This is a genomic window from Pirellulales bacterium, from assembly GCA_019694435.1.
Classification (GTDB): domain Bacteria; phylum Planctomycetota; class Planctomycetia; order Pirellulales; family JAEUIK01; genus JAIBBZ01.
The window spans coordinates 57672-288357 of sequence record JAIBBZ010000002.1 but is presented as its reverse complement, the minus strand read 5'-3'; the positions used below and the strand labels follow the sequence as shown (position 1 = coordinate 288357).

Annotated in this window: 198 protein-coding genes and 6 tRNA genes (2 of these 204 only partly in view); 127 read left to right on the top strand and 77 right to left on the bottom strand. The window is 65.4% G+C overall.

Features of this window, described 5'->3' with window-relative positions; translation table 11 throughout:
* Window positions 1-187: the 3' end of a SpoVG family protein gene (locus K1X74_03395; GenBank protein MBX7165371.1), read on the top strand. 458 nt of this gene lie to the left of the window's left edge; the window shows 187 of its 645 coding nt (coding positions 459-645); the start codon falls outside the window, past its left edge; its stop codon occupies window positions 185-187.
* Here K1X74_03395 and K1X74_03390 read toward each other — a convergent pair.
* The 4 genes from K1X74_03390 to K1X74_03375 all read right to left on the bottom strand — a co-directional run bounded on the left by K1X74_03390 (window position 184) and on the right by K1X74_03375 (window position 6579).
* The gene (locus K1X74_03390) at window positions 184-1842 is read right to left on the bottom strand and encodes an FAD-dependent oxidoreductase (protein MBX7165370.1); all 1659 of its coding nucleotides are present in this window, start codon (window positions 1840-1842) and stop codon (window positions 184-186) included. The two genes, K1X74_03395 and K1X74_03390, sit on opposite strands and share 4 nt — an antisense overlap.
* A gap of 81 nt (window positions 1843-1923) precedes the next feature.
* Window positions 1924-2697: a phosphoribosylformylglycinamidine synthase I gene (gene purQ / locus K1X74_03385; GenBank protein ID MBX7165369.1), complete on the bottom strand. Its 774-nt coding sequence runs from the start codon at window positions 2695-2697 to the stop codon at window positions 1924-1926.
* A gap of 73 nt (window positions 2698-2770) precedes the next feature.
* A complete protein-coding gene (gene purL, locus K1X74_03380; GenBank protein ID MBX7165368.1) occupies window positions 2771-5737 on the bottom strand; it encodes a phosphoribosylformylglycinamidine synthase subunit PurL in 2967 nt (988 codons plus the stop codon).
* Complete coding sequence (locus tag K1X74_03375) at window positions 5734-6579, bottom strand: prephenate dehydrogenase/arogenate dehydrogenase family protein (protein MBX7165367.1); 846 nt, start codon at window positions 6577-6579, stop codon at window positions 5734-5736. The genes purL and K1X74_03375 overlap by 4 nt, the downstream gene beginning before the upstream one ends.
* 218 nt (window positions 6580-6797) lie before the next feature.
* Here K1X74_03375 and K1X74_03370 point away from each other — a divergent pair, with 218 nt between their 5' ends.
* A complete protein-coding gene (locus K1X74_03370) occupies window positions 6798-7838 on the top strand; it encodes a type II secretion system F family protein (protein MBX7165366.1) in 1041 nt (346 codons plus the stop codon).
* Between the two features lie 46 nt (window positions 7839-7884).
* Here the strand turns inward: K1X74_03370 and K1X74_03365 are convergent, their stop codons facing one another.
* Entirely contained in the window at window positions 7885-10062 is a 2178-nt protein-coding gene (locus K1X74_03365; protein MBX7165365.1) for a hypothetical protein, read from the bottom strand.
* Between the two features lie 265 nt (window positions 10063-10327).
* On the opposite strand from K1X74_03365, the gene K1X74_03360 reads away from it, so the two are divergent.
* A tRNA-Cys gene (locus K1X74_03360) sits at window positions 10328-10398 on the top strand.
* 98 nt (window positions 10399-10496) lie between these two features.
* Here K1X74_03360 and K1X74_03355 read toward each other — a convergent pair.
* Window positions 10497-11588: an alpha/beta hydrolase gene (locus K1X74_03355; GenBank protein MBX7165364.1), complete on the bottom strand. Its 1092-nt coding sequence runs from the start codon at window positions 11586-11588 to the stop codon at window positions 10497-10499.
* 1152 nt (window positions 11589-12740) lie between these two features.
* Here K1X74_03355 and K1X74_03350 point away from each other — a divergent pair.
* The 3 genes from K1X74_03350 to K1X74_03340 all read left to right on the top strand — a co-directional run bounded on the left by K1X74_03350 (window position 12741) and on the right by K1X74_03340 (window position 16119).
* Entirely contained in the window at window positions 12741-14102 is a 1362-nt protein-coding gene (locus tag K1X74_03350; GenBank protein MBX7165363.1) for an aspartate aminotransferase family protein, read from the top strand.
* Window positions 14103-14253: 151 nt separating this feature from the next.
* Window positions 14254-15075: a DUF4349 domain-containing protein gene (locus K1X74_03345; GenBank protein ID MBX7165362.1), complete on the top strand. Its 822-nt coding sequence runs from the start codon at window positions 14254-14256 to the stop codon at window positions 15073-15075.
* 69 nt (window positions 15076-15144) lie between these two features.
* Window positions 15145-16119 carry a transglutaminase-like domain-containing protein gene (locus K1X74_03340; protein MBX7165361.1) on the top strand — a complete coding sequence of 325 codons (975 nt, stop codon included), beginning with the start codon at window positions 15145-15147 and terminating at the stop codon, window positions 16117-16119.
* Between the two features lie 104 nt (window positions 16120-16223).
* Here the strand turns inward: K1X74_03340 and groL are convergent, their stop codons facing one another.
* The 4 genes from groL to K1X74_03320 form a co-directional block, all read right to left on the bottom strand.
* Window positions 16224-17849, bottom strand: a complete 1626-nt coding sequence (gene groL / locus K1X74_03335; protein ID MBX7165360.1) for a chaperonin GroEL — start codon at window positions 17847-17849, stop codon at window positions 16224-16226.
* Between the two features lie 139 nt (window positions 17850-17988).
* Entirely contained in the window at window positions 17989-18321 is a 333-nt protein-coding gene (gene groES / locus K1X74_03330) for a co-chaperone GroES (GenBank protein MBX7165359.1), read from the bottom strand.
* Between the two features lie 291 nt (window positions 18322-18612).
* Window positions 18613-20601 (bottom strand): YjhG/YagF family D-xylonate dehydratase, encoded by a 1989-nt coding sequence (locus tag K1X74_03325; GenBank protein ID MBX7165358.1) that lies wholly within the window; start codon window positions 20599-20601, stop codon window positions 18613-18615.
* A 68-nt stretch (window positions 20602-20669) separates the two neighbouring features.
* Window positions 20670-21320, bottom strand: a complete 651-nt coding sequence (locus tag K1X74_03320) for a VTT domain-containing protein (GenBank protein MBX7165357.1) — start codon at window positions 21318-21320, stop codon at window positions 20670-20672.
* Between the two features lie 246 nt (window positions 21321-21566).
* On the opposite strand from K1X74_03320, the gene K1X74_03315 reads away from it, so the two are divergent.
* From K1X74_03315 to K1X74_03290, 6 genes are all read left to right on the top strand, one after another.
* Entirely contained in the window at window positions 21567-22208 is a 642-nt protein-coding gene (locus K1X74_03315; protein MBX7165356.1) for a pentapeptide repeat-containing protein, read from the top strand.
* 34 nt (window positions 22209-22242) lie between these two features.
* The gene (locus tag K1X74_03310) at window positions 22243-25131 is read left to right on the top strand and encodes a response regulator (protein MBX7165355.1); all 2889 of its coding nucleotides are present in this window, start codon (window positions 22243-22245) and stop codon (window positions 25129-25131) included.
* A 149-nt stretch (window positions 25132-25280) separates the two neighbouring features.
* A complete protein-coding gene (locus tag K1X74_03305) occupies window positions 25281-26189 on the top strand; it encodes a response regulator (GenBank protein ID MBX7165354.1) in 909 nt (302 codons plus the stop codon).
* 47 nt (window positions 26190-26236) lie between these two features.
* Window positions 26237-26776, top strand: coding sequence for an HIT domain-containing protein (locus K1X74_03300; protein MBX7165353.1), 540 nt, complete (start codon window positions 26237-26239; stop codon window positions 26774-26776).
* 35 nt (window positions 26777-26811) lie between these two features.
* Complete coding sequence (locus K1X74_03295; GenBank protein ID MBX7165352.1) at window positions 26812-27912, top strand: deoxyguanosinetriphosphate triphosphohydrolase; 1101 nt, start codon at window positions 26812-26814, stop codon at window positions 27910-27912.
* A 111-nt stretch (window positions 27913-28023) separates the two neighbouring features.
* A complete protein-coding gene (locus K1X74_03290; protein MBX7165351.1) occupies window positions 28024-29046 on the top strand; it encodes a PIN domain-containing protein in 1023 nt (340 codons plus the stop codon).
* A gap of 27 nt (window positions 29047-29073) precedes the next feature.
* Here the strand turns inward: K1X74_03290 and argS are convergent, their stop codons facing one another.
* Window positions 29074-31041 carry an arginine--tRNA ligase gene (argS, locus tag K1X74_03285; GenBank protein ID MBX7165350.1) on the bottom strand — a complete coding sequence of 656 codons (1968 nt, stop codon included), beginning with the start codon at window positions 31039-31041 and terminating at the stop codon, window positions 29074-29076.
* Between the two features lie 187 nt (window positions 31042-31228).
* On the opposite strand from argS, the gene K1X74_03280 reads away from it, so the two are divergent.
* Window positions 31229-32389, top strand: coding sequence for a Re/Si-specific NAD(P)(+) transhydrogenase subunit alpha (locus tag K1X74_03280; GenBank protein MBX7165349.1), 1161 nt, complete (start codon window positions 31229-31231; stop codon window positions 32387-32389).
* A 67-nt stretch (window positions 32390-32456) separates the two neighbouring features.
* Here K1X74_03280 and K1X74_03275 read toward each other — a convergent pair whose 3' ends face one another.
* Window positions 32457-33854: an NAD(P)(+) transhydrogenase (Re/Si-specific) subunit beta gene (locus K1X74_03275; protein MBX7165348.1), complete on the bottom strand. Its 1398-nt coding sequence runs from the start codon at window positions 33852-33854 to the stop codon at window positions 32457-32459.
* Between the two features lie 74 nt (window positions 33855-33928).
* Window positions 33929-34231, bottom strand: a complete 303-nt coding sequence (locus K1X74_03270; protein ID MBX7165347.1) for an NAD(P) transhydrogenase subunit alpha — start codon at window positions 34229-34231, stop codon at window positions 33929-33931.
* Window positions 34232-34470: 239 nt separating this feature from the next.
* Between K1X74_03270 and K1X74_03265 the strand changes: the two genes are divergently transcribed.
* Entirely contained in the window at window positions 34471-35283 is an 813-nt protein-coding gene (locus tag K1X74_03265) for an SDR family NAD(P)-dependent oxidoreductase (GenBank protein ID MBX7165346.1), read from the top strand.
* A 34-nt stretch (window positions 35284-35317) separates the two neighbouring features.
* On the opposite strand, the gene K1X74_03260 is transcribed toward K1X74_03265, so the two are convergent.
* A complete protein-coding gene (locus K1X74_03260; GenBank protein MBX7165345.1) occupies window positions 35318-36703 on the bottom strand; it encodes a PhoPQ-activated pathogenicity-related family protein in 1386 nt (461 codons plus the stop codon).
* A 310-nt stretch (window positions 36704-37013) separates the two neighbouring features.
* Here K1X74_03260 and K1X74_03255 point away from each other — a divergent pair, with 310 nt between their 5' ends.
* Window positions 37014-38000 (top strand): PEP-CTERM sorting domain-containing protein, encoded by a 987-nt coding sequence (locus tag K1X74_03255; GenBank protein MBX7165344.1) that lies wholly within the window; start codon window positions 37014-37016, stop codon window positions 37998-38000.
* Window positions 38001-38034: 34 nt separating this feature from the next.
* Here K1X74_03255 and K1X74_03250 read toward each other — a convergent pair whose 3' ends face one another.
* From K1X74_03250 to K1X74_03235, 4 genes are all read right to left on the bottom strand, one after another.
* Complete coding sequence (locus K1X74_03250) at window positions 38035-39774, bottom strand: S26 family signal peptidase (GenBank protein ID MBX7165343.1); 1740 nt, start codon at window positions 39772-39774, stop codon at window positions 38035-38037.
* A gap of 53 nt (window positions 39775-39827) precedes the next feature.
* Complete coding sequence (gene lepB / locus K1X74_03245; protein MBX7165342.1) at window positions 39828-41237, bottom strand: signal peptidase I; 1410 nt, start codon at window positions 41235-41237, stop codon at window positions 39828-39830.
* 30 nt (window positions 41238-41267) lie between these two features.
* The gene (lepA, locus tag K1X74_03240) at window positions 41268-43070 is read right to left on the bottom strand and encodes a translation elongation factor 4 (GenBank protein MBX7165341.1); all 1803 of its coding nucleotides are present in this window, start codon (window positions 43068-43070) and stop codon (window positions 41268-41270) included.
* Window positions 43071-43151: 81 nt separating this feature from the next.
* On the bottom strand, window positions 43152-44189 hold the full coding sequence (locus tag K1X74_03235; protein ID MBX7165340.1) for an ROK family protein: 1038 nt from the start codon (window positions 44187-44189) through the stop codon (window positions 43152-43154).
* A 408-nt stretch (window positions 44190-44597) separates the two neighbouring features.
* Here K1X74_03235 and K1X74_03230 point away from each other — a divergent pair, with 408 nt between their 5' ends.
* On the top strand, window positions 44598-46385 hold the full coding sequence (locus K1X74_03230) for a redoxin domain-containing protein (protein MBX7165339.1): 1788 nt from the start codon (window positions 44598-44600) through the stop codon (window positions 46383-46385).
* On the opposite strand, the gene K1X74_03225 is transcribed toward K1X74_03230, so the two are convergent.
* On the bottom strand, window positions 46382-47119 hold the full coding sequence (locus K1X74_03225; GenBank protein ID MBX7165338.1) for a hypothetical protein: 738 nt from the start codon (window positions 47117-47119) through the stop codon (window positions 46382-46384). The two genes, K1X74_03230 and K1X74_03225, sit on opposite strands and share 4 nt — an antisense overlap.
* Window positions 47097-47459: a PadR family transcriptional regulator gene (locus tag K1X74_03220; GenBank protein ID MBX7165337.1), complete on the bottom strand. Its 363-nt coding sequence runs from the start codon at window positions 47457-47459 to the stop codon at window positions 47097-47099. The genes K1X74_03225 and K1X74_03220 overlap by 23 nt, the downstream gene beginning before the upstream one ends.
* 189 nt (window positions 47460-47648) lie before the next feature.
* On the opposite strand from K1X74_03220, the gene K1X74_03215 reads away from it, so the two are divergent.
* The 3 genes from K1X74_03215 to K1X74_03205 all read left to right on the top strand — a co-directional run bounded on the left by K1X74_03215 (window position 47649) and on the right by K1X74_03205 (window position 49602).
* Window positions 47649-48371, top strand: coding sequence for a DUF502 domain-containing protein (locus K1X74_03215; GenBank protein ID MBX7165336.1), 723 nt, complete (start codon window positions 47649-47651; stop codon window positions 48369-48371).
* Between the two features lie 59 nt (window positions 48372-48430).
* The gene (locus K1X74_03210; protein ID MBX7165335.1) at window positions 48431-49153 is read left to right on the top strand and encodes an SDR family oxidoreductase; all 723 of its coding nucleotides are present in this window, start codon (window positions 48431-48433) and stop codon (window positions 49151-49153) included.
* 71 nt (window positions 49154-49224) lie between these two features.
* On the top strand, window positions 49225-49602 hold the full coding sequence (locus K1X74_03205) for a J domain-containing protein (GenBank protein ID MBX7165334.1): 378 nt from the start codon (window positions 49225-49227) through the stop codon (window positions 49600-49602).
* A gap of 8 nt (window positions 49603-49610) precedes the next feature.
* Here K1X74_03205 and K1X74_03200 read toward each other — a convergent pair whose 3' ends face one another.
* From K1X74_03200 to K1X74_03185, 4 genes are all read right to left on the bottom strand, one after another.
* Complete coding sequence (locus tag K1X74_03200) at window positions 49611-49862, bottom strand: hypothetical protein (protein ID MBX7165333.1); 252 nt, start codon at window positions 49860-49862, stop codon at window positions 49611-49613.
* Window positions 49863-49913: 51 nt separating this feature from the next.
* Complete coding sequence (locus tag K1X74_03195) at window positions 49914-50798, bottom strand: hypothetical protein (GenBank protein MBX7165332.1); 885 nt, start codon at window positions 50796-50798, stop codon at window positions 49914-49916.
* An 85-nt stretch (window positions 50799-50883) separates the two neighbouring features.
* Window positions 50884-52053, bottom strand: coding sequence for a hypothetical protein (locus tag K1X74_03190; GenBank protein ID MBX7165331.1), 1170 nt, complete (start codon window positions 52051-52053; stop codon window positions 50884-50886).
* A gap of 46 nt (window positions 52054-52099) precedes the next feature.
* The gene (locus K1X74_03185) at window positions 52100-53395 is read right to left on the bottom strand and encodes a right-handed parallel beta-helix repeat-containing protein (GenBank protein MBX7165330.1); all 1296 of its coding nucleotides are present in this window, start codon (window positions 53393-53395) and stop codon (window positions 52100-52102) included.
* Between the two features lie 373 nt (window positions 53396-53768).
* On the opposite strand from K1X74_03185, the gene K1X74_03180 reads away from it, so the two are divergent.
* A complete protein-coding gene (locus K1X74_03180) occupies window positions 53769-54191 on the top strand; it encodes a GNAT family acetyltransferase (protein MBX7165329.1) in 423 nt (140 codons plus the stop codon).
* A 52-nt stretch (window positions 54192-54243) separates the two neighbouring features.
* On the opposite strand, the gene K1X74_03175 is transcribed toward K1X74_03180, so the two are convergent.
* From K1X74_03175 to K1X74_03160, 4 genes are read right to left on the bottom strand one after another with little or no spacing between them, the layout of a single operon-like run.
* The gene (locus K1X74_03175; GenBank protein MBX7165328.1) at window positions 54244-55203 is read right to left on the bottom strand and encodes a hypothetical protein; all 960 of its coding nucleotides are present in this window, start codon (window positions 55201-55203) and stop codon (window positions 54244-54246) included.
* The gene (locus K1X74_03170; protein ID MBX7165327.1) at window positions 55200-55715 is read right to left on the bottom strand and encodes a biopolymer transporter ExbD; all 516 of its coding nucleotides are present in this window, start codon (window positions 55713-55715) and stop codon (window positions 55200-55202) included. The genes K1X74_03175 and K1X74_03170 overlap by 4 nt, the downstream gene beginning before the upstream one ends.
* A 4-nt stretch (window positions 55716-55719) precedes the next feature.
* A complete protein-coding gene (locus K1X74_03165; protein MBX7165326.1) occupies window positions 55720-56172 on the bottom strand; it encodes a biopolymer transporter ExbD in 453 nt (150 codons plus the stop codon).
* Window positions 56173-56224: 52 nt separating this feature from the next.
* Window positions 56225-57055 carry a MotA/TolQ/ExbB proton channel family protein gene (locus tag K1X74_03160; GenBank protein ID MBX7165325.1) on the bottom strand — a complete coding sequence of 277 codons (831 nt, stop codon included), beginning with the start codon at window positions 57053-57055 and terminating at the stop codon, window positions 56225-56227.
* Between the two features lie 601 nt (window positions 57056-57656).
* On the opposite strand from K1X74_03160, the gene K1X74_03155 reads away from it, so the two are divergent.
* On the top strand, window positions 57657-58748 hold the full coding sequence (locus K1X74_03155; GenBank protein ID MBX7165324.1) for a DUF1080 domain-containing protein: 1092 nt from the start codon (window positions 57657-57659) through the stop codon (window positions 58746-58748).
* A 302-nt stretch (window positions 58749-59050) separates the two neighbouring features.
* A complete protein-coding gene (locus K1X74_03150) occupies window positions 59051-59455 on the top strand; it encodes a hypothetical protein (protein MBX7165323.1) in 405 nt (134 codons plus the stop codon).
* Between the two features lie 153 nt (window positions 59456-59608).
* On the opposite strand, the gene K1X74_03145 is transcribed toward K1X74_03150, so the two are convergent.
* Window positions 59609-60238 carry a hypothetical protein gene (locus tag K1X74_03145; protein MBX7165322.1) on the bottom strand — a complete coding sequence of 210 codons (630 nt, stop codon included), beginning with the start codon at window positions 60236-60238 and terminating at the stop codon, window positions 59609-59611.
* Between the two features lie 242 nt (window positions 60239-60480).
* Here K1X74_03145 and K1X74_03140 point away from each other — a divergent pair, with 242 nt between their 5' ends.
* The gene (locus K1X74_03140; protein MBX7165321.1) at window positions 60481-60684 is read left to right on the top strand and encodes a hypothetical protein; all 204 of its coding nucleotides are present in this window, start codon (window positions 60481-60483) and stop codon (window positions 60682-60684) included.
* 84 nt (window positions 60685-60768) lie between these two features.
* Here the strand turns inward: K1X74_03140 and K1X74_03135 are convergent, their stop codons facing one another.
* The 5 genes from K1X74_03135 to K1X74_03115 form a co-directional block, all read right to left on the bottom strand.
* A complete protein-coding gene (locus K1X74_03135; protein MBX7165320.1) occupies window positions 60769-62061 on the bottom strand; it encodes a beta-ketoacyl-[acyl-carrier-protein] synthase family protein in 1293 nt (430 codons plus the stop codon).
* 46 nt (window positions 62062-62107) lie between these two features.
* Window positions 62108-62641 carry a beta-hydroxyacyl-ACP dehydratase gene (locus tag K1X74_03130; GenBank protein ID MBX7165319.1) on the bottom strand — a complete coding sequence of 178 codons (534 nt, stop codon included), beginning with the start codon at window positions 62639-62641 and terminating at the stop codon, window positions 62108-62110.
* A gap of 73 nt (window positions 62642-62714) precedes the next feature.
* A complete protein-coding gene (locus tag K1X74_03125) occupies window positions 62715-63098 on the bottom strand; it encodes an acyl carrier protein (protein ID MBX7165318.1) in 384 nt (127 codons plus the stop codon).
* Between the two features lie 182 nt (window positions 63099-63280).
* The gene (fabG, locus tag K1X74_03120; GenBank protein MBX7165317.1) at window positions 63281-64042 is read right to left on the bottom strand and encodes a 3-oxoacyl-ACP reductase FabG; all 762 of its coding nucleotides are present in this window, start codon (window positions 64040-64042) and stop codon (window positions 63281-63283) included.
* 37 nt (window positions 64043-64079) lie between these two features.
* A complete protein-coding gene (locus tag K1X74_03115; GenBank protein ID MBX7165316.1) occupies window positions 64080-64568 on the bottom strand; it encodes a beta-hydroxyacyl-ACP dehydratase in 489 nt (162 codons plus the stop codon).
* 536 nt (window positions 64569-65104) lie between these two features.
* Here K1X74_03115 and K1X74_03110 point away from each other — a divergent pair.
* The 3 genes from K1X74_03110 (at window position 65105) to K1X74_03100 (ending at window position 66590) form a co-directional block, all read left to right on the top strand.
* Window positions 65105-65566, top strand: coding sequence for an Hsp20/alpha crystallin family protein (locus K1X74_03110; protein MBX7165315.1), 462 nt, complete (start codon window positions 65105-65107; stop codon window positions 65564-65566).
* Window positions 65567-65732: 166 nt separating this feature from the next.
* A complete protein-coding gene (locus K1X74_03105) occupies window positions 65733-66026 on the top strand; it encodes an Hsp20/alpha crystallin family protein (GenBank protein MBX7165314.1) in 294 nt (97 codons plus the stop codon).
* 93 nt (window positions 66027-66119) lie between these two features.
* A complete protein-coding gene (locus K1X74_03100; GenBank protein ID MBX7165313.1) occupies window positions 66120-66590 on the top strand; it encodes an Hsp20/alpha crystallin family protein in 471 nt (156 codons plus the stop codon).
* Between the two features lie 178 nt (window positions 66591-66768).
* Here K1X74_03100 and K1X74_03095 read toward each other — a convergent pair whose 3' ends face one another.
* From K1X74_03095 to K1X74_03040, 12 genes are all read right to left on the bottom strand, one after another.
* The gene (locus K1X74_03095) at window positions 66769-68184 is read right to left on the bottom strand and encodes a hemolysin family protein (protein MBX7165312.1); all 1416 of its coding nucleotides are present in this window, start codon (window positions 68182-68184) and stop codon (window positions 66769-66771) included.
* A gap of 81 nt (window positions 68185-68265) precedes the next feature.
* Window positions 68266-69450, bottom strand: a complete 1185-nt coding sequence (locus K1X74_03090) for an FAD-dependent monooxygenase (protein ID MBX7165311.1) — start codon at window positions 69448-69450, stop codon at window positions 68266-68268.
* 13 nt (window positions 69451-69463) lie between these two features.
* Window positions 69464-71308: a GTPase domain-containing protein gene (locus tag K1X74_03085; GenBank protein ID MBX7165310.1), complete on the bottom strand. Its 1845-nt coding sequence runs from the start codon at window positions 71306-71308 to the stop codon at window positions 69464-69466.
* Window positions 71309-71402: 94 nt separating this feature from the next.
* Window positions 71403-72908 (bottom strand): mercuric reductase, encoded by a 1506-nt coding sequence (locus K1X74_03080; protein MBX7165309.1) that lies wholly within the window; start codon window positions 72906-72908, stop codon window positions 71403-71405.
* 126 nt (window positions 72909-73034) lie between these two features.
* Window positions 73035-75218: a hypothetical protein gene (locus K1X74_03075; GenBank protein MBX7165308.1), complete on the bottom strand. Its 2184-nt coding sequence runs from the start codon at window positions 75216-75218 to the stop codon at window positions 73035-73037.
* A gap of 197 nt (window positions 75219-75415) precedes the next feature.
* Entirely contained in the window at window positions 75416-76576 is a 1161-nt protein-coding gene (locus K1X74_03070; GenBank protein ID MBX7165307.1) for a 50S ribosome-binding GTPase, read from the bottom strand.
* A gap of 4 nt (window positions 76577-76580) precedes the next feature.
* Window positions 76581-77390, bottom strand: a complete 810-nt coding sequence (locus K1X74_03065; GenBank protein ID MBX7165306.1) for a type III pantothenate kinase — start codon at window positions 77388-77390, stop codon at window positions 76581-76583.
* Window positions 77387-78478 carry a GTPase ObgE gene (obgE, locus tag K1X74_03060; GenBank protein ID MBX7165305.1) on the bottom strand — a complete coding sequence of 364 codons (1092 nt, stop codon included), beginning with the start codon at window positions 78476-78478 and terminating at the stop codon, window positions 77387-77389. The genes K1X74_03065 and obgE overlap by 4 nt, the downstream gene beginning before the upstream one ends.
* Window positions 78479-78635: 157 nt before the next feature.
* Window positions 78636-78893, bottom strand: coding sequence for a 50S ribosomal protein L27 (gene rpmA / locus K1X74_03055; GenBank protein ID MBX7165304.1), 258 nt, complete (start codon window positions 78891-78893; stop codon window positions 78636-78638).
* 112 nt (window positions 78894-79005) lie between these two features.
* Window positions 79006-79812, bottom strand: a complete 807-nt coding sequence (locus K1X74_03050) for a hypothetical protein (GenBank protein MBX7165303.1) — start codon at window positions 79810-79812, stop codon at window positions 79006-79008.
* Window positions 79813-79991: 179 nt separating this feature from the next.
* The gene (locus tag K1X74_03045; protein ID MBX7165302.1) at window positions 79992-80756 is read right to left on the bottom strand and encodes a DUF3891 family protein; all 765 of its coding nucleotides are present in this window, start codon (window positions 80754-80756) and stop codon (window positions 79992-79994) included.
* A gap of 53 nt (window positions 80757-80809) precedes the next feature.
* Window positions 80810-82186: a hypothetical protein gene (locus K1X74_03040; GenBank protein ID MBX7165301.1), complete on the bottom strand. Its 1377-nt coding sequence runs from the start codon at window positions 82184-82186 to the stop codon at window positions 80810-80812.
* 516 nt (window positions 82187-82702) lie between these two features.
* Between K1X74_03040 and K1X74_03035 the strand changes: the two genes are divergently transcribed.
* From K1X74_03035 to K1X74_02785, 51 genes are all read left to right on the top strand, one after another.
* Window positions 82703-84376, top strand: coding sequence for a sigma-70 family RNA polymerase sigma factor (locus K1X74_03035; protein ID MBX7165300.1), 1674 nt, complete (start codon window positions 82703-82705; stop codon window positions 84374-84376).
* Between the two features lie 299 nt (window positions 84377-84675).
* Window positions 84676-84748, top strand: a tRNA-Thr gene (locus tag K1X74_03030).
* A gap of 118 nt (window positions 84749-84866) precedes the next feature.
* Window positions 84867-84948: transfer RNA gene (locus tag K1X74_03025), tRNA-Tyr, on the top strand.
* A gap of 500 nt (window positions 84949-85448) precedes the next feature.
* Window positions 85449-85519: transfer RNA gene (locus tag K1X74_03020), tRNA-Gly, on the top strand.
* A 183-nt stretch (window positions 85520-85702) separates the two neighbouring features.
* Window positions 85703-85775: transfer RNA gene (locus tag K1X74_03015), tRNA-Thr, on the top strand.
* A 142-nt stretch (window positions 85776-85917) separates the two neighbouring features.
* Complete coding sequence (tuf, locus tag K1X74_03010) at window positions 85918-87117, top strand: elongation factor Tu (GenBank protein ID MBX7165299.1); 1200 nt, start codon at window positions 85918-85920, stop codon at window positions 87115-87117.
* Between the two features lie 237 nt (window positions 87118-87354).
* Window positions 87355-87430 (top strand) — tRNA-Trp (locus K1X74_03005).
* A gap of 363 nt (window positions 87431-87793) precedes the next feature.
* Window positions 87794-88231, top strand: a complete 438-nt coding sequence (gene secE / locus K1X74_03000; protein ID MBX7165298.1) for a preprotein translocase subunit SecE — start codon at window positions 87794-87796, stop codon at window positions 88229-88231.
* A 349-nt stretch (window positions 88232-88580) separates the two neighbouring features.
* Entirely contained in the window at window positions 88581-89132 is a 552-nt protein-coding gene (gene nusG / locus K1X74_02995; GenBank protein MBX7165297.1) for a transcription termination/antitermination protein NusG, read from the top strand.
* An 89-nt stretch (window positions 89133-89221) separates the two neighbouring features.
* Window positions 89222-89647, top strand: coding sequence for a 50S ribosomal protein L11 (gene rplK, locus K1X74_02990; GenBank protein ID MBX7165296.1), 426 nt, complete (start codon window positions 89222-89224; stop codon window positions 89645-89647).
* Window positions 89648-89711: 64 nt separating this feature from the next.
* Window positions 89712-90392 (top strand): 50S ribosomal protein L1, encoded by a 681-nt coding sequence (gene rplA, locus K1X74_02985; GenBank protein MBX7165295.1) that lies wholly within the window; start codon window positions 89712-89714, stop codon window positions 90390-90392.
* 55 nt (window positions 90393-90447) lie between these two features.
* On the top strand, window positions 90448-91020 hold the full coding sequence (gene rplJ, locus K1X74_02980) for a 50S ribosomal protein L10 (protein MBX7165294.1): 573 nt from the start codon (window positions 90448-90450) through the stop codon (window positions 91018-91020).
* Between the two features lie 187 nt (window positions 91021-91207).
* On the top strand, window positions 91208-91627 hold the full coding sequence (rplL, locus tag K1X74_02975) for a 50S ribosomal protein L7/L12 (protein ID MBX7165293.1): 420 nt from the start codon (window positions 91208-91210) through the stop codon (window positions 91625-91627).
* A 645-nt stretch (window positions 91628-92272) separates the two neighbouring features.
* Complete coding sequence (gene rpoB / locus K1X74_02970) at window positions 92273-95992, top strand: DNA-directed RNA polymerase subunit beta (protein MBX7165292.1); 3720 nt, start codon at window positions 92273-92275, stop codon at window positions 95990-95992.
* Window positions 95993-96086: 94 nt separating this feature from the next.
* A complete protein-coding gene (gene rpoC, locus K1X74_02965; protein MBX7165291.1) occupies window positions 96087-100460 on the top strand; it encodes a DNA-directed RNA polymerase subunit beta' in 4374 nt (1457 codons plus the stop codon).
* 286 nt (window positions 100461-100746) lie between these two features.
* Window positions 100747-101115: a 30S ribosomal protein S12 gene (rpsL, locus tag K1X74_02960; protein ID MBX7165290.1), complete on the top strand. Its 369-nt coding sequence runs from the start codon at window positions 100747-100749 to the stop codon at window positions 101113-101115.
* Window positions 101116-101241: 126 nt separating this feature from the next.
* Window positions 101242-101712, top strand: a complete 471-nt coding sequence (gene rpsG / locus K1X74_02955) for a 30S ribosomal protein S7 (protein ID MBX7165289.1) — start codon at window positions 101242-101244, stop codon at window positions 101710-101712.
* Window positions 101713-101905: 193 nt separating this feature from the next.
* A complete protein-coding gene (fusA, locus tag K1X74_02950) occupies window positions 101906-103981 on the top strand; it encodes an elongation factor G (protein ID MBX7165288.1) in 2076 nt (691 codons plus the stop codon).
* Between the two features lie 101 nt (window positions 103982-104082).
* A complete protein-coding gene (locus tag K1X74_02945) occupies window positions 104083-105924 on the top strand; it encodes a hypothetical protein (protein MBX7165287.1) in 1842 nt (613 codons plus the stop codon).
* 56 nt (window positions 105925-105980) lie between these two features.
* The gene (locus K1X74_02940; GenBank protein MBX7165286.1) at window positions 105981-108323 is read left to right on the top strand and encodes a tetratricopeptide repeat protein; all 2343 of its coding nucleotides are present in this window, start codon (window positions 105981-105983) and stop codon (window positions 108321-108323) included.
* Between the two features lie 246 nt (window positions 108324-108569).
* Complete coding sequence (gene rpsJ, locus K1X74_02935; GenBank protein ID MBX7165285.1) at window positions 108570-108899, top strand: 30S ribosomal protein S10; 330 nt, start codon at window positions 108570-108572, stop codon at window positions 108897-108899.
* A gap of 204 nt (window positions 108900-109103) precedes the next feature.
* The gene (gene rplC / locus K1X74_02930; protein ID MBX7165284.1) at window positions 109104-109790 is read left to right on the top strand and encodes a 50S ribosomal protein L3; all 687 of its coding nucleotides are present in this window, start codon (window positions 109104-109106) and stop codon (window positions 109788-109790) included.
* Window positions 109791-109870: 80 nt separating this feature from the next.
* Window positions 109871-110581, top strand: a complete 711-nt coding sequence (rplD, locus tag K1X74_02925; protein ID MBX7165283.1) for a 50S ribosomal protein L4 — start codon at window positions 109871-109873, stop codon at window positions 110579-110581.
* A gap of 48 nt (window positions 110582-110629) precedes the next feature.
* Window positions 110630-110914 (top strand): 50S ribosomal protein L23, encoded by a 285-nt coding sequence (rplW, locus tag K1X74_02920; GenBank protein ID MBX7165282.1) that lies wholly within the window; start codon window positions 110630-110632, stop codon window positions 110912-110914.
* Between the two features lie 35 nt (window positions 110915-110949).
* On the top strand, window positions 110950-111810 hold the full coding sequence (gene rplB, locus K1X74_02915; GenBank protein ID MBX7165281.1) for a 50S ribosomal protein L2: 861 nt from the start codon (window positions 110950-110952) through the stop codon (window positions 111808-111810).
* Window positions 111811-111886: 76 nt separating this feature from the next.
* Window positions 111887-112159 carry a 30S ribosomal protein S19 gene (gene rpsS / locus K1X74_02910; protein MBX7165280.1) on the top strand — a complete coding sequence of 91 codons (273 nt, stop codon included), beginning with the start codon at window positions 111887-111889 and terminating at the stop codon, window positions 112157-112159.
* A 27-nt stretch (window positions 112160-112186) separates the two neighbouring features.
* Entirely contained in the window at window positions 112187-112573 is a 387-nt protein-coding gene (gene rplV, locus K1X74_02905) for a 50S ribosomal protein L22 (GenBank protein MBX7165279.1), read from the top strand.
* A gap of 109 nt (window positions 112574-112682) precedes the next feature.
* A complete protein-coding gene (gene rpsC / locus K1X74_02900) occupies window positions 112683-113387 on the top strand; it encodes a 30S ribosomal protein S3 (protein MBX7165278.1) in 705 nt (234 codons plus the stop codon).
* A complete protein-coding gene (gene rplP / locus K1X74_02895; protein ID MBX7165277.1) occupies window positions 113326-113742 on the top strand; it encodes a 50S ribosomal protein L16 in 417 nt (138 codons plus the stop codon). Before rpsC ends, rplP begins: the two co-directional genes overlap by 62 nt.
* A gap of 86 nt (window positions 113743-113828) precedes the next feature.
* On the top strand, window positions 113829-114044 hold the full coding sequence (gene rpmC / locus K1X74_02890) for a 50S ribosomal protein L29 (protein MBX7165276.1): 216 nt from the start codon (window positions 113829-113831) through the stop codon (window positions 114042-114044).
* 87 nt (window positions 114045-114131) lie between these two features.
* On the top strand, window positions 114132-114437 hold the full coding sequence (gene rpsQ / locus K1X74_02885) for a 30S ribosomal protein S17 (GenBank protein MBX7165275.1): 306 nt from the start codon (window positions 114132-114134) through the stop codon (window positions 114435-114437).
* A gap of 114 nt (window positions 114438-114551) precedes the next feature.
* The gene (rplN, locus tag K1X74_02880; GenBank protein MBX7165274.1) at window positions 114552-114920 is read left to right on the top strand and encodes a 50S ribosomal protein L14; all 369 of its coding nucleotides are present in this window, start codon (window positions 114552-114554) and stop codon (window positions 114918-114920) included.
* A complete protein-coding gene (rplX, locus tag K1X74_02875; GenBank protein MBX7165273.1) occupies window positions 114920-115270 on the top strand; it encodes a 50S ribosomal protein L24 in 351 nt (116 codons plus the stop codon). The genes rplN and rplX overlap by 1 nt, the downstream gene beginning before the upstream one ends.
* A 104-nt stretch (window positions 115271-115374) precedes the next feature.
* A complete protein-coding gene (gene rplE, locus K1X74_02870) occupies window positions 115375-116001 on the top strand; it encodes a 50S ribosomal protein L5 (protein MBX7165272.1) in 627 nt (208 codons plus the stop codon).
* A 131-nt stretch (window positions 116002-116132) separates the two neighbouring features.
* On the top strand, window positions 116133-116318 hold the full coding sequence (locus tag K1X74_02865) for a type Z 30S ribosomal protein S14 (GenBank protein ID MBX7165271.1): 186 nt from the start codon (window positions 116133-116135) through the stop codon (window positions 116316-116318).
* A gap of 51 nt (window positions 116319-116369) precedes the next feature.
* On the top strand, window positions 116370-116765 hold the full coding sequence (rpsH, locus tag K1X74_02860; GenBank protein MBX7165270.1) for a 30S ribosomal protein S8: 396 nt from the start codon (window positions 116370-116372) through the stop codon (window positions 116763-116765).
* A 90-nt stretch (window positions 116766-116855) separates the two neighbouring features.
* Window positions 116856-117401 carry a 50S ribosomal protein L6 gene (gene rplF / locus K1X74_02855; GenBank protein ID MBX7165269.1) on the top strand — a complete coding sequence of 182 codons (546 nt, stop codon included), beginning with the start codon at window positions 116856-116858 and terminating at the stop codon, window positions 117399-117401.
* Between the two features lie 155 nt (window positions 117402-117556).
* Window positions 117557-117922 (top strand): 50S ribosomal protein L18, encoded by a 366-nt coding sequence (rplR, locus tag K1X74_02850; GenBank protein MBX7165268.1) that lies wholly within the window; start codon window positions 117557-117559, stop codon window positions 117920-117922.
* Window positions 117891-118433: a 30S ribosomal protein S5 gene (gene rpsE, locus K1X74_02845; GenBank protein ID MBX7165267.1), complete on the top strand. Its 543-nt coding sequence runs from the start codon at window positions 117891-117893 to the stop codon at window positions 118431-118433. The genes rplR and rpsE overlap by 32 nt, the downstream gene beginning before the upstream one ends.
* A complete protein-coding gene (gene rplO / locus K1X74_02840) occupies window positions 118430-118936 on the top strand; it encodes a 50S ribosomal protein L15 (GenBank protein ID MBX7165266.1) in 507 nt (168 codons plus the stop codon). The genes rpsE and rplO overlap by 4 nt, the downstream gene beginning before the upstream one ends.
* 216 nt (window positions 118937-119152) lie before the next feature.
* Window positions 119153-120511 carry a preprotein translocase subunit SecY gene (gene secY, locus K1X74_02835; protein ID MBX7165265.1) on the top strand — a complete coding sequence of 453 codons (1359 nt, stop codon included), beginning with the start codon at window positions 119153-119155 and terminating at the stop codon, window positions 120509-120511.
* Window positions 120512-120589: 78 nt separating this feature from the next.
* Window positions 120590-121192, top strand: coding sequence for an adenylate kinase (locus K1X74_02830; protein MBX7165264.1), 603 nt, complete (start codon window positions 120590-120592; stop codon window positions 121190-121192).
* Window positions 121193-121222: 30 nt separating this feature from the next.
* Window positions 121223-122014 (top strand): type I methionyl aminopeptidase, encoded by a 792-nt coding sequence (gene map / locus K1X74_02825; protein MBX7165263.1) that lies wholly within the window; start codon window positions 121223-121225, stop codon window positions 122012-122014.
* A gap of 215 nt (window positions 122015-122229) precedes the next feature.
* On the top strand, window positions 122230-122343 hold the full coding sequence (rpmJ, locus tag K1X74_02820; GenBank protein ID MBX7165262.1) for a 50S ribosomal protein L36: 114 nt from the start codon (window positions 122230-122232) through the stop codon (window positions 122341-122343).
* A gap of 310 nt (window positions 122344-122653) precedes the next feature.
* A complete protein-coding gene (gene rpsM, locus K1X74_02815) occupies window positions 122654-123037 on the top strand; it encodes a 30S ribosomal protein S13 (GenBank protein MBX7165261.1) in 384 nt (127 codons plus the stop codon).
* A 125-nt stretch (window positions 123038-123162) separates the two neighbouring features.
* Window positions 123163-123543: a 30S ribosomal protein S11 gene (gene rpsK, locus K1X74_02810; GenBank protein ID MBX7165260.1), complete on the top strand. Its 381-nt coding sequence runs from the start codon at window positions 123163-123165 to the stop codon at window positions 123541-123543.
* An 88-nt stretch (window positions 123544-123631) separates the two neighbouring features.
* Window positions 123632-124258 (top strand): 30S ribosomal protein S4, encoded by a 627-nt coding sequence (gene rpsD, locus K1X74_02805; GenBank protein ID MBX7165259.1) that lies wholly within the window; start codon window positions 123632-123634, stop codon window positions 124256-124258.
* 108 nt (window positions 124259-124366) lie between these two features.
* A complete protein-coding gene (locus K1X74_02800) occupies window positions 124367-125359 on the top strand; it encodes a DNA-directed RNA polymerase subunit alpha (GenBank protein ID MBX7165258.1) in 993 nt (330 codons plus the stop codon).
* 71 nt (window positions 125360-125430) lie between these two features.
* Window positions 125431-126009: a 50S ribosomal protein L17 gene (locus K1X74_02795; GenBank protein MBX7165257.1), complete on the top strand. Its 579-nt coding sequence runs from the start codon at window positions 125431-125433 to the stop codon at window positions 126007-126009.
* A 92-nt stretch (window positions 126010-126101) separates the two neighbouring features.
* Entirely contained in the window at window positions 126102-126755 is a 654-nt protein-coding gene (locus tag K1X74_02790; GenBank protein ID MBX7165256.1) for a hypothetical protein, read from the top strand.
* Window positions 126756-126926: 171 nt separating this feature from the next.
* The gene (locus K1X74_02785; protein MBX7165255.1) at window positions 126927-127907 is read left to right on the top strand and encodes a hypothetical protein; all 981 of its coding nucleotides are present in this window, start codon (window positions 126927-126929) and stop codon (window positions 127905-127907) included.
* A gap of 31 nt (window positions 127908-127938) precedes the next feature.
* Here the strand turns inward: K1X74_02785 and K1X74_02780 are convergent, their stop codons facing one another.
* The 4 genes from K1X74_02780 to K1X74_02765 all read right to left on the bottom strand — a co-directional run bounded on the left by K1X74_02780 (window position 127939) and on the right by K1X74_02765 (window position 133867).
* The gene (locus K1X74_02780) at window positions 127939-128832 is read right to left on the bottom strand and encodes a TIM barrel protein (GenBank protein MBX7165254.1); all 894 of its coding nucleotides are present in this window, start codon (window positions 128830-128832) and stop codon (window positions 127939-127941) included.
* Window positions 128833-128905: 73 nt separating this feature from the next.
* Window positions 128906-130912, bottom strand: coding sequence for a S1 RNA-binding domain-containing protein (locus tag K1X74_02775; GenBank protein ID MBX7165253.1), 2007 nt, complete (start codon window positions 130910-130912; stop codon window positions 128906-128908).
* 415 nt (window positions 130913-131327) lie between these two features.
* The gene (locus K1X74_02770) at window positions 131328-132215 is read right to left on the bottom strand and encodes a serine/threonine protein kinase (GenBank protein ID MBX7165252.1); all 888 of its coding nucleotides are present in this window, start codon (window positions 132213-132215) and stop codon (window positions 131328-131330) included.
* Window positions 132216-132367: 152 nt separating this feature from the next.
* Complete coding sequence (locus tag K1X74_02765) at window positions 132368-133867, bottom strand: PQQ-like beta-propeller repeat protein (protein ID MBX7165251.1); 1500 nt, start codon at window positions 133865-133867, stop codon at window positions 132368-132370.
* A gap of 203 nt (window positions 133868-134070) precedes the next feature.
* Here K1X74_02765 and K1X74_02760 point away from each other — a divergent pair, with 203 nt between their 5' ends.
* From K1X74_02760 to pckA, 3 genes are all read left to right on the top strand, one after another.
* Complete coding sequence (locus K1X74_02760; GenBank protein MBX7165250.1) at window positions 134071-136299, top strand: penicillin acylase family protein; 2229 nt, start codon at window positions 134071-134073, stop codon at window positions 136297-136299.
* Window positions 136300-136339: 40 nt separating this feature from the next.
* A complete protein-coding gene (locus tag K1X74_02755; GenBank protein MBX7165249.1) occupies window positions 136340-137149 on the top strand; it encodes an enoyl-CoA hydratase/isomerase family protein in 810 nt (269 codons plus the stop codon).
* A 152-nt stretch (window positions 137150-137301) separates the two neighbouring features.
* Complete coding sequence (gene pckA, locus K1X74_02750) at window positions 137302-138897, top strand: phosphoenolpyruvate carboxykinase (ATP) (protein ID MBX7165248.1); 1596 nt, start codon at window positions 137302-137304, stop codon at window positions 138895-138897.
* Window positions 138898-138996: 99 nt separating this feature from the next.
* Here pckA and K1X74_02745 read toward each other — a convergent pair whose 3' ends face one another.
* From K1X74_02745 to K1X74_02735, 3 genes are all read right to left on the bottom strand, one after another.
* Window positions 138997-140538, bottom strand: coding sequence for a hypothetical protein (locus tag K1X74_02745; GenBank protein MBX7165247.1), 1542 nt, complete (start codon window positions 140536-140538; stop codon window positions 138997-138999).
* A 53-nt stretch (window positions 140539-140591) separates the two neighbouring features.
* On the bottom strand, window positions 140592-142439 hold the full coding sequence (locus K1X74_02740; GenBank protein ID MBX7165246.1) for an acyl-CoA dehydrogenase: 1848 nt from the start codon (window positions 142437-142439) through the stop codon (window positions 140592-140594).
* A 155-nt stretch (window positions 142440-142594) separates the two neighbouring features.
* A complete protein-coding gene (locus K1X74_02735; GenBank protein ID MBX7165245.1) occupies window positions 142595-142933 on the bottom strand; it encodes a P-II family nitrogen regulator in 339 nt (112 codons plus the stop codon).
* 770 nt (window positions 142934-143703) lie between these two features.
* On the opposite strand from K1X74_02735, the gene K1X74_02730 reads away from it, so the two are divergent.
* The 3 genes from K1X74_02730 to lepB (K1X74_02720) all read left to right on the top strand — a co-directional run bounded on the left by K1X74_02730 (window position 143704) and on the right by lepB (K1X74_02720) (window position 145733).
* Window positions 143704-144780, top strand: coding sequence for a radical SAM protein (locus K1X74_02730; protein ID MBX7165244.1), 1077 nt, complete (start codon window positions 143704-143706; stop codon window positions 144778-144780).
* Window positions 144781-144804: 24 nt separating this feature from the next.
* Complete coding sequence (locus K1X74_02725; protein ID MBX7165243.1) at window positions 144805-145149, top strand: hypothetical protein; 345 nt, start codon at window positions 144805-144807, stop codon at window positions 145147-145149.
* A gap of 95 nt (window positions 145150-145244) precedes the next feature.
* Window positions 145245-145733 carry a signal peptidase I gene (lepB, locus tag K1X74_02720; protein ID MBX7165242.1) on the top strand — a complete coding sequence of 163 codons (489 nt, stop codon included), beginning with the start codon at window positions 145245-145247 and terminating at the stop codon, window positions 145731-145733.
* A 54-nt stretch (window positions 145734-145787) separates the two neighbouring features.
* Here the strand turns inward: lepB (K1X74_02720) and K1X74_02715 are convergent, their stop codons facing one another.
* Both K1X74_02715 and K1X74_02710 read right to left on the bottom strand, forming a co-directional pair.
* Window positions 145788-146813: an iron-containing alcohol dehydrogenase gene (locus K1X74_02715; protein ID MBX7165241.1), complete on the bottom strand. Its 1026-nt coding sequence runs from the start codon at window positions 146811-146813 to the stop codon at window positions 145788-145790.
* 36 nt (window positions 146814-146849) lie between these two features.
* Window positions 146850-148349 carry an APC family permease gene (locus tag K1X74_02710; protein ID MBX7165240.1) on the bottom strand — a complete coding sequence of 500 codons (1500 nt, stop codon included), beginning with the start codon at window positions 148347-148349 and terminating at the stop codon, window positions 146850-146852.
* A 94-nt stretch (window positions 148350-148443) separates the two neighbouring features.
* On the opposite strand from K1X74_02710, the gene K1X74_02705 reads away from it, so the two are divergent.
* Entirely contained in the window at window positions 148444-149253 is an 810-nt protein-coding gene (locus K1X74_02705) for a hypothetical protein (GenBank protein ID MBX7165239.1), read from the top strand.
* Window positions 149254-149476: 223 nt separating this feature from the next.
* Window positions 149477-150895, top strand: coding sequence for a sialate O-acetylesterase (locus tag K1X74_02700; protein MBX7165238.1), 1419 nt, complete (start codon window positions 149477-149479; stop codon window positions 150893-150895).
* A 59-nt stretch (window positions 150896-150954) separates the two neighbouring features.
* Here K1X74_02700 and K1X74_02695 read toward each other — a convergent pair whose 3' ends face one another.
* Entirely contained in the window at window positions 150955-152379 is a 1425-nt protein-coding gene (locus tag K1X74_02695) for a DUF1501 domain-containing protein (GenBank protein MBX7165237.1), read from the bottom strand.
* Between the two features lie 113 nt (window positions 152380-152492).
* On the opposite strand from K1X74_02695, the gene K1X74_02690 reads away from it, so the two are divergent.
* Window positions 152493-153872 carry an MFS transporter gene (locus K1X74_02690; protein ID MBX7165236.1) on the top strand — a complete coding sequence of 460 codons (1380 nt, stop codon included), beginning with the start codon at window positions 152493-152495 and terminating at the stop codon, window positions 153870-153872.
* Window positions 153873-153971: 99 nt separating this feature from the next.
* The gene (locus K1X74_02685; GenBank protein MBX7165235.1) at window positions 153972-154301 is read left to right on the top strand and encodes a metalloregulator ArsR/SmtB family transcription factor; all 330 of its coding nucleotides are present in this window, start codon (window positions 153972-153974) and stop codon (window positions 154299-154301) included.
* A gap of 21 nt (window positions 154302-154322) precedes the next feature.
* Here the strand turns inward: K1X74_02685 and K1X74_02680 are convergent, their stop codons facing one another.
* On the bottom strand, window positions 154323-155504 hold the full coding sequence (locus K1X74_02680) for an aldose 1-epimerase family protein (GenBank protein ID MBX7165234.1): 1182 nt from the start codon (window positions 155502-155504) through the stop codon (window positions 154323-154325).
* 182 nt (window positions 155505-155686) lie between these two features.
* Here K1X74_02680 and K1X74_02675 point away from each other — a divergent pair, with 182 nt between their 5' ends.
* The 6 genes from K1X74_02675 to scpB all read left to right on the top strand — a co-directional run bounded on the left by K1X74_02675 (window position 155687) and on the right by scpB (window position 161829).
* Window positions 155687-156940 carry a hypothetical protein gene (locus K1X74_02675; protein MBX7165233.1) on the top strand — a complete coding sequence of 418 codons (1254 nt, stop codon included), beginning with the start codon at window positions 155687-155689 and terminating at the stop codon, window positions 156938-156940.
* A gap of 66 nt (window positions 156941-157006) precedes the next feature.
* On the top strand, window positions 157007-157939 hold the full coding sequence (locus K1X74_02670) for a sugar phosphate isomerase/epimerase (GenBank protein ID MBX7165232.1): 933 nt from the start codon (window positions 157007-157009) through the stop codon (window positions 157937-157939).
* Window positions 157940-158044: 105 nt separating this feature from the next.
* Window positions 158045-159187 carry a Gfo/Idh/MocA family oxidoreductase gene (locus K1X74_02665; GenBank protein MBX7165231.1) on the top strand — a complete coding sequence of 381 codons (1143 nt, stop codon included), beginning with the start codon at window positions 158045-158047 and terminating at the stop codon, window positions 159185-159187.
* Between the two features lie 7 nt (window positions 159188-159194).
* Complete coding sequence (locus K1X74_02660) at window positions 159195-159881, top strand: hypothetical protein (GenBank protein ID MBX7165230.1); 687 nt, start codon at window positions 159195-159197, stop codon at window positions 159879-159881.
* A gap of 18 nt (window positions 159882-159899) precedes the next feature.
* Window positions 159900-160748 (top strand): sugar phosphate isomerase/epimerase, encoded by an 849-nt coding sequence (locus K1X74_02655; GenBank protein MBX7165229.1) that lies wholly within the window; start codon window positions 159900-159902, stop codon window positions 160746-160748.
* A gap of 55 nt (window positions 160749-160803) precedes the next feature.
* Window positions 160804-161829 carry an SMC-Scp complex subunit ScpB gene (gene scpB, locus K1X74_02650; protein ID MBX7165228.1) on the top strand — a complete coding sequence of 342 codons (1026 nt, stop codon included), beginning with the start codon at window positions 160804-160806 and terminating at the stop codon, window positions 161827-161829.
* Between the two features lie 21 nt (window positions 161830-161850).
* On the opposite strand, the gene K1X74_02645 is transcribed toward scpB, so the two are convergent.
* Window positions 161851-163032, bottom strand: coding sequence for an aminotransferase class V-fold PLP-dependent enzyme (locus K1X74_02645; GenBank protein ID MBX7165227.1), 1182 nt, complete (start codon window positions 163030-163032; stop codon window positions 161851-161853).
* Between the two features lie 303 nt (window positions 163033-163335).
* Between K1X74_02645 and K1X74_02640 the strand changes: the two genes are divergently transcribed.
* From K1X74_02640 to K1X74_02620, 5 genes are all read left to right on the top strand, one after another.
* Complete coding sequence (locus K1X74_02640; GenBank protein MBX7165226.1) at window positions 163336-164364, top strand: hypothetical protein; 1029 nt, start codon at window positions 163336-163338, stop codon at window positions 164362-164364.
* A 192-nt stretch (window positions 164365-164556) separates the two neighbouring features.
* Complete coding sequence (gene rpe / locus K1X74_02635) at window positions 164557-165252, top strand: ribulose-phosphate 3-epimerase (protein ID MBX7165225.1); 696 nt, start codon at window positions 164557-164559, stop codon at window positions 165250-165252.
* A 17-nt stretch (window positions 165253-165269) separates the two neighbouring features.
* On the top strand, window positions 165270-165842 hold the full coding sequence (locus tag K1X74_02630; GenBank protein ID MBX7165224.1) for a histidine phosphatase family protein: 573 nt from the start codon (window positions 165270-165272) through the stop codon (window positions 165840-165842).
* A gap of 34 nt (window positions 165843-165876) precedes the next feature.
* Entirely contained in the window at window positions 165877-166734 is an 858-nt protein-coding gene (gene accD / locus K1X74_02625; protein ID MBX7165223.1) for an acetyl-CoA carboxylase, carboxyltransferase subunit beta, read from the top strand.
* A gap of 36 nt (window positions 166735-166770) precedes the next feature.
* Window positions 166771-167856, top strand: coding sequence for a hypothetical protein (locus K1X74_02620; protein MBX7165222.1), 1086 nt, complete (start codon window positions 166771-166773; stop codon window positions 167854-167856).
* Between the two features lie 27 nt (window positions 167857-167883).
* Here the strand turns inward: K1X74_02620 and K1X74_02615 are convergent, their stop codons facing one another.
* On the bottom strand, window positions 167884-168954 hold the full coding sequence (locus K1X74_02615) for a WD40 repeat domain-containing protein (protein ID MBX7165221.1): 1071 nt from the start codon (window positions 168952-168954) through the stop codon (window positions 167884-167886).
* Window positions 168955-169143: 189 nt separating this feature from the next.
* Between K1X74_02615 and K1X74_02610 the strand changes: the two genes are divergently transcribed.
* The gene (locus K1X74_02610) at window positions 169144-169548 is read left to right on the top strand and encodes a hypothetical protein (protein MBX7165220.1); all 405 of its coding nucleotides are present in this window, start codon (window positions 169144-169146) and stop codon (window positions 169546-169548) included.
* Here the strand turns inward: K1X74_02610 and K1X74_02605 are convergent.
* Window positions 169545-170102, bottom strand: a complete 558-nt coding sequence (locus K1X74_02605; GenBank protein MBX7165219.1) for a flavodoxin family protein — start codon at window positions 170100-170102, stop codon at window positions 169545-169547. The two genes, K1X74_02610 and K1X74_02605, sit on opposite strands and share 4 nt — an antisense overlap.
* Before the next feature lie 365 nt (window positions 170103-170467).
* On the bottom strand, window positions 170468-171511 hold the full coding sequence (locus K1X74_02600) for a hypothetical protein (protein ID MBX7165218.1): 1044 nt from the start codon (window positions 171509-171511) through the stop codon (window positions 170468-170470).
* A 283-nt stretch (window positions 171512-171794) separates the two neighbouring features.
* Between K1X74_02600 and K1X74_02595 the strand changes: the two genes are divergently transcribed.
* The 3 genes from K1X74_02595 (at window position 171795) to K1X74_02585 (ending at window position 175507) form a co-directional block, all read left to right on the top strand.
* Entirely contained in the window at window positions 171795-172793 is a 999-nt protein-coding gene (locus tag K1X74_02595; protein MBX7165217.1) for a PEP-CTERM sorting domain-containing protein, read from the top strand.
* A gap of 313 nt (window positions 172794-173106) precedes the next feature.
* The gene (locus K1X74_02590) at window positions 173107-174132 is read left to right on the top strand and encodes a hypothetical protein (GenBank protein ID MBX7165216.1); all 1026 of its coding nucleotides are present in this window, start codon (window positions 173107-173109) and stop codon (window positions 174130-174132) included.
* Window positions 174133-174280: 148 nt separating this feature from the next.
* Window positions 174281-175507 (top strand): Gfo/Idh/MocA family oxidoreductase, encoded by a 1227-nt coding sequence (locus K1X74_02585; protein MBX7165215.1) that lies wholly within the window; start codon window positions 174281-174283, stop codon window positions 175505-175507.
* Between the two features lie 29 nt (window positions 175508-175536).
* Here the strand turns inward: K1X74_02585 and K1X74_02580 are convergent, their stop codons facing one another.
* From K1X74_02580 to K1X74_02570, 3 genes are all read right to left on the bottom strand, one after another.
* Window positions 175537-176265 carry a class I SAM-dependent methyltransferase gene (locus tag K1X74_02580; protein MBX7165214.1) on the bottom strand — a complete coding sequence of 243 codons (729 nt, stop codon included), beginning with the start codon at window positions 176263-176265 and terminating at the stop codon, window positions 175537-175539.
* Between the two features lie 20 nt (window positions 176266-176285).
* Window positions 176286-177569, bottom strand: a complete 1284-nt coding sequence (locus tag K1X74_02575; protein MBX7165213.1) for a BtaA family protein — start codon at window positions 177567-177569, stop codon at window positions 176286-176288.
* A gap of 101 nt (window positions 177570-177670) precedes the next feature.
* Window positions 177671-178414, bottom strand: coding sequence for a UDP-2,3-diacylglucosamine diphosphatase (locus K1X74_02570; protein ID MBX7165212.1), 744 nt, complete (start codon window positions 178412-178414; stop codon window positions 177671-177673).
* A gap of 171 nt (window positions 178415-178585) precedes the next feature.
* Between K1X74_02570 and K1X74_02565 the strand changes: the two genes are divergently transcribed.
* Together K1X74_02565 and K1X74_02560 are read left to right on the top strand one after the other, a co-directional pair.
* Window positions 178586-179938: a flavin monoamine oxidase family protein gene (locus K1X74_02565; GenBank protein ID MBX7165211.1), complete on the top strand. Its 1353-nt coding sequence runs from the start codon at window positions 178586-178588 to the stop codon at window positions 179936-179938.
* A gap of 32 nt (window positions 179939-179970) precedes the next feature.
* Entirely contained in the window at window positions 179971-180690 is a 720-nt protein-coding gene (locus K1X74_02560; GenBank protein MBX7165210.1) for a DUF1003 domain-containing protein, read from the top strand.
* 61 nt (window positions 180691-180751) lie between these two features.
* Here the strand turns inward: K1X74_02560 and K1X74_02555 are convergent, their stop codons facing one another.
* On the bottom strand, window positions 180752-181798 hold the full coding sequence (locus K1X74_02555) for a phosphotransferase (protein MBX7165209.1): 1047 nt from the start codon (window positions 181796-181798) through the stop codon (window positions 180752-180754).
* Window positions 181799-181979: 181 nt separating this feature from the next.
* On the opposite strand from K1X74_02555, the gene crtI (K1X74_02550) reads away from it, so the two are divergent.
* The 7 genes from crtI (K1X74_02550) (at window position 181980) to K1X74_02520 (ending at window position 190314) form a co-directional block, all read left to right on the top strand.
* Window positions 181980-183572 (top strand): phytoene desaturase, encoded by a 1593-nt coding sequence (gene crtI, locus K1X74_02550; GenBank protein ID MBX7165208.1) that lies wholly within the window; start codon window positions 181980-181982, stop codon window positions 183570-183572.
* 3 nt (window positions 183573-183575) lie between these two features.
* Window positions 183576-185144, top strand: coding sequence for a phytoene desaturase (crtI, locus tag K1X74_02545; protein ID MBX7165207.1), 1569 nt, complete (start codon window positions 183576-183578; stop codon window positions 185142-185144).
* Window positions 185141-185980, top strand: a complete 840-nt coding sequence (locus tag K1X74_02540) for a lysophospholipid acyltransferase family protein (protein ID MBX7165206.1) — start codon at window positions 185141-185143, stop codon at window positions 185978-185980. The genes crtI (K1X74_02545) and K1X74_02540 overlap by 4 nt, the downstream gene beginning before the upstream one ends.
* A 30-nt stretch (window positions 185981-186010) precedes the next feature.
* Window positions 186011-187231: a glycosyltransferase gene (locus K1X74_02535; protein MBX7165205.1), complete on the top strand. Its 1221-nt coding sequence runs from the start codon at window positions 186011-186013 to the stop codon at window positions 187229-187231.
* Between the two features lie 121 nt (window positions 187232-187352).
* Window positions 187353-188282 carry a TIGR01777 family oxidoreductase gene (locus K1X74_02530; GenBank protein MBX7165204.1) on the top strand — a complete coding sequence of 310 codons (930 nt, stop codon included), beginning with the start codon at window positions 187353-187355 and terminating at the stop codon, window positions 188280-188282.
* Between the two features lie 39 nt (window positions 188283-188321).
* The gene (locus tag K1X74_02525) at window positions 188322-188864 is read left to right on the top strand and encodes an SRPBCC family protein (GenBank protein ID MBX7165203.1); all 543 of its coding nucleotides are present in this window, start codon (window positions 188322-188324) and stop codon (window positions 188862-188864) included.
* A gap of 10 nt (window positions 188865-188874) precedes the next feature.
* Window positions 188875-190314, top strand: a complete 1440-nt coding sequence (locus K1X74_02520; GenBank protein MBX7165202.1) for an alpha/beta fold hydrolase — start codon at window positions 188875-188877, stop codon at window positions 190312-190314.
* 31 nt (window positions 190315-190345) lie between these two features.
* On the opposite strand, the gene K1X74_02515 is transcribed toward K1X74_02520, so the two are convergent.
* On the bottom strand, window positions 190346-190909 hold the full coding sequence (locus K1X74_02515; GenBank protein ID MBX7165201.1) for a hypothetical protein: 564 nt from the start codon (window positions 190907-190909) through the stop codon (window positions 190346-190348).
* 145 nt (window positions 190910-191054) lie between these two features.
* Here K1X74_02515 and K1X74_02510 point away from each other — a divergent pair, with 145 nt between their 5' ends.
* Complete coding sequence (locus K1X74_02510; protein ID MBX7165200.1) at window positions 191055-194021, top strand: FAD-binding protein; 2967 nt, start codon at window positions 191055-191057, stop codon at window positions 194019-194021.
* On the opposite strand, the gene K1X74_02505 is transcribed toward K1X74_02510, so the two are convergent.
* From K1X74_02505 to K1X74_02495, 3 genes are all read right to left on the bottom strand, one after another.
* Window positions 194018-195229, bottom strand: coding sequence for a hypothetical protein (locus K1X74_02505; GenBank protein ID MBX7165199.1), 1212 nt, complete (start codon window positions 195227-195229; stop codon window positions 194018-194020). The genes K1X74_02510 and K1X74_02505 overlap by 4 nt on opposite strands.
* 182 nt (window positions 195230-195411) lie before the next feature.
* Complete coding sequence (rpiB, locus tag K1X74_02500; protein MBX7165198.1) at window positions 195412-195861, bottom strand: ribose 5-phosphate isomerase B; 450 nt, start codon at window positions 195859-195861, stop codon at window positions 195412-195414.
* Window positions 195862-195901: 40 nt separating this feature from the next.
* The gene (locus K1X74_02495) at window positions 195902-197020 is read right to left on the bottom strand and encodes a threonylcarbamoyl-AMP synthase (protein MBX7165197.1); all 1119 of its coding nucleotides are present in this window, start codon (window positions 197018-197020) and stop codon (window positions 195902-195904) included.
* Between the two features lie 304 nt (window positions 197021-197324).
* On the opposite strand from K1X74_02495, the gene K1X74_02490 reads away from it, so the two are divergent.
* The 7 genes from K1X74_02490 to K1X74_02460 all read left to right on the top strand — a co-directional run bounded on the left by K1X74_02490 (window position 197325) and on the right by K1X74_02460 (window position 207473).
* Entirely contained in the window at window positions 197325-198263 is a 939-nt protein-coding gene (locus K1X74_02490) for an SMP-30/gluconolactonase/LRE family protein (GenBank protein MBX7165196.1), read from the top strand.
* Window positions 198264-198301: 38 nt separating this feature from the next.
* Entirely contained in the window at window positions 198302-201340 is a 3039-nt protein-coding gene (locus K1X74_02485; protein ID MBX7165195.1) for a VWA domain-containing protein, read from the top strand.
* Window positions 201341-201385: 45 nt separating this feature from the next.
* Window positions 201386-202402 (top strand): MoxR family ATPase, encoded by a 1017-nt coding sequence (locus tag K1X74_02480; GenBank protein ID MBX7165194.1) that lies wholly within the window; start codon window positions 201386-201388, stop codon window positions 202400-202402.
* Window positions 202402-203301 (top strand): DUF58 domain-containing protein, encoded by a 900-nt coding sequence (locus K1X74_02475; GenBank protein MBX7165193.1) that lies wholly within the window; start codon window positions 202402-202404, stop codon window positions 203299-203301. Before K1X74_02480 ends, K1X74_02475 begins: the two co-directional genes overlap by 1 nt.
* The gene (locus K1X74_02470) at window positions 203302-205263 is read left to right on the top strand and encodes a BatA and WFA domain-containing protein (protein ID MBX7165192.1); all 1962 of its coding nucleotides are present in this window, start codon (window positions 203302-203304) and stop codon (window positions 205261-205263) included. It begins immediately after the preceding gene.
* A 54-nt stretch (window positions 205264-205317) separates the two neighbouring features.
* Window positions 205318-206073 (top strand): class I SAM-dependent methyltransferase, encoded by a 756-nt coding sequence (locus K1X74_02465; GenBank protein MBX7165191.1) that lies wholly within the window; start codon window positions 205318-205320, stop codon window positions 206071-206073.
* Window positions 206074-206234: 161 nt separating this feature from the next.
* A complete protein-coding gene (locus K1X74_02460; protein MBX7165190.1) occupies window positions 206235-207473 on the top strand; it encodes a metallophosphoesterase in 1239 nt (412 codons plus the stop codon).
* A gap of 100 nt (window positions 207474-207573) precedes the next feature.
* On the opposite strand, the gene fusA (K1X74_02455) is transcribed toward K1X74_02460, so the two are convergent.
* Window positions 207574-209661, bottom strand: coding sequence for an elongation factor G (fusA, locus tag K1X74_02455; protein MBX7165189.1), 2088 nt, complete (start codon window positions 209659-209661; stop codon window positions 207574-207576).
* Window positions 209662-210223: 562 nt separating this feature from the next.
* Here fusA (K1X74_02455) and K1X74_02450 point away from each other — a divergent pair.
* On the top strand, window positions 210224-211024 hold the full coding sequence (locus K1X74_02450; GenBank protein ID MBX7165188.1) for a CAAX prenyl protease-related protein: 801 nt from the start codon (window positions 210224-210226) through the stop codon (window positions 211022-211024).
* Between the two features lie 31 nt (window positions 211025-211055).
* Here the strand turns inward: K1X74_02450 and K1X74_02445 are convergent, their stop codons facing one another.
* The 3 genes from K1X74_02445 to K1X74_02435 all read right to left on the bottom strand — a co-directional run bounded on the left by K1X74_02445 (window position 211056) and on the right by K1X74_02435 (window position 214268).
* Window positions 211056-212174: a tetratricopeptide repeat protein gene (locus tag K1X74_02445; protein ID MBX7165187.1), complete on the bottom strand. Its 1119-nt coding sequence runs from the start codon at window positions 212172-212174 to the stop codon at window positions 211056-211058.
* A gap of 99 nt (window positions 212175-212273) precedes the next feature.
* Entirely contained in the window at window positions 212274-213704 is a 1431-nt protein-coding gene (locus K1X74_02440; protein MBX7165186.1) for a class II fumarate hydratase, read from the bottom strand.
* Window positions 213705-213818: 114 nt separating this feature from the next.
* Window positions 213819-214268, bottom strand: a complete 450-nt coding sequence (locus tag K1X74_02435; GenBank protein MBX7165185.1) for a DUF393 domain-containing protein — start codon at window positions 214266-214268, stop codon at window positions 213819-213821.
* A 215-nt stretch (window positions 214269-214483) separates the two neighbouring features.
* On the opposite strand from K1X74_02435, the gene K1X74_02430 reads away from it, so the two are divergent.
* Together K1X74_02430 and K1X74_02425 are read left to right on the top strand one after the other, a co-directional pair.
* A complete protein-coding gene (locus K1X74_02430; protein MBX7165184.1) occupies window positions 214484-216112 on the top strand; it encodes a hypothetical protein in 1629 nt (542 codons plus the stop codon).
* Window positions 216096-217418 (top strand): hypothetical protein, encoded by a 1323-nt coding sequence (locus K1X74_02425; protein ID MBX7165183.1) that lies wholly within the window; start codon window positions 216096-216098, stop codon window positions 217416-217418. The genes K1X74_02430 and K1X74_02425 overlap by 17 nt, the downstream gene beginning before the upstream one ends.
* Before the next feature lie 25 nt (window positions 217419-217443).
* Here K1X74_02425 and K1X74_02420 read toward each other — a convergent pair whose 3' ends face one another.
* A complete protein-coding gene (locus K1X74_02420; GenBank protein ID MBX7165182.1) occupies window positions 217444-217704 on the bottom strand; it encodes a hypothetical protein in 261 nt (86 codons plus the stop codon).
* Between the two features lie 216 nt (window positions 217705-217920).
* Between K1X74_02420 and K1X74_02415 the strand changes: the two genes are divergently transcribed.
* From K1X74_02415 to K1X74_02405, 3 genes are all read left to right on the top strand, one after another.
* Window positions 217921-219036, top strand: coding sequence for a retropepsin-like domain-containing protein (locus tag K1X74_02415; protein MBX7165181.1), 1116 nt, complete (start codon window positions 217921-217923; stop codon window positions 219034-219036).
* Window positions 219037-219408: 372 nt separating this feature from the next.
* A complete protein-coding gene (locus K1X74_02410) occupies window positions 219409-221025 on the top strand; it encodes a response regulator (GenBank protein MBX7165180.1) in 1617 nt (538 codons plus the stop codon).
* A 95-nt stretch (window positions 221026-221120) separates the two neighbouring features.
* Window positions 221121-222359, top strand: a complete 1239-nt coding sequence (locus tag K1X74_02405; protein MBX7165179.1) for a metallophosphoesterase — start codon at window positions 221121-221123, stop codon at window positions 222357-222359.
* A gap of 35 nt (window positions 222360-222394) precedes the next feature.
* Here K1X74_02405 and K1X74_02400 read toward each other — a convergent pair whose 3' ends face one another.
* The gene (locus tag K1X74_02400; GenBank protein MBX7165178.1) at window positions 222395-224623 is read right to left on the bottom strand and encodes a penicillin acylase family protein; all 2229 of its coding nucleotides are present in this window, start codon (window positions 224621-224623) and stop codon (window positions 222395-222397) included.
* Window positions 224624-224849: 226 nt separating this feature from the next.
* Here K1X74_02400 and K1X74_02395 point away from each other — a divergent pair, with 226 nt between their 5' ends.
* On the top strand, window positions 224850-228197 hold the full coding sequence (locus K1X74_02395; protein MBX7165177.1) for a mechanosensitive ion channel: 3348 nt from the start codon (window positions 224850-224852) through the stop codon (window positions 228195-228197).
* Window positions 228198-228376: 179 nt separating this feature from the next.
* On the top strand, window positions 228377-228943 hold the full coding sequence (locus K1X74_02390; protein ID MBX7165176.1) for a YqgE/AlgH family protein: 567 nt from the start codon (window positions 228377-228379) through the stop codon (window positions 228941-228943).
* A gap of 127 nt (window positions 228944-229070) precedes the next feature.
* Here the strand turns inward: K1X74_02390 and K1X74_02385 are convergent, their stop codons facing one another.
* Both K1X74_02385 and K1X74_02380 read right to left on the bottom strand, forming a co-directional pair.
* Window positions 229071-230432 (bottom strand): DUF1501 domain-containing protein, encoded by a 1362-nt coding sequence (locus K1X74_02385; GenBank protein ID MBX7165175.1) that lies wholly within the window; start codon window positions 230430-230432, stop codon window positions 229071-229073.
* Between the two features lie 232 nt (window positions 230433-230664).
* Window positions 230665-230686, bottom strand: the 3' portion of a protein-coding gene (locus K1X74_02380) for a hypothetical protein (protein ID MBX7165174.1). The gene runs 689 nt beyond the window's last position; 22 of the gene's 711 nt are visible here — the last part of the coding sequence; its start codon lies off the right edge, out of view; the stop codon is at window positions 230665-230667.

Sequence of the window (230686 nt, the reverse complement as noted above, 5' to 3'; positions counted from 1 at the left end):
CGCGCCCGAGACGTCGTCGCCGCACTTCCGCCCGCAGCGCCAACGCGACGCGCAGGCGTCCAAGCCGTCCCGCGCGACGAACGAATCGCACCCAGCCGGCCCCCATCATCCGCCGCGTTATGCCGAGCCGGCGCCCCCGGCCCTACCGCGGCAGGACGACACCTCGTTCGGCGCGGGAATCTTTTAGGACTTCGCGGCCGCAACGGGCTGGTGCAACAGCCACGTCTTGTAGCCGCCGGTCAGGTTGACGACGTCGAAGCCGTGCTGCAGGAGCATGCGCGTGGCCAAATAGCCGCGTAGCCCTACCTGGCAATAGACCACGATCGGCACGTGCCTTGGCAATTCATTCAGCCGGTCGCGCAGCACGTCGACCGGCACGTTCTCGGCGCCGGGCAAATGGCCGGCGGCAAACTCGGCCGGCGTGCGAACGTCGATCAGTTGCCTGCCGCTGGCCTGTTCATCCCCCAGCGAGCGCACATCGACAATCGGATGATCGCCGCGCAGCACGCCCGCGGCGACAAAACCGGCCATGTTCACCGGGTCCTTGGCCGAACCGAACTGCGGGGCGTAGGCCAGCTCCAGCTCTTCGAGATCGTAGACGGTCATCCGCGCTTGAATCGCCACGGCCAGCACGTCGATGCGCTTGTCGACGCCTGCGCCGCCGACCGCCTGCGCGCCCAGCACGCGGCCGTCTTGCGGATCGAACAACAGCTTCAGGGTCATGGCCTCGGCGCCGGGATAGTAGCCGGCATGATGGCTGGGATGCACATAGATCGCCCGGTAGCTGCGGCCCAGTCGATTGAGCGCCTTTTCGCCGGCGCCGGTCATCGCCGCCACGCGGTCGAAGACCTTGACGATCGCCGTACCTTGGGTACCTCGATAGCGCACTTCGCGGCCGAAGATGTGATCGGCCGCCAGACGTCCTTGCCGGTTTGCCGGACCGGCCAAAGGCACCTGCGTGGGCTCGCCGGTCACAAAATCGACGGTCTCGACACAATCGCCGACGGCATAAATATCGGGATCGGCCGTTTGCATCTGGGCATTGACCCGAACGCCCCCGCGCGGGCCGACCGGTAAGCTCGCCTCGACGGCCAAACGGTTCTCCGGCTTTACGCCGACGCCCAGGACGACCAATTGCGCGACAAGTTCCGTACCGGACTTGAGCTGCACGCGCAGCTCATCGCCGCTGGACGAAAAGCCCGCCGCACTCTCGCCCAGCAGCAGCTTCACGCCATGCTGGGCCAGTTCCGCCACGATCGGCGTGGTCATTTCGCGGTCCAGTGGCGGCAGCACCTGGTCCTGCAGCTCGACCAGCGTCGTGGTGACGCCGCGGCGCACAAAATTCTCGACCAGTTCCAGTCCGATGAATCCCGCGCCGACGACCACCGCGTGTCGAACGCCGTCGCCCAGTCGGGCCACGATGCGGTCGACGTCGTCGAGGTTTCGCAGGCTGTAGATTCCCGGCAGATCGACACCCGGCAGCGGCGGCCGAATGGGCGCCGCCCCCGGCGCCAGGATCAACTTGTCATAGGCCTCGACGTATTCCCGTCCCGAGCTCAACTCGCGGACGAGCACCTGTTTCTCGGCACGGTCAATCCGCTCGACGCTGGTCCGCGTGCGAACGTCGATCTTGAACCGCTCGTGCAGCCGCTCGGGCGAAGTGATGATCAGCTTCGCGCGGTCGGCGATCTCGCCGCCGACGTAGTAGGGCAACCCACAATTGGCAAACGAGACGTCCGGTCCGCGCTCGAATACGACGATCTCGGCGTCTTCGGAGAGCCGCCTTGCCCGGGCTGCGGCCGAGGCGCCGCCCGCCACGCCACCGACAATGACCAGTTTCATCGACACCGGCCTTTCCTCGAGACTCGCAGGGACTACCCCGAGACGATGCTGCCACCATCGGCCGAGCCGCGGCCGGCATTGCTAGGCAAAGTAGCGCACGGCGTTGCGAAAGACGGCCAGGCCGTCTCCTTCGCGGCGGGACGGCTCGCGCGTCCAGCGCGGGTGCTGCGTCGGATCGACGTGCCGCTCGGGATGGGGCATGAGCCCACAGACGCGGCCCGATTCGTCGCAAATGCCCGCCACGTCGGCCATGGCGCCGTTGGGATTGTCGGGATACGCGGGCGACGTCGCGCCCGTCTGCGATCGGTACCGCAGCGCGAGTTGTCCCGCCGCCTCGAGCCGCGCGAGCGTCTGTTCGTCGTGGAACACGAAGCGCCCTTCGGCATGGGCGACGGGCAGGTACATCGACTCGATGCCTTGGAAAAAGACGCACCGGCTGCCGTGCGTAGCCAACTGCACCCAGCGGTCTTCGAATTTGCCCGACCGGTTCAGCGTCAAGGTGGCCTGCGGCGCGCCGTTGCGTTCGGGCAGCAGCAGGCTGGTGCGCATCAGCACCTGAAACCCGTTGCAGATGCCGAGGATGAGCTTGCCGGCATCGCGAAATTCGCCGAGCACGCCGTCGAGATGATGACGCAACTGGTTGCCCAGGATACGGCCCGCCGCGAGGTCGTCGCCGTAGCTGAATCCGCCCGGCAGGCACAGCACCTGGAAATCGGCCAGCAGCCGCGGTTCGGCCAGCAGTTGGTTGATATGCCTGCGCTCGGTCCGTGCGCCGGCAAGTTCGAACGCGAACGCGCTTTCGACGTCGCAGTTCGTGCCGGGAGCTCGCAACACAAGCACGCGCGGAACAGCCATCCCCACGATTTCCTTGTTTGAAATTCTCAGGAGCGCTCGCGTGGCGAGCCCCCTGCAAATACCTGTTGAGCTTTCACCATCGCAACGGCGCCTGCCAGGCCGCTTTCAGCTCGGCCAGGTCAGCGCGAATCCAGACTTCGCCGTCGGCGAGATTGCCGGCGGGCACACCACGAATCTCCAGCACCGGTTCGGCCGTCACTTCGCCGACCCGGGCGCAGGGCACCCCGGCCAGCAGCCGTTCGAACTCACCGCAGGACGCCTCGGGCACCTCGCACAAGAACCGCGTGTTCGATTCGGCGAACGCCAGCACGGCGTCGCTCGCCCCGCGCGTGGCGAGCGCGTCTTCGGGGCGAAGATCGTGCGGGACCTCGCCGAGCCGCAGCGTCAGCCCGCAGCCGCCGGCAAACGCCATCTCGGCCGCGGCCACGGCGAGCCCGCCTTCGCTCAGGTCGTGACAGGCGCGTACCAGCCCCGAGGCGATCGCCCGGTGCAGCGCCGCAAACGTCTGCCGTGCCCGCGCGGCATCGAGCTGCGGAACCTGGCCGCCTGGAGCCTGGAGCACGAGCCCCAAATGCGATCCGCCGAGCTCGTCGCGCGTGAGGCCGACCAGATAGACACGATTGCCCGGTGTCTTGAGGTCCATCGTCACGGCCTGCGCGGCGTCGTCGAGCTGTCCCAGGGCACTGATCAATAACGACGGCGGAATGGCGATCGAGCGGCGCTGGCCGGAAGCGTCGGTGTAGCGGAACTCGTTGTTCAGGCTGTCCTTGCCGCTGATAAACGGCGTGCCCAGCTCGAGCGCCACGTCGTGGCAAGCCAGCGCCGCGCGCACCAGCGATCCCAGCGTGGCGGGCTGCTCGGTATCGCCCCAGCAGAAGTTGTCGAGGATGGCGATTCGCGCCGGGTCAGCGCCGACGGCGACGCAATTGCGCACGGCCTCGTCGATCGCGCTGGCTGCCATGGCATACGGATCGTAGTCGCCGTAGCGCGGATTCATCCCACAACTGATCGCCAGCGCCCGCCGCGACGCAAGCACGGGCCGGACGACGGCCGCATCGCTGGGCCCGTCGTTGGTCACCCCGACCAGCGGCTTGACGACGCTGCCGCCTTGCACCTCGTGATCGTATTGCCGGATCACCCATTCCTTGCTGCAGACGTTGAGCGCGGAGAGAATCTTCCGCAACCAGTCGGCCGGCTGTCCCGCCGAATCCGACGGCAGCTCGCAAGGCCGCGCCGGGGGCAGTGCATAGGTCGCCTCGCGGACTACGGGCGGCCGGCCGCCGTGCAGGAATTCCATCGACAAATCGGCCACCAATTGCGCGTGGTACAGCAGCCGCAGCCGCCCCGTGGGCACAAAGCGGCCGATCGCCGTCGCCTCGACTCCTTCGCTCGCGCACAGGCTTTCCAGCTCCGGCCAGCTCGCCTCGGGCACGGCCAGCACCATGCGTTCCTGCGCCTCGGAAATCCAGATTTCCGTATAGGACAAGCCGTCGTACTTGAGCGGCACCCGATCCAGCCAGACCTCGGCCCCGATGTCTTCGCCCATCTCGCCGACGGCGCTCGAAAAGCCGCCTGCGCCGCAATCGGTAATCGCGTGATAGAGCCCGCGGTCGCGGGCCGCGAGCACGACGTCGAGCAGCATTTTTTCGGTGATGGCGTTGCCGATTTGCACGGCCCCGCCGGAAAGCTGCTCGCTTTCCTGGGTCAACTCTGCCGAGCTGAACGTGGCGCCGTGAATGCCGTCGCGCCCGGTACGTCCGCCGATCGCCACGACCAGGTCGCCCGGCAGCGGCTGCTTGGTCGACTTGTCGCGCGGCAGCAGCCCCACGTTGCCGCAGTAGACCAGCGGGTTGCCCAGATAGCGCTCGTCGAAGTAAATCGCGCCGTTGACCGTGGGGATGCCCATGCGGTTGCCGTAGTCGCGCACGCCGGCGACAACGCCTTTAAACACGCGCTTCGGATGCAGCACGCCCGGCGGCAAGGCGGCCGCGGGCAGCTCCGGCGGCGCGAAGCAAAAAACGTCGGTGTTACACACCGGCTTCGCGCCCAGCCCGGTGCCGAGCGGATCGCGGATCACGCCGCCCAGGCCCGTGTTCGCCCCGCCATAGGGTTCGAGCGCCGAGGGGTGATTGTGCGTTTCGACCTTGAACACGACGTTGTACTGGTCGTCGAAGCGGATCACGCCGGCGTTGTCCTTGAACACGCTCACGCACCAGTCGTCGGCGCCGGCCCGGGCCCGCAATTGCTGCGTGGCGGCAAAGATCGTCTCGCGCAGCATGTTGTCGAACGTGCGTTCGCCGCGCTCGTCGCGATAGCGCACCCGCCCGGCCAGCGTCTTGTGGCTGCAGTGCTCGCTCCAGGTCTGGGCCAGCGTCTCCAGTTCGGCATCGCTCGGATCGCGACCGAGCTGGCGAAAGTGCTCCTGGATGGTGCGCATCTCGGCCAACGAGAGGTAGAGCTGGCCTTCGCGGCTCAGCTTCACCAGTGCCGCGTCGTCGAGGCCGGCCAGCGGCACCTCGATCCGCTCGAAGCGGTAGGACGACCCCAGCGCCAGGCGATCGAAGGGCAGGGGGCCGACAATCACCTGCTCGATCGCCTCGTTGGCCAGCACCTTCGTGCACAGCAGTTGCAGCCGTTCGACCGGCAGCGGGCCGAGCCAGTATTTGCGCAGCGTCCGCACGGCGTCGGCCTGCAGGCCGAAATCGGCGATCGCCCCTTGCGCGCTTTGCGCCACGGGATCCATCACGCCCGGCTTGGGCAAGACGTGCACTAGCAATTCCAATCCGGCACGGCTTTGGGCCAAGTGCGGCTCGCCGACGCGGGTCAGTTCGGTGCGCTCGACGATCGGGTCGGCAAGTAACTGCGCCGCCAGCATCTCGACCTGCTCTGCCGGCAGGTCGCCCTGAATCAAGTAACCACGCGCGACGACCACGCGCAGCTCGCTGGCGATGCCAAGTTCGGCCGCCTCGGCAGCCACGCGCGCAGCCGCGGCGTCGACTTCGTGCTCAGCCGGAAAAATGTCGACTTCCCAGAGCATCAATTCTCCACGGCATCGCGGCGCTGCTTACCGACGTTCAACAGCCGGACCAGTGCCCGGCGGTCGCCTTGGTCGATGGCCGCGCGCAACTGACCGGCCATCGCGTCGTAAGCGGCAATCGCTTGCAACACAGGCTCGCGGTTCGAAAGGAAAATCTGCGTCCACAATTCCGGATCGCCGGCGGCGATCCGCGTCGTATCGAGAAACCCGCTCGCGGCCAGCGCGAGATGTTCCTTGGGGGTCGCCGCGGCTAGCGCCGAGGCAACGAAATGCGGCAAGTGGCTCGTCGCCGCTACGGCACGGTCGTGTGCTTCGGGTGTCATCGTGACCACCTTCGCGCCCAGTGCCGTCCAGAAGCCCTTGAGTCTTGTCACGTCGCCGGGGGGCGTCTGCGGCGCCGGCGTGATCACCACCGTGCGGCGGCAGAACAAGTCGGCCCGGGCCTCGGCCGCTCCGCGTTTTTCGCTTCCGGCCAGGGGATGGCTGCCGACAAATCGTACGCCCCGGGGCAATGCCCCGCCCAGTTCTGCGACAATCTGGGCCTTGGTGCTGCCGGCATCGGTAATGAGCGCCGCGTCGGGACAAGCCGCAGCGCACGCGCGTACCTGCTCGGCGATCCGTTCGACCGGCGTGCAGACGACGATCAACTCGGCCTCGGCCACGCCGCGCGCCAAGTCGGTGGTTCCAGCGTCGATCGTACCGGCGCGTTTGGCGACGCGTAGACTGCCGGTGCTGCGGCCGATGCCCACCACGCGCCGGGCCATGCTGCGCTCGCGCACGGCCAGCCCGATCGACCCGCCGATCAGGCCGACGCCCACGATGGCCACGGTATCCCAGCGTTTCATAAGCGGCCGAACCGAGCGAACCGACGCGGCAGGGGGTATGCAATCGACCGCGAGGCGCATCCGGTTCGCGACATGCAGCAGCGGGGGCCGACCGAAAGACGCGGATTGTACCCGATTTCGGCCGCCGCAGACCAGCGGCCACGCCGCCCGGGGATTCCCCCGCAAGGGGCGATATAATCGAGGCGGAACACGAGGCAACCAGAATTGGGACAGACGCCATGTTGCTGGCCGCTCGGATGAACCTACGCGAGTTGGCCGGCTTTACCCGGCGCATGGCCACCGCGCTCGACGCCGGGCTCGATGTACGCCGCGTTTGGGCTCGCGAGGTCGAGGCCCGCTGGCCACGTTCGCTCCGCGAGCCGCTCGAGTCGGTGCGCCGCGCCATGGCCTCGGGCAGCTCGCTGCACGACGCCATCGACGCCACGGGCGAGGTCTTTCCGCCGTTGTTCCGCGAGCTCATCACGGTAGGCGAACAGACCGGGCATCTGCCCGAGGTATTTCGCCGCCTGGCTGTGCACTACGAGAATCAGTTGCGATTGCGGCGCGTCTTCTGGGCCGCCATCACCTGGCCGCTGCTGCAACTCGTCTCGGCCGTGTGCATCGTGGGGTTCGTCATCTGGGTGCTCGGCTGGATCGCACAATCGCGCGGCACCGAGGCGGTCGATATCTTCGGCCTGGGCCTGACCGGCGAACGCGGCGCGATGATCTGGTTCCTCTCGGTCGGGGCGATTGCCGTGGGCGGCTTCGTCGCCTGGCGATTCGCTGCCCGCAACCGCGCGGTGCAAGGCGTCGCCGAGGCGGTGGCGATGCAGGTTCCCGGCCTGGGGCGCGCCCTCGACACCTTGGCCCTCGCGCGCCTGGCGTGGACGCTCGAGCTGACCACCAACACGGGCATGCCGCTGACGCAGGCCGTGACGATGAGCCTACGGGCCACGCGGCTGGCGCGCTACGTCGGTCTGACCGATGAGGTGGCCGCCGACATTCGCGCCGGCCACGAGCTGAGCGCGTCGCTAGGGCAAACGCGGCGGTTTCCCCGCGAGTTTCTCGAATCGCTCGAGGTGGGCGAACGCTCGGGCCGGGTGCCCGAGTCGATGGCCGCGCTGGCCAAGCAATACGAAGAGCGTGCCGGCCTGGCGATCGCCGCGCTCACGACGATTGCCGGGTTTGCCGTCTGGGCCCTCGTGGCGGGCCTGATTATCGTGCTGATCTTCCGGATGTTCTTCTTCTATCTCGACGCGCTCAACAGCGCCATGGGATAGCGTTCTACCCCCGCTGTGCTGAGACGGGCGCCAGAAGACGGCGGCCCTATTGCACCAACCGCACCTGCGGGTTCTTGATGATGTCTTCGAAGATCTCGGTCAGGCGCTGTTCATATTCGGCCGGGTTGCCGCTGCCGCGCGGGCCCTGGCCGGCTTCGTTGGCCGTCATCCCCAGCCGCGCCAGGCGATCCATGAAGTTGTAATCGGTCCCGAGCCCGAGCCCGACGGGGAACAGGCGCCAGTGCCGGTTCTGGATGTCCATCGCCTGCATCAGACAGGCGTCGTACCAATAGGCGCCGTTGGCGTAGTAATCCGCGCTCGGAAAGTTGGCCTGGAACTGCGAAATCGTCGAGGCCGACGAGCTGTAGAGATTCGGTACGCCGTCGGTCAGCAGCACGAGGACCTTGTTGGCCATTTTGCGGCCCGCCCCGCCCTGGTTCGATGGCAGCAGATGCTGCTTGGCGACGATCATCCCCGACTCGGTGGCCGTCGAGGCCCCCTTGTCGCTGACGGCCTGCATCCGAGTCACCGCCTGCATGGCCGTGTGGTAATCGCCGGTCAGTTGCTGCAGCACGACGGGCCCGCCGCCGGACAGCGTGTCGTAGGTCACGACCGACACCCAATCGCGCTGCCCGACGTCGGGAATCGAGCCGTTCTGCTGATCGACGACGTGCATCGCCGCGATGATGGCCCGCCGCGACGCATGGGTGGGCTGCTCGCGCGGTGGAAAATTGAAACTGCCGCCCGCGGTGCTTTCCGAATGGAACGGGCAAAGCGAGCTTTGCGTCGATAGCGGCGTGCGCTGTCCGGCCACGACAATCTCGTCGCGTCCGTGGTCGAGCATGAATTGCACGTAAGTGCGGTAGCCGACCTTCATGCGCCAGCCACTCGCGCCGGCCGCGCTGGGAAACGTGGCTTGGTTCGGATTGTTGAACCCCGTGATGCGATCCGGGTCGAGGTTCGGCGGGATCGTCCCGCGGTTCACCGGCGGCGTGCCAGGCGAAGTGGCGCCGGTCAGCGCCAGGGGAATCAACCATTGCATCGCGTCCCCAGGCATCATCGCGACCTGCAAGTCGCGACGCGACGCCGGCCCGATGCGCGACGCGCCCCAGAAGGTCGCGTCGTCGAGACGTACCACGGCGCGGTCTGGCGAGCGCGGCCACAGCATGCCGCTCGGCGGCGGAGGTGGTGGAGGCGGCGAACTCGGCGGCGCGGAAGGCGCCGGCGGTGCGGGAGATGGCGTCGGTGCGGGCGGACTCGGCGGCGCGGGAGGTGCCGGCGGGGGCGGAGGAGTGATGCTCACCGTCCGCATGATGTAGTCGATGTACTTCTCCCAGTACGCGTAGTTGCCCGAATTCGGCGCCGGCTGGGCATTCGGCATCAACACCGCGATCTGGTTGTCGATGATCCAGCGGTAGGCCTTTTGCTTGCGCGCACTCTCCGTGTCGCCCGCTTGAACCCGATATGCGACGGGCACGCCGCTGCCGCTCAAGGGGCCGTCGTCGCGGGTCATCTCCGCGTACGCCCATTGATTCTGCGGCACTCCTAACGGTTGACCGATGTGCTCGATCGCCCCCGGAAACGCGCCGAAGCCAAAGTCCTCGTAAATCGCCTGCACCAGATCGTTGCCGATCGTCGGGTAACCCTGACCGGCAAAGGTCGAGTTGATCGCGGTCGTCGCCCAGCACGGCTCCGTGTCGTCGTTCATCGAGCCCGACAAGTCGACCACGAAGCAGATATCGCGCGGGTTGGCCATCGCCACGGCCTGCGCGCGCATCTCGAAGTCCTGATGACCGAAGATGCGGGCAAAGAACAGCGGGCACTTGCCGTCGGGGCTCGTGGCATCGCGGCGACAGGTGACGCGAATTGCGTTGCCCACCTCGGCCGAGGCGGCGAACGCGCGCGTCGTCGTGTCCCAGGTGCCGAACTCCACGTCGGTGTCTTGCAAGTTGACCGGCAAATCGGCGGCCATGTGCAGCTCGGCGAACTCACGGGCCGTCGCCACGGCATGATCCGGATCGCTCCCCATCACGCCGGCGGCGGCCATGGCAGCGCTGTCGGCGGCGTTTTGCAGCTGGCTCCGCACTAGGACGATGAAGCCCACGTCGAGCGCCAAAGCCACCAGGCCCAACAGAAACACCAGCGAAAAGGCGACCAGCACCAGCACGGCCGCGCGGCGTTCGCCCAGGCGCTTCGGCCGCGGTAGTGAACGACAAGTTTCCACGGTGGATTACTCCCCGAGCCAATGGCGGCGGGAACGTACGACGAGCGGTTCGCCCGCGTCGAAAGCCCCAGCGCGCAAAATCCCCCACCTGGAACCTGGGTCGAGCACCAGGGTCCGTCAAACTCGAGACAGCAAGAAGCGGGGTGGAAATTCGCGGGCCGTTCGCCAGATGCTGGCACGAATCGATTCAAGCCTTAAATCCGTGCCGGCCGATATCCAACTCTGTCGCCCGGCCTGTGCCACACGCGACAAGCACGACACCTCAGAGGCTGGAGCCAGACGGCCAGGCAACCGGCTGCAACCCGGTCAAAGTGGGTTCGACTCCCACCGGCCTCTCTTTCTCGACGCGCGGAGTATTTCGCGACAGACGTTGATCCTCACGCTACCGCGAAGCGGCGCCCCGGTTGCGCCGCTTCTGCTGTTTCTATCCGCGGCTAGCGTGCCGGCGAGGCAAAGATCGCCTCGGTCCGGATCGTCGCCCAGATCTCGTCAGCGGCCAGGTATTCGGCGAAGCGATGACGCCGGCCCACGAACGGTTCGACGTCGAGTTGCTCGACGCGCCCGGCAAACTTGGCTTGGACGCTGCCCGGAAGACCCGTATAGCCTAAGGCGGGCGGTCCCCCCCGACCCCAGAGCAAGGGATACCACTTCAGGGCCACGTCGTTGGGGTTGTACATCACCACAGCGTGCTCGACGGCCCACAGCGCCATTCCATAGGCGCCGCCCGGCGCAATCCAGCCGCAATCCAGCGCGCCGGCCATGAGCACCGCCCGCCGCGCGGGCGCCGGCGCGGTGGGTGCCCGAGACTCCACCTGGGCCAGGTGGTGCAGGCACGTGACGATTACACGGGCCCCGTAGCTGTGGCCCAACAGGCAAACCGGCACTTCGCCGGGAATCTGGCCGACGAACTGTGCGACGACACAGCCTTCGGCCTCGCCGCGGTTGGCCTTTTCGCGAACGTCGCGGCGCAACGCGCCATAGATCCGTTCGCTCGGCCACGACCAGATCACGAACCGCAGCGGACGGCCATTGCCCAGTTCGCGCACCAGCCGCACGAACATCGCCTGGCCCACGATCAAGGCGTCCTGCTCGTCGTAGCGATTGCCGTGGATAAACACAACCGTTGGCACTCCCGGTTGATCGGTCGACCGAAACTGTTCCAGGCCCACTGGAATCCAATGGCCGTGACCGTCGCCGACGAAGTAATGCAGTGGCTGCGCGCCGGCGCTCGAACAACTCGCCCGGGTGTTCACCAGCCAGAGCGTGGCGCGGCAACCTGGCGGCGGCACCAGCTCTGGCGCGGCAAATGTCGGCGGATCGAGCTCGGCGTCAGGAAAGTCGGCCTCGCGCGCCAGGTCAGGCAGGGCGGCCAGTCGCGCCGGCGCGGCCATCGGGCTTGGCGCCCGTTGCTCGCCGATCGCAAGCGGCGCCACGCCCGCGCTCCAGACCAATAGCGCAGCCGCCCCCGCGCGCAGCATCCGGCGCCAATCGCCGAGGCGATTTAGATCGATGGTCCGGGTGCTCATGCCGTTAGCACCGAGGAATTTGGTTGCGTCGAACGTAAGGTCTGTAGGGGGCAGCGTCGCCGCACGGCGCGTGCTCAGTCACAACCGCTGCGTTCGTTGCGGTCGCTATGTGCACCCCGCGCGTGCATCACGCGCAATTTCGGCACCCACGGGCGACCGGCGTTGCAAAAACTCACCGTGTTGCGTTTGCACATCATCGGGGGTGAGGTAGAGTTCCCTGACGCCGGTGATTCGCGACATGATTCGTCGCGTTGTATGGGAGAGACGAGCAATGAGAAGGCTGTTCTTCCTGACGATCGTAGCAGCCCTGACGGTCACAACCGCGGGTTGCCATCATAAGAATTGGCTCGCGCGCTGCTGCGGCCAGAACCCCTGCATGCCAACGCCCTGCGGCAATCCGTGTGCGTCGCCGTGCGATTCGGGCTGCGGTCGTCAAGCGATGCCGCAAAATCCGTGTTGCGACGGCGCCAACTACACAGGAGGCATGCCGTATGCCGATCCAGTGATGTCGGGTTACGGTCCAGGACCTGGATCGGGCCCGGTGATCATGGAAGGCGGTCCAGGCTCCGGCGGCGTGGAGTACGTCACGCCGGGCCCCGGACCTGGTTGAGCCAAACAAACCCCACATAGCGCGCGTGCGTCTCCCCCCGGTGCCCGTGCGCTTGCCGTTGGCGGCAACGTCGGTTTGCTGTGCGTAGGCAGTGCCGATCCTGATCACTGCAGCGCACAGCATACCGGCGTACCGCGCCCCCCCCTGCACACCCGCCCGATGCGACCCTCCCTGTGGCCCCTGCTTCCGTGGACGGCGGCGAGTTCCTCGTCACCGGCCGATCTTGCGGCAGGTAAAAACCATGCGCTCGATGTTCACCCGGCTTCGTCCCCGCCACGTCGGCCGCACTACGTTGCGACGCGTGTACGACTCGGCACACACCAGGCCCCGGCCCCACCTGCTGCTCGGCCGTCGTGCTGAAGACTCCGGTGCCGCGCCCGGAGATTGTAAGCCGCTGGGCTGAACGCCTTTGCGTGCGAGCTTTGCACGCTGCGCGAGCACCTCGCCCGCCGCAGCGCGCAGCCCCGCATGCAAATCATTAGACTGAGGGCACGCCGCAGCTTCCGCGGCGGTTGCGACCTTGGGTTCCGCAGGGCCTTCCGGTGACCAATCTTCCTCCCGCGGCCAACAACGAGTTGGATCGCGACCAGCGACACCTCATCCACGCGCTACATTCGCGCGCCGCGCAGGCCACGGCCCACGTCTGGGTCGAAGGGCGAGGCGCGGTGATCGTCGACCACACGGGCCAGGAATTCCTCGACGGACTGGCCGGCCTGTGGAACGTCGTCGTCGGGCACGGCCGGCGCGAGTTGGCCAACGCGGCGGCCGAGCAGATGACGCGGTTGGCCTACGCCTCGGCCTATACCGGCAGCTCGAACCGCCCGGCCATTGCCTTGGGCGAGCAACTGGGCGCGTGGTGCTACCCGGGCATCCAGAAATTCTTTTTCACCTGTGGCGGTGCCGAATCCAACGAATCGGCCTTCAAGACGGCGCGCTATTACTGGAAAACCCAAGGCAAGCCCGGCAAGTACAAGATCGTCAGCCGCATGTGGGCCTATCACGGCGTGACTATGGCGGCGATGAGCGCCACGGGAATGCCGCCGTACTGGACGATGTTCGAGCCGCGAGTGCCGGGATTCTTGCATATCGCCAGCCCGTACCCCTATCGCTTTGCCGCAAAGGCCCAAGATCCACGCACGCCGGGGCAGCAAGCGGCCGATCTGCTCGAGGAGCTGATCCTGGCCGAAGGCCCCGACACCGTGGCCGCCTTTATCGGCGAGCCGGTGCAAGGCGCCGGCGGCGTGATTCCTGCGCCGGACGACTATTGGCCGCGGATCCGCGCCATCTGCGACAAGTACGACGTGCTCCTGATCACCGATGAGATCATCACCGGCTTCGGCCGGCTCGGTCAGCGGTTCGGGTTGATGCGCCTGGGCATCGAGCCCGATATCGTGACCTTCGCCAAGGCGATCACCAGCGGCTATTTCCCGCTGGGGGGCATCGGCGTGAATCGCGCGATTGCCGAGGCGATCGACAACGCGGGCGAACCGTCGAAGTGGATGCACGCGTTCACCTACTCGGGGCATCCGGTCGGCTGCGCGGTGGCCTTGGCCAATCTGGAAATCATCGAGCGCGAAGGGTTAATCGAGCGCGCCGGACAACTGGGCCGGCGTTTGCTCGCCGGTCTGCAGACCCTCACCACGCATCCGCACGTGGGCGACGTCCGCGGCGAGGGGCTGATGTGCGCGGTGGAAATCGTGCAGGACAAGGCTACGAAGGCCGAATTCCCGGCTGCCGAGCAGATGGGTCCGCGCGTGCATGCTGAAACGCAGAAACGCGGCCTGTTCACGCGCCTCCGCGGCGATGTCTACAACCTGGCTCCCTGTTTCGTCACGACCGACGAACAGATCGATCGCATGGTCTCGATCCTCGGCGAATCGATCGAGGCCGTGCTCGGACGCTAGCCAGCGGCGCGCGGCGGGAATTTTTCGCACGCTCCGCGCGTCTAACGATGTAGGGCGCCGCTCGACGCCCCACGCCCATCTTTTCCGGGGGAGAGTCGCCATGCGACACGCCGGGTGGTGTGTACTCATCGTTTGCCTGTTGCCTGGCTGTATGTCCCGGGTGGCCGACGAGCCCACTGCCCGCGAAGCCTCCGTGGCACAACCGGCCAGTGCCGACACGCTGCCCGGCGCGCCGGGTGCGACGACTCCGGGCGAAACCTCGTCCACCGGCCTCAGCCGCAAGATCATCTACAACGCCGAAGTCGAGTTGATCGTCGAGGACTTCGCCGGCGTGCCCGAGCGCGTCGTCGCCCTGGTCAAGCAGTTCGAAGGCTATGTGGCCGACAGCAGCCTGCGCGGGGCGTCGGGCATGAATCGCACCGGTATGTGGCGCATCCGGATTCCGGTGCAGCGCTTCGAAGAGTTTCGCACGGCCGCCGCGGGCCTGGGCGAGCTCATGCGCTCGGACGTGAACAGCGAAGACGTCAGCGAAGAGTTCTACGACGCGGAAGCGCGCGTCCGGAACAAGAAGAAGGAAGAAGATCGCTTGCTGAAGTTGCTCGAGGAACGCCCCGGCAACCTGGAGGACGTCGTCGCCATCGAGCGCGAATTGTCGCGGGTCCGCGAAGAGATCGAGCGCATCGAGGGGCGGCTGCGAGTGCTGACCGACCTCACCTCGTTGGCGACCGTCGAGATTCATATCCAGGAGGTGCGCGATTACGAACCGCCCCAGGCGCCAACCCTGGCCACCCGGTTGCGGCGATCCTGGGAAGGTTCGCTCGAGGCGCTGAGTTCGACCGGGGAGCTCGCGTTGATCGGATTCGTCGGCCTGCTGCCGTGGATACCGGCGCTCGCCGTGCCGGCCGTGGCGATTTTCTGGGCCACCCGCCGCATCTTTCGCCGCTTTTCGCGGCGCCACGCGAAGCTAGACTAGTTTGTATACCTTGACGGTATCCATTGGTCACCCTGCACCGCATGGATGCGCGCCTCGCGGAACTCTGCCATGCGCCAGCTCGCTTTGTTGTTCGCCTTGTTCGTGTTCATGACGTCGCCCCTGTTCGCGGCGGACGAGTCCGCCGGCGACAGCCCACCGGCAGCCTCCGCAAAACGCGGCCCGCAGTTGGGCGAAGAACAAGTTCAACGGTTTCGCCTGGGCATGATCATCACCGCACAGGGTGGACCCTGCAAAGGCATCATCGGCACCGCGCCGATGCCGACCGACTGGCCCGAGCAGACGGTCGAGATCGTCGAGGAAGACGTCTCATCGTTCGTCGACTCGGTCGACTACCGGGTCGTGGCGGGCACCGTCAAGCAGATGTGCGTCACCGTCAAGCAATTGCCGGCCAACGAAGAGGCCCGTGCCCTGATGATCGTCGAGGTCCGCCGGAATGCGCTCGTCGCGCCGGATGAAACCGACATCTACAAGATTCCCGAGAAGCTCGACCGCACCTTCGGCCTGTTCCTGGGTGCCAGCCCCGGCATCGAGGCGCGTAACCCCAAGATCAAGAAGCTGGCCAAGGAGATTACGGCCGATCACGAAACGGCCTGGGACCAGGTGCGAGCACTCTACGACTACGTCCGCGAAAAGGTCGAGTATGTCGAAGGACCCTTTCGCGGAGGGCTGGCCGCGCTGCGCAACGGCAAAGGCGATTGCGAAGAGATGAGTTCGCTGTTCATCGCGCTGTGCCGGGCGCACGGTGTGCCGGCTCGCACTGTGTGGGTGCCGGGCCACTGTTACCCGGAGTTCTACCTGGTCGACGACCAGGGAGCGGGTTACTGGTTCCCGTGCCAGGCGGCGGGGGCCGCGGCCTTCGGCGGCATCCCCGAGCATCGCCCCATCTTGCAGAAGGGGGACAACTTCCGCGATCCGGAACGTCCCCGTGAAAGCCAGCGCTACTTGTCCGAGTATCTCACCGGCGCGGGCGGCAAGCCCAAGGTGAAGTTCGTCCGCGAACTCGTCAGCGGCGCCGGGAAATAGCCACGAAAAAGCCCCCGCCGAAGATCGACGGGGGCTTTTCTCTGGTGAATCGCTGCACGCGGCGAACCGCGCACGGCGAGTATCGTCGGCCGATGGCCTGACGACTAATACACGTCGTAGTCGCCGCCGTGGCCGGCGCCGCCCTTCTTGGCGTCCTTCTTGGGCTTGTCGGCGATCAACGCGTCGCTGGTCAGCAGCAAGGTGGCCACGCTGGCGGCGTTTTGCAGCGCCGTACGCGTCACCTTCGTCGGGTCGATGATCCCGGCCTTGACCAGGTCCTCGAACTTGTCGGTCGCGGCGTTGTAGCCAAAGTTGGCTTCGCCGGCCAAGACCTTCTCGCAGATGATGCTACCGTCCTGCCCGGCGTTGGCGGCAATCTGCGTCAGCGGAGCACGGCAGGCCCTGAGCACGATGTTGTAGCCCACCTCTTCGTCGTGGGTGAGGCCCTTCGGCTTGAGCGAACCGACGGCCCGTACGAGCGCCACGCCGCCGCCCGGCAGAATGCCTTCGGCCACGGCCGCACGGGTCGCGTGCAGTGCGTCTTCGACGCGCGCCTTCTTTTCCTTCATCTCGCTCTCGGTGGCCGCGCCGACGTTGACCTTGGCCACGCCGCCGGCCAGCTTCGCCAGCCGTTCTTCGAGCTTCTCGCGATCGTAGTCGCTGGTCGAAATCTCGATCTCGCGGCGGATCTGCTCGATCCGGGCCTTGATGTTCGAGCTCGAACCGGCGCCCTCGATGATCGTCGTGTTGTCCTTGTCGACGATCACCTTCTTCGCGCGGCCCAGGTCGCTCAGCTTGAGGCCCTCGAGCTTGATGCCCAGGCTATCGAACACGGCCGTGCCGCCGGTGAGGATCGAGATATCCTCGAGCATCGCCTTGCGGCGGTCGCCGTAGCCGGGGGCTTTGACCGCACAGCACTTGAAGGTGCCGCGGAGCTTGTTGATCACCAAGGTCGCCAGGGCCTCGCCCTCGACCTCTTCGCAGACGATCAACAACGGGCGGTTGGCGTTGACCACCGCCTCGAGTACGGGCAGCACTTCCTTGACGTTGGCAATCTTCTTCTCGTAGATCAGCACGTACGGGTCTTCGAGCACGCACTGCATCTCGGTCGGGTCGGTGACGAAGTACGGCGAGAGGTAGCCACGGTCGAACTGCATCCCCTCGACCCATTCGACCTCGGTCTTCAGGCTCTTGCCTTCGTCGACCGTGATCACGCCGTCCTTGCCGACCTTTTCCATGGCCTCGGCCAGCAGCTCGCCGATCTCGTGATCGTTGTTGCTCGCCACGGCGGCCACCTGGGCCATCTCCTTGCGGCTCTTGATCGTGATCGACACCGAGTGCAGCTTCTCGGCGATGTCGCTGACGGCCTTCTCGATGCCCTGCTTCATCTGCACCGGGTTGACGCCCGCCACAACGGCCTTCAGGCCCTCGTTGAAGATCGCCTCGGCCAAGACCGTGGCCGTGGTCGTGCCGTCGCCCGCCACGTCGCTCGTCTTCGAGGCGACTTCGCGGACCATCCGGGCGCCCATGTTCTCATAGACGTCTTCGATGTCGATTTCCTTGGCCACGGTCACGCCGTCCTTGGTGACGGTCGGCGAGCCAAAGCTCTTTTGCAAGATCACGTTGCGGCCCTTCGGACCCAGCGTGACCTTGACGGCCCGGGCCAGCTTCGACACGCCGCGGCGCATCGCTTCGCGGGCTTCCTGATCAAAGGCAATCATCTTCGCCATGGTTGAACTTCTCCTGGATTCAATGGCCGCGCTCGTGGCAATGCCTGGAGGCGCGGAAAAAAGTGTGCGGTACGCGAATCAATCGTCGAGGAGCGCGGCTCCTGGGTTGCGGCGAGCCGATTCTTCAATCGCGGCGAGCCTAATCCTCAATCACGGCGAGAATGTCATCCTCGCGCATCAACAGCAGCTCCTCGTCGCCAATCTTGAATTCGTCGCCGGCGTACGAAGTGAACAGCACGCGGTCGCCCACCTTGACCTGCAGCGCGTGACGCGTGCCGTCGTCGAGCAGCCGACCTTCGCCGACGCTGACCACCACGCCCCGGGCGGGCTTGTCGCGCGCCGTGTCGGGCAGCACGATCCCGCCGGCCGTCTTCTCCTCGCGCTGCTCGCGCTCGACGACCACCCGGTCGCCCAACGGCTGAAGTCGGATTCCACCGGCCCGCTTGGCCTTGGCCTTGGTTGCAGTCGACATGAGAACGAACCTCCGCGGAAATCGAGTTGGAACAACAGTTCGGGGGCTATACGGAAGGCAGCCGGGCGGTCTGCCACCGGGGGCGCCAGGCGCCCCCAAGCTGCCAAAGATGCGCTTGCGCACCGGCGTGTGGCGTTGAGGTAAGCAACCGGCGCGCCAAACAGCCGCGCCGCCACAACCCAACTCCTGACAAGGCTTTACACAAGTACCCTGATATCGGGTGAAGCTCGCTCACCTGACAAATCACGCCCTGGAATCGGGTTTCCCTGCCACACCCTGCCAATTTGGCACTCAGCGGCGAAGCAGCCGCTCGATCTGATCGACGTCGAAAACGCATCCCCCCCAGACTCCGCCGCTCGCCGCTTGCAGCGCGGCCCAAAGCCGCGTGTCGGCCGGCAACCTCGGGTCGGCAGCCAGATCGCCCCGTGGCGGGCGCGCCGCCAAGACCCGCGATCCTTCGTCGGGGCCGAACTGACGCATCTGGCCGTCGACCCTGTGGCCGATCAAGTCGACCGTGCCTTCCAGCCGGACCCGGTCCACGACGATTTGCACCAGGTCGCCCTCCTGCAACCGGCCGATCGGCCCTCCGGCCAGGGCCTCGGGCCCCACGTGGCCGATGCATGCGCCGGTGCTGACGCCCGAGAACCGGGCATCGGTCACCACAGCCACCTCGCGTCCCCAGCTCAGGTGTTTCAGCGCCGAGGTGATCTGGTAGATCTCCTCCATGCCCGAACCCAAAGGTCCGCGGCAGGCGAGCACCAGCACATCGCCCGGGCGAATCGGCGACGGCCCGCGCCCCTTGATGGCCGCGATCGCGTCGCTTTCGCGGATGAACACGCGCGCCGGACCCGTCTTGCGATAGACCCCATCGGCATCGACCACGCGCGGATCGATCGCCGTGCTTTTGATCACCGAACCATCCGGCGCGAGATTGCCGCGCGGGAAACACACGGTGCTCGTCAGCCCGCGCGCCCGGGCAACCTCGGGCGACATGATCACGTCGTCCGGATCGACACCGTCGCGCTGGCGGAGCACTTCGCGCAGCCGCGCGCGGCGCGGCGAGTTTTCCCACCATTCGAGCAATTGACCCCAGGTGCGGCCGGCCACGGTCATGGCGTCGAGCTCGATCAGTCCCAGGGCGCGCAAGTGCAGCATCACCTCGGGCACCCCTCCGGCCAGAAACACGCGCACCGTCGGATGCCCGACCGGGCCGTTGGGCAACACGTCGACAAACCGCGGCGTGCGGCGATTCACGTCGATCCAGTCGTCGACCGTGGGCCGTCGCAATCCGGCCGCATGCGCAATCGCCGGGATGTGCAAGAGCAGATTGGTCGAGCCCCCCATCGCCGCATGCACGACCATCGCATTGCGCAGCGAAGCCTCGCTCAGCACGTCTTTGCCACGCACGCCGCGCCGCGCGAGCTCCCACAGTGCGCGGGCACTGCGCCGCGCCATGTCGAGCCAGATCGGCTGACCCGAGGGAGCCAGCGCCGAGTGCGGCAAGGTCAGGCCCAGCGCTTCGCCCACGACCTGGCTACTGGCCGCGGTGCCGAGAAACTGGCAGCCGCCCCCCGGAGATGCGCAGGCCCGGCAGCCCAACTCGGCCGCCTCTTCCAAGGTCACTTCGCCGTGCGCAAACCGCGCGCCGAGCGATTGAATCTTGCCGGCGTCTTCGCCTGCGGCCGGCGGCAGGGTCACTCCGCCGGGCACCAACACGCTCGGCAAGTCGCCACAGCCGGCCAAGGCCATCATCATGGCGGGCAGGCCCTTGTCACAGGTAGCCACGCCCAGCACTCCGCGGCGCGTGGGCAGCGAACGCACCAGCCGGCGAAAAACCTGTGCCGCATCGTTGCGATAGGGAAGGCTGTCGAACATGCCCGGGGTGCCTTGCGTGCGCCCGTCGCAGGGGTCCGACACGAATGCCGCATGCGGCACGCCGCCTGCCGCCTTGAGCACGGCGGCCGCTTCCCGCACCAACAGACCGACCTCCCAGTGGCCCGTGTGATAGCCCAGGGCAACCGGCCGGCCGTCGTCCGCGCGAATCCCTCCTTGCGTACTCAGCAGCACGAACGGCGGCCCGATCGTCTCGGCCGGTGGCCAGCCCATCCCGGCGTTCTGCGCCAGGGCAAACAAATCGCCGCTGGGCCAATCGCGCAGCATGCTTTCGTCGAGCGGCAAGCTGCCTTGCGGACCAGCGGCGGTGGTTCGCACGTCGTACAGGTCGGCCGCCGCGCCACCGAGAATCTCGTCGATAGAAAACTGCGCAGCCTGGTTCGACATGCGAAGGCCTTTTGTCTTGATCGGCGCGACGACCGAATCGATGGAAGGTCGTAGTGTGCCCGGCGAGCTTAACGCTCGCCCGCCGCGCGGGGCAACCAGCGCCGCGCCAGCCAGGTGGCGGCAACCGGTACGGCGATCGAACCAACCAAGGCAAACGCCATCACGGCATAGTCCATCGCCAAGGCCCCCAAAATGCCATACACCAAGGCGATGCCGAAATTGGCCAGCACGACCGGCGGCGCGAATCGTTTCCACGCCAGCCGCGTGGTCCCCAGCAAGAGCACGCTCGCCTCGGCCAGCACGGGCACGGCCCGCGTGGCGACGAGCAAACTAGGCCCGAGGCGCTCGGCCAGGCCCTCGAGCCGGGCGACGTCGTCGGGACGAGCCAAGCGCGCCAGCAGCGGACGTCCGCCCGCGCGCGCCAGGGCAAACCCACCGAACGCCCCCAGAGTCATCCCTAACCACGAGACGAGCGTGGCGGCGCCGATGCCAAGCTTCGCCCCGGCGAGCGTGCTGACAAAGCTCGAGGGGATGGGGATGAGCACGTCGGCCGCCAGAGCCGCGACGACCATGCCGGCAAACTCCGCCGGCGGCAGTGTCGTGCTGAACCAGGCCGAGACCCGGTCTTCGAATCCCTCGCCCAAGACGAGCAGCGGCAGCACCGGCAAGGCCAAGACGGCCGTGACGACAATCAGACTGGCAGTGAAAAAGTCGCGCATCCTGGCCATTCTGCGGCCGAAGCGCCGCCTCCGGCAAGCTCCACGGCAACCGCACGCAGGTCGGCCCGGCGGTCCGGGCGCCTCGCCCGGAAGGTTTATGACAGTGCCCGACTTGTAGGGGACCCGGCCAGAGCCGAAACTTAACGATCGGAAAAGATCGGGGGAGAGGCGACCGCGCTGCTGGACTTTTCTAGGCAGTGCGAGCGGCAGACACGCTCGTGTTTGCGCCGTGGAGGAAATCCCCCGGTGATCGAGATTCGTCATAAGACGACGCAGGATGTGTTGCTGCGCCTCGACGCGGCCAAATCTTTGCGTCAGCAAAGTCTGGCGTCGGCTCGGCTGCGTGACGCGTGCCTGGCGAATCAGGACTTGCGCGAGGCCGACCTTTCGAATGCCGATCTGCGCGACTGCGACCTGCGCGGAGCCGATCTCACCGGCGCGCGGCTGAACCACTCTGTGCTCAGCGGCGCGAACCTGCAGGGAGCCCGCCTCGATGCCGCGCAACTGATCAACGGACTGCTGATCGGCTGCAACCTGTGCGGTGCGTCGTTGGTAGGAGCCAACTTGCGCTACGCCAAGCTGGCCGGCGCCGTATTGCGCAAGGCAGACCTGACAAAAGCCGACCTAAGCATGGCCGACCTGCGCGCCAACTTCGAGGAGGCCAAGCTCAACGGGAGCGATCTGCGCGGAGCAAACCTCTCCGGGGCCAACCTGGTGATGGTCAATCTCGAAGGCGCCAACCTGACCGGCGCCGATCTGGCCAACGCCCGTTTGCTTCGGGCCAAGATGGAAGGGATGATCGATCCGGCGGGCAGGGGTACCGTCGCCAAGCCCTCGCAGGTCGTCAAAAAACCGCCGGCCAGGCCTTGGTGGCGCCTCTGGGGTTAGCGTCGCGGGCATCTTGTTTGACAAGGCCGTTTCGATGCACGAAGCGCACTTGCTGCTGGCGGCCGCGGGTTTCTTCGCCGCGGCGGCGTTTGCGGCGCGGCGGATCTATCGCCGCTCGGGAAGCAGCTCCCCTGTGCCACCTGCATTGCCGTCGTGGCCGGGGGTGGTTCCTGCGTTCGCCGCTCTGGGCGACCGCCACGGCGGCGCCGAAGAGCAGCTCCGCCAGTCGGAGGAGAAATACCGCATCCTGATCGAGAACGCCAACGATGCGATCGTCATCGTGCAAGACGGGATGGTGCGGTTTCACAATCCCCGTACGACCGAACTACTCGGCTACAGCGCCGAACAGCTCGGCGGGGTTTCGTTCATCGACGTCATCCATCCCGACGACCGCGCCATGGTGGCCGAACGCTATCTGCAGCGGCTGGCCGGGCTCGAGGTGCCCAGCCGTTACACGTTTCGCGTCGTCGGCGCAGCCGGGCGCAACTATTGGGTGGAAATCAACTCGGTGCTGGTCACCTGGAATGGACATCCCGGTACGCTCTGCTTCCTGCGCGACATCAACGAGCAAAAACAGGCTGAAGAAGAGCTCCGCCGCAGCGAGGCCCGTAATCGAGCCATCCTCGACGCCACACCCGACATGTTCTTCGTCGTGGCGCGCGACGGCACCTGTCTCGAATGCCGCGCGACGCCCGACTACTTTTTCATTCCGATGTCCGAATTCATCGGGGTCCGCCTGACGGAGTATTTCCCAGGCGAGCTGGCCGAACGTTTCCTGAACGGGATTCGCCGCACGCTCGATTCAGGCGAGTTGACCACCTTCGAAGTCCGGCTGCCCACGCCGATGGGCATTCGCCATCTGGAAATGCGCGTTGCCGTGTATGGGCCCGAGACCGTCCTGTTCGTCGTGCGCGACGTGACCAGCCGTAAACGTGCCGAAGACGAGCTGCTCGTGGCCAAGCAGGCCGCCGAGGCCGCGAACCGCGCCAAGAGTCACTTCCTGGCCAATATGAGCCACGAAATCCGCACGCCGATGAACGGGATCATCGGCATGGTCGAGCTGGCGCTGCAGACCGATCTCTCGCGTCAGCAGCGCCGCTATCTCGAGGCCGTGCTCGAATCGGCCGAGTTCTTGCTGTCGCTGATCAACACCGTGCTGGACTTTTCGAAGATCGAAGCGGGGCGATTGGAACTCGACCCCCAGCCGTTTGCGCTGCGCGACGCGCTCGGCGACACGGTCAACGCCCTCGCGCTGCGGGCCCATGAGAAACAGCTCGAGCTGGTCTGCCACGTCCGGGCCGACGTGCCGGATCGCCTGATCGGCGACTCGGGCCGTCTGCGCCAAATCGTGTTCAACCTGGTCGGCAACGCGATCAAGTTCACCGCGGCGGGCGAGGTCGTCGTGCGTGTCGGCCGGCAACGCGCCGCCGACCACGGCGTGATGCTGTTGTTCGAGGTCTGCGACACCGGCATCGGCATCCCGTCCGACAAACTCGAGACGATCTTCGAGCCGTTTCGCCAGGTCGACGAATCGACCACCCGCAACTATGGCGGCACCGGCCTGGGCCTGTCCATTTGCCGCGAGTTGGTCGAAATGATGGGCGGCCAGATGTGGGTCGAAAGCGAACCGGGCCAGGGCAGCCGGTTTTCGTTCACCGCGCGGCTGCAGATCGCCGCCGAAGAAGAACCTTTGCTCCCCACCGCGCTCGACGGCCAGCGCGTGCTGGTCGTCGACGACAGCCGCAGCTCGCGCAAGGCATTGCTCGAAACTTTGCAGGCCTGGCGCATGCGCCCGCAGACGGTGGGCACAGCCGAGCAGGCCCGCGCCGCCTTGAGCGAAGCCGACGACGCCGGCGACTCCTACCGCGTCGTGCTGCTGGACGTCGCGCTCGACGGGCGCGACAGCCTGGGCCTGGCCCGCGAAATCCAAGCGCGTCCGCAAGCACCGGCCGTCGTCCTCATGCTGACGCACGTCGACGAGCAAAGCGACTGGGTGCAGGAGCACGTCCTGGCCGCGCCTGCGACGCTGGCCAAGCCGATCAAGCCGTCGGACCTGCTAGAGACGATCACCGCCATGCTGTGCGATCGCCAATCGCCGCAACGCGCGCTGCCCGCCGCGGGCGAGACCTGGACGCGCTGCGAGGTCCCCCGCAGTGTCCTGCTCGCCGAAGACAACTTGATCAACCAACGCGTGGCCATCAGCATGCTCGAGGCCCGTGGGCACCGAGTCACGTTGGCGACCAACGGCCGACAAGCGGTCGAGTGCTGCCTCGGCGGACAATTCGACGTCGTCCTGATGGATATCCAGATGCCCGAGATGAGCGGACTCGAGGCCACGGCCGCGATCCGCGCCGCCGAGGCCGAACGCGGCGGGCACGTGCCGATCGTCGCCCTGACGGCCCATGCCCTGCCCGAGGACCGCCAGCGCTGCCGAGATGCCGGCATGGATGGTTACGTGGCCAAGCCGCTGCGTCCGCGCGAGCTGTTCGCCGCCGTCGAATCGCATGCCGCGGCCAATCCCTGCGGCGAACTGCCGCAACCTGCCGCGCCGACGATGCTGGGCGACGCGCCGGGCGACGAGGAGCTCTACGACCGCGGTGCTGCGCTGTCGAGCGTCAACGGCGACGTCGAGCTGCTGCGCGAACTGATGACTCTATTTGTCGCCGAATGCCCCAAGCAGCTCGCCGAGCTGCGCGAAGCCGTCGTTGCGGCCGACGGGCCCCGGTTGCGCCGCGCCGCACACACGCTGAAAAACACGCTGGGCTACTTCGGGGCTCACGCGACCATGCACGACGCCTCGGCGGTCGAAAACGCTGCCCGCGAGGGCGATTTGCACGCGGCCGCCGAGCTCACCGAATCGTTGCTGCCGCGGATTAACCGGCTGCGGCAACGGCTGGCCGAACAGGTCCAAACACGACAGTAACCAGCGATTGTCGGGCCGCTCGAGCCATCCCCCTGGGCGTGCATTCCGCGTGTGGCAGCAGTAAGATTCTCGAAAGGCGGTACGGCGGCTGGCCGGGCAGGTCGATTCCGCCTGTCCGCGACCGGTCGCAGCTCACGAAGGGACCACCCGTGCCCAAGATCTTGATCGTCGATGACTCGGCCATCGATCGACGATTGGCCGGCGGCATTCTCGAGAAGCACCCCCAGTTCTCGGTCGACTATGCGGCCGACGGCAGCGAAGCGCTCGCCCATCTGGAAACACATGCGGCCGACCTGGTGGTGACCGATCTGCAAATGCCCGGCCTGAACGGCCTGGAGCTGGTCGAGGCAATTCGCCGTCGCTGGCCGCTGGTGCCGGTCATCTTGATGACGGCCCACGGCAGCGAGGACATCGCCGTCGCCGCGCTCGAACACGGCGCGGCCAGCTATGTGCCCAAGAGCGTGCTGGCCCGCGAGCTGAACGACACCGTCGAAAACGTCCTGGCCGTGGCCCGCGCCGATCGCCGCAACGAGCGGCTGCTCGACTGCTTGCAGGGTCTCGAAGCCAGCTTCATCCTCGACAACGATGCCGGCCTGTTGCCGCCGCTGGTCGACTTCCTGCAAGATCACGTGGCCCGCATGCGGCTGTGCGACGAGACGGGCCGCATCCGCCTAGGGATCGCGCTGGAAGAAGCGCTGCTCAATGCGCTCTATCACGGCAACCTGGAAGTGACCGGCGACGATCTGCAAGAGGCCAGCGCCAGCCTGCTGGGAGGCGGCAACGGCATCGTCGAGCGGCGCCGCCACGAAGCCCCCTACAAAGATCGCCGGTTGCACGTGCGCGCGGTCATCACGCCCGACTCGGCCCAGTTCGTGATTCGCGACGAAGGGCCCGGTTTCGACCCCGCCACGTTGCCCGACGCCAACGATCCGGCAAACCTGGAATGCATCTCCGGCCGCGGGCTGATGTTGATGCGCACCTTCATGGACGAAGTCCGCTACAACACCACGGGCAACGAAGTTACGCTGGTCAAGCGCTGTGAACCGGCCCCCGCCTGAAGGGGTCCAGACATCCGGCGCAGCACTCACGGAAGAGCACAACAGCCATGAGTCACGAGCAGCTTTGGGCCCCCTGGCGACTGGCCTACATCCAGGGCGCAGACGCCGGCGCCGACGAAACCCGGCCCGAGCGTCATTTCCTGCCGGGCGCCGACGAAAGCTGCTTCCTCTGCCGCGCGGTCGCCGAAGGTGCCTCGCGCGCGGCTGCAAACCTGGTTGTCGAACAGGGCTCCGCGGTCATTACGATCCTCAATCGCTACCCCTACAACAACGGGCACCTGCTCGTCGCGCCGCTCGCGCACAAGGGCCAGCTCGACGAACTGACCGACGAAGAGCATCTGGCCTGCATGCGTACCCTGGGTCGCATGGTGACGGCGATTCGCGCGCGGATGCGCGCCGAGGGCTTCAACGTCGGCCTTAACCTGGGGCGCACGGCTGGCGCGGGGCTGCCGGGCCATCTGCATTGGCACATCGTGCCCCGCTGGAACGGCGACACAAACTTCATGCCGGTGCTGGCGGGCGTCAAGGTGATTCCGCAGTCGCTCGAGGCTTTGCGCGAACTGTTGGCCGACGCGGGGCAGCCGTAATGTCGATCGGCCAATCGTTGCCCCTGGTCCCCGAGATGATCGTCGCCCGGGAAGCGGCGATCTTGGCGCCGTTCGCCTTGCACAGCGTGCACACGGCCGGCCGGCGCTATGCCGAGCCGCCGCATCCCTATCGCGGCCCCTTTCAACGCGACCGCGACCGCATCACGCACAGCGGCGCCTATCGCCGGCTGGCCGACAAGACGCAGGTCTTCACCGGCGAACTGGGCGACTATCATCGCAGCCGGCTGACGCATACGCTCGAAGTCAATTCCGTGGCCCGCAACCTGGGCCGCGCCCTGCGCCTGAACGAAGACCTGATCGAGACGCTCGCCTTGGCCCACGACCTGGGGCATCCGCCGTTCGGCCACTCGGGCGAGACGGTGCTGGACGAGTGCCTCCACGATCAAGGCGGCTTCAGCCACAACCGCCAGTGCCTGCGCATCGTCGAGCAGCTCGAACAGCGCTATCCCGACTTTCCCGGCTTGAATCTCTCGCTGGAAGTCCTGGCCGGGCAGGCCACCCGTGCCGACCGGGGAGCGGCCACCGAGCGCCCGCCGCTTGAGGTGCAAGTCGTCGACGCGGCCGATAGCGTCGCGTACGACACGCACGACGCCGACGACGCCCTGAAGCTCGGGCTCCTGGAGCTCGACGAGCTGCTCGAAATCCCTCTCTGGCAATCGGCCGCACGACAGGCCCGCCGGCGCTACCAGGCCCTGTCGCGGAACGAGCTCAAACGGGCCGTGCTGCACGAGCTGCTGAATTGGCAAGTCGGCGACTTGCTCGAGCACACCCAGCGCCGGATCGCCGCCGCCGGCGTGCACCGGCTCGACGACGTGCGCGCGGCGCCCGTGCTCGTGGCACCCGGCGACGAATTGGCGCCGCTGAAGTCGGAACTCGAGCGGTTTCTCTACCTGCGTGTCTACCGGCATCCGCAGGTGCTCGAAATGCGCGCCCAGGCGCAACAGATGCTCCGCGAGATGTTCGCCGCGCTTGTGGCGCGTCCTTCGCTGCTGCCCGCGGTGTTTGCCGAGCGCGTGGCAGAATCGGGCTTGGAGCGCACCGTGGGAGACTACCTGGCCGGTATGACCGATCGCTACGCGGCTCAGCAGCACACCCAGATTTGTCGCAGCGTTTGACGAATTCGCGGCGGCCTACGCGCACGCGCAGCCCCCCGAACTTGGTGGGGCATCGCGGGCATGTTAGAATTGGTCGGTTCGAGTCTCCTCCCGCTTCGGCGAACGCCTGCCATGCCCCTGCTGATTCTGCGCCTGTTGTTTCTGGTCGTCGCGGCAGGCTTGGGAGTGTCGGTTTTCCAATCGAAGACCGAGCTGCTGGGGTTTTCCTGGGCGGTGCTGGTGGGCATGCTCCTGCTCGCCGGCGCGGTAATCGCCGCCGATGCACTGTTGCCGCGCAAGCGCCTCGACACGATCACGTCGGTCTATTTCGGATTGATCGTGGGGCTGTTTCTCACGTACGTGTTTGGCCTCGCGCTCACGCCGTTGCCGATCGAATCGCAGGTCCGCGAGCAGTTGCAGTTCGTGGCGGCCCTAGTGCTGTGCTATTTGTGCATCAGTTTGTTGATGCAGACTCGCGACGATTTTCGGTTCATCATTCCCTACGTCGAGTTTTCCAAGGAAGTCAAAGGCCAACGGCCCTATCTGCTCGACACCAGCGTCGTGATCGACGGCCGCATCGCCGACGTGATCGAGACCCGGATCTTCGACAGCCAATTGATCATGCCGCGGTTCGTGCTGGCCGAGCTGCAGGGAATCGCCGACAGCTCCGACCGCATGCGCCGCAGTCGCGGCCGCCGAGGGCTCGACATTCTCAACCGCCTGCGCGCCAATCAAGAAGTCGATTTCCAGATCTATGAACGTGAGCTGCCAGAATTCGCCGGCCAGCCGGTCGACTTGAAGCTGGTGATGCTCGCGAAGCACCTCGGCGGCAAGATCATCACCAACGACTACAACCTGAACAAAGTGGCGCGCGTGCAGGGCGTGGGCGTCGTCAATCTCAACGACCTGTCCAACGCGCTCAAGCCCGTGGTGTTGCCGGGCGAGACGATGGAAGTGCGAATCGTCAAGCCGGGGGAAGAGGCTGGGCAGGGCGTCGGCTACCTCGACGATGGCACGATGGTCGTCGTCGAATTCGGCCGCGATCACATCAATCGCACCGTACGGATCACCGTCAACAACGTCTTGCAGACCAGCGCGGGGCGGATGATCTTCGGCCGTTACGAAAGCGCGCCCGAACCGGCCCGCGCGAATTGAAGTCGCGGATCTGCACTCCGCGCGGCGCTACATCCGCTCGACGACCTCGATGCCCAGCAGCGCCAGGCCCGTGCACAGCGTCCGCGCCGTCAAGTCGCACAACAACAGCCGGCTGGTGCGCAGCTCGGGCGTTTCGGCCTTGAGCACGGGACAGGCCTCGAAGAACGCCGAATAGCAGTTGGCCAACTCCCAGAGATAGGCCGTCAACTGGCTGGGGCGATAATCGCTCATCGCCAGCGCCAAGGCCTCTGCAAACCGCAGCACGGCCAAGGCGAGCTGCCGCTCGGCGGGCGCGTCGAGCACGATCTTGGCGTCGCCGCGGCGCAGCGCGTCGGCGTCGACCTGGCCCCGGGCAAAGATGCTTTGCACCCGGGCATAGGCATACTGCATGTAAGTGGCCGTGTTGCCGTCGAGCGAAACCATTTTCTCGCGGTCGAAGACATAGTCGCTGGTGCGGTTTTGCGACAAGTCGGCGTATTTGAGCGCCGCGATGCCTACCACTTCGGCCACGCGCTCGCGGTCGGCCGGCGCCAGCTCACGACCTCCCTCGCCCGAGCCGACGACGTCCCGTGCTGCCTCGACAGCCTCGTCCAACAGCCACGCCAGGCCCACGGTGTCGCCGGCACGGGTGCGATACGGTCGCCCATCTTTCCCCAGGATCGTGCCAAAGCTGACGTGCACCAGTTCGACGTCTTGCATGCCCCAGCGGCGGGCCGTGGCGAACAACTGTTCGAAGTGCAGGCTCTGCCGGTGGTCGACGACGTACAAGATGGCGTCCGGGCGCCACGTCTCGAGCCGGTATTGCAGGGTCGCCAGATCGGTCGTCGCGTAGAGGAACGCGCCGTCCTGTTTTTGAATGATCATCGGGGCGTCGTAACCCTCGACGAACACACACACGGCCCCCTCGCTGGCGCGCGCCAGCCCCAGGCGTTCGAGCTCGGCGACGACGCCTGCGAGGCGATCGTGATAGAAACTTTCGCCCAGCGTGTAGTCGAACGTCACCCCCAACCGGCGGTAGATCACGTCGAGATCGACCAGGCACTTGGGCAGAAACTCGCTCCACAGCCGCCGCCGCTCGGGGTCGCCCGCGTGCAGCAGCGCGGTCTCGCGCAAGACCGCCGCGCCGATCTCGGCGTGTTCGCGCGCCAGCGCGGCCAGTTGCGAATCGTGGTCGATGGCCGCCAGCTTGTCGTCGGTCTCGGCCAGCGCTGCTTCGGCCTCGCGCAGCCCCGCTTGGGCTTTGGCCAGTTGCTTGCCGGCGGCCTTGGTCTGCTTGGGATCGGCCGCCGCGGCCTGAGCGGCGCGCTCCGCGCCGGCCAACTCGGCCGCAGCCCGGGTGACCTTCGCTACGAGTTCGGATCGGGCGGCACGGCGCTCGTGGTAGTCGACCAACCTGCTGACGAGCCGGTACAGCCGCGACAACTCATCGACCGGACGTGCCTGGTAGGCCGGCGCATCGAGGAAGTTGCGATAACCGTACAAGATCATGCCGAACTGAGTACCCCAGTCGCCGAGATGGTTGTCGCTGATCACGCGGTGGCCGAGAAACCGCAGCGTGCGGACGAGTGCATCGCCGATGACCGTCGAGCGGATATGGCCCACGTGCATCGGCTTGGCCACGTTGGGCGCCGAATAGTCGACGACATAGGTCCGCGGCCGGGCGGCCAGGGCGATGCCCAAACGCTCGTCGGCGACGGCCTCGGCCAACCGGGCGGCCAGCCACTCCTGGCGAAACCGCAAGTTGATAAAGCCCGGCCCGGCGATCTCCGGCGGCTCGCAGCAATCGCCGAGGTCGAGCGCAGCCACGAGCTCGGCGGCCACCTCGCGCGGCGGGCGACCCAGCCGCTTGCCCAGCGACATGGCACAGTTGATCTGATAGTCGCCGAACTTCGGGTCCTGTGCCTGACGGACCTGCGACGCCAGATCGCCTGGTTCAGCGCTCAACCGGCTTGCCGCCACGGTCAGGCGGTCGCTGATCAACTCGGCCAGGTTCATCGCGTACAGCAAGCGGCTAGCGGGAATCGACGAAAGAAGTCGCCCAGTCTCGCACGCTGCGACCCTTTTGAGCAAGCCCGAGGGCTTTTCATCCACGGCAAAACGTGCCAAACTCACGCCACTTGTCGGCCGCACTGCGTGCGCGTCGCCACCGGGTCAGCCTTCGATCAGCAGAGATTTCGCCGCCATGCTCGTCGGGATCCCCCAAGAAAGTCTGGCCGGTGAACGCCGCGTGGCGATCGTGCCCGGCAATATCGCCGCGCTCAAAAAGCTCGGGCTGGACGTCGTCGTCGAGTCGGGCGCAGGGCTGAATTCGGGCTTCGCCGATCAGGCGTTCGCCGACAAGGGGGCGCGCATCGGGTCGCGTGCCGAGGCTTTCGCGGCGGATATCGTGCTGCAAGTACGGGCGTTGGGTGCCAACGAGACGGCTGGCAGCGCCGATGCCGAAATGCTCCGCCCCGGCGCGACGCTCGTCTGCCAATGCGAGCCCTTGTCGCAGCCCCAGGCCATCGCCGCAGCCGCCCCTCGCGGCGTGACGATCTTCGCGCTCGAATTGGTGCCGCGCATCACGCGGGCCCAGGCGATGGACGTCTTGTCGTCGATGGCCATGCTGGCCGGTTACAAGGCCGTGCTCCTGGCGGCCGACCGCCTGCCCAAGATGATGCCGATGATGATCACCGCCGCCGGCACCGTCGCACCGGCCAAGGTGTTTGTCATCGGGGCCGGTGTGGCCGGTTTGCAGGCCATCGCCACCGCGCGGCGGCTGGGTGCCGTGGTCGAGGCCTACGACGTCCGGCCGGCCGTCAAAGAGCAGGTGGAAAGCCTGGGGGCCAAGTTCGTCGAGCTACCGCTGACCACGGCCGACGCCCAGGACAAGGGCGGCTACGCTAAGGCGCAGGACGAAGATTTCTATCGCCGCCAGCGCGAAGTCATGACCAAGGTCGTCGCCGCCAGCGACGTGGTGATCACCACGGCGGCCGTGCCCGGCAAGCAAGCACCGATCCTCGTCACTCGCGACATGGTGACCGGCATGCGGCCCGGCGCCGTAGTCATCGATCTGGCCGCCGAGCGCGGCGGCAACTGCGAGTGCACTCGCCCGGGCGAAATCATCGACGTTGGCGGCGTCGCGGTCGTCGGCCCGCTCAATCTGGCCACGACGTTGCCGGCCGACGCCAGCGCCCTGTATGGCAAGAACGTGACCACGTTCCTGGCCTTGCTGGTCAAGAACGGCGCGCTCAACATCAATCTCGAAGACGAGATCCTTCGCGAATCGCTCGTGGCCCGCGAGGGACAGGTCGTCCACCCGCGGCTGCGTGAGTCCCTTGGGCTGGCCCCCGCCGTGAAGTGACCCCGGCTGCCGGGACAGCTCTCGGCTGCTGAATTGCGGCAACCGGTACGCGTGCACAGCGGGCCGCTCAGCCCGCCTTGATCTCGGCCACCAGCTTGGTGAGCGAATCCTTCGCGTCGCCGAACAAGATCGAGCATTTCGGGTCGTAGAACAGCTCGTTCTCGATGCCCGAGAAGCCGGGGTTCATGCTCCGCTTGAGCACGATGATGCTCTTGGCCTGATCGACGTTCAGAATGGGCATGCCATAGATCGGGCTGCTGCGGTCGTTACGGGCCGCCGGGTTGACGACGTCGTTGGCCCCGACCACCAGCGCCACATCGACCATGCCGAACTGGTCGTTGATCTGCTCCATTTCGAACTGGGAGTCGTAGGGCACGTTGGCCTCGGCCAGCAGCACGTTCATATGGCCCGGCATGCGCCCCGCGACGGGGTGAATCGCATACCGCACCTCGCCGCCCTTCTCCTCGATCAGGGTCGCCAGCTCGCGCACCTGGTGCTGGGCCTGGGCCACGGCCAGCCCGTAGCCGGGCACGATCACCACCTGGCGGGCATAGGCCAACTGCACGGCGGCATCGTCGAGTGAAATGCTGCGCACCTCGGACGGCCGATCGCCTGGCCCCGAGACGCCGGTCGAATCGCCGCCGCCGAACGCCCCGAACAGCACGTTGGCAAACGAGCGGTTCATTGCCCGGCTCATCAGGATCGACAGGAAGAAGCCCGACGCGCCGTCGAGCGCGCCGGCAATGATCAGCACGTTGTTGCCCAACGCAAAGCCTGTCGCACTCGAGGCCAGGCCGGCGTAGGAATTCAACAGTGAAATGACGACGGGCATATCGGCGCCGCCGATCGGCACGACGATCAGCACGCCCAGCGCCAGGCCGACGAGGATCATCCCGTAGAACATCACCGTGTGGATCGGCAGCGACGAATCGACGGCCACCAGGCCGATCAGCAACGCCAGGGCGACGAAAAACAGCCCGATGTTGCTCGGGTTCTGGAACGGATAGGTGATCGGCGCGCTGCGCACCAGGCCCTGCAGCTTGGCAAACGCCATGATGCTGCCGGTGATTGTCAGCGAGCCGAACATGACCTCAAACCCCAGCGCCGCCATTTCGACACGCGAGAGCTGTTCGCCGAGCACACGGACATGGTGGTCGTAATGCGACACGCCGACGAGCGTCGCGGCCAGCGCGCCGAACGCGTGCGAAATCGCCGTTCGCTGGGGAATCGCCGTCATCGGCATCCAGATCGAGATGGCCGCACCGACGGCCGAACCCACGATCAGACCCACCAGGATCCAGCCGAACTGCACGATATCGTGATGGAACAGCGTCCCGATCACGGCGACCAGCATGCCGACGGCGGCCATCTGCATGCCGCGCCGGGCCGTCTCCGGATGCGTCAGGCCGCGCAGGCCCAAGATGAACAGCACGGCCGAGACCAGGTACAGCCCCTGGACAATCACCTCGCGCGCCGTCGACGGCGTCGCGGCAGCCGCATGCGTTGCGGCCAGCAGTCCGATCAGGTCACAGGCGGTGCTCACTGGTGCGGCTCATGGCGCTTGAACATCTTCAGCATCCGGTCGGTGATCATGAAACCACCGACGACGTTGATCGTGGCCGCCGTCACGGCCAGGGTGCCCAGGATCGTGCTGACCACGCTGTAGTCGGCCCCGGCCGCCACGATGGAGCCGACCAGCGAGATTCCCGAGATGGCGTTCGTGGCCGACATCAGCGGCGTGTGCAGCAGCGCCGGCACCTTGGTGATCACCTGGAAGCCGACAAACCCTGCCAGCACGAACACATAGAGCTGCAAGAACGCCGTCAGGACATTGAGTTCCATACGCCAGCCCAATCTTGCCACGCCAAGTGCCACCGTTGGAGGACGGCGAGTATAGCAAGAGGCTGCCAGGATGAGCATGCCCAGGGGCACCACCTGTGACGATTCGGCCCCGCGGCCCACCGGCCGCCGGCGCTCGAACTCGACCACCAAGGTCGCCGCGGGCCCCGGGCTGCGTTAATCTGGGCGCCGGATCGTTACCCAAGGATCGACTCTATTTCGCGGCGCCGGCCTATTTGACCATGCGGACGTTGCGCGATCGCGTTGCCGTCGTCACCGGGGCGGCCCACGGCATTGGTCGGGCCCTCGCCGAGCGGCTGCGGCAATCCGGATGCCGGCTGGCGCTGGTCGATCTCGATGCCCGCGCGCTGGCAGCCGCGGGTGAACAACTTGCTGCGGCGGGCGCGGCAGTCTCGACCCACGTGCTCGACGTGGCCGACCGAGCGGCGATGCTCGATTTGCCCGCGGCGGTGCTCGAGCGCCACGGCGCCGTGCACCTGTTGGTCAACAACGCCGGGGTGTCGGTGGCTGGCCCCGTCGCCGAAACGTCGCTCGACGACTACGCCTGGATCGTGGGCGTGAACTTCTGGGGCACGATCTACGGCTGCAAGGCCATGCTCCCGCATCTGCTTGCGGCCGACGAGGGCCACATCGTCACTGTCTGCAGCGATTTCGGTCTCGTCGGCTTTCCGACCAAGAGCGGCTATTGCGCCACGAAGTTCGCCATCCGCGGATTCTGTGAAGCGTTGGCCGCCGAATTGCACGGCACGCAGGTCGGCCTGTCGCTGATCTACCCACCGGCCGTGGCCACGGACATCGTCGACCGCGGTCGGGTGGTTAACCGGCACAAGCAAGCGCTTGAGTCAGCATTCCTTAAGCGCCGGGGCATGGCCGCCGAGCGCGACGCGGCGCGGATCGTCCGCGCGATCGAACGCAACCAGCGCCGCGTGGTGATCGGCCCCGAAATGCACGCGATCGACCTGCTCAGCCGGTTCTCCCCGCGAGCGACGCAATGGCTACTGCCGCGCGTCGCCCGCCGGATGCCGTTCGTGTAAGTGATCGCGTGAACGGGGCGTGGCCCTTCGGACGTCAGTTTCCGCCGCCCACCTTGGCCTCGGGAGCGCCGGGGGCCTTGATGATGCGCACGTTCGACGACAGGTAGTAGGGCATCCCGCCGGCGTCATACACGCCTTCGGCGAAGGTCGCGGCATAGCCCTCCTTGGGCGTCGGCAGCTCGAAGCTCCAGCCCGCTTCGCTCTCGGTCATCGGCTGCTGGCTCCACTTGGCCTCGCGCACGTCGCGCGTCGGCGCGGTGCAGGTCCAGGCCACCATCTTCTTCGGCTTCTGATTCGAAGTCGTCGTCAGCAACAGGCGGTCGGCATTCTCGTCGAAATTCCAGGCAAACTTCGGAAACTCGAGCTTGCCGGCGTTCATCTTGTGCAGCGCCGTGATGCTGCCCAGCAGCCGCTGGAAATCGTTCAGGCCGTGCCCGTTGTTCGGCACGTAGAGCAGGTACTTGTCGCCCTGCAGGTCGTTCCAGTACAGGTTGCACGCGTCGAGCGGCCAGTAGCGGTCGTTGGTGCCGAAGATCAACAACTTCGGCTGCGTGAGCGTCGCGCGGTAACTGTAGGGGTCGACAATGGTGTTGAGCCGCTGACCGCCTTCGGTTCCCTCGGAGCTTTGAATGCCGCGACGGGTATAGTCCTCGATCTGCTCGGAAAACTCACCCCAGGTGGCCAGTTGATGCTTCATCTGGGCGGGTGTATTGAGCATGTCGATCACCATCGGCGCGATGGCCGTGGCCCGTGGGTCGACCGCGCCGGTGAGCCAAGTGGTCCAACCGCGCTTCGAGGCCCCCGTGACGGTGAACGACTTGATCGTGGTGCCGAGTTCCGCGTTGGCAAATTCCTGCGTGGCGTCCATCGCCCGTACCGCGCTTTTCGCCATCGGCAGCAGCAGCGGCCATTCCAGATCGCCGGTTTTCAGATACTGCTCGAACGTGTAGCTGATGATCTCGTCCTCGACCATACCGCCGAAGATCGGCTGCTGCGGGACCTGGCTGAGCAGCACGACGGGCGCCCCGGCGCGCTTGCAGGCCGTGGCCAGCACGGCCGTCTCTTCGGCCAAGGGCTCGTCGGCCTTGGGCGGTTCGGCCAGCGAGTCCTTCCAGCCGCCACCCGAGATCAGCAGCAAGGCGTGCTCGGGCGTCTCGACCTTTTCTGGTACGAGAATCAGCAGTTGGTGGCGCCAGACGATATCGCGCCAGGTCTGCGAGGTGAGAATCAGTTCGGCGTACTTCACCCCGCCGACCGTGCCTTCGCGCCGCTTGGTCCAGGCGTAGCTCGCGTCGGGCTTGGCGACGTACGCCTTCAGAGCACTCGAGGGGGCCAATTGGGCCGCGGCCGGCCGCACCGACACCAGCAACACCAACACAGCACAGATCACCGAGCCGGCACGCAACGTGAAGCGGAGCACGATCAGGTTCCTTGAGGGAGAGATTTGGGCAAGGCAGGAAAACCGGCGCAGGCTTGAACGCACCGGGCAGGAACACTGCGGCGACCCAACCCCCCGTCGCTGCAATGCAGAACCGCATCCTAAACTGAGCCGCAGAGCATGACAAACGCCGTGACGGCGAAAATCCATGCAGAAAACACCGGATTATGCTTGAAGCACCCCAGCCACCTCGGTAGCGTGAAAAACTGCAGGGGGGATTTGCGGTCCTGGGCTGTCGTGAGCACGCCAGTTCAGCCTGGGGGGACCGCACGGAAACGAGGAGGGACTGCTCGTGACTTCACAGTCATCGATCGCTCCACGGCCTACTGCCGTGCGCGGTTTCGGCGCTGTTGCGCTGGTGGCACTTTGGGCGGTAGCCCCGGCCCCGGCCCTGATCATCGCCAGCGGTAACGGCCAAGGAAACACCACGGCCCCCGTCGACGATCCAGGCTGGAACAATATTGGCCGCCTGCACGGCTCTGGCGCCGGGACGTTCATCTACCTGGGCAACAAGAAGGTTCTCACGGCTGCCCACATCGGCCTGAGCGTCGTCTCCAATCAATCTCAAGTCCGCTTCGGCGGCGTTCCTTATACGCCCGTGGCCAATTCGGGCGTCCGGTTGCTGAACCCGGATAACTCGCAGACCGATCTGCTGGTCTTCGAAATCGATGCCGACCCGGGCTTGCCCGCGGTCAAAATCAGCCAATCAACGCCTGCGAACGGCTCGGACCTCGTGCTGATCGGCGAGGGGCTCAACCGGCAGACGTCGCAATTCTATTGGGACGTCGATCAGTCCAACCCGAACAGTTGGGCTTGGACGGAAGTCAATGCAAACGACCCCTGGGACGCCACGGGGTTCAAATGGGGCGGCTCGGTCACTCGACGCTGGGGCACCAACGAGATGACCGACAATGATGTCGACTTTGTCGGGCTCGGCTCCGTGCAGGGCTTTGCCATGCGCTTCGACATCGGCGCTACGACACACGAAGCGGCCGCCGCGGCGGGTGATTCGGGCGGCGCGGTCTTCTACAAGAACCTCGTCACCAATCAGTGGGAACTCTCGGGCGTGATGATTGGCGTCGGTTATCCCGATGGCTGGTCGAACGTGCCGAACCAATCGGCAGTCTCCGGCGGCGCGCACACGCTGGCGGCAGACTTGTCGGTCTACCGCGACCAGATCGTGGCCCTCGTCCCCGAACCAGGAACCATCGTCCTGATGGTCTCGGGACTGCCCTTGATCTGGCTGGCCCGTCGGCGGCTCCGCAGCGTCCGCTGCTAGGCCGGCAGTCGCGCAGGCCGCGGCCGAGCCCCTGTCAACGAATCCAGCCCATGCGCCCGAATTGCGGCACAAAAGGCACCTGGACATCGGTGCCGCGAACGTCGACGTGCCAGGCCGTGGGCCAGGCGTGCGGCCAATAGACCAACAGCGCGCGGCCGACCAGCAGCTCGCGGCGCACGAAGTATTCGCTGCCGCCCCACAGGCGGCCATCGGCACTGCGGCCGCTGTTGTCGCCCAAGGGGAAGAATTCGTCCGGTCCCAGGGCGAAATCCACGTTGCGCAGCCCATCGACGTAGACGTCCCAGCGTTCGGGCGTCGCCAGGAACTCGGCCAGCGCCGCCTCGCTGTTCCCCGGATACACGTCCGAGGGGTCGAGGTAGTCGTTGATCGGATCGGAATTGAATCGTGAGGCGATGTAGTAGACATCGCGCAGCACGCGCAGATGCCGGACGTCGACCGCGGCCCGCTCGGCGACAATCCGTACCGGCACCAGGTCCTCGGCGGTCGGCCTTCGATCGCCCAAATCGTCGTACGTCGTCGCTGCGTCGAACTCGACCAGCTGCCCGTCGATCCACAGCAGCAACTGGCGATCGACGTGAGCCAACAACAACTGCCGCGCGCTGCCCGGGGGCAAGTCGATCTTGGCCGCAGGATGAAACCCGTCGAGGCCGTCGATCCCCAATTCGGCACGTTGGGCCGACAGGTCGAGCCGGCAGGTGAACCGCCGCCCGGCGCGAACCAGGGCCAGTTCGACGCGGCTCGCCTCGACCGGGGTCTCGGTCGAGCGCAACTCGAGTTCGACCGCCAGATCGCCGACCCAATGGACGCCCAGCGATTGCAGGGGCACTTCGCCGGGATCGGCGGCAATTGCGCCCGAGTTGTAAGCGCACGCGTCGGCAATCAACTGCGGCTTGAACGGGTAGTCGGCCGGCAAGGGCCCCTCTTCGAACCGGTCCCAATCGCGCTGCGTCGGCACGAGATGCCGATACTCGAGCGTGGCCGAGTCGGCCGCAGCACAATCGAAGCTGCGCCCGTCGGCCGAGCGGTGCCAGGCCGCGGCGGGTGCCGACTGCCAGCGGTCGGGCCAACCGCGCTCGCGAATCCAGCTCGGCGGGTAATCGTTGTTGTGCACGATCTGCAACAAGGCGCGCATCTTGGCGGGTGGTTTGCGCGCCAACTCAAATTTTTCTCCTTCCGGCGTGCGCACCAGCAGATCGCCGCGCTCGATGCGCACCGTCTCGCCCGGCAAGCCGGCGAGCCGCTTGATGTAGTTCATCTCGGCTTCGCCGGGATACTTGAACACGATCACATCCCAGCGCTGAGGCTGCCGGTTCAATGGCACGCCCTTGGCCACGAGAATCCGGTCGCCCTTGTAGGACGGCTCGTCTTTCGCCGGCGGTTCGAGATCGACCATCCGGGTCCGAAACCGGCACAACGGACAGATCCCGGCCACGACCGTCTTTTTATCGCTCGGAGGATACGTATAGCCGCTGCGCGGATCGACTTCCTCGCTCGCGTTGACCTGGTAGCGGTAGCCGCACTCGGGGCAGAGCAAATCCTTGTGCCGGCCCAAAAGCGTGGGCGCCATCGACCCGGTGGGGATGACGTAGGCCTCGGCGATGAACGTGCGAAACAAGAACGCCAGCAAGAACGCGACGACGATCGACTCGATCGTCTCGCGCGTGCCGTCGATCGCCGGCGGCGAGACCACAGGAGCTTCCGCCGGCAGGAGGGCCGAATCAGGCTCGGTCGTTTCGCTCTGCGGTACGCTCATCCAGCCTTCCGCGGCCACGTGGCCCGAAATATCGCCGTCATTCCAACCCTCCTTTAGCGAATATAGCGAACCTGCGCGGGACTCGGGAATTGCAGCCGCAACCGGCCCAGCTCGACCGCCTGGCTGGGCATATGCACCACAAACGGCTTGCCCACGAGCAATTCAGCCCGCACACCGGGTCCCGTCGTCCACATCCGGCTGTCGTCCGAGAGCGGGCTGTTGTCGCCCAGCATGAAATACTCGTCGGCAGCCAGACGGTATGCCTCGCCGACGCCCCAGGGCTTCACCGGCGCCAAAGGCTGCGTATAGAACACGTCGCGCACGATCACCAGGTCGTCCACCGCGACCTTCAATTCGCGCGCCCCGATGGCCAACGGCCGGCTGGTCGGCTGCAGCGGCGCGGGCGACGACTCGTAATGGAACGGGGGCAAGAGCAGTCGATTGTCGACGGCCACGAGCACCTGGCGGTCGAACAACATCAATTCGAGCTGTGCCGGTTGATGAAACAACGCGGCGTCGAGGGCCGCTTCGCTGGCCAGGTGCCCGTTCTGCCATAGCTCGATGCGACCGCGGCGCCGGTCGATGCGCAGGCGGAACTGTTCCCGGCCGTCGGTCAGCGAAAACCACAGCTCTCCGCCGCCGCGACACGTCACCCGGCACCGCAAGCCCAAGTCGCTGCAATAGTTCAACAACCGCGAGAGGCTCTGGTTGTAGCCCGAGTCGTCATTGACCGGCGATTCTTCGGTTTGGTCGGGCCAGCCGCGCACGCGCCGCCAGTGGCGATAAGTAAGCCACTCGATCTCGGTGCGCGCGTCGCGTTGCTCGCTGGGGGCGGCCAGGACGTAGCCCGTCGGCGTGACCCGCCATTGCGAATCGGTCGTATCGCCCAGCCACCGTGCCGGCAGCGCCGGTTCGTGACGCGGTCGATGACGATCGTCATACACGAGCACCGCCAGGCGCCGACATTCCTCGAGCGATTTGCGCTGCAACTGGCCGTTGATGTACACGTCGCCAGCGCGAATCTCGACCGCTTCACCAGGCAGGCCGACGACGCGCTTGACGTAGACCTTGTGCGCCACGTCGGGGCAACGAAACGCCACGACTTCGTAGCGGTGCGGCGGACGCTGCGTGAACGCCGTCTTCTGTACGAGCAACCGGTCGCCCGCCGTGTCGGGCAGCGTGGCCAGCTCGACAAACGGGTTGCCGCAATTCGGGCAGACGGCCGTCTCGGGCAAAGGCAGGACGTCGGTGCCGCTGACAAATCGGCAGCCGCATTCGTGGCACACCGCCGCGCGGTGGTTACCCCGCAGCGTGTCGGCCATCGAGCCGCTGGGCACGATGAAGCCCTCGACGAACCAGGTGCGGTAGAACTGCACCGCGATCACCAGGCAAACCAAGAACTCGACCGTCAGCCGCAAAGGGCCCTGACGCTGCGGCGGCGTTTCGGTCCAAAAAGACTGCATGCCTGCGACGCATCCCAGGCGGGCGCCGGTTTAGCGTTCGGAGCCCGAATCGAGCACGGCCATGAAGGCCTTCTGCGGGATATCCACGTTGCCGATGGCCTTCATCCGCTTTTTACCTTCGCGCTGCTTGGCCCACAATTTCCGTTTCCGCGTGATATCGCCGCCGTAGCACTTGGCGGTCACGTTCTTGCGGATGGCCGAGATCGTCTCGCGGGCGATCACGCGGGTGCCGATGGCCGCTTGCAGGGCGATTTCGAACATGTGCCGTTCGATCTCCGACTTGAGCTTCTTGACCACGGCCCGGCCGCGGCGTTCCGCGTCGTCGCGGTGGCAGATGATGCTCAAAGCATCGACCCGGTTGCCGCCCACGAGGATATCCAGCCGCACCAGCTCGGCCGCCTGGTACCCCAGCAGGTCGTAGTCCATCGTGCCGTAGCCGTGGGTGCAGCTCTTCAGCTTGTCGTGCATGTCGTAGATCACCTCGGCCAGTGGCAAGTCGAAGACGAGCATGGCCCGGGTCGGCGACAAGTATTCGGTCCGCACGTACACGCCCCGGCGGTCGTTGCACAGCTGCATCACCGGCCCGATCGAGTCGACCGGCAGGATGAAATTCACGCGCACGATCGGCTGCCGGAATTCCTCGACCAGGCCCGCCTCGGGCACCTTTTGCGGATTGTAGATCTGCAGCGTTTCGCCGCTGCGCGTGAGGATCTCGTAGGTGACGTTCGGCGCCGTCTGCACCAGGTCGAGATTCATCTCGCGCTCGAGCCGCTGCTGGATGATCTCCATGTGCAGCATGCCCAAAAAGCCGCAGCGGAACCCAAAGCCCAAAGCGTCGCTCGTCTCCGGCTCGAACTCGAAACTCGGATCGTTGATCGACAGCTTGTTGAGCGCCTCGCGCAGCTCCTCGAAGCTCTCGCCCTCCGAGGGATACAGCCCGCAATACACCATCCGCTTGGGCGGGCGATAGCCGGGCAGCGCCGCCGCGGCCAGTTCGCCGGGCACCGTGACCGTGTCGCCAATGTGCACGTCGCTGAGCGACTTGATATTGCAGATCAGGTAAGCCACTTGCCCAGCGTGCAGCGAATCGCACGGCTTGCGCTGCGGGACGAACTGCCCCAGCTCGAGCACCTCGTGGGTCTTCGCGCCCTTGATCAAGCGGATCTTCTGGCCCTTGCGGACCGTGCCGTTCATGATTCGCACGTAGATGATCGCACCGCGATAATCATCGTAGTGCGAGTCAAAGACCATCGCCTGCAGCGCGGCTTCCGGATCGCCCGCGGGCGGCCGAATCTGCTCGATGACCGCCGTGAGCAATTCTTCGATGCCCAGGCCCGCCTTGCCGCTGCAACGGAGCACGGTCGTCGGGTCGATGCCCAGGCTCGTCTCCATCTCCACCAGCACCTCGTCGATGCGGGCGTTCTTCATGTCGATCTTGTTCAGGGCCGTAACGATGTCGAGGTTGCCCTCCATCGCGGCAAACGCGTTGGCCACGGTCTGGGCCTCGACTCCTTGGGCCGCGTCGACCAGCAAAATGGCCCCTTCGCAACAGGCCAGGCTGCGCGAAACCTCGTAGTGGAAGTCGACGTGACCAGGCGTGTCGATCAGGTTCAGCTCGTATTGCTGCCCCTGGTGCTTGTAGCGCATCGCCACGGCCCGGGCCTTGATCGTGATCCCCCGGTCGCGTTCCAGTTGCAGATCGTCGAGCAACTGGTCGCGCAGCTCGCGTTTCTCGACCGTACCGGTGTACTCCAACAGCCGGTCGGCGAGCGTGCTCTTGCCGTGATCGACGTGAGCGATGATCGAAAAGTTGCGGATGTATTTTCCGTCCATAGGCGGCCGCGGGCGGCCTTCCGTCGAGTGAGAGCTCCGTGGCGCGGCGCCGGTCGCCGTGCGATGTCGCACCGCAAACAGCTAGCCAGGCGCCCGCTGGGCATGCAGCCTTGCTACGCCAGCGGCGCCGATATATCCGGCGTCGCCCCCCAGCGTCGCATAATCAATCTTGATCCGTGAGGCCAAAACCGGGAAGGCCCGCCGCTGGACTTCGGTCATCACACGCGCCAGGAATTCGCGGCCCAGGGGGTTTTCGTGACCGCCAAAGGTCATCGCGCCGCCCAGGACCACGCCGTTGGGATCGATCGTGTGCATGAGCGTCACAATGCCCACCCCCAAGTAGCGGGCCGTATCGAGTACCAGCTCGCGCGCGAGTTCGTCGCCCCGTTCGGCTTCGCGCGCCACCAACAACGGACTCAGCTCGTCGCCGCTTTGCAACGCCGCGTGCAGGCTGCTGTCGCGACGCGTCTTGAGCGACTCTTCCGCGCGGCGGATCAAGGCCGTGGCGCTCGCGTAGGCTTCCAAGTGGCCGGGCTGTCCGCAAGGACACAGCCGCGCGTCCTCATGATGATTGACGATGATGTGGCCGCACTCGGCGCCGTGGCTGTTCTCGCCGTCGAGCAACAGGTCGCCCACAATCACGCCGCAACCGACGCCGGTTCCCAGCGTGAACAGCACCATGCTGTGAAACTCGCGGCCCGAGCCCACCCAGAATTCGCCGTAGGCGGCGGCATTCGCATCGTTCACAAAGCTGACCGGCAGGCCGCAATGGGCGCTCAACCGATCGCGAATTGGAAACTCGAACCAGCCGGGCAGATTGTGGGGCTGCAGGAGCATTCCGGCAGGTACGTCCATCGTCCCCGGCGACCCGAGCCCGACGCGGGTCAGTTCGCCCGGCTCCAGGCCAGCTTGCCGGGCCGCGGCCTTGACCGCCTCGGCCATGCGCCGCGCCCCATCCTCAGGCCCCTTTTGCGTTTCCGTCGGCAGCGAAAGCCAGCTCATCGGCCGACCTTGGTCGTCGACCACCCCGACCTTGATGTTCGTACCCCCCAGATCGACGCCGGCAAAAAACGGCCCTTGAGCCTGTTGGCGCGAGATGAATTGCCGGGATTGAGACATCAGGAAGGCTACGGCAGGAGTCGAACACCCGCGGGGCCGCCAAAAATCGGGCGGGCGAGGGTCCGGAAGTATAGAAGCTGGCAGAAAACGCGGCAATTGCTCGCGGCCGCCGCCGCGGGCTGGTCCATAGTATTCGCCGCCCCTCGAGTGCTCGAATTGCTTGCACCCCCCCGGCGAACGATTGCGGATTCAATTCTGCCCGGCCTAATCCAACTGGACAAATCGGGGGCGGTCTGAAACCCTAGCCATGGGCTGGCGGTAGCCTCTGTGGAGACCGACGGCGCCATACGGTGCCGCCGGCCCAGCTTCCAGTCCATCCCGCCGATTATCTTCCGTCCGCCATCCAGCCCTCCCGTAGGAACCCTGTTGATGCGTGCTACCCGAGGCCTCGTGCCGAGGCTCTTTTGCTTGGCGTCCTTGATGCTGTTGTCTGGCACGCGGCCGGTTGCGGCCGACGAAGCCCTGCCGAGCCCGCTGGGGCGCTCGATTACCGACTTCGCGTTGCAGGACTATCGCGGTAAGCCGTTCCGGCTGGCGGAATTGTCGGACCAGAAACTGGTCGTCGTCGCCTTCCTGGGTACGGAGTGCCCGCTGGCCAAGCTCTACGCACCCCGTCTGCAGCAATTGGCCGAGAAGTATCGCTCGCAGGGCGTGGCCTTCGTCGGCATCGACGCCAACCGTCAGGACGGCGTCACGGAGATCGCCCAACTGGCCAAGGCGGCCAGGGTCGATTTTCCCATGCTCAAGGACGTCGGCAACGTCGTGGCCGACCAGTTTGGCGCAGTGCGCACGCCCGAGGTGTTCTTGCTCGACGGCGATCGCAAGGTGCGCTACTGGGGACGAATCGATGATCAATACGGCATCGGCTACCAACGCGAAACGGCGACGCGCACCGATCTAGCGGCTGCGATCGACGACTTGCTGGCCGACCGCGACGTGACCGTCGCCGAAACGCCGGCGCCGGGCTGCCGCATCGGCCGAGTGCGCGAGGTCTTACCCGGCAGCGAAGTGACCTATTCGAGCCAGGTGGCTCGAATCCTGCAGGAGCGCTGCGTGGCGTGCCACCGGCCCGGCGAGATCGCGCCGTTTGCCTTGCAGTCGTACGCCGAAGTGGCCGGCTGGGCCGAGACGATCCGCGAAGTGATCCACGACGGACGGATGCCACCCTGGCACGCCAATCCCGCCTATGGCAAGTTCGCGAACGATGCCCGACTGACACCGGAGGAAATTCGCACGATCGACGAATGGGTAGCGCACGGTGCACCCGAAGGCGACCCGGCCGAACTGCCCGAAGCCAAGCAATTCACGGCCGGCTGGCAGATCGACACGCCCGACGCCGTGTTCAAGATGGCCGACTATCCCAGCGACATTCCGGCCGAGGGCGTCGTCGGCTATCGCCACTTTGTCGTCGATCCCGGCTTTACCGAGGACAAATGGGTCGTGCAGGCCGAGGCCCGGCCCGGCAACCGCTCGATCGTGCACCACATCATCATCTTCGTCCGCCAGCCCGGCGAAGGTGGCCAAGGGCACGGTGGCGGGTTCTCGGGTTTCTTGTGCGCCGCAGCGCCCGGTGCACGTCCGCTGATTCTCGAGCCCGGGCAGGCCAAGCGGATCCCGGCCGGCTCGAAGCTCGTCTTCCAGATGCACTACACTCCCAACGGCACTCCGCAGGAAGATCTGAGCGAAGTCGGCCTGGTGTTTACCGATGCCGCGAAAGTCACTCGCGAAGTGCAGACGATGGCGGGCATCAATCCGTTCTTGAACATCCCGCCCGGTGCGCCGGACCACGAGGTCTCGGCCTACAAGCGGTTCCGCAGAGATACGCTGTTGATCTCGCTGTTCCCGCACATGCACCTGCGCGGCAAGGCGTTCCGCTACACGGCCAAGTATCCCGACGGCACCGAGGAGATCCTGCTCGACGTGCCGGCCTACGATTTCAACTGGCAGAACACTTACGTGCTCGCGGAGCCCAAGCTGCTGCCCAAAGGCACCAAGCTCCAATGCACGGCGCGCTACGACAATTCGGCCGACAACCCGGCGAATCCCGATCCCACGGCGCTGGTCACCTTCGGTGAGCAGACCTGGGAAGAAATGATGATCGGCTTCTTCGACGCGGCACCCGCTGCCGCAACTGGGCCCAGCGCGACCGCTGGACCCAGCAGCGCGGATGATTCGAACGACACAGACGGCGACTAGCCGGCCAATTGCGTGCGACCGGGGCCAGCGGTCAACCGCAGATAGAGCGCGGCTAGCGACAGCGGCAACAACAATTGGGCCAGGTGCCGCCAGAGAGTCGCCTCGCTGAGCGAGAAGCCGAACTGCAGTTGCCAGCCGATCCCGTCTGGCCCATTGCCGCCCGGTCCAAAGTAAGTCTGAATCAGGGCCGCAACCAGCGCCGTCAGCGCCAGCCCGCCGAACAACAACCGGCGCGAGACCCGGGCCGAGTTGGCCCACCGGCACAAGAGCCAGGCGACAATCAACGGCGGCGTCATGCATAGCAGGGCCGAGCCGGCGACGATCGCTCCCATGCTCAGCAGCCCGCCGCTGTTGAACAGCTCGCCGAGCACCTGGTCGCCCGGCCACAAGGACAGCCCTTGCAGCATCAGCGCCAGGGTCACCACTTCCACCGCGGCAATCGCCAGCACCAAGGGCACCGGAGCGACGAGGAACGTCAGCCGCGGATGGCGCCCGGCGAAATGTCGGGCTCGATACTCGTGCAAGATGCGCGCGGTCAATTCCTCGGGTGAGCCGAGCTCGCGTTCGGCCGATGCGAGCGCGTCGGCGCTCGTGGCGGCCGAAAGGCTGTGACGCCGCAACAGATCGGCGCGATGATCGCGCAGCTCGCCGGCCACGCGCCGCGCATAGGCCGGCGGCAAGCCTTGACGTACGAGATCCTTCGAGAGCGAACTAAGCCAGTGCGGCTTGGACATATGCGGCTCCTCCTGTGAGCACGCGGCCGACTGCGTCGACGACCAGCTTCCACTGATCGATCGCGCGCGCCAGCCGACCCTGACCTTCCTTGGTCACTCGATACACCACACGACTCCGACCACCGGCTTTTTCGCGCTTGGCCACGAGCGATCCCTCGGCCTCGAGCCGGTGCAAGATGGGATAGACGCAGCCCTCGCCAAACGACAATCGATCGTCCGTCGCCGAGCGAATCGCCTGCACCAGCTCGTAGCCGTACATGGGCCGCTCGCAGAGCAGCCGCAGGATCAACAACTCGGGCACACCGTTGAGAAAGTCGGGGTTGGAACGCGTCTTCGTCATGGCGGTGATATATACCTCGGAGTTCGATGTATTCCAACCGCAGTTTTTTCGGCCTGTTTTTCGCCCGGCCACACCGATAGGGCCCCACGCGCAGCCGGGCTGCTGCTCCCGTGGACCGACTTGTTAGGCTGGTGCCAGCTAGCGGTTGGGTGTCGATCGCTGTTCACCGGAAGAGTGGGAGGCGCGGTCATGCGCGCGGCGCTGAACTGGATCCTTCGCCAAGGCATCGTCTCGACATTCCTGTCGGGCCTGTTCGTCATCTTGCCGATCATCGTCACGCTCGCGATCCTGGCCTGGCTCGTCGAACAATTGCAGTCGGTGCTCGGTCCCAGCAGCACGCTGGGCCAGGCGATGCGCCGCGTCGGTTTGCAGTTCGTCGGCGACGACGCCACGGCCTGGATCATTGGCCTGCTCGCCACCTTTGCGGGAATTTGGCTGTTGGGCGTGCTGGTGAAGACGCGTGCGCGAAATCGCATTCAGGCAGCCATCGATGCCGTGATCGGCAACATTCCTGTCGTGAAGCCGATCTACGGCACCGTGTCGCAGATCGTCGCCTTGCTGAATCGCAGCGAGCAGCCGGCCGAACTGGCCGGCATGAACGTGGTGTTCTGCACGCTCGACAGCGCCACCGGCCCGGGGTTTGTCTGTCTGCTCGCGTCGCCTTCGGTGTTTCGCTTCGGAGATCGCGAATTTCGCGCTGTCTATGTGCCGACATCCCCGATCCCCATGACTGGCTGGGTGATGTTCGTGCCGGCCAGCCAGGTCCGCCCGCTCGACATGTCGGCCGACGAGATGATGCAGATCTACCTCTCGCTGGGAGTCCGCACGCCAAACGTCGTCCCGCAGGGGCACGTCATGGCGGCCGAAACCTCCCTCGACAAGGGGCAAGCTCTGGGACGAACCAACGATTAAAATGGCCGCGTACGAGCCGGTCGACCGGCCTGCATTGCTCTCACCCTGCGATTCGACCCATGTCCAATCTCGATGGAGTCCATTGCCTGATCGCCGGGGGAACGGGAAGCGTCGGCGAAGCCATCGTGCGCGTCTTCTTGCGAGCCGGGGCCACGGTCGTCGTCCCCTCGCGTACCCAGGTGGCCCTCGATCGGCTGAGCGAATATCTCGGCGACGATGCCGCGAGCCCGCGGCTGATGACTGTGGTCGGCAACGTCGGCGATCCGGCGGACGCCGTGCGCGTTCGCGACGAGGTGCTCAGTCGCGTCGGCCGACTCGATGCCGTGGTCGCGTCGCTCGGCGGCACCTGGGACGAACGGCTCAAATTGGTCGACGTGCCCTTCGAAACCTGGCGCAATTACTGGGACAGCAACCTCTCGCCGCATTTTGTGGCGGCCCGAACCTGGCTGCCCGTCCTAGCCGGCCGGCAGGGGTCCAGCTACACGCTGCTAGGTGGCCTCTCAGCCGTGATGCCGATCGCCCAATACGGTGTCGTCTCCGTCAACAGCGCCGGCCAGTTGATGTTGGCCCGGGTCTTGATGGAAGAAATGAAAGACACCTGCGTGCGGATCAACCAGGTCATGTTCGGTTATATCCACACCCGCGCCCGCGCGGCGCATGCCCGGCCCGAGTGGATTACGGCCGAAGAAGTCGGCGAATTCTGCGCCTATCTGGCATCGGCCGCAGGCGCCTGCGTGGGATCGGGCGTGATCCAATTGGGCAACCGTCCGCCGCGCCGGTAATCTAGTCGCGAGTGCCGTGGGTGGGTTCGAGGGGCAGGGCGGCGAGCATCGGCGTTACGCAGAGGATGACCTTGAAGGACTGGCCCAATTCGACCGAGCTGACGGCCGTCGTCTTCCTCGCGTCGCTCATTGGCGCGCTGGTCGTCGGCGGCTACGTCTTCATGGTCGTCGACTTCCGCGCCTATCTCCGCTCGCTCAAACGGGCCTTGATGGTGGTCATGCAATTCAACCCGGCACTACCCGCCTGGATGCAACAGGAGACTCCGCGATGCCTGAAGGTGTTCGGCCTGTCGCAGCCCTGCACCGAGGCCGACCTGCTCAAGGCGTATCGCAATCGCGTCAAGCAGCTCCATCCCGACCGTGGCGGTGACCAGCGCAAATTCATGCTGTTGCAGGCCCACTTCGAACAGGCCCAGAGCATCCTCCGCGAACGAGCCGAAGCAGAGTAGCGGCACCGTCAGCGTTTGCGGCGGCGCCAGACGGCCGTCAACGTGTGCAACAGGCTGATCACCATCAACAGCGCCAGCGGCGCCGCAATGGTCAGCAGCACGAACGTCAGCAGTGGTTCCGCGGCGCGGCTGGCCGTGGCGCGCAACAGGCCGCCCAAGGCCGCCGCGGCGACCCCCACCAGCAGCATCACCAACAGCAGCGTGCCCAGGCCAAACTGCAAGCGCCACCGCGGCGGAGGATCGGTCGGGTCGCTCGCCACAGAAATATCCTTCCGCGATCAGGCTGCGCCCCGGTGCAGCCGCACCGGTGTCTAGCTCCCGGACGCCGGCGGATGCAGCGGAGCGATCCGCGCCACGAGTTGCTCGTGCGTCAGCGACTCATCGGTTCGCAACAGCAAGTAGCGCCCGCGATCGGTGCAACTGTCGAGGATGATCTGCACGCCGTTGGGAACCTGAAATCCCTCGGGACAGGGTTCGTGGCCATGAATCAGGATTTTCGCCTTGACCAGCTTGGCAAACGCCTCGGCATTCGCCACGCGGTAATCGCGCCCCCAAACCATCTGGAACACGGCCTGGTGCTCCTGGAAATCGACCCCCGCCAGCGGCCGCGAAAACACGCCCGTGTCGAAGCCCCGGGTGTCGCATCGCTCGGGCAGGCTATGACAGATAAACACGTCGCCCGGCAACCGCACCGCCAGCGGGCAACTCCGAATGAAGGCCGCCAGGGCCTTGCGCACCTTTTCGATTGCCGGCCCGTACACCTCCTGCATCCCCAGTCGGAACATCAGATTGAGCATCTTGTTCGACTTGAGAATGGGATAGTCGGTCGCCTCGGCCAGCTCGTGGTTCGACAGAATGAAATGCACCCGGTCGGGATATTGCACCTTCAGCCGGGCCACGTCTTCGAGCATGCCGTGCGACATGCAGCCGCCGTTCGACGGGTACGTGGGCCCGCCGTGACAAACCTCTTGCAACACCAGATGCCGACGCGGGTGCTGATCGAGCGCTGCAATCTTCTTGATCGCGTTGAAGTTGCGGCGGTGCCCATGCAGGTCGGCCGTGATCAGCACGTCGTCGGCCGCCTCGGGCGTGATGACGATGACATTGCCCTCGCGGCAGGGCGTGTCTTGATTGGCCTGCGTCGCCGCCTCGTAGTTGGCGATCGTCTGCTCGATGTATTCGATCGTCGCGACCATCGGGCCCTGCACCAGCGGCGTTTGGCGGCCTTGGCGAACAGCGTCGGGCGGTCCGTATCCGGAAGCGCGCCCCGCGTTGGCGGTCTCAGCGGGCGACGGCGGCGCTCTTGGGCGCCATCTGTTCGACCCATTCACGGATCAACGCAACGCCCTCTTGGTGCACGAGCCGCTTACCCAACTCGGGCATCATAATGCCGGCATGCGTCGATTGCATCCGGTAGAGCATGATCGAAGCGTCGGGATGCCCCGGTACCACGTCGAACTTCATGTCACCGCTGCCGCGCCCGGCGGCGACCGGCGTCTTCATGACGCCGAGCACCGACGGCTCGGTTTCGAAGATGCTCAGGTACAGGCCCGAGGCCTTGGCCGGGCCTTGGCGGTTGTGGCAATGGGCGCAGTTGATGTCGAGATAAGCGCGCGCCCGTTGTTCGATCGAGCCGGTCTCGGCGACGTCCCACTTGGGCAGCCGCGGTGCCTGCTCGCAATCGGCCGGGGCGCCTTCGAGCACACCAGCCTTCGCCCAGTGCACCAACTGGTTCTCGGTCGTGCCGTCGGGATACGCCTGGTCGCGGTTCAGGTGCCGCGCTTTGGGGCCGATGGGAGCCAGCGCCGGGCCGCTTTCGGTGTGGCAGCCCTTGCACTGATTCGCGTTCGGCACCAGGTAGCCGGTCTTGATCTCCTGACCGTCGTAGTGGACCCACGACATATCGAGCAGCCGGCCCGCGACTTTGAGCGTGGCGTCTTTCTGGTCGGCGTTCCACAGGTACGGCAGCCCGACCCAGCCGTCTTCACGATGCCACAGCACGCGCGTCTCGATCAGGCGGACGTTCTTCTTCGGCTCGCGCATATCGGCCGGATAGGCAAACGTCTTGGCGATGACCGTGCCGACGGGAAAGTTGAAGACGTCCTTCTCGTCGTACTTCGCCTTCGTGCCCGGGGGCAGCTTGACGAAGCGAAACTTCAGCGCGTAGTCGGTAAACAGCGGCGAGTTGAGCTCGTAGGGAATCACGCCCTCGGCGGGCACCTGCTCGACCGGATCGCCCACGAACAAACTGAATGCCGAAAGCTGCTTGGGGGGCTCGGCCGGCGCGCTGGGCGGGGCCTCGGCCAAGGGCTTTTCGGGCCGCGCGCAGCCAAGCAGCCCCGGCACAACGAGGCCGCCTGCGACCAGCGCCCAACCCAGCCTACGCACCATCCCAGCGACTGCCGCGCGCGCGATGCGGCGCGGCAGCGCCGGACGATTCCCACTACGCATCGATCTTCACCTCTGCGGTGCCCTGCCCGGGGGCTTTCACGCGAAACTATTCGACCCCGGTGATCGCAATCGGGGAAAGTTCCGGCAACTGGCCTGCGAACTCCTTGGCCTCCAGGCTCATCTTGGACAGGTTCACCATGTCCGCGTCCTTGTTGTCGACCACGTACACGCCGAGTTCGGGCGGGGCGACGCCGTCTTTGGCCGTCTTTTCGTTGACCATGCCGTCGTAGACCACGTCCGGCACCGTCTGCAGCTTCAGGGTGTCCATCAGCTCTTTGAACACCGTGGCCACCGGGCCTTCCGGATTGTCGCCGCCGCCGGCGAACACATTGCCGTGGATGTACACACCCTCGACGTAGGGGTTGTACTGCTCGTCTTTGTACGAGCGATCGGTGAATAGGTAGCTGATCACCGAGCAATTGATCGTCTTGTTGCCGCCGATCTCGTTGTCGTACAGGTGCACGTTCTTGTTGGCCATGATGATCACGCCCGAGCCCGCCGGAATCGTCGCGACAATGTTGCCTTCCTTGCCGAAGTTCGGATGGTTGTTGTCGACAATCTTGTTCTTGAACGCGCGGCAGTTGCTGCCATTCTTCTTGGGCAGTTCGGGCAGCGAGAAGATCAACAGCCCGCCGGTGTTGCCGGTCGAAACGTTCTCGTAGACGTCGGCACCGACGGTGTTTTCGATCTCGATGCCGGCCACGTTTTCCCGGGCCTCGTTGCGGCGGATGATCACGTTCTCCGATTGGCCGACGTACACGCCAGCGTCCGAGGCGCCGCGAACGAAACAACCCTCGATCAGCACGTCCTTGCTCAGCACGGGGTACAGCCCATAGGCGCCGTTCTCAGGGTTGGGGCCCTTCGTCCACTCGACCCGCACGTTGCGGTAGATCGTGTGCTCGCAGCTTTCGGTCTTGATGGCGTCTTTCGCGGTGTCTTCGACGGCCAGGTCCTGGACCACGAAGTTCTTGACCTTGGCCGCATAGATGCCGGCGCTGCCGGTGCCGGCGCCCATCGTGGCGAAGTTGAGCACCGTCTTGTCCTTGCCGGCTCCGCGGATCGTGACGCCATCGACCGTGCAGGACAGGGCATTGTTCAGGTCGAAACGCCCCTCAGTAAACTCGATCACGTCGCCCGGCTTCGCCTCGATCAGGGCGGTCTGCGCCTGGTCGTAGGCCTCGGGACCGGGCGAGACGACCGTCACCTTGCCCTTGGGTTCGCTGTGGCCGTTGCCATTGCCGTTACCGTTGCCATTGGTGGCCATGCTGCCCGAATTGTCGGCACAGCCCACCAACGCCACCGCTGCCAACAGGGTCCAAGCCGAGCCACGAATCAGACGCATGTCGAGTACTCCTTCGTGCATTTCGAGGAACCCTTCTGCGGCCGGGCGCGCGTCGCGGTCGCACCGCGTGCTGAAGGGCGATTGTCGCAGGCCGAACTCCCGGGGACCGCGGCACAAATCGTCGCAGGCCGGGAGAGAGCCCCTTATCCTACCGAGGCCGGGGCCGGGGCTGCAAACCTGCCGGCGATCCGGCGCGGCTTGGGACGATCGCCGCGAGTTCCCCGCGGAAACCAGCCATCTTCTACGACGCAAGGGGGGTGACGCTCCAGAGCTCGTGCAAGCTTGACCAGCCTCACGACGAGCGTCAGAACCTTGCAGCAATCCGTCGGGTGCAGCCGGTTCGACACACGCGTACTCCTCGCGGAGGTAACCCATGGAACCCTATCAGATCCGGCGCTTCGAAGAGGACGACCAAGCGATGGTCGTTGCCTTCTGGACGCAAGTGTTCAATTACTCGGCTGCCCACAATGATCCGCTCACCATCATTCGCAACAAATTGGCGACGCAACGAGAGTTGTTTTGGGTCGCACTCGTCGACAACCGTATTGTGGGCACCGTCATGGCCGGCTACGACGGCCATCGGGGCTGGATCTACTCTCTGGCGGTTGATCCGGCGCTGCGCCGGCACGGAATTGGAACGGCGCTCATGGACCACGCCGAGTTGGCCCTGAAGAACCAGGGGTGTCCGAAGATCAATCTCCAGGTCATGGCGTCGAATGCGGCCGTCGTCGAGATGTACCGGAAGCTCGGCTATGCCGTGGAAGACCGGATCAGCATGGGTAAGTTGATCGGCTAAGGGCCGGTGCCTGCACGTTGCCGCGCCGGTCCTGCATGGATCAAGGGGCCCGCTACGGCTGCTTCGGCACTTCGTCGATCCAATCGAAGGCCCCGCCGTCGGTTTCGGTGTCGCGCTGGGGCGATTCGTGGGCTTCGCCCGCGCCGCGATCGGCCAGGGTAAACCGCTCGGTCCGCGACTGTCGGGCCAAACGCACTCGCAACAGAATCAGCAGCCGCACGGCACCGATCGCCATCAATCCGACCAGCAGCAATTGCAGGCCGAAATACCACTCCGCGGCTTTCGACGGCGGCGCGGGCCGCTGCACCAGCCGCAACTTGCCGAGGATCAGCGGGGCCCGCAGCGGTCGCGCATTCGGCTCGGCACCGCCGGGTTGGTATCCCTGCAGCTTGAAGAACCGGCCCGTGAGCCGGACATAGATCTCGACGTCCTTTTCCGACGGCATGCGCTCGGGCAGTTCCGTGAGCACGGCGACATAGAGCCAACCCTCGTTGGTCGTGGGCCAGCCCCAAACTTCGTAGACCTTCGACAGACCCAACGGGTTGCCTTCGGGCAGGTCGTAGCTCACGACCCGCCGCACCGTCAGTTCGACGGTGACCAGTTCGCCGCGAAACTTGGCCGGCGTCGTCATCAAGTCGTGAAACGAGACTTCCCGGGCGCTCTTCTCCAGTTCCTCGGCCGGAATGTCCTTCACCAGTCCGAGCAGCGCCCAGTAGGCGGGCATCTCGACGGCCCGCGTCGAGAGCGAGCCGTCGGTGACCACCTCGAGCTCGTGCTCGAAGGCTCCGATCTCGGCCGCCGAACCCGGGACCGCGGGATTGGCCGATTCGGCCGCCTCGCTCGGCTCGCTCTGCTGCGGGGGTTCGGGGGTTATGGCCAGCGGGCCCGACGGCGACGATTCTGCGGCGGCCGGCGCCGCAGGCGGTTCGTCTTGGGCCGCCAGCGGAACGACTCGCGCGGACAGGGCCCACAGGACCCCCACGAGCATCGCGCCGCCGCGCCGCGTGGTCATTGGTCGCCTGCCAATTCACCAAAGCCGATTTGCGTGAGATTTTCGCCGTTGGGCAGCTTGATCCCGGCGCAGACGTCGATCAGTTGCACGACGTATTGGTAGTGCAAGCTGGGCTCGATATTGAGAAACACCTGCCCGAACGAGCTGGCCCCGCCGAACAACGCTTGCAACTCAGTGCGCAATTGATCGAGGTTCGAAACGGTTACCCCCTGACCGAAAGTGACCGACTCGAGCTTGCCATCGACGGTCGAATGCACCTGAATGCTCAGGGTTTCGGTTTCCGGCTCTTCGATCACGACTTCCGGGACGATCTCCATCGAAGCGGCCGCCCCCTTGGTCACGGGCAATTCGGCCGGTAGCCGCAATCCGATCGCACTTTCCGTGGCTGACGGACGGAACGTGAGAATCAAGAAAGCCAGCAGTTGGAACGCCATGTCGAGCATGGCGGCCAGGTTCATCTGGACATCGTCGGGCGTCCGGTGACGTCGCCGAAAACGGTGGCTGCGAGCCATCGGCTTAGCTCCCTTGTCCCGGATTGGTCGTGTAGCGGAACTGCACGTTGCGCAAACCGACCTCGCGGCACACGGTGACCACGCGGTTGAGCACGCGGAACGGCGTCGCCTGGTCGGCGCGGATCACGACGATCGTGGGCAGCTCGTCGCCGAACTTGAGGTCGGGATTGCGCACCTGCGCTTTCGACAACGCGACTTGGGCTTCGACGTTGACGAATTTTTCGAGATCTTGCGGCTGGCCGTAGGAGGTCACTTTCCCCTCGGGATCGACGTTCAGTACCAGCACGTCGGTCGCCGGCGTTTCGATCGGCGAGGCCGCCCCCAACACCGGCAATTGCAGTTTGAGGTCGACGACTGCCGCCTTGAAGTTCATCACCAGGATGAAGAACGTCACCAACTGGAACACCATGTCGAGAATCGGAACCAGATTTGGTTCACCCTCGGCACTTTGCGACATGGTGGAAGCTCCTGATTAGCGCGGCGCGTGGCCACACGCTGGCACGGGCGGCTCAAGACCCGGCGGGTGCCGCGGCCGGCGCTGCAGCCGGTGCTGCGGCCGCGGTTGAGCGCGACCCACGGGAGGCATGATAGACCTTGCGCACCAGGTCGTCGGCGATCAGCGCCGTGTTGACGGTCAGCGCCGCGATCCGGTTCTTGAAGAACGCGAAGAAGTAGATCGACGGCACGCTCAGCGCCACGCCCTCGAAGGTCAGCAGCAGCGCCTCAGAGATACCGCCGGCGACCTCGGCCGGCTTCATCTGCTGGTCGCTCCGGGCAATGACGCTGAAGCTGGCGATCATGCCCTTGAGCGTTCCCAGCAGGCCGATCATCGGGCCCAGTGTCCCCAACACCGCTAGAATGCTGATGCGCTTTTCCATCTGCGTCGTGATCGACTCGCTGGTGCGGTCCATCGCTTCGCGGGCCTCGCCCAGCCCATGCTGCAACTCGCTCATCCCGGCCGAGATCAGCTGACCCAAGGGCGAGTCGTCTTCGCGCGCCGTCTGCAAGGCCTGCTTGAAGTTCTTCTGGCCGATCAACTGCTCGCAGTTTTCTACCAATTCCTTGGGCGACACTTCGCTCTCGCGAATCTCGATGAACAACTGGATCACCGTGGCCAGGAAGTAGATCGACAGGACCAGGATGAACAGGCCAATCACCCCCGAGCAGCGAGCGATCCACATCAACAGGCTCTCGGTTTGGGCGGCGTTCGCCTCGCCGCCGGCGGCGGCTTCTTGAGCCCAGCTCGTGGCGGCGGAAAACAGCACGATGGCTACGGCCACCGACAGGAGCATCAGGACGCGGCGGCCCAGCGTGGCCCGCGGACGATCGGACGCGTTCATCGAAAGAGCCTTTCTGGCGCGACAGGAGTTGGTTCGCGGCGGTTGTCGGAGCTGCGGCCTTGCCTACCGCAGGCGATCGAAGCGGCAATTCGGTGTTGTACGGTGAGCCGTTGCTCGGGGGAACCTTTCGGCAGCGTCATCGCGATGCCCCCGGCGGTCCGCGAAAGCCGTGTTCGCTCGGCTCGCCTGGCCGCAGGCGGACATCCGCCCGACGCTGCACTCTTCGTCTGGCCCATCGCACCGGTTCCGGGTCGAGTGCGGCGGGCAAGCCGGCCGAGAAGAACGCCCCCCAAAAAAGGGCATCAGGCCAACTAGCATTATCGAGTCTATTGCCCGTCAAATCGATGGTCAAACCGATTTCCCGCGGCGCGAATTCCGCGCTGACGAGCGGCTATTCCGCCGCGGCGGCCTCGACTATTCCCGCCCGTCGAACGCGGCCCGCGCCAGGCGCGAGCGACACGAACGCTACAACCCGCGCAGGGCAAATTGCCGTCCGGCGATTTGAGACGCGCCGACCGCCAACTTACGATTGAGCCGCCGCGGGCCGCAGCCCTGTCGCCTGCGTCCACGGTCGAGAGTCCCTTGAAGGCGGAGCGTGTCCATGTCGCGCGGAATTTTGCAGCCGGCAGTCGTCGGTGTCTGGTCGTTCCTGGCCGCAACCGGGTTCGCCGCCGTGGCGGCCGATCCGGCGCCGGTCCGCTGGTTGGCGCATGACATGGAGCGGCCGCGGCCGCCCGTCGTGCGCCCCGGCACATCGAACCTGCCCTTGGCCGCGCCCGAGGATGCCGTGGTGCTCTTCGACGGCAGCGACCTGTCGAAATGGCGCGACGCCGAAGGCAACCCGGCCAAGTGGAAGGTACGTGACGGCGCGATGGAGTCGGTGCCCATGAGCGGCTACGTCTACACGGCCGACAAGTTCGGCGACGTGCAGTTGCACGTCGAATGGGCCGCGCCGGCCGTCGTCAAAGGGCAAAGCCAAGGCCGCGGCAACAGCGGCGTCTTTCTCATGGGACTGTACGAAGTGCAGGTGCTCGATTCCTACGAGAATATCACCTACGCCGATGGTCAGGCCGGCGCGATCTACGGTCAATACCCGCCGCTGGTCAACGCCTGCCGTCCGCCGGGCGAATGGCAAAGCTACGACATCGTCTTCCGCCGGCCGCGGTTCGACGAAGACGGCACTGTCCGACGGCCCGCGCGGATCACCGTCGTGCACAACGGCATCCTGGTTCAGGACAACGTCGAAATCTGGGGACCGACGTCATGGCTGCAGAATGGCCCCTATACGAAGCACGACGATCGGCTGCCGCTGGGGCTGCAAGACCATGGCAACCCGGTGCTGTATCGCAATATCTGGCTGCGCGAGTTGGACGAGACCGGCCCGGCGCCGCCGCCGCTGCAAGATCGCCACGTCGTCGAGCTTTCGCGCGACGAGCTCGGCAAGTTCGTCGGTGACTACAAGACGCTCTTGGGCGAGTTCGGCCGCATCGAGCTGGTCGACGGCCTGCTGCAACTACACATGAAGACCGGCCAGGTGATCGACCTCGTGCCGCTCTCGCCGACCGAGTTTGCGCTCCGCTGGACCGCCGCGAAGTTGATCTTCGAAATCAAGGACTCCGGCCGGGTCGCGGGCTTCACCATGTTGCTGGCCGGCGAGAAATACCCCGTCGGCCGGGTCGCCAGCGGATCGTAGCGGCCGCCAGCGGCAACTTGCTGGCGTCCGGCGGGCGGCCGCAGCGGCGTTGGCCTGCTGTGCCGCATTTCCTGGTCGTTCCGGCCGTAACGATTTTTTGGATTCTGCCAGAAGCGCGGCCGATAGAACCCAGTAGACCGCGACGGCAATCGCCCGAGACAGGAAATTCGCGTGTGCCTTTGGCCAACGCGACGGGCGGCTCTCCACCCAGGCAATCGCGTGACATCCTCGCTCGTCGAGGATCAGGGGGGTGCGAGAAACTGCGGCGGTAGGCTGACCCCAAGCGACAAGGAACAACAGGCATGAAGCGCGCGATTCTAGCGGCCTTTCTCATGGCCGTGGTCTCGAGCAGCACCGGATGCTGCCTCCTCGACGCCATCTTCTGCGGTGGCGGCTGCTGGGGATGCGGCGGCTGCGGTGGCTGCGGTGGTGGATGCGGCGGCTGCTACGACGAAGGCTACTCGTGTGACGACGGCTGCGGCTGCGACGGTGGTTGCGGCGGCGGCGGCGGCTACTACGGAGGCGGCGGTGGCGGCGGCGGCTGTGCTACCTGCGGCTATGCTCAGCATGGCCCGCGGATGATGGCCAACGGCCCCGAGTATGGCTACGCCCAGGGCCCGCCCTCGGCCGGCGTCACCTATCCCTATTACACCAACCGCGGCCCGCGCGATTTCCTCGCTCAGCGCCCGCGCAGCATCGGCCCCTAAGCCGTGAGACAAATCTGACTGGGTCGCTGGGGGAAGTCCCGAACGAGCGACCATTGGGGGGAGTGTGGAAACGGCCGGTGCATGCCCCATGGGGTTTGCACCGGCCGTTCATTTTTTCCTCGCGGCGCTGGGCCGACGCAACGGCCTGGCCCTTCAGCCCGATTCGCCGGGCAGCGGCCGATCGGGCCGCGTCAATCGCTCCGGACGCGGACGGCCCAATTCGATCCAACGGGCACACCTCTGCCGATAGTTTTCCGGCGTGAGCCGCGTGGCCAATTCGGGATGGCCGGCCAATTGCCATACGGCCTGCACGTCGAGCACGTCGCGCCAGGTGATCCAGCGCGGTGGGTCGGCCGCGGCCATGGTTTCGAGGTAGCTCAGAACCGATTCGACGGCCTCGTCCGGTTCGAGCGACGCGCGGTAGCGCCAATAGTGGGCCCAGCGCTCCAACTGTTCGGGTCGCCAGGCAAATTCCAGCGAAAACGCCTGGCGCAGGGCCTCGGTGCTGGCGGCATCGGCCACATGATCGGCCAGGTAACGGTCGAACTGCTCGTTGCCCGTCCCCCACCGCGTCACCAGTACGCGCAGCTTCCGCTCGGGCAGGGGCGGGGCCTCGAACCAAGCGATTTGCTGCTGGGCCTCGGCAAAGCTCTCGGCCCGGGCCAGGTGATAGCAGCGCAACTGGGCATCGAGTACGTCGCGCTGGCCCACGGCCCAGAGCCCGCCGCCGGCGGCAAAGACCACCATCAACACCAGGATGCCGCGAACCAGATAGCGCCGCATGAGGATCGACGAATTGGGAAACCTTTGCCGGAACGGTAAACCTTCAGGGGGCTGCGACACCTTACTCGCGGTGCGGCCTTGCCGTAAACGCCGGATTGGGCCCTCCACCACCGAAACTCGCCACAGTCGTCCGCGAGAATTTGGGCGTCCCGCTAGCAACATTTCGCCCGCCACTGCGCTTCGGCAGTTAATGCGGCGGCGCCAGCAACCCTGCGGCCGCGCACCGACAAGGAGTCTTGACGATGAAACGCGCGCTGTGGGAAGTGAGCATCGTTCTCTGGACATCGATCGCGGCCGTCTCGGCCACCGGCTGCAGCCCTGCCGCCAAGATCAGCGACAGGCCGCAGGCCCCCGCGAGCAGCAGCTCCACGCTTGCATCGCTACCACCGCTCTGCGGCATGGTAGTCGATTTGGAAATCGTCGGAACCGACGAACTCGTCGAGTAGGCGCAACACGGCATGCGTATCGGCCGCCGTAGCGCGGGCGACCGGCCCGCGACGGCACCGGCACGCTCGCTTGCGCCCACCGCCTCAGGCCGCGAAACGCCCGGCAATGAGCGTGATGTTCTGCCCGCCGAAACCAAAGCTGTTGCTGGCGGCGTAATCACAGCGCCCCGGCCGGGCCTGATTAGGTACGTAGTCGAGATCGCAGTTCGGGTCGGGCGTTTCGTAGTTGATCGTCGGCGGTAGCACGTTATCGCGAATGGCCAGCAGGCAGATGATCAACTCGGTCGCACCGCCGGCCGCGATCAGGTGCCCCATCATGCTCTTGGTGCTCGAGACGGGCACCTTGTAGGCGTGCTCGCCGAGGGCCCGCTTGATCGCCATCGTCTCGGTCTTGTCGTTGACGGTGGTGCTGGTCCCGTGGGCGTTGATGTAATGCAGGTCCGTGACATTCAGCCCGGCGTCGGCCAGGGCCATCTGAATGCAGGCCGCCGCGCCGCGTCCTTCGGGATGAATATCCGTGATCCGGTAGGCATCGGCCGTCGAACCGTAGCCGCGCAGCTCGCCGTGGATCTTGGCGCCGCGCCGGCGGGCGTGTTCGTACTCTTCCAGGATCAGCATCGCGGCGCCTTCGCCCAGCACGAAGCCGTCGCGGTGCAGGTCGAACGGGCGCGAGGCCTTGGTTGGCTGGTCGTTGCTGGTGCTCAAGGCCGTGAGCAGGTTGAAGCCCGTCACGCCGAAGGGGTGAATCATGCTGTGCGTGCCGCCGGAGAGCATCAGATCGACGTCGCCGCGGCGGATCATCTCGGCCGCCTCGCCCAGGGCCTGAGCGCTGGCCGAGCAGGCCGTTAGACAGTTGGCATTGGGCCCCTGGGCATTGAACAGCCCGGCCAGATGCGCGGCCGCCATGTTCGGTTCTTGTTCGAGTTCGGCCGTCGGATCGAGAATTTCGAGGCCCTTACGGGTGAAGGCCGCCACGTCGAGCGAACCGTCGTCACGCAGCGCAGCGACCATCATCTGCGAGAAATGATCGAAATTTTGCTGCCCTTCTCCGCTGCCGAGATAGATGCCGAACCGCAACGGGTCGAACTTGCCGTCTTCGAGCCCGGCGTCGCGCACGGCTTGCCTGGCCGCCCCGACGGCAAACTGCGTGTGCCGGCCGTGGCTTTGCCACAGCGCCGGGTCTTCGCCCGCCTGGCCGATGTCCCAGTTCTTGACCTCGGCCGAAATCCGCGTGGGAAAGTTGCTCGCGTCGAACAGCGTGGTCGGTCCGACGCCCGACTGCCCGGCGAGCACGGCCTTCCACATCGACTCGACGTCGTTGCCGACGGGCGTCAGGCAACCCATTCCCGTGATGACGACGCGACGCCGCATGGTCAACTTCTCCCTGCACGACTCGCGTAAGGTTCTGCGCGATCCGGGCCGCTCACAGCGAGCCCGTGCCCGGATCGATCTGCGTCTTGAGCTTGCTCCAGGCCGGCGGCTCGGCACCGGCCGCTCCCCCGACGTCGAACACACCCAGCAGCTTCATGGTAAAGACAAAGTTCTTCGGCTCGAACAGGTTTCGCAATCGCTGGCTGTCGTCGAGGTGGGCGAAGACGATTTCGACCTCGCCCTGCAACCGCTCGCCCACGTGGCTCGTGCACGACACGATCGCCCCGTCCTCTTTGATGTCCTCGATCGTGGCCTCGTAGATCAGCGTGTCGCCCGGCACCGCGGCAAAGTGGAACACGGCCTTAGGCACCTTGGCCAGGATCACTTTCTCCTCGAACTGGCTGTGCTCGCCGACGAGAATGCCGCCGGTTTGAGCCAACCCCTCGATGATCAAGGTGTTGGGCATCACCGGAAATCCGGGAAAGTGGTCGTGCAAGTGCTCCTCGGCCAAGGACAGATTCTTGATCGCCTTGGCGCGACGGCCGCTCTCGAACTCGATGAACTTGTCGATCCAGATCCAACGCATGGTTCGCTCAACTTGCCGGCGGGCCGGTCTTCACAATCATCGCCCCAGGGGGCCGGGGCGCTGGCCAGCCGCGTTAACCGACTTTCGTCGCCAGGTACTTGCAGATCGTCTCGACCGTGAACAGGTTCTGAAACGCGTCGCGGCGCGGGTCCTTGGCAAACTCGGTCAGGTTGGCAAACGGCATCCGCTTGCGCAGCTCGTCGAGACCCGCCTCGGTAAACTTGCCGTCTTTGACATATTGCGCGTCGGTCAGGATGTTCTCGGGAAACAGTTCGCCGCGCGGAATCTTGATGCCGAAGGCCTTTTCGAGCCGGAACACGATGTCGAGAAAATCGATGCTCTCGGCGCCCAAGTCGCCCGTCAATGTCGCGTCGGGCGTGACTTCGTCTTCGTCGACCCCCAGGGCGTCGACCAGGGCCGTCTTGACCTTGTCATAAATTTCTTCGGTGGTGGGCATGGCTCGTAAGTCTCCTCAAAGTTGGGGGGAATGAATCGTTCACGCCGCCGCCCGCGGTCGCTGCACCGCTGGGAATCTCGTCGGCGTGGATGTCTTGTTGGGCGTGAATCCGCCTCGCGTTGTTACAGTTCGGGGATTCGCGGAGGACGACAGGGCGCAAGCCGCCCGTCGCGCGGCCGCGGCTAGTGACCCAGGCTGAGCCCCCCGTCGATGCGGATGACCTGGCCGGTGATGTAGCTGGCCGCGTCACTGGCCAGAAACGCGACCAGCGCGGCGACTTCTTCCGGCCGGCCCACCCGGCGCAGCGGAATCGCTTGCTTGACCAGGTCGGGCGCCAGGTTGCGCACCGCTTCGCTCATTTCGGTCTCGATCATGCCCGGCGCGACGGCATTCACACGCACCTTGCGGGCGGCGACTTCCTTGGCCAGGCAGCGCGTCATCCCGTCGATCGCGCCCTTGCTGGCCGCATAGTTCACCTGGCCGCGGTTGCCGAATTCGCTGGCCACGCTGGACAGGTTGACGATGCTGCCCGAGCGGTTGGCCAGCATGGGCCGGACCGCCGCGTGGCAATAGTTGTAGGTTCCGTGCAGATTGGTCGCGATCACGTCGTGCCATTGCTCGTCGGTCATCGCGGCAAACAGGCCGTCGCGAATGACGCCGGCCGAATTGACGAGGATGTCGAGCCGATTCCACTGCTCGGCCAATTGGTCGACCAAGGTTTGAGCGCGCTGCGCGTCGCGGACGTCGGCCTGATGGGCCTCAACCGCATGGCCGCCCTCTCGCAGTTCGGCGACGAACGATTCGGCCGCGGCAGAATTGCTGTGATAGACGATCGCTACCTGGCATCCGGCCCGGGCCAAAGCCACGGCGCAGGCGCGGCCGATTCCCCGGCTGCCGCCGGTCACAATCGCCGTCTTGCCTTGGAGGTCGGGTACCACGGACATGCTTCAACGCCAATGCCGGTTCACGACGCGACGCGCCTCAAGAGGCTGCGGCCGCGGCGTCTTTCCAGAGCAACGCGAACAACTCGCGCAGCTTTTGTTTCACCACCACGTCGGCCACGGCTTTTTCGGGGTCGCTGTCGGCGAGGTTGTAGCGCCGCAGTACCAGCCGCGCCGAGACCGTCTTGATCTCGCCCACGCTCCCCTCGGCTTTTAAACGCGTCTCGCCGGGAGCCATGTCAGTGATCTCCGCCGAAACGGTGAGCACTTGCCCCGGCTCGACGAAATTGCCGTACTTGACGTTCCGCGCCTCTTTCAGCTCGACGACGCTGTGGGCAAAGTCTTCGCTTGCGCGAATCAGCCACGCACTGGCCTGGGTGAGTGCCTCGAGCATCATCACCCCAGGCATGACCGGAAAACCGGGAAAGTGGTCCGCGAGGTACTCCTCGGCCATCGACAGGTTCTTGACCGCTTTGATGCGGCTGCCTGGCTGTAACTCGATGACCCGGTCAATCAGCGTAAAGCGCATGGTTCAAAATTCGTGGCGAGAGTGAGCGCTTCGGCTGGACGACTCGTTCGCAGACGGCTCAGGACGCCGAAGTATACTGGCACCCCCGATGCCCAACAACACGTCGCCAACCGCAGGGTCGCGCACTGTAAACGTTTATCTCGTGGAAGGTTAGTGACCGCCCGACGGCCCTGTCGGCTCGAAGCCAATCGCCGTGGGCGTCTCTCTTGCGAAGCGCAAGACGGCGATACCGCGCTACGGCGACGACCGAAGCGCAGCCCGCAGAGGGTTCCCGGACTGCCAAATTGACACCTGTCCCAAGTGCATGAAACACGCCTGCCAAAATGGCAAGAACGACTCGCCGACCTCGTCTGCACCAAGAGACGCAAGCAATTATCTTATAAGCAGTTACGGATCGCATCCTTCGCTCGTCGCTTTGGCACAGCCTTTGCGATTTGGCCTTGGCACACGGCCCCCAGAGCAGGGCGTTTCTCCAGCGGTCGTTCGACCGCCAAGCGCTCGCTGCGGGGCACGAATGAGCTGAGGGAGGAGTCGTCATGGTGCTGCGTCGAGTGAATTATCGGATGCCGGCCCTGTCGCAGTGGCGCGATGAAATGGACCGGTTGATGGGCGATGTGATGGGCAACGTCGCGAACTGGCCCCAGGCAGGAGCCGCGGCGCTGACGGGGACGCGCGCGTTCCCGGCCCTCAATCTCTGGGAAACCGAACACGAGCTGCGGGCCGAAGCCGAGTTGCCGGGTGTCGAGCCGGGTGACCTCGAGGTCTCGGTCGTCGGTAACGAGCTGTCGCTTCGCGGTGCGCGGACCATTCGCGAGCCGGAGGGCTCCAAGGTGCATCGGCGCGAACGCGGCGCCGGAACCTTCAGTCGCGTGGTGCGGTTACCGATCGACGTCGATGCGAACCGCGTCGAGGCGACGCTCAAGGACGGCGTGCTATCGATCGTGCTACCCAAGGCCGAGGCGGCCCGGCCGCGCAAGATTCAGGTATCGAGCAACTGACGCGCGGGGCGATGCAGACTATCGCCCTCGGCGCGAACAACCAAACATAGGAGAACGAATCATGACGCCTCATGTGGTTGCCCCACAGCAGCATGGCGAGCAGGTCGAGTCGAGCGAACGCACGCGCAGCGGGCGTTGCTACCGGCCGTTTGTCGATATCGTCGAGATGCCGCACCAGTTGCAAGTCGTGGCCGACATGCCCGGCGTGCGCACGGAAGATATCGACATCCACTTCGAAAACGGCGAGCTGACGATCCACGGTAAGGTCCAACCCCGGCAGGAAGGCGTGAACTTCCTGGCCGAGGAATTTGGCGTGGGCGATTTCTACCGCAGCTTTCGTGTCAGCGAAGAGATCGACGGCAGTCGCATCGCGGCCACCTATGCGGCGGGCGTGTTGACGCTCACCTTGCCGAAGGTCGAAGCTGCCAAGCCGCGCAAGATCGCCGTGCAGTCGGCCTAGTCCGTACCTTAGGCAACCGGCACTGGGGCCGCCGTGGCCACATGGCGACGCGCGGCCCGCGGTCGATCGTTTCAGGAGGGGGAGTTTTCCATCATGACACTGATTCCTTGGCGCAATAAGTTCACCTCGGGCGGCGACATTTCACCCTTGGGCGACCTGGGGAAAGAAATGGACCGTATGTTCGCCTCGCTGGTCCGCAACCCGCTCGAAAACGCACTCGGCACGTTTGGCATGGCCTTTCCACCGCTCGACGTGATGGAAAGCGACGACGAAGTCACCGTTCGCGTCGAGGTGCCCGGCATCGATCCGCAGCAACTCGAAATCACCGCGACCGGCGAGTCACTGACTATTGCCGGCGAGAAGCAGGAACAGCTCACCGAGAAATCGGACAAGTACTTTCACCACGTCGAAACCCGCGCGGGGCGTTTTCGCCGCACGATCGGCCTGCCCAGCGGAGTCGACTCCCAGGACGTGACGGCCGATTACCAGCACGGCGTGCTAACCGTGCGATTGAAAAAGAAGCAGTCACCTCAGGCCGTGAAAGTGCAAATCAACGCAGGCTGATCGCGCAACAGTCCAATCGATACGAAGCCAGCCGAAAGGCAGAGGCGCGCCCGCATAGCCGGCGCGCCTCGCTTCGTTCTTGCGGCGCTGCATCTCAAGGCACAGACCCGCGCTGCACGATCGCCGCAGAAATTCGGCGGCACCTATTGCAGCGATGAGAAGGTACTTCGCAGCCCTTTCAGCTGGCCGCAGGCTGGTCGGCGGATGATGCGCCTTCCGATCCGGCCGGCGGGGTGAGCAAGACGCGATCGATGCGGGGCCCATCCATGTCGACCACTTCGAGTTCGACGCCTTGCCAGGTACAGCGATCGCCCACTTTGGGGATCCGTTCCAGCAAGTCGAGCACCAGGCCCGCCAGGGTAGAGAAACTGCGCGGCGAGGGGAGTTCGGCGTCGAGGCTCAAGCGCTCCAGCAGGTCTTCGATGTTGTACGTCCCGTCGACAAGCCAGGAGCCGTCGTCGCGGCGGACCAATTGTTGGTCCAGGTCGGGATGGTGCTCGTCGTGAATCTCGCCGATCAGTTCCTCGAGCACATCTTCGAGCGTCACCATTCCCTCGCAGCCGCCAAACTCGTCGAGCACGATGGCCAGGTGCGTGCGATGCTCTTTGAACAACATCAACAGCCGGTCGGCCGGCAGCGTCTCCGGCACAAATAGCACCGGGTGCGCCGCGCGGCGCAGATTGATCGGCACCTCGAGATAGGCGTGGCGCAGGATGTCCTTAATATGGACGAAGCCGATGATCTGGTCGAGGCTCCCCTCGTAGACCGGCAGCCGCGAATAGCCGGCCATCGCCACGGAGCCCAGCACTTCTTCCGACGGCGTGTTCACGTCGAGCCCGTCGATTTCGATCCGCGGTCGCATGATGTCGCGGACCGTGCGTTCGCCCAGGCGCAGGGCCTCCATGGCCACGCTTTGCTCGGCCTGCTCGAGCACCCCGCCGGCAGTGCCGGTCTGAATCAAATGCTCGATATCCTCGACGCTGACCTCCGGCTCGGCATGCTGGTGCATCCCGATGAGCCGCAGGACCACGTCGGTCGAAAACCCCAGCAGCCAGACGGCGGGCCGCCCGACGCGCGCCAGCAGGTCCATCGGCACCGCCACCAAGGGCGCCAAGAGATTGGCCTGACGCAGCGCGAGGCGCTTTGGTACCAACTCTCCCAGCAGCACGGTGAAGTACGTCAGCGCAATCACCACCACGCCGAAAGACAGCGGCTCGGCGTAATGGACAATCCACGGCGAATTCGACTGCCGCAGCCAGCTGGCCAGGTAACCGGCCACGCGGGCACCGCCAAAGACGCCCGTCAACGTGCCGACGAGCGTGATGCCGACCTGCACGGTGGGCAAAAACCGGTTGGGGTTCTCGGCCAAGGACAACGCCAGGCGCGCGGCGCGATGCCCTTCGTCGGCGCGTTGCCGCAGCTGGCCGCGGCGGGCGGAGATGATGGCCAACTCGGCACCGGAAAAGAACCCGTTCGCCAGAATGAGCGACAGGATGATCAGCAGTTCCCAGACAATGGACGAAATGGTCGGGGATTCCTCAAGCGAACGACGGTTTCCTAGCTCAGCACATTTCAGGGTGCAAAGCCACCCCAACCCGCCGAACGGGCTAGAGTGCGGCGCACCGAGCCGCCGGAGATTTTATCGGAAGTTCCACCGGGGAGAGAACCCAGCCGTTCAAGACGGTTGTTCGTCCCCATCGAATAGCCACCGCAACTGCCGGCCGGTCATCAACGGCGCCAGGAGCGGGACCACGCGATCGCGGAAAAACCGAGCAGAAGGGGTGTCGCCCTGGGCCAGCCGGCCGAACTGCCACGAGGCCTTGACGATTCTGGCCGTGCGGGCCCCCCGCCGCTGCTCGTAGTCTCGGAGTGCGGCGGGCCAATCGCCGCGGTGCCGCACGGCGGCGTCGGCCAGGGCGACGGCGTCCTCGATCGCCTGGCAGGCACCCTGGCCCAGGTTCGGCGTCATCGGATGAGCCGCGTCGCCCAGCAGCGTCACGCGCCCACGCCCCCAGGGTGTGCGTGGCGGCCGATCGAAAATGTCGGTCCGCAAGATCTGATCCGGCGACGATTGCGCCAAGATGCCGGGGATCGGCCGATGCCAATCGCCGAAGAGCCGCTGCAAATCGCCGACGATGTCGGCCGAGTCGCGCTGGTGCGGGGGACAAGTCTGCGTGGCAAACCAGTAGACCTGGTTGTCGCCAATCGGCACGTACCCAAACCGCCGCCCCGGTCCCCACGATTCATTGGCCTCGCCCGGCGTCACCAACTCCGCGTTGGCGCAAATCCCGCGCCAACTGGTGTAGCCGGAGTAGCGCAGCGGCTCTTCACCCCAAAGCTGTTGCCGCACGAACGAGCGCAAACCGTCGGCGCCGATGAGCGCGGCCCCCATCAGCGGCGGACCTTCGGCGCGCTGCAGCACGACGCCATGGTCGCAGTCGTCGAACCGCAGGCAATTGACTCCGGTTTCAATCGGCACGTCTCGGGCGGCGTCGAGCAGCACTTGGTGCAGCCGCGCGCGGTGAATCGCCACCGATGCCTGGCCATAGCGGGCCCCGATCGCGGCAAAATCCTGGGCCTGCAACACTCGACCCCGCGCCGTGCGAATCGTTGCCTGTTGCAAGAGACCGCTGGCCAGACGCACGGGCTCAGCCAGCTCGAGTCGCGCCAGGGCGCGCAGGGCATTGATCTGCAGCGCCAACCCGGCACCCAGGGGACGAATCTGCGGTACCTTTTCGACCACCTGGCAGGCGATGCCGGCACGATGCAGGGCAATCGCCGCCGTCAGCCCGCCGATGCCCGCGCCGACCAGGATGACCGGCAGCGATTCGCGATGTGGTGCACTCGACGCGGCGCTCAACGTGGGCGTTCCATCAACTGTTCACTTCCGACGTCGCGGGCCCGGCGAGCGAGGCCGTCGTCCGCTTGCCGCCGAGGCGGGCATCGGGATCGGCCAGGTGCGCGGTCAGCAGGGTCGTGCGCGCCTGGAGCTGTTCGAGTTCGCGCCGCGAGCGGTGCAACTGCCGGCAATGGTCTTCGACCCGGGCAAACAGCATCGCGCCCGAGTTGCCGGTCCGCCAGCTTTCGCAGACACCCAAAATCTCGCGCTGCAAACCTCGCCGCAGCCGGCCCGTGAACATCGCCAGCAGCACACCGCACCAAACCAGCAGCCAGAAGCCGGCGTGCAGGAAGAAATCGCTGCCCAGCACCGGGCTGGGCTCGGTGGCCAGCCAAGAGTCGTAGAAGAAGTTTTTGCCCGCGCGAAACAAGATCAGGACGACCATCGCGGCCAGCAGCAGTTCGTAGATCCCACGCACGGTCCAACGGGCGTGCCCCTCGGCCAGCCGGCTGATGAGCGTCTGCAGCTGCGTGGCGGTGGATTGCACAAAGGCGTTGCCAGCCATGGCGGCCTCGGCCTGCAGCGCGGCCGGCGCCGTGGCGACGCGCGGCCCGCCGGCCTCGGTGGCGTAGCCGTCGACAATGATGGCCGCCGTGCGCAACTGCGCGTCGTCCCAGGCAAGCGCCACGGCCCGGTCGGTCCCGGCCTCGGCATAGCGCCGGCGGCGATCGCGCTGCCAGGTGCGCCAGCCGGTTGCGGCTCCCCAGAGCGCCATTTGCACCGGAGTTCGCACGCGCCACAGCGCCGCGCCGCCGATCAATTGTCCAATCCCCTGATAGCCGCGCAGCACGACGGCGAACGGGCTGAAACCCCAGCGGCCGGCCACCTCGGTCAAGAGACGATCTTCCCAGAGCCGGCGATTGGCCAGCAGCTCGTCACGGGTCTGTTCGACCAATCGCGCGTTGAGCTGCGCGCGCTGCTCGGCCAGTGCCGCTTCGAGTTGCACGACCGGGGGCAGGCCCGCATCCCAGCGCTGCGCGCAGGCCGCCAGTGTCTCGTCGATCAGCTCGAGCAGGTTCGACCGCCGAATGCGTTTCGCCGCCGAACGCGCCAGGGAACCTTGCAACAATTCGACCAGGCGACCGAATTCGCCCCGGGGGGCGAGCCCCGCGCGGGCGTCGGCCAGGGCCTGCGGCGAGTCGACCAGAAACATGGCCCCCACCTCGTAATGCTCGCCCAGCACGCCGCGCCAATCTTCGCGAATGTCGCTTTCCGTGTCGGCATGAGTCTGGACGAACACCAACTTTGCGCCGGCGGCGGCCGTGGCCAGCTCGTCGAGCACCCGGGCACTGCGATACTTCTGCTGCGTCGCGGTCACGAGCAGCACGTCGCAATGCGGCAACAGCGCTCGCAGCCGTCCGAGATTCGTGGCCGCGAGCTGTTCGTCGCCCGCGGTTTCGCTCGTGTCCGGGTCGGGGCAGTCGACGAGCACCAGGTCGCGCAGGGCCGGAACGTCGCGCTGCACGACCTCGACGGCCTGAGGATCGATGCCGACCATCTCGGGAGTCACGCGCGGCTGGCAGATGAACATCGGGCGCCGCGTCGTGGGTCGCTGCCGGCCGGCGACGGTCACCTCCTCGCCAACCAGGGCATTGACCAGCGTGCTCTTGCCGGTGCCGGTGCCGCCGAGCGTCGCCACGATCAGCGGGGCTTCCAAACGCACTCGCAGGTGATCGGCCCGTTGCGCTAGACGCTGCGTGAGAATCTCACAGGCCCGCGACGCGGGCCAATCGGGCAGATGTTCGCTCCAGCGCCGCACGTCGCCCAACAGGGCCTCGACATCGGCCAGCAGGTCGAAATCTTCGGTGCGCAGAGCCACTTCGCGTTGCGTCCGGTGTGCTCGAATTCCAAGGGTCTGCCCCAGGTAACTTTAGCATAACGCGTCGGCCGAGCACCGGGCAGCAGGGCAGCGTTCACCGTTGCCAGGCCAGCCAACGCCGAAACAGCCCCGCGACGCGCGGCGTCAGGCGCGTCCGCTGGTAGCTGTCGGCGATCCGTTTGAGCACTTCGACCTGCGTGGGATAGCAGTGGATCGTTTCGCTCAACGCGGCCAGCGAGAGGCTCTTGGTCATCAGCAAACTGACCTCGCCGATCATCTCGCCGGCATGCCGCGCGACGATCGTGGCCCCGACCACCTGGCCTCTGCCGCGCCGGGTGTGCACGACGGCAAAGCCGCGTGTGTCGCCGTCGAGAATCGCGCGATCGACGCTCGCCAGGTCGGCTCGGTAACTGTCGATCGCCAGGTTTCGCTCGGCCGCTTCGCGCGGAGTCAGACCGACGTGCGCCACCTCGGGATCGGTGTAGGTGCATCGCGGTACGACCAGCGCGCTCAGCCGGGCGCGCCCGAAGAACAGCGCGTTGCGCAGACAGGCGCGGGCCATCGCGTCGGCGGCATGCGTGAATTGGTAGCTGCCTGCCACGTCGCCGGCGGCGTAGATCCGCGGATTGGTCGTGCGCAGAAAATCATCGATCTGCACGCCGCGTGCGTCGAACTGTACGCCGGCGGCCTCGAGACCGAGGTCTTCGACGTTCGCCTGCCGGCCGGCGCCGACGAGAATCGCATCGGCTACGAGTTCGTGCGTCTCCGCTCCCGCGCGAATCTTCAACAGCCTATCGTCGCCCGATCGTCGAGCTTCGAGCGTCTCGGCGCCGAGATAGACCTGAATGCCCTCGCGTCGCAACTGGTCGAGCACCACCTGCGCCGCCGCCGGATCTTCGCGATGCAGGATCGTCGGTGCACGTTGCACAAGCGACACCTCGCTGCCGAAGCGGCGAAACGCCTGGGCCAACTCGCAGCCGATCGGTCCTGCGCCCACGACAATCAGGCGCCGCGGCAGCTCAACCAGTGAGAAGACGGTTTCGTTGGTCAGATAGCCCGTGGCCACCAACCCGGGAATCGCCGGCACAGCGGCCCGCGCTCCGGTGGCAACGACGGCGCGCGTAAAACGCAGCGTCTGACCGCCAACCTCCAAACGATCGGGACCCGTGAACCGCGCCGCGCCGAGATGGACGTCGACTCCCAGGCCGGCGAACCGTTGGGCCGAGTCGTGATGGCTGATGCCAGCCCGCAGGCGGCGCATGCGCTCCATGACGGCTGCAAAGTCGATCGTCGGCGGGGCGGCGCGCGTGCCGAATTCGTCGAGCTGCTGGGCGTCGTAAAAGGCCCGCGCCGCGCGAATCAGGGCCTTGCTGGGCACGCAGCCGTAGTTGAGACAATCGCCGCCGAGCAGGTGTTTTTCGACCAGGGCGGCGCGGCCGCCGAGCCCCGCCGCACCGAGCGCCGAGATGATGCCCGCGGTCCCACCGCCGACGGCGACCAGGTTATAAGTCCCCGCGGTGCGGGGATTCTGCCAGTCGGACGGATGTGCATGGGCCAGCAGCGTGGCGTTGTGCGCGTCGCGCGGAAGAACTTCGAACATGGCGTCGCGGGGCTCCTGCGAACGGGGACGATGCCGCCTTCGATGCGGCAGCCTCGCGCGCGGTCACAGCTCACGCCGCGGCCCCTGGGCCATGTGCGGCGACCAGCCCGATGGGCCAGGCGGTCATCACTCGCGCGCGGCGCGGCGCGGGTCGCGGGCCAACTTTTCATATTTGCGCGCGTTGGCTCGATCGCCCAACTGCGTGTGCATATTGGCCAGATTGCCATAGGGCACTGCGAGCGCCGACGCGTTGAGCTCGCCCGAGCCGACCGCCTGCTCCATCAGTTCGGCGCCCTGTAGGGTGTACTTCAGCGCGTCGTCGGCCCGACCGACCTCCCAGAGCGAGACGGCCATGCTGACCATGGCCTCGCCGTGTCGGCCCAAATCGACCGCTGCGCCGGGCGGAAGCGTGCCCGTCAACCGCGGCAAGGCCTTGTCGTACCACTCGACGGCCGTGAGATGGTCCTGGACATGTACGGCATAGATCGAGCCGAGGCGAAAATACAGCCGCCCCAGCAAGTAATCCTGCGTTGCCTCGGGCTCGCGGTCGGCCAGCGCGGCTTCCATGTGTTTGACGGCCAATTGGCCGAATTCCAGAGCGGCTTCCTGCTCGCCGCGCATCTGGGCAATTTGCAGACTGTCGTAAAGCGCCCGCCCGAGCTGCCATTGCACGCGCTGGTTGAAGATCGGGTCGCGCGAGCCGGCCAGCAGATGCTTGGCGGCCGTCGTGGCCTGGCTGGTCCAATTGCCAACCTGTGCGTCTTGCTGCAACCCGACGATGGCCGACAGTGCGGCGCGGGCGATGTGGAGTTGAAATTCGAGTGCCTGGGCCTCGGTTAGTTCGCTGGCCTCGACGTAGGCCATCGCGCGATCGAGCCACATCGTGGCCACATTGGACTTGCGCTGCCAGTTGCCCCAGGCCACGTCGTAGGCGGCGCCCAGATGCCCGTCGATCAAGGCCCGCAGCGCCTCGTCGCGCGCCGCCTGGCGCTCATGCGTCAACAGCGGCTCGGCCGCCTTGATGGCTTGCAGATGGTAGTCGATCGCCTGTTGAAAATTCTTCTCGGTCGCCGCGGCCTGCAAGTCGCCCAACTGGGCAAACGCCCGGGCTCGTATCTCCGGCGCCTGACCGGCGAGCTTGACGGCGATCTTGGTCTGCTTCACGGCCGTCGGATTGTCGCCCAGGTGGGCATGGGCCAGGCCCAGCAGTAGATGCGCGAAAGGTTCCTGAGGCTCGCGTTGCGACGCGGCTTGCGCGGCCTCGAGACACTCGGTCCAACGACCGGCGTCGGCCAGCACCCGGGCTCGCAGCCGCAGCGCCTTGGCCTGTCTCGGATCGAGCTTCAGGGCCTGGTCGAGGTCGTCGAGTGCCGCGCTCGGTTCGAGTTCGAGCCGATCCTCGGCCCGGGCCGCGAACAGTTCGGGAGCCACCGGCTCGAGAATCACCTGAACCACGCGAGGCGTATCCGCGTCGCCGTCAAAGCTGAGCAGCACGCCGCGCTCGGGATAGGCCTGGCCGAGCGGATCGCCCAATTCATCGCGTACCAGCGCGGGCACGACGTCGGTCAGCCCCAACTGGCGCTCGACTTCGTCGGCCGGAAAGGGCTCTGCCAGGTTGATGACGATGGCTTCGACCCGCCGCTCGAAGATCGTGATGACCACGCTCGGGAACGGTTCGATTTCGTAGTTCCATTGCTCTTCGCCGTCGCTTTGGCGCTCGACATTCTTGGGACGACCCCAGAGTTTCTCCACGTCGGCCACGAACGACTCGCCCGGCCGTAACCCATTGAATTCGGCCACCTCGACCTGGACGCGCTCGACCGCCTCCGAGCTGCCGGATTGCATCGGATCCGCTTCGTCGCCGGAGGCGTCGTCGGCCGACTCGCCCGAGCGAGAAGTCTTGGCACCGCGCGCCGGCAAGGGGCTGCCAAGCGCCGGCGGCGCGTCGTCGGGCAGGGCATCGCTGGCAGCGTCTTCCGCCAGGCCTTCTTCGTCGGCCGGCGTTTCATCGGCCATTTCCGGTTCGGCTTCGGCGTCGGCAGATGTCGGCTCGGGATCGGCCAAAGTCGGTTCGTCGTCGGCCGTTGGCTCCTCGGCATCGGCCGGCGGTTCTTCGAGCAGTTCGTCGTCGCCCAGCAGCGGCGCATCGAGGGGATCGCTCGCATCATCTTCGGCGACCGCCGCATCATCCTCGGCGGGCGTTTGGCCGCCGGCCCAACGCGGCGAGAACAACACCAACGACAGCGCCAGCAACAGCCAGAGCAAGCGCGACGCGAAGAGGCCAGATTGGCTGAGGGCAACGCCGCGCATCGCAAGTTCCTCCTGAACGAGCGGGGGACGCAGCTCGCGCGCGTCCCGGTCGATATCTCAAGTGAGACGATAGGCGGGTGCACCATCCATGGGCCCGGCCGCATACCGCGCAGTCATTTCGGAAAAGCGGCGTAGTTTAGGCACGTTCAAGTGCGCGCGTCCAGACGAGATCGTTCGCGCGTGGCCGGCTGGAACTGCTAGCAACCAACCACATCGCGCAAGTCCAGGCGTGCGGCCTGCGGCTGATTCTCGGCCAGCCGGTCGAGCGCCGCTTGCAGCCCTGCCTGCTGGCGCTCGGTAAATGGAATCCCCGCTCGCTCGTAGGGCGACGCGCCGACCAGCCGTTCGACCAGGGCGCGGCCCAGACGATCGAGCCCCTGGCCCGTTTGCGCGCTGACTGCCAAAGTGCCAGCGGGCACGATTTGATTGCCGGACAAGAGATCGATCTTGTTGGCAACGGTGAGCAGGGGGACCGAAACCGCCGGAGCGGGCGGCGGCGACCCAGCGGTGCTGTCCCAAAGCCAGACGACCAGGTCGGCACGCGCCAATTCGTCCGCGGCACGGGCCACACCCGCGGCCTCGATCGGGTCGGACGTCGAGCGCAGGCCAGCCGTGTCGACCAGCTCGATCGGCCAGCCGTCCCAGGCGATGTGCGCAGTGACCGCATCGCGCGTGGTGCCGGGCTGGTCAAAGACGATCGCCCGATCGAACCCGACCAACGCGTTGAGCAAGCTGCTCTTGCCAGCGTTGGGCGGGCCGGCCAGGACGACGCGCCAACCGTCGACCAACCGCCTGCCGAATGCCGCCCGCGCCAGCAACTCTGCGACTTGCGCTTGTGCCGCGCGGCAATCTCCACCCTCGATCGCGGCAACAACCTGTTCGATTTCTCGGGCAAGCGCACCGTGGTATTGATCGAGCAGAATAGCTGCCGTGCGCGCGGTACGACATGCGGCCAACGCCAAAAGCGCCTCGGCGGCGATGCGATCCCGCGCATCGCGAGCGACCCAAGCCTGCCAGTCGATCGCTCGCGCGCCGCCTTCGACCAGCGACTGCAAGATGGCCCGGGCGACGACGGGCCCGCCGTGGCAATGGACCTCGACCCGGTCTCGGCTAATCTGGCTGACGACGACTTCCTCTGCGAGCGCACCCGGCACGTGCGGCGCTGCAAGCGTCCAGCGGACGTAGAAAATCCGGCCCAATTCGAGCGTCGGGCAAGGGGCGCCGCCCATCGTCCGCGTCTGGCCTCTGACCAGGCGCACCGCAGCAGGACCCGCGATGGCGACCGTCGCCAGGGCTCCGCGTGCAGCGGGGGTGAGCAGCGCCGCGACCGTCTCCTGCGATTCGCCGGCGGCGAGCATGGGCCTAGCGCCCTGCGGTCAAGGCGATGCCCGAGAGCACCAGGTTGGGTGCGTGGACGGCATCGGCCGCGATTTGCGAGGCAACCGACGGCGCCGCTCCTCCGGTGAGCACGACGAGCGGGGCCTGGCCCGCGCCGGCCGCTAATTGGTTGACCAGTTCCTTGACCGCCCCGATTGCGCCCCAGTAGAGACCCGATCGCATGGCATCGACCGTGGTCTGGCCGAGGGCGCTGGGCGCGTCTTTCAGTTCTTGCATGTCGAGCTTGGGGAGCAGGTCGGTGAATTCGTGCAGCGCCCGGGCCGACATGCCGATGCCCGGCAGAATCGCGCCGCCGCAAAACGCACCATCGGCAGAAACCATGTTGACGGTGATCGCCGAGCCCAGGCTCACGACCACGGCCGGGCGGCGCCGTTCGGTCAGTTGCCGCGCGGCGACGCTGGCCAACAGGCGATCGATGCCCACCATGTCGGGTCGATCAAGCCGTACCGGCAGATCGAGATCTCCGGCGGCGAGCATCGTCAGTTGGCCCGACGCGTCGTGATCGCGAAGCCAGGCGATCAACCGCGTCGAAGCGATCAGGTTGACCGTGGCGATCCACCACGACAACTGTTGCGGATCGTACGGCGCCAACCACGACGCGAGCCCTTCGAGCGGCTCGTCGAGCGACGCCACTTCGAGCGTCCGCACGGGCTCGGGCAGACGGCCCGCCGCAGGGGTACACGCCTCGAAAATACCGAACTTCATCCGGCTGTTGCCGACGTCGACGGCCACCAGCGGCACAGACTCCTTGGGCACAGTCTGCTGGGCGCTCACACGATGGTTTCCGTGGGTGGCGGGGGAGCGAGCGACGCACCCGCACCAGGCGGGCCGCCGGCGTCGTGCGCGGGTTCGGGCGGCTCGCTGTCAGCGGCGCGCTCGACGTCGAGTTGCCGAGCAATCTCCTGGCGTAGCCGATCGAGCCCTGTGCCGGTGACGGCCGACAGCAACAACACCTCGCGCCCGGTCAACTCGGCCAATTGCTGGTGCAATTGCTCGGCGCCGGGCAGTTCGCACTTGGTAACCACCAGAATCTCCGGCCGCCGACTCAGCCGGGAGTCGTAAAGCTCGAGTTCCGCGCGAACCGTGCGGTAGTTTTCCAACGGATCGGTTTCATCGGCCGGCAGCGGCTCGACCAGGTGCACCAGGATGCCGGCCCGTTCCACGTGGCGCAAGAATTCATGGCCCAATCCCACGCCGGCATGGGCCCCTTCGATCAGCCCGGGAATGTCGGCCAGGACGCACGAACGGTCGGCGTCGAGCTGCACGATGCCCAGGTTCGGATACTTGGTCGTGAACGGATAGGCCGCGATTTCGGGCCGGGCCCGCGACAGCCGGCTCAGGAGCGTGCTCTTGCCGGCGTTCGGCTTGCCGATCAAACCGACGTCGGCGATCACCTTCAGCTCGAGCACGAGCGTGCGCGTCTCACCTTCTTCGCCCGGCGTCGTTTGTCGCGGGGCGCGGTTCGTGGCCGACTTGAAATGCGTGTTGCCTTTGCCGCCACGGCCGCCGCGGGCAATCACGACGGTTTCGCCGGGCCGTAGCAGGTCTTTGATGAGCAGTTGCGAATCGGCGTCGCGCACCACGGTGCCGGGGGGCACTTGGATCGTGAGGTCCTGGCCGTAGCGGCCGTGACAGTTGTCGCCCTGGCCGCTTTGGCCGTCGGTGGCATTCCAGTGGCGCCGCTGCGAGAGGGCATTGAGACTGTCGACGCCTTCGACGGCTTGCAAGATAACACTGCCGCCGTCGCCGCCGTCGCCGCCGTTCGGTCCGCCGCGCGGAATGTATTTCTCGCGACGAAAGCTCAGGCAGCCGTTTCCGCCGCGACCACCCTGGGCAAAGATTTTCACACGGTCAACAAACATCGCCGCCACCATCGCCCGGAGAACTGCGGACCCCGCGCGGATCGCACGAGGACATCTAAAAGAATACCGGGCCGCCAGTCCGACGGCGACGCTCCCGGCACGGCAGGCAATGACGCGTCCGGTACGGCAGGCAATGCGGCCGCGGCAGCCGGCGAAGCTAGTTCGCCGATTCCTCGGAAACGATGTTCACGCGGCGACCGCCGCGATCGAACTCCACCACGCCATCGACCAACGCATACAGCGTAAAGTCCGAACCCTGGCCGACGCCGCGGCCCGGATGGAACTTGTTTCCCACCTGGCGGATGAGGATATGTCCCGACGAAACCCGCTCGCCGCCGTAACGCTTGACGCCCCGGCGCTGGCCGTTCGAATCACGTCCGTTGCGGCTGGAGCCTTGACCCTTCTTATGTGCCATCGCGGGAGCCTCGGTCTGTAAGAAACACGGCCTGGGGGGGTAACGGACGGCCAGACGGAACCAAACGGCCGCCCCCCGGCAGCCCGGGTGAAGATCGGCTGAGCCCCATTTTTTACCGGTAGACCCAGCGGTAGTCAACGTCGCCAGGCAGACCAAGGCGAATCTCGGCCTCGTGTTCGTGCAACTCGTCGCTCGGACGCCAGAAATTGAGCTGCAGCGTCTTGTGGGTGAAGGTGCGTCCCTGGTCCGTATCCTCCCAGCGGTAGGCGGTGCTCAGCCCTGCAACGTAAACCCGGAACTGATCGGTCCGCGGATCGACGTCGGACCAGGTGGCCACGCCCCAGACGCTGTGGTCCTCTTGATCCGTGCTCGGCGAAATCTCGCCGATGATACGGGTCGAATCGAGCAACGGCCGGCGCGGGTCTTCGCGGCGACGGATCACTTCCAGCGCAGCCGGAATGACGCGATCGGCGTACTGCTTCTTCTGATCGACGCTTTCCAATACGAACCGCGGCACGAAGCGGACCGGCTGCGGGTTCAAGTTGCGCACCCGGTAAACCAGGTACCAAACCAGCTTGGTGGTCTGGGTGCCGTCGCGGCGAGGTAGATCCACTTCGACAAACCGCACTGGCTTGAAGCTGAACTCCAGGTCGCCGATCTGATGTTCGAAACGTACGTCCTTGGCCCACTTGTAGTCGGGGTTGACCTTCAGCAGCTCGACCACGTCGTGACGGCTGAACGTCTCTTCGTGCTGCCGCTGCGGGGCAATGGTGGTCAGCACCCCCGGGGCGAGTTTGCGATAGCCCTCGGCCGCCGCGTCGACGTCGGCCGCACCGGCGGTGTCGCTCGGCAAAGCCGCCAAGAGGGCCAGCCCAAAGGCTACGAGGGGCAGGCAGCGGGGCGCGTGGGTTCGGCTCATCGGGATCACTCGGAGCGGGCACGCGCCGCAAAGCGGCCTTGGCCCAAAACTTGGCAGCCGGCGGTTCGCGGCGGCCTTTTTTCAGGATACGTGCCCCAAGGACCGTAGACAACGAACCCACCTGCGAATCGGCCCGGCCGGGCTTCCTACGATCCGCACAGACGGTCGAATCCGATTTGTCAGGCCGGCCTCAATTCCCAGGACAGCCATTGCCGGCGCGAATCGGCCCGGGCCAGGTCGGCCGCATCGCGGTAATGACGCTGCGGCACCTGCCGGCCGCTGATCGCCAGGTCAATTTCCGGCACGTCGAACGGCCAGGGGGATACCGTCACCAACCCCGCGGCGAGCGGGTTCCACTCGATGACGGGTCCATCGGGCGTGGGGAAGCTCAGCGGTTCGTGACGCGGCGCGCAGCAGAACCACAGGCTCAAAAAGTCGAACATTCGCAGTTGAGCGAGCCCTCGCGCGGCGATGGCCGGCGTGGCACCGGTCTCGGCGCGGACCCATTCGTCGAGCCAGGCGTGGCGCCTCGATTCCAGCTCCGAGCGCCAGGCCGTGCTGAGCGTCGCTTCGCTGCGCTGTGTCGCGCCCATCTCGGCCAGCAACGAAAAATGCCCTGCGACGAGCCAGGCGGGCAAGGGCCCGTGCTGGGCAGCCAGCTCGACGGAACGGCTCCAGATTTCGAGATACTGGGCCTCGGGCATCTCGAGAAAGTCGACCGGCTTGCCCGAGTCGGGATCGACCTGCGGCTGCTGTTCCCACTCGATCCAGCCGTCGTCATGATGATCGACCGCGTAGAGCACGGCATCGCGCGGTGCCAAAGGCTGCACGCCGCCGCCCAGCCACGATTCGGCCAGGTCGGCCGCCAGGGCCGCGTGATCGACCTGGGAAAGCAGCAGCCAACTCGGACCGTCTTCGGCGTCGGGGACTTCTCGGCGAATCATGCGGACATCTCCTCGCCCGCATTGTAGCCACCCCCGCACGACCGCACGCGCCGCTAGCCGCGCGCCTTGGCGTTGCTCGGGTCGGCGGCCGTCGGCTCGCCCTGCTTGGCGAACTCGATACTGCTCGCCATCTGGGCGTCGAGTTCGCCCAGTCGAGCTACGGCGTCGGCCTCCATCGTAAAGGCGAACACCACCTGGCGACCGTTGGGACCGGTCACCAGGTAGTAGTGCCATTCGACGGCCAAACCGTCGACTTTGCCTTGGGCCACGACTTTGTTGATCGTCAATTCCGAACTGGTTTTCCCTTCGGACGCCTCGACGATCTGCTCGATCGACTTGCCGAGCGACTGCTCGACCTGGGCCCGGAACGACTCGAGTGACGTGGGACGATCGGCCGTGGCCGTAACCAGCGAAACATTGGCTTGCGCCACCATGTCACCCCGGTCCACGAGCCGGAAGATGGCCGACTCGGGCGACTGGCTGATCACGTGCCAGCGCCGATCGTAGGCGAATGCGTAGCCGCTGTCCGAGCGGAATTCGAGTTGCAGCAACTCCGGCGCCGGCGCCTCGGGCAGTTGCTCCAACACCTCGTCGGCCAGCAGTTCCGGCTGCTCCGCCGGCACGACTTTCATCTGCAACCGTGCCGTGAGTTCCAGGCCTGGGCCGACGTGGCCGATCGAGCGTTTTTCCTTGGTCAGCAAGGCCACCCAGGTCAACCGCGCCGATTCGAGATCGAATACCGCCTTGGCCTTCACTTCGACTTCCGTGGCCACTCCGGCCACCGCGCCGCTCACCGTGCCGGCGATGTCGACCTTGGCCTTGGTGCCTTCGACTTTGCTGAGGGTGCCTTTGACCTCGTGGGTACTGACTGCGTCCAGATCGAGCAGCGCGGCCAGGACCTGCTCGGTCACCGGCCAGGAGTCGCCGATGGCCACCTTGCCGTTGGGCAGCAAACCCTCGACCATCAGGCTGTTGCCCGGCACTTCGAGCAGGTCGAGATCGTCACGGGTCAAAAGTGTCGTCGGGCAGTAGAACAACGTCCCGTCCAACTGGCGCTCGACGCCGATCAGACGGCGTTCACCGGTCAATTCGGGCTGCATGCGGTGGCCGTCGATTTCGATCGTCGCTTGGGCCTGCGAGTAATTGCGCAGCCCCTTGCGACCGGCGAGGGTGTCGTCGCCCAAATCGATCAGGCGTTCCTCGTAGGCCATCCGGCCGCCAACGGCCAGCGTGTGCTTCTTGATCGCATGGTCTTCGCGCAAGAGCAGGTCGCCTTTGGCCTCGAGCAGCAGTTCGACCTTCTGGGCGTCGCCAGGGGAGTAACCGCTGCGCAGGTCATAGAGGGTCGCCGGGTCGGCGGCCACGCCGATGCCTGCAAACCCAGCAGTCGCCAGAAGAATCAAGGCAATCGCAATCGTGGATCGAGGCATCGTCCAACTCCGGGGCTGACCTGCGCCGCAATGCGGCGAATCAGGTCTTGGATCGACCCGGAGGGTCGCGACGGTTGAGCCGATTCTGCGGGTACACCTCCCCCCCATTCCGGGCAGACCCCATTGATGCGGTCTGTTTGGCGCCCAAATAAGTCGCTAGCTAAGCGTAATTCATTGGCAGTAAATGCCGAAATAGCCTACATTTACGATGATGCATTCAGACGGTTTCCAGGCTGCGAGCCGAGACCGAAAAAATCGTCAAAATCGAGCGAACTTCCAGCGAGCAAGGAGACACTTGGTTACGTAGTAAGCGTGTCGTGGTTTTTGTCTGCCGGCGGCAACAAAAGCTGCGTCAGATTGCCTCGGGCCACGGGGCCCGAGTGCGCGACGGCCGCCGGAGGCGGATCGTGCCCAAAACGGCTGGCACGATCCTTGCCTGCGAAACGGATGACCGTCTGGGCGCCGCGTAAGGACGCGAGGAACCGTCGCCTGGTACCGCCGGAAGAGGTAACCAACATGCACGCTGATTATCGCAACCCGGGTCTCCGCGAATTTCGCGACCAACAAGTTCGTTTTGCGCCCCGCGAAAAAAAGATCGAACAGGTCAACCGCGCCGAGCGGTTGCTGACCGAGATCAATCCCCGCGCCGACTACAGTTACGGCGACATCTGCCACAAGATCACCGGCTTTCGGCCCGAGTCGTATCCGCATCTGCGGATTACCGGCGACGAGGCGCGGCACGACTTGTTGCTGTTGATCGAGGACTTGTCGGACGCGGCCGAGTTGCGCGCCGACGCCGTCGGCGAAAAGGTGCTGACGGTCGAAGAGTTGAGCAAGCTGTTCAACGTCTCGACGAAGACCGTTTCGCGCTGGCGGCAGCAAGGCCTTGTCAGCCGGCGGTTCATGTTCGACGGCGGCCGTAAGCGTGTCGGCTTCCTGCAAAGCTCGGTGAAGCAATTCGTCGACAAGAATGCCGAACGCGTGCAGCGCGGCGCCCGCTTCAGCCAGCTCTCCGAGGAAGAGCGCGACACGATCATCGATCGGGCCCGGCGGCTGGCGCAGGCCGGCGCTTGCCCGGCCGAAGTCGCGCGCCGCGTCGCCGAGCGGCTGGGCCGTAGCGTCGAGACGATCCGCTACACGATCAAGAACTACGACGAGCAACACCCCGCGACGGCCGTCTTCCCGGAAACCACCGGACCGCTGAACGATTCGGCCAAGGCCCGGATCTACCAGCAATATCGCCGCGGCGATTCGGTCGACGTGCTCGCCCGCCAGTTCTGCCGCAACAAGACCAGCATCTACCGCGTGATCAACGAGATGCGGGCGCGGCGGCTGCTGGCGCTGCCGATGGATTACATCGACAACCCGTTGTTCCGCACGCCGCAAGCGGAAAAGGCCATTCTCGGCGCGTCGATGCCGTCGGGTCCCGAGGGCGGTTCGCGCCGCGTTCGCCCGCCGGCAGGCTTGCCGCCTTACCTGGCGAGCCTGTACGAGGTGCCGCTCTTGACGCGCGAGCAAGAGGCCTACTTGTTCCGCAAGATGAACTACCTTAAATACCGCGCCCGTAAACTGCGCGACGCGCTCGATCCGACGCGTGCCCGCAGTGTGGTCATGGACGAGATCGAACGGCTCTACGAAGAGGCCGTGGCGGTCAAGAACCAGGTCACCCGGGCGAACCTGCGGCTGGTGGTGTCGATCGCCAAGCGACACGTTGGCCAGAGCGACAACTTCTTCGAGCTGGTCAGCGACGGCAACATGTCGCTGATCCGCGCGGTCGAGAAATTCGACTATGCCCGCGGGAACAAGTTCAGCACGTATGCCACGTGGGCCATCATGAAGAACTTTGCCCGCACGATTCCCGACGAGCACAAGCAGCGCGATCGCTTCCGGACCAGCTTGGACGAGATGTTCACGGCGACGCCGGACGACCGCAGCGACGAAATCGAACAGGAATCGGCCCAATCGCAGCGCGAAGCGCAGGTTGGGCGGATTCTCGAGCGGCTCGACGAGCGCGAAGCCAAGATCATCATCAGTCGCTTCGGCCTCGACCACCGCAGCGAACCGTTGACGCTCAAGGAAGTCGGCGCCGAAATGGGGGTCACGAAAGAGCGCGTGCGGCAGATCGAGGCCCGTGCCCTGAGCAAGCTGCGGCAGGCGGCCGTCGAAGAAAAGATCGAAGTGCCCGACTGATCGGCTCCACGCGAGCTCGCCGCCGGCACTCCGAACCAGTCGCTGCACCCTGAACCCCACCGACCCACGCCTCGTCTCTTTTAGGGAGACGGGGGACGTGGGTCGCGGACTTTGAGGCTTGCGAGCTGCTCCCTCGGGGTGGGGCGCCGCCTCGAACCGCTACAGCCGGCAAGTCTTCGCAGGGCTCGTCATGTGGGGCGAGCCAGGCAATCTAGGAGGCCCGGTTCTTGACCGCATCCCCATTGAACAGAAAGGCAACGTAGATATACTCTTTGAATTTTCGACGGTTCGCGCAGCTGGCTAGCGTAGCTCAACTGGCAGAGCAGCTGATTTGTAATCAGCAGGTTGTGGGTTCAAGTCCCTCCGCTAGCTCGTGATGCACCTGCGGATCGAGCCCAGTTACGCCACAGAGTGCGGGACCGCCAGTAGCAGCGGACCGCGCAGAGGAGCCCGAAACACACGAACACAGCCTCGGCCGGTGCCGATCTCCGGGGGGTTTCCCGAGCGGTCAAAGGGGTCAGACTGTAAATCTGATGGCTATGCCTTCACAGGTTCGAATCCTGTACCCCCCAATCCCGGTTTCTCGGGCCCATGGCCATCTCGAATTTGAGCCGCAACGGCATAAATTCGGGGCAGCGTATCCCGAGTAAGCACACCGACCGAAGCACGAGCCTGCAGCACCCTGCCTTGCTCGCCGAGACTTGCCGGAAGGCCCTGCGCCGCGTGCCGATTCGCGCGTCCGGCGAATTCTGAGGGAGCCCGTTGTCGAACGGCGAACAAAAGTGCACAATCACGATTTCGCCTGGAGCGGCGGAATCAGCCTTGGAGGCACCTCGACCTAGGAGGCAATGAGCCCGGAGGGGGCCAAAGACAGAGACACGATTCGGCGATGACACGTCGGCGATGACACGATTCGGCAATCGTGACGCGCCCGCCCAGGGAGCGGACACGCCGGGTTGCCGGCGGCAAACCATCCTGCCCGCGCAGAATCCTGCCGGCGCAGAATGGCCTGCCAGCGCAGGATGGCGCACCCTGCGCAGAACGGCCGATGGCGGAACGAGGACTGCGCAACGCGGGTGTAGCTCAATGGTAGAGCAATAGCCTTCCAAGCTAAAGACGAGGGTTCGATTCCCTTCACCCGCTTGGAACAGGCACAACAGAATCCACACGACGACCAAACCGCAAGCGGCGCACGAAAGACACCGCGCACGAACAAACCCACAAGACGGCGACGAGCACTGAATCAAGCGAACCGGGCAAGCAATTGACAACGCAGCGGAACGAACCGGAGGCGGCAACGCCTGTGACCCCTCGCACCATCCACCGGCTGCTGTAGCTCAGTTGGTAGAGCGCGTCCTTGGTAAGGACGAGGTCACGGGTTCAAGTCCCGTCAGCAGCTTTTCCCGCGACAGGTTTTCCAGGACGCATCGCAACTGATCACTCCCGCCGACGATCGCGTCCTCGCACACACGCGTTCATTCATCGCAGCAAACTGATTCCAAAACACCACTAAACGCAACGACTACGGAGAATTTCGAGAAATGGCGAAGGCAGTCTTCGAGCGTAAGAAGCCGCACGTCAACGTGGGCACGATCGGCCACATCGACCACGGTAAGACGACGACCACCGGCGCCCTGCTGGCCGTGCAATCGGCCAAGGGTCTGGCCAATTTCAAGTCGTATGCCGATATCGCCAAGGGCGGTACGGTGCGCGACGAAACGAAGACGGTCACCATCGCCGTCAGCCACGTCGAATACGAGACCGAGAACCGGCACTATGCCCACATCGACTGCCCGGGCCACGCCGACTTCATCAAGAACATGATCACCGGTGCCGCCCAGATGGACGGCGCCATCCTGGTCGTGTCGGCCGCTGACGGCCCGATGCCCCAGACCCGCGAGCACATCCTGCTGGCCCGGCAGGTCGGTGTGCCGGCGTTGGTGGTGTTCCTGAACAAGGTCGACCTGGTGGACGACGAAGAGCTGCTCGAGCTCGTCGAATTGGAGCTGCGCGAGCTGCTGACCCACTTCGGCTTCCCGGGTGACGAGATTCCGATCGTTCGCGGCTCGGCCAAGGCGGCCTACGACAACCCGAAGGACCCGGAAAAAACCAAGTGCATCGCGGATCTGCTGGCCGCGGTCGACTCGTACATTCCCGAGCCGGTGCGCGACATTGACAAGCCGTTCCTGATGGCGGTCGAAGACGTGTTCTCGATCGAAGGCCGCGGTACCGTGGCCACCGGTCGTATCGAGCGTGGGATCGTCAAGGTCGGCGACGAAGTCGAGATCATCGGCTTCACCGACAAGTCGGCCAAGACGACCTGCACCGGCGTCGAAATGTTCAACAAGACGCTCGACTCGGGACAAGCCGGCGACAACGTCGGCTGCCTGTTGCGTGGCGTGAAGCGCGAAGACATCGAGCGCGGCCAGGTGCTGGCCAAGCCCGGTTCGATCACGCCGCACACCAAGTTCGAGGCCGAGGTCTACGTCCTGTCGAAGGAGGAAGGTGGACGCCACACGCCGTTCTTCAGCGGCTACCGTCCGCAGTTCTACTTTCGCACGACCGACGTCACCGGCAACGCCAAGCTGCTGGGCGGCGCCGAAATGTGCATGCCCGGTGACAACGTCAAGATTGAGGTCGAGCTGATCTCGCCCATCGCCATGGACGACGGCGTCCGCTTCGCCATTCGCGAAGGCGGTCGTACGGTCGGCTCGGGCGTGGTCACGAAGATCCTGGCCTAAGCGTAGCAACAAGATTAGTTCAGGCGACGACTCCGGCGGCCACGGCTCGCCGGGGACCGTCTGCCAAGGAGGACTCGGGCGCACGGACGGTCGCCGGGCTCAGTACACGCAGCCCGCGCGACCGACTGCGTCTCTAGGCCTCGCCAAACCGGGTGATCCGGCCAAATAACGATTGCGGGGCGTCGCGGGGCAAGCGACCCGCGGAGCACGGTGCCTGTAGCCCGGGAGGAGTTCGTTAGGGGTGTAGCTCAATTGGTAGAGCACTGGTCTCCAAAACCAGCGGTTGCGAGTTCGAGTCCCGCCGCCCCTGCCATACAACGAGTGGGCCATACAACGAATGGAATGGAGGCCCGGCGTCAGGCCCGGCCCGGGATGAAGCCGCCGGTAAATCGGTAAACCGTAGTGCGAGGCAAAGGGCAGCCCGGCAAAGGGCAGCACCGTCGGGAGTAGTCAGGGCAGTCGGGAACAATTCGGTCCGCAACACCGCGGTGACGGGCAGCAAGCAGGAAAGCGTCAGCAGGCAGCAGAGTACAGCGAGGCACGAACCAGTCGCCGGCAACCGCCGGACAACAAGGACACAATCGCCGCCCGGCAGGAGCGTCGCACGAAGCGGCGGGTCGAGGCGCGCAGAGGCCCTGAGAGGTCGGGATGGCCCAAACAGAAGGGGTCCTGAGAGATGGGTATGGCGCAAGAAAAGACGTCGACCTGGGGGATGTTCACGCGCGAAATCTTCCAGTCGGGACTGTACAAGCGATCGCAAGGCAAACTGGTACGTCAGGCCACTTTTGGCGGTCTGGCGGCGGGCGTATGTTTGGGATGCTACTCACTAAGCAACTATCTGGTCTCGTGGCCCGCCATGTGGCGTTTCGGCTTGCCGTTCGCCGTGTTGCTGGCTGCCGGCTGGCTGTGTTATCGCCTGGTCAACGTGCCGCAGTTCGCCGACTTCCTCATCGCCGTGGAAGCCGAGTTGAGCAAGGTCACCTGGCCAACCCGGGGCGGCATGTTCCGCAGCGCGCTGGTCGTGATCTTCACGATCGTCGCGATGTCGCTCTTGCTGTTCCTGTACGACACGGTGTGGAGAGCGTTTTTGCATGCGCTCGGAGTAATGGGTTAGTAGTTGCCCGGCGGCAGGCACCGAAACACGGTGACCCCAGCCAGGGCCGAGGACGAAGGAAAACGGGTCCGTGATCGACGAGCAGGACAACTCGTTGGCAGTACCGCCAGGCGATGGCCCCGGGGCCGATGGCTCGGGGTTCGCGCACGCCGAACCAGCGGGGTCGTCGGGCTCGGCGGGTGATGCGTCGGCTGCGGAATCGTCGTCGACGCACGACGCTGCAACCAATCCGCCCGAAGCCGCACCAGAACCGGGCGACGACGAAAGCAGCTGGGTCAGCCGGCCGCAAGGCGCCTACGAAGACGAGCGCGACGATGTCCGCCCCCTGGAAGAGAGCGTCGATTCGTCGATGCCTCCGGCCGACAGCCTGGAGAAGAACTGGTACATCCTCAAGGTGCAGAGCAATCGCGAGGATTCGATCCGCGACGCCCTGCAGCGCAAGGTCTCGATCGCCGGGCTCGACGCTTACTTCGGGGACATTATTGTCCCCTCGGAGAAGGTCACCGAGCTGAAAAACGGCAAACGCCGCGTGGTGCGACGCAAGCTCTACCCGGGCTACATCGTCGTCAACATGGCGTTGACCGAAGAAACCTGGTTCCTGGTCCGTGAGGTGCCGGGCATCGGCGACTTCACCGGCTCGGGCGGCAAACCGACGCCGATGCCGACGAGCGAGGTCGCCAAGATCGTCGCCAAGGCCGAGGAAAAGACGGAAGAACAGCCGCGGCTGAAGATCAACTTCAAGACGGGCGACCGGGTCAAGATCAACGAAGGCACCTTCGAGAACTTCGAAGGCGACGTCGAAACGATCGACCAGTCGAACGGCCGCGTGACGGTGATGATCAACATCTTCGGGCGCTCGACGCCCGTCGAGCTCGAATATTGGCAAGTCGAGGCGCTGTAGTCGAGGCGCTGGAAGCGTCCCCGGCCGGCGGCCTCGCCAGGCACACCTTTACCGAACAACTGAAACACTAGTCCCGCAACGGCGGCCCCATGGCGAAGCAACTCGTAGCAACGGTCAAATTTCAATGCCCCGGCGGCACGGCCACGCCGGCGCCCCCCGTCGGTACGTCGTTGGGCCGACACGGCATCAACCTCGGCCAGTTCGTGCAGCAGTTCAACGATCGCACGAAAGAGGCCCGCGGCATGCCCATCCCGGTCGTCGTGAACGTCTACAACGACCGCAGCTTCGATTTCGTCTGCAAGAGCCCGCCGGCCGCGGCCCTGTTGAAGCAGGCCGCCGGTCTGGCCAAGGGTTCCGGTGTTCCCAACAAGGAAAAAGTTGGCAAGGTCACGCAGGCGCAAATCGAGGACATCTGCAAGCAGAAGTCCGCCGATTTGAACGCTCGCGACCTCGAGCACGCCAAGCGGATGATCGAAGGTACGGCCCGCAGCATGGGCTTGGTCGTCGAGAAGTAAGCCGTCCACGAATTCCCCGTCGAGCATCCCACAGTCGAGCATCCCACAACCGCCACGAATCATCATGCCGAAGCAAACCAAGCGCTACCGGGCCATGTCCGCCAAGTTCGATCCCAAGAAGGCCTATGCCCTGGGTGAGGCGGTCGCGATCCTCAAGCAATTCAATACCACGAAGTTCGATCAGTCAGTCGAGATCGCGATGCGGCTGGGCGTCGATGCCAAGCAGGCCGATCAGCTCGTCCGCGGCTCGATCGTGTTGCCCAACGGCATCGGCAAGTCGCTCCGCGTCGTCGTGTTCGCCAAGGGCGACCTGGCCGAGCAAGCCAAGGCGGCCGGCGCCAATGAGGTCGGCGCCGAAGATTTGGCCAAGAAGATCAAGGACGGCTGGACCGAGTTCGACGTCTGCATCGCCACGCCCGACATGATGGGCCTGGTTGGTCCGTTGGGAAAAGTGCTGGGTCCGCGCGGGCTGATGCCCTCGCCGCGTGCCGGCACGGTGACGCCCGACGTGGCCAAGACAATCAAGGAATACAAGGCCGGTAAGGTGGAGTTCCGCAACGACGCCGGCGGCGTGGTGCATGCCGTGGTCGGCAAACTGAGCTTCGACGTCGCGAAGCTCACCGAGAACATCGAAGCGTTCATCAACCACATCAACCATATCCGTCCGGCCGCCGCCAAGGGGCACTACGTGAAGAGCATCACGATCAGCGCCACGATGAGCCCCGGGCTGACGGTTGCCGCCTAAGCAAGATTAACCGTATTTATCCCACTGGCCTTCGGGCCGCGAATCGAGTCGCGTTATGAGCCGACATGTCAAAGAACTGATCGTCAACGACCTCAAGCAGCGTCTTGATGGCGTGAATGACCTGGTGCTGGTCAGCCTGGCGGGCATGACGGCCAACAACAATTACCGCCTCCGCAAAGAGCTGCGTGACAAGAAAATCAACGTCTTGGTGGTGAAGAACAGCCTGGCCCGGCTGGCGACCGAAGGCACCGTGCTGGCGCCGGCGTTCGAAGGCGCGGCCGGCTCGACGGCCATTGCCTGGGGTTCGGAAGACATCGTCTCGCTGTGCAAGGAAATCGCCCGTGCCGCCGGCGACAAGGCCAACGCCCCGTTCGAGGCCCGCGGCGGCGTGATGGATGGCTCCCGCCTGGCGGCCGGCGACGTCGAGAAGGTCAGCAAATGGCCTTCGCGCCACGAACAGCTGTGCATCCTGGTCGGACAGATTCTCGGCCCAGGATCGACGCTCGCCGCGCAACTGTCCGGCCCAGGCGGCGCCTTGGCCAGCCAGATCAAGAGCCGCGCCGAGGGCGACGACGCCGGTGGCGATGCCCCGGCCGCCGAGGAAGCAGCGCCGGCCGCAGAGTCCTGAGCCAGAACCGTGTCCTGAGTCAGCACCGTCCTGAGAACGAGCCCCCCTGAATCAACGATGGCCGGCCAACGCCCGGCTGCGAGCCCGATAAACCCCTGACCCCAACGGCGGGAGCCGCCACGACTCGCGGAGTCGTCGGTGGCAAGCCTGCCCTGAGCACCCTTCGAGAAAGGACAGTTTGGATCCGATGGCCACCGACACCGCAACCCGCGAATTCAACAGCGACATCAAGACGCTCGGCGAACAGATCGTCGGCCTGACGCTCAAGCAGGCAAAAGAACTGAGCGACTACCTCGACGAGGTCCATGGCATCAAGGCGGCCGCTGGCGGCGGCGTCATGATGATGGCCCCCAGCGATGGCGGCGCCGGCGGCGGTGCTGCCCCGGCTGCCGAGAAGACCGAGTTCGACGTCGTGCTCGAGAACTTCGGCGCCAACAAGCTGGGCGTGATCAAGGTCGTCCGCGCCATCACCGGCCTGGGCTTGAAGGAAGCCAAGGATCTGGTCGAAGGTGCCCCCAGCAAGGTCAAGGAAGGTGTCTCGAAGGAAGACGCCGAGAAGATCAAGAAGGAACTCACCGAGGCCGGTGCAACTGTCTCGCTGAAATAGCCGTTGTTTGCTCGCGACCGTCTCGAACCGGGGATGGCCGCCCGTTTTCCACCGTCGCCGGGTGCACTTGACCTGCGGCAGATAGTTGAAAAAGGGCAACCGGCCTACAGCAGAGTTCGAGACGCGTCCGCCCGACGGTGTGCGCCTGCTGACGGCAGGCGGCCTCCTGACGGCGGGCGCCCGGAAAGTGGGCAAGGCAGCCGCTCGGAACGACTGGCTTCGTGGTTCGTCAACTTGGCACCCCAAACACCTCACGGTCGAGGCGCGCGTCCGGGTCGATTGGCCCTGGCTCGCAAGGGGGGAGACAGAGATTGAGCTTGAACTTGGGTCGACACGCACGTGTGTTGTCCTCCGCGTGTCGCGCTGCGCGCTTCTCGCCCCTTGCATCCGCCCGTCGCGATGCCCGTCGGCCTTGCGCCGTGGAAGCTGCATCTCCGGTCGCCCGCCGGCCCGACGCCGTCCTGTTCCGTGCTTGGTTGAGCATGAACCCGGCTCCTCGCTGGCGAGGGGCCGCGCCCGCTGCCGATCGGGCCGCCGTCGCGTCGTCAGCGCGACGCCGCGGCTGGTCGCGTTGGACCCTTGAACCCGCCTGCAACTGAATTTGCCCGCAACTGAATTCGCCCTGGTACCAGGAGCACTTGCGCTATGCCTTGCCCTGCTGAACGCCGCGTCCGCCCGAAGGAAGTTCGCCGTTTTGGCCGCCGCCCCGATGCGCACGCCATCGCGGACCTGACCGAGATCCAAACTCGGAGCTACGAGGCGTTTCTCCAACTGGACGTGCCGCTCGAGAAGCGCAAGGACCAGGGGATCGAATCGGTCCTCAAAGAAATCTTCCCGATCGAGAGCTACGACAAGACGCTGCGGCTGGAATACCTCGGCTACGAGCTGGGCAAGCCGCGCTACGAGCCGGACGAATGCCGGCAGTTGCGGCTCACCTACGGCCGGCCGTTCAAGATCATGTTGCGGCTCACCAAAGACCAGCCGCACGACGAAGCGGTCTACCTGGGCGACATGCCGATCATGCTCGGCGGTGGTGAGTTCATCATCAACGGCGCCGAACGCGTCGTCGTCAGCCAGTTGCACCGCAGCCCGGGCGTCGACTTCGTCAGCGAGACCGAAGGCGGCGAGCAGAAGATGCATAGCTGCCGCATCATTCCCGAGCGCGGCAGCTGGATCGAACTGAACGTTACCAAGCGCGACACCCTCAGCGTGCGCATCGACCAGAGCGGCAAGTTCTCGGCCATGACGCTGCTGCGGGCGATGGACCCGAAGCTCAGCCACAACGCCGACCTGTTGCGGGCCTTCTTCAACTCGACGACCGAAAAGATCGTCGATGGCCGCAGCGTGTCGAAGATCGAAGGCAAGTATGCCGTCGACGACGTGGTCTACCCCGCATCGAGCCAGAACGCCGGCGAGATTATCGTCGAGGCCGGCAACAAGATCACCAAGAACGCCGCCGAGCTGATCTGCACCTCGGGCCTGACGAGCGTCGAGGTGTCGAGCGAGATCAAGGACCCATTGATCCTGGCCAGCCTGGAAGAAGACAACACGGCCAGCCACGAAGAGGCGCTGCTGAAGATCTATCAACGGCTGCGTCCCGGCAACCCGCCCAACCTGGACAAGGCGCGGGCCCTGTTCTTCGAGAAATTCTTCGACACGAACCGCTATCGCCTGGGCCGCGTGGGCCGCTTCCGGATCAACCGCAAGCTGGGCCTGAACATCAGCGAAGACGTGATGACGCTGCGAGCCGAGGACCTGATCGCGGCAATCAAGTACCTATTGGGGCTGCGGGCCAAGGACGAGGCGTTCGAGGTCGACGACATCGACCACCTGGGCAACCGCCGTCTGCGAACGATCGACGAACTGGCCGCCGACGAATTGCGCAAGGGCTTCCTCAAGCTGCGCCGCACCGTGCAGGAGCGAATGAGCTTGAAGGACGTCACCGACATGACGCCGCGGAGCCTGATCAACGTCAAGAGCGTCTCGGCCGCGATCGAGTATTTCTTTGGCCGCGGCGAGCTCTCGCAAGTGGTCGACCAGACCAATCCGTTGTCGATGCTCACGCACGAACGGCGGCTCTCGGCCCTCGGCCCCGGCGGCTTGAACCGCAAGCGTGCCGGCTTCGAGGTGCGCGACGTGCATATCTCGCACTACGGCCGGATCTGCCCGATCGAGACGCCGGAAGGTACGAACATCGGCCTGATCTCAAGCCTGGCGATCTACGCCGGGGTCGATGAATACGGCTTCCTGGTCACGCCGTACATCAAGGTCAACAAGGGCAAGGTCACCAGCGAAGTCGTGTGGCTGCGGGCCGACCAGGAGAGCGAGGCTTACGTCGCGCCGGCCGACGCGGTGGTCGAACACGACCGCCTGCAAGGCGATACGATCGTGGCTCGGTACCGTGCCGACTTCCAGTTGGTGCCGGTCGAAGACATCGAGTACATGGACGTCTCGCCTAGCCAGATGGTGGGCGTCTCGGCGGGCCTGATTCCGTTCCTGGAACATGACGACGCCAACCGCGCGCTCATGGGCTCGAACATGCAGCGGCAGGCCGTGCCGCTGCTGGTGGCCGAACCGCCGCTGGTGGCGACCGGCATGGAACGCGACGTGGCCCGAAATTCGGGCATGTTAGTCCGTGCCCCGCGCAAGGGCACGATCACCCACGTCGACGCCGAGCGGATCGTGTTGAGCACTTCGAGCGGAGAAGAAGTGTTCAAGCTCCGCAAGTTCGTCGGCCTCAACGAGCGGACCTGTCAGAACCAGAAGCCGATCGTCAAGGTCGGTCAGAAGGTCGAAAAGGGCGACGTGCTGGCAGACGGTGCCGCGACCTTCCTGGGCGAGCTGGCCCTGGGCCGCAACGTGCTCGTGGGCTTCATGGCCTGGGACGGCTTCAACTTCGAGGACGCGATCATCATCAGCGAAGAGCTGGTGCAGAACGACACCTACACCTCGATCCACATCGAGGAGTTCGACATCGAGATTCGCGAGACGAAGCTCGGCCGCGAGGAGTTCACGCGCGACATCCCCAACGTCAGCGAGCGTGCCCTGCGCAATCTCGACGAAGGCGGCATCGTGCGGATCGGCACCTACGTCCGGCCCGGCGACATCCTCGTCGGCAAGGTCTCGCCCAAGTCGAAGACCGAGCTCACGCCGGAAGAAAAGCTGCTGCACGCAATCTTCGGCCGCGCCGGCGAAGACGTGAAGAACGACTCGCTCGAAGTGCCCTCGGGCATCGAAGGGATCGTGATTCACACGCAGAAATTCTCGCGGCGGATGAGCCTCTCGGAAGACGAACGCCGCAAGTTCGAGAAGGAGCTCAAGGACATCGAGCACGAAGGTAACCAGCAGGTCGCCGGGCTGTTCAAGGTGATGGTCGAGCAGATCGAAGCCGTGCTGGAAAAGCAGATCAAGGACGATGAAGGCAACCGGCTGGTCGACCAGGATCCGAAATTCGTGGTCGAGCAGGCACAGAACTTCCGCATCGAGCAGTTCGACGTCCGCTCGCCGCAGCGCAAGGCCGACATCGAACGGATCTACAAGACCAGCTGGCCAGCCATCGAAGTGGCCATCGACGAGCGCGATCGGCGGCTCAACTCGATGAAGCGCGGCGACGAGCTGCGCAGCGGCGTGTTGCAGATGGTCAAGGTCTACATCGCCACGAAGCGCGTGATCTCGGTCGGCGACAAAATGGCCGGCCGCCACGGAAACAAGGGTGTCGTGGCCAAGATCCTGCCGGTCGAGGACATGCCGTTCCTGGCCGATGGCACGCCGGTGCAAATCCTGCTCAACCCGTTGGGCGTGCCCAGCCGTATGAACGTGGGCCAGATTCTCGAAACCCACCTGGGCTGGGCCGGCGCGCTGTTGGGCTTCCAGGCCATCACCCCGGTGTTCGACGGGGCCTCGGAAGACGAAATCCGCAATTGCCTCGAAGCGGCCGGGCTGCCGCGCCACGGCAAGGCCCAGTTGTACGACGGCCGCACCGGCGACCCGCTCGAGCAGGAAACCACGGTCGGCTTCATCTACATGCTCAAGCTGCACCACCTGGTCGACGACAAGGTGCACGCGCGTTCGACGGGCCCCTACTCGTTGATCACGCAGCAACCCCTCGGCGGCAAGGCGCGGTTCGGCGGCCAGCGGTTCGGGGAAATGGAAGTCTGGGCGCTCGAGGCCTACGGCGCCGCGTACATCCTCCAGGAACTGCTCACCGTCAAGAGCGACGACGTCGAAGGCCGCACCAAGATTTACGAGTCGATGGTCAAGGGCGAAAACACCCTCGAAGCCGGAACGCCCGCCAGCTTCGACGTGTTGACCAACGAGATCCGCGGGCTGGCCTTGAACATGCAACTGGAGAAGCGGCACATCTAGCGCCGCCGTTCGGTTGCCGTCCTCCGCAGCCTGCCGTACGCCCTGCACACTTACTCATGCCGCTACACCCGATCCACGATAAGGAGCACCATTCATGAGCGTCGGAGAAAGCTCTTACGATCGGATCAACGATTACGCCTCGGTCAAAATCAGCCTGGCCCGCCCGCACGACATTCGCAGCTGGTCGTTCGGCGAGGTCAAGAAGCCCGAAACGATCAACTACCGCACCTACCGTCCGGAAAAAGACGGCTTGTTCTGCGAGCGGATTTTCGGTCCGGAAAAGGACTGGGAATGCGCCTGCGGCAAGTACCGCGGCATGAAGTACAAGGGCATGATCTGCGACCGCTGCGGCGTGAAAGTCACCCACAGCCGCGTGCGCCGCAAGCGGATGGGTCACATCGAGCTGGCCGCGCCGGTCGTGCACATCTGGTTCTTCAAGGCCATGCCCAGCCGCCTGGGCAACCTGCTCGACATGAAGACGTCGAGCCTGGAAAAGATCATCTACTTCCAGGACTACGTCGTCATCGATCCGAAGGATACGCCGCTCAAGCAGCGGCAATTGCTGACCGAAGAGGAATACCGCGCGGCCCGCGAGCAATACGGCGAAAACTCGTTCGAGGCCGACATGGGAGCCGAGGCGGTCCGTAAGCTGCTGGTCAGCCTGGACCTGGTCAAGCTCTCCAAGGAACTGCGTGACGAGCTGGTGACGACCAATTCGAAGCAGAAGCAGAAGGACCTGATCAACCGGCTGAAGATCGTCGAGGCCTTGCGCGACAGCGACAACAAGCCCGAGTGGATGGTGCTGGACGTGATCCCGGTGATCCCGCCCGATTTGCGTCCGTTGGTGCTGCTGGACTCGGGCAACTTCGCCACGAGCGACCTGAACGACCTCTACCGCCGCATCATCAACCGCAACAACCGGTTGAAGAAGCTGGTCGACCTCAACGCGCCGGAAGTGATCATCCGCAACGAAAAGCGGATGCTGCAGCAGGCGGTCGACGCGCTGTTCGACAACAACCGCTGCAAGCGCCCGGTGCTCGGCTCGAGCAACCGCCCGCTCAAGTCGCTGACCGACATGATCAAGGGCAAGCAGGGCCGGTTCCGCGAGAACCTGCTCGGCAAGCGCGTCGACTACTCGGCCCGGAGCGTGATCGTGGTCGGGCCGACGCTGCGGCTGCACCAGTGCGGCCTGCCGAAGAAGATCGCGCTGGAGCTGTACCAGCCGTTCATCATTCGCCGGCTCAAGGAGCTGGGCCACGCCGACACGATCAAGAGCGCCAAGAAGATGCTCGAACGGCGCGACGCCGAGGTCTGGGACATCCTGGAAGAGGTGATCAACAACCACCCGGTGTTGCTTAATCGTGCCCCGACCCTGCACCGCATGGGCATTCAGGCCTTCGAGCCGGTGCTGGTCGAAGGCAACTCGATCAAGTTGCATCCGCTGGTGTGCAAGGGCTTCAACGCCGACTTCGACGGCGACCAGATGGCCGTGCACTTGCCGCTGTCGATCGAGGCGCAAGTCGAGGCGCACGTGCTGATGATGTCGACGAACAACATCTTCAGCCCGGCCAACGGCCTGCCGATCATCAGCCCGTCGCAGGACGTGGTGATGGGTTGCTACTACGTCACCATGTCGCTGCCCGGCCGGCCCGGCGAAGGCATGCAGTTCTCGTCGATGGACGAAGTGCAGTTCGCCTACTCGCTGCGCAAGGTCGACACGCACGCCCGCATCAAAGTCAAGCTGCCGCCGTCGCGATATCTCAAGACCGACTCCGAGGCCGACCGTAAGCCGGGGGCCGTGATCGAAACGACCGTCGGCCGCGTCATGTTCAACATGATCCTGCCCGCCGGGATGCCCTTCTACAACATCCCGATGCGTTCGAGCGAGCTGGCCAAGGTGATCTCCGACTGCCACCAGATCTGCGGCCGGCAAAAGACGATCTCGCTGCTGGACGACATGAACCGCTTCGGCTTCCGCGAAAGCACCCGTAGCGGCCTGTCGTTCGCCACCGACGACCTGATCACGCCGCCGACCAAGAGCAAGATCATCGGCGAGGCCGAGAAACAGGTCCTCAAGATTCACAAGCTCTATCAGCGCGGCATCATCACCGAGGGCGAGCGTTACAACCAGGTGCTCGACGCCTGGACGCATGCCCGCGAACGGATCACCTCGGAAATGATGACCGAGCTGGAAAACGACTATCGCCGTCCCGGCTACGTGAACCCGATCTACCTGATGGCCCACTCCGGTGCCCGCGGTGGCGTCGAGCAGATTCGCCAGCTGGCCGGCATGCGCGGTTTGATGGCCAAGCCGTCGGGCAAGATTATCGAAACGCCGATCAAGGCCAACTTCCGCGAAGGCCTGTCGGTGCTCGAATACTTCAGCTCGACGCACGGTGCCCGCAAGGGTCTGGCCGACACGGCCCTCAAGACGGCCGACTCGGGTTACCTGACCCGTAAGCTGGCCGACGTGGCCCAGAACGTGGTGATCACCACGCACGACTGCGGCACCACGCAAGGCATCACCAAGGGAGTCATCTACCGTGGTGAGAAGGTCGAAGTCAGCCTGGCCGACTCGGTGCGCGGGCGCGTCAGCCGCGCCAACATCGTCAACCCGATCACCGACGAAGTGATCGTGCGCGAAGGCGAGATGATCACCCGCTCGACCGCCCGCAAGATCGAAGAGCTCGGCCTGGAGCGAATCCAAGTCCGCAGCCCGATGACTTGCGAAGCGGCGTTGGGCGTGTGCCAGTTGTGCTACGGCATGGACCTGTCGACCGGACAACTGGTCGAAGAGGGGATGGCCGTGGGCATCATCGCCGCGCAAAGCATCGGCGAGCCGGGCACGCAGTTGACGATGCGGACCTTCCACATCGGTGGTACCGCGGCCCGCGCCGTCGAGGAAAGCGAGATCAAGGCCAAGAAGTCGGGTATCGTCAAGTTCACCCGGCTCAAGTCGGTGCGCAACGACGCGGGCATGCAGATCGTGCTCACCCGCAACGGCGAAATCGTGTTGATGGATGCCAAGGGGCGCGACCTCGACAAGTACGAGGTGCCCGCCGGTGCGCAGCTGCTCGTCGAAGAAGACCAACAGGTCGAGGCCGGCACGGTGCTCTGCCGCTGGGACCCGCACAGCATCCCGATCCTGGCCGAAGTCGGCGGTCGGGTGCGCTACGAAGACATCATCGAAGGCGAGACGATGCGGGTCGAACGCGACCCCAGCGGTCACATCCGCCGCTCGATCATGGAGCACAAGGGCGATCTGCACCCGCAGGTCATCCTGGAAGACACCAGCGGCAAGATCCTCGACTTCTACTACCTGCCTGAAAAGGCGCACATCGAAGTCAACGAGGGCGACACGGTTTCGGCCGGTACGCTGTTGGCCAAGACGCCGCGCGAAGTGGCCGGTACGCAGGACATCACCGGCGGTCTGCCCCGGGTCACCGAGATCTTCGAGGCCCGCAAGCCGAAAGACCCGGCCGTGATCGCCGAGATCGACGGCGAGGTCGAATTGCTCGGCGAAAAGCGCCGTGGCAAGCGGACCATCATCGTCCGCAGCGAAAGCGGGATCGAACGCGAGCACCTCGTTTCGCACGGCAAGCACTTGCGCGTGCACGCCAAGGACTTCGTGCGTGCCGGCGAGGCGCTGGTCGACGGGCCGCTGGTGCCGCACGATATTCTGCGGATTTCCGGCGAAGAGGCGGTGCAACACTATCTGACCCGCGAAATTCAGAACGTCTACCGCAGCCAGCGCGTCGATATCGACGACAAGCACATCGAGATCATCGTCGCACAGATGCTGCGTAAGGTGCGCATCGAGTCGCCGGGCGACAGCAGCCTGCTGCCGGGCAGCCTGATGGACAAGTTCGAGTTCCGGCAGGCGAACCAGCGGCTGGCCCAGTGCGTGAAGATCGCCGAACAGGGCGACACCGACTTTGCCGTCGGGACGATCGTGCCGAAGGACGCCTTCGAGCAGACCAACACGCAGACCGAAGCGCTCGGTGGCCGCCCGGCCAAGTCGGCGCGGCCCAAGCCGGCGACGGCCAGCACGCAGCTCTTGGGCATTACCAAGGCCTCGGTGCAAAGCTCGAGCTTCATCTCGGCCGCCAGCTTCCAGGAGACCACAAAGGTGCTGACCGAGGCCGCCCTCAGCGGCAAGGTCGACAAGCTCGTGGGCCTCAAGGAGAACGTGATCCTCGGCCACCTGATTCCGGCCGGCACGGGCTTCAAGATCCACGTCGAAGGCGAAGTCCGCATCCGTCCGCAAGCGCTCGAGGCCCTGGCCGCCGACAAGGAACGCGTGCTCGAACGGGCGTTCCCGCTGTTGGAAACGGCCGAGGATGGCCGCAAGAGTGCTGCCCCCGCCGGCGACAAGGCCGCCGTGCCCAACCTCGACACCTTGTTGGGTCAGGCACAAGCCGGCGTGACCCCCGGCTCGGCGGGCGACGGCGAAACTGGGGGACAGTAACACCGGCAGTCTGTGGCGCCGTGCGTGACCGTGAAACTGCTAGCAATACCCCGCCGTGCGGCATCGCTCGGCGGGGTTTTTGCTCGCCCCCTGGCCAGAAACTCGCACGATTCTCCGGAGTTTTCTCCGCCTTGACCCGATTCGGCGAGGCGGTAGACTCAGTAATTCGCGCGGGTGGGGCCAATAGCTCGCCGGAGGTGGTAAGCACGTTGCCACGGTCCGCGCTGCCCGCTGCAAACGAAACACACCAGCCTGCTGCCGAAACCGCACCCGTCGAAAGCCTGACATGCCCACGATCAACCAATTGATCAAGCGTCCGCGCCGTCCGCCTCGGAAGTTCAGCAAGTCGCCCGTGTTGGACAAGTGTCCGCAAAAGCGCGGCGTCTGCCTCCAGGTCAAGACGATGACGCCCAAGAAGCCGAACTCCGCGCTGCGGAAGGTGGCCCGCGTGCGGCTGTCGAACAGCAAAGAAGTCACGGTCTACATTCCGGGCGAAGGGCACAACCTGCAGGAACACTCGATCGTGCTCGTCCGCGGCGGCCGCGTACGTGACCTGCCGGGCGTGCGGTACCACATCATCCGCGGCACGCTCGATACGCTCGGCGTGCAGGGCCGCAAGCAATCGCGCAGCATGTACGGCGCCAAGAAGAGCTAACCGCCCAGGACAACCCTGCGCAAGCCGTGCTCGGCGCAGCCGACCCCAGGCGCCGCCCCCCACGTTCAATCACCGCATCAAGATTCATAGCCCCCGCACGACGGGCCCCCTCAGGAACTGCCAGCCATGGGACGCATCACTGCCAGCCAATCGACACTTGCTCCCGATCCGAAGTACGGGTCGAAGCTTGTGTCGAAATTCGTCAACTGCCTGATGTACGACGGGCAGAAGCAGACGGCGCTGCAGGTGGTCTACGATGCGATGGACGTGATTCGCCAGCGGTTGCCCAACGAGAGCGAAATCGACGTCTTCACGCAGGCGATCGAAAACGTCAAGCCCGAGGTCGAGGTGCGTTCGAAGCGAATCGGCGGTGCGGCCTACCAGGTGCCGATGCAGGTGCGCGGCAACCGGCAGTTGTCGCTGGCGATTCGCTGGATCCTTGCCGCGGTACGCGAAAAGAAGGGCCGCGCCACCTACCTCAAGCTGGCCGACGAATTGATCTCGGCCTACAACCGCGAAGGCACGGCGTTCACCAAGCGCGAAAACGTGCATCGCATGGCCGACGCCAACAAGGCGTTTGCCCACTTTGCTTGGTAGGGTGCCCACTTTGCTTGGGAGTGTTCAGTGGGCCTGGTAGCGCCCCGTGGACTTGTTCGCGTCGAACGGATCAAATCTGCGCCGTCTTCGAGGCCCCCCGCCTCGAGACGGCGTTGTTGTTGAGGGACGAGACGAACCGCCGCAGCATCCGTGCAATGTCCCGTCGGGGGGCACCGCGGCCGGAACCGCGATCATGACCAGTCGCCAGCTCGACAACCTGCGCAACATCGGCATCATCGCCCACATCGACGCGGGCAAGACGACGCTCACCGAGCGGATGCTCTACTACAGCGGCGCCAGCCACAAAATGGGCGACGTCGACAAGGGCACCACCGTCACCGACTTCGATCCCGAGGAACAAGAGCGCGGGATCACGATCAACGCCGCCTGCGTGACGTTTCAATGGCGGGGGGTCACGATCAACCTGATCGATACGCCCGGCCACGTCGACTTCACGGCCGAGGTCGAGCGCAGCCTGCGCGTGCTCGACGGCGGGGTCGTGGTGTTCAGCGCTCGCGAGGGGGTCGAAGCCCAAAGCGAAACCGTCTGGCGCCAAGCCGATCGGTATCACGTCCCCCGGCTGGCATTCATCAACAAGATGGACCGTGAGGGGGCCGACTTCGAAGGTACGCTCGACGAGATTCGCAAGCGGCTCGAAGCGCCGGCCATCGCCGTGCAGATTCCCTGGGGCGTCGGCCCGCCGCATGTCCCGAACGCCTTTCGCGGCGTCATCGACCTGATCGACATGCGGGCCCTGACGTTCGACGAGACCAAGCTCGGCGCCGAGGTCTCGGCGGGCGAGATTCCGCCCGAGATGCTCGACGAGGCGCAGCTCTGGCGCGAGCAACTGCTCGACACGCTGTTCAACTTCTCGAACGAACTGGCCGAGCTGCACCTGGCCGGCGAGCACGTGCCGGCCGAGTTGATTCGCCGCGTGCTGCGCGAAGCGACGTTGCACGGCCAGGCGGTACCGATCTTCTGCGGCTCGGCGCTCGATCACATCGGCGTCCAACCGGTGCTCGACGCGGTGATCCAATACCTCCCCAGCCCGGCCGAAAAACCGCCCGTCGAGGGGCACGACCCCAAAAAACCCGACAAAAAGCTCACTCGCAAGCCCGACGTGGCCGAGCCGTTTTGCGGGCTGGTGTTCAAGATCCAGGCCGACAAGCACGGCGACTTGTGTTACGTGCGCGTCTACTCGGGCAAGCTCGAGGCCGGCACCCGGCTCTACAACCCTGGCCGCGACCTCAAGGAAAACTGCACCCAGCTCTGGCACGTGCAGGCCGATCGCCGCACGCAGGTCGAATCGGTCGAGGCCGGCGACATCGTCGGTGTCATCGGGCTGCGCCATTCGGTCACCGGCGACACGCTGTGCCCGACCCAGCACCCGATCCTGCTCGAATCGATCCAGTTTCCGGAGACGGTCATATCGATGGCCATCGAGCCGGAAAGCTCGGCCGATCGCAAGAAACTGGTCGACGCGCTGGAGATGCTCAAGCGCCAGGATCCGACGTTTCGCGCGCAGATCAACGAGGAAACGGGCCAAACCTTGATCAGCGGCATGGGCGAGCTGCACCTGGAGCGGATCAAGAACCTGCTGCTGCGTGACTTCAAGGTCAACGTCCGCGTGCACAAGCCGCGCGTCAGCTACCGCGAAAGCGTCGAACGCCGGGTCGAGGTCGTCGGCGAGTGCAATCGCCAGATCGCCGGGCAGCAATTGTTTGCCCAGGTAAAGATCCGCCTCGAACCGCAAGAGGCCGCCGAGCCGGCCGTCGCGGTCGATCCGGCAGCGTTCAAGCAACTGCCCGAGGTGTTTCTCAATGCGGCGCTCGAAGTCTTGCGGCAGATGGCCCAAGGCGGCGGCTCGCTCGGATTTCCGCTGATGAAGCTGCGCGTAACCCTGCTGGGCGGGGCCCACCAGGAGCCGGGATCGAACGAGATTGCCTTCCGACACGCGGCCGGCGACGCCTTCAACGAGGCCCTGCGCCAGGCCGGGATCGTGCTGTTGGAGCCGATCATGAAGGTCGTGATCATCACGCCCGAGGAGAATCTCGGCGATTTCGTGGCTGATTTGCAGCAGCGGCGGGCCGAGATTTCCGGCACTCAGGTTCGCGGCCGTATGACCCAGATCGAGGCTCGTTCGCCCCTGGCCAACATGTTCGGCTATTCGAGCGCCATGCGGAGCATGAGCCAGGGCCGGGCCAGTTGCTCGATGGAGCCGGCGGCCTATGGGCCCGCGCCGGCCGACGTGCTGCAAAGTTTCCTGTGATCGGCCGTGCCCACCGGATCGGCGCGGTCAAGACCGGCATGCTGGCAAAGTTCCCCCTGATCGACAGGGGCCCCGGGCCTCGCGCTTACGGATAGCGATCCATGAGCTGGCGCATCACAGTCGCCTTCTTCGCGCTGTTGGTGAGCATCACGCTGCTGCGCGCCGCGGTGATTACGTCGCCGCCCTATTTCGACTTCGCGCTGGGCATTTTTCGCGAGGCCGGCTTTCTCTACGAAACCAACTTCGACGTGCTGGCCTTGCGCAACCAGCAAGGCTCGACGATCGAGGGCTACGATCGAGCCTATGTGACGAGCATCGTGCCCTCGGTCGTGGCCTTGCTCTGGACCCTGGGCCTGGGGACGACCGCCACGTTGGCCACGTATCACCTGAGCGTCTTCGCGGCCACGGCGGCCATGACGCTCGGCTTCTTCGGGCTGCTGCGCGATCGCGTGCCCGGGTGGCTGGCCGCCGTGCTGTGTTTCGCGCTGCTCACGACGCCGATCCTGAGCACGCAGGTCGACATGCTGGGTCTTGAAATCTTCATCACGGCCTGCGCCGTTTGGACGGCCCGTTGCGTGGCTCGCGAGCGCTACGCCCAGGCGGCCCTGGTCGGTACGCTGGCGTTCTTCATCAAGCCGACCGGCGCGCTGATTACCGCGGCGACCATCGCCACGCTGTGTTGCTTGCTGGCGGCCGGCTGGCGGTCGGCCGCCGCAAGGCGTCTGGCGTGGGGCCTGGGGTGGAACGTCTTGGCGTTGGCCTGCCAGATCGGCGTGTTTCGCTGGGGTGGGTCTGAAGAGATCATCCGCTCCCACCATGCTCAGGCCCCTTATCTCTTGGCCCTCCTGGCATTGTGCCCCGACGTGTTGCTGTTGATGGCGCTCGCGGCGGTCCTGTTGTTTGTCGAGCTACTCGGCTGGCTATTTTCGCGCGGCGCGCGCGAGCCGTTGCCGGCCGCATTGCACGATCGCCGCGTGGCGCTGTTCTTCTTGCTGTTGGCCGTAGCCGTTCCGCTGATGGTGGTGATCTATGCCCGGACCTTCGCGCCGCGCTACCACGTGTTGTCGATGCCGGCGCTATACATGCTGTTCGCCGCATGGGCGGGCCGCTCCACAGCCCGCACTCGCGTCCTGGCGGGGCTGGCCAGCGCGGTGGTGGCGTTCAACCTGGTCAACTGGAACGGCGCGCTGCTGGTGGAAATCACGCCGCTCAGCCGCCACGCCAGCACGCTGGAACGCAGCCACGAATACCTGGCCGATCATGAATCGAACATTCGGGCCATCCGGCTGTTGGCGAGCGCGGCCGACGACACGCCGCTGCTCGTGTTTCACCCGTTCACGCATTTTGTGACGTACCCTCGGCTGGGCTACGTCGATCGCCCGCTGCGCGGCTATTCCGTCAGCCCGTTCATTTCAACCAACATCGTGCCGGCGTCCCAATTGCTCGTCGATCTGCCGGCTGAGCTGCGCTGCTTCGAGGTCGACAATATTTACTACTACTACGGCCTGGCCTCGCTACCGGAGCGTTCGCCGGACAGCCCGGTGCTCTACGACGATCATTTGCCCTCGCCGCTGGTGATCTACCGCGCAGGGCCCGGCGCGGCGGCTACGACTTCGGAGGCGCGCCGCCGCTGGTATCTCGAGCAATGCTTTCTCGGTCCGGCGGATCCGCGGGAAAATCCGGAACGGGCGCTGCTGCGGGCCCGTGTGCTGCACGGCTCGGGCCTGGTCGCCGCGGCGGCCGAATTGCTCGAGTTGGCGTCGGTGCGGCACGGCGAGCCGGTCGACTTGGAGCTGGCGCTTGCCTCGTATCGGGTCGAGCAAGGACAATTCGCTGCCGCCGAAGAGCGTTTACAGCGGCTGCTCGGCAAGTTCCCCAACTCGGCGGCCGTGCAACTCGAACTCAACCACGTTCGCGCGCTGCGTACGCAAAGCGGGCGCTGAACGGCGCCCGCCGGCAGACTCCATCCCGCGCTGCGGCTCGAAGGCATCGTGCGACCATGAACTCGGCGGCAAGTGATGCAACGGCCGGGCGTACAGCGCGCCGCTGGTGGCACCCCTGGGCAGCCTGCGGCGCAATCTGGCTGGCGATCATCGCCGTGCGATTCGAAGTGATCGCGGCCCCCCCGTACTTCGAGTGCGTGACCGGCCTGTGGAACGAGGCCAGCTACCTGGCCGACACGCAGTTCGACTACCTCCGGCTGCGCTACCACGAAACCTACGTCGGCGCGGGCGGCCCCCGCGCTTACATGGTCAGCGCCTTGCCAACGCTGATCGCGTGGTTCATGCGGAGCCTGCCCGATGCGGCCAGCGTATTCGTCGCGTGCCACCTGCTCGAGTTCCTGGCGGCGGCCGTGACGGTTTTCCTGGTGTATCGCCTGCTGACGCCGCGGACCGGGGCGCTCGTCGCCGCGGCCTGCGCCGCGGCCCTGTGGACCACACCTCAATTCAGTACGCAGACCGACATGCTCGGCATGGATTTGCCGACCGCCTGTTGGTCGGTGACAGCCTGCGCGCTGATTTGCCGCGGCCGGCCAGTACTGGCCGCAGGGGCATGCCTGGGGGCCTTTCTGATGAAGCCCGCGGGCATGCTGATCACGGTCGTGGCGATCGCCTATCAGGTGCTCGCTTTGTTCGGCAATGCCGCGGCTGAGCCCAAACGCAGCGCGTTGCGGCGGCTTGGCGCGCTGGCGGCCCTGGCCCTGGCGCTCGCCGTTCAAACTATTGCCTACCGCTGGAGCGGAATCGACGAGCAACTGTTGGCGCTCGTGGCCAGTGCACACCCCTTGCGCGCGCTGGCCGGCAGCGTTGTCATCTGTCCCGACCTGGTGCTGCTCTCCATCGCGGTGTGCCTGGCGGCCTTGTTTGTTGCCGCGCGCGCGGCACGCGACATCTGGCGCAATCCGGCAGCGCCTCGCGGCGCGGCGCGACTTGCCTGGGCGCTCAACCGGCTTTTGACGCTGCAGCCCGAACTGGTGTTTGCATTGCTCCTGATGCCGGCATTCGTGGCGGCGCTGGTGCGGTTCGGCTATCCGGCCCCGCGCTATTACACGCTTCTGGTGCCGTTCTTATGGGTGGCCGCGGGCGTGTTGTTGCGACAGCTGGTGACCGCACGTGTCGCCGTGGCGCTGATTGTCGGCATGATCGTCGTCAACCTGGCGAACTGGAACGGCCGGCTCTTTCCTCGGTTGGAAGGGCCGGCCGCATACGCCCGCGGTAACGATCGCAGCCACGAGTATTTGCAGGACCTGCGTTCCACCCAGGCCGCTTGCCGGGCGATCGAGCGTTCGGCCAACGCTCCGATCGTGGCCGGGCATCCGTTTCCTTACCTGTTGAGCAATCCATGGTTTGGCTACGTTTCCCGGCCGCTGGCGGGCTACTCACTGAACGCCAGCACGCTGGCCGGCTTTCCGACGGCCGTGACGCTGTTTCGCGATCGCCCTGCCGAGCTGGTATTCGTCAGCCTGAGCAATGTCTATTACGCAGGTGGCATGATGCGTGTGCCCAAGCCGGGGCCAGACGATCCGGTGCTGTACGCCAACGACGACCCGTCGCCCTTGATCGTCTTTCGCCAGCGGCCGCCAGGCCCGGCGAGCGACAACGGTGCCTACGATCGATGGCTGATCGAGCAACTCTGGTTCGATCCAGGCGTGCCGCATGGCCCGAATGCGATGTCGCTGGCAACTCGAGCCCAGGTATTGAGCGACGCAGGCCTGGTCGGCCCGGCGCGTGAATTGCTGAAGTTTGCCCTGGCCCAGGGGCAGGGCGACGCGCTCTCCGAGGTCTCGCTGGGCATCCTGTTGCTCCAGCAGAACGAACTTGCCGAGGCGGCGGCCACCGCCGAACGAGCGCTCGCGCGCGATCCCGACCTGGCGGCAGCACACTATCTCGCGGGCCTGGTTGCGAAGCAGCGGAACGATGTGGCGACGGCGCTGGCACATTTGCAGACCTGCGTGCAGCTCGATCCTCGAAACGCGGCTGCCCACCGCCAACTGGGCATCCTGCTGCACCAGCGCGGCAATCATGCAGCCGCCATCGAACATCTGCGCCGACGGCGCGAACTCGAACCCCCCAACGCGCTGGCGTGCCTCGAGTTGGGCAGTGCCCTGCTGGCCGAGCAGCGCTGGGCCGAGGCAGCCACCGTGCTGGAGGCCGGGCGCGATCTGGATGAAAACCAACCCCAAATCCGGCTGGACCTCGGCGTGGCGTACATGCACCTGGAGCGTTGGGACGATGCCCAGCGTGAACTCGAGGCGGCCCTGCGGCTGGTGCCCGGCTGGCCGGCGGCATCGGGCCATCTGGCCGCGGTCCGCGCCCGGCTTGCAAGGCCCTCGCCCCCCTGACGGCAACGGGGTGCGCGTCGCCGCAAAAAGCGGTCAAACCCCCGAGGAAATTGGCGATTGACACCTTTTGGCGACACCTATAGACTCATCGGTTCCCCCTGGGGCGGAAAACCGCTGTCTGTAGGGGGCGAGCCTGCCAGGCTTTCGGGGAAGGGGACCGTGGAATCCCCCCGGAAGTCCGGTCCGCGGGCTCGCAGCCGGAACTGAAATTGTTGGTAACCCTGCGCCGCGCGGTGGGAGCGATTCGTGTCTGGACAGACCCAAGAAATCATTCGCATCCGGATGGAAGCCTACGACCATTCGGTGCTCGACCAGAGCGCGGCGGAAATCGTCGACACGGCCAAGCGGACCGGCTCGGAAGTGCATGGTCCGATCCCGCTGCCGACGCGGATCGAGCGCTATACGGTGCTCTCGGGCCCGCACATCGACAAGAAGGCCCGGCAGCAGTTCGAAATTCGAACCCATAAGCGTCTAATCGACATCGTCCAATCGACGGCCAAGACGATCGAGGCGCTGAACAAGCTGAGCCTGCCGGCCGGCGTGGACATCAAGATCAAGGCGACGAGTCGTCACTAAAGGCCGCCCGAACGGCGGAAAGCGATACTGCACATATCAATCGTTTCGGCGTCCAGCGGATCGGCCGAACGCACGACACGCAACCAACTCAACCCTCGAGACTCGGTTCCCATGGTAGGGAAGTTGGTCGGGTAAACCGCGATCAAAGCGATTCGCGTGCTTCCTGGCACAACAAGCGACCACAGAACTCAAGGCATAAGAGCGATGGCTACCGGAATACTCGGCCGCAAGGTCGGGATGACTCAGATTTTCGACGAAGCGGGCAACGTCATTCCTGTGACGGTGCTCGAGGTCGGGCCTTGTAAGGTTCTGCAGGTCAAGACGGTCGAGACCGACGGCTACGAGGCGTTGCAGCTCGGTTTTCTCGACAAGCCCCGCCGTTTGGCCAGCCGCTCTGAGCGCGGACACGTGGCCGCACTCGACAGCAAGCGGGCCAAGGCCCGGGCCAATGCCGGTGTCGAAGCCGGCGCCAAGGCCGGCTGCGAACCGCAGCGATTCGTCCGCGAAATTCGCGGCAACGTCGGCGAAACCAAGGTCGGCGACAGCGTGCTCGTCTCGGTATTCGAGGGAGTCGTCCGGGTCGACGTCACCAGCACCTCGAAGGGTCGTGGCTTTGCCGGTGTGATGAAACGCCACAACTATCGCGGCCAGCGAGCGACGCACGGTGTGAAGAAAGTCCACCGTCTGCCCGGCTCGATCGGCAATAGCCAATTTCCCGGCCACGTCGTCCGGGGACGGCGGATGGCCGGTCACCTGGGTGACGCGCGGGTCACGGCCCGTAATCTGCGATTGGTCCGGATCGACGCCGAGAACAACCTGCTGTTGGTCTCGGGCGCGGTGCCGGGCCCCAACGGCGGCTACGTCGTCGTGCGCCAAACCAACATGCTGTAGATCGAAGAAACCAAGAGACGGAACGCCTGCACTGGCCGCCGGCCGTCCGGCGGGCCACTTGCCCTGCGAGCTGAACTGCCATGTCGAGCTTACCGGTATACGACAAGACGGGTGCCGAAGTCGGTCGCTATGAGATCGACCCGGCCGTGCTCCAGTTGCCCATCAACAAGCAGCTGCTGCACGACGCGGTGGTCATGTATCAAACCAACCAGCGCCAAGGCACCGCCAAGACCAAGACCCGTAGTGAGGTCGAAGGTTCGACCAAGAAGCTCTACCGGCAGAAGGGCACCGGCAACGCCCGCGCCGGTTCGCGGCGCAGCGGCACGCGCCGCGGCGGCGGCCACATCTTTGCGAAGCGCCCGCGCGACTGGGTGTATCGTCTGCCGCGCAAAGCCTTGCAGTTGGCCACGCGGATGGCGATCGCCTCGAAGCTGCAGGGCGAGCAGGTCACGGTGATCGACGCCCTGGCCTTCGACAAGCCGACCACCAAAGAAATGGCCAAGATCCTCAAGGCGCTCAAGTGCGATGGCCAGAGCGTCCTGGTGGCGACGGCCGAGTACGACCAAAACGTCTTGCGCAGTGCCCGCAACATTCCGAAGGTCAGCGTCTCGCCGGCCGGGGAGCTCAATGCGCTCAACGTGCTGTTACCGCGCCGACTTCTCGTGACCAAGGCAGCGCTCGACTCGCTCGGTTCGCGCCTGGCCGAGACGGCCAAGACGACCGGGGGCACCGCCAAGAGTGCAGGCCCCAAGCGCCGCCGCGCCGCCGCGCAGCAGCCAGCCCAGGAGTAGTCCACCATGGCCGACGCCGAAACCCCTGCCGACACCAGTGCCGCCTCGATGGGTCTCGAGCCCTACCAGGTGATCCTGCGCCCGCTGGTGACGGAAAAGGGCATGCACCGTTCGACCCGTTACAACGCCTATGCCTTCGAGGTCAACAAGTTGGCCACGAAGATCGACATTCGCCGCGCGGTCGAAGAACTGTTTGACGTCAAGGTCGTTGCCGTGCGGACGCAAAACCGCAAGGGCAAGCCGCGGCGCAGCCGCTTCCGCGCCACGCTGACCAAAGACTGGAAGAAGGCCGTCGTGCAGCTCGATCCCGAGCATCGCATCGACTTCTTCTAATCGCCCAGCACACCGTCGCCGAGAGGACATCAACCGTGGGAATTCGCCGCTACAAGCCGACCTCGCCCGGACGCCGTGGAGCGAGTGTGAGCGATTTCGCCGAATTGACCGGCGGCGCGCAAACGCCGAAGGCGCTGCTGGTCCGCAAGCGCAAGAAGGGCGGTCGCAATAATCAGGGGGTGATCACCGCCCGGCACCGCGGCGGCGGGCACAAGCGGATGTATCGCGTGATCGACTTCCGCCGCAACAAGGACAACGTGCCGGCCAAGGTGGCGTCGATCCAGTACGACCCCAACCGTAGCTGCCGCGTCGCCTTGCTGCACTATGTCGACGGCGAAAAGCGTTACATCCTCGCCCCCAATGGCCTGGAAGTCGGCGCGACGATCGTCAGCGGCCCCGAGGCGGCCCCCGCCGTGGGCAACGCGCTGCCGCTGAAGAACATTCCGCCCGGCACGACGATCCACAATATCGAGATGCAGCCGGGCCAGGGTGGGCGGCTGTGCCGTTCGGCCGGCGTCGGCGCCACGCTCAATGCCCGCGAAGGCGACTGGGCTCAGATCGCGCTGCCCAGCGGTGAAATCCGCCGTGTCCCGTCCAACTGCCGGGCCACGATCGGCCAGGTCGGCAACCCGGACCACATGAACATCGAAGTTGGCAAGGCGGGTCGCAACCGCTGGAAGGGCTGGCGCCCGTTCGTCCGCGGCACCGCGATGAACCCGATCGACCATCCGCACGGTGGTGGCGAAGGCCGCACCAAGGGCGGTCGCCACCCGGTGAGCCCCACCGGCAAGAGCGCCAAGGGCGGCTCGACGCGCAAGCCGCGCAAGCCGTCGAACTCGGCCATCGTTCGCCGGCGATGGTCGCGTCGCTACGGCCAACTGAAACTGCATACCTGATAACTAACAACAACGCGAATCTTCGCGGAGGCTCGACCCCGAGCCCGACCAACCACAGAGCCAGGCAACCACTGTCATGGGACGTTCACTCAAAAAAGGCCCGTTTGTCGATCCGAAGCTGTTCGCAAAGGTCGAGGCGATGGACGCCCGCCGCGCGAAGGAGCCGATCAAGACCTGGGCCCGCCGTTGCACGATCGTGCCGGAATTCGTGGGCCACACGTTTATGGTCCACAACGGCAAGCAGCACATCAAAGTGTTCGTGACCGAAGAGATGGTCGGGCACAAGCTGGGCGAGTTTTCGCCGACCCGGACGTTCCGCGGCCACGGCGGCAAGGGCCAGAAGAAGTAACGCTTAGCACAGGACAGGACCGGCATCATGGCTTACGAAGCCTCACACCGCTTTGCCCGCATCAGCGCCCGCAAGGTGCGCCCGTTGGCCAACCTGGTCCGCGGCAAGCAGGCCGACGAGGCGCTCGTGCTGCTGCGTTATCAGCCGCAGCGCGGCGCGCGGATGCTCGAAAAAGTAATCAAGAGCGCCCTGGGCAATGCCGAGGATCGCCGCGCCCCCAATGTCAAGCGGCTGGTCGTCGTCGATTGCCGCATCGAGGGCGCGCCGATGTTCAAGCGGATTCGTCCGCGGGCCCGCGGCATGGCGTTCATGATCAAGCGGCGGATGGCGCACATCCGTGTCGCGCTCGACGTGGTCGATGCGGCGCCGGCGGCAGACGCCGTGGCGGCCGGCAGCGACGCCGGCAACGAATAACCCAGGATCGCAGCGTACCAATACGGTTCCACCCGCACATCGAGCGTAAACAGCCTCGAGCCCCAGCAGCATCCTTCGCGAATCAAGGCATCCTTCGGGAATCATCGTCATGGGACAAAAAGTCAATCCAGTCGGCTTTCGCACCGGGATCATGGAAGGGTGGAAGAGCCGCTGGTATGCGTCGAAGCAGGAGTTCCCCGAGCTGCTCGTCGAGGACTTCAAGCTCCGCCGGTACATCAAGCAGAAGTATCGCCACGCCGGCATCCCCAAGGTCGAAATCGAACGGACCCGGGACGAGGTGAAGGTGATCCTGTTCACGGCGCGGCCGGGCATCATCATCGGCCGCAAAGGCCAGGCGGTCGAAGCCCTGCAGGCCGAGTTGCAGGACCAGATCGGCCGCCGCGTGAACATCAAGATCGAAGAAATCGGCCGCCCGGAGATTCAGGCGCAACTGGTCGCCGAAGATATCGGCGAACAGTTGTCGAAGCGTGCCAGCTTTCGCCGCACGATGAAACGGGCCATCGAGCAATCGATGGAGTCGGGTGCCAAGGGCATCAAGGTGCAGTTGTCGGGCCGCCTGGGCGGCGCCGAAATGTCGCGCTGCGAAAAGCAGATCGCCGGCGCGATGCCGCTGTCCACCTTGCGGGCCAAGATCGACTACGGCTTTTACGAGGCCATGACTCCCCAGGGCCACATCGGCATTCAGGTGTGGATCAACCAGGGCGAGTACTTCGCAGACGAGGAGAATACCAGTGGCGCTGATGCCCAAGAGGGTCAAGCACCGAAAAAGCCAAAGAGGGCGGATAAGAGGTAACGCCTCCCGCGGTAATCGCGTCGTCTTCGGCGACTTTGGTCTGCAGTCGACCCAAGGGGGTTGGCTCAGTGCGCAGACCATCGAAGCCGGGCGTATCGCGGCGCAGCAGTATCTGCGCACCGAAGGGCGACTGTTTGTGCGGGTGTTCCCCCACAAGCCGATCACCTCGATCCCGCTCGAAACGCGCATGGGTAAGGGCAAAGGCGAACCCGAGTTCTGGGCCGCCGTGATTCGCCCCGGCACCGTGCTGTTCGAGATCGGCGGCGTTTCGGAAGAAGCGGCGCGGATGTGCTTTGCCCGGTTGGCGCACAAGATGCCCGTCCGGGTGCGTTTCATCCGTCGCCGGCCGATGTAGGCCCGCCACGAAAGACGCCCCCGAGTAAGAAACACCGCCCCCCACGAGACCGTTTTGGCCCGCCGTAGAACGATGCAGGTATTCCGATGAGCAAGGCCTCTGAACTGCGACAGATGAGCGACGAGCAGCTCGTGCTGAACTTGAAGGACGCTGCCGAGTCGATCTTCCGGCTGCGGCTCAAGTCGCAGACCGAGCGGGTCAACGTGCCCAGTGAGATGAAGAAGCATCGCCGCTTGATTGCCCGGATCAAGACGATCCAGACCGAGCGTGAGCTGGCCAAGCAGCCGGGCTCGCCGAGCTAGGCGGCTTTCGACCAACCAAACCTGAACCCAAGACCACGCAGCCAGACAACCGTCACGCGACCAGCGCGACCAACGAGGAATCGGGCCATGCCCAAGCGAGTAGTGATCGGCGTAGTCATCCGCGACAAGGCGGCCAAGACCCGGCGCGTGGAGATCCCGCGGCTGGTGCGGCACCCGAAGTACGGCAAGATCCTGCGCCGCAAGACCGTGTGCCACGTGCACGACGAGAACAACGAGTCGCACGAGGGCGATACGGTCGAGATCCGCGAATGTCAGCCCAAGTCGAAATTGAAGAACTGGGAGCTGGTCCGCGTGGTCAGCAAGAGCACGGCGGTCGACCTGGCCGCCTTGCGGGCCGCGCACAAGGCCGAACAGCAGGCCGCTGAGGCCTGAGCCTGGTTCGGCAAACCACGCGTGCCTGGCACGAGCAACTCCCCGACGACAACAACCCCAGCGAATGATTGAGCCCGGCCACCGCGACGGGCAGCCAGCGAAGGTGACGACCGTATGATCCAAATGCAAACCAGACTCACCGTGGCCGACAACACCGGCTGCCGCGAGGTGATGTGCATCAAGGTGTTGGGCGGCTCGCGCCGGCGCTGGGCAGGCCTGGGCGACATCGTCGTCTGCAGCGTCAAGACCGTTACGGCGGGCAGCGACGTGAAGAAGGGCGCCGTCGTCAAGGGCGTCATCGTCCGCTGCAAGAAGCCGACCCGGCGCAACGACGGCAGCTACGTCCGCTTCGACAAGAACGCGATCGTGCTGATCGACAACGACAAGAATCCCCGCGGCACGCGCATCTTCGGCGCCGTGGCCCGCGAGCTGCGTGAACGGAACTTCATGAAAATCGTCAGCCTCGCGGCCGAGGTGGTGTGATGCGTATTCGCAAAGATGACATCGTCGAAGTGATTTCGGGCGCCGACAAGAGCAAGCGCGCCAAGGTGCTCACTGTGCTGCCAGAAGCGGGCAAGGTGATCGTCGAAGGCGTGAACCGCGTCTACAAGCATGTCCGCCGCAGCCAGCGCAATCCGCAAGGCGGCCGCCTGGCCAAGGAAATGCCGATCGACGCGAGCAACGTGCTGCTCGTCTGCCCGGCCTGCGGCCAGCCCACGCGGCTGGGCGCGCGGTTCCTCGACGACGGCAGCAAGGATCGGTTCTGCAAGAAATGCGGCGCCAGCGCCGGGCGGCTCTCGCCGCCGAAGGCCGCGCGTGCCAAGAAGAAGTAAGCAGCAAAGCAGGCAGACGGCATCCGCCCCGACGTAACCACGAAGACTTTTTCCAGCAGTCAACCCCGTCGCGATTCGTCCGGCACCGTCCGGACGCCCAGGCCATGAGCAAGAAAAAAGAAGCCCCCGCCAAAGGCGGAAAAGACGAAGCCGAAAAGCCCTCCGGCCCGCCGCCGACGCCGCGCCTGTTGGAGCGGTATCGCAAGGAGTTGCTGCCCAAGATGGCCGAGCAGCTCCAGCGCACCAACCGCCACGCGCTGCCCAAGCTGCAGAAGATCGTGATCAACATGGGTGTCGGTTCGGCCGTCACCGAGAAGAAGCACCTCGACGAGGCCGTCGGGGCAATGACGCAGATCTCGGGCCAGAAGCCGCTGGTGACCAAGTCGCGCGATTCAATCTCGAACTTCAAGCTCCGCGAAGACATGCCGATCGGCTGCAAGGTGACGCTCCGCGGCGCGCGGATGTACGAGTTCCTCGACCGATTGATCTCGCTCGCGCTGCCGCGGGTGCGCGACTTCCGCGGCGTCAGCGCCGACGCCTTCGACGGCCACGGCAACTACAGCATGGGCCTGTCCGAGCAGCTCGTGTTTCCCGAACTGAATCCCGACAAATACACGCGCACGCAAGGCATGAACATCACCATGGTGATCGGCAACAGCACCGACGACGAATCACGCGAGCTGTTGCGGGGCCTGGGGATTCCGTTCAAGACCGAGGACAGCAACAACTAGGAACCCGCAGAGCGCCGCAGCAGCAAACCGTTCGCCGCCAGCGCTTTGAAACCCTGCTTTGAAACACTGACGACTCGTTCAACCCCCGCGCCGCCGCGCGGCACCCCGACCCCACCCGTACAGGAATTGGCATGGCCAGCAAGTCGAAGATCGCCAAAGCGAAAGAGAAGCCCAAGTTCTCGTCCCGGAAGGTGCGCCGCTGCCTGCTGTGCGGTCGTCCGCGGGCCGTGTACCGCAAGTTTGGCATCTGCCGGATTTGTTTCCGCAAGATGGCCGACCAGGGCGTGATTCCGGGCGTGAAGAAGTCGAGCTGGTAAATCGAAAACTGCTGGCAGCAGAGTCCGACTGGCAAGAAGGCACGACACGAGATGATGACCGATCCGATCGCCGACATGTTGACCCGTATCCGCAACGCCGTGCGGATCGAGTTGCCGTACGTCGAGATGCCCCTGTCGAAGGTGAAAAAGGGCGTCGCCGACGTGCTCAAACGCGAAGGCTACATCTGGGACTTCGAAGAGATCGACTCGAAGCCGGCCAGCCAGTTGCGGATCACGCTCAAGTACGGTCCCAACGGGGAACGCGTGATCCGGCACATTCGCCGCATCAGCACTCCGGGCCGCCGCGTGTACCACGGGGCGAAGCAGCTCCGGCCGGTGCTCAACGGCCTGGGCATTTCGATCATCAGCAGCAGCAGTGGTGTGATCAGCGATCGCGAAGCCCGGCGTCAAGGCGTCGGCGGCGAAGTCCTCTGCGAACTGTGGTAGGCCCCCGCGAGTTCCAACTAACCCGATCCCCCGGCACCCACACGCTCGCCCCCCGGTAAACATCTCCCGCTTGGAAGGCGCGACAGACCCATGTCCCGTATCGGTAAACAACCCATCGCGATTCCCAGCAACGTGAAGCTGGCGATCGAGGGCCGCGTGGTCTCGGTCGAGGGTCCCGGCGGCCAGCTCCAGTTCGAGCATCGCCCCGAAATCACCGTGACCTACGACGAGGCCAAGCGTCTGCTCACGGTCGTGCGGTCGTCCGACGATCGGTTGCCCCGCGCTTTGCACGGCATGACGCGCGCGATGTTGCAAAACATGGTCGTCGGCGTGACCAAGGGCTACGAGAAGAAGCTCGAGATCGTCGGCGTCGGCTACCTGGCCGCAGTGCAAGGAAACATCTTGCAGTTGCGCGTCGGCTTCGCCCACGAGGTCCATCGGCCGATTCCCGCGGCACTGAAAGTCACTTGCCCCGACCAGACGCACATCGTCATCAAGGGCGCCGACAAGCAGCTCGTCGGCCAGTTCGCCGCCGAGGTCCGCGCCGTCCGCAAGCCCGAGCCCTACAAAGGCAAGGGCATCCGCTACGACGGCGAAGTGGTCCGGCGCAAGGCGGGCAAGGCCGTCACGAAATGACCGTCACGAAATTAACCGTCCCCTGGCCTGCGTGATCGTCGATCCGATCCGCGGCGGTGTGGCCCAGCGAGTTCCGAACAAACTTCCAATCGACCGAACTATCGAAGCAGTAACCGGCCTCCGGCCGCCCTGCTTCCCCGTGGGAGAGTGGATTCATGTTGCAAAAATCGATCAATCTCAGCCGGCAGCGGCGGCGGTTTCGCGTGCGGCGGCGCGTGCGCGGCACGGCCGAACGACCGCGACTGACGGTCTTCCGCAGCCACAAGCACATTTATGCCCAGGTGATCAACGACGACGATGGCCAGACCCTGGCCTCGGCCAGCACCGCCGACAAGCAACTGTCCGGCGGGATCAAGTACGGCGGCAACAAGGTCGCCGCCGAGACGATCGGCACGGCGCTGGCCGAACGGGCACTGGCGGCCGGCGTGAAGCAGGTGTGCTTCGATCGGCGCGAGTACAAGTATCATGGCCGCATCGCCGCCTTGGCCGATGCCGCCCGCAAGGCCGGCTTGGAATTCTAATTCTCGGAGTGCAGCAGTCGTGGCGAAAGACAACGAATCGAACCAGGGTGGTCTGATCGACAAGGTCGTGAAGATCAAACGGTGCGCTGCCGTGGTAAAAGGCGGCCGTCGCTTCAGCTTTGCAGCCATGGTCGTCGTGGGCGACGGTCGCGGGCGTGTCGGCTGGGGCTATGGCAAGGCGAACGAAGTGCCGCCGGCGGTGGAAAAGGCCGTCAAGGACGGCAGCCGCAGCATGTCGAGCGTGCCCATGGAAGGCGACACGATCCCGCACACCGTCAAGGGCCAGTTCGGCGCTGCCCAGGTGATCTTGGTGCCGGCCGCGCCGGGTACCGGGGTCATCGCCGGCGCCAGCGTGCGTGCGGTGTGTGAAGCCGCCGGCATTCACAACATTCTCACCAAGAGCTTCGGCTCGACCAATCCCGTCAATCTGGTCAAGGCCACGATGGACGCCTTGTCCAAGCTGCGCAGCAAGCAGGACATCGAGCGGCTGCGAGGAGTCACCCTGTCATGAATCTCCACGACGTCCACCAAGGCATAAAGAAACGGACCAAGCGCCTGCGTATCGGGCGCGGTACCGGCTCGGGGCGCGGCAAGACGGCTGGCCGCGGCCACAAGGGACAGGGTCAGTTGGCCGGCTGGTCGGCCCACCCGGCCTTCGAGGGCGGTCGCTTGCCCCTGGTCCGCCGCATCCCGAAGCGCGGGTTCAACAACCAATGGGCCCGCGTGGTGTTTGCAATCAACGTCGGCCAGCTCGAAAAGCTGTTCGACGCGGGCGCGGAGATCACGCCTGAGTTGCTGCAGGAGCGTCACCTGGCGCCGACGCGGTTCGATTTTCTGAAAATTCTCGGCAACGGAGAGTTGACCAAGAAATTGAAGATTTCGGCCCACAAGTTCAGCGCCTCCGCCCTGGAGAAGATTCAAAAGGCGGGCGCCGAAGCGGTCGTCTTGCCGGGACCGGCCCCGGTGGTGAAGAATCAGACGCGTGCGGCGCGCAAAAGCGGCGCCTCGAGCTGAGTCGGCGCTGTGCCCGGCGGCAGCAAGGGGCTCGCTGCAGCGGTGTGGCGATCGAACAGGTTGAACCAACGAGACTGAACCAGCGTCTCGCGGGGCGTCGCGCCCCGTGATGTGGACCGCAAACACCCGGTCACGGATGACACCGCGGTCGTTCGGCCGCGGCGAGAAACTTTCGCAGGCCTTTCGCAGGCACTCCTATCGCAGACGGAGCGAACCATGTGGGAAAAACTACGGGTCGTGTTCACGATCCCTGAACTGCGGAACAAGATTGGCCTGACGCTGTTCTTGCTGGCGATCTACCGCCTGGGGTATTGGGTTCCGCTGCCGATCGTCGATCAGAAGGCCCTGGCCAATGCGTTTCAAGGTCAAGGCGGCCTGGGCGACTTTCTCAAGCAGGTTGCCATCTTCAGCGCGAGCCCGTTGAGTCAAAGCACGATCTTCGGCCTCGGGATCATGCCTTACATCTCGGCCTCGATCATCTTCCAGTTGCTCTCGAGCGTTTGGGCGCCGCTCGAACGGCTGCGCAAGGAGGGCGAGTCGGGCCAGAAAAAAATCAACGAGTACACCCGGTATGCCACCGTGGCGATCTGCTTCGGGCAAAGCTGGTTCTACGTATCCTGGCTGGCAACCAGCGGGCTGATCCTGCAGAACTTCCTCAACGCGAACGGCGATCTGGGCTTCGGCTGGCACTTTGTGGCGGTCGTCATCATGACCGCAGGCACCGTGTTCTTGATGTGGCTCGGCGAACAGATCGACGAGCATGGCATCGGCAACGGCATCAGCTTGTTGATCATGGCGGGCATCGTCGCCGACATGCCCTTCGCCGGCTATCAGCTCCTGAGCCCCTTGTTCCAGAACGGCCTGGTCCTGGGCGGCGGTGCCGGAGGGTCGGTCGGCGTCGATCGCCTGTTGGTCCTGATCCTGTTGTTCTTGGGAGTCGTCTGCGGCGTGGTCTTCATGACGCAAGGCGAGCGCCGCATTCCCACGCAGAGCGCCAAGCACGTCCGTGGCCGTCGCGTCTATGGCGGTGGCCGGCAGTACCTGCCGCTGAGAATCAATCAGGCCGGCGTGATGCCGATCGTGTTCGCGAGCAGCCTGCTGATGTTCCCGTGGATTCTGTTCCAGAACCTCAGCACGGCCTTCCCCAAGCAAGTATGGCTGAGCGAATTGGCCCGTACGTTTACCCGCAGTTCGTCGTTCGTCTACAACGTGCTGTACATCGCCCTGATCTTCTTCTTCTGCTACTTCTGGACGGCGATCATTTTCAATCCGAAGGATATGGCCAATACGCTCAAGGACTACGGGAACTTCATCCCGGGCTATCGGCCGGGGAAACGGACGGCCGACTACCTGGAACGCGTGATGGTGCGAATCACCTACGTGGGTGCGGCATTTTTAGCCATCGTGGCCGTAGCCCCGAGCTTGGTGTCCGGAGCCATCGAGATTCCCATGCAAGTGGCCAATTTCTACGGTGGTACGGGCCTGTTGATTGCCGTCAGTGTGGCGTTTGACCTGGTGCGGAAGATTGACAGCCATCTCGTGATGAGGAATTATCGGGGTTTGCTTGAAAGGTAAGCTCCTCGCAGTCTTGACCAGGTCTTGCCGCCACGACGCCGTGTGAGCGTCGAGCAGAGCGCGGCCGGAGAGCGATCGATGCAGATTGTGTTCCTCGGTCCTCCCGGCGCCGGCAAAGGCACGCAATCAGCTCGGCTGATCAAGTACCTGTCGATCCCGCACCTCTCGACCGGCGAGATGTTGCGCAAGGCGATCAGCGAGGGACAGGAGATCGGCGAGTATGTGCGCGGCTTTCTCGAGCACGGCCAGCTCGTACCCGACCCTGTGATCTTGCAGCTGGTCGGCGAGCGGCTCGAGCAGCCCGACTGTTCGGCCGGCTGTCTGTTCGACGGTTTCCCGCGCACGCTCAAGCAGGCCCAGGCCCTCGACGAATTTTTGCAAGAGCGGGGCACACCCCTGCACGTGGTCCTGGAATTGAAGGTCGATCCCGAGGCGCTCGTCGCACGGCTGTTGGGCCGCGGCCGTCCAGATGATCAGCCCGAAATCGTCCTCAAGCGTTTCCGCTCGTACGAAGAACAAACGCGGCCCGTCGCCGATTACTACGAACGGCTGGGTCTGTTAAGATCGATCGACGCGATGGGCACGCCCGATGAGGTGTTCGCCCGGATTCAAAAAGCTGTGGACGAGGCCGCCCAGCAGGCCGCGAAAAACAGCACCCAGGTCCGCAGCAACCGCTCGTAGTACGGAAGGCGCTCAGTCGGCGTGCAAACTCTGCGTTCACCCCGCGAAATCGCTCTGCTCCGCGAAGCCGGCCTGCTCGTCTATCAGGCTCATTGCATCGCGCGGCAATGGGTGCGTCCGGGCGTCACGACCGGCGAGATCGACGCCGCAGTCGAACAGTTCTTCAACGAGCGCGGCGCCGTGCCGCTGTTCAAGGGTGTGCCCGGCAAGGTGCCCTTTCCGGCCGTGACCTGCATCTCGGTCAACGAGGAAGTGGTACACGGCATACCCGGCGCGCGGGTCCTGCAAGAAGGCGACGTCGTCAGCATCGACACCGGTTGCCGGCTCAACGGCTGGTGCGGTGACTCGGCCTATACGCACCCCGTCGGCCAGGTCGAACCCGAGGTCGCCCGGCTGCTGCAGGTGACGCGCGGTACGCTCCATCTGGCGATCGAGCGGATGGCCACGGCCAAGCTCTGGAGCGAAGTGGCCGCCGAGATGGATGCGTATGTCAAACAGGCCGGCTTCGCCACGGTCGAGTGTTTCGTGGGTCATGGCATCGGCCGCGACATGCACGAAGACCCACAGGTGCCCAACTACGCCAGTCCCCAGTTCATCCGCAAGGGCGACTTCCGGCTGGAGCCGGGCCTGGTGATCGCCGTCGAGCCGATGGTCAACATGGGCACCAAGCGGGTCAAGCCGCTGCCGGACCACTGGACCCAATCGACCCAAGACGGCAAGGCCAGTGCCCATTTCGAGCACACGATTGCGCTGACGGCCGATGGTCCGTTCGTGCTCACCGCCGGTCCCAACGGGGAACTCGACTTGCCGCCGCTCGCCTGAGGCGGTGGAGTGGGCGACGAGCGGCTTTTTCGCTAGCATTTACCCAGGCCGCCCAACTTGGGGGACTCCCGAGCGGGTACCCGGCAGATGGGTCCGTAGGGCAGCAAAAAAGTGCCTTGAATCCGCGAATTTCGCCCCTTGCAAGGGTCCGGCAGCGCCCCCTATATTTATGTGCTTTGGCCGAAGTGGAATTCCGCACAGGGTTGTCGGCAGCCATGAAAGTTCGCGCGAGCGTCAAACGGGTTTGTGACCATTGCAAGGTCGTTCGTCGCCGCGGCGTGGTCTACGTGGTGTGCAGCAATCCCCGCCACAAGCAGCGTCAGGGTTGAGCGGTCGTCGCAAGGAAGCCTGCCGAAGCGACCTCCTCACACCGCCCCGCGACCGATTGGGTCCCTCGCAGGGTCTAGCTGACGATTTCGCGCAACCGACGCGCGAGCCCGAAGGGTCGTACAAGCAGCGCACCGTTGTCGCGCCGCGTTGACGAATCGCTTCCGGCGCCGGGGTGGGTGTTCGCGTGCCCGCCGGGCACCCTGTGAGCGAGTGCCACGAAGGCCGAACGGGCGTGCCCCTTGCCGGGCCGCGCACAGCCGCAGTTTCCGCGTCCGCCTGGCCGCGGACGACCAACCGGAGCCGAACGATATGCCGCGCGTTTTGGGTGTCGACATCCCGCCGGATCGCCCCACGGTGATCTCGCTGACTTATCTCTACGGGGTCGGTCCGCGGGTCGCTCGCGATTTGTGCCGCAACGCGGGCGTCGATCCGCACAAGAAGGCTCGTGAGCTGCACGAAGACGAAGTCGCGCGGATCGCGGCGATCCTCGACAAGGACTACACGGTCGAGGGTCAGCTTCGCCGGCAAACGGCGCAGAACATCGCGCGGTTGCGCGATATCGGCTGCTACCGCGGGCTGCGGCATCGCCGCGGGCTGCCGGTTCGCGGCCAGCGCACACGCACCAATGCCCGGACCCGCAAGGGACCGAAGAAGACCGTCGCCGGAAAGAAGGGCGTCAAGGACCTGCGTTAGTCCTTGGCTGCCGCCGAGAGGCCCCTTCCCACACCTTGGGACGCGGCGCCCTGGCAGGCGGCGCCCCCTGAACTCGATTTGCCCGACCGCTCAGCTCAGACCACCCCGCCGGGAGATTCGCACTCGTGTCGAAAGCGAAACGCCGCAAGATCCGCCGCAACGTGACGCAGGGCGTCGCGCACATCAAATCGACGTTCAACAACACGACGGTGACCATCACCGACACGAAGGGCGATGCCCTGTGTTGGGCGAGCGCTGGTACGACCGGCTTCAAGGGTAGCCGCAAGAGTACGCCCTATGCCGGCCAGATGGCCGCGCAGCAAGCCGCGGAAAAGGCCTCGAAGTTCGGCGTCCGCGAGTTGGAAGTCAAAGTCAAGGGCCCCGGCGCCGGCCGTGAGAGCGCCATCACGGCCTTGCAAGCCGCGGGCATGACCATCAAGTCGATCGAAGACGTGACCCCGCTGCCGCACAACGGCTGTCGCCCGCGCAAGAAGCGCCGCGTGTAGTTGAGCACCTGGCACAACACGGCCGCTCTCGAAGCCTGCCCCCTGGAAAACCTGTTGCCCCGCACCTCGAACCGATTGAGCTGACTCGATGGCCCGGACCACTGGACCCGTTTGCCGCCTCTGCCGCCGCGAAGGCATGAAGCTGTTCCTCAAGGCGTCGCGTTGCGATACGCCGAAGTGCGCCGTCGAGCGCCGCGACACGCCCCCGGGCCAGCAGCAGTCGCGCCGCGGCAAGCTGACCGACTATGGCCAGCACTTGCGCGAAAAGCAAAAGGTCAAACACTTCTACGGCGTGCTCGAACGTCAGTTCCGCCGCTACTTCGCCGAGGCCGAGCGTTCGACGGGCAACACCGGCGCGTCGCTGATGAGCCTGCTGGAGCGGCGGCTCGACAACGTCGTCTACCGGCTCGGTTTCGGCCAGAGCCGCGCCCAGGCCCGGCAGATGGTCGCCCACGGCCACATCACCGTGAACGGCCAGAAAGTCAATGTGCCCAGCGCGCTGTGCAAGGCCGGCGACGTGATTCGCGTGAAGAACCGCCTCAAGAGCGTCACCCTGGCCAAGGACAACCTCGAGTCGAACCAGAAGCAGGTGCCCGATTTCCTCACCCTGATCGAGGGACCGGCGGTCGAGGGCATCGTGTCGCGGCTGCCCGGTCCGGATGACGTGTCGATCCCCGTACAGACCCAACTGATCGTCGAGTTATGCTCGCGGTAGCGCGAGTGGGCCCAACTGATCGTCGAGTTGTGCTCGCGATAGCGCGTGCGGTCAACTCGGCGCCCGATGGCTTAAATTCCCGCCGCCCCCTGTCCACGGAGGCCTGAAATGCGAATTCGTTGGCGCGGTCTCGAACTTCCCAGTGTCGTCAACTGCGACCGCAAGTCCCTCACGCCGACCTACGGCAAATTCGTGGCCGAGCCGTTCGAACGCGGCTTCGGCACGACCGTCGGCAACGCGCTGCGTCGCGTGCTGCTCTCGAGCCTCGAGGGCAGCTCGGTCACGCAGATCAAGCTGCACGGCGCCCTGCATGAATTCACCACGCTGCCCGGCGTGGTCGAAGACGTCACCGACATCGTGCTCAACGTCAAGTCGCTGATCATCAAGAACCACACCGAGAGCACCAAGGTCATCACCATCGACAAGTCGACCAAGGGGGTGATCACGGCCGGCGATATCCAGACCGACGATTCGGTCGAAGTGCTCAACAAGGACCTCGTGCTGGCGACGCTGACCGACGATGTGCCGTTCCGGCTGGAGATGGTCGTCGAAAACGGCCGCGGCTATGTGCCGGCCAGCGAGAACACCGCTCGGGACCAGGAGATCGGCATCATCCCGGTCGATGCGATTTACAGCCCCGTGACGCGCGTGCGTTACGAGGTCGAAGAAACTCGCGTCGGTCAAAAGACCAACTTCGACAAGCTGACGCTCGAGATCTGGACCAACGGCACCATCGGTCCCGAGCTGGCCCTGGTTGAGGCCTCGAAGATCCTCCGCAAGCACCTCAACCCGTTCGTCCAATACACCGAATTGGGCGCCCTGGTCACGGCCGAGGCCCGCACGGCGATCGCCTTGGGTCTCGATTCGGCCGTCGAGCACAAGCTCAACATGAGCCTCGCCGAATTGGCGCTCAGCGTCCGGGCCATGAACTGCTTGGAGAGCGAGAACATCAATACCGTGCGCGATCTCGTGCAGCGGACCGAAGACCAGTTGCTGGAAGTCCGCAACTTCGGCGAAACGACGCTGAACGAGGTCCGCGAGAAGCTCAATCAGCTCGGCCTGCGGCTGGGAATGCGAGTTCCCAGCGCGACCGGTGTTTGACGCGACGACCCTGATTCTAAACTACCGCTTAAGCCCTTTTGCCGGACTGTCGCCTGGCGACAGCAACGATCATGAGACACCGTAAACGCGGCCGCGTGTTGGGACGATGCCCGAGCCACCAACGCGCCATGCTGCGCAACCTGGCGAGCGCCTTGTTTCTGACCGAACGGGAAACCTACGAAGGCGACCTGTCGGTACCCAAGGTCAAAGGGCGGATCATCACCACGTTGATCAAGGCCAAGGAAGTGCGGCCGCTCGTCGAGCGCTGCATCACGATTGCCAAAAAGGGCCTCGTGGCGCAGGAAGCAGCCCGTCCTTTTGCCACTCAGGCCGAACGCGGCACCCAGGAATGGAAGGCCTGGCGCAAGAGCGACAAGTGGAAGAAATGGGCTCAGGCGATCGCCCCCGAAGTTCATGCCCGCCGTCGCGCGCTGCAAATGCTGGGCGACAAAGAGGCTGTGCGCGTGCTGTTCGCCGTGGTGGCCCCGCGGTTTACCGACCGTCCGGGCGGCTACACGCGAATCCTCAAGCTCGCCAAGCCGCGGTTGGGCGATGCCGGCCCTCGAGCCATCCTCGAATTCGTCGGCATGAACGATCGCCGGCGACAAAAGGCCCAGGCGCCCGCTTTCGAGACCAGCGCCAGCAGTTGATTGCCGGCGCTGGTATTCGGCTGACCGCTCGCACGGGCAAGCGGTGACCGGCGCCGACGTACGTTTTCGCGAGCGACATCGGAGGTTGCGCGATGGCCCGGCGCCGCACCTTGCGCCCAGACGATGCGCAATCGTTCGCCGCTCAACCTCCCGACGCAATGCCCGGTTTTGATTTCTCGGGCCGCATGAAACGTCTCTGCCGGGCCTTCTGCACGACCTTGCCCGAGCTGTCTCACATCGACATGGATCGCGTCGCGGTCGGATTCTGCCAGGCGCGGCGAGCCGTCACGCACGGCATGCAGGCATCGCTCACTCCGCTGCGCTTCGCCGGGGGCGAGCTGTTCACCCGTCGCGGTACTCGGACGTACACCATCCAGCGGGTGTTCGATACGGCCGGCGTCGAGCAGCTCTATTTGCTGAACTTCTACCTGCCACGGTTTCTGGACCGTCCCTACACGGACAAACTGACCACGGTCGCTCATGAACTCTGGCACATCAGCCCCCGCTTCGACGGCGACATGCGCCGTCACGAAGGCAGGTGCTTTGCCCATAGCCCGTCCAAGCAGGCGTTCGACGACCTCGCGGCAGGGCTCGCCAGGCAATGGCTGGCCACGCAGCCGGACGAAGCGCTACACGGCTTTCTGCGGCAGGACTTCCGCACGCTGACTCGGCAGTTTGGGCTCGTGCACGGGACCCGCTACGCGCGCCCCAAGCTCTTGCCGGCACCCCCGCGGGGCGGTGTTTGAACGTCCCGGCTCGCGTTGACACGCCACGCCCGGTGCGGGTACCGTCCGCCCACAACCCTTCGTCCGTCTGGATGGCGGCTCGCCGCTGGACTGCGCCTGCAGTGCTAGCGGCGCCCTTCTCCGCTCTCCCGAGGGGTGCTCCTGCGTTCCTCATCCGCCGCGGGACTCCGCATGCCCGGGCTCGCGATTTTTCCGGCCGACGTTCGCCGGTCACGCATGCCGTGGCTGGGGGTGTACGTCCTTGCGCTGCTGGCCGGCTGCAGCAAGCTCCCGACACCGTCACCCACCTTGGCGCTCTCGCCGGCGCAGATGTCGCCCGATAGCGTCGTGTTCGACATCTATTTCATTCGCGTGCCGCTCGCCGACCCCGAGGCCGGCGATGCGCTTTGGACCAGCGTCGACGAACAGCGGATCGAGGCCGAGCTGCGCGGACGCTGGCACGCCAATGGGCTGCGCGTCGGCGTGATTTCGGGCAGCGTGCCCGAGGCCCTGACGCGGTGGATGAAACTGAGCGACGCGCCGCAGGGGCGGCGCGATATGCAGCAGCAAATCGACTTGCAGCGCGAGCAGCAGGTGACGCAGCGGCACGCCCAGTTGCGCCGAGGCCAACCGCTGGAGGTCGTGGCCTCGGACGTGCACGAAACGCTGCCGCTGCTTCGCGCCGAACGCGACGGCGTGCACGGCCAGACCTATCGCCAGGCGCAATGTCTGTTTCGCATGCTCTGCGATCCGCGCGAGGACGGCGCCGTCGAAGTCGACTTGCTGCCCCAGTTGCAGCACGGCGAACCCCAGCAGCGCTGGCGCGGCAGCGACGGCGTGTTACGTCTCGATCCCGGCCGGCCCACGCTCGATTTCGACGATCTGAGGCTCAAAGTCGACCTGGTGGCCGGGCAGATGCTCCTCGTGGCCAGCCTGGTCAATCGTCCGGGCAGCTTGGGCCATCACTTCCTGGCGGCCCCGCCCGAGCAGAAGCTGTTGCTGATCCGTCTTTCGCAGGTCCAATCGGTCGACGGCGAGCTGCTGGCGTCCGGCAACCTCACGCCCGACGCCGACGAAACCTCGAGCGCGCCACCCCTGTCGGCGACGGCGATTGTCGAGGAGCCCACGGGCGAATCGGACGACGCACCGGCGGCCGAGCAAGAGGCGCCTTGAGCCATCGCGCCGCCGGTCGAGAAGTCCATGCTCACCAGATGTCGGCCGCGGCCACGGCTTGTGCGGCGGCCAGCTCGGTCGTGGCCGGATTGAGCTCCAGGCCGACGCAATCGCGATAGCCCAACTCGTACGCCTGCTTGAGCACCCGGTTGTAGTGCACCTCGCCGGTGCCGGGCTCATGACGACCGGGATGATCGGCCAGTTGCAGGTAGCCGATCTGGTCCCAACCTTCCTTGAGGTGGCCGCACAGATCGCCCTCGGAGATCTGCATGTGGTAGAGATCCCAATTGATTTTGACGTGCGTCGAGCCCACCTCGCGGCAAATCCGCACCGGCGCGGCGCTGCCGTACAGGCAATGTCCCTTGTGATCGACGCGAATATTCATCGGCTCCAGAATCAGCATCACATCCTGCTCCTCGGCGATCGGCGCGACGAGCTTCAGGGCCTTGATGATTTCCTGGTGCATCTCTTCCTGTGAAATGCCCTTGCGATCGTTACCGCCGACGACGGTCATCTTCTTGCAATTGAGCTTCTTGGCCACCTCGCACGACGCCTTGATCTCGTCGACGAATTTCGCGTGATTCTTCGGATCGTTCATGCCGGGTACAAAGCCCCAGGCGGTGAACTGGGCGATTTCGAGGTTCAATTCCTTGGCCAAGCCGGCAATCTGGTCGATGTCCTTACCGCGCCAGGGCCAGAATTCGACCGCCGGAAAACCCAACGCCGCGGCTTCCTTGAGCCGCTCGGCGAACGGCAGCTTCTTGAACCACATCTCGACATTCACGGCGAACCGCGTGTGTGGCGTCTGGCCGAGTTTCGAGTTGTCGGTGCTCTCGTCGGCGGCATGGGCCGTGGCCTGGTGACGGCTGACGACTGCGGCCGAGGCCACGGCGGCAGTACCCAAGAACGTGCGGCGGGGAATCATGGGAGGAACTCGCGGATGGCTCGTGAGGATGCGTGCTGCCTGCCTCGCGCACACCGTGCGGCGGGGCGGAAAGCTACCAGCGTAGTCCAAAGGCCTCGCCCCCGGTCGACTTGCCCACGCCGCCCTTCAGCGGCTTCTTCGACACTGGCCGTTTGTGGTCGGGCAGGGGCTCCGGCTCGGCTTCTTCGCGGCGCGGCCGTGCCGACTCGGGTCGGGGGGTCAAGGCGCGAATCGAAAGCGAGATTCGCTGGTTTTCAGGATCGACCGACAACACCTGGCACTCGACCGTCTGGCCCTCTTGGACCACGTCACTGACCCGAAAGACGCGATGATGGGCCAGCTCGGAAATGTGGACCAGCCCTTCGACGCCGGGCTCCAACTGCACAAACGCGCCGAACTCGGCGATGCGCGAAACGGTGCCGGTCACTTTGCTTTGCGGCACATATTTCGACGACGCCGTGGTCCAGGGGTTCTCGATCAAGTCCTTGAGGCTCAGGCTGATCTTGCCCGTTTCGGCCGATACCTTGGTGATGCGGACGCGAACTTGCTGGCCCACTTGCAGCACGACGCTGGGATGCGTGACGCGCTGCCAGCTCAACTGGCTGACGTGTGCCAGGCCATCGACGCCGCCCAGGTCGATAAACGCGCCGAAGTCCATGATGCTGCGGACGACCCCGTCGCGGACCTGTCCCGGCTGGATCTCGGCGCGCAGCTTTTCGCGGGCCGATTGCTTCTCGTGCTCGAGCACGGCACGGCGGCTAACGATCAGCCTGCGCCGTGCCGGGTTGACTTCGGTCACCAGCACGGCGAATTTTTCGCCTACCATCGTCGAGAGATCCTCGACGCGGTAGAGCGAAGCATGGCTGGCGGGCATGAACGCGCGGATGCTGCCCACCTCGCACTCGAGCCCACCCTTGTTGTGACCCACGACGCGGGCCTCGACGGTCATCCCCTCGCTCAAATGCGACCAGTCGGCAACGCCGCTGATGGCAGCGTCCGTCTTGTTGAGCTGGTAGAGGCCTTCGTCAGCGTCGAAGCGATTCACGACGACGTTGACGACGTCGCCCACCGCCGGCGGCTCGACAAACTGTTTGAGCTGCAAGAGGCCCTGGTGCTGCGTGCCCAAGTCGACGAACACATTGTCCTGATGGATCGCCACGATCCGCCCTTCGAGCCGGGTCTCGGGCGCGAGCATGCCGCCGGCGTCGCGCGGCGGCGCCGCCGACATCATCTGGTCGAGCGCTACGCCCTGCAGTTCGGCCTGCAGCTCTTCCTCGATCTCAGCGGCATCTTGCCGCGTCGGTTTCGGAGCAGTGAATTGCGGCTTCTCGAAGCTGGGTGCTGCCGGACCGCGCTCGCGACGCGGCTTGCGGCCGCCCTCGTGCGACCGGCCAGGACCCGCAGGACCACCGGTGTCGCCCGGACGCTCGCCCAGGGCTGCATCGCCGGTTGTTTGACTCTCGGTGCCCTCGACGTGCGCCGCGGCGCCGCCGGGTAGTGTATGACCGACAGGTGGGCGATCGGCCGACCGGCCCGGTGGGCCTCCGCCTGGGCGTCCGCCGTGGCGCGGACCATCGTGGCGCTGGCCGTCTGGGCGCTTTCCATCCGGACGCTGTCCACGCTGCTTTTCGCCGCCTTGCGGCGGGCCGCCGATCCGGTGACGCGGTGCCTGCGGCGCGGGCTGCGTGGCATCGCGCTGCGAACCGATCTTGATCCGGCGGGCGCCGGTCGAAGAGTCGCCTGCTTCGGGCAGACTCCCCAGCTCTGGCAGGTTGCTTGTCGCATGGCTGGCAACGGCCGTTGCGGCCGGCTCGACCACGGCACTGATCGTCGCGAGGCCCGCCGCGGCTTCTGCAGGCACCTCGGTAGCGGCGCCGTGTGGCGCGTCGACGCCGCCATGCGGCGCAGCAATCGCGCTGGCCGTAGGTTCGTTGAGCACAGGAGCCTGCGGAGGTGCGGCCACGGCTTCGTGCGTGGCCGCGTGCTCGTCCGCGTGAATCATCTGGCTCGTGGCGGTCATTTCCCGGGGCGCTTCCGCCGTGGGCGGCACCTGGGGCGACTCGGAAGCGTCGCCGTTCATAGCTCAACTACCTCGCGGAACAAAGACCACCAAACCACGGCGGCGCTGCCTCGCGCAGCACCTGATTCGAGTCGTGAAATGGTGCGGGATCAGAATGAAATCCATGACCGAGGCCATGGCCCGTGTCGGCCCCGGAAGCCATCTGCGCCGGAACCCATCCAGCGCAGAAGTGCAGTCCGGGTAGTGTACCAGCGGCATGCAATGGTCAATAGCCTGCCGACGGTGGGAATACTTCGGTCGAATCGATCCCCAACATCCAAGGCCCCCGCCCGGCACGCGGCGATCGGCGGCGGTGGTTTCCCGTTTCCAACGCGCGACTGCTGAACGGCCGCCGATTCCGGGCCGGTGGGTTGCCCCGGCGAATCGTGTGCCGATTCAGCACGCCTGGGGTCCGGACTGCGCGGCCCCGCTCGAATTACACCTTGGCGGTGTCTTCGTGGGGCACTTTCTTGATCGCCTTGAGGAATTGCTCGATCGAGGGGCAGCGCTTCGCTGGGTTCTGCTCGACACAGCTCATGATGGCCGCTGCCAGCACGGGATCGATCCGCGGCCGATAGCTGCGCACGTCCTTAGGAGGTTGATTGGCATGCGTCATCGCGATTTGACCCGTGGCTCCCCGTTCCCAGGGCAGCTCGAAGGTGAGAATCTCGTACGCGGTTACCCCGAAGGAGAAGACGTCCAGACGCTGATCGGTCTTCAGCCGCTTAACCAGCTCGGGCGCCATGTAGTTGGGCGTACCCGTCCGATTGCCGGGTTGCATGAAGGGCGCCGTGGCCGGGACCGTCAGCCCGAAATCGATCAGCTTGACCGTGCTGCACGTCTTGTCCGTGCACATCAAATTGCGGGGACAGATGTCGCGATGGATATAGCCGGCCGCATGGACGGCGGCGATGGCCTCGGCCGATTGGCGGATCATTTGCAATCGCCGCCCATCAAGCAGCCGATCGCGCCCGATCAGCAGCGAATTGAGACCGGGCCCGTCGAGAAACTCCATCACCAGGTACTGCTGCCCCCTGGTCGTCAGCCCATGTTCGTAGGTCTTGACGATGTGGGGATGGTCGAACGTCACCGCGATCGCGCCTTCGCTCGGCTTGGTTAGCCCTTTGAAGCGGGACTCGAAGGCGACGGTTTTTTCCACGTCGAGCAGTTTGAGCGCGACGATCTTGCCGGTCGAGCGCTCGCGGGCCATGTACGTTTCCGACATCGTGCCGGAAATCGCCTCGCGCAGCAGCTCGAACCGCTTGGCAACGTCGAGCCTGCTCCCGAGCAGCGACTTCAGTTTGAAGTTGCCGAATAAGCCCATGGCGCCTGTTCCGGTTGAGGCCCGGGTCCAGCGTACGCGGTACCGCGTACGTGCCGGGCGGCCCAGGTCTACTCTAGGCGCGGTGCGCCGGGCCGACAAGCAACGCCCGGCCCCGGCCTGGGCTCGATTCGCGGCTCCGGCCGAAGCTCGATTCACTGTTCTTGCGCAATGATCTCCAGGCAGGCCAGACGGTTGGCGCCGCGCAAGTACAACAGCCCGTGCGACACGACGGGTGCCGCCCAGCAGGGATAGCCCAACAGCGGCCGCGGCTCGGCGCCCAGCGGCGCGGGGCCGTTCTCGGGCAAGGCCAGCGTGGCGCGGCTGACCACGTCGAATTTCTGCGGATTGGCCCGCAGCAGGATCAGCTCGCCATATTCGCACAGACACAGCAAGTGGCCGTCCACGTAGGTCAGCGAGGCCCGGGTCAGGTTCGGCTCGCTCCACATCACTTTGCCGGTGGCCAGCTCGACGCAGCGCAGCTCGGCGTTGTTCGTATGCCGGCCGCTCGAGGCATAGACATAGCCCTCGTGCAGCACCGGCGTGTTCCAGTGGGTTTGCAAAATCTTGTCGCGCTTGCGGTCGTCGTCGGACCAGACGACGTCGAATCCGCCAGGCCGCACCTCGAGCAGCGAGCTGCCCGGGCCGTAGGTCTCCGAGATCAACACCCGATTGCCGGCGACGACCGGGTTGCTGGCGTTGACCGATTCGAGGATCGGAGCCCGCCAGGGGTAATGAAAATCGATCTTGCCGGAGACGGGATCGAACGCCAGCAAGCCGCCGCGGGCAAACACAAAGCACCAGCGGCGGTCGCCGATCGTGGCCGCGACCGGCGAGGCATAGCTGGCCAGCTCGTCGGCCAGTTGATAGCGAATCTTCCCCGTAAGTTTATCGAACGCGACGACGGCCGAGCCATTGCCTCGCAACCGCTGAAAATCGTTTGCGTCGCCGTCCGGAGGGCTGCCGCCCACCTGCACCAGCAGCAGGTCGCCTTCCACGAGCGGCGTGCTCCCGACGCCGAAGAAGTTGGGTACCACGTGGAACTCTCGAAACGTGTCACACCGCCACAGTAACCGGCCGTCGGCCGCCGCCAGACAATGCAACAGCCCCTCGGCTCCATACAGGTACACGCGATCGTCGTCGACCACCGGGCAGCAGCGCGGGCCGTTGTCGTAGCCATAAGGGTCGACAAAGTCGGTCGGGTAGCTGAAGTTCCACAACGCCGCCCCGGTCTCGGCGTTCAAGCAAGTCAGCGTCGCCTCGCCGGCACCTCGTTGATTGAACCGCTGGAAGATGAAACACCGTCCGCGGGCGATCGTCGGCGCCGCATAGCTTTCGCCGAGACGCTGCTGCCAGACGAGCTTGGGCCCGGCCGCAGGCCAGGGGACGATCAGTCCTGTTTCGGCCGAATGGCCGTCGCCCGTCGGGCCCAAGAACCGGGGCCAATCTTGCCCCTTGCGGCGCGTGCCGAGATCGGTCAGCTCAGGCACTTTGTCTTCACGCGCGAAACGGTGGGGATCGTCTCGCTCGACGGCCGCAGGTGCCTTGATGCGAGGCGCCGTTGCATCCGGCTCGGGCGGCGTTTCGGCCCGGCAACCCGCCGGCAGCAGGCTCAACCAGGCGACCGCGATCCACGCTGATCGTTGACCATTCATCTGGCGCCGCCTTCTCATCCGTGGCGAGAAAACAAGAGTCTTGCCAGGGCCGCGTGCGGAGCCTGCGTCGGCTCGCCCCGCGCGACGGGCCCGCGGCGCTCTCGACTATAGCGGCAGCCCTGCGGCACCGATACGATTCTCCCGGGTGGGGCTGGCGGCCTGCGGGGGGCCAACGAGCCGCAATTCCAGGAGGTTCACTCGTGATGAGTATGCGACGCGTTTGGCAGGCCGGGCTGACGTTGGCCGTGTGCCTGGGGTGCAGCTTCGCCGCGGAAGCGCCGGCCGCCGATGCCGCCAGCGACCGCTACGATCCGCAGCGGCTCGCCGCCGCCGTGAAGATCTACCGCGACGAATGGGGCGTCGCGCACATCGATGGCCAGGACGACATCGCGCTGGCGTTCGGTTTCGCGTATGTGCAGGCCGAAGACTATTTCTGGCAGATCGAAGACACCTACATCCTCGCGCTGGGGCGCTACAGCGAGGTCCACGGCCGCAAGGGGCTCAACTCCGACCTGCTGAACCGCGCCTTCGAAGTGGTCAGCGGCAGCCAACGCGACTTCCCGCAGCAGGAAGCCAAGGTGCAAGAGGTTTGCACGGCCTTTGCCGCGGGCTTGAATTACTTTCTCGAGACGCACCCCGAGGTGAAGCCGCGGTTGATCACCCGGTTCGAGCCGTGGATGGTGCTCTGCTTCGGGCGACACTTGATCGTCGAGATGGGCTTTCGCTACACGCGCTTGAAAGACGACTTCACGCCGCGTTCGAATCCCGAGATCTATGCCGCGCAGGTCGGTTCGAACGCCTGGGCCGTGGCCCCCAGCCGTACGAAAGACGGCCATGCGATGCTCTTCATCAATCCGCATCAGCCGTGGTTCGGCTTCGGGCAGTTCTACGAAGCGCACCTCCGCAGCGGCGAAGGATGGAGTTTTACCGGCGGCACTTTTTTCGGCACGCCGATGCCGGGGTTGGGGCACAACGAACACCTGGGCTGGGCCTTCACGGTCAACGAGCCCGACATCGCCGACGTCTGGGTCGAGACGTTCGACGACCCGGCGCACCCGCTCAACTATCGCTATGGCGACGGCTACCGCACGGCCACCGAGTGGCAAGGCACGATCAAGATTCGCAGCGGCGATCGCCTCGAGGAAAAAAGCTACACCTTTCGCAAGACCCACCATGGCCCGATCGTCCAGCGTGTCGACGACACGCATTACTACTCGGCCATGATCGCCAAGCTGCGCGACAGCCTGCTGGTGCGGCAGATGTTTCGCCTGGTCCGTGCGAAGAACTTCGAAGAGTTCCGCGCCGGCATGTCGATGCTGAATTTCCAATTCATGAACACGGTCTACGCCGACCGCGACGGCAATATCTTCTACCTCTACAACGGCATCGTCCCCCGCCGCGATCCGGGTTTCGACTGGAGCAAGCCGGTCGACGGCAGCAATCCGAAGACCGAGTGGCAAGGCATTCACCCGATCGAGGATTTGCCCCAGGTGCTGAATCCATCCTCGGGCTTCGTGCAAAGCTGCAACTCGACCCCGTTCACGACGACCGACGACGGCAGCCCGTTCTTGCATGACTATCCACCGTACATGGTCGAGGACCGCTACGACGACAAGCGCCGGGCCAAGATGTGCCGCCGGCTGCTGCGCGAGCTCGACGCTTGCACGTTTGAGCACATGCAGGAACTGGCGTTCGACACGACGCTCTATTGGCCCCTGACCGAGCTGCCCAAGTACGATCGGCTGCTCAAACAACTCGAAGCCAGCGAGCCGCGGCTGGCCAAGCAGGCTCGGCCGTACCTCGATCACCTGCTCGACTGGGACTGCAAGGCCACGGCCGCGTCGACGCAGACGACGCTCTGCGTCCAGTGGTACGAGGAACTCTACGGCTTCGGCTACCCGGTCGAGACACTCAAGCCCGAGTACGTCGAAAAGCCTTCCCTGCGATTCAAAGCGCTGGTCCGGGCCGCGGCCAAGCTCCAGCAGACGTTTGGCGACTGGAAAGTGGCCTGGGGCGACGTGAACCGCATTCAGCGCCATGCGGACGTCGCCGACTTCGTCGAGGTACCCTTCAGCGACCAGTTGCCGAGCCTGCCGTGCGAGGGCGTCCACGGCCCGTTGGGCGTGGTGTTCACGCAGTACTACACGCCCAGCATCAATCTGCCGCTGGTCCGGACGGTGAAAAAGCACTACGGCGTGGTCGGGGCGACCTACATGGCGGTGATCGAGTTTGGACCCCGGGTGCGCAGCGTCTCGTTGTTGAATTTCGGCACGAGCAGCAATCCGCAGTCGCCGCACTTCATGGACCAGGCCCAGTTGCTCTCCGAAAAGCGACTGAAGCCGACGTACTTTCACTGGGACGAAGTCGAGGCTCACGCCCAGCGCGTCTACCACCCCGGCCAGGCGGCGGCGCAGGCCGGCTTGGCGCCGTAGCCGCTTCGTACCACTCGCCTGCGCAAAGGCCTCCACTGCCATGCAAGAGCAGCAATCCGTGCTGACGACGGTCCACGAAGTCGAGGGCGGCGCGATTCTCGAGATCGTGCTCAACCGCCCCGAGGTCCACAATTCTGTCAACGGCGCGACGGCCCAGTTGCTGCTCGCCGCGTGGCGTCGGTTTCAGAACGACCCGCACCTCACCGTGGCCGTGCTGCGGGGTGCGGGCGACGCGGCCTTTTGCGCCGGCGCCGACCTGTCGGGCGTCGACTCGATCGTCGACATGTTTGCCGCGCCGGCCGAAGTCGATCGCCTGGTGCGCGAAGGCACCGGACCCATGGGTGGCTCGCGGCTCGTCCAGGTCAAGCCGGTGATCACTGTCTCGCAGGGCTTCACCTATGCCGGCGGCTTGGAATTGTTCTGCCATGGCCATATCCGCCTGGCCGAACCGCAGGCGACGTTTTCGGTCGCTTGCCGGCGGTGGGGCGTGCCGCTGGTCGATGGCGGCACGGTCTATCTGCCGCGGCTGCTGGCCTGGGGCGCGGCCTTGCCGCTGATCATCACCGGCCAGCGCATCGATGCTCAGCGCGCTTATGAAATTGGCCTGGTCTGGGAGCTGGTTGCCCAGGGCCAAGGCCCTGCGCGTGCGCTCGAATATGCCGAGCAGATTTGTCGCCAGCCGCGCGACGCCTTGTTCGCCGACCTGGCATCAGCCGTGCGCGGGTCGCACCTACCGCTCGAATCGGCCTTGGAACTCGAGGCCCGGAATCTGCATCCCGTCCTCCGCAGCACAAGCATGTACGAGGGCGTGGCCCGGTTCTTGAGCGGTGAGCGCAGTTGGTTCAAGTAGTCGCCGCGGCGACGAGGTCGGCCGAGTGTGCGATTTCGCCGCACGCCTAGGACCAATTGACGCCTGCCCTATAATCAGCGGCATCGACGATCCGCGCCGCGATCGCGGCCTTCCGCTCGGTCAGTCGCAGACCCTCTGCCGGAGTCAGGGCGATGGCGTACGAAGTTGACTTAAGCGTTCACGGAATCCACACACAATTGCGCGTGGCGCGCAATCTCAGCCCCGCTTCACTGTATGAGGACGCGATTCGCGTCGGCGACGGGAGGTTGACCTCGTCGGGAGCCCTGGCGGTGCGCTCGGGCCAAAAGACGGGGCGCAGCCCGAAAGACAAGCGGATCATCGCCGGACGCGACACGGAGGACGACGTATGGTGGGGTGACGTCAACATCAAGCTTGACGAACACACCTTCATGATCAACCGGCAACGGGCCGTCGACTATCTCGAAACGCGCGAGATCCTCTACGTCGTCGACGGCTTCGCCGGCTGGGACCCGAAATATCGCCTGAAGATCCGCGTGCTGTGTGCCCGGGCCTATCACGCCCTGTTCATGCACAACATGCTCATCCGGCCCACTCCGGAAGAGCTGGCCGAGTTCGGCGACCCGGACTATGTGATCTTCAATGCCGGCCGTTTCCCGGCCAACGTCCACACCTCGCAGATGACCTCGCAGACGTCGATCGAGCTGTCGTTTGGCCGGCGCGAGTTTGTCATCCTCGGCACGCAATACGCCGGCGAGATGAAAAAGGGCGTGTTCACGATCATGAACTACCTGATGCCCAAGCGCGACATCCTCTCGATGCACTGTTCGGCCAACGAAGGTGCCCGGGGCGACGTCAGCCTGTTCTTCGGGCTGTCAGGCACGGGAAAGACCACGCTGTCGGCCGATCCCGAACGCCAACTAATCGGCGACGACGAACATTGCTGGAGCGACGACGGCGTGTTCAACATCGAAGGCGGCTGCTACGCCAAGTGCATCGACCTCTCGCACGAGAAGGAGCCGATGATCTACGAGGCGATCCGCTTCGGCTCCGTGCTGGAAAACGTCGTTTACAACGAGGACACGCGCGACGTCGATTATCACGACAGCTCGATCACGGAGAACACCCGCGCGAGCTACCCGGTCGAATACATTCCGAACGCGAAGATCCCCTGCGTCGGCGGGCATCCGGACAACGTGATCCTGCTCACCTGCGACGCGTTCGGCGTGCTGCCGCCGGTCAGCCGGTTGACGCCCGAGCAGGCGATGTACCACTTCATCAGTGGGTACACGGCCAAGGTGGCCGGCACCGAGGTGGGCGTAACCGAGCCCCAGGCCACGTTCTCGGCCTGCTTCGGCGCGGCCTTCCTGGTCTGGCATCCGACCAAGTACGCTACCCTGCTCGCCGACAAGATGCGCAAGTACAAGGCCGATGCATGGCTGGTCAACACCGGCTGGTCGGGCGGGCCCTATGGCGTCGGCAACCGGCTGCGGCTCGACTGGACCCGGTCGGTCATTCGGGCCATTCATAGCAAGGCGTTGACCGACGCGCCGATGGTCGAAGACCCGATCTTCGGCCTGCATGTGCCGACGCGCTGCCCCGGTGTGCCCGACGAGGTGCTGGTACCCAGCAAGACCTGGAAGGACCAGGCCGCCTATCGCCAGACGGCCGAGAAACTGGCGAAACTGTTCCACCAGAACTTTGCCAAGTACGCCGACGTGGCCTCGAACGAGATCAAGTCGGCAGGGCCCAAGGTCGCCGCGGGCTGATCCGCAATTGCTGCCCTGAGAGACCTGCAATGGCCTCTTGGCCGCGCGGCCCGATTGGGCTGCGCGGCCCAAGGCGCTGCTGGAAATGCCCCGGCGGCGTCAGACGTGCAATTTGCGCCGTTCGAGGACGTATTCGGCCTTGATGCCGGTGCGGGCGAACAGCCGCTGCTCCATCTCGGCCTCGTTCTGCTCGAAGACGATCCGATCGGGCGAAACCTCGACGGCCGATTTGAGCCGTGCGTGAAGCTGCTCATCGATGGTACTTGCATTGTGCCCGGCCTCGGCCAGGACGTAGACCGTGAGCAAGTCGCGTGAGAACTCGGCCGATTGGTCCTCGCTATCGAGCGTAATTTGAAAGTTGCGCACGCCCGGCGTGTCGCGCACCGTCTCGACCAGCAGCGACAGGTCGACCCGTGTGCCCTTGATCTTGGTGAAATCCTTCACGGCCCGGCAGATTGGCGGATACACGCGCGGGAACGTATAGCCGCAATGCTCGCAGCGGGTCCAGCGGTAGCCGCCCTTGATCAAGTCGCCGGTCCAGTAGCGGACCAGCGCCGTGCCGCGCCAGCCGATGTGACTGAACACGAGCACTCCCGGCTCACCTTCGGCCACCGGCTCGCGTGTTTCGGGATGCAATAGCTCCCAGTAATGGTGCACGGGGTTCAGGTGAATGCCGCTTCCTTCGCAACATTCCCAGAAGGCCCATTTCATCTCGGTCATACCGAGCGTCTGGAAGATGCGAAATCGGGGATGCGCGCCCAGTTCCAAGGCCAGTGAACGAATGTGCTCGCGCAGGCTTTCGCTCACCGGTTCGGCGCCCAGCGCCACGCGCTTGAAATTGGTCAAGGGTCCGATCGTGCCGGCCTGCTGCAACAGCTTGGCGCGGCGCAGCCAATGGACCATGTAGGACGGAATCGAGGTGATCGACGAAAAGCCCCCTTGGGCGAACAGCACGATCTGGCGATCGGTCGGAATCACGCTGCCGCCGAACGTCTCGAAGCTCGACGCTCCCGCGCACATCTTCGCCAGCACCGGCGCAAAAAACGCCAGGTGCGGCGCGCCCGGGAAAATGTTCATCGCCCGTTCGTCGTAATCGTAGTACGGCTCCTCGGGATCGGGCTGCTTGGGAATGATCAGCCCCGAGGTCAAGAGCGGCAACACGTGCGTCAGGTCGTAATGCGTATAGACGGCCGGCGTGGGCGTACCGGTCGAGCCGGTCGACGCGTGAAAGTGAATCGGCATCCACTCCAGCAGCGCCCGGCGGCGGATCTTGTCCTTGAGCGTCAAGTACCGCGTCAGATGCGTGTATTCGCGCGGGCGATTCAGCGCTGCCTGGACCAGGTATTTCAGCAGCGTCGTGCGGCGGATCGGCGCCGTGTCGTATTCCGGCGGGTGCGGCACGCCGGGAAATCGCGGGCGGAGAATGAACGCCTGTGGGTCTTCGCGCAGACTATCCTTGTCGACAATGGGCAACCGGCGCAGGTCGTCGGCCGTGCGGAGCCGCCGGATGTCGACGTGATGCTGGCGATACAGCTTGCGTAGAAACGGGTGATACGGCTCGATGTAATCGCGCAGATAGGCAATCAGCCGTCGGGCCGATAGCTCGCGCTGCTCTCGCGGTTCGAGCTCGTAGTAGTTCACAGTGCCACTCGCTGGCCGGCTCGACTGCAGTCGATGCGCCGGCGACTTCGCGACTAGAAGTGCATCTCCAACGCGCTGCGATCGCCCCCACCGATGACGGCCGCAAGTCCGTCGTTCTGCGGCAGCAACTGGCCAATGAAGAACCGGGCCGTCTTGACCTTGTTGTCGTAAAACCGGCCCTCGTCGTCTCCGCGGCAGAACGCCGCGCGGGCCTCGTCGCCGTTCACGTCGGCCGCGGCCCACAGGCGCTCGAGCGCACGCTGGGCGACGAGCCCCTGTTCGAGCAGGATCCAGGCCGTAATCACGTTGCCGAACATCCGCAGGTACAACGTGGCCACCAGCAGTGGGTACAGCAGGTCTCCCGACATCTGCATCATGGCGAAGTTCATCGTCACGTTTTCCAACTGCTGCTTCGCCTGCCGCAGCGTCGCTACCGATGGGCCAAACACCGGCAGTTGCTGGGCCTCGGACAGGAAAGCGTCGAGATCGGACATCAACTCGAGGAACAGCGCGCCGTTGTGCCGGCCGACCTTGCGGCCCAACAGGTCGAGGGCCTGAATGCCGTTGGTGCCTTCGTAGATCGAGGCGATTTTCACGTCGCGCAGCAATTGCTCGATCGGATAGTCCTTCAGATAGCCGTGGCCGCCCAAGGTCTGCACGGCCAGAGTGGCCACCTCGAAGCCCGTGTCGCTGCAGTAGGCCTTGCAAATCGGGGTGAGCAGCTCGGCGCGATTGAGCATCTTCTGACGCAGGGCCTCGTCGGGCGAGTTCTCGACCAGGTCGAGGCAGAACGCCGTGTGCAGCAGCAGGGCCCGGCCGCCCTCGACGTAGGCCTTCATCGTGGCCAGCATGCGGCGCACGTCGGGGTGCTCCGTGATCAGCACGTAGGGGGCATTCGGGTCGCGGATGTTCCGCATGTCGACGCCCTGGACGCGCTGCCGGGCATAGTCGAGCGCCGCGAGGTAGGCCCAGGACCCCATCGCCACGCCTTGCAGGCCGACGCCGACGCGGGCCGCGTTCATCATGTGGAACATGTACTCGATGCCGCGGTTCTCCTCGCCGATCAACCAGGCCTGGCAATTGTCGTTCTCGCCGAAGCTCATCGCGCAGGTGGGCGAGGCGTGAATCCCCAGCTTTTCTTCGATGCCGACGCAGGTCACGTCGTTCGACTCGCCCGACCGGCCCTCGGCGTCGACGCGCAGCTTGGGCACCAGGAACAGGCTGACGCCCTTGATGCCCGGCGGGGCGCCTTCGACCCGGGCCAGGACGAGGTGGATCACGTTCTCCACCAGGTCGTGCTCGCCGCCGGAGATGAAGATTTTCTGTCCGCGGAGGAAATACTTGCCGTCGCGTTTCGTGGCCGAGGTGGTCAGCGCCCCGACGGCCGAGCCGGCATGCGGCTCGGTCAGGCACATGGTGCCCTGCCAGCGCCCGTCCACCAAGGGGGGCACATAGCGCCGCTTCATGTCGTCGTCGCCATACTCGATCAACAGCGAGGCCGCCGTGCGCGTCAGGCCGGCAATCATCGACAGCGAGCAATTCGCGGCGATGAACATCTCGCCGATCGCGGCACCGACGCAGAACGGCAGCCCGGCCCCGCCAAACTCGGGCGGCGTGCTCACGGCCATCCAACCGCTTTCCTGCAACTGCCGGTAGACGGCGTGAAACGCCTGGGGCACGTAGACCCGACCGTCCTCCCAGCGGCACCCCTCGCGATCGCCTGCGGCGTTGCAGGGGGCCAGGACCTTGGCCGCAAACTTGCGTGCTTCTTGGAGCGTGTGGTCGACCTCCGCGCGGGTGAACTCGCGAAAGGCCTCGAACTCGAACAACCGCTCGGCGTGCAGGTGCTCGAACAGGACAAACTGCAAATCGCGCAGATCGAAGAGAAACTCGTGCGACATCGGTCCCCTCGACACGACAATCCGCGACCGCCTTCCCTCCAAGAAATGGAAAAAACCCGGCGGCCGCCTGACCGCCGAGTTTTAGTCCAACCTCCCCAGGCCGACAAGCGCCGCACAGGGCGCCTGTCGGGCCGGCAAGCGCTCCAGCGACGCGCTCAGATGGCCGATTCGGCCGTCTCGCCGGTGCGGATGCGCACCACGTCGGCCAACTGCGACACGAAGATCTTGCCGTCGCCCACCTGGCCGGTACGGGCCGTACGGACGATCGTGTCGAGCACGCTGGCGACTTCGCTATCGCCGACCACGACCTCGAGCTTGATCTTCGGGATGAAATCGACGGCATACTCGGTGCCGCGATAGGTTTCGGTGTGGCCCTTTTGCCGGCCGAAACCGCGAACCTCGGTGATCGTCATGCCCTTGACGCCCTGATTCGAAAGGGCGTTCTTGACCTCTTCCAATTTGAAATGCCGGATGACTGCTTCGATCTTTTTCATGGCTACGACTCCCAGGCGGAAAACGGGTGAGGTTGGCTGAAAAGGACGTCGCTCGTCCTCTCGTCAGCACGTTTGGAGTGTTCGCAAAGGGCCAGGGTCGCTTTCGCTGCCCGCCGGCTTTCGCCTCTTGAGCCGGCCTCAGGGGCCCGTTTGCGTTTCCGCAGGAGGTCAAACGCATGGACTGTGCCAATCGCTCCAGTTTTTGCCGAGTTACCCGACCAGAGATCAACACAACTCGTTTCCTATCAATCGCTTGTGCCAATTCATTCAAACAGCCAAGAATCCCGGTTCTCGACATCCGGCCGTCACGACGGCGCGAGAAGCCAGGGCCCCACTGTTTCATTCGCGCGAATGTGACCCGGCCGGATCTCCTGTAAGCAGGCCCATTTCGCACTGCCGCAGGCGTGGCCGATTAGATGCAGGCGGGCGACGCGGCTCCGCACACGGTGACGACTCCTGCGAAGCAGCCGAACTTCGATCGAGTTCTCTTCGTGCGCCATGAGAAATGCTCGCGAACGATTCGCGTGCAAACCAAAGGATTCGACAACTTCGTGCGTGCACGCGCGCATTTTTCTTGCGATGCACAGAGAACGGTCATAGCGTGCAGATACGGAACTGAGTGTGCTTCGCCGCTGGTGTCCAGCAAGGTTTTCCGAGCGGTGAATTCGTCGCGGGCGCGTGATTGATCGATCCGCGATTCGCGGCAAGTCTTCCCGCACGGGCGTTGCGGTTCGGCGCTGGACAAGCGGACGAGCCACGGGAGGCAGCCCGTGTTCGAGCACTTCGAGCTCACACTGGTCGTCACGCATGCGTGCAACCTGCGGTGCACGTATTGCTACACGGGCGAGAAACTGGGGCGGGTGATGCCCGTCGACCTGGGCGAACAGGCGATCGATCGCGCCCTGGCCAGTCTGCAACCCCAAGGCACGCTCGACTTGGGCTTCTTCGGCGGCGAGCCCCTCTTGGAGGCAGACCGCATTCTGCAGTGGATGCGCTATGCGCGGCAACGGGCCGAGGCGTGCTCGTGCAGCGTCCGGTTCGATCTGACCACGAACGGCACCATCGATACGGAACAGGCCTGGCAGGTCATGCTCGATCCGGCCGTGGCCCTCAGCATCAGCCACGATGGCGTGCCCGAGAATCACGATCGTCACCGGATCGCCCTGCGGGACGCGACCTGTGCGCGAGTCGAGGCCACGCTGGGCCGGTTGTTCGCCGCGGGCAAAGACTTGAACGTCGTCATGGTCGTGCGGCCGACAACGGTCACTGCATTTGCCAAGGGGCTCCGGCATCTTTACGACCTCGGTGTCCGGCAGGTTACGCCCTCGCTCGACTTGTGGGTCGACTGGTCCTTTGCCGACGGCTCGCGGTTGCAGACCGCGGTCGCCGAAGCGGCCGAGCTGTGGGCCGAATTGCAGCCGGACTTCCACGTGAGCTGCCTGGACGAAAAAGCGGCCGCGCTGCTGAGCATCCGGGGCACCGCGACGGCGCGCTGCTCGTTTGGCGAAGGGCAGGTCGCCGTGGCTCCCTCCGGCCGCATATATCCCTGCGAACGCATCGTCGGCGAGGATCCGCCCGGTCACCCGCTGCTGATTCCGGGCAAGGTGTCCGACGTCGATCACTTCTTGTCGCTGCGCACCTGGCCGCCCAAGACCTTGCCCGCGTGTGATGCCTGCGCTATCGAGTCCCGTTGTTCGACCTTTTGCCGCTGCAGCAATTTCATCCGCACCGGCGACGTCACGCGCCCCGACGGGCTGCTGTGTCTCTGGGAACGCTTGTGTCATCGCGAAGCGCTGCGCAAGCACCGTGCTCGCCCTCCGCTGAATTCCGCAACTCTGAAGCCGTAACGAACGCCTGCCGAGGAACTGGAGATGACTGATTCCTTTCACGATCACGATTTGCCCGATGATTCCTGGTTCGATGACGTCCGTCTTCCCAACCCCGGCGGGCCGCCGGTGCCAGAGCCGAAACCGAAGCAACCGTGGACCTTCACGTGTGCCCAACTGCTGGGCGCGACGACGGCCATCGCCGTGTTGATCACTTGCTCGGGGCTGTTCAACGTGCGCGCTTGCAGGGGGGCCACGCGGTCCGCCCGGCTCGAGCAGCTCAAGCGCCTGCAACTCATCGAACAGCAACTCGCCGAGACGAATGCCTTGCCGGACGCGGCTGCAGCTCATGCGGGCCTTGCCAGTGCGCCGGAACACACGGACCCGTGAGCATGAGCGAGCCTGCGCACAAGGCGAGTTGCCCGCCTCGATCCTGGCTGCGGAGATTGTGGGTAATCGGTCGCAATGGATTCGCGATCTACGGCATGGCAACCCTCCTTGCGCCCTGGTGCCTGTTCACCGTCCGGATGACGTCGCCGTCGATGCACCCGACGCTGCAGGGCTCGAGTTGGGAAACCGGCGATACCGTCTTGGTCGAAAAGCTGACCTACCAGGTGCGCCGCCCGCGGCGCTGGGAGATTGTCGCCGTGCGACAGGCAGCCGGCGACGTGATCGCCAAGCGTGTCGTCGCGCTGCCGGGCGAGACGATTCAAATCCTGAAAGACCGGCGCATCGTCATTAACGGCCGCCCGATTGCGAAGCCCGATTTCCTGGCCAACATCCAATACTTCCCCTACGGAAACATCATTTACGACCAGGCGTACACCTGCCGGCGCGGCTATTACCTGCTGGGCGACGACTCGAAGGACTCGGACGACAGTCGTTTCAACGGCGACGTGCCGGCCGACCAGATCCTCGGTCGGGTACGCATGGTGATCCGGCCTTGGAAACGCGCCGGCGTGATCGCGCCGTGAATCTGCGGCGCAACCGGCTCCAATTGCAGCGCCAGGGTAGGGCGGGGCGGGCCGCTAACAGGTAAACCGCAGGCCGGCGAGCGCGTCTTCGATCCAGGCCGGCGTGATTTCACGTTCCTGGATCACCGAGTACCAGTGGTGGTGCCGCTCGGTGAACGCGCGGACATTCAACAGCGACTCGGCCAGCGCCGCGCGCGGGATCTCCATGTCGGCCGGCTGAAAGCGCAGGTCCAGGCGGTGCATCAAGTCGACGATCCGCTCGTGGTCGTTCTCCTGCAGCCGGCTCATCAGGTAGATGCCCAGGCCCACGATGTGGCCGTGGATGAAACCCCGGCCCAGGCGCTGTTCGAGCTCGTAAAACACGAAATGCTCCGAGCCTTCTTCGACTCGGTAGTGATCGGCCGGCAGACAGATCGTATTGATCCGCAGGTAGGCGTCAACAATGGCCTGCAGGCCCGCATCGGTGACACGGCGAATCTCGTCGGCCTGGTCGTCCATGTCTTGCACGAGCCGGCGGCCGGCCGCCACGTCGGCCGCGCTGAAGGGATAGGTGCTGCGGCCGGCGCGCTGGGCCAGCTCCCAGTCGAACGTGGCCGTATGGCACGAGAGTACGTCACCGGCGCCGGCAATATTGAGTTCGGCCGGCGCCGTACGTAGCAGGTCGTAGTCAATCACCAACGGGTCCGGGCTGCTGTCGCCGACGTACTCGACAATGTGATTGCGCCGCAGCGCCGCTTTCGGAGTGACGAACGCGTCGACGCTGATCACCGTCGGTACCGTGACCAATCGGCAGCCGCGCCGCCAGGCGAGGTACTTGCCCAAGTCGACTGCTTGCCCCCCGCCGACGGCCAGCACCGTGTCGCACGGCGGCATCGCGGCCAGTTGCCGCTCGACCACGTCAGATTCGAGCGATTCGACGCAGACGACGGCCTCCGGCAGCGCCCCGAGCCGCTCGCGCACCAGGTTCCAGGGCAACTCCATGGTCGCCACGACAAACCGCCCCAGCTCGCGGCCCAGGCCGTCGATACTGCCCGAGCCGAACCGCTGGCTGGTGACGTTTGTGCGTCCTTCGATGTGCATCACAAGAGTCCTTTGTCGAGAAACCAAGAAGTCCGATCAGCCGGGCTCGCGTGCCTCGAGCGGTGCCCGAGGTGGACCGGCTGCGCCGCGCAGCAGCCGGCGGCGAATCACGGCCAGGTACACGCCCACGCCGACCAGCACGGCGGCCGTGCTGGCGATGGCGGGTACGCGTTGCCCCTGCGCATCGGACGGGATGGTCAACGCCGCCACGACGATCAAGGTCCAGACCAACGCCACGCTGGCCAGGGGCCACCGCCATGCCGCCAAGAGCGAGGCCCCATCGGTCGCCGCCGCGGGCCTCGCGACAAGCGACGAGAAGACGATGCCGGCGTAGCCGAGGTAACCGGCCACGGTCGCAATCGAGGTAATCCACTCGAGCCGTTTGAGCCCCAGCACGACGCCCATCGCAATGGCCCAAACGAGAACCAGCGCGGCAGTCGGTATCTGCCGCTGGGGGTGCACGCGGCGCAACCAGCCGGCGCCGGGCAACATGTTGTCGCGCGCCAGGGCAAAAACCAGCCGGCTCCCGGCCGCCATGCTCGCCAGCGCGCAGGCAAAAATCGACACGTAGACGACGCCCATCAGTCCGCCGGTCAGCCGCTGGCCGAGTCGTGCGCGCAGCACGTCGAGGAGCGGTTCCTGCGCCTGCTGCGCCGCGCGCGGATCGTCCATCGCCAGCACCAGCGCCCCGAGGACCAGCACCCCCACGATGCCCGACAGCAAGACCGACCCCACGACGGCCCTCGGCACGGCGCGGCGCGGATCGTGCGTTTCTTCGGCCAGATCGGCGGCGGCCTCGAAGCCGGTCATGCACCAGGCGCCCAACAAGAGCGACAAGGCCCAGGCCCCCGGCGAGGCCGGCTGCCCGGTGCCCGCCTCGACACTGGCCAGCATGCTGGCCCAAGAGACCGAACTGCCGAACCCGCAAGCGATCAACAAGGCCAGCGCGAGAAACAGCGTCCCGGCGATCTCGGCCAGCACCCCGGCATCGTTCATCCACGCTGCCAGGCGGATGCCGAACAGGTGCACCAGCAGCACCGCGGTTACGACGCCTGCGGCCAGCCACGACTTGACCGCGCCCGCATCGCCCCAAGTATGAAGCGCCGGGAGGTACGGATAGGCATACTCGGCCAGCGCCGCGCAGACGCCGGGCAGCCCCGCCAGGAACTGCAACAGCAGCAACCAGCCGACCAGGAACCCAAAGTGCGGATTGACCAGCCGCGAGGCCCATTGGTAGCCGTAGCCGGAAAGTGGCATTCGCACGGCCAGATCGGCCACGACCAAGGCGACGAGCAACTGTCCGAGGATGACGATCGACCATGACCAGACGACGGCCGGGCCCACGTGCACGAAGCCTTGCTTGAACCCGGCGAAGATGCCCGTCGTGATCGAGATCAAGGAAAAGCTCAGCGCAAAGCTGGAAAACGCCCCCAGCGTCCGCTGCAGTTGCTGGCGATAGCCGAAGCGGCGCAACTCCTCGGCATCGCGCCGATCGCCCAGCTCGTGCTGTTTCGAGTGCTGCGACTTGCGTTGCATGGTACCGCCGCCGGGAATCTTGCCGTGTGCGAGCAGACAGTATCCTAGGGAACAAGCGAACCACGCAAAATCACCGTCCGGAGTCTCGATCCCCATGTTGAAGTCGATGACCCTCTGGGGCGCTATCGTCCTGGCCACGGCGTGGCTGTTGCTCGGCGCTGCGGCGCAAGGCGACGAGGTCCCGACCCTGGAAATCGCGCACGACGACGTCTGGCACATCGAGCATTCGACGCATCACGTGCAGGGCCTGTGTCTCGACGACACCTGGGCCTGGATTTCGAGCGTCTCGCGCACCGACAAACGCGGCTTTGTCTTTCGCGTGCGTCGCGCCGACGGGCAGGTCGCCGTCACGCGCGAGCTGGTGTCCGGCGCGCAAATCCACCCGGGCGGCATGCAACGGCGCGACGGTCGGCTGTGGGTGCCCTTGGCCGAGTATCGTCCGCGCAGCACGTCGACGGTCCTGGCCCTCGACGCAATGTCGCTCGAGACCCGGAGTCAATTCGGCGTGGCCGATCATCTCGGCGCGGTCGCCGCGGACGAACAAGGACGGCTGTATGCAGCCAACTGGGACAGCCGGCAGATCTATGTCTTCGATGCGCAAGGGCAGCCGCTGGCCCGACACGACAATCCGACCGGAGTCGCCTATCAGGACATGAAATGGCACGCCGCACAGCTCTGGGCCGCCGGTACACGGAAGACCGATGCGGGATCGCAGGCCGTGGTCGACGTCCTGGAGCTCGAGCCGCTGCGGCTGGTGCGACGCTATCTGCCGTCCGGCCAGCCGCACACGGGCGGCACGAGCTTTGGCCGCGAAGGATTCGAGATCGCCGATCGGGCCCTGTACCTGATGCCCGAGGATGGGCCCGAGACGCGCCTTTATCGCTTTCCGCTGCCCCAAGATTAATACCCCGGGGACCGCCAGCGGCGCAGGCCGCCATGCGACAACTTGCCCGATGGCAAATTTCGCCGGTGCTTTTTGTCCCCCCGCCCTGCGCGTGGCTACAATCACAGCCGCAGTCCCCGACCTCCGTGCGGTCGTATACCGCGCAGGTCGAGATCTTGCATCCCAGGGCATCTTGATCGTTCCACGGCATCTTGATTTGGCCGCAATCGGCGAGGTGAGTCGAATGTCTTCTCGTTTCCGTTGGATGTGCAGCCTGGCGGCGCTCGTCGGTTGCTCGCTGGTTTCGCCAGCCTTGGCCGAGGTCAGACTTTCCGGCTTGTTCACCGATCACCTGATCCTGCAGCGCGGCATGCCCGTGCCGATCTGGGGCACCGGCGATAACGGCGAGATGGTCACGGTGAGCTTCGCCGGCCACGAGGCGAAAGCGACGATCGAAGGCGGCCGCTGGCAGGTGACCCTGCCCGAACTGGAAGCCTCGGCCGAGTCGCGTGAATTGAGCGTCAAAGGCACCAACCTCATCACGATCAAGGATGTGGTCGTCGGCGAAGTCTGGTTGGCCAGCGGGCAATCGAACATGCAGTGGCCCGTCAACCGATCGGCCGATCCCGAGCAGACGATCGCGGCGGCGAACCACCCACTGTTGCGGCTGTACACGGTCCCCCGCCAGGCGGCCGACGAACCGCAAGCGGACGTGATGAGCCACTGGGAAATCTGCAGCCCCGAGTCGGTGCCCGAGTTTTCCGCCGTCGGCTATGCCTTCGGCTTGCACCTGCACGACGCGCTCAAGGTACCCGTGGGCATCATCAGCACCAATTACGGCGGCACGCCGGCCGAGGCCTGGACGAGCAAGGAAGAGTTGGGAGCGAACGAAGCGTTGAGCTACATGCTCACCAACCCGCCGGCGATGGGCGTGCAGCGTCCCTACGGTTTGTACAACGCCATGATTCACCCGCTCATCCCCGCGGCGTTTCGCGGGGCCATCTGGTACCAGGGCGAATCGAACGCACCGCGGGCTTACGAATATCGGACGTTGTTCCCGGTGATGATCAACTGCTGGCGCAAGGCCTTTGCGCGGGGCGACTTTCCATTCCTGTTCGTCCAATTGGCACCGTTCATGAAGATCGAGCCGGAGCCGGGTGACAGCGCTTGGGCCGAGCTGCGCGAAGCACAGCTCTACACGAGCCAGACAGTGCCCAACACGGCGCAGGCCGTGATCACCGACTTGGGCGACGAAGTCGACATCCATCCCAAGGCCAAGGCGCCCGTCGGCAATCGCCTGGGCATGGCTGCCCGCGCGTTGGCCTATGGCGAGCCGATCATCTATCGGGGTCCGGTCTATAAGAGCGTCGAGTTCAAGGGCGCCGACGCGATCCTGAGCTTCGATTCGGTCGGGGCCGGCCTCGTGGCCAAGGACGGACCGCTCACGGGCTTCGCCGTGGCGGGCGCCGATCAGAAGTTTCACAAGGCCGAGGCCCGGATCGATGGCGACAAGGTGATCGTCACCTGTGCGCAGGTGGCCGAGCCGATGGCCGTGCGCTATGGTTGGGCCAATTTTCCGGTCGTCAACCTGTGGAATCAGGACGGCCTGCCGGCCTCGCCGTTCCGGACCGATGATTTTCCGCTGACGACGAAACCTAAGTAGCGCTCGTGCGGTGGGCCTAAATCGCGTGTAGTGCGCTGGGCTGAAGAAGTAGGCCAGCCTCAGACCAGCAGCTCGCGGATCGGCGCGCCGGGACAGACGACCAGCGGCCGGTTCAGCGAGTCGTGCACCGTCAGTTCGGGCGAGATGCCCAGGCAATGATAGGCGGTCGCCACCAGGTCGACTGGCCGCACGGCATCGGCCGCCGGGTAGGCCGCCATCCGGTCCGACGCGCCATACACCGTACCGCCGCGAATCCCGCCGCCGGCCAGCACGCTCGTAAAGCAACCGGGCCAATGATCGCGGCCGTCGCGCCCGGCGCCGGCGTCGCTGTTGCGCTGGCCCACCTTGGGTGTGCGGCCGAATTCGCCCGTCCAGACGACGAGCGTCTCGTCGAGCAAGCCCCGCTCGGCCAGGTCGTCGAGCAAGGCCGAGAATGCCTGGTCGGCCACCGGCATGAGCCGCTCGCGCAGGTCGATAAAATTCCGGCTGTGGGTGTCCCAGTAGACGCTCACGTTCTTGATGCCGTCGCTCGGCCAGAAGACGGTCACCACCGGCACGCCATGCTCGATCAACCGCCGGGCTTGCAGCACCGATTGCCCATGCGCGTTCAGACCGTAGCGTTCGCGCAGGGCGGCGGGCTCTTGCTCGAGGTCGAACGCCCCGCGCCCGACGGCCGAATCGAGCAGCCCGTAGGCCCGGGCATAATGCTGATCGAGCACGTCGAAGGCCGGCGAAGCCGTCGCGCCGCGCAATTGTCGATCGACCTCGGCCAGCAACTCGCGCCGCTGGGCGATGCGCGTCCGTTGCAGCCCGGGCTGCGGGTCGAAGTCGCCGACCCGGTAGTCGGCGCGGCTCGGATCGGCATCGATCGTCATCGGATCGAAAGTCGGGCCGAGCCAACCGGCCGACTGACCGTGGCTCTGTTCGACGAATCGCGGCACATCGTTCTCGAGCTTGGGCCGCATCTGGACAAACGGCGGCAACGGCCCCGTACCGCGTCCTTGCTGCGCGAGCACCGCACCCAGGTGTGGCCAATCCTTGCGCAGGTCGCTCGTGGGGTTCGGCGGCTGGCCGGTGAGCAGATAACTCGTGGCGGTCGTGTGGTCGACGTCGCCGTGCGTCATCGAGCGGACAATGGCCAGCCGGTCCGTGCGCTCGGCCAGCCGTGGAAAGTGTTCGCAAATCTGGATGCCCGGCACGCGCGTCGCGATCGGCCGGAATTCGCCGCGAATCTCCGCCGGCGCGTCGGGCTTCAGGTCCCAGGTATCTTGATGGGCAGGCCCCCCCCACATGAACAGCAGGATGCACGATCGGGCTCGGCCGAAGCTGGACGCTGCCGCTTCGCTCGCCAGTTCGGCGGCCCGGGCACGGCCCGCCAGCAGCCTGGGCATGCCCAGGCCGAACAGGGCCAATTGCCCGACGCGCAACAGCTCGCGCCGGGTAATCGGTGCCGTTCGCCGGAGATTCGGGCAACCACGATTCACTTCCCGGTCGCTCCTGGGTTACCTGCCGCCACATCGCCCTTGGTATAAGTCTGACAAACAGGCCGGCCCGGAACAACATTCACCTTTCTTCCCCTCGCCGCGGTGAGCTGCCCTTGTCGAGCGATCCTTCACGCAATCACTTGGATCGCCACGAGCGCCGGCGGTCGCTGGCCTGGGCCCACGTGAACGGGGCCCTGTGGTCGATCGGCAATGGCCTGACGACCGGACCGCTGGTGAGCTACTTCGCGCAGGACCTGGGTGCCAAGGGGATCGAGCTGGCAATCCTGCTGGCGCTGCCGGCCGTGGTCGGATTGTACCGGCTGTTTGCGCCCCGGTGGATCACGCTGTGCGGCGGTGCGAAACGCGCGTGTCTGGTGGCGCTGGCGGCCAGCTACCTGCTCTTGGCGACGCTCCCGCTCATCGTGCTCGAGGCGAGCGTGTCGGCTTCGCCGCGCTGGGCCCTGGCGGCGGTGATCGGCCTATTGTGCGTACATCAGTTACTCGAGTTCATCGGCACCGTGGCCCTGTGGAGCTGGCTCGCCGATCTCGTGCCGGCGCCGATCCGCGGTCGCTATTTCGGCCGACGCAATGCCTGGCAGTTGGTCGTGCTGGTACCCACCTTGCTCGCCAGCGGTCGGTTGATCGACCTCTGGCGCGAGCACTGGCCCGAGCAAATCCTGCTCGCCTATGCCCTGGTGACCGGTGCGGGCGCTATCTTGCTGCTGGCGTCGCTCGGGCCGCTCGTGGCGATGGTGCCCACGCCGTTGCGCCGGATTGCACCGTCCAGTGCGCACGCCGGCCGCCCGACGGCCTGGCTCGACGTGTTCGCCTGCGTGCCGTTTCGCTGGCTGCTGGTGTTTGGCTGCTGGCTGTCGTTTTTCAACGGCCTGACGCAGGTCGCGCAGAACGTCTATCCCAAGCAGGTCCTGCACATCGGCCTGGCAACCTTGGCCGTGTTGCAGAGCACGATGCGCATCGGCCAGATCGGTGTGGGACTCTGGGCCGGCGGATTCAGCGATCGCTACGGCAACCGGCCGACGTTGGTGCTCGGGCAGTTGCTCGTTGCGGCCGGCCCGTTGTGCTACTTCCTGTCCCGGGGCAACTGGCCGTCGGGCGTGTTCTGGATTGGCGCCGCCTATGTGTTGTGGAGCGCATACGCCGCGCTCAACGTTTGCCTGCCGAATTTGATGCTCAAGCTGGTCCCCGACGCGAGCCGTGGGGCGGGCATTGCGATTTACTTTGCGGCGACGAGCCTGGCGTATGCCGTGAGCACCGTGTTGGGCGGTGTGTTGTTCGATGCCCTCAAGTCGCATGGCCCCTGGTCGGTCGGCCCCTTTGCGGTCGATGTTTACGCCATCCAATTCCTCGCCGGCTGGGTGACTCGCAGCCTGGCCGTGGTTTGGCTGCTGCTGCTCGCCGAGCCAGGCGCTTGGCATTGGTCGCAGATCTGGCGCCGCCGTTCTCGGCCGGGCGCCGCGTTGCCACAACCCTAGCCGCGCGCTGGCAGTTGCGACGGGTGCATTCGGTGGCGCGCCTGCGAACAACGACTGCCACGCTTGACGCCGCGCACCGGACGCCTAAAATAAAACCACATGGTTAAACAAAAATCAGTTCGGCTCGATCGCACGTTTCAAGCGCTGGCCGACCCTACGCGCCGAGCGATCCTGGTCCGGCTGGGCCGGGGCGAAAGCTCGGTCACGGACCTGGCGCGGCCGTTTCGCATGTCGCTGCCGGCCGTATCGAAGCACCTGCGCGTGCTCGAGCGCGCCGGCCTGGTCGCGCGTCGCAGGGAGGGCCGGGTGCATCACCTGCGGCTGCGTCCCGAGGCCCTGCGCGACGCCGAGAGCTGGATCGCCGAACAGCGCCAATTCTGGGAATCCCGCTTGGACGCGCTCGACAAATTCTTGCAGGACGCAAATTAGCGGCCGGGTAGGCAACACAAATTACCCCGCCGACCAGCCGGGTTGGGGTTGGGTGTAGATTTTCGGAGCACCGCCGGCGGCGGATGCGATTCGCTGGGCCGTGGCCGCGATTTCGGCGGCGTCGGTCGTCAGGCCCAATTCCAATTCGAACGTGCGGCTTTCGCCGCCTTCCAGCGGCGTGACGCGGCCTTGCCGTTCCTCAAACGAACGCACGTTCGGCAGGTTGATCGATGGCTCCAGGCCGGTGACATAGCCGTCGGTCTCCGCTTGGGTGCTTTTCCAGAGCGTGAAGCAGGGTAACTGGTCCGCGCGGAAGCGCAGCGTGGCCGCGCGATCGCCGGCCGCGTTGACCAGCATCGTCTCGGCGCGCCCGTCGGCGCCGGCGGCCAGCTCGAAGAAGTACACCTGTTCGGTAAAGCCCGCCTCGGGCGGTCCGTACACGTCCCAGGTCTCCACTCCCTCGGCGGCCCGGGGTGTCTGTGGGATCACGCTCTTGGCCGGCAGCACGACGCGCGCGCCGCGCTCCAAGAGCGGTGGACCGAAATTGGTGTGATAGAGCAATTGCAGACCGGCCGGCTCGGCCGAGAGGTTCGTGACCACGTCGTGAATCGTAAGCCGCGATTCGCCGAGGCGCACGCGATAGCTGGTCTCGAGCCGCAGCTTCGAGTGGAACAGGCGCGTCTCGTCGCAGGTCCCTTCGACCCTAAGCTCCTGGCGCTCGGCGTCGAACGAGACGCGTGTCTGCCAGGCCGGCGTGTTGGCGATCTTGCCGTGCAGCGGATAGCAGAGCCGGCCGTTGGCGTCGTAGTCGGGCCCGCCGTTGCTCTCCAATCCGCAGCGGCAAAGTAGTTCATCGAAGCCCGACAGCCATCCCAGCCCCCCGGGCTCCCAGAGATTCACGTTGCGCGGATGGACGGGCCCCTGGACGGGTGCCTGCCAGCCGAGCACGAACCGTGCGTCGCGCGAGGCCGCGGTGTGGCCGGCTTTCCACAGGCCCATGCCGCGCGTGGGCACGATCGTAAAATCGAACCGTTCGGTTTCGACTTCGATCACCTCGACGCCGTCGCGAAGGCCGCCGCGGAGGTAACGTCGGCGCACGCTCAGCGGCCGCTGGGCACCCATGAAATCGGCGGTGCCGAGCGACAGGTCGCCGCAGTCGAGATCGGCTCGGGTGTCGCTCAGCAACCAGGTTGGCGCGGGCATGGCAGGGTCCCCTTCGGACAGTCGAATGAGCCAAGGGAGCCCAATGTAAGCCGCGCGCATGCAGCCTGCCAGCAGAGCCCTTCGGCCGTGCTTGCCGGCGCGCCGGCGCTCTACTACAACAATCGCTCGGGCACGCCAAAAACCGGCCTTCGTCGCCCCTTTCGCGAGTTGCAGACCGACCCATGATCCGCCAGTCGAAAATCGCCTCGACCGACAATATCGGCAAGCTCTTGGACCGCGCGCTCGACGCCGGCCGGGGGCTGTTGCGTCTGACGCCTACCTGGGTGCCGCGCAGCTTTCTGCACCCCGGCAAGCGCATCAAGCTCGATCCGCGCGACTGGTATGCGTACGGCGCGAACCGCGGCGGCATCGACGAGCGCTGGTTCGCCAGCACCACCGAAGCGGCCAACGAGGGCCGGGTGCCCGACGAGGGACTCAGCTACGTGGCGTTCGAGGGCCAGCGGTTCACGCTGCGCGACGCCGTGGCCGAGGCCGGCGCGCGGCTGATCGGCGACGCCATGTTCAAGAAGTACGACCGCTGGCCGGTGTACTCGAAATTCTTCGACAACATGGGGCCGATTCCGCACCACATGCACCAGGGTTTCGAGCACGCCAAGCTGACCGGCCAGCAAGGCAAGCCCGAGAGCTATTATTTCCCGCCGCAGTTGAACAACGTCGACAACAACTACGCCTACACGTTCATGGGCCTCGAGCCGGGCACGACCAAGGCCGACGTGCGGCGCTGCCTGGAAAACTGGGACCAGGGCGACAACGGCATTCTCGACCTGTCGAAGGCCTATCGCCTGAAGCGCGGTACGGGCTGGCTGATTCCGCCCGGCGTGCTGCATGCCCCGGGCAGTCTGTGCACCTACGAACCGCAATGGGGCTCGGACGTGTTCGGCATGTTCCAATCGCTGGTCGAAGGGCGCTACGTGCCCTGGTCGCTGCTGGTCAAGGACGTGCCGCCGGAAAAGCACCGCGACCTGGACTTCATCATCGGCCAGTTGGACTGGGAAAAGAACGTCGACACGCACTTCAAGGATCACAACTACCTCGAACCGATCGTCGATGCGACGGCCGGCGCGCCGGGCTGCGTCGATCGCTGGATCGTGTATGGCCGCATTGACGGCGCGCAACTGTTCAGCGCGAAAGAATTGACGCTCGAGCCAGGCGCCAAGTGCACGATCCGCGATCCGGGTGCCAGCGGCTGGATCACCGTGCAAGGCAAGGGCCGCATGGGCCCGTTGGCCTTGCAGACGCCGGCGATGATCCGCTTCGGCGAGGAAACGGCCGACGAGGTGTTCATCACCAGCGAGGCGGCCCGCTGCGGCGTCGAGATCGCTAACGACGGCGACGAGCCGCTGGTGGGTCTGCGCTATTTCGGCCCCGACGTGCACGAGCGGCTGCCCAACGTCGGCGATTACAAGCAGCAATAGGTCAACTCGTCCCTGCGCATCCGCAAGCCGCGCCACCGCGGCGCCTTTTCCGAGGAATCCGCACCCATGGCCAAACGACGCATCTCGATCGGCACCTGGGCCTATTCGATCGGCCCCTACGCCAACTCGCCCGTACCGTTTCCCGAAGTCGTCACGAAGCTGCACGAACTGGGTTTCGACGGCCTCGAGCTGGGCGGCTTCGGCGTGCATCCCAACCCCGACCTGCAAAAGACCAAGGACGAGCGTGCTCAGGTCCGGGCGCTGTGGGAATCGAAGGGGATGGGCTGCAGCGGCCTGGCGGCCGACCTGTGGAGCGAAAAGCTGATCTCCGCGCCCACGAACGATTCGTACCTGGCGACGTTCCGCAAGAACGTCGAGTTCTGCAACGACCTGGGCATCGAGGTGATCCGCGTCGACACGACCGAAGACCCCGGCGTGCTGGGGCAGGTGGGCAACGAGCCGAAGCAGGCGACGATGGTGCCCTACGAGCAGGCGCTGCGGCGCGTGGCCGACACCTGGCGCCAATGTGCCCAGGAAGCGGCCGACCGGGGCGTGCGCGTGGTGTGGGAATTCGAGCCGGGCTTCGCCTTCAACAAGCCGAGCGACGTGCTGCGCGTGCTCGACGCGGTGAATCATGACAATTTCTCGACCATGTTCGACACCTGCCACGCGAACATGGTGGCCGTGCACGGAGCGCGCCAGCCGGGCCAGAAAGAAACGCTCGCCGGCGGCATCCGCGAACTGGCTGAAAAACTCAAGGGCAAGATCGGCCGGTTGCACCTGATCGACTCGGACGGCACGCTGCACGACAACCATACGAGCACGCACCCGCCGTTCGGCGAAGGCAACCTCAATTTCGACGAGTTCATGCCGGCGATCGTCGCGGCCGGTTGTCCCGACAACTGGTGGACGATCGATCTCTGCTTCTGGCCGGACGCCTGGAAAGCAACCGAGAAGTGCAAGCGCGGCATCGACGCGCTGGCCGCCAAGTACGGTTGAACTGGCATGCACGGTCGAGCTGGCAAGTACAGTTGATCGGCGCTACCGGCTTTCGTCACGCCGCCTGAGACACGCTTCCTTTTTTTCTGCGGAAAGATCGCACGCATGGCCAAGAATCTGCGCATCGGGATGATCGGCTATGGCTTCATGGGCCGAGCCCATTCGAACGGCTATCGCCAGGTGAGCCAGTTTTTCCAGTTGCCCTACCGCCCGGTGCTGGCGGCCTGCTGTGCCCGCAATGAAGACGCCATCCAGGCCTTCGCCGCGAACTGGGGCTACGAGTCGTACGAGACCGATTGGCGAAAGCTGATCGCGCGGAAGGACATCGACGCGGTCGACATCTGCGTGCCGAACAACCTGCACAAAGAAATCGCCATCGCCGCCGCCGAGGCGGGCAAGATGGTGCTGTGCGAGAAGCCGCTGGCAATGAACGCCGCCGAAGGCGAGGCCATGTGCCAGGCAGTCGAAAAGGCCAAGGTCCCCAACACGGTCTGGTACAACTATCGCCGCGTGCCGGCCGTCACGCTGGCCAAACGGCTGATCGACGAGGGCCGCTTGGGCCGCGTGTTCCATTACCGCGCCAATTTCCTCCAGGACTGGACCATCGCGGCCGACTTGCCCCAAGGCGGTACGGGCCTGTGGCGGCTCGACGCCGCGGCGGCCGGCTCGGGCGTGACCGGCGACCTCTTGGCCCATTGCATCGACACGGCCTACTGGCTCAACGGCGCCGTCAACAGCGTCACGGCGATGACCGAGACGTTTGTCAAAGAGCGGATGCACAATCTGACGGGCAAGCTGGAAAAGGTCAGCATTGACGATGCCTGTGCCTTCCTGTGCCGGTTTGCCAATGGCTCGCTCGGCCTGTTCGAATCGACCCGTTATGCCCGCGGTCACAAGGCCCTGTACACGTTCGAGGTGAACGGCGAGAAGGCCTCGCTGAAGTGGGACCTGCACGATCTGCACCGGCTGGAGTACTTCGATCACGGCGACGAAGGGCGGCTCCGCGGCTGGCGCTCGATCCACGTGACCGACCACGGCGGCGATCATCCGTACATGGACAAGTGGTGGGTGCCGGGCCTGCAGATCGGCTACGAGCACAGCTTCACCCACCAGGTGGCCGATTTCCTCGCGAGCCTCGGCAGTGGCACGCCCTGCGCGCCCACCTTCCGCGACGCCCTGGTGACGCAGAAAATCTGCGACGCGGTGCTCGAAAGCGCGCAGTGCGGCCGGTGGGTCGACATCGGCTGACGCGGCCGTGAACTACTTTGCCCACGGTCGCTTGTGTCTCGACGATCCCTACCTGCTGGCGGGCACGGCGCTGCCCGACTGGTTGAGCCTGGTCGATCGCCGGGTGCGTTTGCGGCCCCGGCAGGTCGAGCCGTTTCTCCACGACGATGACCCCGTGGTTGCAAGCATGGCTCGCGGCGTGGCCCGGCATCATGCCGACGATGCCTGGTTCCACGCGACGCCGACGTTCAACGAGCTGTGCTGGCAGCTGACCATTACGGCGCGCGATCACCTGGCTCCCGACGAGAGTTTTCGCCCCAGTTTTCTCGGCCACATCCTGGTCGAGCTGCTTCTGGACGACTGCCTGGCCGCCGACGATCCACCGCGGCTCGAGGCGTATTACGCGGCCGTCGCGCAGCTCGACGGCGCCGTGGTCGAGACGGCCGTCGAGCGGCTGGCCGGACGGGACGTTCCCCGGCTCGGCGAGCTGATTCCGCTGTTTTGCCGGGAGCGTTTCTTGTTTGACTACCGCGAGGATGGCAGACTGTTGTTCCGCTTGAACCAGGTAATGCGACGCGTCCGCTTGCCGGTCTTGCCCGAGTCGTTCACCAGCGTCTTGGCCGTGGCGCGCAGCCGGGTCGCCGAGCGGTGGCGCGAGCTGCTCGCCGCACCGCCCGCTGCAGGTCGCCCGCAATCCGTCGAGCCGATGCCCTGAGCCTAGGAGTTCTCCCCCATGAAATTCGGCATGAATCTGCTGTTATGGACCGACACCCTGCACGACGGTTTGATGCCCGTGCTGTCGGAATTGAAATCGCTGGGCTACGACGGCGTCGAATTGCCGATCTTCGAGCTCGATCCGCAAAAATATGGCACCTGGGGCAAGCGGCTCGCCGAGTTGGGCCTGGAATGCACAGCCGTGACGGTCCGCGGGCCGGACGACAACCCGATCAGCCCCGATCCGAAAATTCGGGCCAAGGCGGTCGAGTTGAATAAGCTGGCGCTGGAGTGCTGCGAAGCGGCCGGTGCCCAGACCCTCGTGGGACCGTATCACTCGGCGCTGGGCATCTTCACCGGGGCGGGCCCCACGGCCGACGAATGGCGTTACGGCATCGAGACGATGCAGAAGACGGCCGAGCACGCCCAGACGCACGGCGTGATGCTGGGCATCGAGTATCTCAACCGGTTCGAGTGCTACCTGCTCAACACCGCCGCCGACACGGCGCGGTTCGTGCGCGAGGTGGGCCACCCGCATTGCCGGATGATGTACGACACGTTCCATTCGCACATCGAGGAAAAGGACACGGCCGCGGCGATCAAGACCTGCGCGGCCGAGACGGTCCACGTCCACATCTCCGAGAACGACCGCAGCACTCCCGGCGCCGGCCAGGTGCAATGGGACGTGACCTTCGACACGCTCAAGAGCGTCGGCTACGACGGCTGGCTGGTGATCGAGGCCTTTGGCCTGGCGCTGCCCAATTTGGTCGCGGCGACAAAGATCTGGCGGCGGATGTATAAAGATGAAATGCAACTGGCGCGCGACGGCCTGGCCTTTATGAAGCAGCAGGTCGTCAAGCGCGCCTAGCGGGCAGCGGCAGCATCGTCCCCCTTCGAACTTTCGACCGAGCAAGGCGCCAAGGATGTCGGCCGCGCGCAAGGTGAACTCGCCCGACGACGAGGCCGACGACACACCGGCCAAGCCGCAGCAGTTTGCCGGCGGCGCAGGTCGCGAGCCCACTCCGCAGCGGCGGCTTTCGGCCGACAGCCTCGCGCGGGCCTTCGAAAACGCGCGACGCGCGTTCAGCGGACGCCAGCGACGACAGCAGCCCGCCGAGCCGCCGCGCGCCGATGAGCTGGCCGAAGCGCAGCCGTCAGCCAGCGCAACGGGGCTCGGCCCTGCGCCACCGGACGAACGGCCGCCCCATGCGGCGGACGCTTCGGCGATCCGACGCGAGCCACCGGCACACGAAGATCCGCTCGAACCGGCGCTGATCGCCGAAAGGGAAGGAGCCGAAGCCTCGGAACTCGACGTCGACGCGTCGGCTGCAGCCGATTCGACAAATCTCTGGCCGGCCGCGCCCGGTTTCGAAACTGCCCACTGGGACGACGAGGAGCTGCCCGACGAGCTGGCCGCGACTGAAGAGGTCACGCCGCAAGGGCTGGTCGAAGCGATGTTGTTCGTGGGCGACCCGTCGGGCCTGCCCTTGTCGAGCGATCGGATGGCGGCACTGCTGCGCGGGGTCGAAGCCGCGGAGGTCGATGCCCTCGTCGAGCAGTTGAATCGCCGTTATGAGACCAGCGGCTGCCCCTACGAAATCATCACCACCGGGGGCGGCTTTCGCCTGGCGCTGCGGCCGGAGTTCGACAAGTTGCGCGACCGTTTCCTCGGGCGGACGCGTGCCGCACGGCTCTCGCAAGCGGCGATCGAGGTGCTCGCCGCCGTGGCCTACAACCAGCCGCTCACGGCCGAACAAGTCAACCAGTTACGTGGTACGCCGAGCGGGCCGATCCTGGCGCAGCTCGTGCGACGACAATTGCTGAGCGTCGAGCGCACCGACACCAAGCCGCGCGTGACGACCTATTCGACCACGCCGCGGTTTCTCGCCTTGTTCGGCCTGCAAAGCCTCGACGACCTGCCGCGCAGCGAAGAAGTCAATCAGCGCTAGCCCGGTTCGCGGCGGCGAGCATCATTTGCCTAGTGCCCCGCGAATCGCCGCGACCAGCGTCTCCGCGTCGCCCGGTTGCAGGCAGAACGGATCGAGCAAGACGCGGCCTTGCTCGGCGTCGCCTTGGCCGACGTAGATCGGCGGCGCGTGATGCTCGAGACGGCGACAGAACTCGATCGCCGAGACGTCTGTTGCCGCTTCGAACTCGAGCGAAACCAGCTTCCAATGGCCTGGCGGCGCGAGTGTCGAGACGCGCGTGCCTGGCAATTGCTGCAAGCCGTCGGCCAATTGCTCGGCCAGCGCGCCGAGCCTGGCGTTCTCGGCCGCCTCGTCTTGTGCCAGAAAACGCGCAAGCGCCACGAGCAATCCGGCGATCTGTTCTTTGCCGACCTTCATGCCGCGACCGATGCCGTGGTTGGGTACGCCGCGGAGCGCAACGTCGGCATCGACCAGCGCGGCCGGCGGCGACCACAGTGCGGGCAGCACGTCGAGGTCCCACATCTGCAAGGCGGCCGAGGCGATCAGCTCGCGGCGGCCGCACAAGATGCCGGTTGCCTGGGGGCCCCGGATGGCCTTACCTCCGCTGTAGCAAACGAGGTCGGCGCCGGCCGACACGAACGCGCGCAGATTGGCCCGCGGTGGCAGAGCAGCCGCCGCATCGACGATGACCGGCAAGCGATGTTCATGCGCCACACGGACGACGGGCACCAGCTCCAACGGCGAGAAACCCACGCTGTAGGCGACCGCGACCGTCTGCGGCGTGATCGCGGCGGCGATCTCCCACGGCTGCGGGTCGCGCGTGCGCTCGGCGATGCCCACCTCGACCAGCCGCGCCCCGGCCAACCGGAGGGCGTGGTCGTAGCCGTTGCGATGCGAGCGCGGCACGATGATCTCGCACGGCAGGCCGGTCGTGTCGGGCAGGCGATCCATCCGCGCGGCGTCGAGACCGGCGATACAGGCCGCGGCCGAAAGAGTTAGTGCCGCGCTGGCGCCGGCCGTCACGATCGCGGCTTCGGCTCCGGTGTAATCGGCCAAGCGGCGGCCGGCGGCGGCCTGCAGCTCGTCGATCCGCACCAAACGGCCGCCCGCTTCGGCCATCGCGGCGGTGACCTCGGCGTCCATGACGGTGCCTGAGAGTCGCGTCAACGTGCCAGCAGCATTGACGAGCCGCGACACCCCCAGGCGGTCGAACAGGTGGTCCATGGTCGGTTCCCGTGCTCGAAATGGAGAGGATCGATTCTGAATCGCCGCCGGGCGGCCAACAAGCGGGCCTCGGAGGGTGGGAATTTGTCCCCGCCCGGGAAAAACAGGGCAATCGCTAAGGGCTTTGGACCGGCTGCTTGGTTGCAGTCGTACGCGGGCAAAATTATGCTCATCCGGCGGCAAAGCTGGGCGTGGGATGCCCAAGCGGCGACCGGCAGATCGTTTCCCGACCCGCCCGGCGAGGGTTCTTCGTGCGGCGGTACGGTCTGAAATCTCCTTCCGACCTACAAAGAGGTATCTGGCATGAAGAACATGGCAATCGTGGCAAAGTCCATCGGGCTGGTCCTGATGGCGCTAGCCTGCCTGGGCACGACTCAGGTTCGGGCCGAGAAGCTGACGTGGAAATTCAAGAAGGGCGACAAGGCGCAGTACGCCTCGCTCAACAAGATGGAGATGGCGATCGACGCCGGCGGCGTCGAGTTCACGCTCGAGTTGGACCAGGCCCTGGATACGACCTGGGAAGTCATGGCCGTCGGCTCGGACGGCACGGCCGAAATCACGCAGACGATTGACCGCCTGCAGTTCAAGCTCAATTCGCCATTCACCGGCGAGTTCACCTACGACTCGAAGAATCCGGTCCCGGGCGAAGGCCAGATCTGGGACCGTTTGGGCCCGGTGCTTGAAAGCCTCACCGGCCAGAAGGTGATGCTGAAGATTACTGCGCAAGGCGAAGTGAAAGACATCACTTTGCCTGAAAAGCTCGTCGAATCGCTCAACGCGGGCGGCGGCGGCGACGGCCCGAGCCGCATGTTCGGCGCCGGATTCACCGAAGAGACGGTCAAGGAAATGATCAACGATGGCGTGTTGCCGCTGCCGGCCGACGCCGTCAAGGACGGCGACACGTGGGAAAAGGTCAAGGAGATGAAGCTGGGCCCCATCGGCAGCCAGAAGACCAAGACCACGTACAAACTGGCCGGCATGACCGACAAAGACGGCAAGCAGGTCGCCAACATTGAAGTCGCGACCGAAGTCACCATGGAAGCCGCCGAGGCCGAGGGCGACACCGAGGTCGAAGTCGAGCTGACCGAGCAAGAGGCCTCGGGCAACGTGCTCTTCGACCCAGCCACGGGTCGAACCGTTGAAGCCACGACCAAGCAGATGGTCACCATGGAAGGCGACTTCCAGGGCAACGAGTTCATCCAGGAGCGCACCATCACGGTTACGCTCAAGCAAGGCGTAAATGCCGACATCCTGCCGGCGCCCGAGAAGAAGGAAGAAGCCGCCGACGACAAGCCGGAAGGCGACAAGGAAGAAAAGAAGGAAGACAAGTAGGACGAGCTTTTCGCCCTGCTTCGTTCCATTCGTAACCCCCCCGGCCCAGCGAGACGGTGCAGCCGCTCGCTGGGCCGGTTTGTTTTGACCAGATCAGCAACCGGCTAGCGCGCGGCCGCGGAATCTGTTAGGATTTCGAGCCGTCCGCGCCCCGATCCTAACTGGGCGCCGGTCGCTGGCCGGCGCCGCGATATGTCCTCGCCCGCGAATTGGGAGCAGCTTTGCGCCTCCGTGCCGGCCGTGTTGCCGAGCATGTTGCAGTGCGACTTCACGGACCTGCGCGGCGAGGTGGCCCGGCTCGAGGCCGCAGGCATCACCGGGCTGCATCTCGACGTCATGGATGGGCACTTCGTGCCCAATCTGACCTACGGCCCGCCGCTGGTCGAAGCCTTGCGGCGCACGACGCAGTTGCCGCTCGATGCACACCTGATGATTTCCGATCCGGCCCGGTATCTGTCCGCGTTTGCCGACGCCGGGGCAGACGGCCTGACGTTTCACATCGAGGCCGTGCCGGACCCCCGGCCGGTGCTGGGGCAAATCCGTCGGCTGGGACTCAAGGCGGGGCTGGCGATTAACCCACCCACCCCTCTGGTGGCGATCGAGCCTTACCTGGCCGAATGCGATCTGGTGCTGGTGATGAGCGTGATGCCAGGCTTCGGTGGGCAGAAGTTTGACGCCGTGGCGTTGGAAAAGCTTACCCGGCTGCGCCAAATCCGGCCGCCGGGACTTTTACTGGAGGTCGACGGCGGTGTGAATGCCGAGACCATCGCCGCTTGCGGCCAGGCAGGTGCCGATTTACTGGTAGTGGGCTCGGCCATCTTTGCCGCGGCAGACTATGCCGAACGCATCGAACTGCTCCGCCAAAGACTGCGCGGACCGATTGCGTAACTTTTTCCGCTAACCCTATGCTTCAGATTGCCTTAATTCGACCGGGCGCCAGCGATTTCGCCGAGCAAGGCCGCATCCAGGGGACGCTTGACATCCCCCTCAACGAACACGGCCGCGAGGAGGTCCAGCGCGAAATCGACGGCCTGCGCCAATTGAACCTCGATGCGCTCTACGCTTCGGACAGTGAGCCCGCCTGGAGCACCGCGGCCGATATCGCCAAGGCACTCAAACTGCGGGTCAAGAAGCTCGACAACATGCACAACCTCGATCACGGCCTCTGGCAAGGCCTCACGGTCGAAGAAGTGCGGCTCAAGCACCCCCGGGTCTACCGGCAATGGCAGGATCAGCCCGAAAGCGTTTGTCCGCCCTCGGGCGAAATGTTGGTCGATGCCCGGCGCCGGGTGCAAGCGGTGCTGGCCAGGCTGTTCAAGAAGCACCGCCAGGGCGTTGTCGGGCTCGTGCTGCCCGAGCCGCTGGCCAGCCTGGTATGTAGCGAGCTGCGCCATGCGGCCGTCGGCGACCTCTGGAAGGCGGCCTGTGCCCACGGTTCGTTCGAGTTGATCGACATCGATCTGGTCCAGGCGAGTTGAAAACTTCGCGATATTGACCGACGATAGTCGGACCATGGAACCCTCGCCCCCGCCCGCCGAATCGAAGCCGCTGCCGGCTGCCGCACACCGCCCCAAGCTGAGCGTGCCCGAGGGGCTCTGGAAGCGGTGCCCCGGCTGCCAGGCTACGATCTTTCGCAAGGAAGCCGAGCGCCGCCTGGGCGTCTGCCCGGAATGCGACTACCACTGGTACGTTTCGGCCCGTGACCGGATCGACCAGTTGCTCGACACCGGTACTTTCGAAGAGACCGACACCGAGCTGATGCCCACCGACCCGTTGGGCTTTGCCGACAAGAAGCCCTACGCGGCCCGGATCAAGGAGGAGCAGGCCCGAACCGGCTTGCGCGACGCGGCACTGGTCGGCACCGGGATGATCCGCGCCCGGCGCGTGGCCTTTTGCGTGACCGACTCGGCCTTCATCATGGGCAGCATGGGCGCCGTGGTCGGCGAGAAGCTCACGCGCACCATCGAACGGGCCACCGAGCAGCGGCTGCCCCTGATCATCGTCAGCGGCTCCGGCGGCGGGGCCCGGATGCACGAAGGCATTCTCTCGCTGATGCAGATGGCCAAGGTCACCGCGGCCCTGGCCCGGTTCCACGAGGCCGGCGGGCTCTATATCTCGGTGCTCACCAACCCGACGATGGGGGGCGTCGCCGCGAGCTTCGCCAGCCTGGGCGACATCATCCTGGCCGAGCCCAAGGCGCTGATAGGCTTCGCCGGTCCGCGGACGATCAAGGCCACGATCCGGATCGAGCTGCCCAAGGGCTTTCAGACGAGCGAATTCCTGCTTGAACACGGCTTCATCGACCGCATCGTCCGCCGCTGCGATCTGAAAAGCGAAATCGCGCGGATCATCGACTACTGCGGGCGATAAGCGGCAGCCCGCTGCATCGCGCTGGGGCACTGCGTCATGAGCATTGGGGCCCTGAGTACCGGCGAAAGCGGGCCTGCGCTGCGCAAGCGTCGCCGACTCCGCGGCACTGTCGCCATCTTGGTGGCGATCTCCTTGCTGGCACCGGCAGCCTACTTCGCATATGGCCAATGGACGCAATTCAAATTGCGCCAAGAGCTGGCGCGGCGCGGCGTCGTTCTGACCCGTTACGATGCGCCAGACAGGACAAGCTCGCTCGCCTATTGGTTGAACATGCGCGGCGTCGACGAGTACATGCCCGGCAATGTGATCTCTTTGCTGGGACGTAGGGCCTTCACGCCGGAATGCGTGGAACAAATGAGCCAGTTGCATGGCATCATCATCGCTTTATTGGACCACCCGCAACTGACCGATGCGGACCTTGTTCGGATCGAGCCGATGTATCGCGACGTGTTTCACCTGCAGCTCGGCCATCAAAGCGTCACGGCAAGATCGCTGGCCGCCGTGCGCCGCGTCTCGTCGTTGGAGTGGCTCACCCTTGAAGAAGCGAGCCTTTGTCGACAAGAACTCGAAGCCCTGGCCGGGCACGCAAATCTCCAAACGCTGGATCTCCAAGACGTCCAACTGGGTAAGAACTCGCTCATGGGCCTCGAGCGTTGCCCGCGCCTTGAGAGCTTGATTCTCTGGACAGATACTGCGTGCGACGTGCATCCGTCGGAGATCTTGATTCCCGAGATCGCGACGCTTGAATCGCTCTTGTTAGACGGTGATGCAAGCGCGGCGATGCTTGCGCCGAACCTGAGTCGGCTGCGCCACCTCAATGTTTTTGGTTTTTCGGATGCCGCGATCAGTCGCGAGTTGGCCGAGTTGGCGTGTTCGCTGCCGCGGTTGCAGAGCCTGAGCTTGATGAGCTGCACGCTCGAGGACGGTGTGCTCGAAGCCGTTGCGCAGGCTCACCAGATTGAAAGGCTCGATTTGAGCTACGCCAAGTTCGATCCGGCGCAACTCCAGGTGTTGAAAGAAATGCCGAATCTGCGCGAGTTGATGATCTCGGACTTGAACGTCCCGGAGGAAGTACTTCAGCAATTGCAGTCGGCGAGACCGCTGTTGCAGATCATGCAATAGTAGCAGCCCCGTGCGGTTGGCCGCCGCTCACTCGGCCGGCTTTTCCGCCGCCTCGGTGGGCTTTTCGGCGGCGGCTTCGGCTGGCGCCGCGGGCGGCGCGAACTTGAGCGTGCGGTCGGCCATGTTCCACACGCGGATCGATTCGTGCTGGCTGCCCGTGGCCAGCAGGCTGCCGTCTTTCGAGAAGGCCAGGCACCACAGCGTGCTCTTGTAATCGCCCAGCTTGGCGGCCTCGGTCTTGGCGGCGACGTCCCACAACCGCAATTGCCGGTCGTACCCGGCAGAGGCCAAGAGCTTGCCGTCGGGCGAGAAAGCCACGCTGGTAATCCAGTTGGTGTGCCCGGCGAGCGCCGCTTGTTCGGCCGCGGTGGCCACGTCCCAGAGCTTGACCACGCGATCGGCGCCGCCGCTGGCGAGCAGCTTGCCGTCGGGCGAAAACGCCACGCTCCACACGGCGTCGGCATGCGCATCGATCTTCGACTTCTCCGCCGCGGTGGCCACGTCCCAGAGCCGGACCGTCTTGTCCGAGCTGGCGCTGGCCAGGAGTGTGCCGTCGGGCGAAAACGCGATGCTGCGCACCATGCCCGTGTGCCCGGCGAGGTTCGACTTTTCCTGGTTGTTTGAAAGGTCCCAGAGCTTCACGGTGGCGTCTTCGCTCGCGCTGGCCAGCAGCTTGCCGTCGGACGAAAAGGCCACGGCGGTGATCCAGTTCTTGTGCCCTGCGAGCGACGCCTTTTCGTTGCCCGAGGCCACGTCCCAAAGCTTGATCGTCTTGTCGTAGCCGGCCGTGGCGAGGGTCGCGCCGTCGGGGCTGAAGGCCACGGCCCAGACGGCTGCCGGATGTCCGGCGAGCTTCGACTTCTGCGCGCCGCTGTTCAGGTCCCAAAGTACAACGTCGCCGGGGCGGTAGAGCAGCGTCTCGCCGCCGACGGTGGCCAACGTCGCACCGTCGGGCGAAAACGCCAAGCCCGTCACCCAGCGGGTATAGGTGGCCAACGTCGGTGCATCTTCAGCCGTCGCGGCGGTGGACAGCGCCCAGCAAATGCACATCATCCCGGTGACAATTCCGGCAACGAGACTGCGAGCACGACGGCTCATGGCGGTACCTCTCCGGCGAAGCGATCGAAGCATAACGTCCAGCTGACCAACGCCCCCTCCAGCAGCCCGTTGAGGACTTCAAAGGGCAGCCAGGCGAGGTCCATGGTAATCGCACGCCCGCGCGAAGCAACGAACGGCGGCCTCGCCGCACCAAAGCCGCTCGGCCGGCGAATTCTCCCTGGGACCGTCTTGGCTGGCGGCGGCAGCGATTCGTATACTGTCGCCGCGCGATGCGCCAGCAGGGGTGCCGCGCGTCTTGTACGGGGCATGCATCACACGCATTTGCAGAGAAGGTTTGCCATGGGTGGGCCCATCGTCCGGTTCGGATCGACGCCCGAGTACTGGAACAATTGGGACCGCGTCTTCGCCAAGGGCGGCAAAGCGGCCGCCGCCAAGTCGACCGGCAGCGAAGCCGGCTCGGGCAAGAAGACCGCCAAGAGCGCCGCCGTCGAGCCGGTCAAAAAAACAGAGCCCGTCAAGAAAAAAACCGGGGCCGTCAAGAAAGCCAAGCCAGCCAAGAAGGCCAAGGCTGCGCCGAAGAAGGCCGCACCCAAAAAAGCCGCGGCCAAGAAGCCGGCGAAGAAAAAGCGCTAACCTGGCGCGCCGCCCGCGGCGACCCGGCCGCTCAGCTCGGCCAACCGCCGACCGTGGCCTCGCGCCGCGGCGACCTGCGCTTCGGTCGGCGGGAGATCGCCGCGGCCGGTCGACCAGGTGGGCCCCCAAGAGATGCCATCGGGGCGATAGCCGGGCACGTTGTGCGGGTGCGTCAGCAGGATCATTCCCTGCTGCGCCAAGTTGGCCATCAGCGCCAACAGCGTCAATTCGGCGCCGCCCGCCCCGCCAGAGCCGCCGGTCGTAAATACCGCGCCGACCTTGCCGCTCAAGCGCGCGCGGCCCCAGAGGCTGGCGAACACGTCGTCGATGAACCGTTTCATCTGCCAACCCATCGAGCCCATGTGCGTCGGGCTGCCCAGTGCGATGCCGTCGGCCCAGAGCAGATCGTCGGCCACGGCGTCCACGACTTGCTTCAAGCGGACTTCGGCGTCACGCACTTCGGACGCTCCGGCGGCGATTTCCTGCGCCATGGCCGCGGTGTGTCCGTGGTAAGTGTCGTACAGCACAAGAATGTGCACAAGCGAGCTCGACAAACGTTTCGGGTGCAAGGCGAAAAGCTGCATTATATCGGCCGCAACGCGCGCTTGCTGCAGACGAGCGGCGTCGCGACACACGATCGTTGCAAACGGCGCCAGGCGTCGCGCGGACTGTCCGCAAGCCACACGCAATCAACTTGACCGGTGGTTTTTTCGCAGCTTCACCGACTGGTTCGATCGATAAGTCTTACGCGACGCGACCGCCCTTCCAAGTCGGCGCGCTGCAGTACATGCAAAGCCGCCGAGTGGCCGGCCCGGGTGGGGTGACCTGGAGGCCGGACGCCCGCGCGTGCGAATCGACGACGATCCTTGCCCTCGGCTCGGGTGGGCCGAGGGCAAGGGGATCGACCGTAGCACACCGGTTACGGCGCGTGGCCGGCCAGCGCAGCCCGAATCGTCAGTGCAATGCCCGGGTCGACCATGGCCGCGGTCGCCAGCTCGACCACGGTAGCGCCGGCATCGAGGTATTGCCGCACGTGCTCGGCCGCGGCGATGCCGCCGACGCCGACGAGTTCCAGCTTCAAACCGCGACGGTCGATCAGCTCGCGAAACAGGCGCGTTTGCCGCAACGACGCTTCGCGCGTGGCCGCGCCACAGATCCCGCGCCGCTCGCCGGAGAACATTCGCTGGCCGTCGCTCGCCACAACGGTCGCCGCGACGCTGTTGGTCATCGCCAGTGCGTCGGCCACGTCGCCGACAGCCGCCAGCAGCTCGTCCGCCTGATCCGCTTCGTTGACGTGCCCCAGCTTGAGCACGAGTGGGCGGTCGCCAATTGCCGCGCGCAGCGCCTGCGCCACGATCCGCGCATCGCGCGGCTGTTGGTAGAGCTGACCGTCGCAAGTCGCGACATTCGGGCAGGAGAAATTCGCCTCGATCGCGTGGGCACCGCTTTCGATGGCCCACGCCGCGCAGCGGGCGTAGTCGGCCGCCAGGTCGTCGATCGTCCAGCCGTCTTGCACGGTGCCCACGACTGATACGACCAGCAGTTGGCCCGAATGCATTTGAGCACGGGCCCATTCGACATCGGCGCGCCAGATTTCGGGCGGTTGCGACGGCATGCCGAACGACACGGCCCAACTGCCGTGCATCGTCGAGACTGCCGGCAGGTCGGCCTCACCTCCGTACAGCGAGCCGCAGGACACGGGCTGAAGATTGGGCCACGGATAGCAGGCCCGAGCGACGCTGCGGACCGTCTTGTAGGTCAAAACGTCGAACCCCAGCCCGGCGTAGTAGGCCAGCCAACGGCCGTTTAGCAACGGTCCGGCAGCGACTCCCAGTGGCGAACCAATTTGCTGGCCGCAAAAAAACACCCGGTCCGGCCAAGTGCTGGCGGGCACTGCGGCACGGCCAGGCGCGTTGTCGTAATTCCATTCATAACTGCGACTTAGATCGTACGTTCGCGACATGTTCGGCACTCTGCAAAAAAGACCGCAATTGTGTCAAGGAGAGAATCTTTGCAACCAAACCATTTGCTCGCGGGTAGCAGAATCAGACGTAGTCGCGTAATGACCGTTGCATCCCACCGCTTTTGACTTACTCTATGCGGCAGGGGACTCGACAACGCGACTCAGATCGCGCGGCTTCGTCGGCAGGGGCATGGCGGAAGCGCTTTCTCGCGTACCGCCACCTGAATTGTTGTCAGCCAAGGGAGAGACGCTAGTGAACCGGAACAGAGTTCGAAAATCCTTCATGCCGCTGGGCATGGGCGCGGCCCTGCTGTTGGGCCTTGGTTCGATTGCCCAGGCCTCGCATGTCTACACGATTACGCAAAGCCAAAGTCAGTTGAACCTGACGGTGGCCGGCACGGTTCTTGGCGGCGCACTGAACGTCACCGAGCAGCAAGCCAACGCGATCACCCGCTACAACGGCACGATCGTTGCCGACTTCCCTGGTGGCCCCGGCGCCACGGGTAGCATCTCGTTCCCGGGCGGTAGCGCCGCTGCCGCGGTGAACCCGACGGGCCTGTTCAGCATCCCGCTGCAGTATTCTCCAAACGTCAACGGTGGCGCCGGCACTGCAGCAGCCAACTACGGCGTGAATTTGAATGCCCCGATCGGTATCGCGTTGCCCCCGATCGACATCCCGAACGTGGGCACGCTGAACCTGGGAACTCTGCAGTCGGTCAACATGGCATTGGCCGTGCGCAACCTGGTGCTCGACGTGGACAGCACCGGCGCGCTAGACATCAGCCTGGCGCACACGTTTGATGCCAGCGGCGTCAGCCTGAGCGTGAACAGCGGCTTCACCGATCTTAACGGCTCGCTGGTGTTTCAACAGGCCGACCTGATCAGCCACCTGGCTGCGGTCGTGGCGCTCAACGCGCTCGACCTGGCGTTTCCGGACCTCAACCTGACTGTTTCTTCGAACATCCTGCAGCGCACCGTTTCGCTCGGCTTGGGCACGCGCTTTGACCTGACCGGAGCTGGGGCGCTGGCGCTGCCCAACACACCAGCGACCAGCGGTTCGGTCTCGTACGCACTGCCCTCGGGCAGCTCGACGCTGATCATTCCCGTGCAGGCCACGCTGCCCAGCCTGGCCGATCTCGGGATTCCCGAGGACATCCTCGATCTCGACCTGAGCCTGTCGGGCCAGTTGCGTGCGACGGCCATCGTTCCGGAGCCTTCGACGATCGTCCTGGCGATCAGCGGCGCCGTTGGGCTGGTGCTGCTGGCGCGGCGACGCAAGTAATTCCGACGGGGTGATCGCGTCGGCGACCCACCGGTCGTCCATCGCGGCTCGTAACCCACACACGCGACGGTCCTCACGGGCCGTCGCGTGTTTTTTTGTTTTGGTGGGGAGACATGCGTTCCGCCGGCGGCCCGTGACAACTGTACGGATGTTGCCGACCGATGTGGCGTGCGGACGTTGTTGTCGGCCTAAATCGGCCGCTGTTTTGGACATGCCGACGGGCAGGAATTACCATAAGGGTTCTCCACCAGACGGGTAGATCACCGCCTGCGAGAGTAGCGAACAGCTCGAGGCAATTTCTGGAGGCTCGGTCATGCTGCGGTTGGCGTTCGGCGTGTGCTTGGCGTTGGGTGTCGCAAGTTCGGCCCTGGCGCAGGAACGCGCGATCACGCAGATGTATGGGACTGGCGTGCACGCCTATTTCGCGGGCCGCACGTTCGAGGCATACGAACTGCTGAGCGCCGCGATCGACGCCCGGCCGCAAGATCCGCGGCCGTTGTACTTCCGCGGCTTGTCGCTTCTGTGCCTGGGTCGCGACTACGAGGCCGAAGGCGATTTTCAACTGGCCGCCGACCTGGAAGCCCAGGACAGCTCGACGTTTTACAACGTGTCGAAAGCCTTGGAGCGCATCCAAGGGCCCGCGCGTCTGAAGATCGAACACTACCGCGCCAAGGCGCGGGTGATGGCCGAGCGCATGCGGGTCGAAAGACGCCGTCGACGCTTGCAGGACATTCACGAGGCCGAGCCTGAAATCCTACTGCAGCCCTCGCCGGCAGAAGAAGCTCCGGCTCCGGCGACAGACGTACCTGCGCCGGCCGAGGAAATGCCCGAGCAGCCGGCGCCGGAAGACGACCCGTTCGGCGCGCCGGCCGAAGAACCCGCCGCGCCCGAGCCGGCGGCAACGGAAAGCGCCCCGGCCGAAACCGCTCCAGCTGAAGCGCCGGCAGACGATCCGTTCGCCGCGCCAAGCGACGAGCCACCGGCCGATGCGCCGGCCGAAGAGATGCCCGCCGACGAACCTGCCGATGCGCCGCCGGCCGATGCTCCCAGCGAAACCCCCTCGGACGATCCCTTCGCCGATCCGGCCGGCACTGCTCCTGCCGATGCGCCGGCTGATGCGCCTACCGAAGCTGCTCCAGCGGATGCGCCAACGGATGATCCCTTCGCCGACCCGGCCGGCACCGCTCCTGCCGATGCGCCGGCCGATGCGCCTACCGAAGCAGCGCCCTCGGATGCGCCCACGGACGATCCTTTCGCCGACCCGGGCGATGCCGACGCCGCACCGGCGGATGACATGCCTGCCGATGAAGCCCCCACGGAAGAAACGGGGCCGAACTGAGCAGCCCGGCTGCGGTACGATCTTCGCCTTGAATCGCACGGCGGCGGAGCCCGATGAAATCGGTTAATCTGGCGCACGAGCCACGGCTGCCGGGGTGAACGAGCATTCGGCCCGTGTGCGTGGCTCCTCGAAGGAGGCTCGCGCATCCATGCCTGGTAGCACCTCGCGGCGTGATTTTCTGGCCCGGCTGGGACGATCGCTGGCGGCTGTTTCGGCAGCCGGCTACACGGCTACGGCCCGCGGTTATACGGCCAACGAGACGATTCGGGTGGCGGTGATCGGCGCAGGCGGCCGCGCGCAACACCTGCTGCGGGCCATGCAGTCCTTGTCCGGCGTGTCGCTGGTCGCCGTGTGCGACGTCTGGGACGAGCACCTGGCCAAGGGGCGCGAGCTGGCCACGAAGGATGCCTTTGCGACCAAGGACTACCGCGCTGTCCTGGATCGCCCGGACGTCGATGCCGTACTCGTCGCCACGCCCGACCACTGGCACGTGCCGATCACGATTGCCGCCTGTGAAGCGGGCAAAGACGTGTACGTCGAAAAGCCGCTCACGCACGATCCGGGCGAAGGCGCCGCCGTGATCGCTGCGCAACAGAAGTCGGGCCGCATCGTCCAGGTGGGCATGCAGCAACGGAGCATGCCGCAGTTCATCGAGGGCCGCGAGCTGATCAAGTCCGGCGCGCTCGGCACGGTGCGCAAAGTCGAGCTGAGCTGGAACCGGAACGCCGCGCGCGGCGATCGGCTCGATCCGGGCATCGATCCTGCCACGGTCGACTGGCAGCGTTTTCTCGGCTCGGCGCCGCAGCAGCCCTTCGACGCCTATCGTTTTCGCAACTGGCGCTGGTTCTGGGATTTTGGCGGCGGGGTCTTCACCGACTTGATGGTCCACTTCATCGACGTGGCCCATTGGTTTCTCGATCTGCCCGAGCCCGACGAGGCCGCGTCGATCGGCGATTTCTTCCTGTGGGCCGACCGCTGGCAAACGCCCGACACCGTGCAGACGCTGCTGCGCTATCCAACCAACGGCGTGCAGGCCCACTTCGAGGGCACGTTCGTCAACGCCCGCGATGCCGCGCGGATCGAATTCATGGGCACCGAGGCGACGCTGTATCTCGACCGGGGCCGTTACGAACTGGTGCCGGAGCGCAAGAGCAAAGTCGAACCGCGCGAACACGTGATCGGCACGGGTCCCAAAGGCCAGGACTTTTACCTGGCGCCCAATGGCGAGGCGCTGCATCTGGCCAATTGGCTCGAGTGCATCCGGAGCCGCGAGCAGCCCAACGCCCCCGTCGCCGCCGGCGTGTTGGCCGCGGCGAGCGCTCACCTGGCCAACCGCGCCTTGCGCAGCGGGCAGGTGGCCCGGCGCAACGCCTGACACCTGCCGATCAGCGGACCGTGGCTTTTTTAGCGCTTGCGGCCGATGAACGTGTAGTAGGGCACTCGCCCCCACGGGACGTAAGGCACCTTGGCGACGGACTCACCGACCTGCACCGGCTCGAAGTGCGCGAGCAGAAAAGGCAAGTGGTCGGCGCTCAAGAAGACGTTGTCCAGGGCAAACCACGCCGGCCAGAAGCTCCGCGTCCACCAGCCATGGCGCCGCCGCTGCTCGGCCACGTGCTTGCGCGCGACGTAGAAATCGACCACGGCGATCTGCCCGCCCGGCCGCAGCACGCGGGCCGCTTGCTCGAGCGCGGCAAACCAATCAGGAATCATCGTCAGGGCGTAGCTGAACGTCACCACGTCGGCCTGGCCTTCGTCCGGTATGAACTGCGTGGCGTCGGCCTCGACCGCGACGACGTTCGTCCAGCCGTGCTCGGCGATCCGCGATCGCGCCTGGGCCAACAACGAAGGGGCCAGATCGACGATGTAGGCCCGTGAGAGCTGGCCGATTCGCGTCCCCAGATACTCGAGATTGTTCCCGGTACCGCCACCCATCTCGATCCAGACTGCCCCGCTCGGAACGTCGATGCCGGCATACAATGCTTCGCGGCCTTGCAGCAGCCGGCGGCGAAAGGCGTCGTAGGAGGCCGCCTGCCCGCCGTAAAAGCTCTCCAGGCGCTCCGCGTGCGTATTGCCGCGCACGGGGTGCAATGCCAGGTGATAGATCGTCTTCAGGTCGGCCGCCAGCGACATCGAATTCCATCCTGACTCGTTCAGCCGTGCGACCCGACCAGTGCCGCGGGAGTCGGCGTGGCTACGTCCAACGGCACGCCGGGTTCGCCTGCCTGATCGCGTGCGCCGGGAAATTCCGCAATGTGAAAACTGCCGTAGGTATGCACGCGATCGAAGGGATGCAACCGCGCGGCCAACGCGCGATCGTACGACAACAGTTCGCCGACGGCGAGCCTCCGCTCGCGGTAGCGAACCACCTGGCGATCCACAAAGACCGTTTCCAAGCCGCCGCTCCGCCAGATGAAGCGCGCGCCCGGCGTTGCCCGATCGACAATCGACTGCCATTCTTCCTGCAATGCGTGTTCGTCGACGGCGGCCAGCCAGTCCATGTGGTCCAGCAGCACGAAGCGCGAAATCGGCTGCTCGTGGTGGCGGAGAAACTGGCACACCGACGTGGTGTGCGTGCTGACCCGATCGACGAGCCCCGCCTGCAGCCGCGCAAAATTCTCAGGCTTGAGGTATTCCGGGCAACAGGCCGGGGTGTAGCTGCCCGTCAGATAAACGCGCCAGAAATAGTTGTCGGCCAACGGCAGCTTGCCGAACACGGCGTCGACACAGTCCTCGACGAAGCCGGCGATGCCTCCTGGCACCGTGCGCTCCAGGTGCTCGCGCTGCGGACGGGGGACGCCCAAAAGCGACAATGTCGCGTCGCGGCGTACCAGCCACCGCAGCAGCCCTGACCAGAACACGTCGCGAATCCTGGCATAAAGTTCCTGCTGCGCGGCCAGGCACGGCGCGTCGAGCATGGCCTGCACTTCGTCGCGCAGGCCTACGACGCGATCGATGTACTCGTTGATCATGCGGGCAAAAAAGCCCGACGTGCCGCGGAAATAGAACGTCTTGCGCCAGCCCCGGGGTCGGAAAAAGCTGAGCCGTTTATCCCACCATCGCTGGGCGCGCGGAGACAACTCGGCCCGCAGCACGTCGGCATACAGCTCGCGGATGCGGGGCGACTGGCCTTGGCCGAATAGCTCGAAGAACGCGGCGTAGTCGAGCCGGCGGATGCCGGCCAGCTTGCGCTCGAGCAGGGCGTTCTGCCGGAAGTTCAGATCGACCGCATACACGCGGCGGGCGCCGGCCAGCACGTAGTCGAGGGCATTGCAGCCCGCCGACGTGATGACCAGCACGTCGTCTTGCGGGCCCAGGCACAGGGCCTCGCGGTCGAGCCGGGGATCTTCCCAGCAGGTGTTGTAAACCAGGTTGTGCTGGTGCACGAATGCAAAGCTTTTCGCCGCCACTCGATCGCTGATCTGCTTGCGTATCATGAGGGTCGAGGTCCTGGGCTGAGTCTGGGCTGAACGGGTACGTCGCCTTCGTGGCGACCGTCACGGCGAACCGATCGAGGGCCGGGGGGCCACTCGGCCATTCAGGCCGTGGCCACGAGTTCGTCGGACGACCAGAAGGTGGCCGGCTGAGGCTCCGGCGTACGCTCGACGTGGTTCCAGCGATAAAGCCGGGCTCGCCCGGCCTGGACGCCCACATAAGTGGCGGGGCGCTCCGTCCAGCAACCGCTGTTGAGATAGTGAATGCCTCGTTCGCTGTACTCTTCGGCGACGTGCGTGTGGCCGAGAATCACGCCGTCGTAGCCGCGCTGCTCGGACTCGTCGATGGCCCGGTTGCGCAACCGTTGGACGACCCGACAAAAGTGCTTGGAGCCGCGCTTCAACATGCGGGCCAGCGCGTGACTCCGATCGAGCATCTGCACGCCGCGATAGATCGCATCGGCGCCGTCGACGATCAGCTTGGGCAGTTCCATGGCCCGATCCCAACGATCGCCGTGCGTGACGAGATAGTTCTTCTCGCCGACCGCCAGGTTCACTTCGTCGCACTGCGGCAGACCGAGCACAGCCCAGGCGAAGTCGGCATGGGGGTCGTGATTGCCGCGAATCCAGACGGCGTCGCCGGCATCGGCCAGGCGCCGCAGGATCGACAAGACCTCGGCGTCGGCTTCGCCCAGCGGCCGCGAGAGCCGTGGGCATTGAAACAGATCACCTGCGACAATCAGTCGCGAGATCGCCACGCGTCCGAGAAAATCAATAAATTCCGCTGCACGCGAGTTTCGGGCACCAAGATGGAGATCGCTGACGACGACGGTCTCAAATGACCTCATATGCTCTTTCTCGTGAGTCGACGAGGGCTTCCTTGACTCCCAGCGACGGCTCCAAGATCATCGCTTTTGCGTGTGTCGTCCGAGTTATCGGTCCATGAGACTTTCGTAAGCCCGGCTCGCCAGCCGTTGGCGCAGGCCATCCATCAACCACCGTAGGCGCCGTCAACCGAGATGAATGCACCGAGCCATGCAGACGTCGTGATCGTGGGCGCAGGCCTTTCAGGACTGGCGGCGGCGCGCGCGCTGCGCGAGGGCGGCGCATCGGTCGTCGCGCTCGAGGCGCGCGATCGCGTCGGCGGCCGGACCTTGGCTCAACCGGTCGGCCGCGCTACGTTCGATCTGGGCGGGCAATGGCTCGGGCCGCTGCAAACGCGGATGCGCGCGCTCGTGCAGGAATACGGCATCACGCTGTTTCCCACGTTTCATACAGGCACGAAGGTCCTGGACACCGAGCGCGGGCTGTCGACCTATCAACAAACCATTCCCTCGTTGCCGTTGTGGGCGCTGTGGGATTTGCACCGCGGCATGCGGCGCATCGAGCGCCTCGCCGCGAGCGTTCCGACGGGCAACCCCTTGGGAACGCCCGGCGCCGTGGACTACGACGGTCAAACCCTCGAGACCTACCTGCGGCGCTTTGCGCGAGCCCAGGTCGTACGCGACGTGTTGACCGCGGCGATGCGCGTCGTCTTCGGGGCCGAGGCCAAAGAGCTGTCGATGCTGCATTTTCTCTATTACATGCGCTCCGGCGGCGGGCTGGAGAGTATCGTCGAAGTGGCCAACGGCGCGCAACAAGACCGCATCCTCGGCGGCGCGCAACAAATCTCCCAGCGACTGGCCGATCCGCTGGGCGAGGCGCTGGTGCTCGCCGCGCCCACGCGGCGCATCGAGCAAACCGCCTCGGGCATCAAGGCCGTCACACCGGCGGGTGTCTGGGAAGCGAAGTACGGAATCGTGGCGATGGCCCCGTCGCTCACGGCGCAGATCGAGTTCGAGCCGGCGCTGCCCGCGTTGCGCACCCAACTCGTCCAACGATTCCCCATGGGACAGACGATCAAGATTCTCGCGCTCTACGACGAGCCGTTCTGGCGCCAGGCGGGCTATTCGGGCGAAGCCGTCGCCACGCAGGGCCCCTTGAGCGTCGTCTACGACAACACCAGCTACGATGGTGGACAGGCCGCGCTGGTCGGCTTCATGGTGGCAGGTCCGGCCCGGCATTGGGGAAGCCAGCCCGCTGCCGCGCGGCGTGAAGCCGTGCTGCAGACCTTTGCCCGGTACTTCGGTCCGCGCGCACTGCAGCCCACCGAATACATGGAAAAGGATTGGGGCGCGGACCCCTGGTCCGGCGGCTGCCCGACGGGTTACATGGTGCCAGGCGCGATCAGCGAGTGTTGGCCGGCCCTGAGTCAGCCCGTGGGCCGCGTGCACTGGGCAGGCACCGAAACAGCCGCCGAATGGACCGGGTACATGGAGGGCGCCATCGAAGCCGGGCGTCGCGCAGCCACGGAGATTCTCGCGCGTCTCTAGGCCGACCTTCACCTGGGCAGACGAAAATCGACATGTCGAAACACGCCTCCGCGCAGGTCACCTGCCAGATTTGTCACCGCCAGGTGCGCCGCGCCGACGCCGTACCGGGCGAACTGGTGCATCCGGCCGTCGTGACTACGATCGAACGCCAGCATCACGAGTGGACGCCCACAGGCTTTATCTGTTTGTCCGACTTGCACCGATTTCGCATCGAGCACGTGCGCGAAGTGCTCGAGATCGAGCGTGGCGAATTGACGGCGCTGGAATCCGAGGTGCTCAAGAGCCTGGCCACCCAGGAGACCGTCGCCAAGGACATCAACACGCGCTTCGACCGCACGCTCACCTTCGGCGAACGGCTGGCCGACCGCGTGGCCGAATTCGGCGGAAGTTGGACGTTCGTCACCCTCTTCGGCCTCGCGGTCCTGGGCTGGATCGTCGTCAACACGTGGATGCTTGGTGCCCGACCGCCGGACCCGTTCCCCTATATCTTGCTGAACCTGTGCTTGTCGTGCCTGGCCGCAATTCAGGCGCCGATCATCATGATGAGCCAGAATCGGCAGGAGGCGAAGGACCGGCTGCGCAGCGAGCAGGACTACCGCGTCGACCTCAAGGCCGAATTGGAAGTCCGCCAGATCATCACCCGGCTCGATCAATTGCTGTCGCATCAATGGCAACGGCTCCTGGAGATTCAAGAACTCCAATTGGAATCGATCGCCGAGCTGGCTCGGCAACGCGAGCGCAAGCCCGGCTGACGCAGGCCCGGGCCGTATGCCATGCTGCGCGATAAGAACCGCGTCGCGGCCAGCGGCCTGCTCAAGCCAGCAGCGGTTCGAGCCGTCGCTCGGCGAGCGCCGCGCGCGAGCGTTCCAGCAGTTCGCGCCTGCGCCCGGTGCTGGGCGCGAGCGGCAATTGTGCCACGCCGATCAGGCGCCGCATCACTTCGCAAGCGGCATACGCGGCGGCCTGGCCCATGTCGCCTGCTCCGCCCGAGGCACGGTACGCTTCGAGAAACCCCCGGGATACGTCGCCCGGTTGAGCAGCCAACGCGCAGTGCGCCAGACAGACTCCCAAATCGAACTCCGGATCGCCGCAATAGCAGAATTCCGGGTCGATCACAAACACGCCCGAGGCGGTCCGCAACCAACTGCCGGGGAAGTAGTCGCCGTGCAAGAGCACCATTCCGTCGGCCAGGTAGCGCTGCCCCGTGGCGTGGACCTGTTCGCAGTAGGCGCGGTCGCGCTGGAGTCGCCTGGCGGCGTCGGTCAGCCCCGGTTCGAAACGATCCAACTCGAGCCCGTTCGCCTCGTCGAGCGGCAAACGATACATGTGCTCGTGGTTGAGGGCCCGCATGTCGCGGTTCGCCCAGCGGGCGGGGGCGATGCCGCGTCCCGCCGCGTGTAAGCCGGCCAGGAACGCGGCGAGCTGCTCGACTTCGGCCGTCGTCAGAAGGTCGCCGGAATAGAGCGTGGTCAAATCGGCCGCGGGCGCCAGGTCTTGCAGCACGATCAGGCACGCCGCGCGATCGGCCGCCAGCAGCCGCGGCATCCGGTCGGCCAACCGCGGTTCGCCAGCCACCCATTCGTAAAACGCCAGCTCGTATTCGAACCGGTTCCAAGGCGCGGCGATCTGGTCGTATTTTTCCACCCACGGCCGCGCCTGCTTGACGATCAGCGTTCGCCGATTGGTCGCGACGCGCAGCGTCAGGTTCATATTCCCCTCGCCCGCGCGCGGCGCGGCGCGGACCTGCTCCTCCGGCTCGAGCAAGCCGCGATCAGCAAGCACACGGGCCACGCCTGCCGCATCGTCGGCCGCCAGCCAGGGAAAATCGGGGGTTTCGGCGATCGCACTGGCACGATTCATGGCCGGACCTGTTCAAAAATTTCGCCGGCGCATCCTAACAGTTGCCGATTTGAGGGTCACGTCTAGACTGCCTAGGGTCTGCTTTGCAGTCGGGCAGGGCCCCGCGGTTTTCTCGACCGCGCCAGCACCTCGGAACGTCACGTTCTCCGAAGTGTGCGCCCCCTTGCGGAGCCGTCGTTCCATGAGTCGCCAAGTCGTCATCGTCGGAGCAGGTCCCGGTGGATTGGCGGCGTCGATGTTGCTGGCGAAGGCCGGGTTCGACGTCACGATTCTTGAGAAGCAGCCGTGCGTCGGCGGGCGGACCTCGGCCGTCTGCGGCAGGGGATTTCGCTTCGATCTCGGGCCGACCTTTTTTCTCTATCCCCAGATTCTGGCGGAGATCTTCGCCACCTGCGGATACGACCTGCACGACGAAGTCCCGATGGTGCAGCTCGACCCGCAATACCGGCTGGTGTTCGGGTCCGGTGGTCCCCAGGTCGACGCCACGCCCGACGTCGGGCGGTTGCAGCAGCAGATCGCGGCGATCGACCCGGCCGATGCCGCGGCAGTGCCCCGCTTTCTGGCGGACAATCGGGCCAAGCTGGCCGCCTTTCGCCCCGTGCTGCAAACGCCGTTCTTGTCGTGGCGCGATTGCCTGAGCCCGACGCTCTTGCGACTGTTGCCCCGGCTGCGACCGTGGCTGTCGCTCGACGGCGACTTGCGGCGCTACTTCCGCGACGAGCGCACGCGCCTGGCTTTCAGTTTCCAATCGAAATACCTGGGCATGTCGCCGTTCCAATGCCCAAGCTTGTTCTCGATTCTCTCGTTCCTCGAATACGAATACGGCGTCTGGCATCCGATCGGCGGTTGCAACGCGGTGTGTGCGTCCATGGCGCGGATTGCGCAAGACATGGGCGTGAAGATTCGTCTCGGCGAACCGGTCGATGCGCTGCTGTTCGCCGGACGGCGGGCCATCGGCGCGCGGACCGCCGCGGGCCAATATCCGGCCGACGCCGTAGTAGTGAATGCCGACTTTGCCCGGGCCATGTCGCGGCTCGTGCCCGACCGGCTGCGGCGGCGGTGGTCCAATCGCCAGCTGGCTCGCAAGCGCTACTCCAGTTCGACGTTCATGCTCTACCTGGGTTTGCAGGGGCGGTACGACGAGCTGCCCCATCACACGATTTACCTGTCCGAAAACTACGGCGAGAACCTGCGCGACATCGAGCACCGCCACGTGCTGTCCGACGACCCGTCGTTTTACGTGCAGAACGCCTCCGTGACCGATCCGTCGCTCGCCCCGCACGGGCACAGCACGCTGTACGTGCTGGTACCGGTCACGCATCAGCACGCCAATGTCGATTGGCGGCACGAGCGACATCGCTTTCGCCAGCTCACGCTCAACCAGCTCAAACGGCTGGGGCTCGACGACGTCGAGCGACGGATTCGCTGGGAACACATCGTCACGCCCGCCGACTGGGAGCACCGGCACGATGTCTACCGGGGAGCCACGTTCAACTTGGCACACACCCTGCGGCAGATGCTGCACCTGCGGCCGCGCAACCGCTTCGAAGATCTGGATGGCGTCTATCTCGTCGGCGGCGGTACACATCCGGGCAGCGGTCTGCCCGTGATCTTCGAGTCGGCCCGGATTTCCACGCGGCTGCTGGTCGACGACCTGGGCGGTTCGCTCGCGACGCGGCGCGTGGCGTGCGAATCGGCGGCCGAATTCCCCTCGTTGCCGCACCTGGCAGCCGGCGAAGAACTCGCCCTACCAGCGCCGGCCCTGCGGAGTTGATTGATGCGTGCGTCCAAGAATCAACCGATCGGCGTCGTCGGCGGAGGCCTGGGTGGATTGGCCGCGGCCTGCACCCTGGCCGCGCGCGGATGGCCCGTCGTGCTGTTCGAAAAGAACGACTGGCTCGGTGGCAAAGCCGCCGTGCTGAATGCCGATGGTTTTCGCTTCGACATGGGCCCCACGATCCTCACGCTCCCCTCGGTGCTGCGGCGGATTTTTGCCGAGGCGGGGCGCAAGCTCGACGACCACGTCGAGCTGATCCCGCTCGACCCGCAATGGCGCTGCTTCTACACCGACGGCTCGACGCTCGACCTGCACGCTCAGCTCGACCGAATGCGCGCGGCGCTCGATCGCTTTGCGCCCGGCAGCGCGAGCGGCTACCGCGATTTTCTCCAACTGGCGCAACGCCTGAACCGCATTTCGCAGCGCTATTTCTTCTGGCGCAGCGTGGGCGCGATCGGCGACGTGTTCGATGCCCGGGGCACCTTCGAGCCGGGCGTGCTCGGCGACTTGCTGGCCATGCGAATGGGCCGTTCGGTCGCTTCGACCGTGCGGTCGTTTGTGCCTGAGCCTCGCGTCGCGCAGCTGCTCGACCACTTCACGCAATACGTGGGCTCGTCGCCTGCGGCATCGCCCGCAGTGCTCTGCGGCATTGCCCATATGCAGACCGACGAGGGCATTTGGTATCCGCGCGGCGGCACGCGCGCGGTGCCCGAGGCACTGGTCCGGCTGGCTCAGGATCTCGGCGTCGAACTACGGACGGGCGTCGACGTCGCGCGGATCGTGGTCGAGAACGGCCGCGCCACTGGCATCGAGACGACCGACGGACGGCGGACCGCACTGGCGGCGGTGGTCTCAAACTGCGATTCGCTTCGGACGCATCGCGAGCTGCTGGCCAGCACCCCACAGGCCGGCGCCCTCGAGCGCCGCGGCCACGAGCCGGCGTGCTCGGGCGTCGTGCTGTACCTGGGGCTGAAGCGCCGGTACGAGCACTTGCTGCACCACAACTTCGTCTTTTCGGCCGATAGCCATGCCGAGTTTGCGTCGATCTACGATCGCGGCGAGCCGGCGCCCGACCCGACCTGCTACGTCTGCGCCCCGGCCGTCACCGAACCGGAGGTCGCGCCTCCCGGCGGCGAGGCCTTGTACGTGCTCGTCCACACGCCCTATCTCCGGCCGCATCACGATTGGCGACAGATGCTGCCTGGCTACCGCCGCGTGATCCTGGACAAGCTGGCCCACACGGCGGGGCTCGACGACCTCGAAGAGCGGATCGTCTACGAGGCGGCGCTCACGCCGGCCGATATCCACGAGCGCTATCGTGTGCTCAATGGCGCCATCTATGGCCTGGCGAGCCACGGCCGGTTCCTCGGAGCGTTCAAGCCTGCGAACCGCAGCCGGCAACTGCCCGGACTCTATCTGGCCGGCGGTGCCGCGCATCCCGGGCCCGGTATGCCCATGGTGCTGATGTCGGGCTGGATCGCGGCCGACGCACTGCATCACGATCTGCACGAGTCGGCCGGGCCCGCCGCGGAAGGCCGCATCCCCAGCGAGGAGTTCGTCGGCGCATGAGCCGCATCGCGATTGCAACAGAAGCGCCCGCCCCGCCTGAGCTCACAGCGCGTGCTGCGCTGACAGACTCGATTCCGCGCATATCGCCGCGCGTTTATGCGGGGTTCGGTTGGTACAGCGATCATTTCCTGCGCAAGAACTTCAACCAGGTGCGCCTGTCGCGCAGCGGTACCGACGTTCGATCGCTCGGCGGACCGCTGGTCGTGTATCTGAATCATCCCGCCTGGTGGGACCCGTTGTTGGGGCTCTGCCTGGCGCGACGGTTCTTTCCAGGACGTCGCCATTACGCTCCGATTGATGCTCGAGGATTGGCCAAGTATCGCTTCTTCGAGAAGATTGGTTTTTTTGGCATCGAGCCCGACCGCCGGCGCGGTGCAAAGGTATTCTTTCGTACGAGCCTGGCGATTCTCGAGCAGCCGGATGCAGTCTTGTGGATTACGGCCGAGGGAAGCTTCACCGATCCGCGGCAGCGCCCGGTCTGCTTGCGACCCGGCATCGGGCATCTCGCGGCGCATGTTCCGGGTTTGACCTTGGTGCCTTTGGCGATCGAGCTGCCGTTCTGGCAAGAGCGCCTGCCCGAGGCCTTGTGCCGCTGGGGTGAACCGATCGTCGTGGATGATCGCGATCGACTGCCGGCGGCCGATTGGACGAGACGGCTCGCACATCAGCTCGAGCGCAACCTCGACGCGCTCGCCGTCGAGGCCATCGCCCGCGATCCCCGGCGATTTGTGACGCTGCTCGAAGGACGCTCAGGCATCGGCGGTGTCTACGACGCCTGGCGCTGGGCGAAAGCACGGCTGGCGGGCGTCCCGTTCGAGTCCCGGCACGGCGACTAGCCGCTTACTTGCCAGAAAGCGCAGCAATCCATGAGCGCAACCGTGGTGGCCGCGATCGCCTGCTGCCTGGCCGTGGTTCCGGCCATGGTGTTTCTGCGCAATCTCGGGCTGTATCGCGTCCCAGCGGTGATCGCGGCCGACGTGCAGCCGCGCGTTTCCGTCTTGATCCCGGCCCGCAACGAAGAGCCGTCGATCGGTGCAGCCGTCGAGTCGGCGCTGGCCAGCCGCGGCGTCGTGCTCGAGGTGATCGTGCTCGACGATCACTCGACCGATCGCACCGCCGAGATCGTCGATCACATTGCGGCGCGGGACTCGCGCGTACGTTGTGTGTCGGCGCCGCCGCTGCCCGACGGCTGGTGCGGCAAACAACACGCCTGTTCGCGGCTGGCCGAGCTGGCCGCACACGATTGGTTCGTGTTCGTCGACGCCGACGTGCGATTGGCTCCCGATGGCCTGGCCCGGGCCGTGGCTTTCGTTGAGCGTCAGGGCGTCGGCCTGGCGAGCGGCATTCCGCGTCAGGAAACTGGCACCGCGCTCGAACGACTGGTGCTGCCGTTGATTCACTTTCTGCTGTTGGGCTATTTGCCGCTGTGGCGGATGCGACGCAGTCGCCATCCGGCCTATGCGGCAGGCTGCGGCCAGTTGTTCGTCACCGATCGGGTCAGCTATCGCCGCGCCGGTGGACACGCGGCGATCCGCGCGTCGCTGCACGACGGCATCACGCTGCCCCGGGCCTATCGCAGCGCAGGTCTAGGCACCGATTTGTTCGATGCCACACCGCTGGCCACTTGCCGGATGTATCGCTCGGCAGCTCAGGTGTGGTCAGGCCTGGCCAAGAACGCCACCGAAGGGCTGGCCGCGCCCGGGCTCATCGCTCCGATCACCGTGCTCCTGGTCGGCGGTCAAATCGTTCCGCCGATCTTGTTGCTGCTGGGTGTATTCGGCCGCTTCGATCCGCTGACAACGCTGGTCGCTGCGGCCGGAACGGTGGCCGCCTACTTGCCGCGAGCGATCGGCGTGCGGCGGTTCGGTCAAAGCTTTTGGGGCGCCTGCGCCCATCCGCTGGGAGTCGCCTTGCTGCTGGCGATTCAATGGTGGGCGTTTGGCCTCTGGCTGGTTGGCCGCCGCACCGCCTGGAAAGATCGGGTCTATGCGCCGCACAGTGCGCCAGACGCGGCCGCAGCTCCCCTCTTGCAACCCACGTCCGGATTGCAGGCGGCGCTCCCTGGAGACCCGGTTTCGCGGTCTTGAAAATCCACTGGGGTTGCGGTTCCGCCATTCTTAAACTGGACGCGCGAGGCGCAGGGAGAACAATGTCTGTGCAGTTTGCAGGTGTTGAGCTGCCTTCCCTTTTTCCCGAGCTGCTCGACCTATGACGGACCACCGTGGCCCCGAATCGCTCGCCGCCGTCATCACTGGGGCCACCGGCTTTATCGGGCGCCAGCTCGCCGCGCGCCTGCGGCGACCCGTGGTGCTCAGTCGCAATGCCCAGCGGGCCCAGACCGAATTGGGCGACGTCCGGGCCGTTGCCTGGGACACGCGCGTCGAGGTGCCCCTCGAGGCGCTTGACGGGGCCCAGGTGGTTTTCAATCTGGCCGGCGAACCAATCGCCGAGGGCCGCTGGACCGCCGAGAAGAAAGCCCGTATCCGCGAAAGCCGCGTGGAAGGCACCCAACGGCTCGTCGCAGGCCTGGCACGGCTGGAATCTCGCCCCCTGGTGCTGGTGTCGGCCTCGGCCGTGGGGTGGTACCCCGACGGCGGCGACCGCATCTTGGCCGAGGACGAACCGGCGGCCGACAATTTCCTGGGCCAGATCTGCGCCGAATGGGAGCAGGCGGCGCTGGCTGCCGAGGCGCTGGGAATTCGCGTCGTGCTGATTCGGACCGGTCTGGTTCTCGGCCCCGGCGGCGGGGCGCTGGGCAAGATGTTGCCGCTGTTCCGCGCCGGACTGGGAGGAAGACTGGGTGACGGCCGGCAATGGATGCCCTGGATTCATCTCGACGACCTGGTCGAGATGATGTTGTTCGCGGCGACGCACGCGTCGCTGCGCGGGCCGATCAACGGGGTCGCTCCGAACCCGGTGACCAACGCGGAATTCACGCGCACGCTGGGCCGCGTCTTACATCGGCCCGCCCTGTTCCCGGCGCCGCGTTTCGCGCTGCGGCTGGCGTTGGGTGAAATGGCCGACGCCCTGCTGGCGTCGCAGCGCGTCGTGCCGCGGGCAGCCTTGGCCGCCGGCTACGCGTTCCGTTATGCCCAGCTCGAGCCGGCCCTCCGCTCGATTCTCGCGGCGGCGGGGTGACGATGCTTTTCCCAAATCCCCTGTGATGCAGGCACACGCATGGCACGCGCCTACCGATTGCAACGCGCTCAACTCATTCGACGGCCTCGGCCTGAGGTATTCGAGTTCTTCTCGGCGGCCGAGAACCTCGAGGCGATCACGCCGCCTGCGCTGTCGTTTCAGATTCTCACGCCGCTGCCGATCGAGCTGCGCAGCGGCACGCTGATCGACTATCGACTGAAGCTCATGGGCATCCCCTTCAATTGGCAGACGCGTATCGACCTGTTCGAGCCGCCGCTGCGGTTTCGCGACAGCCAATTGCAAGGTCCCTATCGCCGCTGGGAACACCTGCACGAGTTCTTCGAGACGGCCGAGGGCACGCTGATGATTGACACGATCGATTACGAAATCCCGCTGGGGCCCTTGGGGGCGCTGGCCCGCATGGTGTTCGTGAGCCGGCAACTGGACGCCATCTTCGACTATCGCCGCGAGCGCGTGTTCGAACTGTTGTCCCACGGCCCCGGCAACTTGCCGGCCACTGGAAGTCGGGGCCCGATCGAAATCTCCTCGGCCGGCCCCCTGGCCACACCCGTCAACTCTTGAGACCACCACCATGTCACGTATCCGTTGGCAGTTGCCGTGCCTGTGGCTGCTTCTTTCGGCCTGCGGTAGTTCGCTGGTCCTTGCTCAGGACGTGCGCTACGAGTTGGGGCATCGCGTCCGCGAGTTCGAACTGGCCTGGGATCGCCAACCGTCGCTCGACGAACGGCTGAAGACGACCCCCTTGCTCAAGCAGGCCGTCACGGCATTTTTCTCGATGCGCATGACCGAAGCGGCACGCCTGCTCGACACGGGCACCTTTCAACTCGAGGGCCGAGGCGAGCCATCGGAGGCGCTGCGCTGGACGCGTTCGCTCGCCGTGACGCTCGATCGCCGGCTGCTCGATCCTGGCGTCGATCCGCTCGGCTTCGCCGTGCGGACGCTCTACGAAGTGCCCGCGGTCGCGATGCCGCTCGCCGAGGTCGAAGCGCTCGTCGCCGCGCGCGAAGGCGGCCAAGAACCGCTGGCCGGCTGCGAATCCCAGAAGCAGCCGCTCACGGCGGTGCCTTTGGCCGGCGAGCTGCGGCTGCCCGCCGACGCCGAGGGCGACTACTGGTTTGTCGGCCGCATCGCCAGCGGCCCCGAGGCCAGCACGACGGCGCAGCGCATTGGCCTGGCCCATGATCTCGCCGCGCGGCTCGCGCGGCTAAACGCATTCGTCGATGCGCTGCCCGCTCGCGGGCGGTCGCTGGAGCAGGAGACGGTCGTCCACCTGACCCGATTGTTGAGCAGCCTCGCACAGGGCAAGACGCCTGAGACCGATTATCCGGCCGCGCGTCTACTCACCGAGGCCGAGGCGCTCGTCGCGGCGAGCGAGCCGTATTACAACGCCCAGCGCGCGGGCCAGTTCTGGATGGCGGTGCCCACCGAGCGCGGCACGCAGTACTGCCGATGGATGGTGCCGCCCGAAGCGACGGGCGGGTCGCCGCGTCCACTGGTCGTCGCGCTGCACGGAGCCGGCGGGAGCGAGAACATGTTCTTCGACGCCTACGGCCATGGCGCGATCGTCGAACAATGTGCCCGGCGAGGCTGGTACCTTGTGGCCCCACGCAGTGCAGGAATGGGCTTGTCGCCGGCCCCGCTGATCGTCGCGGCGTTGGCCGAACGTTTTGCCATCGACCCGCAGCGGGTGTTCCTAGTCGGCCATTCGATGGGCGCGGCGCAGGCTTCGATTTCGGCCTGCCAGGCGACCGGCACCTATGCGGCGGTCGCAGCCCTGGGCGGGGGCGGCACGATCACCAAAGACGCGCAATTGGCCGACCTGCCGTTCTTCGTCGGTATCGGCACCGAAGATTTCGCCTACAGCCGCGCGAAGCAACTGTTCGCCGGGTTGCAACAGGCGGGGGCGCGCAAAGCCGAGCTGCACGAGTATCCCCAGGTTGAGCACCTGGCAATCGTGCAGGTGGCGCTGCCCGACGTGTTTGCCTTGTTCGACCGCGTCGCGGCTGAATGACTCAGCGTCGCGAACCTCGCGCACCGTGCGCTTACAGCGGGTGGTGCGGCAAATGGCGCGGGTAGGGCGGCGACACGTGCGGCGGAGGCGTCTGGCCGGTCTGGTCGCTCCAGCCCAGGCGTTCTTCTTCCGAGGCGTAATGTCGCAGCCAGATCTCGGGATCGTCGCCCATGTTGGCGCAATCCCAGTGCAGATAGTGCCGCGACGACTCGATCTTCTTTTCGTACGATGGCAGGATGTCGCGGTAGATCAGGCAATAGAGCTGGTGGTCGGACAAGTGGTCGGTGAAGTCGAGCACGATTCGCTTGGCATGCAGCCTGCGGATCGTTTCCCACAACAGCGTGTGCAACTGCACGTCGTTCAACTCGCTGGGAGGCGGCAACACCAGCGGTGGACTAAACCACTCGGCGATCGGCAGCACCGGCGCACGCTCCCAGGCCAACATCGACGCGAGGTATTCGTTCTCGCGTTGCGTGGGCAAGGGGCCGACCTGCGAGATCGACTCATCCAAGTAGGGTTCCAACTCGTCGCGCAGCCGCGCATTGAGCAGCAACTGATCGACTTCGTTGGAATGCGAGGCATGAGACTCGGACATCACCCGGCAATCCTGACGCAAGGAATCCTGATGCAGTACCGGCTTTCCCAGCACGGGACGGGAAAACGATGCACAAACTCGACTCTATCAACAATCCACGTGGCTGCAAGATAATGGCGGTCTCCACGACCCCCGCAAATCACGCGTGATTTCAACCCTGGCTATGCACGACCGTCTCTCGCCCGCACATTTAGCGCAACTGGCAAAGTCGCTGGCCGCCGACCTGGCCGGCGAGGCGGTATTCGACCGCTATCACGCCGCTTTGTATGCCACCGATGCCAGCATTTACGAGATCGAGCCGGTCGGTGTGGTTTTTCCGCGGCGCGTCGAGGACGTCGTCGCCACGGTTCAATTCGCCGCCGCGCACGGGCTGGCGATCGTGCCCCGCGGAGGCGGCACGAGCCTCTCGGGCCAGTCGATCGGCGCCGGCATCGTGATCGATTTCAGCCGGCACCTGCGGTCGATCGTCGAGCTCGATCCGCGCGAGCAGACAGCGCGCGTGCAGCCCGGCGTCGTGCTCGACGAATTGAACGCGGCGGCGGCGCGGCACGGTTTGCAGTTCGGCCCGGACGTGGCCACAAGCAGCCGCGCCAACCTGGGCGGCATGATCGGCAACAATTCAGCCGGCTCGCGATCGATTGTCTACGGCAAGGTGGTCGACCACGTCTTGTCGCTCGACTGCGTGCTGGCCGACGGCAGCCGGACGACCTTCGGCCCCGTTACGACCGACGACTTCCACGCGCGGCAGTCTGGCACTTCGCTCGAGGCGAGCGCCTATCGCACGCTCGCCCGCCTGGCCAGCACGGAGCGCGACGAGATTCTCGCGCGGTTCCCGCGCTTGCAGCGGCGCGTCAGCGGTTACAACCTCGACGAGCTGGTGCCCGAGTTCCGGCAATTGCTGCCGGTGCCCAGCATGGTGCACGCGCTGCGGCAGCGCGAGGCGGCGCGGCATCCCGGCGAACTGTTCAACGCGGCGCGCCTGCTCGTCGGATCGGAAGGCACCCTGGCCTGCCTGACCGAGGCGCTCGTGCATCTGGTCCCCTTGCCGGCGGCGCGGGGAGTCCTGGCGTTGCACTTCGCCACTTTGGCCGACGCCGTGGCAGCCGTAGCCTGCGTGCTGCCGCTCGATCCGTCGGCCGTCGAGCTGTTCGACGGGCTGATCGTGCGCATGGCCCGGGAAAGCCTGGAGTATCGCAGCTATCTCGATTTCGTCGTCGGCGATCCCGAGTCGTTGTTGCTGGTTGAAATCAGTGGCGACACGGCCGCCGAAGTCGCTGCGCGGATCGACCGGGCCCAGGCCGAGCTGGCCGGACAGCCGGGGCTGCAATCCACGGTTGTGGCGCTCGAACCGGCGCAGGTCGCCCATGTTTGGGCCTGTCGCAAGGCGGCCTTGCCCTTGATGATGGGCGTGCCCGGGATGCGCAAGCCGATTGCCTTCGTGGAAGACACGGCCGTCGCGCTCGAGCACTTGCCCGAATTTGTCCGCCGGTTTCGCGAGATCCTCCGGGCGAATGGTACGGAGGGCACCTACTACGGCCACGCTTCGGTCGGTTGCCTGCACATCCGCCCCCTGTTGGACACCCGCGATCGGGCCGACGTCGAGCGGCTGGCCAGGATCTCCAGCGAGGTCTGCGACCTGGTGCGCGAATTCGGCGGCGCCATGAGCGGTGAACACGGCGATGGGCTGTCCCGCAGCTATCTCAACGAGCGCATGTTCGGACCGCGCATCTATCAAGCTTTTCGCGAGTTGAAGTCGGCCTTCGATCCGCAGGGCATCTTCAACCCCGGCAAGGTGGTCGAGGGACCCTCGCCGATCGAGCATCTGCGCCATCTGCCGGGCGAGCAGACGCTGCCGGTACTGACGGTCTTCGACTTTGCGGAGCAGGGAGGGTTCGCCGGGGCCGCGGCCCAATGCAGCGGGGTGGGGGTCTGCCGTAAGACGCTCAGCGGCACGATGTGCCCCTCGTTCATGGCCACGCGCGACGAAGAACACAGCACGCGCGGCCGCGCCAATGCCCTGCGCCGTGCGCTGTCGGGCAAGCTGGCAACCGAAGAGCTGTGCAGCCGCGAACTCTACGACACCTTCGACCTGTGTCTGCAGTGCAAGGGCTGCAAGGCCGAGTGCCCGTCGAATGTCGACGTGGCCAAGCTCAAGGCCGAATTCTTGCATCACTACTGGCAGCGGCACGGCGCGCCGCTCGGCACGCGGCTGCTGGCGCAGGTGGCACTGCTCAATCGCTGGGGCTCACGGACGGCACCCGTCTCGAACTGGTTGGCGCATCTGCCGGGAGCGCGATGGCTCGGCCAATGGATGGCGGGCATCGATCGGCGGCGTTCGCTGCCCAGGTTTTCGCGGCAACATTTCCAGGGCTGGTTCGCCCAGCATGCCGCGCCACGCCACGCGGCCACGCGCGGCGACGTCGTGCTCTTGGACGATTGCCTGACGAGCTATTGCGAGCCGCAAGTCAACGCCGCGGCGGTGCGCGTGCTCGAGGTGGCCGGCTATCGCGTGCATCTCGCCGGACTGCCGTGCTGCGGCCGGGCTATGATTTCCAAGGGTCTGCTCGACGACGCCAGACGTCTGGCCGAGGCCAATGTCGCGCGGCTGCTGCCTTGGGCCTTGCAGGGCGTACCCATCGTCGGCTGCGAGCCGAGCTGCGTGTTGACTTTGTCCGACGATTATCGCGACCTGTTGCGCGGGACCGACGCACAGACCGTGGCCGGCGCGGCGCGATTGATCGATCAACTGCTGGCCGACGTACCGCCGGTGCAGGAACCGCAGCCGGCGGCGGAGACCGTGCTGCTGCACGGACACTGCCATCAAAAGGCGCTCGTCGGAGTGGGCCCGACGAGCCAGTGGCTCGAACGGACCACCGGCAGCAAGGTGCAGGTGGTCGACTCGGGCTGCTGCGGCATGGCCGGCTCGTTCGGGTACGAACACTACGAACTGAGCATGCAGATCGGGGACCGGGTGCTGTTCCCCGCTGTGCAAACGCACGACGGTCCGATCGTGGCTCCCGGATTTTCTTGCCGCCACCAGATTCACGACGGCACCGGCAAGCGTGCCGTGCACCCAGTGGAATACATCGCCGCTCGATTGCCGCAGGTCTAGTTGCCGGGCGGCAGCCAGCGGGGATGGTCGGCCCCGCGGTCTTCGATGCCGCCGGTGATCCTCCGCGCCTCGCTGCCGTCGACCGCCGCGACCCAGACGGCCGGCGCCGCGCCGACCTCGGCGCGACAAAACACCAGCCGCTGCCCGTCGGGCGAAACGCTCGCGCGAAAATCCCAGACGCCTTCGACGGCCGCCGTCAGCTCCTGGACCGATCCGTCGCGCGGATCGAGCCGCACGATTTGCGTGCCGCCGCGGGCCTGATCGGGCAGGAAGCGCCGATTGAAATGATCGGTGTCGGCTTGATCGGTCTGGTACTGCCACGGGACGCGCGCCTGGGGCGTGCGGCGCGGAAACACGATCGCGCCATCCGGGGTCCACGTGGGGACATTCGAGCCGCCGCCGCGCGTCGAAGCGCTGCCGTAACTCGCGGCGAACCACATGGCCTGACCCTGTGTCAGCACGCGATGTTCGCTGCCGTCGGCGCGGCCGATGCACACGTCGGCCCAATCGTGGCCCGGGTCATGGCCATAGTCGCAATCGACATACACGACCCACTGCCCATCGGGCGACCACGCGGTGCCGAAATACAGGTGCTCGGGATGACCGGCGAGCTTGACTCGATCGCGCCCCTGGAGATCGCTCGTCCAGACCTGGTAGCCTTCGGGACTGGCCAGGTGAAACGCCACGCGCCGGCGATCGGGGCTGAGGCTCAGCCCGTATGGCAGCCCCTCGCCTGCCGCCGTGAAAGCCTGGGCATCGCTGCCATCGAGCTTGACGCTGTAGATCTGCCCGACGCGATCCTTGACGACCTGAATCAGCAGCCGGTCGTCGCCGACCAACAAGGCCGGTGTGACGAACGGCGCCTTCCGCTCCTGCGTGCAGATTTCCTGCAGGCTGCCGTCCGCCAGGTCGTGAATCCAGAGGTGCGTGGGCGTTTGCGTGTAGTACTCTTCGAACGGGCGACCTGGCCCGTCGCGCCGGGGCTCCATGCTGAGAAACAGGATTCGCCGCCCGTCGCGAAACGCCTCGCTAGGTTGCCAGGTAGCCTGGTTGGGGATCTGGAAGTCGAAATAGCGCAGGTCCGAGCCGTCGGCCGCGACGATGCCGGTGCGACCCTGCGAGGTGAACAACAACCGTGGCACGTCGGCCGAATGCACGGCCTGCGCACCACCGAACACGAGCCACGCGAGCAAGATCGCACGGAACATGCGAGGTTCCCCCGCTGCCTGCTGAAGGGCCAGCCTCGTGCATCGTCAACCCTGAGAACCAGGAGTGGCAATGCACGATCGCCGAAAACGTCGGTGGTTCGGCGGCAAGTCAATTCCCCGTGCTCTGCGAGTGGCTCTCGACCCGAACCTCCAGCGCTGGCAGAGCGCTGATCGCCAGAGCGCTAGTCGCCGCAGTCTTTTTCCAGGTCGTCGATCTTGGCAATTCGCCGCGCGTGCCGGCCGCCTTCGAATTCGGTGGCCAACCAGACCTCGACGATGCGGTCGATCAGCTTTTCGCCCAGCATGTCGGCCGACAAGCAGAGCACGTTGAGGTCGTTGTGCCGGCGGCTCATCTCCGCCGCCAGATCGTCGCTGCAAGGGGCCGCACGCACTCCCTTGACCTTGTTGGCGGCAATGCACATGCCCAATCCGCTACCGCAGATCAGGATCCCGCGATCGACCTCATGGCTGGCCACCTTGCGGGCCACGCTTTCGGCGATATCGGGATAGTCGACGCTTTCGTTGCCGTGGGTCCCCACGTCGACGGCCGCATGTTGCAAGCGGCCGAGCAGGTCGATGATTTTGTCCTTGACCGCGACGCCACGGTGATCGCTGCCGATCGCAATTCGCATCTCGTACACTCCCTCGGGCATTTCCGTGTGCGGCGGCCGCCTAGAGCGGTAATTCCTTAACCCATGCGGTTAGCTCGGCCCGAATCTGGTCGGCACAGCGCTGATAGTGGGCCGTGGTGCCGCCGATCGGGTCGGTCACGTCAGCCCCGCTCCGGCACAACACGCGGGTTCGCGCCGAGGCCTCGGGCCATTCGCCAATAATCGCCTGCCGATGCGCGCCAGTCATCGTGAGGATGTAGTCGGCGTGGCGGACCAGTTGCGGGGTCAGCGGTTGGCTTTCGTGATCGCGCAAGTCGAGTCCCTGGGCCGCCATGACGTTGACGCTTTCGGTACTGGCCCTGCCCCCCATCATAGCCGCGATTCCGGCTGAGACGACCAGCACGCCGCGATCGGGCAACTCGGCCATCGGACAGCCCAGCCGCTCGGCCAGCAATTTCCGGCACATGATCTCAGCCATCGGGCTGCGGCACGTGTTGCCGGTGCAGACAAACAGAATCATCAAGCTGCTGAGCCTCTTGAGCACTTGCTCGCTGACCACCCCCTGGCGGATCAGCTCGAACGATTTCTCCCTGACGCGTACGATCGAAGACGGCTGGCCAAACCGGGTCTGGCCGTCATCGATCACCAACTGCACCTGGTCGTCGAGGGCCGAGACTACCGCGGCCGCCGTGGTCGAGTCGGGGCCTCCGTCGCGGGTGGCGCTGGTCAAGGCCAGGGGGCCCGCCAGCAGTTTGAGCACGTGCTGGATCGCGCCGTGCGCCGGTACGCGCAAGGCCACCCAGCCGTCCGGCGCAACGGCCTGACGAACCGCCGTAGGCAATTGTTGGACCAGACCCTCGGGATGATGGTTCTCGACCACCAAGGTCACCGGCCCCGGCCAGCAGCGCCGCGCCAATCGCCGGCCCAAGGGACTCAGGTCGGGAACATAATCGCAGGCGTCTTCGGCACTCTTGATGGCCAGCGCAACCGGAACCTTGGAGCGCCCCTTGACGGCCAGCAGGCGCTCGACGGCGCTCTCGACCAGTGCGCTAGCAGCCAGTCCGTAGATGGTCTCGGTCGGAAACGCGACGAGCTTGCCCTCGGCCAGTGCTTGCACGGCGCGGTGCACGACGTCGCGCGAATCGTCAGCGCTGCGAAGATCGAAGACAACAGGCGGCATAGACGAGCAATTGCGGCGACGCGCCGAACGGGGCCTCGATTGGCGCGGCGCCACGGATCCGCCGTTGGTGCGATGATCCGAAGCCGCCCTGGCACTATACTGGCCGCAAAGCCGACGAATCAAGCCGCGCCGGGCCAGGACCTTGTGAGCCGGCAGACGGGGAAAAGCTTGCGGGCGCCGGGAAAACCGCGACGATGGAGGCTGGTTGGCTCCCGGCCGGCGCCGGGAAGGTCGAAGTCTCGCGACCAGGGGCGAATGCCTCGTGCCCGCGTTTTTCAGCCCATTCGTACCCGGGCCGCATCGTATGGCATCACGGCGGCGTCTACCGCAATTCCGGCGCTTCGCTCCGCCCGCGATGTTGGCGTGCCTGCTCCTGACGGCCGGTTGTATCGATTCGGGCACCGATCTGCCCGAACTGGTCTGGGGGCGTGCGGGGGTCTCGCCGGGTCGCCTGCAAAAGCCCAGGGCCATCACGCGCGATCACCAGGACCGGCTGTACCTGGTCGACATGACGGCCCGTATCCAGGTGTTCGACCGCGACGGCGGGTATCGATCGTCCTGGCAGACGCCGGCCCACGACAACGGCCGCCCGACTGGTCTGAGCTTCGATCCGCGCGGCCGCATCCTCGTGGCCGATACGCATTACTACCGCGTGCTCATCTACTCGCTGAGCGGCGAACTGCTGCAGTCGATCGGCGGCGTGAATGGTCATGGGCCCGGGCAGTTCGGCTTCGTGACCGATGCCGTGGTCGACGCCGACGGGAACTTCTACGCCGGTGAATACGGCGAGTTCGACCGGATTCAGAAGTTCGATCCCCGGGGCCAGTATCTGCTCGAATGGGGCAGCCACGGCTCCGAGCCGGGGCAATTCCTGCGTCCGCAAAGCCTGGTGTTCGACGACCAGCAACGGCTGTGGGTGACCGATTCGTGCAATCACCGGTTGCAGGTCTTCGACCGGAACGGCAAGCTGCTGCTGGCCTGGGGCGAGCAAGGCAGCGCCCCGGGGCAGCTTTACTACCCGTATGACCTGGCCTTCGACGGCCAAGGACACGTCTACGTTTGTGAATTTGGCAACAGCCGCGTGCAGAAGTTCACGCTCGACGGCCAAAGCGTCGGCTGTTGGGGCACCTACGGCCGGGCCCCGGGACAATTGAACAACCCCTGGGGATTGGTGCGCGACTCTCAAGGGCGGCTGCACGTGCTCGACTCGAACAACCACCGCGTGCAACGCATCGAACTATAGCCGGGCCGTGGGCAGACCTTCGCGGCGACTGGAGCCTGATGCTTCCCTTCCGCGTGCAATTCGATCACCCGTGGTGGCTGGCGGCGCTGCTCTTGGCGCCGCTGCTGTACTGGTGGAGCCGGCGCAGCCTTGCGGCGCTGGGCCCGGTGCGGCGCTGGCTGGCCTTGGCGCTGCGCTTGGCGGTGTTCGCGGCGCTCGTGCTGGCCTTGGCCGAGCTGCGGCTGCTGCGGACCAGCGAGCGCATGACGGTCGTATTCCTGCTCGACCAGTCGCTGAGCATCCCGCCGCAGCAGCGGCAGGCGATGATCGAGTACACCAACGCCGCGATCCGCGAGTTTCGCCGCCCGCAAGACCAGGTCGGCGTGATCGTGTTTGGCCGCGAAGCGGCGTTGGAGATTCCGCCGTTTGACGACGACGTGCAGGTGCCCAGCCAGATCGAGAGCCGCGTCGATCAGGAGCACACCAACCTGGCCGCCGCGCTCCGGTTGGCGCAGGCCTCTTTCCCCGAAGGCGCGGCCCGGCGGATCGTCATCATTTCCGACGGCAATCAGAACCTGGGCGATGTGCTCGAGCAGGCCCGGACGCTAGTCGACGCCGGTGTCGGCGTCGACGTGCAACCGGTGTATTACCAGGCGCGCAGCGACATCAGTGTCGAGAAGCTGGCGCTGCCGGCCGACGTCCGGCAAGGACAGCCGTTCGACATGCGCGTGGTGGTCGAAAACAACACGCCGGTCACCGAGAGCTCCGACGGCCGGGTCAGTGGCACGTTGCGCGTGTCGCAAATCGTCTCCGGGCAGCCCCAGACTATTTCCGAGCAGCCGGTCACGCTGGCCCCCGGCAAACAGGTCTTCACGCTCCGGCAGCAGCTCGATCAGCCGAACTTCTACACCTTCGAAGCCCAATTCATTCCGGACGATCCGGCGGCCGATGCGCTGTCGCAAAACAACCGGGCGACCAACTTCACCTCGATCCGCGGTACCGGTCAGGTGCTGCTGATCGAGAACCACGAGCAGCCGGCTCAGTTCGACCTGATGGTCGAGCAGCTCCGCGCGCACGATCTCGACGTCACGGTCCGCAACACCGATCAGTTGTTCACCAGCCTGGCCGAACTACAGCCGTTCGACACGGTGCTGTTGGCCAACGTGCCGCGCGAGAGTTTCTCGGACGACCAGATCCAAATGCTGGTCAGCAACACCGAGCAGATGGGCGCGGGCCTCGTCATGCTCGGCGGCCCCGAGAGCTTTGGTGCCGGCGGGTGGACCAACACGCCGCTCGAAGAGGCCATGCCGCTCGATTTTCAGATCAAGAACGCCAAGGTGATTCCCAAGGGCGCATTGGCGCTAGTGATGCACGCCTCGGAGCTGGCCAAGGGCAATTACTGGCAAAAGGTCGTGGCCCGCGATTCAATTCGCTCGCTGGGTGATCAGGACTACTGCGGACTGTTGCAATGGCAGGGAACCGATCGTTGGCTCTGGAACCATCCGCAGGGGATGGTCGTCGTCGGTCCCAATCGCCGCAAGATGCTCGCGCTGCTCGACCGCATGACCCCGGGCGACATGCCGGCGTTCGACCCTTCTTTGGTGATGGCCAAGCGCGCGTTCGACGGCCTGAAAGACGCCGCAATCAAGCACATGATCGTAATCAGCGATGGTGATCCCTCGCCGCCGTCGGGCGGGATTGTCCAGGGACTGATCAACAGCAAGATCACCGTCAGCACCGTGGCCGTCGGTACGCACGGCCCCGCCGGCAGCGCCGAGCTGAAAAAGCTCGCGAACGCGACCGGCGGCAAGTACTACTCGGTGACGAACAACGCGATGTTGCCGAAGATCTTCCAGAAAGAGGCCCGCACCGTGTCGCGGCCGCTCGTCTATGAAGACCCCGCGGGCTTTACGCCGCAGATCGTGTTCCCGCACGAGATGACCTCGGGCATCGATCGCGCGCTGCCGCCGTTGACCGGCTATGTGTTGACGACGGTCAAAGCCAACCCCTTGGTCGAAGTGATCGCCGTGTCGCCGGTCGGGGGCGAGCGCCAAAACAACTCGCTCGTGGCGACCTGGACCTATGGACTGGGCAAGACCGTTTGTTTCACGAGCGATGCCGGGGCGCGCTGGGCCAAGGCCTGGACGACCTGGGACGCTTACGGCAAGTTCTTCTCGCAGCTCACGCGGGCCTCGATGCGGCCGGCCGGCGATCAGGGGAAATTCACTGTCACGACCGACGTTGCCAACGGCGAGGCCCAAATCGTCGTCACCGCGTTGGACAAGGACGACGAGTTCCTCAATTTCCTTGATCTCGGCGCGACGGTTCTAGGGCCCGACCTCAAGCCGCGCCAAGTCACGTTCGAGCAAACTGCGCCGGGGCGCTACGTCGGCCGGTTTGCGGCCAAGGAGTCAGGCAGCTACTTCTACATGATCAGCCCAGGACCGGGCCTGGCGCCGATTCGCTCGGGCCTGAATGTGTCGTACTCGGCCGAGTTTCGCGATCGGGCCACGAACGAGCCGCTGCTAAAGCTGTTGGCCAACCTGCGCAGCCGGGGGGGCAGCGCCGGCCGCTTGATCGTCGATCCCGACGGCCGTGGGCGGCTCGAAGGGCTGCTGGCCACGGACGTGTTTCGTCGCGACCTGCATCTGGCCACCAGCAGCCAGGACGTCTGGCACCTGTTACTGTTCGGCGGAGCGTGCCTGTTCCTGGCCGACGTGTTCGTGCGCCGCGTGAGTCTCGACGTGAGTTGGATCGCCCGCGGCGCCACCCGGGTATACAACCGCTTGCGCGGGCGCGGCGAAGCGGCCCCGGCGACCGAGTACATGGACCGTCTGCGCAGCCGCAAGGCCGAAATCGGCGACCAACTCGAGCAGCAGCGCGCCGCCACGCGGTTCGAACCAGCCGGCCCGCCCCCGGCGGGCGATGCACTGGCCGAGGAATTGCCCGATTCGCCGCTGCCCCCCGTCGAGCAACAACCCCGCTCGGGAGGCATTAGCGCGGGCGAGCCCGAGGCCGAGAGCTACACCGAGCGGCTGCTCAAGGCCAAGAAGCAGGTCTGGAAGAATCAGCCGCCGGGCAGCGAAGGCAACAACTAACCGCGACTTTCACTCTCCCCCGCTATCCACACGAGGTCAGCCACGATGTCCCTGGGCGATTCCATGCAACAACAGGCCGAGGAATTTGCGCGGCGCTATCACGCCGTGCGCGAGCAGATCGGCCGCGTGATCGTCGGGCACGACGACGTCGTGCACGGCGTGCTGACCTGCCTGTTTGTCGGCGGGCATTGCCTGCTGGAAGGCGTGCCGGGACTGGGCAAGACGCTGCTGGTGCGCACGCTGGCCCGGGCATTGAGCCTGAAGTTTTCACGCATTCAATTCACGCCCGACTTGATGCCGGCCGACATCCTCGGGACGAACCTGGTGATGGAATCGCCCGACGGGCGGCGCAGTTTCCAGTTTCAGCAAGGTCCGATCTTCACGCAGATCTGCCTGGCCGACGAAATCAACCGCGCTACGCCGAAGACGCAGTCGGCCATGCTCGAGACGATGCAAGAAGGCTCGGTCACCATCGCGGGCCACGTCTACCAACTCGAACGGCCGTTCCTGGTCATGGCCACGCAAAACCCGATCGAGCAGGAAGGAACGTATCCGCTGCCCGAGGCACAGCTCGACCGCTTCATGTTCAAGCTGTTGATCGGCTACTCGAGCCGCCAGGAACTCTCGGCGATCGTTGATCGCACCACGCGGGGCACGCACATCGAGCCGGCCACCGTGATGGACGGGGCCGAGATTCTCCGCTGGCAGGCGCTGGTGCGCGAGGTGATTCTGGCGCCGCACGTGCAAGATTACGTCGTCCGACTCGTGCTGGCGACGCACCCCGACGGTCAATTCGCCGTCCCGATCACGAACCAATATGTCCGCTGGGGTTCCAGCCCACGCGGGGCCCAGACGATCACCCTGGCAGCCAAGGTCCGCGCGCTGCTCGACGGGCGATTCAACGTGAGCTACGAAGACATCCGCCGCGTGTACCTGCCCGCGCTGCGCCACCGAGTGCTGTTGAACTTCGAGGCCCAGGCCGAGAGCGTCGACTCGGACCGCGTGCTGCTCGAGATTCTCGAACAGGTGCCCGAACAGATCAAAGGCGAGCAAGCCGCGTAATGACCACCGTTTCGCCGGACAACGACGAATTGTTGTCGCCCGGGCTGCTCGCGCGGCTTGAACGGCTCGAGTTCGTCACGCGCAAGGTGCTGCGTGGACAAATCAAGGGCGAGCGCCGCAGCCGCCGCCGGGGTCAGAGCGTCGAGTTTGCCGACTACCGCAATTACGTCCACGGCGACGACGTGCGGTTCATCGACTGGAACAGCTACGCCCGGCTCGACCGGCTGTTTCTCAAGCTGTTCCAGGAAGAAGAAGAACTGCACTTTTACGCCTTGATCGACGCCAGCGGCTCGATGGACTTCGGCACACCGACCAAGTTCCGCTACGGGCTGCAACTGGCCGCGGCGCTGGGGTTCATCGGGCTGATACGCTCGGACCGGGTGCGGATCGAAACGCTCGGCCAACCCGCACACGTGCAAACACCCGTGTTGCGCGGGCGCCGCAGTTTGCCGCGGATGCTCGATTACCTGTCCGGCTTCCACGCGGGCGAAAACGTGCCGCTGTCCGAAGGGGTCAAGCGATTCTGCCTGCGCAATCCCGGCCGGGGGATCGTCGTGCTCGCCTCCGATTTGCTGGACAAGCACGGCTACGAAGAGGCGCTGCGCTACCTCGTCGCGCGGCGCTTCGACATCTACGTCATTCACGTGCTGTCCGCCGAGGAACTGCAACCCGAGCTGGCGGGTGACCTGCGGCTCGTCGATTGTGAAGACGCGGACGTGGCCGAGATCTCCGTCAGCGCGCCGCTGATCGCGCGTTATCGGGCCACACTCAACGCCTTCGTCGCCGGCGCGCGCGACTTCTGCCATCGCCGCGGCGTGACTTACCTCTTGGCCAACAACCAGGTACCCGTCGAACAGTTTGTCGGCGGCTACCTGCGCGAGCGAGGACTGGTGCGCTAGATGGGCGGACTAACCTGGCTCAATACGCTCGCGCCTTGGCAATGGGCCGTGCTGGGACTCATCCCGCCGGCGATCATCGCGTTGTATTTTCTCAAGCTGCGCCGCGCGCCGCTGGTGGTGCCGAGCACCTATCTGTGGCATCGTGCGCTCGAAGACCTGCACGTCAACAGCCTCTGGCAGCGGCTGCGGCGGAGCCTGTTGCTGTTGCTGCAATTGCTGCTCGTGGCCCTGGCGATCCTGGCCCTGGTGAACCCGCAGTGGCAGGGACAACAGTTGCAGGGGCAGCGTTTCATCTTTCTGATCGACAACTCGGCCAGCATGTCGGCGACCGACGTCAAGCCCGGCCCCACGCGTCTCGACGAGGCCAAGCGGCGCGTGTTGACGTTGATCGAGAACATGCCGGCCGATTCGGCGGCCATGCTCATCAGCTTTGCCGACTCGGCCCGCGTCGTGCAGCCGTTCACGACCAACCGCGGGGAACTTCGGGCCCGCCTGGCCCAGATCGCGCCGACCGAGCGCACGACTTCGTTGTCCGAGGCGTTGCGCGTCGCGTCGGGCCTGGCCAACCCGGGACGCATCGGCACCGATGCCGGCCGCGACGTGATGGTCGCCGAGGCGCTGCCGGCGACGCTGTATATCGTCAGCGACGGAAAATTCCCCGACGTCGCCGACTTTTCGCTGGGCAACCTCGAACCGATTCTATCGACCGTCGGCAGCCTCGATCCGGCCAACGTGACCGTCGCCGCTTTCGGCGCGCAGCTGCGCAACGCGCAGGAAGGAACCTGGCAGGCCTATGGCCGATTGCAGAATCACGGGACTCAGCCGGTCGAAGTGGCCGTCGAACTCTTGCACAACGGCAACTTGATCGACGCCGACCGCGTATCACTCGCGGCCGGCGGCGCGGCCGGCGTCGATTTCGAGCTGGGAACGATCGAGCCGGGGATCCTCGAACTGCGCGCCGACGTCAGCGACACGCTAGCGCTCGACGATCGGGCCTGGACGCCGATCAACCCGCCGCAGCAGGTGAAGATCGTGCTGGTCAGTTCGGGCAACGCGCCGTTACGGGCCGCGTTGGCGACCGGAACTTTGCAGGAACTCGCCCAAGTCGTGCAGGTCGATCCGAAAGAGCTGAGCACCCCGAGCTTTGCCGAGTCGATCGCCGACGCGCGGCTGGTGATCTTCGATCGCTGCCGCCCGGAAGCGCTACCGCCGTGCAACACGCTGTTCGTTGGAGAGTTGCCGCCGGGCGATCTCTGGTCGGCCGATCCGCCGATCGATGTCCCCTTGGTCATCGACACCGAGCAGGCGCACCCGATGATGCACCTCGTCGAATTGGGTGATGTGTTGTTCGCCGAGGGCACACCGCTGCACCCACCGCCGGGCGCAACCGTGCTGATCGAATCGCAAGCCGGCCCCCTCGCGGCGATTGCCCCGCGCGACAGCTACGAAGACGCCGTGCTGGGATTCACCCTGGGAGGCACGGAGCAGATTGGCACCAACTGGCCCTTGCGCCTGAGCTTCCCGGTGTTCGTCTTGAACACGGTCAATTATCTCGGCGGTCAGCGCGACGCCCTCGTGGCGGGCAGCCTGCATCCGGGCGATCCGGCCGCGATCCGGGCAACGACCGAGCGGCTCAGTGTGCGGACTCCCGACGGCCGCTCGGTGCCCGTCGAACACGGCACTCAGGATGTCTTTCAGTTCGACGATACGGAAAGGCAGGGGGCCTATGACGTTCGTGACGCACAGGGCACGGACCTGGGGCATTTTGCCGTCAATCTGTTCGACGCCGCCGAGAGCGATTTGGCCGTCAAACCGGAAAACTCGGCCACGATTGGCAACGTAGAACTGAAGGCGATCCACCAAGAGCGTGCCCGCTGGCCGCTCTGGCGCTGGTTGGCTGCCGGGGCGTTGGCAGTGTTGTTGGCGGAGTGGTATATCTACAATCGCCGAGTTTACGTGTAAGTGATTTGGACTTACCAGGCCGCGCCCCTTGCGGCCGAATGGACGCCCCCCTTCATGGCCACTCGCAATCCCCGCCCCTTGCAGCCCAAGCGCCGCGTACAACCGCCCGGCCGGCGCAGCAAGGAAGTCAAAGGCATCCAACGCCTGATTGAAAGCCAGCTCATTCGCCGGCTGCCGTTCGATCACTACCGCCACCGCGTGCGGCAGGTGTACGACGGGCCGCAAGGCGCCTTCCTGGCGACGGCCAGCCTGCTGTCGCTGCACAGCCCCTTGTCGGAACGCTGGCTCCGCGTGCGCGAGTTCGATTTGCGCGGCCAGAAGCACATTCTCGACATTGGCAGCGGCGCCGGCCAGATCATCCAGCACCTGCTCAAGTATGCCGATGCCGACGCCACGATCGTGGGTGTCGATCTTTCGCACGCGATGTTGCGCCGCGCGCGCACTCGTCTCAAGAGCGCGCGACCGCGGCTGAGCGTCGCCGACATGACGCGGCTGCCAATGGACGACAATGCCTTCGACGTGGTGACCTGCGGCTACGTCCTCGAACATCTGCCCAACGCCCGCGTGGGCCTAGCCGAGTTGGCCCGCGTCATGCGCCCCGGCGGGCGGCTGCTGCTGTTGACCACCGAGGACAGCCTCAGCGGTGCTTGGACCAGCCGGCTTTGGCATTGCCGCACCTACAGCCGGGCCGAAGTCTACACGGCCTGCGACAGCGTCGGCCTGAAGCTCAAGAAAGAGCTCTGGTTCTCGAACCTGCACAAGTCGTTCCGGGCCGGGGGCATCTGCGTCGAGCTCGAAAAGCAGGCGTAAGCCGCCCTTCACGCCGGCCCGGCCCAAGCTCCCGGCGGCACATCCGCGCTAACCCGAACCAGACTCGAACTGGCCTATGCTAGGCTTGCCCACTTAGACTGGGCGGGCCGCTGTCCGGCGCCGGACAGCGGATCAAGCGACGCTCGCGGGAAGTTCGCCGAATGTTCTGGGCCCTCGACGCAGCGATCCTGGCCTTGGCCCTGGCGGGCCATTTCGCGCTGGGGTTGGCCTATGCCAATCACGTGCACACGCTGCGGCTGCCTCGCGGCGTGATCGCCCTGGGCACGCGTACCGGCCAACTTGCTTTCGTCGTCATCTGGGCCACGATCGCCTGGTGGTTTTACCGGCACGGTTTCGGCATCGTGGCGCGGCCCGCGGGCGATTCGATTCCGGCGGTCTTCGTCTTGTTCCTGCTGGTTACGGTGCCAATCGGCGCGGGCCCGGTGCCGCTGTGGTTCTATCGACGGCTTTGGCCGCGGCCGTGCCCGCAGCTGCGTGCGTCGATTTCGACGCCTTACGACCTGGTCGAACGGCTGGGCCGGCATCCGATTGCTCCCGGCGTGCGAGCGCGGGTAGCGCAGTTGCCGGGCAATCAGTGTTTCGAGATCGACCTGGCCGAAAAAGAGCTGGTGCTGCCGCGGCTGCCCGAGTCGCTCGATGGGCTGTCGATTGCCCACCTGTCCGACCTGCATCTGCACGACGGGCTGTTCGAGCAGGCCTTCTACGACGAAGCGATCGAGCTGACCAACGAGCTGCGCGCCGATCTGGTGATGATCACCGGCGACCTGATCGACCACCGTGCGTGCATCGACTGGATTCCTCCGCTGCTGGGCCGACTCGAATCGCGCTGGGGTGGGTTTGCCATCTTCGGCAATCACGACTGGCTGGTCGGCGAGTGCCCGGCGCTCGAAGCGGCCGTCGCGGCGGCGGGCCTGACGTACCTCGGCGGTCGCTGGCATCGGCTGCTGGTCGACGGCGAAGAAATCTGGTTGGCCGGTAATGAGCTACCCTGGCTGCCGCCCGCCGCGCCGCTCGATGCACGGCCGCGACGCGGCGCCGACGGCCGGCCGCTGTCGATCGCCCTGGTCCACACACCCGATCAGTATGCCTGGGCCCGACGGGGCGATTTCGACCTGATGCTCTCGGGTCACACGCACGGCGGCCAAGTGGCGTTGCCCCGGCTGGGACCGCTCTTTGCCGCCTCGCGAACGGGCGTGCGCTATGCGTCGGGCGTGTTCTACGAAGCCCCGACGGTGCTGCACGTGAGCCGCGGTCTGGCCGGCTGCGAGCCGCTGCGCTTCAATTGCCGCCCGGAGGTCACGAAGCTCACGCTCCGCTGCCCGGCAGGCCGGCGAAGTTCGGCCGACGACGCGGTCCAGGAACTGATCGCGGTCGGCTGAGTCTGCATCTGGCCGGGCGCAAAAACAGAAGCCGAGGAAGCAGTGCGCCTCCTCGGCTTCGGCAGCAGGCAAAAAATGCCTCGTAGATGCTGGGAGCGCCTCAGCGAGCCCCGACCAGTTGGGCCTTCTTTTCGGCGATCACGTCCTGTTGGACCTTGGCCGGCACTCGGCGGTACTTCGAGAACTCCATGGTGAAGGTTCCCTGACCTTGCGTCATGCTCCGCAGGTCGGTCGAGTAGCCGAACGTGTTGGCCAGCGGCACCTCGGCTTCGATCTTGCAGGACGGGCCGATGGCCTCGGTCTGCACGATCATGCCGCGGCGGCTGTTGATGTCGCCGGTCACCGGGCCCTGGAAATTCGTCGGACACTCGACTTCGATCTTCATGATCGGCTCGAGCAGCACCGGCGACGTCTTCAGGAACGTTTCGCGGAAGCAGTTGCGGGCGCAAATCTGGAAGGCCATGTCCGAGCTATCGACGTCGTGGTAGGAGCCATCCTCGAGGACGCCCTTGACGCCAACGATCGGGAAGCCGGCGAGCGGCCCCTTGCTGAGCGAATCGCGGAAGCCTTTTTCGACCGAGGGAATGTATTCACGCGGGATTCGCCCGCCGACCACCTTCTCCTCGAATTCGAAGGTTTCCTCCGCGTCCTCCGGCAGCAGGTCGAGACGGCCCTTGATGTGAGCGTACTGACCCGAGCCACCGGTCTGCTTCTTGTGCTTGAAGTCGTACTCGGCCGCCTTGGTCGGCGCTTCGCGATAGCTGACCTTCGGGGCGCCGACCTCGACTTCGACTTTGTATTCGCGGCGCAGCCGTTCGACGTAAATCTCCAGGTGCAGCTCACCCATGCCCGACATGACCGTCTCGGCCGTCTCTTCGTCGGTCCCGATGCGGAAGGTCGGGTCTTCCTTGCTGAACCGCTGCAGGGCTTTGCTCAGGCGGTCGGCGCTGTCGCGCGACAGCGGAGCGATGGCCATCTTGATCACCGGCTCGGGCACGAACATGTTTTCGAGCGTGCAGTACTTCTGTTCCGAGGCGTACGTGTCGCCGCTGGCACAGTCGATGCCCATCGCCGCGATGATGTCGCCGGCCAGGGCCTCGGGGATTTCCTCGCGTTGATCGGCGTGCATCCGCACCAGCCGGCTCACGCGCTCTTTGCGGCCCGTGCGCTGGTTGATGTACGTTTCGCCCTTGGCCAGCTTGCCCTGGTAGATCCGCATGAAGGTCAACTGACCGTACGGGTCCTCGACGATCTTGAACGCCATGGCGACCAACGGCAGTTTCGGATCGGGGGCCAACGGGAAGGCTTCGTCCGGCTGGTCGTACTTCTTGGCCTTCACTTCACGTTCGTCGGGCGAAGGCAGGTAATTCACGACCGCGTCCAGGAGCGGTTGAATGCCCTTGTTGGCCTTGGCCGAGCCGCACAGCACCGGCGTCAACTCTTGTTCGTTGACGCCCGCCTTGATCGTGCGCTGAATCAGGTCGAGCGGCACTTCTTCCTCGGCCAGCAGCAGCTCCATCATCTCGTCGCTGTACATGGCGAGTTGTTCGAGCATGTGATGACGCGCCAGCTCGACTTCTTCCTGGCGATCGGCCGGCACCGGCTCGCGGCGGACCTTCTCGCCGTTGTTGCCGTCGAAATACACGGCCTCGCGGGTGATCAGGTCGATCACGCCCTGGAAGTTGTCTTCCTTGCCCATCGGCAACTGCAGGAACACGGCGTCGCAGCCGAGCTTATCGCGAAGCTGCTTGACGACGCGCTCGGCGTCGGCACCGGTGCGGTCCATCTTGTTGATGAACGCCAGCCGGGGCACGTGGTATCGCTTCATCTGGCGGTCGACCGTAATCGACTGCGACTGCACCCCGCCCACGGCGCACAGCACGAGCACCGCGCCGTCGAGCACGCGCAGGCTGCGTTCGACCTCGACGGTGAAGTCGACGTGGCCCGGAGTGTCGATCAGGTTGATGACCGTCTCGTCCCACTGCACCTGGGTGGCGGCGCTGGTGATGGTGATACCGCGCTCGCGCTCCAGCTCCATGTGGTCCATCGTGGCGCCGTCGCCGTCGCCTTTGACCTCTTGGATGCGGTGGATCCGGCCCGCGTAGAACAGGATCCGCTCGCTCAAGGTCGTCTTGCCCGAATCGATGTGAGCGGAGATGCCGATGTTGCGCAGGTTCTTCAGGTTCATGGGTTGGAAATTCCAGTCGATTCCAAAGTCAGGATCAATTTCCAGGCAGGCAATGGACCCGCCGAACACCGGATGCGCGACCGACATCCTCCAATTGGCCCGTGCATCCTGCAAGATCAACCCGCGGCGCGTTGTCCCAAGCGACAACAGCGCCAGCGCAATTGTTCCGCCGGGGATGTCACGGCCAGCAGAGTCGGCCGCGAAACGGCCTGAAACCGGCCCCCGAACCGCTGGGGCCGGCGAAGGAGGCGGGCTACCGGTATGGTCATCCTAATCCAATTCGTCGTTTCGCAAAGGCCAAATTGATGCAATCCGTGCGATCGTGAGCCTTTGCAACATGCCCTTGGCCCTTGCCTGGGTTGAGAGAAGATGCGAATTGCACGCGGGTTTGCCTCGCAGCAGGTTGACTCATCCTTTTGCGCCCAATAGGTTTAGCATCCCTTAACCGGAAGCGTGCATTCGCGCCGGGTCGGACAGGCAATACCGGCCACAGGCAGTCCGCTAGCACACTGACGAACACAGAATTAACGGGAACGATCCGTCACCTCGGGTGGGACAAAGCATGGCCGATGAGACTTCCGCTGCGACACCGCCCGAGGCAACGACGACAAACCGAGCGCTGCCTCGGTGGGCCGTCTTCGTCGTGCCCTTTGTCGTCTACATGCTCTGCAACTCGCTCGAGCCGGCGGCCCCGGTGCCAGGCGAGCCGGCCCCCGAGTCGCGGCTGGGCATTTCGATCGGCTATGAACACTACCCGCTGGTCTACACGTTCAAACTGGCCGCGACGCTCGTGGCCATGGCCATCGTCTGGCCTGGCTATCGTGCCTTTCCCTGGCGGGTGAACTGGCTTGCGCCGGTCGTGGGCCTGGTCGGCGCCGTGCTCTGGATCGCCCTGTGCCAACCGGCCATCCAGGACATGCTGCGCGATTGGTTGACCGCAGTGGGTCTGGGCGAAATGGTGTCGGAGAAGTTGCGCGCCGGCTTCAACCCGCTCGAACAACTGGCGGCGCATCCGGCCTGGGCCTGGGGCTTTTTGCTGATCCGCTTCTTTGGGCTGAGCGTGATCGTGCCCTGGATCGAGGAGTACTTTATCCGCGGCTTCTTATTGCGTTTCCTGGGCGGGGCCGAGTGGTGGCAAACGCCCTTTGGCACCTACCAGGGCACGGCGCTGGCCATCACCACGCTGTTCTTTGCCGCGACGCACCCTTTGACCGAATTGGCCGGAGCGCTGGCGTGGTTCTCGCTCGTGTCGTGGCTGATGCTATGGACGCGCAACATCTGGGATTGCGTGGTCGCCCACGGCGTCACGAACCTGGCCATGGGCATCTACGTCGTCGCGACGGGCGCCTGGTATTTGATGTAGCGCGGACGGCGCTCGCAGCCGTGGCGCCGCACTACTCGACCGAGCCGCGGGGGGCGCGGGCCGAGTCAGCGCCCGGCTTGGCTTGCGGCTGCGGGTCGCGATAGGGCTGGCTGGCCTGGTACAGCTCGAGACGCTGCGCATAGACCTCGGCCAGCTCTTCCGGCGCTTTGTCGAGGGCCTGCAGGATCACGGCCTCGGCCTCGGTGTACTGGCCGGCGCTGGCCAGCGCGGCGGCGAGCGTGTCGAGATAGCGCGGGTCGTCCTGGCCGTCGAGTTCGATCGCCTTCCGCGCGGCTTGGATCGCCTTGTCTTTGTCCCGGTAATGTTCTTCCGGACAGGTGGCCATCAGCCAGGCCGCGCTCTGATAGGCCCGGCCCAGCTTTTTGTCGATCCGCATGGCGGCACGGTAGTCGAGCGAAGCCTTGTCGTAGCGGCCCGTGTCGGCATAGGCGTCGCCGCGATTGGTATACGCGGCGGCATTGGTCGCATCGATGCGGATCGCCTCAGTGTAGTCGGCAATCGCTGCTTCGTAGTCGCCCAAGCGATAGAACGAGTGACCGCGGCCGTTGTACAGCTCCGAGTCGGGCGCGGAGCTCAGGCGAATGGCCTCGTCATAATCGGCAACGGCATCGGCATAGGCGCCGCGCTCGTAATACAGCTCGGCCCGGTTGTAGTATGCGTTGGCATGCTTCGGATTGAGCTCGATCGCGCGGGTGAAGTCCTCGAGGGCTTCGCTGTACTTGCCCAACATGGCCAGGCTGACGCCGCGGTTGTGATACGACTGCCAGCGTTCGGTATCGAGCGTCAGCGCCGCGTCGAAGTCAGTCACCGCCAGATCGTCCTTGCCGGCGGCCGAATGTCGGGCCCCGCGATGATCGTAGGCCCAGGCCATCAGGCGATAGGCATAGGCTGTATCCGTGGCGTTCAGCCCGGTGCCGGTGTTGAGCGCCTGTTCGCAGGCGTTGATGATCTGGGTGTAATCGTCGACGGTCTTGGCCCGTGCGGCGAAGCTCTCGTAGACCCGGCGAATGGCATCGGCGCCGGGGCTGAGTTTTTCGGCGGGCGTTTGTGCCCGGGCCGGCAAGGCTCCCCAGCACCCGAAGAGCAGCAAGGCGCCTGCGAGCATGCGGCGGGCGTGCAGCGTAAGCATGATGATCGATCCTCCCTGATCGAGTGCCCCGCGTTTTCCTGGTCGAGCGGGGCGTTGGTCGTGAAAGCCGTCTGGTTTCTGTGCCTCGGGTTCGGGGCATCAGTCCTGTTGCGGTTCGGTCATCCGCCACGGGTCGAGCGCTTTGTCGAGCACGTCGCGCGGCAGGATGTTTTGCTCGGTGCACAGTTCGCGAATGGTCTTGCCGGTCTTGAAGGCCTCCTTGGCCAACGCGGCGGCCCGCTCGTAGCCGATGTGCGGGTTCAAGCTCGTGACCATGGAGAGGCTTTTTTCGACCGATGCGGTGCACTGCTCGGTGTTGGCGTCCATCTCGTCGACGCAGAAATCGACGAAGGCTTCGCTGCCCGCGGCGAGCAGCTCGATGCTCTCGAGCGTCGCGTGTCCCATCACCGGCATCATGATATTTAGCTGGAATTGCCCGCCCGTGGCACCGCTGATCGCCACGGTCTGGTCGTTGCCCATCACGCGTGCGGCGACCTGCATCAGGCTTTCGCACATCACCGGGTTGACCTTGCCGGGCATGATCGAGCTGCCGGGCTGCCGGTCGGGCAACATCAGCTCGTAAAACCCGCAGCGCGGGCCCGAGCCCAACCAGCGAATGTTGTTGGCCACGTTGAACAACGTGCTGGCAATGGCCCGCAGTTGTCCATGGCATTCGACGAGCCCATCGCGCTGGGCGTTGGCCTCGAAATGGTTGGCGGCTTCGACGAAGGCGATGCCGGTCTCCTGGGCCAAGGCGGCGGCGACCCGGCGGCCGAACTCGGGATGGGTGTTGATGCCGGTGCCCACGGCCGTTCCGCCGACGGGTAGTTCGAGCACCGCCTCCGCGGCCCGCTTCGCGCGATCGACCGACAGTTCGAGTTGGCGTGCAAAGCCGCCGATCTCCTGCCCCAGCCGCAGCGGCGTGGCATCGGCCAGGTGCGTACGGCCGATCTTGATGATCTTGTCCCACTCGGCGGCTTTCGCTGCGAGCGATGCGGCCAGCCGCCGCAACGCCGGAATCAATCGGCGCTCGATCTCCAGCGCCACCGCAACGTGGATCGCCGTCGGAAACGTGTCGTTGGTGCTTTGGCCCATGTTGACGTGATCGTTCGGATGGATGGGCTTGGCCGCGGCCATCCGATCGCCACCGTCGAGCTCGATCGCCCGATTGGCGATCACCTCGTTGGCGTTCATGTTGCTCGAGGTGCCCGAGCCGGTCTGAAAGACGTCGATCGGAAACTGGTCGTCGAACTTGCCGGCGATGACCTCGCGGCAGGCGGACAGCAGCTTTTCAACCTGGTCGTCGGACAGGCGGTTCTTGCCCGAATGCGTCAACTTGCCCAGATCGCGATTCGCCACGGCGGCCGCGTACTTGACCAGCCCCATCGCCCGAACGAGTGCCGGCCGTAACGTCCAGCCCGAAATGGGAAAGTTCTCGACGGCCCGCTGCGTTTGGGCGCCGTAATAGGCCCGTGCGGGCACCCGCACTTCGCCCATCGAATCGCGTTCGATGCGAAACTCGCTACTCATGTTGACCCTGGCAAGAAGTTGGTCCCGGCGCAACGGGCGCTTTTCCGCGCGTATGGTAGCGAAAGCCCAGTACGGAACAAAGGTCGGAAGCCCCACGCCGCAGGCGGAAAACCGCTAGCGGCGATGCAGCGCGCAACTGCCGTCGGGACAGTCGTCGCCGACGCGGCCAAAGCGGTAACGGCGAAGGGCCACTTGCCGGTAGAGCCAGTGCCAGAGTCCCCGTGTGCCGGGCAAGTGCGCCAGGGGTGCAGCCCACCAGAGCCGCGTCAGCCGTCGGGTCAGATAGACCACGGCGTCGGCCCCCCCATGTCGGTGGCCGCGGGAATCCATGATCACCATTTCCCGCATCAGCTCGTCGTGGGTCAGGTGAGGCCACCGCCGGGCGACCTCGGGGTCGTGCAGTGAAAGGTAGGCCAGGCGGCCGGACGTGTCCCAGCGGGCCAGCCGCTGGACCTGGGCCGTGCAGATCTTGCAATGGCCGTCGTAGATCACCACGTCTGCCCCCGGTCGGGCAGCGGGGTCGGGCAGAGCCGGAGCGAAGGCCGCAGGGGCAACGTGGGACATCGAACGCCGCCAAATCGAGTGGATACTGGGCGCCCGCCGCCGAACCATAGATATCGGGGTGCGGAACTCAGTGATATTATGAATCATAGGGCCAGGGCGACGACCCGGCTTGCTTCGCCGCGCTCGTATCCTTGCCAGGGTGCGTAGCACAAGCGGGGGGAGCGGCGATTTCGCCAGGGTGGCAGCGATCGGTTTGTCCCGGGGGACGAGCGGGCATGGACATCCTCATCCGGCAGGTCCGTCGAGCACAGCGACGGCTCAACTTCCAGGTCTTTCTCCACACGCTCTCCGGGTGCTGGGCCGTGTGCCTCGTCTTCGCGGCCGTGCTTGTCGCGCTCGACAAATATGTCTCTTTGGGCCTGCTTTGGTGGGCCTGGCCAGCGCTGGCCCTCGCGGTTGGCACCGTCGCGGCAGTTGCGATCACCTGGTGGCGCCGCCGGCGGACGCTCGACGCAGCGGTCGAGATCGATCGCCGCTTCGGCCTGAAGGAGCGCGTCAGCAGTTGCCTGGCTTTGTCGGACGCGGACCGCGAAACACCTTGCGGCCGCGCCTTGATCGCCGACGCCATGGCGCGCGTCGAGCGCGTCGATGTCGACGACCGTTTTGCCGTACGGTTGAACCGCTGGAGCGCGATGCCGCTGCTGCCGGCAGCCGCGGCCGTGTTGCTGGGCTTGCTGCTGCAACCCTCGCTGGGTCGTCAGGCCGGCGCCTCGACCGTGGCCCAGGCCACGCGGCAGCAAATCAAGCGTTCGACCGAGAAGCTCAACAAGCAAATCGAAGCCCAGCGCAAGCAAGCCGAAGCGGCCGGTCTGAAAGAAATCGAAGAACTGCTCACGCAGGTCGAGCGCGGGACGGAGCAACTGTTGGCCGCACAGCCCGACGAGCGCAAAGAAGCGCTGGTCAAGCTGAACGACCTGGCGGAGAACCTCCGCAAACGCCGCGACGAGTTGGGCAGCGCCGAAGAACTCAAGAAGCAGCTCGAGCAGTTGAAGAACCTCAACCAGGGCCCGGCCGATCGCATGGCAAACGCCCTGCGGAACGGGGATTTCAAGCAGGCGCTCGAAGAACTCCGCGACCTGGAAAAAAAACTTCGCGACGGGAACCTCAAGGAAGAAGAAAAGGCCCAACTGCAGCAACAAGTCGAGCAACTGGCCGAGAAGCTGCAAAAAATGGCCGACGCCGGCCAGCAGCGGCAGCGGCAGCTCGAGCAGGAAATCGAACGGCAACGGGCCGCGGGCAACACGGAACAAGCCAACAAGCTCGAACAAGAACTCCAAAAACTGAAACAGGCCGAAGGCCAGCGTCAGCGCATGGCCCAGATGGCTGCGAAGCTGGGCCAGTGCGCAAAGTGCCTCGGCAAGGGCGATGGACCAGGCGCCTCGCAGCAGTTGTCCGAGTTGGAAAGCGAACTGTCCGAGTTGGCGCGCAACACCGATGAACTCGAAATGCTTGAAACGGCGCTCGACCAGCTCGACGCCGCCAAGGACAGCATGGGCTGCAAGAAGTGCCAGGGACGCGGCTGCGCCAAATGCCAAGGCGGCAAGGGCCAAGGCCAGGGCGAAGGCCTCGGCGAAGGACAAGGTCGGGGCGACCGACCCGAAGAGCGGACCGATACGAAGAGCTACGACTCGCAGGTCAAGCAGAAAGTTGGCCGCGGCGCGAGCGTGCTGAGCGAACTGGTCGAAGGCCCCAACGCCAAGGGCCAGGTGCTGCAGGAGATTCAATCGGAGTTCAACGAGGCCGCGGCCAGCGAGACCGATCCGTCGGTCGATCAGCCGTTGCCGCGCGATGTGCGCGACCATGCCCGCGATTACTTCGAGGGTTTGCGTGAAGGCCAACGTTAAGCGCAGCGCCCGCATCGCCACCTGGCTGTGCCTGCTGGTCGCCGTCGCGGCCGTGGCCAGGGCCCAGGCACCGGCGAAACCGCCCGCGGCCAAGCAGCCCCCCTCGAGTTCGAAAAAGCCGCCGCCGAAGGCGGCAGCGACCGACAAGCAAACGCCGGCCGCGACTGGTGCGAAGCCCAAGGTCGAGGTCGTCGAAGAGCGTGACCGGCAAGGACGGTTGCGCGTGCAGCGCTCGGTGGTCAAGCTGCCCGACGGTCGCACGGTGAATCACGGGCTCGAGGCCCGGTACTACATCACCGGCAAGCGGCAATTCGACCGCTATTACGTCAACGGGGTGCTGCACGGCCCCTGGCGCGAGTATTTCGACGACGGCAAGCCCAAGACCGTGGGGCAATTCGTCAATGGCCTGCGCGAGGGCGTTGAGCTGCGCTTCGATCGCTCCGGCCTGGCCTACATGGAAATCAACCTGTTGCATGGGCGCAAACATGGCAAATCGATCCTTCGCGCCGCCGCCGACAAGTTGGCCAAGGAAGAGACGTATGAAAACGACGTCCTGAACGGCCCGGCTCGCGACTACAACGCCGACGGCACGTTGCTGGCCGAGCGCCATTACAAGGCAGGCAAGCTCGACGGCGTCGAAACCATCTGGTGGTCACCCGAGCAGAAACGCAGCGTCGCCAACTATCGTGAAGGCAAGAAAGACGGGCGCTATCAGCAATGGAGCGCCGACGGCAAGCTCGCGATCGACTGCAACTACCAGGCAGGGAAAGTGCACGGCCATACCGTGATGTATTACGAGAGCGGCCGCAAGCGCGTCGAAGGCGATTTCGACGAGGGCCTCTACGAAGGTCTCTGGTTCGAGTATGCCGATACGGCCGCCAATCCCAAGATTGGCGAAACACCCTACAAGAAGACCGTGAAGACGGGTGTTCGAAAAACCTTCTTCGAAAACGGCCAGCTCAAGTCCGAACTGACCTTTCTCCGCGATAAGCCCCATGGCCCGTTCAAGCAGTACTACGAGTCGGGCCAGGTGCAGGCCGAGGGAGTGTTTGTGCAAGGGCAGATGGATGGCGTGATCATGTACTACTTTCCGGACGGTAAGAACTACGTCCGGCAGGAATACAAGAACGGCCAGCGCGACGGCCGGTGGATCAGTTGGAACCGCAACGGCTTCGAAGTGCGCAGGGCCGAATATCGCGCCGGTCAGTTGGTCAAAGACTCCGGACGCCGCAGCCAGACCGCCGCTGCCGGAGAAACCCCCGGCGCGCCCGCCGAAACGCCGGTCAACCCGGCCGCGGGAAGCTGAAAGCGGCCCCCGACCTTGCGGTCGATTAGCCCTTGCTGCCGACGCGCTGCGGAATCGTGAACGAGTAAAGCATCGTCACGGCACCAATCGACAGCAGGCTCCAAGGGGCCCATTCGGGTGGCACGACCTCTTTACCCCGCGCGGTCGGCGACATCCAGCTCGCCGTGGCAAAGCCCGACTGCTGCTTACCACCCTTGGGCTTCAACACGGCTTTTTCCAAGGTCAGGCTTTCGGCCCCCAGGATGACCGCCGAGATACCCAACGCCAAAAACAGCGCCCGCCACATGCTGCCGTCTCCTTGCCGATGCGGAGCCATGCCTGGCCCGGGCCCTGGACCCTCTGCGCGCAGGCACTGCTAGCATTCATCGACCTTGAGGGCCGGGTAACTTCAACCGTCCCGGCCTGTGGCGTTGCGGTCCGCTGGCTTGCCGCCCTGGCGAAGGCCGACCTATGATCGCTGCAGGCGGACCGTTGGTGCCGATTCTTCCGGAGCAGCACGAGCATGATCCGTGTGGGGATCGTTGTGGGCATATGGTTCGTGCTGGGCCTGGTGGCTGGCGGTGGGGCCGGCGCCGCCGAAAACACGGCCGCCGCCGATTTTCTTGCCAAGCAGGGCCTGGTCCGCGACGGCAACACCTGGCTCAGCCCCGTCGAAGCCAAGGTCAAAGGCTATTTCGACGCCATCCGTGAGCTGGAACGCAACGTGATCACGGCCGAAAAGGCCTTCGCCGCCGGGCTGCGCGAGAGCGAGTCGCTCAAGCAAGAGGTTGCCCAACTCGAAGCCGAGTTGCAAAAGCTCAATGAACTGCTGCAAAGCGGGACATTGAATGCGGCCCAAGGCGAACGGGTCACGGCGCAGGCCCAGCAACGGGCCGACCGGATCAATCTGCTGAAACCGCAAGTGATGGATCCAGCCGGGCTCGACGACAGCGCCATGATCAAGGCGGCCGTTAACCGCGTGAACGAAGCTCGCAACGCCCTGGCTGTGGCGCTGCTCTACCTGCGGGCACACGCGGCGGAAGTCGATGGCAGTTATGCAGCCTTGACGACGAACCAGGATGTGCAGGATGCGCTAACCGCATTGGGCGGCAAGCAGAAGCTGGGCCCGCTTAAGCGTTACGACCGCGATTTGAAGCGCCTGGACCGGCTCGATAGGCTCGTCTTTACGGAGACGGTGTTAGCCTATCGCGACAATGCCCGGCCGCGCGTGAGCGCGATCGTCAACGAACAGACGGCCGCAACGTTTACCTGGGGCGAAGAAGTGGCCATGACGTATCTGCCGCACAGTGTGGCCCTGGCCGCCGGACTGGCGATTCCGGACGATGCTCCGCGCGTCGACGTGCTGGCCGCTGGCAACCGCAAGATCGAGGCGCACAAGGTCACGCTGCCCAAGCTGCGATTTGGCCAACAGGTGCTCGAAAACATTGAAGTTGTCGTCCTGGCGCCCGACGCCGAGGACATGGGCGCAGTGCTTTCCCCGCGCTCGCTGGGCGACCGCAAAGCGGTGGTCGACACGGCAAAACTTGAATTTCGCCTGTTGCCATTCGTGGGGGACTCCGACGGCGACCGCACGCCCCCGGCACCGCGGCGGCGTGCCCCGCGCGCGGCGACTCCCTGAGTGTCTGCGAGTGACCGGGCGGGCGATTGTCGAATGCGGTCGGCAACCGGGCCGATCTTTCCCCCCATGACGGCCGTAAGGACCGTAGGACAATTGCGCGTCAAACTCGTGAAAAATTGTCGCGCCTGACGCCCGACGCGTGTCAATCTGCAACGGTCGGGCAGCCGATGCAATCAACGGGTGAGAGCCGCGGTTGTTCCAGAAATTCTGGGCTTCTATAATTGCACAGCGGATTCATCCAAGTGCTCCCACCGTGGAGTCGGCGCAGTGAGTGCGCGCAAAAAAATCCTCGTCGTGCAGGACCCTCGGCAGACCGACCAGCCTCTGGTCGATCGCCTGGGGGACGATGCCGAGGTTGTTGTCGTAGGATCGATGCTGCGGGCCCTGCACTGCTTGCAACGCGGTGACTTCGCCGGCGTGTTCGTCGATCAGGCCTATGTCAAAGAGGCCTTCGACGTCGGGCGACTGCTCCAAAACGAGCGCGTGCTCGAGGGGATGCTCGACGGCGTCGTTCTGCTCGATGTCGACAACTCGATCATCTGGGCCAATGGCCGGCTCAATGAGTGGTCGGGTCTGACCGACGTCGTGGGCAAGAACTTCTACGCCGTACTCGGGTCGCCCGAGATCATCGGGCCCGATTTCTGTCCCTTCCACACGGCCCTGGCCAACGACCGGCACGGTGCGTGGACGATCCTGCGGACGAGCGACAACCGCCACTTCCAGATTCACGCGTCGCCGATCCGCGAAGAGGGCAATCCGGCCGCCCACCTGATCGTCACCATCCGCGACGTCACGGCGCAGATTCTCGAGCAGCAAAAAATCTCGGCCATTCACCAGGCCGGCGCCAAATTGACCGAGCTCAAGCCGGAAGATTTGCAGGAGATGACGTTCGAGGAACGGATCGAGCTGCTCAAGCAGAACATCCTCGAATACACCAAGAACCTGCTCAACTTCGACGTCATCGAGATCCGCCTGCTCGACCGCAAGACCAACCGGCTCGAACCGCTGCTGGCCGTGGGCATCGAGCCCGAGGCGGCAGCCCGACCGCTACGGGCCCTCTCGACAGGCAACGGCGTGACCGGCTTTGTGGCGGCGACCAGCAAGAGTTATCTCTGCGAAGACACGACCGAGGACCCGCTGTACCTCGAAGGCTGCAAGGGGGCCAAAAGCTCGCTGACGGTCCCCCTGATGTTGCACGACCAGGTGATCGGCACGTTCAACGTCGAGAGCCCGCAGCCGCGGGCCTTTGACTATCGCGACCTGCAATTTCTCGAATTGTTTACCCGCGACCTGGCCGTGGCTCTGAACACTTTGGAATTGCTCGCCGTAGAAAAGGCCATCACGGCCCAGGAAAACGTCGAAGCGATCCACAGCGCCGTCGCGCTGCCGATCGACGTGATCCTCAACGACGCCGTCAACGTGATGGAAAAATACATCGGCCACGACACGGAGGTGGTCGAGAAGCTGCAGCGGATTTTGCGGCACGCTCGCGATATCAAGCTGAAGATCCAGAAGGTCGGCCAGTCGATGGCACCCACGCAAGCCCATCCGCAGTATGCCCAGCAACCGGCTCGACCCGAGCTGCACGGCAAGCAGATTCTGGTCGTCGATGCCGACGAATCGGTCCGCGGTGCCGCCCATGCCCTGCTGGAGCGTTGCGGTTGTACGGTCGAGACGGCCCACGACGGCGGCGAGGCCGTGAGCATGGTCCGCAATTTCCTGGCCGACGGCTGTTACGACGCGATCATCTCCGACATTCGCCTGCCGGACATGTCGGGCTACGAGTTGCTCTGCAAGCTGCACAATATCCTGGTCGACGGCGTGCCCATGATCTTGATGACGGGCTTCGGTTACGACCCGGGCCACTGCATCGTCAAGGCCCGGCAGGCGGGGCTGCAGGCGGTGCTTTACAAGCCGTTCCGCCTCGACCAATTGCTGGAAACGGTGACCAAGGTTGTGACCTCACCGCCGATCGTGGTCCGCCAATAGGCTGACAAGCCCGACACCGGCCGGCCAGCAGAGCGGTTTGCCCGTGCCGCTCGCTCCCGTGCGTTGAGAACTCGCCAGCTACAGCGAAAGTGCCCATGTTTGGCTTCACCGTCGCGCAGTGGCTGTGCATCGCCTGGGCCGCGCTGGGTCACGTCGCCCTGGCGTTCTGGATCATCAGCCAACTGCATGCCACGCCGATCCACAAATGGGTCATGCGGCTCTTCAGCGGCGTGGTCGTCGCACTCACGATCTGTCTGCCCGCGGTCTATGCGGTGCAATTCTGGTCCGCAGGCTTTGGCCCGCTCGATTGGTGGGCCGGCGCGGCGTATGAAAAACTGCTCGCCGCCTATTTTGTCTTGTGCTGCATTTTGCCGGCCGGGCCGGGCGTCGCCTGGGCCATGCGCGGGCTGTTCCGGCGACCTCCGGCCGCGCTGCGCGAAAGCAATGCCGAATTGGTCGACCTGAAGCACCGGCTCGGGGGGCACCCCGTCAGCGGCGCTTCGCAGCGCATGCTGGCCCGGATGCCGGGCAATCAAACGTTCGAGCTGGAAGTGAGCGAAAAGCACCTGCAACTCGATCGCCTGCCGCCGGAGCTCGAAGGACTTTCTATCGCGCACCTGTCCGACCTGCATTTCACCGGACGGCTCGAGCTGCCGTACTTCGACGAAATCGTCGATCAGACCAATCGCCTGCGGGCCGACCTGATTGCGGTGACCGGCGACATCGTCGATCGGCCGCATTGCATCGAGTGGCTGTCTGGAACGCTGGGCCGTCTCGAAGCGCCGCTGGGCGTGTACTTCATCCTCGGCAATCACGACCTGCGGGTCGACGCGATCGAAGTCCGGCGACGCTTGATCGAGGCCGGCTTGACTGACCTGGGCGGGCGCTGGATCGAGATGGGGACCGGGTCGGGCCGTGTATTGCTGGCCGGCAACGAGATGCCCTGGATTGTGCCCGCGGCCGACCTGAGCAATGCCCCGCTGCGGCCGACACACGGCGGGCCGACGCGCATTCTGCTCGCGCATACACCCGACCAGTTCAACTGGGCTCGGCGGCACGATTTCGACCTGATGCTGGCGGGCCACAACCACGGCGGGCAGTTTCAATTGCCTTGGGTCGGTCCGGTCGCGGCGCCGAGCCGGCATGGTGTGAAATACGCCGCCGGAACGTTCCACAAGCGGCCGACGGTGATGCACGTCAGCCGCGGCGTCTCTTCCATCCTTCCGCTACGGCTGAACTGCCGGCCCGAGATCACCCGGCTCGTGCTGCGGCAAACGACGTTCGACCGCGCCCAGCGCGGACGTCAGCGGCCGATTCATTCGGCCCGCGCCTGACGGCACGAGCACTATCTTTTTTTCTCTTGGGCCGCTTACTGGCCGGCTTGCGGCGCGGTGGTCGCCGCGGCGGCGGCTCCGGCCCGGGGCTCTTCGCCGGGGTGATAGGTGCGAACCGCGCCGGCCACGACGTCGTCCCAGTAGAACAACTGCGGCTTGTATTTCTGTTGGGAGACGAGTTGTTCGGCCTGATCAAAGAAATGCGGCGACTGCGGATCGCCGCTGGCGCCGAATTGCAGTTGCGAGCCGCCGACGACCCGGTCGCCAAATTCGATCGTGGCGACATAGCTGTTGCCGACTACGGCATAGCGCTTCTTGATCGACTTGACCAGCGGGATTTCGATCGGCGGCGTGAAGTACATGTTGAACACGACCCCCATCGGGCCGTTGAGGCCGGCGCTCGGTACGCTGGGCCGTTTGTCATCGAACGGGATCTGGAACAGGTCGGCCACGTCGGCGTGGCGCTGCATGCGAAACACGTCGCCGTAGGCCACTTGCCAATTGCCGTAGGTCGATTGCAGCTTCTCCGCCGCCGTGACCAGGGCCTCGAACCGCTTGGCGGGCTCATCGATGTACTTCTGCAGCATGTTTTCAGAGCGGAACAACTCGCCGTAGAGCACTTCGTACCAGGCCACGCACAGCGTCGCGGCGGTCGAGTCGAGCCGGCACACGCAGTCCCAGCCTTGCAGATGCTCGAAATAGGGCGCGGCCTTTTTGGCCAGCTCCGGATGGCTCTGTTTCACCTCTTCGAGCAGCCGTGCCAGCTTGGGGATTTCCGTCAGGGCCCAATACATGGTCGTGTCGAGCGACAGCCGCTGCCAATCGGCCAACGTCACGTCGTGCGTCTCGCGCAGGTGCATCCGGGAGATTTTCGCACGCCGCTTGTCGTCGTACTTTTCGCCTACCATGTAGCTGGGGAAGTCACCGATATACGGGTTGCCGTCGTCGGTCACAGTGAAGGGGCTCTGGTTGCAGTTCTGCAGGAAATGCGACGGCGGATTGAACACCTGCGGCAGCTCGTCCAGGCCGTGAATGCCCTGCCATTCGGTGCGCGGGTCGCTGCCGTCGACCGGTTGGGTCCAATCGAAGCTCGGATCGCGCCGGGGTACGATGCCCTGGTAGAGGTAGAAAATGTTGCCGTCGCGATCGGCGTAAACAGTGTTGAACTGGTGGAAGTCTTGCATGGCCACGGCTTGACGCCATTCGCTGAAGTTCTTCGCGCGGACCATGTACATGTTCTGCCGGCCGGCCATCGCGTCGTAGAACTTGCCGATATTCGCCGCCAGGTACAGGCCGTCGGCTTCCTGCTTGACGATCGGGCCGTGGTGCGTCTTGCGGAAGGTGACCTGCTTGTCGATCGTGCCGGAACCGCGTTTGACCTTGATCGTGTCGGTCCATTCGACGGCCGCGCGGTAGCCGTCGCCATAGCGATAGTTGAGCGGGTGCGCCGGATCGTCGAATTTCTCGCGCCACACGCTGCCCAGGCGCGGCTGGTTCACCGTGTAGGACCAGCCGAGATACTCGTTGTGGCCGATCGTCGGCAAGGGGCTGCCGAAGAACGTCGCCCCGGTGAAATTCCAGCCTTCGCCGCTGCGCAGGTGCGCCTCGTAGAACTGGCCATAGCCGTAAAAGGGCTGATGCGGGTTGCAAAACAGCATCGCCTTCTTCGACTTCGTGCGTTCGGGACCAATCGCCCAGGCGTTTGAGCCCTGGGCATACTCGGTGGGAATCTTGTCACGGGCTGCGCCCACCTTGCTCCAATTCATTTCGAGCACGACCATCCGCGCAAACGCCAACAAATACCACGGCTCGAACTGATGCAGCACCCGGACCTTCGTCTCAGGGTGCTTGGCCAGGTAATAGTTGATCCCGGCGACGAAGGCCTCGCTGATGCTCTGCATCTTGGGCTCGAGCTTGGCGAAGTCCTCGCGCGAGCGCTGGGGGACCTCGAACAGTCGATTGAGCAGGTCGCTTTCCAGGCCCTTGGACCCATGCGCCTCGGCATAGCGTCCCAACCCCAGCAGGTACGAATCTTCGAGTTGCCAGAAGTAGTCTTCGGCCTGGCAGTAACCAAAGCCGAAGCAGACGCTTTCGTCGGTGGGCCCGTCGATGTGCGGCATGCCCCACTGGTCGCGGTAGATCGTCGTGCTGGCGGCCAGCTGCTCGGGATCGATCGGCGAGCCTTGCTCGGCCGCGGGGGCCAGCGGACACACCAGCAACACGACGAACAGGCCACAAGCGACACGCGCACAGAGCGATGGCATGAAAGACACCTTCCCCAGCAAGAACAGCCCCGGAACACTTCCCCCGACTGCAGCGAATCGCCATCGTAACCCTGCGAAAAAGCACGTGGCAAGCTAGCAGCCGGCAGAATCGACCTCGACGCCTGCGCCGCGGTACGGATATCGTCATCGACCCAACCGCCGGCCTGGGCCGAAGGGGGTGAGGGTGATGCGTCCGTGGAATCGTCGGCAACCGCGACTCGCAGCGGTGGGCCTTTACCTATGCAGTGCGCTGGCGTTGGCCGGTGCCGAACCGGCCCAGGGCCAGGCCCTGCCCAGCGCGCCCTTTTCGCGCGAGGAGCTATCGGCCCGGGCCGAAGCCCTGGCGGCCAGCTCGAATCTCGAGGCCGGCGACCGCACGACGGGGGCCGAGCTGTACGAGCAGGCCGGCGCTGCCCTCGAAGCCGGCGAGAACCATGCCCGGCGCGCGGCCGAGTTCCAGCGCCGGCGCCAGGCGCTCACCGCGCAGCTCGAAGCGGTGCGATCGAAGCTCAGCGTGCCCGAGGCGCCGCTGCCGCTCGATCTGCCGGCCGAAGCGGAGCTTTCCACTTGTCTCGAACGATTGGCGACGGCGACCGATGAACTGGACACCGCGCGTCAGGCGCTGGCCGAGGCGCAAGACGAACCCAGCCGGCGCGCCGAGCGTCGCGGGGCGCTGGCCCGATCGTTGTCGGCGCTGCGCCAGGAGCTGGAGTTGATCGACGGCTCGGACGAGCAGCCGCAGTCGACGGCCACGGCCGCGGCGGCTGCCGCCCCGGCGGTCCAGCAGGCGCTCGACGACCTGGCCGCCGCGCATCGCCGCGAAGTCGCCGCCGAGCTGGCCGGCGGCGAGGCCGAACTCGCCTGGTACGACGCGTCGGTCGAACTGCTGCCGCTCGATCGCGACCTCGCAGCGCGGCAAGTCTCGCAATTGGAAAAGCTCGTCGCCGCGCTGCAAGAACAGGCCAATGCGCGCCGCGCGGCCGATGCGCAGCGGCAAGAACAGCTCGCCCGGAGGCTGGCCGCGCATACCAACCCGATCGTGAAGGCCCAGGCCGAGCAGAACCATCAGTTGGCCGTCGAGCGCCAGCGCGTCGCCGAACTGATCGAAGAGTTGCACAACGAGCTGGACCGTACCACCAAGCGATTAACCAGCCTGCGACACGATTACAAGCGCACGGCTACCCGAGTCGAAGAGGCGGGCCTGTCGAACGCGGTCGGCACCTTGTTGCGGCGGCAATGCTCGTCGCTGCCCAACGTGCGCAAGTACCGCCAGAAGCGCCGCCTGCGCCAGGCCGAGCTGGCCGAGCTGCAATTGCACCGCTTCGAGCTCGAAGACCAGCGCGAACCGCTCGCCGAAATCGACACCCTGGCTGCCGACATTCTCAAACAACATGGCGACTTCCCCGTCGACCGCAGCACCTGGATTCTGCGCGACACGATCCGGGCCTCGTTGGAAACGCGGCGCGAGGTGCTCGACGCGTTGCTGGTCGACACCGACAGCCTGCACCGCCTGCTCGTCGATCTCGACACGGTGCAAGGCGAACTGATCGACCAGACGCTCACAAGCCGGGCCTACATCGACGAACGCGTATTGTGGATCCGCAGCCTGCCGTGGATTTCCTGGCGGGACGGGCCCGGGCTGGCCAAGGCGAGCCGCGAACTGGTCCGTCCGGCGTCGTGGCAGCTCGTCGTCGACTGGCTGCGCGCCGACATCGACAAGCATCGCAGCGTCTGGGTCCTGGCGGCGGCCTTGGTGATTCTCGCGTTACTGTTCCATCGATATCTGCGCCGCCGCTTGCGGCTGCACGGCGAGACGGCGGCTGGTCCCTATTGCGAGTCGTTCGCGCCGACGGCGCGGGCCGCGCTGCTCACGCTGCTGCTGGCCGGGCTTGGTCCCGGCGTGCTGGTGTTTCTCTCCTGGCGTCTGACGGCCACCTGGCCGGGCGAGGCCTTCGTGCGCGGCGTGGCCGCGGGACTGCAGACCGCGGCGATCCACTATTTCCTGGCCGAGTTGGTACTCAAGATCTGCCGGCCCTGGGGCCTGGCCGAGTCGCACTTCGGTTGGCCGCGCGCCGATCTGAGCCTGTTGCGCCGCAACTTGCGGTGGCTCGCGGCGGTCGTCGTACCAGTCAGCTTTGTCGTTACCCTGCAGGAAATCGTGGTCGACGAGCCGGGCATGGCACCCTTGGGCCGGCTCGTCTTCGTGGTCGGCCTGCTGGCCCTGGCCGCGTTTGCCGTACGCACGCTGCACCCAACGCGCGGCGTGCCGCGAACTTTCTTGAACAGCGATTCGGGCCGGTGGCTGCAGCGCGGGCGTTGGTTCTGGTATTCGGCACTGGTAGGTGCGCCGCTGGTCTTGGCCGTGATGGCCTTGGGCGGATATTACTTCACCGCGCTGAAGCTCGCCGAACGGATGCTCTTGTCGATGGCGCTGTTGGTGGGCGTGGCGCTCGCCTGCGGGCTGCTGTGGCGCTGGCTGTTGCTGGCGCGGCGCAGTCTCGCGATCAAGCAGGCCCGCGCCCGGCGCGCTGCGCTGGCCAGCGAGACCAAAGAGAGCGGCGAGGCACCGCTCGAGGTGTCGCGCGTCGACCTCTCGACGATCAACGCCCAGTCGCAGCAATTGCTCCGCGCGTTGATGGCCGTCGCCACGGTCTTTGGACTGTGGGCCGTGTGGGTCGAAGTGCTCCCGGCGCTCGGCATGCTCAATGGCATCGCGCTCTGGGCCCGCGGCACCGAGAACCCGATCACCCTGGCGCACCTGCTGGTGGCGCTGATCTTCGGCGGGCTCACGGCCGTGGCCTATCGCAATGTGCCCGGCCTGTTGGAAATCAGCCTGTTGCAACGGCTGCCGCTCGACACCGGCACGCGCTATGCCATCACCAGCGTTGCCCGATACCTGATCGCCGTCGTCGGCCTGGTCGCCGCATTCGAAGAAGTGGGCATCGGCTGGTCGAAGGTCCAATGGCTCATCGCCGCGATGAGCGTGGGCCTGGGGTTCGGCCTGCAGGAGATTTTCGCCAACTTTGTTTCCGGGCTGATCATCCTGTTCGAACGGCCCGTCCGGGTCGGCGACATCGTCAACGTGGGCGATCTGACGGGCCGGGTCACGCAAATCCGCATGCGGGCCACGACGCTGCTCAACGGCGACCGCAAAGAGTTGGTGATTCCGAACAAGGCCTTCATCACCGACCGGCTGGTCAACTGGACGCTGAGCGACACGCTGATCCAATTGGCGATCTCGCTGGAGGTTTCGGCCGACAGCGAGCCGGTGGAAGTCGAACGGCTGCTGCGGTCGATTGCCCAGGCCCATCCGCTCGTGCTGGCCGAGCCGCCGCTGTCGGTCACGTTCGAGCGGATCGGCGATGGGACCTACAGCTTTGTGCTGCGCGTGTGCGTGGCGACGCCCGACCATCTCGGCGGCGTGCAGCACGATCTCAACCTGGCGATCCAGCGCGAATTCCACAGGCATCGGATCGACCTCGGCAAACAGCAGCGCGATTTGCACGTCCGGCTCGTCGATGGCCAATGGGTACCCCTGCAAGAACACGCTCCCGCTGCGCGGCCAGCAGCCTGAACTCAGACCGCCAGGGCAACGCCCGGGGTTAGACCAAAGTCCCCTCCGCGATGCTCTGATCTCGATACAATAAAGCACGAGCCGGGCCGAACCTTCGTGCCCGGGTTGCGTACAGATTATCCTGGCCCGGGCGGTCGTGGCATGAGTCGGCCGGGTCGCGCAGGGGGAGTTCGTCGTTCGTGAGCAGCCCAGGGAAAAAAAGCCTCAGCGGTCATTTTCTGGTCGCCGCACCCGAGCTGGCCGACCCGAATTTTCGCCAGGCGGTCGTCTTGCTGGTCGAACATTCGGCACAGGGGGCGCTGGGCCTGGTGCTCAACCGGTGTACGAATGTGCCGGTCAAGCAGGGCTGGGCCCAAGTGAGCGACAAGCCCTGCAGCACGGAAGAGCACCTCTACGTCGGCGGGCCCTGCGAAGGCATGCTGATGTGCGTGCACTGCAACGCCGAATGCTCGGAGGTCGAGGTGGTGCCCGACGTGCACTTTAGCGCCCAGCCGGAGCATATCGAGCATCTTGTCGATCAGACCTCGGGGCCCATGCGGTTTTTCGTCGGCTACTCCGGCTGGGGCGCCGGCCAACTCGAGGCCGAGCTGGCCCAGGACAGTTGGCTCGTGCTGCCCGCCTCGGCCGAGATCGTGTTTGCCGTCGAGCGCGATCTTTGGGCCAGGCTCCGCGGTCAGGCCACGGCCAACGATCTGCTCCGGGCCATGAAGGTGGCCGTCCGGCCGGAAGACCCTTCGCTGAACTGATTCATGACGGCGACCGTTGGCGCTAGGATCGTCTCGCCGGCGCGAACGCAACCTACGACGACCGCCGCGTGGTGATCGCCAACTCGCGATTCGAGCCTGCGTTGGAACAATCCCGGCGTAGTGCCCGTCAAATCAACTCGGCAATCGGGTCGCCCGAGTGCAGGATCGGCACCGGGCGGCCGGTGAAATCGATGAAGTGCCGGTCGTAGTCGATGCCCAGGTGGCGATAGACCGTCGCCATCAGGTCTTGCGGCGAAAGCGGGCGTTCGGCTGGGTACTCGCCCTTGGAATTGGTCGCCCCGACGACCTGTCCCATCCGCAAGCCGCCGCCGGCGACGAGAGCGCATTGGGCCTGCGGCCAGTGATCGCGCCCTTGATAGCCCAGGTAGTTCACGACCCGGGGCGTGCGGCCGAATTCGCCCAGCGCCAAGACCATCACCCGGCGATCGAGTCCCCGGGCTGCCAGGTCCTCGATCAGCGCCGACACGGCCTGGTCCATGAACGGGGCCCGATAGCGCATGGCCGCGGCCATGTCCCAATCGAGACTCGCTCCGGCGTGGTCGTCCCAACTGAAGTACTTGTCCGAAAGCGTCGGCGCCAGGGCATCGACGGTAATGACCGACGTACCTGCCTCGGCCAGACGCCGGGCCAACAGGCAGGCCTGGCCCCACAGGTGCCGCCCGTAACGCTCGCGCAGCGCGTCGGGCTCGTGCGACAAGTCGAAGGCCTCGATCACGCCGGGATGCGTGAGCAAATCAAGCGCGCGGTCGCGAAACTCGTCCGTACCGCGCAGGCTGCCGTGCAGGTCGAGATCGCGCCGCAGCCGGTCGAACGAGGCGTGCAAGCCGCGCCGATCGCCGAGCCGCGAACCGTTCACCCCGGCGGGCAGGGTCAGATTGGGCGGCGCATAGGTCTTCGCCGAAGGATCGCCGACGGCAAAGGCCGCATGCGCCGCACCGAGGTAAACCGTCTGCGTCATGAACGGTTGGCGCGGGATGCCCACGTATTGCGGGAGGCCGTCGGCTCGGGTGCCGCGTTCGTGGCTGGCGACCATGCCGAAATCGGGATGCTCGCTCTTGGCCTGCGAGGTGAGATCGATCTTGGCGGGAGTCTTGCCGGTGAGAATCTCGATCGACCCGTCGTTATGGGCCGTCATCTCGTGGTGCAACGAGCGCACGACCGAGAGCCGATCGGCCACCGAGGCCAAGCGCGGCCAGACCTCGGCAAAGTGCAGGCCCGGCACGCGCGTGCGAATGGCCCCCAGCGGGCCGCGATATTCGCTCGGTGCGTCCGGCTTCGGGTCGAACGTCTCGTGCTGGCCGGGACCGCCCCACATCCAGAACAGGATCACCGACGTATCGGCCGAAGCGTTGCCCGAGGCCGCCCGCGCAGCCAGCACCTGGGGCAGCGTCAGTCCACCGAGCGCCAAGGCGCCGGCACGCAGGAATTCGCGTCGCGGCAGTGGTCCGCTGCACGACCGCCTTGCCATGGCCGGTTCCTCAAGCGGCTGAACTCGCCGGATTGCCCAAGGTCAAGCAAGCTTCTGGAGATTACGAAGAATCGTAATCCATCCCGGACGGCGGATGCAAATGGCCCCGTAGCGTCTTTGCAGGCACATGGGCGCAGCGACCGGGTGCGCACGCCTGCACCCGGTCGTCTGCCGGCGGAATCCGAAAATCGCCGAACTCGCATGCTTCCCTGCTGGCGGACTACGCCGATTGTCAGCACCGCCTCATTGGCCGC

Coding starts and splice junctions, on each gene's coding strand:
- K1X74_03390 (MBX7165370.1), bottom strand. CDS start 1,842: ATGAAACTGGTCATTGTCGGTGGCGTGGCGGGCGGCGCCTCGGCCGCA.
- purQ (MBX7165369.1), bottom strand. CDS start 2,697: ATGGCTGTTCCGCGCGTGCTTGTGTTGCGAGCTCCCGGCACGAACTGC.
- K1X74_03375 (MBX7165367.1), bottom strand. CDS start 6,579: ATGAAACGCTGGGATACCGTGGCCATCGTGGGCGTCGGCCTGATCGGC.
- K1X74_03370 (MBX7165366.1), top strand. CDS start 6,798: ATGTTGCTGGCCGCTCGGATGAACCTACGCGAGTTGGCCGGCTTTACC.
- K1X74_03355 (MBX7165364.1), bottom strand. CDS start 11,588: ATGAGCACCCGGACCATCGATCTAAATCGCCTCGGCGATTGGCGCCGG.
- K1X74_03345 (MBX7165362.1), top strand. CDS start 14,254: ATGTCCCGGGTGGCCGACGAGCCCACTGCCCGCGAAGCCTCCGTGGCA.
- K1X74_03340 (MBX7165361.1), top strand. CDS start 15,145: ATGCGCCAGCTCGCTTTGTTGTTCGCCTTGTTCGTGTTCATGACGTCG.
- groL (MBX7165360.1), bottom strand. CDS start 17,849: ATGGCGAAGATGATTGCCTTTGATCAGGAAGCCCGCGAAGCGATGCGC.
- groES (MBX7165359.1), bottom strand. CDS start 18,321: ATGTCGACTGCAACCAAGGCCAAGGCCAAGCGGGCCGGTGGAATCCGA.
- K1X74_03325 (MBX7165358.1), bottom strand. CDS start 20,601: ATGTCGAACCAGGCTGCGCAGTTTTCTATCGACGAGATTCTCGGTGGC.
- K1X74_03320 (MBX7165357.1), bottom strand. CDS start 21,320: ATGCGCGACTTTTTCACTGCCAGTCTGATTGTCGTCACGGCCGTCTTG.
- K1X74_03310 (MBX7165355.1), top strand. CDS start 22,243: ATGCACGAAGCGCACTTGCTGCTGGCGGCCGCGGGTTTCTTCGCCGCG.
- K1X74_03300 (MBX7165353.1), top strand. CDS start 26,237: ATGAGTCACGAGCAGCTTTGGGCCCCCTGGCGACTGGCCTACATCCAG.
- K1X74_03295 (MBX7165352.1), top strand. CDS start 26,812: ATGATCGTCGCCCGGGAAGCGGCGATCTTGGCGCCGTTCGCCTTGCAC.
- K1X74_03290 (MBX7165351.1), top strand. CDS start 28,024: ATGCCCCTGCTGATTCTGCGCCTGTTGTTTCTGGTCGTCGCGGCAGGC.
- argS (MBX7165350.1), bottom strand. CDS start 31,041: ATGAACCTGGCCGAGTTGATCAGCGACCGCCTGACCGTGGCGGCAAGC.
- K1X74_03280 (MBX7165349.1), top strand. CDS start 31,229: ATGCTCGTCGGGATCCCCCAAGAAAGTCTGGCCGGTGAACGCCGCGTG.
- K1X74_03270 (MBX7165347.1), bottom strand. CDS start 34,231: ATGGAACTCAATGTCCTGACGGCGTTCTTGCAGCTCTATGTGTTCGTG.
- K1X74_03265 (MBX7165346.1), top strand. CDS start 34,471: ATGCGGACGTTGCGCGATCGCGTTGCCGTCGTCACCGGGGCGGCCCAC.
- K1X74_03250 (MBX7165343.1), bottom strand. CDS start 39,774: ATGAGCGTACCGCAGAGCGAAACGACCGAGCCTGATTCGGCCCTCCTG.
- lepB (MBX7165342.1), bottom strand. CDS start 41,237: ATGCAGTCTTTTTGGACCGAAACGCCGCCGCAGCGTCAGGGCCCTTTG.
- lepA (MBX7165341.1), bottom strand. CDS start 43,070: ATGGACGGAAAATACATCCGCAACTTTTCGATCATCGCTCACGTCGAT.
- K1X74_03235 (MBX7165340.1), bottom strand. CDS start 44,189: ATGTCTCAATCCCGGCAATTCATCTCGCGCCAACAGGCTCAAGGGCCG.
- K1X74_03225 (MBX7165338.1), bottom strand. CDS start 47,119: ATGTCCAAGCCGCACTGGCTTAGTTCGCTCTCGAAGGATCTCGTACGT.
- K1X74_03220 (MBX7165337.1), bottom strand. CDS start 47,459: ATGACGAAGACGCGTTCCAACCCCGACTTTCTCAACGGTGTGCCCGAG.
- K1X74_03215 (MBX7165336.1), top strand. CDS start 47,649: ATGCGCGCGGCGCTGAACTGGATCCTTCGCCAAGGCATCGTCTCGACA.
- K1X74_03210 (MBX7165335.1), top strand. CDS start 48,431: ATGTCCAATCTCGATGGAGTCCATTGCCTGATCGCCGGGGGAACGGGA.
- K1X74_03195 (MBX7165332.1), bottom strand. CDS start 50,798: ATGGTCGCGACGATCGAATACATCGAGCAGACGATCGCCAACTACGAG.
- K1X74_03190 (MBX7165331.1), bottom strand. CDS start 52,053: ATGCGTAGTGGGAATCGTCCGGCGCTGCCGCGCCGCATCGCGCGCGCG.
- K1X74_03185 (MBX7165330.1), bottom strand. CDS start 53,395: ATGCGTCTGATTCGTGGCTCGGCTTGGACCCTGTTGGCAGCGGTGGCG.
- K1X74_03180 (MBX7165329.1), top strand. CDS start 53,769: ATGGAACCCTATCAGATCCGGCGCTTCGAAGAGGACGACCAAGCGATG.
- K1X74_03175 (MBX7165328.1), bottom strand. CDS start 55,203: ATGACCACGCGGCGCGGCGGCGCGATGCTCGTGGGGGTCCTGTGGGCC.
- K1X74_03170 (MBX7165327.1), bottom strand. CDS start 55,715: ATGGCTCGCAGCCACCGTTTTCGGCGACGTCACCGGACGCCCGACGAT.
- K1X74_03165 (MBX7165326.1), bottom strand. CDS start 56,172: ATGTCGCAAAGTGCCGAGGGTGAACCAAATCTGGTTCCGATTCTCGAC.
- K1X74_03160 (MBX7165325.1), bottom strand. CDS start 57,055: ATGAACGCGTCCGATCGTCCGCGGGCCACGCTGGGCCGCCGCGTCCTG.
- K1X74_03155 (MBX7165324.1), top strand. CDS start 57,657: ATGTCGCGCGGAATTTTGCAGCCGGCAGTCGTCGGTGTCTGGTCGTTC.
- K1X74_03150 (MBX7165323.1), top strand. CDS start 59,051: ATGAAGCGCGCGATTCTAGCGGCCTTTCTCATGGCCGTGGTCTCGAGC.
- K1X74_03145 (MBX7165322.1), bottom strand. CDS start 60,238: ATGCGGCGCTATCTGGTTCGCGGCATCCTGGTGTTGATGGTGGTCTTT.
- K1X74_03140 (MBX7165321.1), top strand. CDS start 60,481: ATGAAACGCGCGCTGTGGGAAGTGAGCATCGTTCTCTGGACATCGATC.
- K1X74_03130 (MBX7165319.1), bottom strand. CDS start 62,641: ATGCGTTGGATCTGGATCGACAAGTTCATCGAGTTCGAGAGCGGCCGT.
- K1X74_03125 (MBX7165318.1), bottom strand. CDS start 63,098: ATGCCCACCACCGAAGAAATTTATGACAAGGTCAAGACGGCCCTGGTC.
- fabG (MBX7165317.1), bottom strand. CDS start 64,042: ATGTCCGTGGTACCCGACCTCCAAGGCAAGACGGCGATTGTGACCGGC.
- K1X74_03115 (MBX7165316.1), bottom strand. CDS start 64,568: ATGCGCTTTACGCTGATTGACCGGGTCATCGAGTTACAGCCAGGCAGC.
- K1X74_03110 (MBX7165315.1), top strand. CDS start 65,105: ATGGTGCTGCGTCGAGTGAATTATCGGATGCCGGCCCTGTCGCAGTGG.
- K1X74_03105 (MBX7165314.1), top strand. CDS start 65,733: ATGCCGCACCAGTTGCAAGTCGTGGCCGACATGCCCGGCGTGCGCACG.
- K1X74_03100 (MBX7165313.1), top strand. CDS start 66,120: ATGACACTGATTCCTTGGCGCAATAAGTTCACCTCGGGCGGCGACATT.
- K1X74_03080 (MBX7165309.1), bottom strand. CDS start 72,908: ATGTTCGAAGTTCTTCCGCGCGACGCGCACAACGCCACGCTGCTGGCC.
- K1X74_03075 (MBX7165308.1), bottom strand. CDS start 75,218: ATGCGCGGCGTTGCCCTCAGCCAATCTGGCCTCTTCGCGTCGCGCTTG.
- K1X74_03070 (MBX7165307.1), bottom strand. CDS start 76,576: ATGCTCGCCGCCGGCGAATCGCAGGAGACGGTCGCGGCGCTGCTCACC.
- obgE (MBX7165305.1), bottom strand. CDS start 78,478: ATGTTTGTTGACCGTGTGAAAATCTTTGCCCAGGGTGGTCGCGGCGGA.
- rpmA (MBX7165304.1), bottom strand. CDS start 78,893: ATGGCACATAAGAAGGGTCAAGGCTCCAGCCGCAACGGACGTGATTCG.
- K1X74_03050 (MBX7165303.1), bottom strand. CDS start 79,812: ATGAGCCGAACCCACGCGCCCCGCTGCCTGCCCCTCGTAGCCTTTGGG.
- K1X74_03045 (MBX7165302.1), bottom strand. CDS start 80,756: ATGATTCGCCGAGAAGTCCCCGACGCCGAAGACGGTCCGAGTTGGCTG.
- K1X74_03040 (MBX7165301.1), bottom strand. CDS start 82,186: ATGCCTCGATCCACGATTGCGATTGCCTTGATTCTTCTGGCGACTGCT.
- K1X74_03035 (MBX7165300.1), top strand. CDS start 82,703: ATGCACGCTGATTATCGCAACCCGGGTCTCCGCGAATTTCGCGACCAA.
- tuf (MBX7165299.1), top strand. CDS start 85,918: ATGGCGAAGGCAGTCTTCGAGCGTAAGAAGCCGCACGTCAACGTGGGC.
- secE (MBX7165298.1), top strand. CDS start 87,794: ATGGGTATGGCGCAAGAAAAGACGTCGACCTGGGGGATGTTCACGCGC.
- nusG (MBX7165297.1), top strand. CDS start 88,581: ATGCCTCCGGCCGACAGCCTGGAGAAGAACTGGTACATCCTCAAGGTG.
- rplK (MBX7165296.1), top strand. CDS start 89,222: ATGGCGAAGCAACTCGTAGCAACGGTCAAATTTCAATGCCCCGGCGGC.
- rplA (MBX7165295.1), top strand. CDS start 89,712: ATGCCGAAGCAAACCAAGCGCTACCGGGCCATGTCCGCCAAGTTCGAT.
- rplJ (MBX7165294.1), top strand. CDS start 90,448: ATGAGCCGACATGTCAAAGAACTGATCGTCAACGACCTCAAGCAGCGT.
- rplL (MBX7165293.1), top strand. CDS start 91,208: ATGGCCACCGACACCGCAACCCGCGAATTCAACAGCGACATCAAGACG.
- rpoB (MBX7165292.1), top strand. CDS start 92,273: ATGCCTTGCCCTGCTGAACGCCGCGTCCGCCCGAAGGAAGTTCGCCGT.
- rpoC (MBX7165291.1), top strand. CDS start 96,087: ATGAGCGTCGGAGAAAGCTCTTACGATCGGATCAACGATTACGCCTCG.
- rpsL (MBX7165290.1), top strand. CDS start 100,747: ATGCCCACGATCAACCAATTGATCAAGCGTCCGCGCCGTCCGCCTCGG.
- rpsG (MBX7165289.1), top strand. CDS start 101,242: ATGGGACGCATCACTGCCAGCCAATCGACACTTGCTCCCGATCCGAAG.
- fusA (MBX7165288.1), top strand. CDS start 101,906: ATGACCAGTCGCCAGCTCGACAACCTGCGCAACATCGGCATCATCGCC.
- K1X74_02945 (MBX7165287.1), top strand. CDS start 104,083: ATGAGCTGGCGCATCACAGTCGCCTTCTTCGCGCTGTTGGTGAGCATC.
- K1X74_02940 (MBX7165286.1), top strand. CDS start 105,981: ATGAACTCGGCGGCAAGTGATGCAACGGCCGGGCGTACAGCGCGCCGC.
- rplC (MBX7165284.1), top strand. CDS start 109,104: ATGGCTACCGGAATACTCGGCCGCAAGGTCGGGATGACTCAGATTTTC.
- rplD (MBX7165283.1), top strand. CDS start 109,871: ATGTCGAGCTTACCGGTATACGACAAGACGGGTGCCGAAGTCGGTCGC.
- rplW (MBX7165282.1), top strand. CDS start 110,630: ATGGGTCTCGAGCCCTACCAGGTGATCCTGCGCCCGCTGGTGACGGAA.
- rpsS (MBX7165280.1), top strand. CDS start 111,887: ATGGGACGTTCACTCAAAAAAGGCCCGTTTGTCGATCCGAAGCTGTTC.
- rplV (MBX7165279.1), top strand. CDS start 112,187: ATGGCTTACGAAGCCTCACACCGCTTTGCCCGCATCAGCGCCCGCAAG.
- rpsC (MBX7165278.1), top strand. CDS start 112,683: ATGGGACAAAAAGTCAATCCAGTCGGCTTTCGCACCGGGATCATGGAA.
- rpmC (MBX7165276.1), top strand. CDS start 113,829: ATGAGCAAGGCCTCTGAACTGCGACAGATGAGCGACGAGCAGCTCGTG.
- rpsQ (MBX7165275.1), top strand. CDS start 114,132: ATGCCCAAGCGAGTAGTGATCGGCGTAGTCATCCGCGACAAGGCGGCC.
- rplN (MBX7165274.1), top strand. CDS start 114,552: ATGATCCAAATGCAAACCAGACTCACCGTGGCCGACAACACCGGCTGC.
- rplX (MBX7165273.1), top strand. CDS start 114,920: ATGCGTATTCGCAAAGATGACATCGTCGAAGTGATTTCGGGCGCCGAC.
- rplE (MBX7165272.1), top strand. CDS start 115,375: ATGAGCAAGAAAAAAGAAGCCCCCGCCAAAGGCGGAAAAGACGAAGCC.
- K1X74_02865 (MBX7165271.1), top strand. CDS start 116,133: ATGGCCAGCAAGTCGAAGATCGCCAAAGCGAAAGAGAAGCCCAAGTTC.
- rpsH (MBX7165270.1), top strand. CDS start 116,370: ATGATGACCGATCCGATCGCCGACATGTTGACCCGTATCCGCAACGCC.
- rplF (MBX7165269.1), top strand. CDS start 116,856: ATGTCCCGTATCGGTAAACAACCCATCGCGATTCCCAGCAACGTGAAG.
- rplR (MBX7165268.1), top strand. CDS start 117,557: ATGTTGCAAAAATCGATCAATCTCAGCCGGCAGCGGCGGCGGTTTCGC.
- rpsE (MBX7165267.1), top strand. CDS start 117,891: ATGCCGCCCGCAAGGCCGGCTTGGAATTCTAATTCTCGGAGTGCAGCA.
- rplO (MBX7165266.1), top strand. CDS start 118,430: ATGAATCTCCACGACGTCCACCAAGGCATAAAGAAACGGACCAAGCGC.
- secY (MBX7165265.1), top strand. CDS start 119,153: ATGTGGGAAAAACTACGGGTCGTGTTCACGATCCCTGAACTGCGGAAC.
- K1X74_02830 (MBX7165264.1), top strand. CDS start 120,590: ATGCAGATTGTGTTCCTCGGTCCTCCCGGCGCCGGCAAAGGCACGCAA.
- rpmJ (MBX7165262.1), top strand. CDS start 122,230: ATGAAAGTTCGCGCGAGCGTCAAACGGGTTTGTGACCATTGCAAGGTC.
- rpsM (MBX7165261.1), top strand. CDS start 122,654: ATGCCGCGCGTTTTGGGTGTCGACATCCCGCCGGATCGCCCCACGGTG.
- rpsD (MBX7165259.1), top strand. CDS start 123,632: ATGGCCCGGACCACTGGACCCGTTTGCCGCCTCTGCCGCCGCGAAGGC.
- K1X74_02800 (MBX7165258.1), top strand. CDS start 124,367: ATGCGAATTCGTTGGCGCGGTCTCGAACTTCCCAGTGTCGTCAACTGC.
- K1X74_02795 (MBX7165257.1), top strand. CDS start 125,431: ATGAGACACCGTAAACGCGGCCGCGTGTTGGGACGATGCCCGAGCCAC.
- K1X74_02790 (MBX7165256.1), top strand. CDS start 126,102: ATGGCCCGGCGCCGCACCTTGCGCCCAGACGATGCGCAATCGTTCGCC.
- K1X74_02785 (MBX7165255.1), top strand. CDS start 126,927: ATGCCCGGGCTCGCGATTTTTCCGGCCGACGTTCGCCGGTCACGCATG.
- K1X74_02780 (MBX7165254.1), bottom strand. CDS start 128,832: ATGATTCCCCGCCGCACGTTCTTGGGTACTGCCGCCGTGGCCTCGGCC.
- K1X74_02775 (MBX7165253.1), bottom strand. CDS start 130,912: ATGAACGGCGACGCTTCCGAGTCGCCCCAGGTGCCGCCCACGGCGGAA.
- K1X74_02770 (MBX7165252.1), bottom strand. CDS start 132,215: ATGGGCTTATTCGGCAACTTCAAACTGAAGTCGCTGCTCGGGAGCAGG.
- K1X74_02765 (MBX7165251.1), bottom strand. CDS start 133,867: ATGAATGGTCAACGATCAGCGTGGATCGCGGTCGCCTGGTTGAGCCTG.
- K1X74_02760 (MBX7165250.1), top strand. CDS start 134,071: ATGAGTATGCGACGCGTTTGGCAGGCCGGGCTGACGTTGGCCGTGTGC.
- K1X74_02755 (MBX7165249.1), top strand. CDS start 136,340: ATGCAAGAGCAGCAATCCGTGCTGACGACGGTCCACGAAGTCGAGGGC.
- pckA (MBX7165248.1), top strand. CDS start 137,302: ATGGCGTACGAAGTTGACTTAAGCGTTCACGGAATCCACACACAATTG.
- K1X74_02740 (MBX7165246.1), bottom strand. CDS start 142,439: ATGTCGCACGAGTTTCTCTTCGATCTGCGCGATTTGCAGTTTGTCCTG.
- K1X74_02735 (MBX7165245.1), bottom strand. CDS start 142,933: ATGAAAAAGATCGAAGCAGTCATCCGGCATTTCAAATTGGAAGAGGTC.
- K1X74_02725 (MBX7165243.1), top strand. CDS start 144,805: ATGACTGATTCCTTTCACGATCACGATTTGCCCGATGATTCCTGGTTC.
- lepB (MBX7165242.1), top strand. CDS start 145,245: ATGGCAACCCTCCTTGCGCCCTGGTGCCTGTTCACCGTCCGGATGACG.
- K1X74_02715 (MBX7165241.1), bottom strand. CDS start 146,813: ATGCACATCGAAGGACGCACAAACGTCACCAGCCAGCGGTTCGGCTCG.
- K1X74_02710 (MBX7165240.1), bottom strand. CDS start 148,349: ATGCAACGCAAGTCGCAGCACTCGAAACAGCACGAGCTGGGCGATCGG.
- K1X74_02705 (MBX7165239.1), top strand. CDS start 148,444: ATGTTGAAGTCGATGACCCTCTGGGGCGCTATCGTCCTGGCCACGGCG.
- K1X74_02700 (MBX7165238.1), top strand. CDS start 149,477: ATGTCTTCTCGTTTCCGTTGGATGTGCAGCCTGGCGGCGCTCGTCGGT.
- K1X74_02685 (MBX7165235.1), top strand. CDS start 153,972: ATGGTTAAACAAAAATCAGTTCGGCTCGATCGCACGTTTCAAGCGCTG.
- K1X74_02680 (MBX7165234.1), bottom strand. CDS start 155,504: ATGCCCGCGCCAACCTGGTTGCTGAGCGACACCCGAGCCGATCTCGAC.
- K1X74_02675 (MBX7165233.1), top strand. CDS start 155,687: ATGATCCGCCAGTCGAAAATCGCCTCGACCGACAATATCGGCAAGCTC.
- K1X74_02670 (MBX7165232.1), top strand. CDS start 157,007: ATGGCCAAACGACGCATCTCGATCGGCACCTGGGCCTATTCGATCGGC.
- K1X74_02665 (MBX7165231.1), top strand. CDS start 158,045: ATGGCCAAGAATCTGCGCATCGGGATGATCGGCTATGGCTTCATGGGC.
- K1X74_02655 (MBX7165229.1), top strand. CDS start 159,900: ATGAAATTCGGCATGAATCTGCTGTTATGGACCGACACCCTGCACGAC.
- scpB (MBX7165228.1), top strand. CDS start 160,804: ATGTCGGCCGCGCGCAAGGTGAACTCGCCCGACGACGAGGCCGACGAC.
- K1X74_02645 (MBX7165227.1), bottom strand. CDS start 163,032: ATGGACCACCTGTTCGACCGCCTGGGGGTGTCGCGGCTCGTCAATGCT.
- K1X74_02640 (MBX7165226.1), top strand. CDS start 163,336: ATGAAGAACATGGCAATCGTGGCAAAGTCCATCGGGCTGGTCCTGATG.
- rpe (MBX7165225.1), top strand. CDS start 164,557: ATGTCCTCGCCCGCGAATTGGGAGCAGCTTTGCGCCTCCGTGCCGGCC.
- K1X74_02630 (MBX7165224.1), top strand. CDS start 165,270: ATGCTTCAGATTGCCTTAATTCGACCGGGCGCCAGCGATTTCGCCGAG.
- accD (MBX7165223.1), top strand. CDS start 165,877: ATGGAACCCTCGCCCCCGCCCGCCGAATCGAAGCCGCTGCCGGCTGCC.
- K1X74_02620 (MBX7165222.1), top strand. CDS start 166,771: ATGAGCATTGGGGCCCTGAGTACCGGCGAAAGCGGGCCTGCGCTGCGC.
- K1X74_02615 (MBX7165221.1), bottom strand. CDS start 168,954: ATGAGCCGTCGTGCTCGCAGTCTCGTTGCCGGAATTGTCACCGGGATG.
- K1X74_02600 (MBX7165218.1), bottom strand. CDS start 171,511: ATGTCGCGAACGTACGATCTAAGTCGCAGTTATGAATGGAATTACGAC.
- K1X74_02595 (MBX7165217.1), top strand. CDS start 171,795: ATGCCGCTGGGCATGGGCGCGGCCCTGCTGTTGGGCCTTGGTTCGATT.
- K1X74_02590 (MBX7165216.1), top strand. CDS start 173,107: ATGCTGCGGTTGGCGTTCGGCGTGTGCTTGGCGTTGGGTGTCGCAAGT.
- K1X74_02585 (MBX7165215.1), top strand. CDS start 174,281: ATGCCTGGTAGCACCTCGCGGCGTGATTTTCTGGCCCGGCTGGGACGA.
- K1X74_02580 (MBX7165214.1), bottom strand. CDS start 176,265: ATGTCGCTGGCGGCCGACCTGAAGACGATCTATCACCTGGCATTGCAC.
- K1X74_02575 (MBX7165213.1), bottom strand. CDS start 177,569: ATGATACGCAAGCAGATCAGCGATCGAGTGGCGGCGAAAAGCTTTGCA.
- K1X74_02570 (MBX7165212.1), bottom strand. CDS start 178,414: ATGAGGTCATTTGAGACCGTCGTCGTCAGCGATCTCCATCTTGGTGCC.
- K1X74_02565 (MBX7165211.1), top strand. CDS start 178,586: ATGAATGCACCGAGCCATGCAGACGTCGTGATCGTGGGCGCAGGCCTT.
- K1X74_02560 (MBX7165210.1), top strand. CDS start 179,971: ATGTCGAAACACGCCTCCGCGCAGGTCACCTGCCAGATTTGTCACCGC.
- K1X74_02555 (MBX7165209.1), bottom strand. CDS start 181,798: ATGAATCGTGCCAGTGCGATCGCCGAAACCCCCGATTTTCCCTGGCTG.
- crtI (MBX7165208.1), top strand. CDS start 181,980: ATGAGTCGCCAAGTCGTCATCGTCGGAGCAGGTCCCGGTGGATTGGCG.
- crtI (MBX7165207.1), top strand. CDS start 183,576: ATGCGTGCGTCCAAGAATCAACCGATCGGCGTCGTCGGCGGAGGCCTG.
- K1X74_02540 (MBX7165206.1), top strand. CDS start 185,141: ATGAGCCGCATCGCGATTGCAACAGAAGCGCCCGCCCCGCCTGAGCTC.
- K1X74_02535 (MBX7165205.1), top strand. CDS start 186,011: ATGAGCGCAACCGTGGTGGCCGCGATCGCCTGCTGCCTGGCCGTGGTT.
- K1X74_02530 (MBX7165204.1), top strand. CDS start 187,353: ATGACGGACCACCGTGGCCCCGAATCGCTCGCCGCCGTCATCACTGGG.
- K1X74_02525 (MBX7165203.1), top strand. CDS start 188,322: ATGGCACGCGCCTACCGATTGCAACGCGCTCAACTCATTCGACGGCCT.
- K1X74_02520 (MBX7165202.1), top strand. CDS start 188,875: ATGTCACGTATCCGTTGGCAGTTGCCGTGCCTGTGGCTGCTTCTTTCG.
- K1X74_02515 (MBX7165201.1), bottom strand. CDS start 190,909: ATGTCCGAGTCTCATGCCTCGCATTCCAACGAAGTCGATCAGTTGCTG.
- K1X74_02505 (MBX7165199.1), bottom strand. CDS start 195,229: ATGTTCCGTGCGATCTTGCTCGCGTGGCTCGTGTTCGGTGGTGCGCAG.
- rpiB (MBX7165198.1), bottom strand. CDS start 195,861: ATGCGAATTGCGATCGGCAGCGATCACCGTGGCGTCGCGGTCAAGGAC.
- K1X74_02495 (MBX7165197.1), bottom strand. CDS start 197,020: ATGCCGCCTGTTGTCTTCGATCTTCGCAGCGCTGACGATTCGCGCGAC.
- K1X74_02490 (MBX7165196.1), top strand. CDS start 197,325: ATGGCATCACGGCGGCGTCTACCGCAATTCCGGCGCTTCGCTCCGCCC.
- K1X74_02485 (MBX7165195.1), top strand. CDS start 198,302: ATGCTTCCCTTCCGCGTGCAATTCGATCACCCGTGGTGGCTGGCGGCG.
- K1X74_02480 (MBX7165194.1), top strand. CDS start 201,386: ATGTCCCTGGGCGATTCCATGCAACAACAGGCCGAGGAATTTGCGCGG.
- K1X74_02475 (MBX7165193.1), top strand. CDS start 202,402: ATGACCACCGTTTCGCCGGACAACGACGAATTGTTGTCGCCCGGGCTG.
- K1X74_02470 (MBX7165192.1), top strand. CDS start 203,302: ATGGGCGGACTAACCTGGCTCAATACGCTCGCGCCTTGGCAATGGGCC.
- K1X74_02465 (MBX7165191.1), top strand. CDS start 205,318: ATGGCCACTCGCAATCCCCGCCCCTTGCAGCCCAAGCGCCGCGTACAA.
- K1X74_02460 (MBX7165190.1), top strand. CDS start 206,235: ATGTTCTGGGCCCTCGACGCAGCGATCCTGGCCTTGGCCCTGGCGGGC.
- fusA (MBX7165189.1), bottom strand. CDS start 209,661: ATGAACCTGAAGAACCTGCGCAACATCGGCATCTCCGCTCACATCGAT.
- K1X74_02450 (MBX7165188.1), top strand. CDS start 210,224: ATGGCCGATGAGACTTCCGCTGCGACACCGCCCGAGGCAACGACGACA.
- K1X74_02445 (MBX7165187.1), bottom strand. CDS start 212,174: ATGCTTACGCTGCACGCCCGCCGCATGCTCGCAGGCGCCTTGCTGCTC.
- K1X74_02440 (MBX7165186.1), bottom strand. CDS start 213,704: ATGAGTAGCGAGTTTCGCATCGAACGCGATTCGATGGGCGAAGTGCGG.
- K1X74_02435 (MBX7165185.1), bottom strand. CDS start 214,268: ATGTCCCACGTTGCCCCTGCGGCCTTCGCTCCGGCTCTGCCCGACCCC.
- K1X74_02430 (MBX7165184.1), top strand. CDS start 214,484: ATGGACATCCTCATCCGGCAGGTCCGTCGAGCACAGCGACGGCTCAAC.
- K1X74_02420 (MBX7165182.1), bottom strand. CDS start 217,704: ATGTGGCGGGCGCTGTTTTTGGCGTTGGGTATCTCGGCGGTCATCCTG.
- K1X74_02415 (MBX7165181.1), top strand. CDS start 217,921: ATGATCCGTGTGGGGATCGTTGTGGGCATATGGTTCGTGCTGGGCCTG.
- K1X74_02410 (MBX7165180.1), top strand. CDS start 219,409: ATGCTGCGGGCCCTGCACTGCTTGCAACGCGGTGACTTCGCCGGCGTG.
- K1X74_02405 (MBX7165179.1), top strand. CDS start 221,121: ATGTTTGGCTTCACCGTCGCGCAGTGGCTGTGCATCGCCTGGGCCGCG.
- K1X74_02400 (MBX7165178.1), bottom strand. CDS start 224,623: ATGCCATCGCTCTGTGCGCGTGTCGCTTGTGGCCTGTTCGTCGTGTTG.
- K1X74_02385 (MBX7165175.1), bottom strand. CDS start 230,432: ATGGCAAGGCGGTCGTGCAGCGGACCACTGCCGCGACGCGAATTCCTG.